Annotated in this window: 208 protein-coding genes, 1 pseudogene and 2 riboswitches (1 of these 211 cut by a window edge); of the genes and pseudogenes, 100 read left to right on the top strand and 109 right to left on the bottom strand. The window is 70.1% G+C overall.

Going from position 1 to position 219,896, the window contains the following annotated elements; genetic code table 11:
- Nucleotides 1-253: 253 nt before the first annotated feature.
- The gene (locus DDV73_RS21905) at nt 254-1,840 is read right to left on the bottom strand and encodes a leucyl aminopeptidase family protein (protein ID WP_240617407.1); all 1,587 of its coding nucleotides are present in this window, start codon (nt 1,838-1,840) and stop codon (nt 254-256) included.
- A gap of 5 nt (nt 1,841-1,845) precedes the next feature.
- A complete protein-coding gene (locus DDV73_RS21900; RefSeq protein ID WP_082599809.1) occupies nt 1,846-2,013 on the bottom strand; it encodes a DUF3117 domain-containing protein in 168 nt (55 codons plus the stop codon).
- Between the two features lie 153 nt (nt 2,014-2,166).
- Between DDV73_RS21900 and DDV73_RS21895 the strand changes: the two genes are divergently transcribed.
- On the top strand, nt 2,167-2,958 hold the full coding sequence (locus DDV73_RS21895) for a PaaX family transcriptional regulator (RefSeq protein WP_109509361.1): 792 nt from the start codon (nt 2,167-2,169) through the stop codon (nt 2,956-2,958).
- A 31-nt stretch (nt 2,959-2,989) separates the two neighbouring features.
- Nucleotides 2,990-3,793, top strand: a complete 804-nt coding sequence (locus DDV73_RS21890) for an enoyl-CoA hydratase/isomerase family protein (RefSeq protein WP_109509360.1) — start codon at nt 2,990-2,992, stop codon at nt 3,791-3,793.
- Nucleotides 3,794-3,799: 6 nt separating this feature from the next.
- Here the strand turns inward: DDV73_RS21890 and DDV73_RS21885 are convergent, their stop codons facing one another.
- From DDV73_RS21885 to DDV73_RS21840, 10 genes are all read right to left on the bottom strand, one after another.
- Nucleotides 3,800-4,594: an inositol monophosphatase family protein gene (locus tag DDV73_RS21885; RefSeq protein WP_109509359.1), complete on the bottom strand. Its 795-nt coding sequence runs from the start codon at nt 4,592-4,594 to the stop codon at nt 3,800-3,802.
- 19 nt (nt 4,595-4,613) lie between these two features.
- Nucleotides 4,614-5,375, bottom strand: a complete 762-nt coding sequence (locus tag DDV73_RS21880) for a M14 family zinc carboxypeptidase (RefSeq protein WP_161962498.1) — start codon at nt 5,373-5,375, stop codon at nt 4,614-4,616.
- Nucleotides 5,376-5,377: 2 nt separating this feature from the next.
- Entirely contained in the window at nt 5,378-5,746 is a 369-nt protein-coding gene (locus DDV73_RS21875; RefSeq protein WP_240617406.1) for a hypothetical protein, read from the bottom strand.
- A 72-nt stretch (nt 5,747-5,818) separates the two neighbouring features.
- Nucleotides 5,819-6,103 (bottom strand): DivIVA domain-containing protein, encoded by a 285-nt coding sequence (locus DDV73_RS21870; RefSeq protein WP_240617405.1) that lies wholly within the window; start codon nt 6,101-6,103, stop codon nt 5,819-5,821.
- A 7-nt stretch (nt 6,104-6,110) separates the two neighbouring features.
- Nucleotides 6,111-6,839: an LOG family protein gene (locus DDV73_RS21865; RefSeq protein ID WP_109509356.1), complete on the bottom strand. Its 729-nt coding sequence runs from the start codon at nt 6,837-6,839 to the stop codon at nt 6,111-6,113.
- A gap of 35 nt (nt 6,840-6,874) precedes the next feature.
- Entirely contained in the window at nt 6,875-7,963 is a 1,089-nt protein-coding gene (dapE, locus tag DDV73_RS21860) for a succinyl-diaminopimelate desuccinylase (protein ID WP_109509355.1), read from the bottom strand.
- 4 nt (nt 7,964-7,967) lie between these two features.
- Nucleotides 7,968-8,822 (bottom strand): thioesterase family protein, encoded by an 855-nt coding sequence (locus DDV73_RS21855; protein ID WP_109509354.1) that lies wholly within the window; start codon nt 8,820-8,822, stop codon nt 7,968-7,970.
- A complete protein-coding gene (gene ileS / locus DDV73_RS21850) occupies nt 8,819-12,112 on the bottom strand; it encodes an isoleucine--tRNA ligase (protein WP_109509353.1) in 3,294 nt (1,097 codons plus the stop codon). Before ileS ends, DDV73_RS21855 begins: the two co-directional genes overlap by 4 nt.
- 292 nt (nt 12,113-12,404) lie before the next feature.
- Complete coding sequence (locus DDV73_RS21845) at nt 12,405-13,796, bottom strand: ATP-binding protein (protein WP_109509352.1); 1,392 nt, start codon at nt 13,794-13,796, stop codon at nt 12,405-12,407.
- A gap of 387 nt (nt 13,797-14,183) precedes the next feature.
- Nucleotides 14,184-14,489, bottom strand: coding sequence for a hypothetical protein (locus DDV73_RS21840; RefSeq protein WP_109509351.1), 306 nt, complete (start codon nt 14,487-14,489; stop codon nt 14,184-14,186).
- Between the two features lie 173 nt (nt 14,490-14,662).
- On the opposite strand from DDV73_RS21840, the gene DDV73_RS21835 reads away from it, so the two are divergent.
- From DDV73_RS21835 to DDV73_RS21805, 7 genes are all read left to right on the top strand, one after another.
- Nucleotides 14,663-15,229: a DinB family protein gene (locus DDV73_RS21835; RefSeq protein ID WP_240617403.1), complete on the top strand. Its 567-nt coding sequence runs from the start codon at nt 14,663-14,665 to the stop codon at nt 15,227-15,229.
- Nucleotides 15,226-16,176 (top strand): threonine ammonia-lyase, encoded by a 951-nt coding sequence (locus DDV73_RS21830; RefSeq protein WP_109509350.1) that lies wholly within the window; start codon nt 15,226-15,228, stop codon nt 16,174-16,176. Before DDV73_RS21835 ends, DDV73_RS21830 begins: the two co-directional genes overlap by 4 nt.
- 77 nt (nt 16,177-16,253) lie before the next feature.
- Nucleotides 16,254-17,195 carry a 2,3,4,5-tetrahydropyridine-2,6-dicarboxylate N-succinyltransferase gene (gene dapD, locus DDV73_RS21825; protein ID WP_109509349.1) on the top strand — a complete coding sequence of 314 codons (942 nt, stop codon included), beginning with the start codon at nt 16,254-16,256 and terminating at the stop codon, nt 17,193-17,195.
- 48 nt (nt 17,196-17,243) lie between these two features.
- A complete protein-coding gene (locus DDV73_RS21820) occupies nt 17,244-18,194 on the top strand; it encodes a VldE C-terminal domain-containing protein (protein WP_240617402.1) in 951 nt (316 codons plus the stop codon).
- A 388-nt stretch (nt 18,195-18,582) separates the two neighbouring features.
- The gene (locus DDV73_RS21815; RefSeq protein WP_109509347.1) at nt 18,583-19,572 is read left to right on the top strand and encodes a calcium-binding protein; all 990 of its coding nucleotides are present in this window, start codon (nt 18,583-18,585) and stop codon (nt 19,570-19,572) included.
- Between the two features lie 126 nt (nt 19,573-19,698).
- A complete protein-coding gene (locus DDV73_RS21810) occupies nt 19,699-19,989 on the top strand; it encodes a calcium-binding protein (RefSeq protein ID WP_109509346.1) in 291 nt (96 codons plus the stop codon).
- Nucleotides 19,986-22,007, top strand: a complete 2,022-nt coding sequence (locus DDV73_RS21805; protein ID WP_109509345.1) for a calcium-binding protein — start codon at nt 19,986-19,988, stop codon at nt 22,005-22,007. The genes DDV73_RS21810 and DDV73_RS21805 overlap by 4 nt, the downstream gene beginning before the upstream one ends.
- Nucleotides 22,008-22,019: 12 nt before the next feature.
- On the opposite strand, the gene DDV73_RS21800 is transcribed toward DDV73_RS21805, so the two are convergent.
- From DDV73_RS21800 to DDV73_RS21790, 3 genes are all read right to left on the bottom strand, one after another.
- Complete coding sequence (locus tag DDV73_RS21800; protein WP_109509344.1) at nt 22,020-22,568, bottom strand: hypothetical protein; 549 nt, start codon at nt 22,566-22,568, stop codon at nt 22,020-22,022.
- A gap of 69 nt (nt 22,569-22,637) precedes the next feature.
- Nucleotides 22,638-23,288, bottom strand: coding sequence for a TetR/AcrR family transcriptional regulator (locus DDV73_RS21795; protein ID WP_206051019.1), 651 nt, complete (start codon nt 23,286-23,288; stop codon nt 22,638-22,640).
- 91 nt (nt 23,289-23,379) lie between these two features.
- Nucleotides 23,380-24,882: an MFS transporter gene (locus DDV73_RS21790; protein ID WP_109509343.1), complete on the bottom strand. Its 1,503-nt coding sequence runs from the start codon at nt 24,880-24,882 to the stop codon at nt 23,380-23,382.
- Nucleotides 24,883-25,078: 196 nt separating this feature from the next.
- Between DDV73_RS21790 and DDV73_RS21785 the strand changes: the two genes are divergently transcribed.
- The gene (locus tag DDV73_RS21785) at nt 25,079-26,812 is read left to right on the top strand and encodes a calcium-binding protein (protein ID WP_109509342.1); all 1,734 of its coding nucleotides are present in this window, start codon (nt 25,079-25,081) and stop codon (nt 26,810-26,812) included.
- On the opposite strand, the gene DDV73_RS21780 is transcribed toward DDV73_RS21785, so the two are convergent.
- Entirely contained in the window at nt 26,809-27,411 is a 603-nt protein-coding gene (locus DDV73_RS21780) for an ArsR/SmtB family transcription factor (RefSeq protein ID WP_109509341.1), read from the bottom strand. The genes DDV73_RS21785 and DDV73_RS21780 overlap by 4 nt on opposite strands.
- Nucleotides 27,412-27,471: 60 nt before the next feature.
- On the opposite strand from DDV73_RS21780, the gene DDV73_RS21775 reads away from it, so the two are divergent.
- Complete coding sequence (locus DDV73_RS21775; RefSeq protein ID WP_109509340.1) at nt 27,472-28,056, top strand: dienelactone hydrolase family protein; 585 nt, start codon at nt 27,472-27,474, stop codon at nt 28,054-28,056.
- A gap of 97 nt (nt 28,057-28,153) precedes the next feature.
- Here the strand turns inward: DDV73_RS21775 and DDV73_RS21770 are convergent, their stop codons facing one another.
- On the bottom strand, nt 28,154-28,885 hold the full coding sequence (locus tag DDV73_RS21770) for a GntR family transcriptional regulator (protein ID WP_240617416.1): 732 nt from the start codon (nt 28,883-28,885) through the stop codon (nt 28,154-28,156).
- A gap of 368 nt (nt 28,886-29,253) precedes the next feature.
- On the opposite strand from DDV73_RS21770, the gene DDV73_RS21765 reads away from it, so the two are divergent.
- On the top strand, nt 29,254-29,517 hold the full coding sequence (locus tag DDV73_RS21765; RefSeq protein ID WP_154402855.1) for a hypothetical protein: 264 nt from the start codon (nt 29,254-29,256) through the stop codon (nt 29,515-29,517).
- 108 nt (nt 29,518-29,625) lie between these two features.
- Here the strand turns inward: DDV73_RS21765 and dapC are convergent, their stop codons facing one another.
- Nucleotides 29,626-30,726: a succinyldiaminopimelate transaminase gene (gene dapC / locus DDV73_RS21760; protein ID WP_109509337.1), complete on the bottom strand. Its 1,101-nt coding sequence runs from the start codon at nt 30,724-30,726 to the stop codon at nt 29,626-29,628.
- Nucleotides 30,727-30,732: 6 nt separating this feature from the next.
- A complete protein-coding gene (gene fdxA, locus DDV73_RS21755) occupies nt 30,733-31,059 on the bottom strand; it encodes a ferredoxin (RefSeq protein ID WP_109509336.1) in 327 nt (108 codons plus the stop codon).
- Nucleotides 31,060-31,141: 82 nt separating this feature from the next.
- Here fdxA and DDV73_RS21750 point away from each other — a divergent pair, with 82 nt between their 5' ends.
- Together DDV73_RS21750 and DDV73_RS21745 are read left to right on the top strand one after the other, a co-directional pair.
- The gene (locus tag DDV73_RS21750; protein ID WP_109509335.1) at nt 31,142-32,068 is read left to right on the top strand and encodes a GNAT family N-acetyltransferase; all 927 of its coding nucleotides are present in this window, start codon (nt 31,142-31,144) and stop codon (nt 32,066-32,068) included.
- Nucleotides 32,065-33,012 carry a hypothetical protein gene (locus DDV73_RS21745; RefSeq protein WP_109509334.1) on the top strand — a complete coding sequence of 316 codons (948 nt, stop codon included), beginning with the start codon at nt 32,065-32,067 and terminating at the stop codon, nt 33,010-33,012. Before DDV73_RS21750 ends, DDV73_RS21745 begins: the two co-directional genes overlap by 4 nt.
- On the opposite strand, the gene DDV73_RS21740 is transcribed toward DDV73_RS21745, so the two are convergent.
- Nucleotides 32,936-34,186 (bottom strand): NAD(P)/FAD-dependent oxidoreductase, encoded by a 1,251-nt coding sequence (locus tag DDV73_RS21740; protein WP_109509333.1) that lies wholly within the window; start codon nt 34,184-34,186, stop codon nt 32,936-32,938. The two genes, DDV73_RS21745 and DDV73_RS21740, sit on opposite strands and share 77 nt — an antisense overlap.
- Nucleotides 34,187-34,419: 233 nt before the next feature.
- Between DDV73_RS21740 and aspS the strand changes: the two genes are divergently transcribed.
- The 4 genes from aspS (at nt 34,420) to DDV73_RS21725 (ending at nt 38,925) form a co-directional block, all read left to right on the top strand.
- On the top strand, nt 34,420-35,718 hold the full coding sequence (gene aspS / locus DDV73_RS21735; protein ID WP_109509332.1) for an aspartate--tRNA(Asn) ligase: 1,299 nt from the start codon (nt 34,420-34,422) through the stop codon (nt 35,716-35,718).
- A gap of 79 nt (nt 35,719-35,797) precedes the next feature.
- The gene (locus DDV73_RS29550) at nt 35,798-36,409 is read left to right on the top strand and encodes a KUP/HAK/KT family potassium transporter (RefSeq protein WP_206051017.1); all 612 of its coding nucleotides are present in this window, start codon (nt 35,798-35,800) and stop codon (nt 36,407-36,409) included.
- Nucleotides 36,410-36,416: 7 nt separating this feature from the next.
- Nucleotides 36,417-37,730 carry a KUP/HAK/KT family potassium transporter gene (locus DDV73_RS21730; RefSeq protein ID WP_206051016.1) on the top strand — a complete coding sequence of 438 codons (1,314 nt, stop codon included), beginning with the start codon at nt 36,417-36,419 and terminating at the stop codon, nt 37,728-37,730.
- A gap of 64 nt (nt 37,731-37,794) precedes the next feature.
- Nucleotides 37,795-38,925 (top strand): sulfite oxidase, encoded by a 1,131-nt coding sequence (locus DDV73_RS21725; protein ID WP_109509331.1) that lies wholly within the window; start codon nt 37,795-37,797, stop codon nt 38,923-38,925.
- On the opposite strand, the gene DDV73_RS21720 is transcribed toward DDV73_RS21725, so the two are convergent.
- The 4 genes from DDV73_RS21720 to DDV73_RS21705 all read right to left on the bottom strand — a co-directional run bounded on the left by DDV73_RS21720 (nt 38,908) and on the right by DDV73_RS21705 (nt 43,078).
- Nucleotides 38,908-41,286 carry a VanW family protein gene (locus DDV73_RS21720; RefSeq protein WP_154402854.1) on the bottom strand — a complete coding sequence of 793 codons (2,379 nt, stop codon included), beginning with the start codon at nt 41,284-41,286 and terminating at the stop codon, nt 38,908-38,910. The two genes, DDV73_RS21725 and DDV73_RS21720, sit on opposite strands and share 18 nt — an antisense overlap.
- Complete coding sequence (locus DDV73_RS21715) at nt 41,283-41,660, bottom strand: hypothetical protein (protein WP_109509329.1); 378 nt, start codon at nt 41,658-41,660, stop codon at nt 41,283-41,285. Before DDV73_RS21715 ends, DDV73_RS21720 begins: the two co-directional genes overlap by 4 nt.
- Before the next feature lie 2 nt (nt 41,661-41,662).
- Nucleotides 41,663-42,592, bottom strand: coding sequence for an N-acetyl-1-D-myo-inositol-2-amino-2-deoxy-alpha-D-glucopyranoside deacetylase (gene mshB, locus DDV73_RS21710; RefSeq protein ID WP_206051015.1), 930 nt, complete (start codon nt 42,590-42,592; stop codon nt 41,663-41,665).
- A gap of 201 nt (nt 42,593-42,793) precedes the next feature.
- Entirely contained in the window at nt 42,794-43,078 is a 285-nt protein-coding gene (locus DDV73_RS21705) for a hypothetical protein (RefSeq protein WP_109509328.1), read from the bottom strand.
- Between the two features lie 93 nt (nt 43,079-43,171).
- Here DDV73_RS21705 and DDV73_RS21700 point away from each other — a divergent pair, with 93 nt between their 5' ends.
- Nucleotides 43,172-44,788: a serine hydrolase domain-containing protein gene (locus DDV73_RS21700; protein WP_109509327.1), complete on the top strand. Its 1,617-nt coding sequence runs from the start codon at nt 43,172-43,174 to the stop codon at nt 44,786-44,788.
- On the opposite strand, the gene DDV73_RS21695 is transcribed toward DDV73_RS21700, so the two are convergent.
- From DDV73_RS21695 to DDV73_RS21660, 8 genes are read right to left on the bottom strand one after another with little or no spacing between them, the layout of a single operon-like run.
- A complete protein-coding gene (locus DDV73_RS21695; protein WP_240617401.1) occupies nt 44,766-45,164 on the bottom strand; it encodes a (deoxy)nucleoside triphosphate pyrophosphohydrolase in 399 nt (132 codons plus the stop codon). The genes DDV73_RS21700 and DDV73_RS21695 overlap by 23 nt on opposite strands.
- The gene (locus tag DDV73_RS21690) at nt 45,161-45,781 is read right to left on the bottom strand and encodes a hypothetical protein (RefSeq protein ID WP_109509326.1); all 621 of its coding nucleotides are present in this window, start codon (nt 45,779-45,781) and stop codon (nt 45,161-45,163) included. Before DDV73_RS21690 ends, DDV73_RS21695 begins: the two co-directional genes overlap by 4 nt.
- 47 nt (nt 45,782-45,828) lie before the next feature.
- The gene (locus DDV73_RS21685; RefSeq protein ID WP_154402853.1) at nt 45,829-47,115 is read right to left on the bottom strand and encodes an ABC transporter substrate-binding protein; all 1,287 of its coding nucleotides are present in this window, start codon (nt 47,113-47,115) and stop codon (nt 45,829-45,831) included.
- A gap of 43 nt (nt 47,116-47,158) precedes the next feature.
- Complete coding sequence (locus tag DDV73_RS21680) at nt 47,159-48,334, bottom strand: branched-chain amino acid ABC transporter permease (RefSeq protein ID WP_240617400.1); 1,176 nt, start codon at nt 48,332-48,334, stop codon at nt 47,159-47,161.
- Nucleotides 48,331-49,218 (bottom strand): branched-chain amino acid ABC transporter permease, encoded by an 888-nt coding sequence (locus tag DDV73_RS21675; protein ID WP_109509324.1) that lies wholly within the window; start codon nt 49,216-49,218, stop codon nt 48,331-48,333. The genes DDV73_RS21680 and DDV73_RS21675 overlap by 4 nt, the downstream gene beginning before the upstream one ends.
- Nucleotides 49,215-51,068 carry an AMP-dependent synthetase/ligase gene (locus tag DDV73_RS21670; protein ID WP_109509323.1) on the bottom strand — a complete coding sequence of 618 codons (1,854 nt, stop codon included), beginning with the start codon at nt 51,066-51,068 and terminating at the stop codon, nt 49,215-49,217. Before DDV73_RS21670 ends, DDV73_RS21675 begins: the two co-directional genes overlap by 4 nt.
- Entirely contained in the window at nt 51,065-51,901 is an 837-nt protein-coding gene (locus DDV73_RS21665) for an ABC transporter ATP-binding protein (RefSeq protein ID WP_109509322.1), read from the bottom strand. Before DDV73_RS21665 ends, DDV73_RS21670 begins: the two co-directional genes overlap by 4 nt.
- Nucleotides 51,898-52,686: an ABC transporter ATP-binding protein gene (locus DDV73_RS21660; RefSeq protein ID WP_109509321.1), complete on the bottom strand. Its 789-nt coding sequence runs from the start codon at nt 52,684-52,686 to the stop codon at nt 51,898-51,900. The genes DDV73_RS21665 and DDV73_RS21660 overlap by 4 nt, the downstream gene beginning before the upstream one ends.
- A 200-nt stretch (nt 52,687-52,886) precedes the next feature.
- On the opposite strand from DDV73_RS21660, the gene DDV73_RS21655 reads away from it, so the two are divergent.
- The 4 genes from DDV73_RS21655 to DDV73_RS21640 all read left to right on the top strand — a co-directional run bounded on the left by DDV73_RS21655 (nt 52,887) and on the right by DDV73_RS21640 (nt 58,677).
- Nucleotides 52,887-53,582 (top strand): TetR/AcrR family transcriptional regulator, encoded by a 696-nt coding sequence (locus tag DDV73_RS21655; RefSeq protein WP_161962497.1) that lies wholly within the window; start codon nt 52,887-52,889, stop codon nt 53,580-53,582.
- A 10-nt stretch (nt 53,583-53,592) separates the two neighbouring features.
- On the top strand, nt 53,593-54,666 hold the full coding sequence (locus DDV73_RS21650; protein ID WP_109509319.1) for a hypothetical protein: 1,074 nt from the start codon (nt 53,593-53,595) through the stop codon (nt 54,664-54,666).
- A gap of 270 nt (nt 54,667-54,936) precedes the next feature.
- A complete protein-coding gene (locus DDV73_RS21645; RefSeq protein WP_161962496.1) occupies nt 54,937-58,017 on the top strand; it encodes a S8 family serine peptidase in 3,081 nt (1,026 codons plus the stop codon).
- A gap of 111 nt (nt 58,018-58,128) precedes the next feature.
- Entirely contained in the window at nt 58,129-58,677 is a 549-nt protein-coding gene (locus DDV73_RS21640) for a Uma2 family endonuclease (protein ID WP_240617399.1), read from the top strand.
- Here DDV73_RS21640 and DDV73_RS21635 read toward each other — a convergent pair.
- The 3 genes from DDV73_RS21635 to DDV73_RS21625 all read right to left on the bottom strand — a co-directional run bounded on the left by DDV73_RS21635 (nt 58,643) and on the right by DDV73_RS21625 (nt 60,695).
- Nucleotides 58,643-59,614: an EamA family transporter gene (locus tag DDV73_RS21635; RefSeq protein WP_240617398.1), complete on the bottom strand. Its 972-nt coding sequence runs from the start codon at nt 59,612-59,614 to the stop codon at nt 58,643-58,645. The two genes, DDV73_RS21640 and DDV73_RS21635, sit on opposite strands and share 35 nt — an antisense overlap.
- Nucleotides 59,615-59,708: 94 nt before the next feature.
- Nucleotides 59,709-60,170: a methyltransferase family protein gene (locus DDV73_RS21630; protein ID WP_109509316.1), complete on the bottom strand. Its 462-nt coding sequence runs from the start codon at nt 60,168-60,170 to the stop codon at nt 59,709-59,711.
- Nucleotides 60,171-60,179: 9 nt separating this feature from the next.
- Nucleotides 60,180-60,695, bottom strand: coding sequence for a GNAT family N-acetyltransferase (locus tag DDV73_RS21625; protein ID WP_161962495.1), 516 nt, complete (start codon nt 60,693-60,695; stop codon nt 60,180-60,182).
- A 73-nt stretch (nt 60,696-60,768) separates the two neighbouring features.
- Here DDV73_RS21625 and DDV73_RS21620 point away from each other — a divergent pair, with 73 nt between their 5' ends.
- Nucleotides 60,769-61,140: a VOC family protein gene (locus DDV73_RS21620; RefSeq protein WP_109509314.1), complete on the top strand. Its 372-nt coding sequence runs from the start codon at nt 60,769-60,771 to the stop codon at nt 61,138-61,140.
- 41 nt (nt 61,141-61,181) lie between these two features.
- On the opposite strand, the gene DDV73_RS21615 is transcribed toward DDV73_RS21620, so the two are convergent.
- Nucleotides 61,182-62,438 carry a sulfite oxidase gene (locus tag DDV73_RS21615; protein ID WP_109509313.1) on the bottom strand — a complete coding sequence of 419 codons (1,257 nt, stop codon included), beginning with the start codon at nt 62,436-62,438 and terminating at the stop codon, nt 61,182-61,184.
- Between the two features lie 231 nt (nt 62,439-62,669).
- On the opposite strand from DDV73_RS21615, the gene DDV73_RS21610 reads away from it, so the two are divergent.
- Nucleotides 62,670-63,014, top strand: a complete 345-nt coding sequence (locus tag DDV73_RS21610) for a hypothetical protein (protein ID WP_154402852.1) — start codon at nt 62,670-62,672, stop codon at nt 63,012-63,014.
- Between the two features lie 6 nt (nt 63,015-63,020).
- Here DDV73_RS21610 and ychF read toward each other — a convergent pair whose 3' ends face one another.
- Entirely contained in the window at nt 63,021-64,097 is a 1,077-nt protein-coding gene (gene ychF, locus DDV73_RS21605; protein ID WP_109509311.1) for a redox-regulated ATPase YchF, read from the bottom strand.
- A gap of 162 nt (nt 64,098-64,259) precedes the next feature.
- Between ychF and DDV73_RS21600 the strand changes: the two genes are divergently transcribed.
- Nucleotides 64,260-65,765 carry a DUF4331 domain-containing protein gene (locus DDV73_RS21600; protein ID WP_109509310.1) on the top strand — a complete coding sequence of 502 codons (1,506 nt, stop codon included), beginning with the start codon at nt 64,260-64,262 and terminating at the stop codon, nt 65,763-65,765.
- 65 nt (nt 65,766-65,830) lie between these two features.
- Nucleotides 65,831-67,132: a tetratricopeptide repeat protein gene (locus DDV73_RS21595; RefSeq protein ID WP_109509309.1), complete on the top strand. Its 1,302-nt coding sequence runs from the start codon at nt 65,831-65,833 to the stop codon at nt 67,130-67,132.
- 12 nt (nt 67,133-67,144) lie between these two features.
- On the opposite strand, the gene DDV73_RS21590 is transcribed toward DDV73_RS21595, so the two are convergent.
- Both DDV73_RS21590 and DDV73_RS21585 read right to left on the bottom strand, forming a co-directional pair.
- Nucleotides 67,145-68,941: an acyl-CoA dehydrogenase gene (locus DDV73_RS21590; RefSeq protein ID WP_109509308.1), complete on the bottom strand. Its 1,797-nt coding sequence runs from the start codon at nt 68,939-68,941 to the stop codon at nt 67,145-67,147.
- A gap of 23 nt (nt 68,942-68,964) precedes the next feature.
- Complete coding sequence (locus tag DDV73_RS21585) at nt 68,965-70,005, bottom strand: WD40/YVTN/BNR-like repeat-containing protein (protein ID WP_154402851.1); 1,041 nt, start codon at nt 70,003-70,005, stop codon at nt 68,965-68,967.
- A gap of 67 nt (nt 70,006-70,072) precedes the next feature.
- Between DDV73_RS21585 and DDV73_RS21580 the strand changes: the two genes are divergently transcribed.
- Nucleotides 70,073-70,591 (top strand): PH domain-containing protein, encoded by a 519-nt coding sequence (locus DDV73_RS21580; RefSeq protein ID WP_109509306.1) that lies wholly within the window; start codon nt 70,073-70,075, stop codon nt 70,589-70,591.
- Nucleotides 70,588-72,147: a PH domain-containing protein gene (locus tag DDV73_RS21575; RefSeq protein WP_154402850.1), complete on the top strand. Its 1,560-nt coding sequence runs from the start codon at nt 70,588-70,590 to the stop codon at nt 72,145-72,147. Before DDV73_RS21580 ends, DDV73_RS21575 begins: the two co-directional genes overlap by 4 nt.
- On the opposite strand, the gene DDV73_RS21570 is transcribed toward DDV73_RS21575, so the two are convergent.
- Nucleotides 72,137-72,799 carry an O-methyltransferase gene (locus DDV73_RS21570; RefSeq protein ID WP_109509304.1) on the bottom strand — a complete coding sequence of 221 codons (663 nt, stop codon included), beginning with the start codon at nt 72,797-72,799 and terminating at the stop codon, nt 72,137-72,139. The genes DDV73_RS21575 and DDV73_RS21570 overlap by 11 nt on opposite strands.
- Before the next feature lie 101 nt (nt 72,800-72,900).
- Complete coding sequence (tuf, locus tag DDV73_RS21565; RefSeq protein WP_109509303.1) at nt 72,901-74,088, bottom strand: elongation factor Tu; 1,188 nt, start codon at nt 74,086-74,088, stop codon at nt 72,901-72,903.
- 291 nt (nt 74,089-74,379) lie between these two features.
- Between tuf and DDV73_RS21560 the strand changes: the two genes are divergently transcribed.
- Entirely contained in the window at nt 74,380-75,162 is a 783-nt protein-coding gene (locus DDV73_RS21560; RefSeq protein ID WP_109509390.1) for an exodeoxyribonuclease III, read from the top strand.
- Nucleotides 75,163-75,277: 115 nt separating this feature from the next.
- A complete protein-coding gene (locus DDV73_RS21555) occupies nt 75,278-75,535 on the top strand; it encodes a hypothetical protein (RefSeq protein ID WP_109509302.1) in 258 nt (85 codons plus the stop codon).
- 54 nt (nt 75,536-75,589) lie between these two features.
- On the opposite strand, the gene DDV73_RS28080 is transcribed toward DDV73_RS21555, so the two are convergent.
- Entirely contained in the window at nt 75,590-75,751 is a 162-nt protein-coding gene (locus DDV73_RS28080) for a hypothetical protein (RefSeq protein ID WP_154402849.1), read from the bottom strand.
- Between the two features lie 173 nt (nt 75,752-75,924).
- On the opposite strand from DDV73_RS28080, the gene DDV73_RS21550 reads away from it, so the two are divergent.
- The 7 genes from DDV73_RS21550 (at nt 75,925) to DDV73_RS21525 (ending at nt 80,557) form a co-directional block, all read left to right on the top strand.
- Entirely contained in the window at nt 75,925-77,052 is a 1,128-nt protein-coding gene (locus tag DDV73_RS21550) for a helix-turn-helix domain-containing protein (protein ID WP_109509301.1), read from the top strand.
- Between the two features lie 130 nt (nt 77,053-77,182).
- Entirely contained in the window at nt 77,183-77,455 is a 273-nt protein-coding gene (locus DDV73_RS21545; protein ID WP_109509300.1) for a hypothetical protein, read from the top strand.
- A 6-nt stretch (nt 77,456-77,461) separates the two neighbouring features.
- Complete coding sequence (locus DDV73_RS21540) at nt 77,462-77,887, top strand: DUF4279 domain-containing protein (protein WP_109509299.1); 426 nt, start codon at nt 77,462-77,464, stop codon at nt 77,885-77,887.
- 110 nt (nt 77,888-77,997) lie between these two features.
- Nucleotides 77,998-78,204, top strand: a complete 207-nt coding sequence (locus DDV73_RS28075; RefSeq protein WP_154402848.1) for a hypothetical protein — start codon at nt 77,998-78,000, stop codon at nt 78,202-78,204.
- Between the two features lie 34 nt (nt 78,205-78,238).
- Nucleotides 78,239-78,748 (top strand): GNAT family N-acetyltransferase, encoded by a 510-nt coding sequence (locus DDV73_RS21535; protein WP_109509298.1) that lies wholly within the window; start codon nt 78,239-78,241, stop codon nt 78,746-78,748.
- Between the two features lie 218 nt (nt 78,749-78,966).
- Nucleotides 78,967-80,136 carry a DNA recombination protein RmuC gene (locus DDV73_RS21530; RefSeq protein ID WP_240617397.1) on the top strand — a complete coding sequence of 390 codons (1,170 nt, stop codon included), beginning with the start codon at nt 78,967-78,969 and terminating at the stop codon, nt 80,134-80,136.
- 22 nt (nt 80,137-80,158) lie between these two features.
- On the top strand, nt 80,159-80,557 hold the full coding sequence (locus tag DDV73_RS21525; RefSeq protein WP_109509297.1) for a DUF6542 domain-containing protein: 399 nt from the start codon (nt 80,159-80,161) through the stop codon (nt 80,555-80,557).
- Here DDV73_RS21525 and DDV73_RS21520 read toward each other — a convergent pair.
- From DDV73_RS21520 to DDV73_RS21500, 4 genes are all read right to left on the bottom strand, one after another.
- Nucleotides 80,550-81,473 (bottom strand): NADP-dependent oxidoreductase, encoded by a 924-nt coding sequence (locus DDV73_RS21520; protein WP_109509296.1) that lies wholly within the window; start codon nt 81,471-81,473, stop codon nt 80,550-80,552. The two genes, DDV73_RS21525 and DDV73_RS21520, sit on opposite strands and share 8 nt — an antisense overlap.
- A gap of 343 nt (nt 81,474-81,816) precedes the next feature.
- Complete coding sequence (locus DDV73_RS21510) at nt 81,817-82,386, bottom strand: hypothetical protein (RefSeq protein WP_154402847.1); 570 nt, start codon at nt 82,384-82,386, stop codon at nt 81,817-81,819.
- A gap of 12 nt (nt 82,387-82,398) precedes the next feature.
- Nucleotides 82,399-82,836, bottom strand: coding sequence for a hypothetical protein (locus DDV73_RS21505; protein ID WP_109509294.1), 438 nt, complete (start codon nt 82,834-82,836; stop codon nt 82,399-82,401).
- 10 nt (nt 82,837-82,846) lie between these two features.
- Nucleotides 82,847-83,569 (bottom strand): DUF4386 family protein, encoded by a 723-nt coding sequence (locus tag DDV73_RS21500; protein WP_161962494.1) that lies wholly within the window; start codon nt 83,567-83,569, stop codon nt 82,847-82,849.
- Nucleotides 83,570-83,708: 139 nt separating this feature from the next.
- Between DDV73_RS21500 and DDV73_RS21495 the strand changes: the two genes are divergently transcribed.
- Nucleotides 83,709-85,697: a sensor histidine kinase gene (locus tag DDV73_RS21495; protein ID WP_154402846.1), complete on the top strand. Its 1,989-nt coding sequence runs from the start codon at nt 83,709-83,711 to the stop codon at nt 85,695-85,697.
- Nucleotides 85,694-86,335, top strand: a complete 642-nt coding sequence (locus DDV73_RS21490) for a response regulator transcription factor (RefSeq protein ID WP_109509291.1) — start codon at nt 85,694-85,696, stop codon at nt 86,333-86,335. The genes DDV73_RS21495 and DDV73_RS21490 overlap by 4 nt, the downstream gene beginning before the upstream one ends.
- Here the strand turns inward: DDV73_RS21490 and DDV73_RS21485 are convergent.
- The 3 genes from DDV73_RS21485 to DDV73_RS21475 form a co-directional block, all read right to left on the bottom strand.
- Nucleotides 86,301-86,912, bottom strand: coding sequence for a hypothetical protein (locus DDV73_RS21485; protein WP_109509290.1), 612 nt, complete (start codon nt 86,910-86,912; stop codon nt 86,301-86,303). The two genes, DDV73_RS21490 and DDV73_RS21485, sit on opposite strands and share 35 nt — an antisense overlap.
- Nucleotides 86,913-87,129: 217 nt before the next feature.
- Nucleotides 87,130-87,753: an L-threonylcarbamoyladenylate synthase gene (locus DDV73_RS21480; protein WP_109509289.1), complete on the bottom strand. Its 624-nt coding sequence runs from the start codon at nt 87,751-87,753 to the stop codon at nt 87,130-87,132.
- A 19-nt stretch (nt 87,754-87,772) separates the two neighbouring features.
- Entirely contained in the window at nt 87,773-88,780 is a 1,008-nt protein-coding gene (locus tag DDV73_RS21475; protein WP_109509288.1) for a 4-hydroxy-3-methylbut-2-enyl diphosphate reductase, read from the bottom strand.
- A 68-nt stretch (nt 88,781-88,848) separates the two neighbouring features.
- On the opposite strand from DDV73_RS21475, the gene xseA reads away from it, so the two are divergent.
- Entirely contained in the window at nt 88,849-90,087 is a 1,239-nt protein-coding gene (gene xseA / locus DDV73_RS21470; protein WP_109509287.1) for an exodeoxyribonuclease VII large subunit, read from the top strand.
- Nucleotides 90,080-90,295, top strand: a complete 216-nt coding sequence (locus DDV73_RS21465; protein ID WP_109509286.1) for an exodeoxyribonuclease VII small subunit — start codon at nt 90,080-90,082, stop codon at nt 90,293-90,295. Before xseA ends, DDV73_RS21465 begins: the two co-directional genes overlap by 8 nt.
- Nucleotides 90,296-90,298: 3 nt before the next feature.
- Here the strand turns inward: DDV73_RS21465 and DDV73_RS21460 are convergent, their stop codons facing one another.
- Nucleotides 90,299-90,973, bottom strand: a complete 675-nt coding sequence (locus tag DDV73_RS21460) for a winged helix-turn-helix transcriptional regulator (protein WP_109509285.1) — start codon at nt 90,971-90,973, stop codon at nt 90,299-90,301.
- Between the two features lie 124 nt (nt 90,974-91,097).
- Here DDV73_RS21460 and DDV73_RS21455 point away from each other — a divergent pair, with 124 nt between their 5' ends.
- Nucleotides 91,098-92,483, top strand: a complete 1,386-nt coding sequence (locus DDV73_RS21455; RefSeq protein ID WP_109509284.1) for an FAD-binding oxidoreductase — start codon at nt 91,098-91,100, stop codon at nt 92,481-92,483.
- An 8-nt stretch (nt 92,484-92,491) separates the two neighbouring features.
- Here DDV73_RS21455 and DDV73_RS21450 read toward each other — a convergent pair whose 3' ends face one another.
- On the bottom strand, nt 92,492-93,055 hold the full coding sequence (locus DDV73_RS21450; RefSeq protein ID WP_154402845.1) for a DUF4245 family protein: 564 nt from the start codon (nt 93,053-93,055) through the stop codon (nt 92,492-92,494).
- 201 nt (nt 93,056-93,256) lie between these two features.
- Between DDV73_RS21450 and DDV73_RS21445 the strand changes: the two genes are divergently transcribed.
- The 6 genes from DDV73_RS21445 to DDV73_RS21420 are packed head-to-tail and all read left to right on the top strand — an operon-like array spanning nt 93,257 to nt 96,982.
- Nucleotides 93,257-93,652 (top strand): TOBE domain-containing protein, encoded by a 396-nt coding sequence (locus DDV73_RS21445; protein ID WP_109509282.1) that lies wholly within the window; start codon nt 93,257-93,259, stop codon nt 93,650-93,652.
- A gap of 2 nt (nt 93,653-93,654) precedes the next feature.
- Nucleotides 93,655-94,407, top strand: coding sequence for a molybdate ABC transporter substrate-binding protein (modA, locus tag DDV73_RS21440; protein ID WP_109509281.1), 753 nt, complete (start codon nt 93,655-93,657; stop codon nt 94,405-94,407).
- 7 nt (nt 94,408-94,414) lie between these two features.
- Entirely contained in the window at nt 94,415-95,209 is a 795-nt protein-coding gene (locus DDV73_RS21435; RefSeq protein WP_109509280.1) for an ABC transporter permease, read from the top strand.
- On the top strand, nt 95,206-96,162 hold the full coding sequence (locus DDV73_RS21430; RefSeq protein WP_109509279.1) for a sulfate/molybdate ABC transporter ATP-binding protein: 957 nt from the start codon (nt 95,206-95,208) through the stop codon (nt 96,160-96,162). The genes DDV73_RS21435 and DDV73_RS21430 overlap by 4 nt, the downstream gene beginning before the upstream one ends.
- Nucleotides 96,163-96,213: 51 nt before the next feature.
- Nucleotides 96,214-96,639: a hypothetical protein gene (locus DDV73_RS21425; protein ID WP_109509278.1), complete on the top strand. Its 426-nt coding sequence runs from the start codon at nt 96,214-96,216 to the stop codon at nt 96,637-96,639.
- A gap of 10 nt (nt 96,640-96,649) precedes the next feature.
- On the top strand, nt 96,650-96,982 hold the full coding sequence (locus DDV73_RS21420; protein ID WP_206051014.1) for a DUF5615 family PIN-like protein: 333 nt from the start codon (nt 96,650-96,652) through the stop codon (nt 96,980-96,982).
- On the opposite strand, the gene DDV73_RS21415 is transcribed toward DDV73_RS21420, so the two are convergent.
- Together DDV73_RS21415 and DDV73_RS21410 are read right to left on the bottom strand one after the other, a co-directional pair.
- Nucleotides 96,979-97,605 (bottom strand): DUF4328 domain-containing protein, encoded by a 627-nt coding sequence (locus DDV73_RS21415; RefSeq protein WP_161962492.1) that lies wholly within the window; start codon nt 97,603-97,605, stop codon nt 96,979-96,981. The two genes, DDV73_RS21420 and DDV73_RS21415, sit on opposite strands and share 4 nt — an antisense overlap.
- Before the next feature lie 40 nt (nt 97,606-97,645).
- Complete coding sequence (locus DDV73_RS21410) at nt 97,646-98,314, bottom strand: TetR/AcrR family transcriptional regulator (RefSeq protein WP_109509276.1); 669 nt, start codon at nt 98,312-98,314, stop codon at nt 97,646-97,648.
- Nucleotides 98,315-98,398: 84 nt separating this feature from the next.
- Between DDV73_RS21410 and DDV73_RS21405 the strand changes: the two genes are divergently transcribed.
- The 4 genes from DDV73_RS21405 (at nt 98,399) to DDV73_RS21390 (ending at nt 102,847) form a co-directional block, all read left to right on the top strand.
- Nucleotides 98,399-99,001, top strand: a complete 603-nt coding sequence (locus tag DDV73_RS21405; protein ID WP_109509275.1) for a DUF4386 domain-containing protein — start codon at nt 98,399-98,401, stop codon at nt 98,999-99,001.
- Nucleotides 98,994-99,749 (top strand): DUF4386 domain-containing protein, encoded by a 756-nt coding sequence (locus tag DDV73_RS21400; RefSeq protein ID WP_161962491.1) that lies wholly within the window; start codon nt 98,994-98,996, stop codon nt 99,747-99,749. Before DDV73_RS21405 ends, DDV73_RS21400 begins: the two co-directional genes overlap by 8 nt.
- A 53-nt stretch (nt 99,750-99,802) precedes the next feature.
- Nucleotides 99,803-100,792: a helix-turn-helix transcriptional regulator gene (locus tag DDV73_RS21395; protein WP_109509273.1), complete on the top strand. Its 990-nt coding sequence runs from the start codon at nt 99,803-99,805 to the stop codon at nt 100,790-100,792.
- Nucleotides 100,793-100,990: 198 nt separating this feature from the next.
- On the top strand, nt 100,991-102,847 hold the full coding sequence (locus DDV73_RS21390; RefSeq protein WP_206051013.1) for a S8 family serine peptidase: 1,857 nt from the start codon (nt 100,991-100,993) through the stop codon (nt 102,845-102,847).
- 312 nt (nt 102,848-103,159) lie between these two features.
- Here DDV73_RS21390 and DDV73_RS21385 read toward each other — a convergent pair whose 3' ends face one another.
- On the bottom strand, nt 103,160-104,011 hold the full coding sequence (locus tag DDV73_RS21385; RefSeq protein ID WP_206051012.1) for a class I SAM-dependent methyltransferase: 852 nt from the start codon (nt 104,009-104,011) through the stop codon (nt 103,160-103,162).
- Nucleotides 103,995-105,167, bottom strand: coding sequence for a helix-turn-helix domain-containing protein (locus tag DDV73_RS21380; RefSeq protein WP_109509271.1), 1,173 nt, complete (start codon nt 105,165-105,167; stop codon nt 103,995-103,997). The genes DDV73_RS21385 and DDV73_RS21380 overlap by 17 nt, the downstream gene beginning before the upstream one ends.
- 423 nt (nt 105,168-105,590) lie before the next feature.
- Here DDV73_RS21380 and DDV73_RS21370 point away from each other — a divergent pair, with 423 nt between their 5' ends.
- The 5 genes from DDV73_RS21370 (at nt 105,591) to glpX (ending at nt 108,708) form a co-directional block, all read left to right on the top strand.
- Nucleotides 105,591-105,941: a hypothetical protein gene (locus DDV73_RS21370; RefSeq protein WP_109509270.1), complete on the top strand. Its 351-nt coding sequence runs from the start codon at nt 105,591-105,593 to the stop codon at nt 105,939-105,941.
- Entirely contained in the window at nt 105,938-106,234 is a 297-nt protein-coding gene (locus tag DDV73_RS21365; protein ID WP_206051011.1) for a hypothetical protein, read from the top strand. Before DDV73_RS21370 ends, DDV73_RS21365 begins: the two co-directional genes overlap by 4 nt.
- 223 nt (nt 106,235-106,457) lie before the next feature.
- On the top strand, nt 106,458-106,961 hold the full coding sequence (locus DDV73_RS28070) for a hypothetical protein (RefSeq protein ID WP_154402844.1): 504 nt from the start codon (nt 106,458-106,460) through the stop codon (nt 106,959-106,961).
- Nucleotides 106,954-107,169: a hypothetical protein gene (locus tag DDV73_RS21355; protein ID WP_109509268.1), complete on the top strand. Its 216-nt coding sequence runs from the start codon at nt 106,954-106,956 to the stop codon at nt 107,167-107,169. The genes DDV73_RS28070 and DDV73_RS21355 overlap by 8 nt, the downstream gene beginning before the upstream one ends.
- Before the next feature lie 498 nt (nt 107,170-107,667).
- Nucleotides 107,668-108,708 (top strand): class II fructose-bisphosphatase, encoded by a 1,041-nt coding sequence (glpX, locus tag DDV73_RS21350; RefSeq protein WP_109509267.1) that lies wholly within the window; start codon nt 107,668-107,670, stop codon nt 108,706-108,708.
- A 116-nt stretch (nt 108,709-108,824) separates the two neighbouring features.
- On the opposite strand, the gene DDV73_RS21345 is transcribed toward glpX, so the two are convergent.
- Complete coding sequence (locus DDV73_RS21345) at nt 108,825-109,664, bottom strand: esterase/lipase family protein (protein WP_154402843.1); 840 nt, start codon at nt 109,662-109,664, stop codon at nt 108,825-108,827.
- Between the two features lie 91 nt (nt 109,665-109,755).
- Between DDV73_RS21345 and DDV73_RS21340 the strand changes: the two genes are divergently transcribed.
- From DDV73_RS21340 to DDV73_RS21310, 8 genes are all read left to right on the top strand, one after another.
- Nucleotides 109,756-110,697, top strand: coding sequence for an alpha/beta fold hydrolase (locus DDV73_RS21340; RefSeq protein WP_109509265.1), 942 nt, complete (start codon nt 109,756-109,758; stop codon nt 110,695-110,697).
- A 197-nt stretch (nt 110,698-110,894) separates the two neighbouring features.
- Entirely contained in the window at nt 110,895-112,199 is a 1,305-nt protein-coding gene (locus tag DDV73_RS21335; RefSeq protein WP_206051010.1) for an extracellular solute-binding protein, read from the top strand.
- Nucleotides 112,196-113,128, top strand: a complete 933-nt coding sequence (locus DDV73_RS21330; protein WP_240617396.1) for a carbohydrate ABC transporter permease — start codon at nt 112,196-112,198, stop codon at nt 113,126-113,128. The genes DDV73_RS21335 and DDV73_RS21330 overlap by 4 nt, the downstream gene beginning before the upstream one ends.
- 5 nt (nt 113,129-113,133) lie before the next feature.
- Nucleotides 113,134-113,973 carry a carbohydrate ABC transporter permease gene (locus DDV73_RS21325; RefSeq protein WP_109509263.1) on the top strand — a complete coding sequence of 280 codons (840 nt, stop codon included), beginning with the start codon at nt 113,134-113,136 and terminating at the stop codon, nt 113,971-113,973.
- 6 nt (nt 113,974-113,979) lie between these two features.
- The gene (locus DDV73_RS21320; protein ID WP_109509262.1) at nt 113,980-115,239 is read left to right on the top strand and encodes an ABC transporter ATP-binding protein; all 1,260 of its coding nucleotides are present in this window, start codon (nt 113,980-113,982) and stop codon (nt 115,237-115,239) included.
- A 65-nt stretch (nt 115,240-115,304) separates the two neighbouring features.
- Nucleotides 115,305-116,126: a phytase gene (locus DDV73_RS21315; protein ID WP_206051009.1), complete on the top strand. Its 822-nt coding sequence runs from the start codon at nt 115,305-115,307 to the stop codon at nt 116,124-116,126.
- Complete coding sequence (locus DDV73_RS28890) at nt 116,024-116,542, top strand: phytase (RefSeq protein WP_206051008.1); 519 nt, start codon at nt 116,024-116,026, stop codon at nt 116,540-116,542. Before DDV73_RS21315 ends, DDV73_RS28890 begins: the two co-directional genes overlap by 103 nt.
- Before the next feature lie 32 nt (nt 116,543-116,574).
- Nucleotides 116,575-117,057 (top strand): hypothetical protein, encoded by a 483-nt coding sequence (locus DDV73_RS21310; RefSeq protein ID WP_109509261.1) that lies wholly within the window; start codon nt 116,575-116,577, stop codon nt 117,055-117,057.
- A 6-nt stretch (nt 117,058-117,063) separates the two neighbouring features.
- Here DDV73_RS21310 and DDV73_RS21305 read toward each other — a convergent pair whose 3' ends face one another.
- The 3 genes from DDV73_RS21305 to DDV73_RS21295 all read right to left on the bottom strand — a co-directional run bounded on the left by DDV73_RS21305 (nt 117,064) and on the right by DDV73_RS21295 (nt 120,036).
- Complete coding sequence (locus DDV73_RS21305; RefSeq protein WP_109509260.1) at nt 117,064-117,708, bottom strand: DUF1707 SHOCT-like domain-containing protein; 645 nt, start codon at nt 117,706-117,708, stop codon at nt 117,064-117,066.
- A 32-nt stretch (nt 117,709-117,740) separates the two neighbouring features.
- Nucleotides 117,741-117,944 carry a hypothetical protein gene (locus DDV73_RS21300; protein ID WP_109509259.1) on the bottom strand — a complete coding sequence of 68 codons (204 nt, stop codon included), beginning with the start codon at nt 117,942-117,944 and terminating at the stop codon, nt 117,741-117,743.
- A 112-nt stretch (nt 117,945-118,056) separates the two neighbouring features.
- Nucleotides 118,057-120,036 (bottom strand): AfsR/SARP family transcriptional regulator, encoded by a 1,980-nt coding sequence (locus tag DDV73_RS21295; protein ID WP_161962490.1) that lies wholly within the window; start codon nt 120,034-120,036, stop codon nt 118,057-118,059.
- Nucleotides 120,037-120,262: 226 nt separating this feature from the next.
- Here DDV73_RS21295 and paaI point away from each other — a divergent pair, with 226 nt between their 5' ends.
- A complete protein-coding gene (gene paaI, locus DDV73_RS21290) occupies nt 120,263-120,700 on the top strand; it encodes a hydroxyphenylacetyl-CoA thioesterase PaaI (RefSeq protein WP_109509257.1) in 438 nt (145 codons plus the stop codon).
- A 41-nt stretch (nt 120,701-120,741) separates the two neighbouring features.
- On the opposite strand, the gene DDV73_RS21285 is transcribed toward paaI, so the two are convergent.
- The 6 genes from DDV73_RS21285 to DDV73_RS21260 are packed head-to-tail and all read right to left on the bottom strand — an operon-like array spanning nt 120,742 to nt 128,787.
- Complete coding sequence (locus DDV73_RS21285) at nt 120,742-122,133, bottom strand: class-II fumarase/aspartase family protein (protein WP_109509256.1); 1,392 nt, start codon at nt 122,131-122,133, stop codon at nt 120,742-120,744.
- Entirely contained in the window at nt 122,130-124,031 is a 1,902-nt protein-coding gene (locus DDV73_RS21280; protein ID WP_206051007.1) for an FAD/NAD(P)-binding protein, read from the bottom strand. Before DDV73_RS21280 ends, DDV73_RS21285 begins: the two co-directional genes overlap by 4 nt.
- Nucleotides 124,032-124,054: 23 nt before the next feature.
- On the bottom strand, nt 124,055-125,779 hold the full coding sequence (locus tag DDV73_RS21275) for a class I adenylate-forming enzyme family protein (protein WP_109509255.1): 1,725 nt from the start codon (nt 125,777-125,779) through the stop codon (nt 124,055-124,057).
- 16 nt (nt 125,780-125,795) lie between these two features.
- A complete protein-coding gene (locus tag DDV73_RS21270; RefSeq protein WP_109509254.1) occupies nt 125,796-127,160 on the bottom strand; it encodes a flavin monoamine oxidase family protein in 1,365 nt (454 codons plus the stop codon).
- Entirely contained in the window at nt 127,157-127,399 is a 243-nt protein-coding gene (locus tag DDV73_RS21265; protein ID WP_109509253.1) for a phosphopantetheine-binding protein, read from the bottom strand. Before DDV73_RS21265 ends, DDV73_RS21270 begins: the two co-directional genes overlap by 4 nt.
- A complete protein-coding gene (locus DDV73_RS21260) occupies nt 127,396-128,787 on the bottom strand; it encodes an amino acid adenylation domain-containing protein (protein WP_109509252.1) in 1,392 nt (463 codons plus the stop codon). Before DDV73_RS21260 ends, DDV73_RS21265 begins: the two co-directional genes overlap by 4 nt.
- 107 nt (nt 128,788-128,894) lie before the next feature.
- Here DDV73_RS21260 and DDV73_RS21255 point away from each other — a divergent pair, with 107 nt between their 5' ends.
- The 9 genes and pseudogenes from DDV73_RS21255 to DDV73_RS29350 form a co-directional block, all read left to right on the top strand.
- On the top strand, nt 128,895-129,914 hold the full coding sequence (locus DDV73_RS21255; protein ID WP_109509251.1) for an ATP-grasp domain-containing protein: 1,020 nt from the start codon (nt 128,895-128,897) through the stop codon (nt 129,912-129,914).
- Between the two features lie 8 nt (nt 129,915-129,922).
- Nucleotides 129,923-131,221, top strand: coding sequence for an MFS transporter (locus DDV73_RS21250; RefSeq protein ID WP_109509250.1), 1,299 nt, complete (start codon nt 129,923-129,925; stop codon nt 131,219-131,221).
- Nucleotides 131,218-132,096: an SDR family oxidoreductase gene (locus DDV73_RS21245; protein WP_109509249.1), complete on the top strand. Its 879-nt coding sequence runs from the start codon at nt 131,218-131,220 to the stop codon at nt 132,094-132,096. The genes DDV73_RS21250 and DDV73_RS21245 overlap by 4 nt, the downstream gene beginning before the upstream one ends.
- 511 nt (nt 132,097-132,607) lie before the next feature.
- On the top strand, nt 132,608-133,603 hold the full coding sequence (locus tag DDV73_RS21240; protein ID WP_154402842.1) for an ATP-grasp domain-containing protein: 996 nt from the start codon (nt 132,608-132,610) through the stop codon (nt 133,601-133,603).
- A complete protein-coding gene (locus DDV73_RS21235; protein WP_154402841.1) occupies nt 133,600-134,832 on the top strand; it encodes an AMP-binding protein in 1,233 nt (410 codons plus the stop codon). Before DDV73_RS21240 ends, DDV73_RS21235 begins: the two co-directional genes overlap by 4 nt.
- A complete protein-coding gene (locus DDV73_RS21230) occupies nt 134,829-136,103 on the top strand; it encodes an MFS transporter (RefSeq protein ID WP_161962489.1) in 1,275 nt (424 codons plus the stop codon). The genes DDV73_RS21235 and DDV73_RS21230 overlap by 4 nt, the downstream gene beginning before the upstream one ends.
- Complete coding sequence (locus DDV73_RS21225) at nt 136,100-137,008, top strand: SDR family NAD(P)-dependent oxidoreductase (RefSeq protein WP_109509245.1); 909 nt, start codon at nt 136,100-136,102, stop codon at nt 137,006-137,008. The genes DDV73_RS21230 and DDV73_RS21225 overlap by 4 nt, the downstream gene beginning before the upstream one ends.
- 10 nt (nt 137,009-137,018) lie before the next feature.
- Nucleotides 137,019-138,275 carry a phenylacetate--CoA ligase family protein gene (locus DDV73_RS21220; protein ID WP_109509244.1) on the top strand — a complete coding sequence of 419 codons (1,257 nt, stop codon included), beginning with the start codon at nt 137,019-137,021 and terminating at the stop codon, nt 138,273-138,275.
- A gap of 133 nt (nt 138,276-138,408) precedes the next feature.
- Nucleotides 138,409-138,561, top strand: a pseudogene (locus tag DDV73_RS29350) (GIY-YIG nuclease family protein); the annotation flags it as partial.
- 228 nt (nt 138,562-138,789) lie between these two features.
- Here the strand turns inward: DDV73_RS29350 and thiC are convergent.
- The 7 genes from thiC to thiE all read right to left on the bottom strand — a co-directional run bounded on the left by thiC (nt 138,790) and on the right by thiE (nt 144,544).
- On the bottom strand, nt 138,790-140,508 hold the full coding sequence (gene thiC, locus DDV73_RS21210) for a phosphomethylpyrimidine synthase ThiC (protein WP_109509243.1): 1,719 nt from the start codon (nt 140,506-140,508) through the stop codon (nt 138,790-138,792).
- The gene (gene thiD / locus DDV73_RS21205; protein WP_109509242.1) at nt 140,495-141,328 is read right to left on the bottom strand and encodes a bifunctional hydroxymethylpyrimidine kinase/phosphomethylpyrimidine kinase; all 834 of its coding nucleotides are present in this window, start codon (nt 141,326-141,328) and stop codon (nt 140,495-140,497) included. The genes thiC and thiD overlap by 14 nt, the downstream gene beginning before the upstream one ends.
- Nucleotides 141,325-141,957: a thiamine phosphate synthase gene (locus tag DDV73_RS21200; RefSeq protein WP_109509241.1), complete on the bottom strand. Its 633-nt coding sequence runs from the start codon at nt 141,955-141,957 to the stop codon at nt 141,325-141,327. The genes thiD and DDV73_RS21200 overlap by 4 nt, the downstream gene beginning before the upstream one ends.
- Nucleotides 141,954-142,775 carry a thiazole synthase gene (locus tag DDV73_RS21195; protein ID WP_420818485.1) on the bottom strand — a complete coding sequence of 274 codons (822 nt, stop codon included), beginning with the start codon at nt 142,773-142,775 and terminating at the stop codon, nt 141,954-141,956. Before DDV73_RS21195 ends, DDV73_RS21200 begins: the two co-directional genes overlap by 4 nt.
- The gene (thiS, locus tag DDV73_RS21190; RefSeq protein WP_109509240.1) at nt 142,726-142,917 is read right to left on the bottom strand and encodes a sulfur carrier protein ThiS; all 192 of its coding nucleotides are present in this window, start codon (nt 142,915-142,917) and stop codon (nt 142,726-142,728) included. Before thiS ends, DDV73_RS21195 begins: the two co-directional genes overlap by 50 nt.
- The gene (thiO, locus tag DDV73_RS21185) at nt 142,914-143,936 is read right to left on the bottom strand and encodes a glycine oxidase ThiO (protein ID WP_109509239.1); all 1,023 of its coding nucleotides are present in this window, start codon (nt 143,934-143,936) and stop codon (nt 142,914-142,916) included. Before thiO ends, thiS begins: the two co-directional genes overlap by 4 nt.
- Entirely contained in the window at nt 143,936-144,544 is a 609-nt protein-coding gene (gene thiE, locus DDV73_RS21180) for a thiamine phosphate synthase (protein ID WP_109509238.1), read from the bottom strand. The genes thiO and thiE overlap by 1 nt, the downstream gene beginning before the upstream one ends.
- Nucleotides 144,542-144,652, bottom strand: a riboswitch (TPP riboswitch). It overlaps the preceding gene by 3 nt.
- A gap of 75 nt (nt 144,653-144,727) precedes the next feature.
- Between thiE and DDV73_RS21175 the strand changes: the two genes are divergently transcribed.
- Nucleotides 144,728-145,108: a PLD nuclease N-terminal domain-containing protein gene (locus tag DDV73_RS21175; protein ID WP_109509237.1), complete on the top strand. Its 381-nt coding sequence runs from the start codon at nt 144,728-144,730 to the stop codon at nt 145,106-145,108.
- Between the two features lie 61 nt (nt 145,109-145,169).
- On the opposite strand, the gene DDV73_RS21170 is transcribed toward DDV73_RS21175, so the two are convergent.
- Nucleotides 145,170-145,841: a hypothetical protein gene (locus DDV73_RS21170; RefSeq protein ID WP_154402839.1), complete on the bottom strand. Its 672-nt coding sequence runs from the start codon at nt 145,839-145,841 to the stop codon at nt 145,170-145,172.
- Between the two features lie 187 nt (nt 145,842-146,028).
- Between DDV73_RS21170 and DDV73_RS29545 the strand changes: the two genes are divergently transcribed.
- Nucleotides 146,029-147,993 (top strand): sensor histidine kinase, encoded by a 1,965-nt coding sequence (locus DDV73_RS29545; protein ID WP_154402838.1) that lies wholly within the window; start codon nt 146,029-146,031, stop codon nt 147,991-147,993.
- Entirely contained in the window at nt 147,981-148,631 is a 651-nt protein-coding gene (locus DDV73_RS21160) for a response regulator transcription factor (protein ID WP_109509234.1), read from the top strand. Before DDV73_RS29545 ends, DDV73_RS21160 begins: the two co-directional genes overlap by 13 nt.
- A 192-nt stretch (nt 148,632-148,823) precedes the next feature.
- Here the strand turns inward: DDV73_RS21160 and DDV73_RS21155 are convergent, their stop codons facing one another.
- The 3 genes from DDV73_RS21155 to DDV73_RS21145 form a co-directional block, all read right to left on the bottom strand.
- On the bottom strand, nt 148,824-149,870 hold the full coding sequence (locus tag DDV73_RS21155) for an NAD(P)-binding domain-containing protein (protein WP_206051026.1): 1,047 nt from the start codon (nt 149,868-149,870) through the stop codon (nt 148,824-148,826).
- 248 nt (nt 149,871-150,118) lie between these two features.
- Nucleotides 150,119-151,012, bottom strand: coding sequence for an RNA polymerase sigma-70 factor (locus tag DDV73_RS21150; RefSeq protein ID WP_109509232.1), 894 nt, complete (start codon nt 151,010-151,012; stop codon nt 150,119-150,121).
- Nucleotides 151,009-151,593, bottom strand: coding sequence for a carboxymuconolactone decarboxylase family protein (locus DDV73_RS21145; protein ID WP_109509231.1), 585 nt, complete (start codon nt 151,591-151,593; stop codon nt 151,009-151,011). Before DDV73_RS21145 ends, DDV73_RS21150 begins: the two co-directional genes overlap by 4 nt.
- Before the next feature lie 153 nt (nt 151,594-151,746).
- On the opposite strand from DDV73_RS21145, the gene DDV73_RS21140 reads away from it, so the two are divergent.
- The 5 genes from DDV73_RS21140 to DDV73_RS21120 are packed head-to-tail and all read left to right on the top strand — an operon-like array spanning nt 151,747 to nt 155,230.
- Nucleotides 151,747-151,974: a hypothetical protein gene (locus tag DDV73_RS21140; protein ID WP_109509230.1), complete on the top strand. Its 228-nt coding sequence runs from the start codon at nt 151,747-151,749 to the stop codon at nt 151,972-151,974.
- 2 nt (nt 151,975-151,976) lie between these two features.
- Nucleotides 151,977-153,734: a fumarate reductase (quinol) flavoprotein subunit gene (gene frdA, locus DDV73_RS21135; protein WP_240617395.1), complete on the top strand. Its 1,758-nt coding sequence runs from the start codon at nt 151,977-151,979 to the stop codon at nt 153,732-153,734.
- A gap of 4 nt (nt 153,735-153,738) precedes the next feature.
- Nucleotides 153,739-154,497 (top strand): succinate dehydrogenase/fumarate reductase iron-sulfur subunit, encoded by a 759-nt coding sequence (locus tag DDV73_RS21130; protein WP_109509229.1) that lies wholly within the window; start codon nt 153,739-153,741, stop codon nt 154,495-154,497.
- Nucleotides 154,494-154,880, top strand: coding sequence for a fumarate reductase subunit C (locus DDV73_RS21125; RefSeq protein ID WP_109509228.1), 387 nt, complete (start codon nt 154,494-154,496; stop codon nt 154,878-154,880). The genes DDV73_RS21130 and DDV73_RS21125 overlap by 4 nt, the downstream gene beginning before the upstream one ends.
- The gene (locus DDV73_RS21120) at nt 154,877-155,230 is read left to right on the top strand and encodes a succinate dehydrogenase/fumarate reductase transmembrane subunit (RefSeq protein ID WP_109509227.1); all 354 of its coding nucleotides are present in this window, start codon (nt 154,877-154,879) and stop codon (nt 155,228-155,230) included. Before DDV73_RS21125 ends, DDV73_RS21120 begins: the two co-directional genes overlap by 4 nt.
- Nucleotides 155,231-155,235: 5 nt before the next feature.
- Here the strand turns inward: DDV73_RS21120 and DDV73_RS21115 are convergent, their stop codons facing one another.
- Nucleotides 155,236-156,087 carry an arylamine N-acetyltransferase family protein gene (locus tag DDV73_RS21115; protein WP_170126045.1) on the bottom strand — a complete coding sequence of 284 codons (852 nt, stop codon included), beginning with the start codon at nt 156,085-156,087 and terminating at the stop codon, nt 155,236-155,238.
- A gap of 38 nt (nt 156,088-156,125) precedes the next feature.
- On the opposite strand from DDV73_RS21115, the gene DDV73_RS21110 reads away from it, so the two are divergent.
- Nucleotides 156,126-157,817 carry a fumarate hydratase gene (locus DDV73_RS21110; RefSeq protein ID WP_109509225.1) on the top strand — a complete coding sequence of 564 codons (1,692 nt, stop codon included), beginning with the start codon at nt 156,126-156,128 and terminating at the stop codon, nt 157,815-157,817.
- Nucleotides 157,818-157,888: 71 nt separating this feature from the next.
- On the opposite strand, the gene DDV73_RS21105 is transcribed toward DDV73_RS21110, so the two are convergent.
- Nucleotides 157,889-158,851, bottom strand: coding sequence for a DUF559 domain-containing protein (locus tag DDV73_RS21105; protein ID WP_161962488.1), 963 nt, complete (start codon nt 158,849-158,851; stop codon nt 157,889-157,891).
- A 191-nt stretch (nt 158,852-159,042) separates the two neighbouring features.
- A complete protein-coding gene (locus tag DDV73_RS21100) occupies nt 159,043-160,503 on the bottom strand; it encodes a PhoX family protein (RefSeq protein WP_109509223.1) in 1,461 nt (486 codons plus the stop codon).
- Nucleotides 160,504-160,696: 193 nt separating this feature from the next.
- On the opposite strand from DDV73_RS21100, the gene DDV73_RS21095 reads away from it, so the two are divergent.
- Complete coding sequence (locus DDV73_RS21095) at nt 160,697-163,663, top strand: S8 family serine peptidase (RefSeq protein WP_109509222.1); 2,967 nt, start codon at nt 160,697-160,699, stop codon at nt 163,661-163,663.
- Between the two features lie 87 nt (nt 163,664-163,750).
- Here DDV73_RS21095 and DDV73_RS21090 read toward each other — a convergent pair whose 3' ends face one another.
- A complete protein-coding gene (locus DDV73_RS21090) occupies nt 163,751-165,511 on the bottom strand; it encodes an AMP-binding protein (RefSeq protein ID WP_109509221.1) in 1,761 nt (586 codons plus the stop codon).
- A 104-nt stretch (nt 165,512-165,615) separates the two neighbouring features.
- Here DDV73_RS21090 and DDV73_RS21085 point away from each other — a divergent pair, with 104 nt between their 5' ends.
- Complete coding sequence (locus DDV73_RS21085) at nt 165,616-166,296, top strand: spermidine synthase (protein WP_109509220.1); 681 nt, start codon at nt 165,616-165,618, stop codon at nt 166,294-166,296.
- 6 nt (nt 166,297-166,302) lie between these two features.
- Here DDV73_RS21085 and DDV73_RS21080 read toward each other — a convergent pair whose 3' ends face one another.
- Nucleotides 166,303-166,869, bottom strand: coding sequence for a TetR-like C-terminal domain-containing protein (locus DDV73_RS21080; protein ID WP_109509219.1), 567 nt, complete (start codon nt 166,867-166,869; stop codon nt 166,303-166,305).
- A 65-nt stretch (nt 166,870-166,934) separates the two neighbouring features.
- A complete protein-coding gene (locus tag DDV73_RS21075; protein ID WP_109509218.1) occupies nt 166,935-168,275 on the bottom strand; it encodes a lipase family protein in 1,341 nt (446 codons plus the stop codon).
- A gap of 121 nt (nt 168,276-168,396) precedes the next feature.
- Here DDV73_RS21075 and DDV73_RS21070 point away from each other — a divergent pair, with 121 nt between their 5' ends.
- Nucleotides 168,397-169,782: a class II fumarate hydratase gene (locus DDV73_RS21070; protein WP_109509217.1), complete on the top strand. Its 1,386-nt coding sequence runs from the start codon at nt 168,397-168,399 to the stop codon at nt 169,780-169,782.
- A gap of 206 nt (nt 169,783-169,988) precedes the next feature.
- Here DDV73_RS21070 and DDV73_RS21065 read toward each other — a convergent pair whose 3' ends face one another.
- The 4 genes from DDV73_RS21065 to DDV73_RS21050 form a co-directional block, all read right to left on the bottom strand.
- Nucleotides 169,989-170,444 carry a 6,7-dimethyl-8-ribityllumazine synthase gene (locus tag DDV73_RS21065; protein ID WP_109509216.1) on the bottom strand — a complete coding sequence of 152 codons (456 nt, stop codon included), beginning with the start codon at nt 170,442-170,444 and terminating at the stop codon, nt 169,989-169,991.
- Between the two features lie 82 nt (nt 170,445-170,526).
- A riboswitch (FMN riboswitch) is annotated at nt 170,527-170,682 on the bottom strand.
- Nucleotides 170,683-170,722: 40 nt separating this feature from the next.
- Complete coding sequence (locus tag DDV73_RS21060) at nt 170,723-171,370, bottom strand: aggregation-promoting factor C-terminal-like domain-containing protein (protein WP_109509215.1); 648 nt, start codon at nt 171,368-171,370, stop codon at nt 170,723-170,725.
- A gap of 285 nt (nt 171,371-171,655) precedes the next feature.
- Entirely contained in the window at nt 171,656-173,032 is a 1,377-nt protein-coding gene (locus tag DDV73_RS21055) for a PhoH family protein (RefSeq protein ID WP_109509214.1), read from the bottom strand.
- Nucleotides 173,033-173,489: 457 nt separating this feature from the next.
- Nucleotides 173,490-178,715, bottom strand: coding sequence for an RCC1 domain-containing protein (locus DDV73_RS21050; RefSeq protein WP_109509213.1), 5,226 nt, complete (start codon nt 178,713-178,715; stop codon nt 173,490-173,492).
- A gap of 66 nt (nt 178,716-178,781) precedes the next feature.
- Here DDV73_RS21050 and DDV73_RS29625 point away from each other — a divergent pair, with 66 nt between their 5' ends.
- Both DDV73_RS29625 and DDV73_RS21045 read left to right on the top strand, forming a co-directional pair.
- Nucleotides 178,782-178,973: a helix-turn-helix domain-containing protein gene (locus tag DDV73_RS29625; RefSeq protein ID WP_338066403.1), complete on the top strand. Its 192-nt coding sequence runs from the start codon at nt 178,782-178,784 to the stop codon at nt 178,971-178,973.
- Nucleotides 178,889-179,995, top strand: a complete 1,107-nt coding sequence (locus tag DDV73_RS21045) for an RNA-guided endonuclease InsQ/TnpB family protein (RefSeq protein WP_240617394.1) — start codon at nt 178,889-178,891, stop codon at nt 179,993-179,995. Before DDV73_RS29625 ends, DDV73_RS21045 begins: the two co-directional genes overlap by 85 nt.
- Before the next feature lie 40 nt (nt 179,996-180,035).
- Here DDV73_RS21045 and DDV73_RS21040 read toward each other — a convergent pair whose 3' ends face one another.
- From DDV73_RS21040 to DDV73_RS21030, 3 genes are all read right to left on the bottom strand, one after another.
- Entirely contained in the window at nt 180,036-181,286 is a 1,251-nt protein-coding gene (locus tag DDV73_RS21040) for an SGNH/GDSL hydrolase family protein (protein WP_109509212.1), read from the bottom strand.
- 25 nt (nt 181,287-181,311) lie between these two features.
- A complete protein-coding gene (locus DDV73_RS21035; RefSeq protein WP_109509211.1) occupies nt 181,312-185,115 on the bottom strand; it encodes a CARDB domain-containing protein in 3,804 nt (1,267 codons plus the stop codon).
- A gap of 327 nt (nt 185,116-185,442) precedes the next feature.
- Entirely contained in the window at nt 185,443-186,234 is a 792-nt protein-coding gene (locus tag DDV73_RS21030; RefSeq protein WP_476703546.1) for an isoprenyl transferase, read from the bottom strand.
- 105 nt (nt 186,235-186,339) lie between these two features.
- On the opposite strand from DDV73_RS21030, the gene trhA reads away from it, so the two are divergent.
- The gene (trhA, locus tag DDV73_RS21025) at nt 186,340-187,068 is read left to right on the top strand and encodes a PAQR family membrane homeostasis protein TrhA (protein ID WP_109509209.1); all 729 of its coding nucleotides are present in this window, start codon (nt 186,340-186,342) and stop codon (nt 187,066-187,068) included.
- Nucleotides 187,069-187,226: 158 nt separating this feature from the next.
- The gene (locus tag DDV73_RS21020; protein ID WP_109509208.1) at nt 187,227-188,417 is read left to right on the top strand and encodes a S8 family peptidase; all 1,191 of its coding nucleotides are present in this window, start codon (nt 187,227-187,229) and stop codon (nt 188,415-188,417) included.
- A 43-nt stretch (nt 188,418-188,460) separates the two neighbouring features.
- Here the strand turns inward: DDV73_RS21020 and DDV73_RS21015 are convergent, their stop codons facing one another.
- Complete coding sequence (locus DDV73_RS21015; protein WP_109509207.1) at nt 188,461-190,422, bottom strand: thioredoxin domain-containing protein; 1,962 nt, start codon at nt 190,420-190,422, stop codon at nt 188,461-188,463.
- 278 nt (nt 190,423-190,700) lie between these two features.
- Between DDV73_RS21015 and DDV73_RS21010 the strand changes: the two genes are divergently transcribed.
- The 4 genes from DDV73_RS21010 to DDV73_RS20995 all read left to right on the top strand — a co-directional run bounded on the left by DDV73_RS21010 (nt 190,701) and on the right by DDV73_RS20995 (nt 195,516).
- Nucleotides 190,701-192,176 carry an AAA family ATPase gene (locus DDV73_RS21010; protein ID WP_109509206.1) on the top strand — a complete coding sequence of 492 codons (1,476 nt, stop codon included), beginning with the start codon at nt 190,701-190,703 and terminating at the stop codon, nt 192,174-192,176.
- Between the two features lie 21 nt (nt 192,177-192,197).
- Nucleotides 192,198-193,136 carry a TOTE conflict system archaeo-eukaryotic primase domain-containing protein gene (locus tag DDV73_RS28885; protein WP_206051004.1) on the top strand — a complete coding sequence of 313 codons (939 nt, stop codon included), beginning with the start codon at nt 192,198-192,200 and terminating at the stop codon, nt 193,134-193,136.
- A gap of 8 nt (nt 193,137-193,144) precedes the next feature.
- The gene (locus DDV73_RS28880) at nt 193,145-194,584 is read left to right on the top strand and encodes a DEAD/DEAH box helicase (RefSeq protein WP_206051003.1); all 1,440 of its coding nucleotides are present in this window, start codon (nt 193,145-193,147) and stop codon (nt 194,582-194,584) included.
- 476 nt (nt 194,585-195,060) lie between these two features.
- Entirely contained in the window at nt 195,061-195,516 is a 456-nt protein-coding gene (locus DDV73_RS20995; protein WP_109509205.1) for an acyl-CoA dehydrogenase family protein, read from the top strand.
- Between the two features lie 16 nt (nt 195,517-195,532).
- On the opposite strand, the gene DDV73_RS20990 is transcribed toward DDV73_RS20995, so the two are convergent.
- From DDV73_RS20990 to DDV73_RS20940, 11 genes are all read right to left on the bottom strand, one after another.
- Nucleotides 195,533-195,724: a hypothetical protein gene (locus DDV73_RS20990; RefSeq protein ID WP_109509204.1), complete on the bottom strand. Its 192-nt coding sequence runs from the start codon at nt 195,722-195,724 to the stop codon at nt 195,533-195,535.
- 141 nt (nt 195,725-195,865) lie between these two features.
- Complete coding sequence (locus DDV73_RS20985) at nt 195,866-196,606, bottom strand: sulfite exporter TauE/SafE family protein (RefSeq protein WP_161962487.1); 741 nt, start codon at nt 196,604-196,606, stop codon at nt 195,866-195,868.
- Complete coding sequence (locus DDV73_RS20980; protein WP_109509202.1) at nt 196,599-197,396, bottom strand: MaoC/PaaZ C-terminal domain-containing protein; 798 nt, start codon at nt 197,394-197,396, stop codon at nt 196,599-196,601. Before DDV73_RS20980 ends, DDV73_RS20985 begins: the two co-directional genes overlap by 8 nt.
- Nucleotides 197,393-198,565 (bottom strand): lipid-transfer protein, encoded by a 1,173-nt coding sequence (locus DDV73_RS20975; RefSeq protein ID WP_109509201.1) that lies wholly within the window; start codon nt 198,563-198,565, stop codon nt 197,393-197,395. The genes DDV73_RS20980 and DDV73_RS20975 overlap by 4 nt, the downstream gene beginning before the upstream one ends.
- The gene (locus DDV73_RS20970) at nt 198,565-198,945 is read right to left on the bottom strand and encodes a MaoC family dehydratase (RefSeq protein ID WP_109509200.1); all 381 of its coding nucleotides are present in this window, start codon (nt 198,943-198,945) and stop codon (nt 198,565-198,567) included. The genes DDV73_RS20975 and DDV73_RS20970 overlap by 1 nt, the downstream gene beginning before the upstream one ends.
- On the bottom strand, nt 198,942-199,970 hold the full coding sequence (locus DDV73_RS20965; protein ID WP_109509199.1) for an acyl-CoA dehydrogenase family protein: 1,029 nt from the start codon (nt 199,968-199,970) through the stop codon (nt 198,942-198,944). Before DDV73_RS20965 ends, DDV73_RS20970 begins: the two co-directional genes overlap by 4 nt.
- Nucleotides 199,970-200,872, bottom strand: a complete 903-nt coding sequence (locus DDV73_RS20960; protein WP_109509198.1) for a bifunctional MaoC family dehydratase N-terminal/OB-fold nucleic acid binding domain-containing protein — start codon at nt 200,870-200,872, stop codon at nt 199,970-199,972. The genes DDV73_RS20965 and DDV73_RS20960 overlap by 1 nt, the downstream gene beginning before the upstream one ends.
- The gene (locus DDV73_RS20955) at nt 200,869-202,029 is read right to left on the bottom strand and encodes an acyl-CoA dehydrogenase family protein (RefSeq protein WP_109509197.1); all 1,161 of its coding nucleotides are present in this window, start codon (nt 202,027-202,029) and stop codon (nt 200,869-200,871) included. The genes DDV73_RS20960 and DDV73_RS20955 overlap by 4 nt, the downstream gene beginning before the upstream one ends.
- 1 nt (nt 202,030) lies before the next feature.
- Nucleotides 202,031-203,629 (bottom strand): ABC transporter substrate-binding protein, encoded by a 1,599-nt coding sequence (locus tag DDV73_RS20950; protein WP_109509196.1) that lies wholly within the window; start codon nt 203,627-203,629, stop codon nt 202,031-202,033.
- A gap of 30 nt (nt 203,630-203,659) precedes the next feature.
- A complete protein-coding gene (gene casI / locus DDV73_RS20945; RefSeq protein ID WP_109509195.1) occupies nt 203,660-205,312 on the bottom strand; it encodes a steroid-22-oyl-CoA synthetase in 1,653 nt (550 codons plus the stop codon).
- On the bottom strand, nt 205,309-206,526 hold the full coding sequence (locus DDV73_RS20940) for an NADH:flavin oxidoreductase (protein WP_109509380.1): 1,218 nt from the start codon (nt 206,524-206,526) through the stop codon (nt 205,309-205,311). The genes casI and DDV73_RS20940 overlap by 4 nt, the downstream gene beginning before the upstream one ends.
- A 177-nt stretch (nt 206,527-206,703) precedes the next feature.
- On the opposite strand from DDV73_RS20940, the gene DDV73_RS20935 reads away from it, so the two are divergent.
- Complete coding sequence (locus DDV73_RS20935) at nt 206,704-208,317, top strand: ABC transporter substrate-binding protein (RefSeq protein ID WP_161962486.1); 1,614 nt, start codon at nt 206,704-206,706, stop codon at nt 208,315-208,317.
- Nucleotides 208,318-208,498: 181 nt separating this feature from the next.
- On the opposite strand, the gene DDV73_RS20930 is transcribed toward DDV73_RS20935, so the two are convergent.
- From DDV73_RS20930 to DDV73_RS20900, 7 genes are all read right to left on the bottom strand, one after another.
- Nucleotides 208,499-209,023, bottom strand: coding sequence for a 2'-5' RNA ligase family protein (locus tag DDV73_RS20930; protein ID WP_109509193.1), 525 nt, complete (start codon nt 209,021-209,023; stop codon nt 208,499-208,501).
- Between the two features lie 179 nt (nt 209,024-209,202).
- Entirely contained in the window at nt 209,203-210,609 is a 1,407-nt protein-coding gene (locus tag DDV73_RS20925; protein WP_109509192.1) for an amidase, read from the bottom strand.
- Complete coding sequence (locus tag DDV73_RS20920; protein WP_109509191.1) at nt 210,609-211,601, bottom strand: ABC transporter ATP-binding protein; 993 nt, start codon at nt 211,599-211,601, stop codon at nt 210,609-210,611. The genes DDV73_RS20925 and DDV73_RS20920 overlap by 1 nt, the downstream gene beginning before the upstream one ends.
- Before the next feature lies 1 nt (nt 211,602).
- A complete protein-coding gene (locus DDV73_RS20915; protein ID WP_206051002.1) occupies nt 211,603-212,601 on the bottom strand; it encodes an ABC transporter ATP-binding protein in 999 nt (332 codons plus the stop codon).
- Nucleotides 212,598-213,635: an ABC transporter permease gene (locus DDV73_RS20910; protein ID WP_206051001.1), complete on the bottom strand. Its 1,038-nt coding sequence runs from the start codon at nt 213,633-213,635 to the stop codon at nt 212,598-212,600. The genes DDV73_RS20915 and DDV73_RS20910 overlap by 4 nt, the downstream gene beginning before the upstream one ends.
- On the bottom strand, nt 213,628-214,578 hold the full coding sequence (locus tag DDV73_RS20905) for an ABC transporter permease (RefSeq protein WP_109509188.1): 951 nt from the start codon (nt 214,576-214,578) through the stop codon (nt 213,628-213,630). Before DDV73_RS20905 ends, DDV73_RS20910 begins: the two co-directional genes overlap by 8 nt.
- Before the next feature lie 155 nt (nt 214,579-214,733).
- Complete coding sequence (locus DDV73_RS20900; RefSeq protein WP_109509187.1) at nt 214,734-215,489, bottom strand: SDR family NAD(P)-dependent oxidoreductase; 756 nt, start codon at nt 215,487-215,489, stop codon at nt 214,734-214,736.
- A gap of 123 nt (nt 215,490-215,612) precedes the next feature.
- On the opposite strand from DDV73_RS20900, the gene casG reads away from it, so the two are divergent.
- The 3 genes from casG (at nt 215,613) to DDV73_RS28875 (ending at nt 218,742) form a co-directional block, all read left to right on the top strand.
- Nucleotides 215,613-217,265, top strand: a complete 1,653-nt coding sequence (gene casG, locus DDV73_RS20895) for a steroid-24-oyl-CoA synthetase (RefSeq protein WP_206051000.1) — start codon at nt 215,613-215,615, stop codon at nt 217,263-217,265.
- 113 nt (nt 217,266-217,378) lie between these two features.
- Entirely contained in the window at nt 217,379-218,509 is a 1,131-nt protein-coding gene (locus DDV73_RS20890) for a tyrosine-protein phosphatase (RefSeq protein WP_109509186.1), read from the top strand.
- A gap of 77 nt (nt 218,510-218,586) precedes the next feature.
- Complete coding sequence (locus tag DDV73_RS28875; RefSeq protein ID WP_206050999.1) at nt 218,587-218,742, top strand: hypothetical protein; 156 nt, start codon at nt 218,587-218,589, stop codon at nt 218,740-218,742.
- Nucleotides 218,743-218,905: 163 nt separating this feature from the next.
- Here DDV73_RS28875 and DDV73_RS20880 read toward each other — a convergent pair whose 3' ends face one another.
- On the bottom strand, nt 218,906-219,896 hold the 3' portion of the coding sequence (locus tag DDV73_RS20880; RefSeq protein WP_109509185.1) for an HNH endonuclease signature motif containing protein. The gene runs 233 nt beyond the window's last position; 991 of the gene's 1,224 nt are visible here — the last part of the coding sequence; the start codon falls outside the window, past its right edge — the gene reads right to left on this strand; the stop codon is at nt 218,906-218,908.

The following is a 219,896-nucleotide window of genomic DNA, read 5'->3' as shown; positions in this document are numbered from 1 at the left end:
TGCGGAGTCAGGGTCAACTCGGCCTTCGGACGTCCTGATCGTGGCATGTCCACATCCTACGACTTATCTAGCGAACTTCACGTGCGCCTCACTAGGGTGCATCTCCTTATCCGTGGCCGTCGCGGAGCGGCGTCCGGTGCGTGCGATGGCAAGGCGGCGGAGGGAGGCGGGCCGGTGGCCCGTCGACCGACGGCAACGCAGCCAGCGTGCGTGCCGGGCGTCGCGCCGCAGGTCAGGGATAAGGAGATGCACCCTAGAGCACTCCTTCGAGGGGTTGTTCCTGCTCCAGCCAGTGCAGCAGGGCGCGGGCGCCGAAGCCGGTCGGGCCGCTGCTCCACTCGTAGTTCTCCGACGGCGAGTCGCCTGCGGAGGCGATGTCGAGGTGCGCCCAGGGCAGGTCGCCGACGAAGTGCTGCAGGAATAGCGCGGCCATGATCGCGCCGGGGCCTTTCGGCCCGTTGTCGGCGTCGGCGACCTTCGAGGCCAGCTGCTCTTCGTACTCGTCGGCCAGCGGCATCCGCCAGAACGGCTCACCGGCCTCCTCGCCGGCGCGGCGTACCGCATCGGCCAGGCCGTCGTGGTTGGCGAAGATCCCGCCGGTGCGCATACCGAGCGTCAGCTTCATCGCGCCGGTCAGCGTCGCCACGTCGACCAGCGCGTCCGGCTTGAGCTCGGCGACGGAGTACGCCAGCGCGTCGGCCATCACCAGCCGGCCCTCGGCGTCGGTGTTGGTGACCTCGGTGGTCCGCCCGCCGTAGTGGCGGAGTACGTCGCCGGGCCGGGTGGCGGACCCGCTGATGGAGTTCTCGGCGGCCGCGATCAGGCCGGTGACCCGGATCGCGCAGCCGATGTCGCCGAGCGCGGCCATCACCGCGAGCACGACGGCCCCACCGGTCATGTCCCGCTTCATGTTCAGCATCGACTCGCCGGGCTTGATCGACAGGCCACCGCTGTCGAACGTGATGCCCTTGCCGATCAGCGCCAGGTGCGGCGTCTTGCGACCGGACTTGGCCGGCTTGTAGTCGAGCCGGATCAGCCGCGGTTCGGAGTCCGAGGCTCGGCCGACCGAGAGGATGCCCTCGAAGCCCTCGTCGACCAGCCGCTTCTCGTCCCACACGTCGTAGTCGAGGCCGGACTCGGCCGCCACCTGCTCGGCCTGCTCGGCCAGCCACGGTGGGTTCTTGAGGTTCGACGGGACGGTCGCCAGTGTCCGCGCCCGCCAGCCGGCGCCGCCGATCGCGATCGCCTTGTCCAGCGTCTGTCGCGCCGCGGCCTCGTCGGCGATCGAGGAGAGTACGACGCGGCCCAGCGGCCGTTCCTTGGGTCCGGTCGAGCGCCAGTGGAAGCCGAACGAGCCGAGCATCAGGCCGATCACGAAGGCACGCAGCGCCGCGTCGTCGCCGACCGCTCCGACCGAGGTCGCCACGCTGTCGTAGCCCCGGGTGGCGCGAGCCAGCGCCGCACCGGCACGGCGCAGGTCCGCCGGCCGCTGCTCGCCGACGCCGACGAAGATGACCATCCGCAGCGCGTCGTTGGCGGCGGAGGTGTCGGTCACCGGATGAACGGTGATCTCACCGGCCTTGCCGCTGGCTCGGTAGGCGTCGAGCACGGCGAACGCGTCCAACCCCAGCTCCTCGACCAGGTCCGCCGCACCGGGCCCGAGCAGCAGCGCCGCGCCGTCCCGCTCCTCGGCCGCATCGGCCGAGTCGGCCGCGGGCTTCGGGGCAGGCAGCACCGGCAGCGCCACCGCCTCGACACCACGGATGGCGTGCGGCGGTAGGTCGCTGAGTGCGAACTCTGGGGGTGAGACCTGGCTGGGAAGTGTGTCAGTCGCGGCCACGGGCGTCAGCCGACGACATCCTTGAGGGCATCGCCGAGCGCTCCAGCTTCGTCGGCGTTCAACTCGACCACCAAACGGCCACCGCCCTCGAGTGGGACGCGCATGACAATGCCGCGCCCTTCCTTGGTGACCTCCAGCGGACCGTCGCCCGTCCGCGGCTTCATCGCCGCCATCCGCGCACCTCTTCCCTTGTTGAACTCGAGTCATCGCGACCGGGGCCTGGCCGGCCGATCGCTGTACGCGTCCACCATTATCCCCTATCCCGCCCGTCCCTTCGACCACAGGCTCTGGGGGCGCACCCTCGGGGAGGCTGGCAGACTCTCTCCATGCATGCGCGGTCCGCCCTCTTCGACGTGTACGGCGACCACCTGCGCCACCGCGCCAACGAGGCGCCGGTCGCCGCGCTGGTGCGGCTTCTCGACCCGATCGGCATCCAGGCCCCGGCCGTCCGCACCGCGATCTCCCGGATGGTGCTCCAGGGCTGGCTGGAGCCGGTCCAGCTCGATGCCGGGCGCGGCTACCGGGCCACCGCCCAGGCGATCCGCCGGCTGGACGCCGCCGGCGCCCGGATCTACGGCACCCGCACCGAGAAGACCCGCTGGGACGGCTCCTGGCAGCTGGTGCTGCTCGGCCGGATCGACCCGCGCACGCAGCGCCAGCGGGTGCGCGACGCCCTCGGCTTCCTGGGGTACGCCGAGCTCACCGACAGCACCTGGATCAGCCCCTACCCGCGCGAGGAGCTCGACGACCTGCTGCGCCGCGACCGGCTCGACGCCACCACCGCGGTGGTCCGCGACTTCGAGCCGCCCGAGCGCCCCCTCGAAGCCTGGGACCTGGCCGAGCTCGGCAAGGAGTACGACGCCTGGCTGACCGAGGCGGAGGCGCTGGTCGAGGCCCAGCGGGAGAACGGCGACGACCCGGACGAGGCGGCGTTCGCGGTCCGCTTCCAGCTGGTCCACGAGTGGCGCAAGTTCCTGTTCCGCGACCCGGGCCTGCCCGCCGAGCTGCTGCCCGACGACTGGGCCGGCCGGCGTGCCGCGGCGTACTTCACCACCGAGGCAGGTCGACTCAAGCCCGGTGCGGACCGCTACGTCGACCGCTGCTTGACTCAGTCCTGACGGCCCTGCCCACGCCCCGAAAGGTCCACCGATGTCCGACACGCCCGAAGCACCCGTCCTGGTCGAGACCGCCGACGGCGTCGCCACGATCACGCTGAACCGGCCCGGCGCGATGAACAGCCTCGACGTGGCCACCAAGGAGGCGCTGCTCGCGGCGGTGCTCGAGGCCGCCAACGACCAGGCCGTGCGCTGCGTCGTACTCACCGGGACCGGCCGCGCGTTCTGCGTCGGCCAGGACCTCAAGGAGCACGTCCAGATCCTCAACAGCGAGGACAAGAGCTCGCTGTTCAACACCGTCGAGCAGCACTACAACCCGATCGCCACCGCGATCGCGACGATGCCGAAGCCCGTGGTCGCGGCCGTCAACGGGGTGGCGGCCGGCGCGGGCGCCAGCCTCGCCTTCGCCTGCGACTTCCGGGTGCTGGCCGACACCGCGGGCTTCAACCTCGCGTTCAGTGGGATCGCGCTGTCCTGCGACACCGGCTCGTCCTGGTCGCTGCCGCGGCTGGTCGGGCGGGCCAAGGCGCTGGAGCTGCTCTACTTCCCGAGCACCTTGGACGCCGCGACCTCGCTCGAGCTCGGCCTGGCCACGCGGGTGGTTCCCGCCGATGAGCTGGGCAGCGCGATCGCCGAGCTCACCGGCCGGCTGGCGGCCGGCCCGACCGCGGCGTACGGCGCCATCCGCCGGTCGGTCACCTACGCCGCCGGCTCCGGTTTCGAGGACGCGCTCGCCTTCGAGGGCGAGATGATGACCGCGACCGGCAAGACCCGAGACCACGAGGCCGCCGTCGCCGCCTTCCTCGCCAAGGAGAAGCCGGTCTTCGAGGGCCGCTAGGCGCGGCTAGGCCCGCGAGAGGAGGCCGAGCAGCTCGGCGTGGGTCTCGGCGTCGGCGGCGGCCAGCAGCCCGCCGGCGCCGCTGTACAGCGGCTCACCCGCCAGGTCGGTGACCACGCAGCCGGCTGCCCGGCACAACGCGAGCCCGGCGGCGAAGTGGACGCTGTCGGGGCGCGCGCCGTCGGTCAGGTACGCCGCCCGCCGGCCCGCCGCCACCCAGGCCAGCGCGAGGCTGCTGGACACCACCCGCGGTCCGAAGCTCGCCTCGAACTCCGCGGTCGTGAGCAGGCGGATCGCGGTCGGCAGCGGTCCGGAGCGCATCGCGCCGCGGTCCACGTTGATGTCCACGAGGCGGGCGCCGACGTCGGGGACGAGCGGCAGGTCGACGCCGTCGGCGCCGCGGAGCATCGCCTTCTCGCCGTCGGTCCAGAACACCTCACCCGAGCACGGGTCGGCGACGGCAGCGGCCAGGTCCTGGTGATCGGCGTCGCGGAGCGCGACGTTCACGCAGAACAGCGGCGTCTTGGCGGCGAAGTTCAAGGTCCCGCAGAGCGGGTCGACCAGCCAGACCCGGCCGGCGTCCTCGCGGCCGACGTACCCGCCCTCCTCGCCGAGGAACGCGTCGTCAGGGCGGCCGGCGCGGATGGTGTCGAGGATCGCCTGCTCGGCCTCGACGTCCGCCTCGGTCGCGAAGTCGCCGGGCTCCTTGTCGATCCTGGTCTCCCAGGTGCCGTACTTGCCGAGCACCACCTCGGCTCCGGCTCTCGCGGCGGTGATGGCCAGTTCGACATCTGTGATCACGCTCGCGACCTTAGCCGGGTCACCCGCGGCGGCCGTAGAGGGCGCGGATCAGCTGGCGCGGTGCCTCGACGCGCATCCGGTGCCGGGTCGGCCGGGCGCCGTACTCGACGGTGACGGCCGCGCCGGGGAAGCGGGCGTTGAACCACATGGTCAGGGTGCCGTGGCAGACGCCGCCGCAGTTGAAGTGCTTGGCCGGCAGCCGGAGGTGGCGGACCAGCCGCCGCGCGAACTGCCGGTTCTTGGTGTCGGTGTCGATGCCGTGCAGGGGCTGGTGGAAGCTCACCACCCAGCGCGGGCCGACCGTGCGCAGGAAGCGCATCACCGCGCGGGTCTCGGGCTCGGAGGCCGGTCGCGGACCGGACTCGTACGCGCCGTCGAGGTCGACCCACCGCTGCGGGAAGTTGCGGTTGAGGTCGACGCCGCGTGCGTTCTTGCGGGTGCCGCGAGCCACGCCGTCCGGGTTGTACGTCGGGACCACCCACAGGTCGAGGTCGCGGATCCGCAGGCCGTTGACCAGCGCGGTCAGGATCTGCCGGGGCGCGGCCTCGTTGCCGTGCATCGCCGCCAGCGCGACCGCCTTGCGCTGGCCGGGCTGGCCGAGGCGGTAGGCCACGATCGGGCGGCCCCGGACCGAGCGCCCGATCACCTTCTTCTCGATGACGTGGTTCCCCAGTTCGGCCGCGGGTTGAGGAGGTTGTGCAGCAACCGTCTCGAAACCGAGGCCAGTGGCAACGAGTGAGAGCGTGACCGCTCCGGCCAACGACACCGCCGGCCGGGTCACGCCTACACCGCCGAGGTCCAGTAGGCGTAGGTGAACACGATCACGCCGACCAGCATGCCGACGTGGGCCAGCACTGAGAGGCCGGGCCCCTCGCTCCAGGTGTCGAGGACGACCGGCTGGGCGTGCCGGCCGTGGGACGGCAGCCAGCGGCTCAGGATCAGCAGTCCGATGATCGCCACGATCCACCAGAGCGCCAGCGCGATGATCCCGCCGAGCGCGCCGCCGAGCATCACGTCCTTGTCGAAGATCAGGAACCAGACCCAGATGCCCCAGGCGAGAAGGCCGCAAAGGGTGTGCAGGTTCAACAGCGCACGGCCGACCTGAAACCGACCCGCGCTGTCCTGGGCTCCGCCGAGACGAAGCCGCGTCATGACAACGACAAGCAACGCCAGGGCTGTCAGAACGTAAACAACTACTGCGGTCGACACGGCTCGAAGTTTGCCTTACTCCTTCGGCGGATCGCCATGTACGTCACCGTCCTGGGCGTGTTCTCGGTCCAGCTGAGTGGCCAGCCGGGCCAGCAGGGTGTCCACCTCGGACATCCGGTAGCCGCGGACGCCGAGCGAGAAACGGATCCGGCGCAGGTCCTTGCCGGTGATCCTGTCGGCGGTGATCAGGGCGTCCGGACGGTCGTCGTACACGTCCGACATCGGGGTGCCGCGGCCTGCGGCCACCATCGCCACGCCGCCCATGGCGAGCACGATCAGGATCGCGAAGAACCACATCATCAGGGCATCACTCCGGCTGTCTGGCGGGCTGGGCGGCCGGGCCGTGGCCCTCACGGGCGTCGACCATGATCTGCACCGCCTCGGCCACGTCGTCGGTCAGCGTCATCATCTTCAGGTCGGACTCGGAGATCTTGCCCTGCGCCAGCACGGTGTTGCGAAGCCAGTCGAGCAGGCCGCTCCAGTAGTCGGTGCCGAGGAGCACGACCGGGAACGACGTCACCTTCTGGGTCTGCACCAGCGTGAGCGCCTCGAAGAGCTCGTCGAAGGTGCCGAGCCCACCCGGGAGTACGACGAAGCCCTGGGCGTACTTGACGAACATCGTCTTGCGGGTGAAGAAGTAGCGGAAGTTGATCCCCTTGTCGACCCACCGGTTGAGCCCGGACTCGAAGGGCAGCTCGATCCCGAGACCGACGCTCACCCCGCCGGCCTCGCTGGCGCCCTTGTTAGCCGCCTCCATCGCGCCCGGCCCGCCGCCGGTGAGCACCGCGAACCCGGCCTCGACCAGCGCGCGCCCGAGCTGCTCGGCTTGGGCGTACGCCGGCTCGTCGACGCCGGTGCGGGCCGAGCCGAACACCCCGATCGCCGGGCCGAGCTCGGCCAGCGCACCGAAGCCCTCGACGAACTCCGCCTGGATCCGCATCACTCGCCACGGGTCGGTATGCACCCAGTCGGCCGGGCCGCGCGAGTCGAGCAGTCGCTGGTCGGTGGTGCTGTGGTCCACCTGGCTGCCGCGCATCACCTCAGGGCCACGATGCTTGCTCGGTCGCTCAGTCACTCGGCTCCTCCAGTCAATCCGGTCAGCCACGCCCGAAGTTGCCGCTCGCACCGCTCGATGTGCTCCACGGGAACGTGCTCGTCCTGTTTGTGCGCAAGCGTCGGGTCTCCCGGGCCGAAGTTGACCGCGGGTACGCCGAGGGTGGTGAACCTGGCGACGTCGGTCCAGCCGAACTTCGGGTTCACGATGCCGCCGACCGCGGCCACGAACGCCTTCGCCGCCGGCCGGTCCAGCCCGGGCAGTGCGCCGGGCGCGGAGTCGACCACGGTCACGTCGTACCCCTCGAAGAACTCGCGGACGTACGCCGTCGCCTCGGCCTCGGTGCGGTCGGGGGCGAACCGGAAGTTCACCGTCACCACGGCCTCGTCGGGAACCACGTTGCCGGCGACTCCGCCGCTCACGAAGACCGCGTTGAGCCCCTCGTGGTAGGTCAGCCCGTCGATCACCGGCCGCCGGGCCTCGTAGGCGTTGAGGCGCGTCAGCACGTCGGCGGCCTTGTGGATCGCGTTCTCGCCCATCCAGCTTCGGGCGCTGTGGGCGCGCTCGCCGGTGGTGCGCACCTCGACCCGCAGCGTGCCCTGGCAGCCGGCCTCGACGACCGCGTTCGACGGTTCCATCAGGATCGCGAAGTCGGCCTTGAGCAGGTTCGGATCGGATTCGCTGAGCAGCTTGAGCCCGTTGAAGTCGGCCTCGATCTCCTCGGCCTCGTAGAACACGTAGGTCACGTCGCGATCGGGCTCGGCGAGCGTCGCCGCGAGCCGGAGCGCCACCGCGACCCCGCCCTTCATGTCGCAGCTGCCGAGCCCGTGCAGCAGGTCGCCGTCCCGGCGAGCGGGCAGGTTGCGGTTCACCGGCACCGTGTCCAAGTGTCCGGCGATCACCACCCGCTCGCCCCGGCCGAGGTCGGTGCGGGCCACGATCGTGTGGCCGCGCCGGGTGACCGCGAGGTGCGGGTACGCCGTCAGCGCGGCCTCCACCGCGTCCGCGATCTGAGCCTCGTTGCGGCTCACCGACTCGATGTTGACCAGGTGCTCGGTCAACGTCACGGCGTCGGTGGTGAGGTCCAGGCTGGGCACGCCGCCCATCCAATCAGGTCCCTTCCGGTGGGCTTGCGGCCGCCGTGAAGTCGGCCGGCCGCTCCGGCACCCGCACCAGCGCGATCTGGTGCGACTGGGCGACCATCCGGCCCTTGCTGTCCCACAGCGTGATCGTCTCGTCCATCCGGTCCCGGTCGACCTGGTTGGCCTGCAGCTCGCAGAGGACGGCGCCCGGCGCGGGCAGCCCGCGCACGAATGCCGTCAGCTGCATGGTCTTCACGGCGCCGTTGATGCCGAGGTCGAACGACCCAGGCGGCCCGAAGTCGAGCGGGACCAGCAGGCTGGACGGGTCCCAGTCGGTGCCGTCAGCGAGGCGCTGGTAAGCCTTGACCACGCCGCGGCCGGTCGGCCGGCCGAACGCGAACTCCAGCGACGCGCGGTCCACGCGCGAGTCGACGAACTCCATCAGCGCCACCTCGAAGCCGGCACCGGGCGGACTGACGCTCTGCCGCACGCAGTCGGCCGGATCGGGCATCTCGACCGGCGGCCGGCGCGACCACCACGGGTCGTCGTCGGTGAGCAACCCTTGGGTGATCAGCGCGACCACCTTGTGGGCACCGTCCTGGGAGAGGGTCGCCCGCACCTGGGTCGCCGCCCGGCCGGTCCCGAGGACCTCGACCGCGGCGACGGCCGGCCCGGGCTTGGGCGCCCGGACGAAGGTCGCGCTGACCGCGGTCAGGTGCGGGTGAGCCTCGCCGGCCGTCGCACGCGCGGCCTCAGCCAGCACGGCCAGCAGGTAGCCACCGTGCGGGGTGCCGGCCGCGCTCCACCGCTCGTGGAGATCGACGTCGAACTCCCCCGCCGCCGCCCGGGAAACGACCCGGGTGGCCTCCGCGAAGGTGCTCATGCCCGCCGCACGACGATCGTCGCGGACTCGCCCTCGCCGAGGCTGGCCTGAGAGACCGAGCCGACGGTCCCGGAGGAGCCGTTGAGGGCCTCCAGCGGGTCGGCGTCGGTGACCGCGTACGACGTCGCGAGGGTCTCGCCGGCGATCAGCGCCTCGTGGGTGCGGGCCGCGGCCTGGACGGCCGCCGTACCCCCGATCACCAGGGAGATGCGGTCGCTGACCTCGAGCTTGGCCTCCCGCCGGGCCTGCTGTACGGCGCGCACCAGGTCGCGGGCCAGGCCCTCGACGGCCAGCTCCTCGGTCACCTCGGTGTCGAGGACCACGAAGCCGCCGCGCGGCAGCATCCCGGTGGCCGAGCCGCCGTCGGCCGCGGCCGCCACCGTCTCGAGGGTGTACTCACCGTCGACCAGCTCCAGCCCGCCGGAGGTGACCACGCCGTCCTCAGCCACGGACCAGTCGTCGTTCTTCGACCCGGCGATCGCCTTCTGCACGTCCCGGCCCAGCCGCGGCCCGGCCGCGCGCGCGTTCACGGTCAGCTTCTGGGAGACCCCGAACTGCTCGGCGTCGGGGTGGTCGGCGTCGACGAAGCTCACCTCGCGCACGTTCACCTCGTCGGCCACGATCGGCGCGAACGGCTGCAGCGCCTCCGCGTCCTGGACCACGACAGTGAGCCCGCCCAGCGGCAGCCGGTTGCGCAGGTTGGCGCCCTTGCGCAGCGCCGACGTCGCCGAGCAGACATCGCGGACCGCGTCCATGGCCGCGACCAGCCCGTCGTCCTCCGGCAGCTCGGCCGCGTCCGGCCAGTCGGCCAGGTGCACCGACCGGCCGCCGGTCAGCCCGCGCCAGACCTCCTCGGTGGTCAGCGGCAGCAGCGGCGCGGTCACCCGGCAGACGACCTCCAGCACCGTGTAGAGCGTGTCGTACGCCGCGGTGTCCAGCTCGCCGTCGGTCGACCAGAACCGCTCGCGGGAGCGCCGGATGTACCAGTTGGTCAGCACGTCGATGAAGCCGCGCGTGGAGTCGCACGCGTTGGCGACCTCGTAGTTGTCGAGCTGGAGGGTCATCGCCTCGACGTACTGGCGCAGCTTGGCGAGCAGATAGCGGTCCAGCGGGTCCTTGGAGTCGGTGGACCACTGGGCGTCGTACCCCTGCCCGTCGTTAGCGGCGTTCGCGTAGAGCGAGAGGAAGTACCAGGAGTTCCAGAGCGGGATCAGCACCTGCCGCACCGAGTCGCGGATGCCCTGCTCGGTGACGATCAGGTTGCCGCCGCGCAGGATCGGGCTGGACATCAGGAACCAGCGCATCGCGTCGGCGCCGTCGCGGTCGAAGACCTCGTAGACGTTGGGGTAGTTGCGCAGCGACTTCGACATCTTGTTGCCGTCGGAGCCGAGCACGATCCCGTGGCTGACGCAGGTCGAGAAGGCCGGCCGGTCGAACAGCGCGGTCGCCAGCACGTGCATGGTGTAGAACCAGCCGCGGGTCTGCCCGAGGTACTCCACGATGAAGTCGCCCGGGAAGTGCCCCCCGGCGGAGCCGGACGATTCAGCACCGTCGAACCAGTCGACGTTCTGAAAAGGGTAGTGAACCTGGGCGAAAGGCATCGCTCCGGACTCGAACCAGCAGTCCAGGACGTCGGTCACCCGGCGCATGGTCGACTTGCCGGTCGGGTCGTCCGGGTTGGGCCGGGTCAGGTCGTCGACGAACGGCCGGTGCAGGTCGTCGGGCCGGACCCCGAAGTCGCGCTCCAGGTCGTCGAGCGAGCCGTACACGTCGGTGCGCGGGTACGCCGGGTCGTCCGAGCGCCACACCGGGATCGGCGAGCCCCAGAACCGGTTGCGCGAGATCGACCAGTCGCGGGTGTTCTCCAGCCACTTGCCGAACTGCCCGTCCTTGACGTGGTCGGGCACCCACCGGATCTCCTGGTTGAGCTCCAGCATCCGGTCGCGGATCTTGGTCGTGGACACGAACCACGACGACACCGCCATGTAGATCAGCGGCTCCCGGCACCGCCAGCAGTGCGGGTAGGAGTGGTCGTAGGACTCGCGCCGCAGCAGCACGGTGCCCTCGGTGACCGAGCCCAGGTCGCCCTCTCCGCGGGTGGCCGCCTTGAGGTGGTCGATGATCTCGAGGTTGGCCTCGAAGACGTGCAGGCCGGCGTAGTCGTTGACCGGGACCGTGAACCGGCCGTCCTTGCCGACGGGGATCACCGGCGCGATGCCCTCGCGGTCGGTGACGATCTTGTCCTCCTCACCGAAGGCGCCTGCGGTGTGGACTAGCCCGGTGCCGTCCTCGGTGGTGACGAACTCGGCCTCGAACACCCGGTGCGCGTTCTCGTGACCGGCGTAGTAGCTGAACGGCGGCGTGTACGCGCGGCCGAGCAGGTCGCGGCCCTTGAGCCGCTCCACGACGACCGGGTCCTCGCCCAGCTCGCGGGAGTACGCCGCCAGCCGGGCCTCGCCGATGAGGTACCGCTCCACGGTGCCGGTGTGACCTGGTAGCTGAGCCTCCACCACGACGTAGTCGATGTCGGGCCCGACCATGATCCCGAGGTTGGCCGGCAGCGTCCACGGGGTCGTCGTCCAGACCAGCGCCAGCTCGCCGGTCTCCAGGCGGAGGCCGACGGTGACGGAAGGGTCCTTCCGGGTCTGGTAGACGTCGTCGTCCATCCGCAGCTCGTGCGCGGACAGCGGGGTCTCGTCGTTCCAGCAGTAGGGCAGCACCCGGAAGCCCTCGTAGACCAGCCCCTTCTCGTGGAGCTGCTGGAAGGCCCACATGACCGACTCCATGTAGTCCAGGTCAAGGGTCTTGTAGTCGTTGTCGAAGTCGACCCAGCGGGCCTGCCGGGTGACGTACTCGCGCCACTCCTGGGTGTAGGCCAGCACCGACTTGCGACACTCGGCGTTGAACTTCTCGATGCCGAGGTCGTGGATCTCCTCGGTGGTCTTCATCCCGAGCTGGCGCATCGCCTCCAGCTCGGCCGGCAGGCCGTGGGTGTCCCAGCCGAACCGGCGCTCGACCCGGTGGCCGCGCATCGTCTGGTAGCGCGGCACCAGGTCCTTGACGTACCCGGTCAGCAGGTGGCCGTAGTGCGGCAGCCCGTTGGCGAACGGCGGCCCGTCGTAGAAGACGAACTCGTTGCTGCCTTTCTCGCCGGGCTCGCGCTGGTCGACGCTCGCGAGGAAGGTCTCGTCGTCCTTCCAGTACGCCAGAACCCGCTCCTCGATCTCGGGGAACTTCGGGGTCGACGGAACGGCGTTGCTGTCGTCGGATGATGCCTTCGGATAGGCCATCGGTGTGCTCCTGCGGTACGTCGTACGACTCGGGCTTGGTGCTCTGCCACGAGGACGACATGGCTGCCGCGGTACCACCTCGCTTGCCCGCCGGGACGGCGGACCGCTTCATCAAGGCTGTGACGGGCCTACCCGTCCGGTTCTACTAAGCGACAGCGGGTGGTCGAGCAGGTTGCCCTGCAACCGTCGTCGAGACCACACCGCGGTCAGACCGTTCTTCCGGAGGCTCGCCGCTGATGACGGCTCGAACGCCTGTGCCGCCAGCGTACGGCGCCCGCCGCTTCCTCGCCAATCAGTTGTCGAACACGTCGGCGGCAGTCACGACGAGGGCGTCGTCCGGAGCGTCAGTCACCGACTCACGCGCCGCCAAGACCAGCTTCGGGGCGTCGACCATGCCGGGCACCTGCTCCGCCTTGCCAGCCAACTGCCAGGCCAGACGCCGCCCGTCGACGGTCCGAGCCCACTTAACCTCGGCCGCTGCGACCGGCCTCCGGTCCCGCCCGGCCAACGCGACCGCGTCGATCTCCACCGATGGGCGGTCACGCCACCAGGGCCCGATGTCGACCACGCCGTCGCCGAGAGCCTCCTGGGACGCGATCCGCCACAAGTGATCGCGGACGGCGGCCTCCCAAGGCTTGCCAAGGTGGTCGTCGAGGCCAGCGATCAGTGCCTTGCAGACCGATTTTCCCGCACCCCGTTCGATCCCGCTGCGGAATCGACTTAGCAGTCCGACGTGGAACGCGAGGAAATTGTCGGCGATCTGGTAGCGGCGTTGGGTTGTGCGCCCGGCAGTAACCGGGGCTAGGCGTTCGACCATGCGCATCTCAACAAGGCGATCGAGAGTCCTGCTCGGCTCAGCGCCGATGGCTTGCTTGATCTCGTTGTGCTTTGTCTTCCCATTGGCAATCGCATAGAGCACGGCTTTGGGGTACTCACCGCGTTCGACCTCGGTTGCCGTGACCAAGTCGCCCTCCGACACGAGCCGTCCGGTCGGCTCGCAAGCCAGCTCAGTGAGGTTGTCCACCACGGATCGTTCCTGATCCCACCAGGACAGGTACAGGGGTACACCACCAACCAGCCCGTAGACCACGGCGCGGTCGGCCGGAGCGAGCGCCGGAAGCATCATGGCCGCTTCATGCGGGCGGAACGGATGCAAGTGCAAGGAGAGATCGATCCGCCCGTAGAGAGGGGCACGCTCCTCTGCCAACCCGGCCATGTGCCGAACCGCCGAACCGGCTAGGAGCAGGCGCAGCCGACACTCGCTGTTGATGCCGTCGAGGAAGGCACGGAGCACATTCGGCAGTTCCGGTGACGTGACGACCAGCTCTGGAAACTCGTCGAGCACGACGAGGACAGGATGGTCGCGCGCAGCATCGGCGAGCGCATCCAACGCATCGTCCCAATTGTCGAACGGTCGCTGCTGGAGGTCCCGTGAACCCCGGAACAGACCAGCCGCCCGGACAGCCTCTGAGAGCAACGCCAGCTCTGCCGCGCGGCCCCGCCCGGCGCCAGTGTGGTGGACTACTTGACCGAATCCGGCACTCTCTCCGCGACGAACAAACTCGCGGATCAAGGCCGTCTTCCCGACCCGTCGCCGGCCCAAGACCAGGGCCAGCCGCGCATCGGGGTCGGACCACCAGTGCGCGAGACGCTTCAGCTCATCGACGCGATTGACGAACTCCATATACTCACACTACCCGTTACTAACAGCACGTGTTAGTAACGGGTGCTGTAAGTAACATGGGCGTCGGTGGCAGAAGACGTCGGTTTGACCTGGATCAGCGGCCGATTCGGCGCGCTCGGAACTCGGTGCCGAGGCGGCACGGGCCGGGGCCGTAGTAGCGCATCTTGCCGCGGGTGACCTGGCCGCCGCCGAGACGGACAACTCCTCAGTCAGATTGTGGTGGGCAGCGGTGGCCCCAGGGGAACACCCAGCGGAAGGTGCTGAGGACTGGACGCTTGCACCAGCAGTCGTCGGCGCAACCGCACTCGACTGCTCCCATGCCCTCCACGAACCGACCTATAACAGCGAAGAGCAGGTAGACCCCGGCCAGTGACACCAGTGCGCGCCTCATCCCGTCTCCTCCGCGTCCGTGCCCCAGAACCTCATCCGCATGTAACTTCGTGAAGTGTCGTAGTGCTCCCTAACGCCGACCGACGTCTTGGCCTCGACGCCGAGTGCCTGCCCGACCTCTGCCCAGCTGTGTCCGGCGGCGAGTGCGTCGCGAATCACCTCGCCCAAGGCCTTCTCGACAGCTACCGATGCCCGGCAGCACTCGCGCACGTTGGCGAGCGGGTCCGGAGCCTTGGCAACGCGCAGCCGCAGGTGCCCACCAGAGCCTCTGAGCCGCAGAGTGGCCGTGCTTGTCCCGATCATCTCGATCCTCCATCCCGCGGTTATCCACCACCCTCAATCATGCCCCCGGGCGGTTGCCGCTTCTCTGGCTTCCTCACCCGGTGACGCCCGCACCAGCCGCACCGACGGCCCGCAGCCGGTCGGCGGCCGGAACTCGGTTGCCTGCGTTGACCCGTGCTGTCAGGTTGGGGCCCATGACCGAGCAGACCCAGCCCACCCGCAAGTACCCCGACATGTGGGTGGACCCCGAGGACGACCCGCGCGAGACCGACGCACCGACGTCCGGTGAGCGGAACACGCTGGTCGAGTATCTCGGGCACTACCGGAAGACCCTGGAGATGAAGTGCGACGGCCTGGACGCCGAGCAGCTGGCGCGCCGCTCGGTACCGCCCTCGACGCTGTCGCTGCTCGGCCTGGTCCGGCACATGGCGAAGGTGGAGCACTCCTGGTTCCGCCGGGTGATGGGCCACGACCTCGACCTGCCGCGGCTGTACTGGAGCGAGGAGGACCGAGATCTCGACTTCAACGAGGCGGTCGCCGATCCGGCCGTGGTCGAGGACGCGTGGGCGTCCTGGCGGCGCGAGGTCGCCTATGCGGAGGAGTATGTCGCCGCGGCCGAGTCGCTGGACGTCAAGGGCCGGCACGCCGACGGCGAGATCGAGCTGCGCGAGGTCGTCGTACACATGATCGAGGAGTACGCGCGGCACTGCGGCCACGCCGACCTACTGCGCGAGTGCATCGACGGGCGCACCGGGCAATGACCCGTAGCGTCCGGCGGCCGACGGTCGCCGACCTCGACGCCGCATGGGAGGTCATACGCCGGCACTTGAGCCCGAGCCCGCTGTGGCCAGCTGAGGGAGCGAGCCCGGCGCTGAAGCTGGAGTCCGCGCAGCCGACGGGTGCGTTCAAGGTGCGCGGGGCGCTCGCGGCCCTGGCCGCACTGGAGACAAGCGTGCCCGTGGTGACGGCGTCGGCCGGCAGCCACGCGCTCGGCATCGCCTTCGCGGCCAGGGCGCTCGGCCACCGAACGACGGTCGTGACCGCCGTCAACGCCTCGGCGGCGAAGGTCGCCAAGATCGGCGAGTACGACGTGGAGCTGGTGCAGGTCGGGACGTCGTACGACGAAGCCGAGGCGCACGCCCTGGATCTGGCGCGGCAGGGCGCGCACTACCTCTCGGCGTACAACGACCCGCATGTGATCGCCGGCCAGGGCACCATCGGGAAGGAGCTGGAGACCCAGGTGAGCGGTCCACTGACGGTGGTCTGCCCGGTCGGTGGCGGCGGGCTGGCGGCTGGACTGGGGTTATGGGCCTCGACGCGCGACGACGTTCGCGTGGTCGGCGTGGAGGCCGAGAACAACCCGGTCATCCGGGCGGCCGTGGCGGCGGGCGAGGTTGTCGATGTGGAGCTGCTACCGACCATTGCCGACGGCATGTCCGGCTCCGTGGAGCCCGGCAGCGTCACGGTGCCTGTGATCGCGGAGACGGTGGCCGAGCTGGTGACCGTCACCGAGTCGGAGCTGCGGTCCGCGATGAGGTACCTCGTTACCGAGCGCGGCCTGGTGGCAGAGGGTGCGGGAGCAGCGTCGGTGGCCGCCGTTCTCGCCGGAAAGGTGCAGGCACACGGCACCGTCGTCGCGGTGGTGTCGGGCCGCAACATCGCGCTGCCGCTGCTGGTCGAGGTGCTCGACGGCCGCACCGGCCATTGAGCCGGGTGGCGTCGTCAGGGTGGCAGGTTGCGGACCGTCGTGAGCCGGGTCACGGCACGCACGTAAAGTGGGTCGGCGTGACTGCAACTGCCTGGGGCTTCGGCCTGACCACGCTGACCGCCGACGACACGATCCTGGACGTCTGGTTCCCCGCGCCGGCGCTGGGCGAGGCACCGAGCGCGGACTCGGTCCCCACCGAGCTCTCGGCCCTGGAGGGCAAGGACGACCTCCGCGACGTCCGCCGCGAGGTCCGGCTGGTCACCATCGCCGACCTCGCCGCCGCGCCGGCGAGCACCGAGGACGCCTGGCTCCGGCTGCACCTGCTGTCCGCGCGCCTCGCCGTACCCCACTCGATCTCGATGGAGGGCGTGTTCGGGCTGCTCACCAATGTGGTGTGGACCTCGGCCGGCCCGTGCGCGGTCGAGGGCTTCGAGCTGACCCGGGCCCGGCTGCGCGCGAGCGGCCAGAACGTCGCGGTGTACGGCGTCGACAAGTTCCCGCGGATGGTCGACTACGTGCTGCCCAGCGGCGTCCGGATCGCCGACGCCGACCGGGTCCGGCTCGGCGCCCACCTGGCCGAGGGCACGACCGTCATGCACGAGGGCTTCGTGAACTTCAACGCCGGCACCCTCGGTGCCTCGATGGTCGAGGGCCGGATCTCCGCGGGCGTGCTGGTCGGCGACGGCTCGGACGTCGGCGGCGGCGCCTCGATCATGGGCACCCTGTCCGGCGGCGGGAAGGCGGTCATCTCGATCGGCGAGCGCTGCCTGCTCGGGGCGAACTCCGGCATCGGCATCTCGCTCGGCAACGACTGCGTGGTCGAGGCCGGCTGCTACGTCACGGCCGGCACCAAGGTCACCGTCAAGGACATGGACGGCAAGCCGCAGGTGATCAAGGCCGCCGAGCTCTCCGGCCGCGACAACGTGCTCTTCCGCCGCAACTCGGTCTCCGGCGCCGTCGAGGCGGTGCCGTGGAAGACCAAGGGCATCGCCCTCAACGCCGCGCTGCACGCCAACTGAGCCCGCCGGACGCGCGGACGCTTGGAGCGATCCCGGAGCATGGGCGCCATGGGACGTGTGGCTGTGGCTGCCATCGTGGCCGTCGCGGTCGTGTTCGTGGCGATCGGCTTCGCGGTGTACCGGGAGGTCGGAAGCACCTTCTTCGGTGACGACTGCACCGCCGAGGTCGGTGACCAGGAGGTCGGGCTGGAGACCGAGCAGGCTGAAAACGCCGCGCTGATCGCGGCCATCGGCGTCGAGCGCGGACTGCCGGCCCGCGCGGTGACGATCGCCCTGGCCACCGCGATCCAGGAGAGCAAGCTGGTCAACATCGACTACGGCGACCGCGACTCGCTCGGCCTGTTCCAGCAGCGGCCGTCCCAGGGCTGGGGCACCGAGGAGGAGATCCTCAACCCGCTGCTGTCGACTCACAAGTTCTACGACGCCCTGGTCGAGGTCGACGACTACCTGGAGATGTCGATCAACGACGCGGCCCAGGAAGTGCAGCGGTCCGGTCACCCCGACGCGTACGCCGACCACTCCGTCGACGCGCAGACGCTCTCGTCCGCGCTCACCGGGCGCACGCCCGAGGCCTTCGCCTGCGACGTACAGCGCGGCGGCGACGGGCCGACCGAGCTGACCAAGTCCGGTCTGACCGAGCGCGCCGACCAGGTACGCCGCGAGCTACGGGCGGTCTTCGGCAAGCCGCCGATGGGCGGCTTCGCGCCCGGCGGCGTACAGACCGGACACATGCCGGGCTCGGCCCACTATGAGGGACGGGCGGTCGACGTCTTCGTGCGGCCGGTCAGCAAGCAGAACCGCCGGCTCGGCTGGGCAATGGCGCACTACCTGATGGCGCAGGCGGACCGGCTGAAGATCGAGCACATCATCTTCGACGACCGGATCTGGTCGGCGGGCCTGCGCTCCGGCAAGGGCTGGCGCGACTACGACCCGCCGTCCAGCTCCGGCGATATGACCATCCTCGAGCACCGCGACCACGTGCACGTCGACGTCGGCTAGTGGGCATCTCCGGAAGTTCTTCGTGGGTCTGAGTGGTCAGGGTGCGTGCAGCGCAAGGCGTCGGAGAGAGGCGGGCCGGTGGCCCGTCGACCGACGACAACGCAGCGATGTGCGTGCCCTGGCCGCTCAGACCCCGACGAACTTCCGGAGATACCCACTAGTGGTCACGCCCGGGAGTTCTTCGAGGGAATGAGTGGTCAGGGTGCGTGCAGCGCAAGGCGTCGGAGGGAGGCGGGCCGGTGGCCCGTCGACCGACGACAACGCAGCGATGTGCGTGCCCTGGCCGCTCAGGCCCCGATGAACTCCCGGGCGTGGCCACTTAGGCCAACGTACGGGCCGCGAATCTCGTCTAAGTGTTGTCCGCTTCATCAACCCAGAAGGACGAACCATGCCGCATCCCTTGATCGGGATCACCCTGCCCCTGGCCGTCGGCGCCGCGTTGATCGCGTCGGCAGCTCCCGCCCTGGCCACCTCCACCACGCCAGCCGTCGTCGTCGAGAAGTGCAACGGCGTCGTCGCGACGATCGTCGGCACCGAGGGCAACGACAGGCTGGTCGGCACCGACCGCCGCGACATCATCGTCGCCAAGGATGGCGACGACAAGATCTTCGCCCTCGCCGGCAACGACCTGGTCTGTGCCGGCCTCGGCGCCGACCTGCTGGTCGGCGGTAACGGCGACGACAAGCTGCACGGCGGCTGGGACAAGTTGGTCGCCCTCGGCGCGGACCTGCGGGGCGACATCCTCCGCGGCGGACCTGGCGACGACCGCCTCGACGGCGGTCTCGACCGGCGACTGCCGCAAGTGCGGCACCGCGACCGGCTCGACTACAGTTCCGCCGGCAGCGGCGTGCGGGTCGACCTGTCGCGCGGCATTGCCACCGGTCAGGGCCGCGACACGCTCGTCAGCAGCCGGTGGTTCGTCGAGGGCTCCAGTCACGACGACGTCCTGATCGGCACCAACAAGGACGACCAGCTCTGGGCAGGTCCGGGCAACGACCGGCTGTTCGGGCGCGGTGGCGAGGATTCGCTCGGGGGCGATAGCCAGAGCGCCTTCTCGACCGCCCGGGGCTCTGGCGACGACGAGCTCCACGGCGGCGACGACAACGACACATTGATCTCAGGGGGCGGCAGCGACCGCCTATCGGGCGGCCTCGGCAAGGACTGGCTCTCCGACACCGGCAGGTTCGGCCATGACCTGGTCAACGGCGGGGCCGGCGACGACCAGGTGCGGACCACCGTGTCCGCCCGCGGCGAGGGGGTGTACGGCGGTCCCGGCGCGGACGCGCTCGTCCTGCTCCCCGAGCGTGTCGCGATGCGGCAGGTGCGACTGACCTGCGTCTCGATCGAGTCCAAGACCGACACCGCCCCGCACTGCTGACCTCGGTGCCCTGACCTCGTCAACGCTGCGAGGTGCGAGGCGCCCACCGGGCCGACAGCTCGGCCTCGGTGGGCGCCGCCGCCGGCAGCTTGCTGTGGGACGGCGGCGGAGTCCTGCTTCGGCCAGGTGCCCACGCTGGTCGACATCGAGTCCGCTGACGGGTCCCGGTTCGCCGACCTGCTCACCCGCAACGGTGTCGCCAATACGCTCCGCGGCGCCGCCGGCAACGACATACTCAGGGGACTCGGCGGCCGCAACCTGCTGTACAGCGCCTCCGGCAACGAAGCCCTCAGCGGCGGTACGGCGTTCGACAGTGCTCCGGCGGCACATGACGCGACCGTGCCACCACCTGCGAGCGACGTACCTCGATTCCTTAGCTTCACCTCGATTCCCACCACACCAAGGAACTGGCCATGACACCTCGCAGCCTCAGCTGGTCGCTTGTCGCGCTCCTCATCGGCAGCCTCGCCGTCGCGGCCCCCGCCGCTGCTGACCCGGCCGCCCCGGTCTTCTGCCTCGGTCAGCAGGCGACGATCGTCGGCAGTGACTTCGACGACAGCAGCATCACCGGCACCGCAGGCAACGACGTCATCCACGGCCTGCACGGCAACGACACGATCTTCGGCGCCGGCGGCAACGACGTCATCTGCGGCGGCACCGGCAACGACACGATCTTCGGCGGCGAGGGCTTCAACACCTTCCTGCCCGGCGCGGGCAACGACTTCGTGACCGGCAACACCGGCACCGGACAGGACGAGGTGCGGTACGACGACGCGCCCGGGGGCGTGACCGTCAACCTCCCGGAGTCGGCGTTCGGCGCCGCGGGCGACGACGACCTGGAGAACATCGGCCGCGTGGTCGGCTCGGCCTTCAGCGACACCCTCCTCGGGGACGCGAGCAGCAACACCGCGTACGGCGGGGCCGGCGACGACATCATCAGCCTGTCGGGAGGCGGCGACTACGCCTTCGGCCAGGCAGGAGCCGACAACATCAGCGGTGGCAGCGACAACGACCACCTCGCGGGCGGCTCGGGCGCCGACCTGATCACCGGCGACCCCGGCAACGACAATCTCGTCGCGGCGGACGCCAACGGGCAGGCCGGCACCTCGGACACGGTCCGCTACCTCGGCGGGGTCGGGGTGACCGTGAACCTGGCGGCCGGCACCGCGACCGGCGGCGAGGGCAGCGATACTCTCCACGGCTTCAGCAATGTCGCGGGGACGGGCGCCGCCGACACCATCACCGGCAACGACCAGGCCAACATCATCCAGGCCTTCGGCGGGAACGACGTCATCGACGGACTGGGCGGGGACGACCTGCTGCTGGCGGGCAACCACGACGACCAGGTGCAGGGCGGGGCCGGCACCGACACGGTCAGCTTCGCCGACGCTCCCAACGGCGTGACCGTCCTTGTGGACCAGTCGCTCGGCCACGGGAACGACCTCCTGAGCGGCCACGAGCGCGTGCTCGGGTCGTCCTTCGCCGACAACATGCAGGGCGGCAACGACGCGGACCACTTCGACGGCGGCGGGGGCAACGACAGCATCGCCGGCTGGGGCGGCCACGACACGATCAACGGCGGCGCGGACGACGACACCATCTATCCCGGCGACGGCGACGACTCGTTCGATGGCGGCGACGGCACGGACACGCTCAGCTACCTCACCTCCACCACGGGCGTGAAGGCCAGCCTGACCACGCGCTCGGCCACAGGTGCGGGCACCGACACTTGGTCGCGGATCGAGCGGCTCACCGGCTCGCACCAGGCCGACGTGCTGACCGGCGACACCGCCGCGAACACCCTCCTCGGGCTGGGCGGCAACGACGTCATCGCGGGCCGGGCCGGCTCGGACAAGCTCGACGGCGGCGACGGCATCGACGTCGCGAGCTTCGCCGACTCACCCCGCGCGGTCCGGGCCGACCTGGTGACCGAGCGGGCCAGCGGCGACGGCACCGACACCCTGTTCAGCATCGAGTCCCTCGACGGATCCCGGTTCGGCGACCTCCTCAGCGGCAGCTCGGGCGCCAACAGGCTTCGTGGCCTCGGCGGCAACGACAAGCTGAAGGGCCGGGCAGGAAACGACACCTACGACGGCGGAACGGGTACCGACACCGTCGACTTCAGCACCGCCACCAAGGCGGTCCGAGCCAACCTCACCACCCACGCCGCCTCCGGCGAAGGCTCCGACCGCCTGCTGCTGATCGAGATGCTGCTGGGCTCCAGGTTCGCTGACCTGTTCACCGGCAGCGGTGGCGCCAACACGTTCCGCGGCGCCGCGGGCAACGACGTACTCAAGGGACTCGGCGGCCGCGACCTGCTGTACGGCGACTCCGGCAACGACTCGCTCACCGGCGGCACGGCGTTCGACAGTTGCTCCGGCGGCACCGGACGCGACCGCGCCGCTACCTGCGAGCGAAAGGCATCGATCCCATAGCTCGCCTGCTGGTCACCGCCGCAGTCGCCACCCGATCGTGATCGTCCCGTCGTCGGGAACGTCGACAGTCACGTAGTAGGCAGGGCCCATGGTTTGCCACGCATCGAAGGTGAGCCGCTTAGCTCCGATGACGGTTCGCAGGGTCGGCGGGTGGTAGCGCTCGCCCGCGAGGTCACCTGCGCGGCCTACTCCGTCGATGGGCCCGCCGCCGAAGTTCACCACTATCTCCGCCCACCGCTGCGCCGGCTGGCCCTCGGCACACGCTCGGAGCACCGTGGTGGCCTTCTCGGCCGATTCGCGATAGCTGGACACGAGCTCGCCGCCCGGCAGTACAGCATAGGAATCCGAGCCGTAGTCGGCCGCCTCCCAGAGCAGTTCGTAGACCTCACAGCCCCCGAACTCGGCGTTGAGCCGCACGTCCGCAAGCACAAGGGCGTCGTCCGGATTCTCGCGCTCGGCCAGCCGCCCGACTCGCGCCTTGTTGCTGCCGCCCGGGCCGACGGTGTACCAGCCGAGCACTACCGTCACGACCACCGCGACGAGCGTGACCAGGATCAGCACCAGGTGGCGTCTCCTCATACGGGATCCGACGCGGCGACCGCGCCGCCCGTTCCCAGGCAGCGCCGGACGCTACTTCGGCGCCCACCGGGCCGATAGCTCGGCCTCGGTGGGCGCCTCCGCTGGCAATGGACTGTGGGACGGCGGGATGCGGATCCCGTCGAGGATCACCTCGAGGTAGCGCTGCCGCAGCTCGGCTGAGCGCTGCTCGTCGCCGAGCCGGTAGGACGACAGCAGTTCGAAGATCGCGGCCATGTCGCTGAGCTCGAAGTCCTCGCGGATCACCCCGGCGGCGCGAGTGCGCTCCATCAGCCGTCGGTTGAGCTCGAAGGCCTTCACCGAGTCCTCCCAGTGCTCCTGAGTCGGCGTGAACGTACCGGCCAGCTTGACCGTGAGCGCGCTGGTGCCGGCGTCCACGGCGTTGCGCATGAACCGCGCGAACGACTCCCACGCGTCGCCCTCGTCGGCCACCGCCTCCTCCGCGACCGCGACGTAGGTGCGCAGCCCGTCCAGGCAGAGCTTGGCGAGCAGCTCCTCCTTGCTCGGGTAGCGGCGGTAGAGCGCGCTGATGCCCACGCCGGCGCGTTCGGCGACGTTCGCGATCGGCGCCTCCGGGTTGGCGATGAACACCGCTCGCGCGGCCTCGAGGATCGCCTCATCGTTGCGTGCGGCCTGGGCCTTCCGGCCCGACATCGGAGCGGGCTTGCGGGCAGCTTCGGACATGTCTCTCACCTTATTCATCGTTCTCCTCCTGTTGCGGGTAGGCCGAAGGCCCGGCGCGTGCTGCACCGGGCCGACGGGTTGTTGGGATTGGTCACCACTCCTGGGCCTTGGCCTTCTTCGGCAGCCAGAAGGCGATGCCGAAGGCGGTGGCGGTCAGCGCGATCGTGAGCACGGTGACGACCTGGGCCGCGTCGACGAACGACGTCAGGTTGGTGCCGACGATGCTGAAGAACACCGTGCCGAGCACTGCGATGCCGAGCGAGGCTCCGAGCTGCTGGAAGGACTCGAGGATGCCGGACGCCGAGCCCACCTCGTGGTCGGCCAGGTCGGCGACGATGATGTCGTAGAGCGGGATGAAGATCATGCCCATGCCGGCGCCGTACCCGAAGAGCGGGATGGACAGCTCGGCGAAGCCGATCGCGCCCTCGGCGGAGGCGAACACCGCGAGCAGTCCGACCAGACCGACGATCATGACCGCCAGGCCGATGTGCAGGATCGCGCGGCCGAGCTTGGTCATCAGCGTCGCGCCGACCGCCGTACCGATGAAGGCGCCGATCGGCATCGTCACCTGGGCCAGGCTGGCGTCGATGGCCGACATGTGCAGGCCGAGCTGCAGGTACATCCCGACCGCGAGACCGAAGCCGACGCAGGAGCCGAAGAACGCGACCACGAAGACCACACCGGACACGTAGGACCGCTTGGCGAAGACGCTCAGCTCGACCAGGCCGGTGCGGCCCGAGGCGGTACGGCGACGCTGGTGGATGACGAAGGCGGCGAAGACGGGAACCGAGGCGGCCAGGGCGACCAGGGTCCAGGTCGGCCAGCCGAGCTCACGACCGGCAACCAGCGGGTAGACCAGCAGGAACATCCCGGCACCGGCGATCGCGGCACCCACACCGTCGAGGCGCTCACCGCGAGCGGTCGGAGCGAACTTCGGCAGCACCTTGGCGCCGACGACGGCGGCGACCGCACCCAGCGGCAGGTTGATCGCGAAGATCGCGCGCCAGCCGAGGCCGGCCAGGTCGGCCTCGATCAGCAGTCCACCGACCACGGGACCGGCGATCGTGGCCAAGCCGATGGCCGGGCCGAACGCGGCGTACGCCTTGCCCATGTCCTTGCCGAACATGTCCCGGATCAGGCCGAAGCACTGGGGCACCATCAGCGCCGCGAACGCGCCCTGCACCGCCCGCGCCCCGATCAGCGACTCCGGCGACCAGGCGGCCGCACAGCCGAGCGAGGCGGCCAGGAAGCCGGCGACGCCGACCATGAACATCTGCTTGCGTCCGTAGATGTCGCCGAGCCGGCCGCCGACCAGCAGGCCGACCGCCAGCGCCAGCAGGTAGCCCGCCGCGATCCACTGCAGCGTGGTCGCCGAGCCGCCCAGGTCGGACTGGATCGACGGCGCCGCGATGATGCTCACCGTCCCGTCGAGCAGGTTCAGCAGCGTCGCCGCCAGGATCGCCGCGAGGCCGACCCAGCGGCGCGGGAACACGTCCTCGGGAGCACCGGCGACCTGGCTGGCCACCGCCTCGACGGTCTCGACGGCTTCTAGAACGACCGGGTGGTACGCGGCGGGAGGAGCTTCGACAGTCATCTCTCTGGCCCTTCAGCTGTTTGGAACGGAACGGAATTTCTTGTTCCACTATAGCAGAACGGAATGCTTCATTCCACAACTTCGCCAGAAGATTTCTGAGCAGATCCGGCCTTGAGTTGAGCCAAACCGGGTACGGCGGGGGCGCGGTGGCCCTACGTTCTCGCCCGGAGAGTCCGCACACCGAAGGGTCGCCCACATGCTTGCTCGCTTCGCCGTCCTGCTCGGCCTCCTGGCCGCCTCGTTAGTCGCCGTCGTCGTCACCGGGTCGCCGGCAACGGCGGACTTCACCTGCATGGGGAGGCCGGCCACGAAGGTCCTCGGCTTGAACGAGACGACCTGGACCGGCACCGAAGCCAGCGACGTAGTCCTCGGCAACAGCAACGACGAGACGGTCTACGGCCTAGGTGGCATTGACTACTTCTGTCTCGGCGGCGGCAACGACACGATGTGGGGTGGGGCCGGAGAGGACAGCTTCGAGGCCGACCCCGGCAACGACACGATGTGGGGCGGCGACGGCGACGACGTTGCGGTGTTCGAGCACGCCCCGAACCCGGTCCAGGTCGACCTGGCCGCCACCGAAGCCGACGGCATGGGCCACGACGACCTCAACGACATCAACTCGGTCATCGGCTCGCCGTACGCCGACCGGATCGTCGGCTCATCGGGGGGCGACATCCTCTACGGACGCGGCGGCAACGACGAGCTGATCGGGGGCGAAGGATCCCGGGACTACCTTGACGGCGAGGCCGGTTCCGACTACGTCGACGGTGGGGTCGGGCCGGACACGGTGGCCGGCGGCGACGGCCCCGACCACCTGATCGGCGGGCCCGACGACGACTTGATCGTCGGCGACTTCGCCGGTCCCGGCAGTGGCGACTGGGTCGACTACTCCGATGCCGAAGACGCGGTCAACGTCGATCTGACCAGCAAGCTTGCGTACGGGGGCGCGGGCATCGACGAGCTTCAAGGAATCTGGAACGTCATCGGCAGCAGTTTCGGCGACGTCCTTGTCGGCAATGACAACGCGAACATCCTCCGCGGCGGCGGAGGCAACGACCTGCTCGACCTGCGTGGAGGCGATGACGTCGTCGCGGGCGGCCCAGGCAACGACCAGGTGAACGGCGGGCTGGGCACTGACACGGTCAGCTTCGCCGACGCCACATCTCCGGTGTCCGCCAGCCTGAAGACGCAGTCGGCCACCGGCACCAGCGCCGGCAGCGACCGTTGGACCGACATCGAGCGGCTGACCGGGTCGCCGTACGCCGACACGCTGCGGGCGGGCGCGGCCGGCGCCGTACTCAACGGCCTCGCCGGCAACGACCGCCTCTTCGGCGGCACCGGCGCTGACCGGTTCGTCGGCGGCACCGGCAGTGACACCGTCGACTACGCCGGCGCAGGCAAGGCAGTCAATGCCAGTCTGACCACTGGTAACGCGAGCGGCCAGGGCACCGACACCTTCAGCTCGGTGGAGAACCTCGGCGGCTCGAAGTACGCAGACACCCTCACGGGCAACAATGCCGCCAACGTCCTCAGCGGCCGCGCCGGCAACGACCGGCTGACCGGTCTTCGCGGCAACGACCGGCTCGACGGCAGCACCGGCACCGACAGCGTCGACTTCGCGGCCTCCACGGCTGGGCTGCGGATCGACCTCGGCAGAGGTACGGCGACCGGTGACGGCTCCGACCGGCTTGGGTCGGTGGAATGGGCGTTCGGGTCACGGTTCGCCGACCAGATCGTCGGCAGCTCCACCAACAACCGGATCGAGGGCCGCGGCGGCAACGACACGGTGAAGGGCGCCGGCGGGAACGACACCCTCTTCGGCCACGCCGGCAGCGACTTCCTCACGGGTGGCGTCGGCACCGACAACTGCAACGGCGGCGCCGGCCGCGACCGCCAGGCCACCTGTGAGCGGCGTACCTCGATCCCCTAGCCCGCGTCCGGCCGATCGTGGTCGGGCGCCTCGACCTCGGGCAAGGTCGGCGCATCGGTGGGATAGAGGCCGGCGACGAAGCCGTAGACCTGGTCGCCTGCGCGCGGGATCTGGGTGAACCTGCGGGCCACCTCCTGCACCTCGGCCCAGAAGGCGCGGACGTCCTCGACCGGAATCCGTGCGTGCACGAGGGTGCAGCGCAGAGTGTCGGCCTCCTTGGCCTGGCGCGACTCGCCGTACGCCGTGGCCACCCCGTCCACAACGGCAGCCAGGGCGACGTCCTCGTCGGAGCTGAGCGCGCCGATGTAGATGGTGCGAGCGACCCGGCCGTAGTAGCGCTCCTCGATCGCGCGCACCCGTCGGGTGCGGACCACCTTGAGGAGACCAGCGTCGACGAGCTGGTTCACGTGGTAGGACACCGTGCTCTTCGGCCGGTCGATGGCGACCGCCATCTCAGTGACCGTGGCCGCGCGCTCCAGGACCAGCTCGAGCAGGGCGCCCCGCAGCTCATGGGCCAGCGCGCGCAGCTGGGCCGACGTGGAGACCACGAGCATCTCGTCGAGCTCATAGTCCGGAATCTGCTCGGTATTGACTGACATTCCTGGATCATTCTAGAGTCTTGGATCAATCGAGTTATTTCAAAGATACAGGAGTTTGACATGCCAGAGGTGCTGCTCTTCCACCACGTGCAGGGACTGACGGACGGCGTACGCGCGTTCGCAGCGGACCTGCAGTCGGGTGGGCACACCGTGCACACGCCGGACCTCTTCGACGGGCACACCTTCGAGTCCATCGAGGACGGCTTCGCCTATCTGAAGTCTCTGGACGGCGAGAAAATGGGACGCCGGGTCGAGGCCGTTACCTCCGGGCTCCCGGCCGATCTGGTCTACGCCGGCTTCTCCTGGGGCGTCCCGCGGGCTCAGCTGCTCACCCAGACCCGGCCCGGCGCCCGCGGCGCGCTGCTGTACGAGTCCTGCATCCCGATCGTCGGCGAGGACGCCTTCGGCCCCTGGCCCGAGGGGGTGCCGGTGCAGGTCCACGGCGCCAAGGGCGACGAGTTCTTCCAGGAGGACCTCCCGGCCGCCGAGGAACTGGTCAAGACCTTGGGCTCCGACCTGGCCGAGCTGTTCGTCTACCCCGGCGAGCAGCACCTGTTCGCCGACCGCAGCCTGGCGTCGTACGACGAAGCCGCCGCCAAGCTGCTCACCCAGCGATCGCTGGACTTCCTCGCACGCCTGGGCTGACACCCAGGGGCCACGTCCGCGTCCACCAGGTCGGATAGCCGTCACGAAATGGTTGTTGCCGGCGGCCGCAGCCAACCGTTTCGTGACGGACTACGTGTCAGAACTCGTCGGCGCCGGCGACCTGGCCGATCGGGAAGATGTGGCGGGACGCTGCGCAGATCGTCTCCAACGCGTGGACCGGCGTGTCCTCGGTGCTATAGCTCGTGCGCAATACCTGGACGACCCACTCGCCGGAGTCGAGCTCAAGGGTCTCCCGCTCGAAGAGCGACGCCGACCGCGCGACCAGTGTCTCCTCGGCTCGCCCGAAGGCGTAACCCAGGTCCAACAGCGCCGACTGGAGGGTCGGACGGACGAACTCCGGTTCAGCGAGCCTGGTGTCCGCGAAAAGATCCGCTCTGAAGTACGACGTGGCGATCCGCACCGGGACGTCGTTGGCGAACATCATCTTCCTTCGCGCGACGACGTCCTCGCCCGGCTCTACATTCAGAGCGTGGGCCACATGCTCGGATGCTGACTCAAGCCCGATGTACAGCATCTTCCGGTCCGCTTTGATGCCCTGCCGCTCGGCTTCGACCAGGAAGAGGCTGACACTGCCGCGGACAGCGGGGGGCGTAGGTAGTGCTCGCTGGACGAGTACTCGGGGAGCCGGGCTCTCCGGCGGCGACGGCGCCTTCGCCGTCGACCCCTTCGCGATCTGCGAAATGCGCGGCGGTGTCACACCGAGAGCCGATGCGATCTGCTCCCGCGATATGCCCTCTGCACGTGCGTCTGCGACGGCCTGTCGGCGGTAGCGCGCGGCCGCGTCGGTCAGGCCTTGATCCTCGGTCATGAGCACCGTCAAAGCTCGGGCTCGCTCCAGTGGGTCCGGGATCGATGCGGCTTCGTGCAGGGTCCGAACATCCATGCCGTGCATCCTCCCAGACCTTCCGAAACGGGGCTAACCCACGGCCAAGGCGCAAGGTGCCGCCACCGATCGCAGGGATTGTTAGGGGGGTTACCCACCTGCTACCTTCGATAGGTAACCCCACTAACCATTAGCCCGGTAACCGAAGGAGTCACCATGATGTGGCTGCTGTTCTCAGCGGTGTGCGTCAGCGCCGTTCTCTGGCTCGTCAGCGAATACCGGCACCTGACCCGCGACGGAGATGGGCGGCACCGGAAACGAAGACTGCCCGTGTCGGTCACCCGTACGTGCCGGTGACGCCGGACCTGGAAGAGGCGGCACGACGCGCGCTGAACGCGATCGTCGTCCTGGAGACCATCGAGGACGGTGAGCCGCCCGCGTCGGCCCCAGAGAGCGAGTGGGAGGAGTGGCAGCGAACCTCGCACCGACCGGCGTACCGAGCGTGGACCCAGGCGATGGATCGACTCGAGCAAGCGCTCGGGGACGACTTCCCGGGCCGGGAATGCCGAGCGTGGGTGCCGGTCTGCGTCCGGATACTCAGCGGCGAGCTGCGCTAATCCGGGTGGTCGACCAGCGAGCAACGAGCGTCGTCGAGACGAGACCCGGCGGGTGTGGTCTCGACGACGCTCGTTGGCGCTCGCTTGCTCGACTACCTGTGCGCTCACTCAGGAAAGGCGGGCGACGGCGGCGTCGACGCTCTCGTCGGTGGCGGTGAAGGCGATCCGGACGTGCTGGGCGCCGGCGGTGCCGTAGAAGGTGCCGGGGGCGACCAGGATGCCGCGGTCGGCGAACCAGGAGACGGTGTCGAGAGCCGGCTCGCCGCGGGTCGTCCAGAGGTAGAGCGCGGCCTCGGAGTGGTCGATGGTGAAGCCGGCGGCGGTCAGGGCGGCCTTGAGCTTGGCCCGGCGGGCGGCGTACCGGGCGTGCTGCTCGGCGACGTGCGCGTCGTCGTCGAGGGCGGCGACCATGGCGGCCTGCTGCGGGGCGGGCAGGATCAGGCCGAGGTTCTTGCGTACGGCGAGCAGCTCGGCGACCAGCGCCGGATCGCCGGCAACGAAGGCGCACCGGTAGCCCGCGAGGTTGGAGCGCTTGGAGAGCGAGTGGACGCTCAGCACACCGTCGTACGAGCCGCCGCAGACGTCCGGGTGCAGCACCGAGACCGGCGGCGTCCCCTCCCACGCCTCCTCGAGGTAGCACTCGTCGGAGACCAGGATCGCGCCGCGCTCACGGCACCAGTCGACCATCTTCTTGAGATGCTCGGCGGGCAGCACCCGCCCGGTCGGGTTGGACGGCGAGTTCACCCAGACCAGGGCCGGGGTCTCCGGGCCGAGGCTGGTAAGCGAGTCGGTGGCAACCGCACGGGCGCCCGCGAGCCGGGCGCCCACCTCGTACGTCGGGTAGGCCAGCTCGGGGTAGACGACCAGGTCGCCCTCCCCCAACCCCAGGTACGACGGCAGCGTGGCGATCAGCTCCTTGGAGCCGATCGTCGGCAGCACGCCGTCCAGCCCGAGCCCGGTGACCCCGAACCTGCGGGCCAGCCAGTCGACCGCGGCCTGCCGGGTCTCCGGCCGACCGATCGTGGTCGGGTAGCCGGGCGCGTCGGTGGCAGCAGCGAGCGCCTTCTGGACGACCTCAGGAGTGGGGTCGACCGGCGTACCGATCGAGAGGTCTACCAAGCCGTCTGGGTGCTGCCGGGCGCGCTCGGCGTACGCCGACAGCGAGTCCCACGGAAAGTCGGGAAGCCGAGCGGAGACGAGGTCGGGCACGCGTGACTACTCGTTGTGCTCCTGCGGCGGGAGCGCAGCGACGACCGCGTGGTCCTTGTCGATCTCGCCCATCTTCGCGGCACCGCCGGGCGAGCCGAGGTCGTCGAAGAACTCCACGTTGGCCTTGTAGTAGTCCTTCCACTGCTCAGGCGTGTCGTCTTCGTAGAAGATCGCCTCCACCGGGCAGACCGGCTCGCATGCGCCGCAGTCGACGCACTCGTCCGGGTGGATGTACAACATCCGCTTGCCTTCGTAGATGCAGTCGACCGGACACTCGTCAACACAGGCGCGGTCCTTCAAGTCGACACACGGCTGAGCGATGACGTAGGTCATCTGAATCCTCCAGAGGTTCGTGCTGGATGCTTGGACCGGTCTTGCGGGTCCCGGTCACCTACAGCCTAGTATCCCGGTAGTGATGTCCAGGGATGAGCCCCACGATGTGAGCGAGCACCTGCTAGGCCCGCATGTCGTCGGGCGGCGGGTCGTTGTCCGACGCGTCGTACCCGGTGAGACCGGGCCATCCGGAGGCCCGCTGCTGACCGACGTCATCGGCCACTGCGAGGCGTGGGTCGACAACCACGTGATGGTGCGCCGCGACGACGGCACCGCGGTGGCGATCCCGCTGGCCGACATCGTGTCCGGGAAGCCGGTGCCGCCACGGCCGTCGGTACGGCTCCGGATCACGCCGCTGGAGGCCCAGCTGCGCTCGATCGCGATGTGGCCGGACGTGGTGACCGAGCAGCTCGGCGACTGGGTGCTGCGCTCCGCGTCCGATCCGGTACGGCGCGCCAACTCCGCGCTGGCGATGGGCCAGCCCGGCACGTCCTTCAGCGGTGCGGTGGAGCGGATCGTGGAGTTCTACAGCGCCAAGGACACCAAGCCGATCGTGATGGTCGAGGCCGACTCCGACGTCTGCGCGTCGTTCCAGGGCTCCGGCTGGGTGGTCGACCGGCCGCACGAGCCGGACACGCTGTTCCTGGTGTCCTCGGTCTGGCAGGCGATCCGGGCGCTGCAGAACGTCGAGCGCGATGACCTGGTGCTGACCGAGGACGGGCCGCGGCTGGAGGCGCACGTCGGTGACGTGGCGCGGGCCCGCGCGGCGTACGACCGCGACTGGCTGGGGCTGCACGCACTGAACGTAGAGCCGTCCCGGCGCCGCCAGGGGCTCGCGCTCGCGCTGGTCGACGCGATGCTCGAGTGGGGCGCCGAACGCGGCGCGACCACGGCGTACCTGCAGGTGCTGGAGGACAACGTGGCCGCCAGGGGCCTCTACGAGCGGCTCGGCTTCACCGTCCACCACGCCTACCGGTACCTCACGCCGGGGCCACAGGCACGGGTATGACCGACGGCCCGCGCGACGGGCGCGGGAAGTGCCTGCCAGCAGCGGGGATCGCCGTACTCCTGCTGAGCCTGGCGCTCACCTCTTGCGCCCGCGAGCCCGGCGACGTCGACGAGACCGCGGACCGGGTCGCCGACATCCCCGGCGTCGTGGCCGCGGACGCCGACTGGGAGAAGGGCCCGAGCTGGAAGGTGCACGACGAGGGCGTGGTGGCCGTCGCCATCGGCGCCGACCCCGACCCGGCCGGCCTGGCCGACCTGGTCAGCGAGGTGTACGACGTCACCGACGGCGTCGACTGGTGCACCCGGGTCGCATTCGTGGCTGCGGACAAGCCGGACGCGTCGGCGTACATCGCCTTCCCCGGCAGCAAGGTCGACCGGCAGCGAGCGTCCTCGCTGGTCACCGGGGAGCAGCCCGACCCCGAGACGGACACTGCGCGGCTGCTGAAGACGATCGTCGACGCCGGCCGGGCGACCGGCTCGTCGGTGCAGGGGCACCCGATCGGCAGCAACCTCGCGATCACCATGCTCGACGCCGGCGCCGCCGCCGACTGGCCCGCCGTACTCAGCCGGCTGGCGGCGGTCGAGCAGCCCTCCAGCGTCTCATGGACGGTCTCGGGAGAGGACTTCTCGTTCAACCTCGACGCGGCGATCGCGAAGTCGACCGCGGTGCGCTGGGACGAGTTCATGGCCGGCCTGACCGACCTGCCGGAGGTGAAGGTGACCGCCCGCGAGGGCAACGGCCAGTACTTCACCGTGACCTACCAGGCCGACGACGCCCGAGCCGCGACCCGCGTGCTGACGAAGAAGGTCGGTCCGGCGGCACGCCGGCTCGCGGCCCGCGCCGGCGTCGACTCGGTGACCGTGAACGTCACCGACGGGACGAGCCAGTACGACGCCTGGTGGGGCCGCGGGAGCCAGACCCCGGGCCGCTGGCACCAACGGTGAACCGGTCCGGAGACAGCCACGGCTGAGTCTGTGCCTGGGTGATCAGCCGAGCGCTGGCCGGCGCGAGGATCAGCCCCCACATGCCGTGTCCGGTCGCGACGGAGACAGCGGGGACGCGTTTCGACGTGCCGACGATCGGTACGCCGTCCGAGGTGCACGGCCGGTCCCCCGCCCACCGGTCGATGACCGGCTGGCCCGCCAGTCCCGGCAGCACCTTGGCGGCGACCTCGAGCAGCGCGTCGGCGCGGGACAGCTGCGCGGGCCGGGTCTCGTCGCCGAACTCGATGGAGCCGCACACCCGGACCCGGTCGGCGAGGGGCGTCACCACGATCCGGTGCTCCTTGATCCGGACCGGGAGCCGCGGCACCGCAGCGCTGTCGCCGACGGCCACGTCGACGACGTACCCGCGACCGCCGCGCAGCGGCAGGTGCAGGCCGACCTGGGCCGCCAGCGCCGCCGACCCGAGACCTGCCGCGAGGACGACGTGGTCCGCGCTGACGGTCTCGGCCGGGGTGACCAGCTCGACGCCTCGTCCCGCCGGCCGCAGGCTGCTGACGCTGGTGCCGAACCGCAGCTCGGCGCCGTGGCTGATGGCGTCGTCGAGGGTGGCGGTCACGTAGCTCCGGCTCTCGAGGGTCCACTCCTCGTCGTGGTGGGTGCCACCGGCCACCTCGGCGAGACCGGGCTCGAGCTCGCGCAGCCGCTCTGGGTCGATCAGGCCGGCCGCCCGGCGAGGCAAGCGGAGGTAGACGTCGATCGCACCGGTCTTGCGCAGCGTCGGACTGAGACCCTGAGCGGCCAGGTCGCGGTGCAGGCGGGTGCTCTCGTGGGCGAGCTCGCGGAGCCGTTCCTGGGCAACGCGCGCCCGGCCCGGCGCCGCCGAGGCGGTCAGCCCGCCGAGCCACGCCGCGAGGCCTCGCGCCGGGCGGACCCGCACCGCCGGCGGACGGCGCATCATCTGCACCGGTGCCTCGCTCAGCAGGGCCGGCGTCGCCAGCGGAGTCACGTGGTCCGGCGCCAGGATCGCGGCGTTGGCGTACGAGCAGCCGCCGCCGATCCCAGGCGCCTGATCGAGTACGACGACGCGCGCGCCCCCGCGCGCCAGGTCGCGGGCGACGCTGGCGCCGACAACGCCGGCGCCGATCACCGCATAGTCGAACCGGGTCGATGCCATGATCCCGACGCTAGCGCGGAACCCCTTTGAAGATCCGCCGGCATCCGTCCTACCCTTTTCCCGGCGGCTATGAGGCCTGACGAACCTCCCACCCTCGATGGCGGAGTGCGGCGGCCCGCGCGTGCGGCGTACCGACGAGAGGCTTGCGACCAGCAAGCAAAGGTGTGGTGGCACCGCGACCTAGTCCCCGCCCACACCTCCAGGACTGAACAGCGACCTGGAGGTGATTCTCAATGAGCACGACCAAGCGCACCCTGTGCGCGCAACTCCCCCACGCCACACCCGGCGACGCCGTACGGCTCCAAGGCTGGGTACACCGGCGCCGCGAGCTGGCGGCGGTGACGTTCCTGGTGCTCCGCGACCGGACCGGCCTGGCACAGGTGGTGGTCAAGGACGGCGACGCCCTCAAGAGCGTCAGCGAGGCGCCCGAGGAGACCACCGTCGAGGTGATCGGGACGGTGACGGCCAACGAGGCGGCACCGGGCGGGGTCGAGATCACCGACCCGGCGATCACCCTGTTGACCGAGCCGGCCGCCACGCCGCCGGTGGAGCTGTGGCGGCCGAGCCTGTCCGCGTCGCTGCCGACGCTCCTGGACAACGCCCCGGTGACCTGGCGGCACCCCGCCCAGCGCGCCCGCTGGGAGCTGGCAGCGGCCACCGTCCGCGGCTTCCGCGCGACCCTGGACGCCGCCGGGTTCACCGAGGTGCAGACGCCGAAGTTCGTGGCCTCGGCGACAGAGTCGGGGGCGAACGTCTTCGTGGTCGACTACTTCGGCCGGCCGGCGTACCTCGCCCAGAGCCCGCAGTTCTACAAGCAGCAGCTGGTCGGCGTCTTCGAGCGCGTCTACGAGGTCGGGCCGGCGTTCCGCGCCGAGCCGCACGACACCGTGCGGCACCTGGCGGAGTACGTCTCGCTCGACGTGGAGCTCGGCTTCGTCCAGGACCACCGCGACGTGCTGGCCGTGCTCCGTGACGTGGTCGCCGGGATGGTCGCCGGAGTCCGGGAGTACGCCGCGCCCGCTGTCGAGCGGACCGGCGCCGAGCTGCCGGTGGTGCCCGCCGAGATCCCGGTCATCCACTTCGCCGACGCCCTCGCGCTGGTCGGCGCTCCGGAGGACGAGCCGGACCTGGCGCCGGAGCACGAGCGCGCCCTCGGTGAGTGGGCCAGGCGCGAGCACGGCAGCGACTTCCTGGCCGTCGAGGGCTACCCGATGGTGAAGCGGCCGTTCTACACCCATCCCCAGCCGGGTGACGAGAGGTGGTCCAACAGCTTCGACCTGCTGTTCCGGGGGCTGGAGCTGGTGACGGGCGGACAGCGGCTGCACCGGCACTCGGACTACGTCGCGGCGATCACGGCCAACGGCGAGGACCCGGCGACGTACGCGTCGTACCTGCAGTCGTTCGCGCACGGGATGCCGCCACACGGCGGCTTCGCCATCGGCCTGGAGCGGTGGACGGCGCGACTGGTGGAGGCGGCCAACATCCGCGAGGTCACGCTCTTCCCGCGCGACCTGAACCGGCTAGCCCCGTAGAAGGGCTCTAACGGGTTCCTAACGCCGAACGTGTCGCTGGTCATGCCCTCCAGGCCATCCCACTGGCAGCATGACCGCCGTGACGACGCGTACAGACGCGCCCAAGACCACTCCCAGCCCCAAGCAGTCGGCGCTTGCCCTCGGGGCGCTGGGAGTGGTCTTCGGCGACATCGGAACCAGCCCGATCTACACGATCTCGACGGTCTTCAACCCCGAGGACCCGCACCCGGTCCCGGCGGACGCGATCGACAACATCTTCGGCGTGGTCTCGCTGATCTTCTGGTCGGTGACGATCATCGTCACGCTCAAGTACGTCACGCTCGTGCTGCGCGCCGACAATGACGGCGAGGGCGGCATCCTGGCGCTGATCACGCTGATCGCCCGCCGCGGCGCTCGCGGTGGCAGGCGGACCAAGGCCGTGCTGGCGGCGCTCGGCATCTTCGGCGCGGCGCTGTTCTTCGGCGACAGCATGATCACGCCGGCGATCTCGGTGCTCTCGGCAGTCGAGGGGCTGGAGCTGGTCAACCCCGACCTGGAGCGGTTCGTGCTGCCGATCACCGCGGTAATCATCGTGCTGCTGTTCCTGAGCCAGCGCCTCGGCTCCGGGAAGGTCGGCAGCCTGTTCGGACCGGTGATGGTCGTCTGGTTCCTGACGATCGGCACCCCTCGGGATCACCGGCATCGCCGATGAGCCGGAGGTGCTCAAGGCGCTGCTGCCGACGTACGCGCTGGGCTTCCTGGTCAACCACTTCGGGATCGCCTTCTTTGCGCTCGCCGCCGTGGTGCTCGCAGTCACCGGCGCGGAGGCGCTGTACGCCGACCTCGGCCACTTCGGCCGGCCGGCGATCACCAAGGCCTGGCTGATCCTGGTCTTCCCGGCCTGCATCTGCAGCTACCTCGGCCAGGGCGCGCTGCTCCTGCAGGACCCGTCGACCGCCGGCAGCCTAACCTTCTTCCGGCTCGCTCCGGAGTGGGGCGAGCTGCCACTGGTCCTGCTCGCGACGGCTGCCACCGTGATCGCCTCGCAGTCGGTGATCACGGGCGCGTTCTCGGTCGCTCGCCAGGCGGCTCAGATCGGCTACCTGCCGCGGCTGCGGATCCTGCACACCTCGGCAGAGACGATCGGCCAGATCTGCGTGCCGTTCGTCAACTGGGCGCTGATGATCGGCGTACTCATCCTGGTCTTCTCCTTCAAGACCTCGATCGCGCTCGCGTTCGCGTTCGGGATGGCGGTCACAGGCACCGTCACGATCACCACGATCATCTTCTTCTACTACGTCTACACGCACTGGAAGAAGCCGCTGTGGCTGGTGCTGCTCGGCGGCGCGTTCTTCCTCAGCCTCGAGCTGCTGTTCCTCGGCGCGAACCTCACAAAGCTCGCCCACGGCGCCTGGCTGCCGCTGCTGATCGGCGTCGTGGTGTTCACGATCCTGACCACCTGGCAGCGCGGCCGCGCGCTGGTCACTCAGCAGCGCGAGGCCGTCGAGGGCGACCTGCAGGAGTTCGTCGACGAGCTGCACGAGACCGACCCGCCGCTTCCGCGGGTGCCGGGGACGGCGGTCTTCCTCAACCGCGGCAAGGACACCGCGCCGCTGGCGATGCGCGCCAACGTCGACCACAACCGGATCCTGCACGAGAAGGTGCTGATCGCCTCGATCGAGACCAAGAACGTGCCGCACGTCCCGGACTCCGAGCGGGTCGTGGTCGACGACCTGGAGTGGGGCGACGACAACATCGCCCACGTCACCCTCTTCTTCGGCTACATGCAGGAGCCCAAGATCCCCGCCGCGCTGCGGCTGGCCGCACGCGAGCCGCTGGAGTTCGAGCTGGACGTCGACGACGTGTCGTACTTCCTGTCCACCATCGAGCTCAAGGTCGGTGACCGCCCGGGCATGAGCAAGTGGCGCAAGCGACTCTTCGTGGCCACGTCGGGCATCACCGCCGACGCCGCGGAGTACTTCGGCCTGCCCCGGGACCGCACCGTGATCATGGGCTCGCAGATCGAGGTCTAGCGCCGGCTACGACTGGATGGCGCAAGGAACTAGAGAAACCTCGGTCGTTTAGTACCCTTTCCGCATGCTGCGTGACCCCGACGGCAACCCCGTCGACGGCGGCAAGTGGTTCACCCACCACGGCACCGACGTCGAGACGAACTGGGCGGCGACAGACCTGCTGTCCTACCGCACCCCCACCGAGCGCTTCTTCGTGCGCAACCACACCACCGCGCCCGAGATCGATGTGGCGAGCTGGCGGCTGGAGGTGTGGGGAGACGGGGTCGACGGCGGCCCGATGGCGTACTCGCTGGACGAGCTCAAGGCTCTCGGCGAGACGACGTACGACCGGGCGCTGGAGTGCACCGGCAACGGCCGCCGGCTGTACGACGAGCAGCAGGGCGAGTTCCGGCCTGGCACGCAGTGGGGGCTCGGCGCGATCGGGCTGGCCTCGTGGACCGGCGTACCGCTGCGAACTGTGCTGGAGGACGCCGGGCTGCGCGACGACGCCGTACAGGTGATGCCGGTCGGGCTGGACCCGTCGTACGTCTGCGAGGGCACCGACTACGGCCACGTACGCCGGCCGCTGCCGATCGAGAAGGCGCTCGACGACGTGCTCGTCGCCTGGGAGATGAACGGCGCGCCGCTGGAGCCGGACCACGGCTTCCCCGTCCGGCTGGTCGTGCCGGGCTGGGTCGGCATCGCCTCGATCAAGTGGCTCGGCTCGCTGGAGGTGGCCACGACCCGCAGCGAGTCGCCGTGGAGCACCAAGTGGTACCGGATGCACGGCCCGGGGTACGACGATCCTGACGGCACGGGCGACCCGCAGGCCGCGGTGCTGGACCGGATGCCGGTGAAGAGCCTGATGGACCTGCCGCCGGGCTCCGAGGTCGTGGCCGGCCGGCTGACCGTGCTCCGCGGCCGGGCCTGGGCGGGCGACGCCACCATCGCCGCCGTCGAGGTCAGCACCGACGACGGGCAGACCTGGGAGGAGGCGACCCTCACCGGCCCCAACGAGCGGTCCTGCTGGGTCGAGTGGGAGCACCCGTGGACGCCGGCCGCCGCCGGCGACCAGGTGATCCGCACCCGCGCCACCGACAGCAGCGGCCGCACCCAGCCGGACCGGGTGCCGACCAACGACGACGGCTACCTCTTCTGGGCCGTCGTCCAGCACCCGGTCACGGTGACCAGCTCGTCCTCAGTTCCCGTTGCCTGACCGCCGGCCGCCCTCGCCGGGCTTCTTGCAGATCACGGTGTCGGACGGGATGTACGTCGTGTGCATGACCTCCTTGCGGACCAGCGTGTCCGAGCCGGCCTTGCGGAAGTAGCGCGTCACGTCGACGTCGAAGCCGCCGTACCCGGTGTTGGGGTAGCAGTCGGCCGTGGTGAGCGTGCGGGTGCCGGGGCTGGTCTGGTTGTAGCGCGAGGAGGTCTCGGTCGTGATGTCCCAGTGCTTCGTGGACCACATCGACACCGTCACCACACCGCTCGAGACGGGCGTGGACCGCTGCACGTGGGCGTCGATGAGGATGCCGTACGGCGTGTTGTTGGTGAACCGCAGGTCGACCGCGCCCCACGCGACCGTGGCCTCCCGGCCGACCGGGTAGCGGTCGATGTAGAACGAGTGCGGCTTGTGCTCGACGTCCTTGAGGCCGGCGAAGAACGCGGCGTTGAACGTGGTCGTCGCCATCTGCGAGACGCCGCCGCCGAGGTCCTCCTTGAAGATGCCGTCACTGATGATGAAGCCCTCGGTGAAGCCGTTCTCCTTGGTGCGCTCGCCGACAGTGTCGTTGAGCGAGAAGGTCTCACCCGGCTTCAGCAGGGTGCCGTTGACCAGCTCGGCCGCGCGCCCGATGTTGGTGTTGCGGTAGTCGGCGTGCGGGTAGTACGTCGTGAAGGTCGAGACCTGCTCCTTGATCTTGAGCTTCTGGGCCTCCTTGGTCGTGAACTTCGCCTTCGCGACCCGGGCCTTGACCTTGATCTTGCGCTCGGCGTCCTCCTTGACCACGGTCGTGAGGAAGGCGTCGCTGATGTCCTTCTGGTCGAAGCCGACGCCCGGCCGCGCCGGGATCACCTTCGGCTTGCCATCGACCATCTTCACGGTGGCGTCGACCGGCTTGTTGGCCTTGCTGACCTTGCCCTCGACGATCTTCGCCAGCAGGTCCTCGTCGAGGTCGGGAACCAGCTCGCCCTTCTCCGGCTTCATGCCGAGCGGCTCGGAGAACTCCTCCGGGGTCAGCTTCACCGGCTCCTTGTCGAACACCAGCGTCACCGGCCCGGACACCGCCGGGTTGGCGAACTCGTCGAGCGCCTCCTGGACGTCTTCCTCGTCGACGTCGGGCTTGTCGTCGACCAGCGTGAACTTCGCCGTCGGCTTCTCGTCGAGGTACGCCTCCTCAAGCTGCTGACGGGCGTCCTCGCGGTCCAGCTGCTCGCCGACGACCGGTTCCTTGACGTCGATCTCGCCGCCGCCGTTGAGGTTGATGTCGCCGTCGACGGCCGGCGTACCGGCGTCCTCGTTCACCCCGTCGAGGGTCTTGGTGAGGTGGTCGTCGTCGACCGTGATCACCGCGTCGAGGTCGTCACCGCCGGTGAAGTAGCTGAACAGCCGGCCGGGTGACAGGCTCTTCTCGCCGCCCGCGGCGGCGACGGACTTGTCGTAGTCGACGCCGAGCCCGGCCGCCTCCGGCTTGATCTCGAACTTCTGCTCGCCGGCTGTGACCTTGATCGCCTTCTGCTGACGGTCGGCGAGGCCGTCCTCGAGCGCCTTCGTGGCCTCGCTGGGGCTCTTGCCGCCGATGTCGATGCCGGCGACCGTCGCGCCCCGCGGCACCTTGTCGCCCGCGACCAGGTACGCCACGACGTACACCGCGCAGAACAGCACGACCAGGCCGGCCAGCATCAGCGCGACGACCTTGCCGCCGCTGCCTTCCCGCTGGCTGGTCGGCTCGATGGACTCGCTCGGCCCTCCCGGTCCGCCGGGTCCACCGGGACCTCCTGGCCCGCCCGGGCCAGCAGGTCCGCCGGGGCCTGAGCCCGCAGGTCCGCTCGGGCGCGGCTGGCCGAACGTCTGCGGCGGGCGCGGCGACGACGGCTGTGCCGGTGGCGCCGACGGCACAGGTGGTGCCGGCGGTGCTGACTGGGACGGCGGCTCCGCTCGCGGTGCCGACCGGACGGGCGGCGGTGGGGGCGGGTTTAGTGCCGCGGAGGGAATCTGCGCTGCGGACGGCGCGGACGGCATCGACGCAGCCGGCGGCAGCGGTTCGAACGGGTTCTTCAGCGGGCCCGGTACGGACCGGGCCGGCCGGGCTGGCGGCGCCGGCGGCTTGGCCGGCTGCTGCGTCGGCTGCTGGGCTGCCGGCTGGGCCGGCTTTTGGGCCGGCTGCTGGGAATGTGGCTGCCCCGGCTGCCGGACCGGCGGTGGGACCGGCGGCGGCGCGGAGCTCTGGTTGGCCGGACGCGCCGGCCGACGAATCTGGGTGTGCTCGGCCGGCTGCTCGGCCTCTGGCCCGGAAGTGGGCGTGGGCTTCCGTGCGGGCTCCCTGCCCGCTCCCTCCCCGCCTTGCTGATCAGTCACTCGCGTGAGTGTAACTGCGGTTCCCGAATCGATCCTCTCGGGTTTCGAGACGGGCCGGACCCGGCCGAGGTCAGCGCAGCGGCCAGGGTGAAGACCAAAGCGGCGACCAGCACCACATAGCCGGACAGGTCGGATGCGATCGCCCAGTCACCCTCCGGCCGGCCGAGTACGGCGTACCCGACCATCAGCAGCCAGCCGACCGCGAACGCGACCCGCGCCCACCAGCGCGCCGGCAGTACGGCGAGCACGACGCCCGTTGTGAGCATCGCGTAGACCAGCCACCACCAGCGTGCGTGCAACGCGACCGTGGCCAGTGCGGTGGCGGCACCGACGAACAGCAGCAGCGCTGCCGTCGGCAGCCACCACCACCTCACCGCTAGTCGGCGAGGTCGCCGAAGTCGCTGAGGCCGGCGAACAGGTCGGTCTCCAGCCCGTCCGCACCGACCTTGCCGGCCGTGCCCTTGGCGAGCCGGAAGAACTCGCTGCCCCAGATGGTGTTGCCGACGTTGTTGGACAGGGCGAAGAACGGCCCGTCGACGGTGATCTGGGTGGCATGCGCCTTCATCGCGTCCGCCTTCTGCTCGGCGTACTCCGGCCCGTCGATGACCGCACTCAGCAGCTCGTCCGGAGTCACGAACGGCGGCAGCGGGCCCTCCGGGTCCATCCCCTCGAAGGTCGTGGTGTCACCGGCGTCGCGCAGCGCCTTCAGCCCGGCCCGCATCCGGCCCGCCGACATCGCGCCCCAGTAGATCTTGGCGATGTCCCACGGCTCCCCGAGGTCGTGACGGTACGACGGCACGGCCGCCAGCTGGGCGGCGTACATCGCGACCCGGTGGGCCTGGATGTGGTCCGGGTGGCCGTAGCCGCCGAACTGGTCGTAGGTGACCAGCACCTGCGGCCGGACCTCGCGGATGACCGACACCAGGTGGTCGGCGGCCTCGGTCAGGTCGGCGTGCCAGAAGGCGTTCTCGTGGACGTCATCGGCGGCGACCGCGTGGCCGTCCTCGTGCCATTTCATGCCGGAGTCGCGGTAGGTGCCGAACCCACCGAGGAACCGGTGGTCGGTCACGCCGAGGATCTTCATCGCGTCCTCGAGCTCGCCCCGCCGGTGCTCGCCGAGCCCGTCCTGCTGGTCGGCCGCGAGGTGCACCAGCTCGGGCACCAGGATCTCGCCCATCTCGCCGGCCGTGCAGGTCACCAGCGTCACGCCGGCGCCCTCCGCGACGTACTTCGCCATCGTGACGCCCTGGCCGATGCTCTCGTCGTCGGGGTGGGCATGGACGAGCAGAAGTCGCTTATCGGTCATGCTCGCCAGCGTAGCCACGGGTGGGTCAGCGGTCGGGTTGGGCCTGGCGGGTGGGTGGTCCGGCCTCGGGGTTTTGCGGGCGCTGCGGCGGCGCGTCGCGCGCACGGTCGCCGCAGCTGGTTGCGCGCCATTGGCGCGCGCCGCGGCCAAGCCGCTTGACGCCGCCCGCAAAACCCCGACACCGAACCACCCGCACGTTGGTCAGCCGCGTGTCTCGCGACGCTTCACGCGCTTCGGGGCGGCGGGGAGGTCGAGGGGCGGGAGGGTGGGCTGCGAGGGGTCCTCGGCGTCCAGCCAGCCGTCGTACTCGTCGATCAGCGGCTCCAGGAGCAGCTCCGGTGCGTCGGTCAGCACCGCCCACGGGTGGTCCTCGTCGTCGTCCTCGCCGGCCAGCCGCTCCCGGCTCACTGTCGCGTCGAAGCCGTCGCCGACCAGCCGGGCCGCGACCGCACGAGCATCGTCCTCGTCGAAGAAGATTCCTCTCACCCGGCCATTCTCGCCTCACTGGGGACCGGCGCCGACGTAACCCGCTCGGCAAAGCCCGGTTGTTGTTCGTACGACCAACTTCTGGGAGCCGCCATGAACCGCCTCGCCCTCGCCAGCGCCGCCTGCGTCGCCCTCACCGGACTCGCGGCTGTGCCGAGCCAGCAGCCGGCGGCGTCCGCGCCCGCCCAGACAGAGGCACCGACCAAGCGCTGCGCCGAGCCGGGCGCGCAGTGGCAGCAGGCGACGCCCGCCGCGGCCGGCATGGACGCCGCCAAGCTCCAGGCCGCGATCGACGCGGCTGTCCAGGGCGGCGACGCGGCGGTCCGCGTGTACCGGCACGGCTGCCTGGTCGCGAGCGACCGCGGCGCCGCCGTCAACCAGCACCTCAAGTTCGAGAGCTGGTCGATGGCCAAGTCGATCACCGCGATGGTGTTCGGGCGGGCCTGGACCCGCGGCCAGATCAGCCCGTCCGACCCGCTCGGCTCGCTGGTCAAGCAGGCCGACCACAGCCACGGCGAGCTGACCATGCGACACCTGCTGACCCAGACCTCGGGGCTCAACCTGAACCCGGTTCGCGACTACAACATCCTCACTCCGGACCGGCTGAAGTCGGCGCTGAAGACCGAGGTCGACTTCCGGCCGGGCACCACCTTCGGCTACTCCCAGATGGGTCCGGCACTGCTGGCCGAGGCGGTACGGCGCGCGGTCGGCGAGGACTTCCAGGCCTTCGCCCAGCGCGAGCTGTTCGGACCGATCGGCATCCAGCCGGGGTCGTGGTACTGGCGGCGCGACCTGGCCGGCCACACGCAGGGCTTCTTCGGGATGAACATGCGGCCCGACGACTACGCGCGGCTCGGCGAGCTGATGCGCCGGGGCGGAGTGTGGAAGGGCCGTCGGCTGCTCTCCCGCGACTTCATGCGCCAGGCGCTCACGCCCAACTCCACCAACGGCTGCCACGGCTGGCTGATCTGGCTGAACCGGGCCAAGCCCTGCCTCGCGGCGACCAGCGCCAGCCCGGACCGGTACGCACCCGGCCTGCCCGCGGACCTGTACACGTTCTCCGGGCTGCTCGGTCAGCAGGTGGCAGTGCTGCCCAGCCAGGGCATCGTGATCGTCGAGGTCGGCGCCGGCGACGCCGTCCCGCTGCCCGGCGAGGCCGCCACGCTCTGGAAGGGCGTGCTGGACTCGGTGACCGACCAGGCCGTGAAGCCACCGGTGCCGGCGCCCACGGTCAGCCGGCCCAAGGGCGTGAAGTTCACCGATCCCGACCAGATCGCACGGGTCCTCTTCAACCCGCAGCAGTCGCTCGACCCGATCCTGGTCTGGCTCGGCTCGCCGCTGCCACCGGCCGGGCCGGCCCGGGCACGTGCTGCCTACCTCCGCAGCCCATCGCTGCGCGCGACCGAGCATGGTGTGGTCAGGGTCGGCATGCGCTGCGCGTCGCGGTGGCCGGCCTGGCCCGGACCGCAGCGCTGCCGCGGCACCGCCCGCCTGCTCACCGCCGGCCCGCCCGACGCCGCGCCGTCGATCGGGTACGACGTGGCGCCGGGCCGCACCCAGACGCTGTCCTTCAAGCTCACCCCGGCCCGGCTGCGCGCCCTGTGCCGAACCGGCAGGCTGACGCTGTCCGCGCTGGTCCGCAACCGGGACCGGGCGGAGGGCGTGCCGTCGAGCCTGCGGTTCGTCGTCAGGCGTCCGACCCGCTGCTGAGCAGCAGCCCACCCAGCTCCGGCAGGAACGGCCGGTCGGGCCCGAGCCAGTCGACGTCGTCGAGCTCCTCGGGTCCGAGCCAGCGGACCGCGTCGTGCTCGTGCGGGACGGGCTCGCCGTCGAGGAGGCGTGCGGTGGCCACCCGCAGCTCGTGAGTGTCGCGGATCGGCACGCTGCCGCCGAGCCAGCCGGTCACCTCGATCCTGCAGCCGAGCTCCTCGCCGATCTCGCGCACCAGCGCGGCCTCCGGCGACTCCCCCGCCTCGACCTTGCCGCCCGGGAACTCCCACCGCCCGGCGGCCTCGGCCGGCGCCGTACGGCGCGCGGCGAGCACGCTGCCGTCGCGGATGATCGCGGCACCGACCACGAGCCTCACGACGTGGCCACGCCGGCGGCCGTGCGGTCGAGCAGCCGGGCGGCGAACCTCAGCCAACCGAAGACCGAGGAGGCCGCGACAAGTACGCCGACCGCGGCGGCGACCCAGATCGGGGCGCCGGCCAGGCCGATCGCGAGTGCAACGATCGCACCACCCACCACCCCGTTGACCACGGCGATCGCGCTCGAGAACGCGTAGGCCGAGCTGCGTTTCGGCGTCAGCCCCATGTTCAGGAAGACGCTCGCGGCGTCGTCGCGGCCGGAGAGGAGGAACAGCTCGGACCGGTCGCCCGCGAGCTCGTGGTAGTAGCCGCGGATCCGGTTGATCGCCACGCCGTACCGGAAGTCCTCGGCGCCCAGCTCGACCAGCCGGACATAGGTCGCACAGCCGAGCAGGTAGATCGTGGGCAGCACGGTGAACGCGAAGACCGCGAACACCTCGCCGGTCCCGTCGACCTGGCTGACGAAGCCGAGCGCCACCAGCGCACTCGACACCGAGTACATGTAGATCGAGGCGCGGGCCGACGTCTCGCTCGTGGTCTGTGCCCGCGCGGTCTGCAGCGTGAAGTGCTCGGTCGTGAGGGCGGTCAGCAACTGCCCCGGGTCTGGTGCCGCCATGGAGCCAGCCTAGGGGCCGAGCACAGGCTCGACCCCCAGGCTAGGTGTCAGTACTGCTCGTAGCAGGCGCTCTCACTGAAGTCGTGATCCTTGGCGGTCGGTCCGACGAACGGAGCAACCTCCTGCTTCACGCCGGACGCGGTGGTGGGGTCGACCGCGTTGAACGCAGTCTCCCGGATCACCGCGTCGTTCGGGTCGCCGGCGTAGTTGGCGGCTCCCTCGGGCAGCATGCCCTCGGACTCCACACCATCCAGCGACTTGGCTGCGTTCAGCATCCCCTCGCGAGTCAGGTCGTCGTCCTCGATCGCCTTCTCGATCACGGCCTGCATCACGTAGCCACTGCCGTAGCCGAGGGCGTACCAGTCACTCGGCGGCGTCTCACCGGCGGCAGCCCGCATCGCCTCATAGCCGGGCGTGTCGGCCTCCCAGGTCTGGAAGCTCGTCGCCTGCAGGTAGAGCGCCTGTAGTGCAGGCACCAGCTTCTTCTCCCCCAGCAGCGCGATGTTCCAGGTCGGGATGGAGCCGATGATCTTGCCGGTGAAGCCCTTCTGTGCCAGGCCGCCGACGATCGAGGCCATCTCGATCGGGCCGGTCGCCACGAGCACCACATCCGGGTCCGCCTTGAGGATTCCGGCGACGACGGACGCCTGCTTGTCCGCGGCACCGGGCTCGGACGGGACGTCGGTGAAGTCGATCCCGCGGGCCTCGGCGGCCACCTTCGCACCGACCGCGGCATCGTCGCCGTAGTCGCCGGGGAAGTGGGCCACGGCCACACCCTTGGCGCCGAGCTCGTCCACCGCGTAGTCGACCGAGTTCATCGCGTCACCGCAGTAGTTCGAACCCACCTCGAGGACGTTGTCGACCAACTGCCAGCTGGACGCCAGCGACGCGGGCGCGATCACTATGTCCTCCTTCTCGGCATCACCCAAGATCGCGTTGGTGTGGGCGGTGCCGAGCGACTGGGCGACAGCCAGGATGTCGTCCTGGATCTCGCCGAAAAGCTGTGCGTGCTTGTCCGGGTCGTACGCCGAGTCCTTGGCGTACTTGGTCACGTCCACCTCGTAGTCGCCGATGCCGCCGTCCTCGTTGACCTTCTTCCAGAAGGCCTTCTGACCCTCGGAGAAGGGCACGCCTACACCCTTGAATACGCCTGTGAAGTCACTGAGCACACCGAGGTAGATGCAGCCCTTCTCCTTGTCGACGGCCTCGGGGCACGGCTCGTCGGTCACGCCCGGGGCGGCACCGCTGCCGTTGTCATCGTCACGGCCGCAGCCGGTCATCAACAGCGAGGCGACGGCCAGGGCCACCCCCAGCCGAGTTGCGGTTCTCTTCACTGTTCCTCCTAGTTTTGGCCCCCGTGGGTGCCGTCCTGCCCCTTCAGTACGAGAAGGGGAAGCTCTTCCAATAGGTCCTGATCCGGTGCCAGATGCCGTAGAGGCCGCGCGGCTCGAAGAGCAGGAACGCGATGATGAGTACGCCGTACAGCGCCGTCTCGACCTCGAAGATGTTCGGGTGCTCGGTCGACCGGTCGGAGATGAACGGGAAGAACCCGGGCAGCTCGCTCGCGATCCGCGGCAGCAGGGCGAGCAGCATCGCGCCCATGATCGAGCCGGAGATGGTGCCGGCCCCGCCGATCAGGATCATCGCGATGAACAGCACCGACATCCCGAGGTTGAACTCGTCGGGCGAGAAGTGCCCGTCCGCCGCGTACAGCAGCGATCCGCACACGCCGGCGTAGAACGACGAGATCGTGAACGCGAGCAGCTTGTAGCGACCGAGCTGGACACCCATCACGCCGGCTGCGATGTCGCGGTCGCGGACAGCAGCGAATGCCCGGCCGACCTTGGACCGGACCAGGTTGCGAGCCAGGACCGCGAAGATCACGAGGATCACCAGCATCAGCCAGTAGAGCTTCTGCTCCTCGGTGTAGGCACCGTTGACGGTGAGGTCCACGTCGCCGAGGGTCGGTACGGCGGCGTCGCGGCCGACTCCTCTGCCGCCGGTGCCCTCGCGCCACTCCGCGAAGATGTACTGGCCGATGAAGACCAGGCCGAGCGTGACGATGGCGAGATACAGCCCGCGCAGCCGGGTCGCCAGCGGGGCGACGATGGCGCCGCACACGGCGGCGACCAGTCCGGCGCCGAGCATCCAGGCCGGAAGGAAGGTAATGCCGTAGCCGAGCCGTCGGCCGTCCGGGTCTCCGTTCAGCACCGCCGCGGTGACCGCGCCGACGCCGACGAAGAAGGCATGACCCAGCGAGACCTGGCCGGCGTACCCGGTGACCAGGTTCAGGCCGATCGCGCCGATCGCGAGGACGAAACCAGTGGCCAGCAGCTTGAGGATGTCGTCCTCGAGCTGCAGCGGCATCAGTGCGGCGATGGCAACCAGGGCACAGACGGCGACCAGCTTGGCGCGGGTGTCGAAGAACGCCATGTCCTGGGCGTACGCCGTGACCAGGCCGGGCCGGCCCCAGATCCGACGCGGCCGACGCGTGGTTTCCTCGAGCTGATGACCGGAGAACGACGTCGTCTTCTCATCCGTTGGAGTGGTCATACCCGCTCCACCTCCTTGGTCCCGAACAGCCCGTACGGGCGGACGAGGAGCACCAGCATCATCACCAGATAGGGCACGATCGGACCGGCGTTGGTCTCCAAGGACGGCACCCAGTCGCGCTGGTAGGTCGCGACCACCGCCTGGACCACCCCGATCAGCAGTCCGGCGAGCACGGCGCCGCCGAGCGAGTCGAGCCCGCCGAGGATGATCACCGGCAGCGCGGCAAGGGCCACGATCCAGATGTTCTGGTCGATCGGGCCTCCGGTCGCCGCGAAGACGCCTGCCACGGCCGCGAGGCCGCCGGCCAGCGCCCAGGACGTCGCGAACACGGTGCCGACGTTGACGCCCTGCGCCATCGCAGCCTCCTGGTCGAGCGCCGAGGCACGCATCGCGAGCCCGATCGGGGTGAACCGGAAGAACGCGAACAGCAAGCCGCCGACCACCACCATCGCGATCAGCGCAGCGACGTTGCGCTGCGCCATATCGATGCCTGCGACGTTGACCACCTCCTGACCCCACGGGTCGCCCACCGACCGCGGGTCGACACCGATGAACGCCCCCGCGACGACGCGGACCACGACGTCGACGCCGAGGGTGATGATCGCGATCACGAATACCGCCTTGCCGACCATCGGCCGGATCGCGACCCGCTCGACCGCCAGCGCCAGCAGCGCGACCGCGGCCACCGCGATCGGCACCGCAGCCCAGAAGTTGACGGACTCAGCGAGATAGCTGACCAGGACGATGCCGGCCAGCATGAACGCCGGCTGGGCGAAGCTGATCACCTGCATCGCCTTGTAGATGATCACGAAGCCGAGTGCGAGCAGGGCGTAGACCGAACCGGTCCCGAGCCCCTCGCCGACTGCCTCCAGGAACGCCGTCACGCCGCACCGCCGTACATCGAGGAGATCAGGTCTCCGAAGGTCTTGCTGATCGCCGACCGCTTGACCTTCTGGGTCGCGGTGAGCTCGCCGTCCTCGTGGTCGAGCTCCTTGGGCAGCATCCGGAACTGCTTGAGCTGCTCCACCGAGCTGAACCGCTCGTTGACCTCGCGCACGATGCCGTCGACCAGCTCAAGCACCTCCGGCCGCTCGGACAGGTCGCGGTAGGTGGTGTAGGAGATGTGCCGCTGCTGGGCCCACTCCCCCACGGTGTCCAGCTCGATCCCGATCAGGCCAGTGAGGTACTTCCGGCCGTCGCCGACCACCACCGCCTCCTTGATGTACGGCGATGCCTTGAGCGCGTTCTCGATCTCCGACGGCGCGACGTTCTTGCCGCCCGCGGTGATGATGATGTCCTTGAGCCGGTCGGTGATCCGCACGTGCGTGCCGTCGACCCACTCGCCGACGTCGCCGGTGTGCAGCCAGCCGTCCGGGTCGACGGTCCGCGCGGTCGCCTCCGGGTCGCGCCAGTAGCCCGCGAACACCGCGCCGTGCCGGGTCAGGATCTCGCCGGACTCCTCGTCGATGCGCAGCTCGATCCCGTCGTACGGCTCGCCGACCGTGCCGACCTTGATCCGGCCGTCGACGTTGCGGGTGGCGATCGCGGTGTTCTCGGTCATCCCGTAGAGCTCGTGCATCGGAACCCCGATGCCCATGAAGAAGGTCAGCACCTCGGGCGCGATCGGTGCCGCGCCGCAGGTGGCGTGCCGGACCTCCCGGAGCCCGAGCCGGTCCTTGAGCGCCCGGTAGAACAGCAGCCAGCCGACGGCGTACACCAGCCGGCTGGACGCGGTGTGCCGGCCGCCGGTAGCGACCAGGGTGGCGCCGAGGCGATCCGCACGAGCCAGCCAGAAGCGCGCCCAGCGCCGCTTCAGCCAAGACGCCGAGTCGGCCTTGATCCGGACTGCGGCGAGCAGCTTCTCCCAGATCCGGGGTACGGCGAAGAACAGCGTCGGCTGCACCTCGTGCAGGTTCTGCGGGACCGTGTCGATCGACTCCGCGAAGTTCACCTGCACCCCGCCGAACGCGCTGAACCAGGTGGTGAAGAAGCGCTCGGCGACGTGGCACAGCGGTAGGTAGGAGAGCACCAGGTCGCTCTCGCTGGCGGGCGGCGAGACCGCGCCCTCGCCACTCATCAGCGTCTCGGCAGCGAACTCGACGTTGCCGACGCTGAGCATCGCGCCCTTCGGCGGACCGGTGGTTCCGGAGGTGTAGACCAGCGTCACGATGTCGTCCGGCTCGGCCGCCGCGACCCGCGTGTCGAGGAGGTCGGGATGCGCGGCGCGGTGCTCGGCGCCGATCCGGACCAGGTCCTCCCAGAACAGCAGCCGCGGGTCGTCGTACCTGCCCTTGATCCCCCGCGACTCCAGGTAGACGATTCGCTCCAGCTCGGGACAGTCGTCGGCCGCGGCCAGCGCCTTGTCGAGCTGCTCCTGGTCCTCGGCCAGGTGGATCCGGGCGCCGCTGTGGGTCAGCAGGTAGCGGACCTCGGCCTCCGGGTTGGTCGGGTAGAGACCGACCGTGACCCCGCGCGCGGCCACCGTCGCCAGGTCGAGGATCAGCCACTCCGGACGGTTCTCACTCTGGACGCCGACCCGGTCGCCGGGCTCGATGCCGAGCGCGAGCAGGGCATGGCCCACGGTCTGGATCCGGTCCCAGTACGTCGCCCAGGTGATCTCCTGCCAGACGCCCAGCCTCTTGTGCCGCATCGCGACCGCGTTCGGCGTGGCCGTCGCCCGGTCCCGGACCCGGGTCACCAGGGTCGTGGTCGCGGTGGTGGTCAGCGTGGTCATCCGGCCGCCTCCTTGGTGAGAGCCGGGCCGTCGGTCGCAGCCTCGGTCTGGTGGTCGCCGCCGAGGTAGGCGCGGATCACGTCCGGGTTGCTCTGGATCTCCTGCGGGGTGCCGGTGGCAATCGGCGTACCGAAGTCGACCACCAGGATCCGGTCGGCCAGGTCCATCACCAGGCCCATGTCGTGCTCGACCATGATCATCGGGATGTGCAGTTCGTCGCGGATGTCGAGGATGAACCGGGCCATGTCCTCGGTCTCCTCGAGGTTCATGCCGGCGACCGGCTCGTCGAGCAGCAGCAGCTTGGGCTCCATCGCCAGCGCCCGGCCCAGCTCGACCCGCTTCTGTACGCCGTACGGCAGCAGCCCGACCGGCATCTTGCGCCACTGCTCCAGCTGCAGGAAGTCGACGATGTCCTCGACGACCGCCCGGTGCCGGTGCTCCTGCCGTCGGGCCGGCCCAACCCACGCGAACGCCGCCAGCGCGCCGTACGAGATGTGCTGGTGGCGGCCGAGCATCAGGTTGTCGAGCACGGTCAGGTTGCTGAACAGCTCGATGTTCTGGAAGGTCCGGGCCATGCCCAGCTTCGCGATCTTCGGCGGCCGCATCCCGACCAGCTGCCGGCCGTCCAGGGTGACGCTGCCGCGCTGCGGCCGGTAGACGCCGGAGAGCACGTTGAAGACGCTGGTCTTGCCGGCGCCGTTGGGGCCGATGATCGCGAACAGCTCCTTCGGCTGCACCGCGAAGCTCACCCCGTTGACGGCCTTGACCGAGCCGAAGCTCAGGTTGACGTCGTCGAAGACCAGCAGCGGCTCGGCTGTGTCGATGTCGGTCATGAGGCCCACCTCTTCCGGCGCCGGTAGTGCTTGACGTCGCGGAACGACGACTTCACCTCGCCCTCGGCTCCAAGGCCGAGGTAGAACTCGCGCACGTCCTGGTCCTTGAGCAGCTCGGCCGCGGGCCGGTCCATCACGATCCGGCCGTTCTCCATGACGTAGCCGTGGCTGGCGATCTCTAGCGCCATCGCCGCGTTCTGCTCGACCAGGAGTACGCCGGTGCCCTGGCTGTTGATCTCGACGACGATGTCGCGGATCTGGGCGACGATCATCGGGGCCAGCCCGAGGCTCGGCTCGTCGAGCAGCAGGTAGCGGGGGTCGGACATCAGCGCCCGGCCGATCGCGAGCATCTGCTGCTCGCCGCCGGACAGATATCCGGCCGTGCTGCGGCGCATGTCGGCGAGCTTCGGGAACAGGCCATAGACGCGTTCGGTGTTCTCGGCCAGCTTGCTGCGGGCGGTGTAGGCGCCGACGCGGAGGTTCTCCTCGACGGTCAGCTCCTTGAAGACCCGGCGGCCCTCGAGCACGTGCTTGATCCCGCGCCGTGCGAAGTCGGCGGGCTTGCGCTCGCCGATGTCGGTGCCGTCGAGGGTCACCGACCCCTTGCGGATTTCGCCGTCGTGGATGTCGAGCAGCCCGGACAGGGCGCGCAGCAGGGTCGACTTGCCGGCTCCGTTGGCGCCAAGCAGGGCAACGATCTTGCCGTCAGGCAGCTCGAGACTGACGCCCCGCAGCGCGAGGACGACGTCGTCGTACACCACTTCCAGGTTCTGAACAGCTAACACGGGCACCCTCCGGAAAACGGTCTGTGACCCCCATCACGCGGTGCGGAGCCTATCTAGCGCTCGTTCAGTCGGCAAGAGGTTCGTCCGAGCGTTGAAACGACCTTGACGGTGATGGTCATCACATCATAGGTACGATATTCGAGGTGTCTGCCTAGCGAGCGCTAAATAAGATTTTCGGAGAGACGGTAAAGATGGAGGACATGGCCCCGCCCACCGCAACCCAGTCGCTGACCGCGCCCGATGCCGACTGGCGCCAGTCGGTGGAGGTCGACCTGCCGCCGATCCTGAGCGCGGCGCTCGACGCGTTCAGCGAGCAGGGCTTCCACGGCACGTCGGTGCGCGACATCGCCCGCCGGGTCGGGGTGACGGTGCCCTCGCTCTACTACCACCACGCCAACAAGGAGGCGATCCTCGTCGACCTCCTGAACCAGTCGCTCGACCATGTCGGCCGGGTCTGCTCGGCCGCGCTGGCGGCCACCGGTCCCGCACCGCACCAGCGGTTCTTCGCGATGATCGAGGGCCTGCTGCGCGTCGTCGTCCACGGCGGACCGCTGGCGATGATGCACTACGAGCTCCGGGCACTCACCGAGCCCGAGCGCTCGGTGTACGCCGCCCGGCGGCGGGAGTTCGAGCTCCAGCTGACCGAGTCGATCGAGCAGGCTGCCGCGGCGCACATCTTCGACGTGACCCATCCGCGAGAGGCGTCGCGCGCCGTGCTCGGGATGGTGCAGGCGATCCCGGTCTGGTACCGGCCCGAGCGCGGCGACATGACCCCCGACGAGGTCGCCGACCACTACCTCGACCTGATCGCGCACCTGGTCGGCGCCTCCCCCGGCGTGATCACGGCCGTCCGCGCCGGCACGCTCAGCCGACAGGGATCCACGCTGACTGACTAGGGTTTCCGGCATGGTCTTCCTGCGTCGTACAGACGAGAACGCCGGAGTGATCGACGCGCTGGCCGACAAGCTCGGCGGTCGCGTCGGCGTCGACGGCGTACTCGACGACCTCAACCGGCAGGCCCACCCGAAGCGGGTCCTCGGCCGAGCTGTCAGCAGCGCGTTCGCCTGGGACGAGGTCGACCAGCGCAGCGAGCGGTGGTGGCCGCAGGGCATCTCGACCTCGGCCGACGCCTCCGACACCGAGGACATCGCCGGCCGCAAGGTGCTGGTCTCGTCGTGGTACTCCAAGAGCCTCAACAACCTCAACAAGGGCTGCCGGGTCACCTTCACCGACCTCGAGTCGCTGCGCTACCGGCACGTGCTGCTCGTGGTGCCCGACCGGGACTCACTGGGCCGGGTGAAGCTGAAGCCGCTGAAGGTGCACGCGGGTGGCGTGGTCTGGTGCGGGCCGTACCTCCACATCGCGGCGACCTCCAAAGGGATCCACACCGCGCGGCTCGACGACCTGATGCGGGTGCCCGACGACCTGTACGTCGCCGACATCGACGAGTTCGGCGTCCACGGTCTGCTGCGCGGCGAGGTGGCGACGTACGGCTATCGCTACGTGCTGCCGGTGCGCTTCTCCTACCAGGCCGAGGCCGACGAGGGGCACGAGCGGATGCGCTACTCCTTCCTCTCCCTCGACCGCTCCGCCAGCGCTCCCGAGCTGATCGCCGGCGAGTACGGCCGCGGCAAGCAGAGCACTCGGCTGACCCGCTTCCCGCTCGACCCCGAGACCTTCCACATCAGCAGCGGCGAGGACGGCCACGCGCGGCCGCTCCAGCTCGACCCCGGCGGCGTGGCCGGGATGCAGGGCGCCGTGGTCGTCAACGACACCTGGTACGTCACCTCCTCGCGCGGCCCCTTCGGCCTCGGCTCGGTGTACGCCGGCAAGCCCGGCCAGCTCAAGCAGTTCCGCTGGTCCACGCCGTTCGGGCCCGAGGACATCGCCTACTGGCCGTCGACCGACCTGCTCTGGTCGCTGACCGAGTACCCCGGCCGGCGCGCAGTGTTCTCGATGCCCCGCTCCCGCTTCTCCTGACGATCGCGCAGGACCCCGGGCACGCTGGGGACCCGTTTGTACCTCCTCGTCCGACTCGTGGCCCGATCCCGGCGCGATTCGGCTGAGCGGTCACAGGTCTAGACAACCCCAGGTCCGCTGTATTCATTGCATTGCAACGGCGCTCCTCTGGAGTTCGAGGTGCACGTCCGGATCGGGCCGGCATGACCTCGGCCCATTCCGACTGACGGGAGCACCATGATGTCCACGCCTTTGCGGGCCGTTCGTCGGCCGCGATGTGGAGCGGGGGTGATGACCGCTCTGCTTCTCGGTGCGGCGGCCGTCATCTCCGCTCCGGTCGCGACCGCCGGCAGCCCTGCCAGCAGCTCCGCCACGACCGCAGCGGCGGCCTCCGACCCTCAGGGCGGGCCCGCCCGCGCCGAGTTCGACGGCTACAACGGCTACTCCGCCTCCGGCGATGTGGCCAAGGAGTCAAACAAGACCAAACCCCTTGACCCCACGCTCGGGAAGCCGGACGGCCTGCCCAAGCCCGACGTCGGCGACAAGCTGGTGCCGACGATCCAGGACCCGGCCGCGCTCGCACTGCCGACCGCGCCGGACGCCACCCAGGTCGCGGCCGTCCGCAAGGCGCTCGCCGCCGACGGCAGCGCCCGCGTCATCGTGATGACCGACGCCACGCAACGGCTGGAGGCCAAGCTCAGCAAGGCGCAGGTCCGCGCGCAGCGCTCGGCCATCGCCGACTCGCTCGACGGCCTGCAGGCCACCCTCGCCGGCACCGGCTCGGTCAAGCACAGCGAGCTCGCCTCGGTCCCCTCCGCCGTGTACGACGTGAGCTCGGCCGGCCTCAACAAGCTGCTCGCCGACAGCAACGTGGTCTCGGTGGTCCTCGACCGTCAGGCCGAGAGCACCCTCGCCTCGAGCACCGCGGTGATCGACTCCGACCTGCTCAACGCCACCGGCGTCCTCGGCAACGGCTTCAGCGGCGGCCCCGGCGGCTTCCAGGTCGCGATCATGGACTCCGGCGTGGACGGCGGCCACAACGCCTTCACCGGCCGGATCGTGTCGCAGGCCTGCTCGGTGACCGACAACTCCTGCCCCGGCGGCACCGACTTCACCACGGTCGCCGGCAGCGGTGAGGAGTGCACGCACTCCACCGACTGTGACCACGGCACCCACGTGGGCGGCATCGCGGCCGGCAGCTTCTTCGCCGGCGGTCACGAGGGCGTCGCCCGGGGGGCCGGGATCATCGCGCTGAAGGTCGCTCAGGACAACCCGACCAGCCCGCGCTGGACGGCGCAGTTCTCCGCGATCGACACCGCGCTCCAGCACACGCTGAACCTGCGCAACGGGCCGTTCCCGCGGCTCGCGGCGGTCAACCTCAGCATCGGCACCAACGCGACGTTCACCGTCGCCAACCAGGCGGCCTGCAACGCGGTCGACCCGACCACGGTGAACCTGTTCGGCCAGCTCCAGGCGGCCGGCGTGGCGGTCGTGGTCGCGGCCGGCAACAACGGCTCGAACAACTCGATGAGCTTCCCGGGCTGTGCGACCAACGCAATGGCCATCGGGGCGACCAGCGATGCCGACGTACCGGCGGGCTTCACCAACTCCAGCGCTGGTCTGCGCTGGTGGGCGCCGGGTGTCAACATCGACGCCGCCGTCCCGACGACCAACAACCACGGTCCGAAGGACGGTACGTCGATGGCGACGCCGCACGTCACCGGCTCGTTCGCGCTGCTGCGCGAGTGCGTCGACGGCAACGGCGTGCCGATCACCAACGCCGCGGCTGCCGGACGGCTGGACGCGACCGGCGTCAACGTGACCCGCAACGGGGTGACCCGGAAGCGGATCAACGTGCTGGACGCGGCGACCGGAACCGTCAACAACAACGACTTCGCCAACGCGGAGGTCTTTGGCGGCAACGGCCCGATCAACGACTTCGACTTCACCGTCTGCTCGGACACCGAGCCCGGTGAGCCGGGGCCGTTCAGCCTCGACAACGGCGTCTGGTGGCGGTGGACACCGGCTACCACCGGTACCGCGACCATCTCGACCGAGGACAGCGGCACGTTCGTGACGACCTTCGACACGACACTCGCGGTCTACACCGGCAACACGATCGGGTCACTGGTCAACATCGCCGCCGACGACGACAGCGGGACGGGCTTCCGCAGCTCGGTGACGTTCCCGGTCAACGGCGGTACGACGTACGCCATCAAGGTGGACGGGTTCGCGGCCAGCAACGGCCTGCTCAACCTGCACATCGAGAACGGGCCCCCGCCAACGTGTCAGGGCGTCGCGGCGACCCGGGTCGGCACCACCGGCAACGACAACATCACCGGCACCGCTGGTGTCGACGTGATCGTGGCCGGAGCCGGCAACGACACCATCAACGGTCTCGGCGGCAACGACCGGATCTGCGGTGACGCGGGCAACGACCTGATCAACGGCTCCACCGGCGACGACATCGTCTTCGGCGGATCCGGGTCGGACAGCATCTTCGGCAGTGATGGCAACGACATTCTGCTCGGCAACCCGGGCGGCGGCAGCAACGACGATGTTGGTGACTCCATCAGCGGCGGGGCGGGCAACGACCACCTCGACGGCTGGGTCGGCAACGACAACCTCCGCGGCGGTCCGGGCAACGACCAGCTCCGTGGTGAGGCGGGCACCGACAGCATCACCTACTCGGACGCGCCGTCCGGGGTCACGGTGAACCTGGTGTCCAACACCGCGACCGGTGGTGCCGGCAGCGACACCATCGTGCTCGTCGAGAACGTCATCGCCAGCCCGCACAACGACAATGTGAGGGGCAACACCGGGCCCAACACCGTGATCGCGGGAGCGGGCAACGACACCGTCGATGGTGGCTCCGGCAACGACAAGCTGGAGGGCAACCTCGGCAACGACTTCCTCCGGGGTCGCGCCGGGAACGACATCATCAACGGCCTCGATGGCACGGACACGGTTGGTTACGAGTTCGCTCCGTCGGCGGTCGTGGTCAACCTCGGCACCAGCCACGTGACCGGCGGCGAGGGCAACGACACGGTGCTGTCGATCGAGAACGCCCGAGGGTCGGCGCACAACGACAACATCGTCGGTGGCGCGTCGGTGAACGACCTGCGCGGGAACGGCGGCAACGACACCGTGCGGGGCGTGGGCGGCAACGACGCACTCCGTGGTGGCGCCGGGAACGACGCGATCGCCGGCGGCACCGGCAACGACAACATGCTCGGCGAGGCCGGCAACGACCGGCTCTTCGGTGAGGCGGGCAACGACCGGCACAACGGCGGCACCGGCTTCGACCGTTGCACCGGCGGCGCCGGCACCGACAGCGCGCTGTCCTGTGAGGTGACGACGGGCATTCCGTAACCGGGATGCTTCGCCTGACGTGCGGCGGGTCGGTGGCCTCGGGGCCACCGCACCCGCCGTTCGTCGTACTCAGCGGATACCCTGATCACCATGACGGCTCTGCCTGACTGGATGCGCCCACCGCGCCCCGAAGGCTGGTTCGCGGAGGACCTCGACCACCTTCCCGATGCGCCGCGCCACACCGAACTCATCGACGGGGCCCTCGTATTCATGATGTCGCCGCAACGCTCCTGGCATGGCCGCCTGTTGACGCAGCTCGAGGTCAGGCTGCGGAAGCAAGCTCCAGACGGGCTTGAGATCGACCGCGAGATGACGATTCGTATCGACGCGCGGAACCGACCCGAGGCTGACCTGCTGGTGACAACGGCGACGTACGAACCGAGCCGGACCTGGTATCCGCCCGGTGATGTAATCCTCGCCGTCGAGGTCGTCTCCCCCGAGTCAGCGCACCGTGACCGCGAGGTGAAGCTGCGCAAGTACGCCGCGGCCGGGATCGCGCACTACTGGCTGATCGAGGACGAGGACGGCCAGCCGGCTGTGCATGTCTACGAACTCGACGGCCCGACCCGGGCCTATGCTCCGGCCGGCATCGTCCGGGACACACTCCGCCTGAGCGCGCCGTTCGCTATCGAGATCGAGCTGGCGGACCTCCTGCCGTAGCGCCTGCCGCTTCGGGTACGGCGGGCGGCCCTACGTCCTTCCTGCGCTTCGGCGCGCGTTCCACCGTGATCACGATGGCGACAGCCATGACGATGACCAGGCCGCCGACGACCACGGCGCTGGTGATCTGCTCGGAGAGGATCAGCCAGCCGAGGAGCACCGCGACCACCGGGTTGACGTAGGCGTAGGTCGCGACCAGGCCGATCGGCGCATTGGCGAGCAGCCACACGTACGCGCTGAACGCCAGCGCGGAGCCGAAGACGACCAGATACGACCAGGCGAGCCAGGTCTCCCCGCCGTACGTCGTCGGGTCGAGGCGCTCGCCGCGCAGGAGTCCGAGCGCGATCATCATCACGCCGCCCGTCCACATCTCGTGGACGGCCAGCACGAAGGCGTTCTCAGGGAGCGTGAGCCGTGGCTGCACCCAGGAGCCGAACGCCCAGAACGAGCTCGCCGCGATCACGATCGCGGCGCCGGCCAGCGGCACATCTCCCTGGTCACGGCCACCGAGTACCAGCCACGCGAGACCTGCGAACCCGAGCACGACGCCGAGCACCGACCACGGCGAAGGCCAGTCTCCGGCAAGGAAGCGATAGAAGGTGACGAAGAGCGGCACGGCGGCGACAAGCAGCGCCGCCACCCCGCTGGTCACCCCGAGGTCCTCGCCGATGGCGACGAAACCGTTGCCGAGCAGCGGCAGCAGCAGCCCCAGCAGCGCCGCACCGGCCAACTGTGCACGGGTGACCCGGAGGTCGACACCGCGCAGCTTCAGCAGGGCGCCGAGCAGCAGTCCGGCGGCCACGAAGCGGCCGCCCATCCCGACCAGCGGCGGCATCTCCTCGACGACCACCCGGATCGCCAGATAGGTCGACCCCCAGACGACGTACACGACCAGCAGCGCTGCCGCTACCAGCCCGACCTTTGCTCGAGTGTCCACGGGGACGCAACCTACGAATGCGCCCGGATATTGCGCCTCGGCAAGGATTGGCCGAGAGTCGACGAAATCTGGCAGAAGTCGGTCGTCGCGGCGCTCAGCCGGGCGGGCCGAGCCAACGCGGCACCCGGGCGCGGTACGCCGCGTACTCGTCGCCGAACAGCGTGGTCAGCGCCTGCTCCTCGGCGGCGATCTGCACCCGGTCGATCACCGCCACGAAGCCGGCCACCGGCACCAGCGTCAACAGCCCGCCGCGCGCGATGGCGTGGGCGGTCAGCAGGCCGGCCATGCCGACGTACATCGGGTTGCGGGTGAACGCGTTGGGCCCGTCGGTCACCAGGGTGGACGCCTTCGAGGGGTCGAACGGCTCGAAGGTCGTGTGGTTGCTGCGGAACCTCGCGGAGGTGGCCGCGAGCAGGCCGACGCTGGCCGCACCGACCCCGGCGGCGGCAACCTTGCGGAGCGCTCCAGAGCGTCTGCCCGCGCCGCGGTCGGGGGCGAGGAAGTGCTGGACCACGCCAGCGCCTAGCGCGTACAGGGGCGGCGGGACCACAGGCATGGGTCGAGCCTAGACGGGGGCTCCCACCTGCGCCTCGAAATGCACGGCGTCGAGCAGCCGGCCGTCGACGTCGAGGTGGGCGGGCTCCCCGCCGTCCAGGCGCCGGAAGCCGTTGGCCAGCAGCACCTGGTGGGAGGCGTGGTTGTCGGCGGTCGCCTTCGCCTTGACCCTGCGTACGCCGGCCGCGGCCGCCGCCCGGATGGCGAGCCGGACCGCCTCGGTCGCGTAGCCGCGGCCGCCCGCCGCCTCCGCGATCCGGTAGCCCAGCTCCGGCTCGCCGGTGTCGATGTCGGCGAGGTTGACCCGCCCGACGACGTCGTCCAGCGCGTCCCGGATTACGAAGAACAGCGACCGGCCCTGGTCGTTCTCGTCGACCAGTGAGCGGAGGCGGCGCGGGAACTCGGCGAAGAACGCGTCACCGCGGTCGCCGACCGCCTTCGCGAAGAACTCACGGTTGGTCTGCTCGAAGGCGAGAAGGTCGTCCTGGTCTGACGTGGTCAGCAGCACGATCCGGATCGGGGGCATGGGCACAGTCCATTCGTACGCCTCCGCGGCCGCTTCGTCAGACCGACGCGCCGTCGACCCTAGACTCCGGGACATGGCGAACAGGTGGTCCGGGGTCACGATCGACTGCGTCGACACCGCGCTGGTCGCACGGTTCTGGAGCGAGCTCCTCGGGCGTGAGCCCGGCCCGAGCGAGGAGGGCTGGGTCTACCTCGGTGAGCGCGCCGACCCGCTGCCGCGGCTCGTGTTCCAGCCGGTCCCCGAGCCCAACCCGGGCAAGGTGCGCATCCACCTCGATGTCGAGGTCGACGACCTCGCCGCCGCGATCACCCAGGTCGAGTCCCTCGGCGGCCGGCCCACCGACGAGCGGCACGAGTACGCCGCAGGGACCGTCGTGGTGATGACCGACCCCGAGGGTCACGAGTTTTGCCTGGTGGAGTACGCCGACCGGTCACCGACGGCATAGTGCGGTGGATCGGAGTCATCTGGTGACTTCGATCCACCGCGCTAGCGGTCGGCCCGCGTGCCGCCGACGGTGATCGGGTGGCGGACGGTGGCCCAGAACTGGTAGCCGGCATCGTTGAAGGGGACGGTGGCGGGCTGGGTGGCGCCCGTGCGGTCGGTGGCGCGGGCGATGAGGCGGCGAGGGCCGGCGTCGCCGGAGCGAGGAGTCCACGGAACGCTCCAGCGGGTCCAGGACCGGCCCCGGTCAGAGTGGTGGAGGTGGGCAGGGCGCCAGGTGGCGCCGTCGTCGAGGCTGACATCGACCCGCCTGATCGGCGCCACGCCGGACCACGAGCGCCCGTGCAGGACGGTGCGCTCGCCGGCCGGCAGCGTCGCGTCCCACGGCAGCTCGAAGGCGCTCTTGACCAGCTGGGTGGTGAGCGGCGGCGAGTCGGGTGGGTAGGTCGGGCCGGTCATCCGGTAGGAGGTGGTGTTCCAGGGCGAGAACAGCGGCTGGTCGGCCACCTCGATCCGGCCGAGCCACTTGATCGAGGCGATGCCGACCCACCCGGGGACCACCAGCCGGGCCGGGAAGCCGTGGTCGGGCGGCAGCGGCTCGCCGTTCATCTCGTAGGCCACCAGCACGTCGTCGAGCGCCTTGCCCACCGGCAGTGGCCGCCGCACATGGCCTTGGTCGACGCCGCCGCTGACAACGGTCGCGTCGAGCCCCTCCGGCATCACGTCGACCGCCGTAGGCCGCAGCCCCGCCCGATCGAGGATGTCGGCCAGCGGCACGCCCTTCCACCGGGCGACGCCGATGGCGCCGAGGCTCCACGACGTGCCTGCCGCCGGCGTGCCCTGCTGGTCGCGGAAGAACCGGCGCCCGTTGCCGGCACACTCGACCGCCTCGATGACGGTGCGCGACCGCATCCGGCGCAGGTCGCGGTAGCTCAGCGAGATGCCCTCGGGCCGCCGCAGCCCGGAGCCGAAGACCTGCAGCCGCCAGCTCTCCGCGTCGATCGCGGGCGTCGAGGTGTGATTGCGGACGAAGAAGCGCTCGTTCGGCACCGTGAAGCCCTGGCCGCGGAATGCGTCCCACCGCATCTCGGCGTTGGTGCCCAGCACGTTGAACCACTCGGGCGGGAGCGGCTTCACGATCGTCGGCGCTGCCTGCACCGCTTGTGCGCCGGCGGGCGGCGGGAGCCAGCCCGACGTGGCCAGCAGCGGTGGCGCCGCCGCCAACAGCTGCAACACCCGGCGCCGGGACACCGCTCGCTCGGCGTCGTACGCGGCCTCGTCGTTCCATCCAGCGGCAGGCATACCTGAATCTCAACCAATCTCATTGAGAAAGTCAACAAACGCCAGGTGGGGTCAAGCACCGCGTGGGCGAGAGGGGTCGCGGCGTTGGTGATCCAGCTGTGTCACTAACCGCCGCTTTAGCGACACACCCGTGTCACCAAACCAGACGTCAGACGTTGAAGCGGAACTCCACCGCATTGCGCCGCGAATAGTCGCCTGGGCACGCGGCGAGTTCCCCACTAGCGTGCGGTCGTGCGATATCTGTCCGAAGTCCAGCTCACCGGCGCCTTCAGACGCGGTGCGGCCGCCGAGCAACGGATCCCCTCAGAGCCCGGCGTGTTTGCGTGGCTCGACGCCAGACCTCAGGACGCGGGGATCTCCCTCAGATTGTTCCGCGTCAACGACGATGGCACAGACGACTACCTCGACGTCTACGAGTTCACGCCTGTCGACGAGTGTTCGGAGGACGGGCTGGAGTTGGGCCTGGTCTCCGACGTGGCCGAACTCCACTCGGCGTCAGCCCGCGTCGGCGCGCGACCGGATCGATGGGTAAACGCAGGCGTCATTCAGGACGAGTACGCAGACAGCCGGCGTTAGACGGAATCAGACGTTGAAGCGGAACTCCACGACGTCGCCGTCCTGCATGACGTAGTCCTTGCCTTCCATGCGGACCTTGCCGGCTTCCTTGGCCTTGACCATCGAGCCGAGGGAGACGAGGTCGTCGAAAGCGACGACCTCGGCCTTGATGAAGCCGCGCTGGAAGTCGGTGTGGATGACTCCGGCGGCCTCGGGGGCGGTGGCGCCCTTGGGGATGGTCCAGGCCCGGGTCTCCTTGGGGCCGGCGGTCAGGTAGGTCTGCAGGCCGAGGGTGTCGAAGCCGACCCGGGCGAGTACGTCGAGACCGGGCTCGTCGACCCCCATCTCGGCCAGCATCTCGCGGGCTTCCTCGTCGTTGTCGAGCTCGACCAGCTCGGCCTCGAACTTGGCGTCCAGGAAGATCGCCTCGGACGGCGCGACCAGCTCCTGCATCTTGGTCTTGAGCTTGTCGTCGGCGAGCTCGTCGGCGTCGCAGTTGAAGACGTAGATGAACGGCTTGGCCGTCATCAGCGACAGGTCGCGGATCAGGTCGCGCTCGATCTTGGTGGCGATGATCGGCGTACCGGACTCCAGCGCCTCGACCGCCTCGCGCGCGGCGGCCAGGTTGGCGGCCAGCTCCTTCTTACCGCGAGCCTCCTTCTCCAGCCGCGGGATCGCCTTCTCCAGGGTCTGCAGGTCGGCGAGGATCAGCTCGGTCTGGATCGTGGAGATGTCGTTGGCGGGATTCACCTCGCCGTCGACGTGGGTGACGTCCTCGTCGCGGAAGACCCGGGTGACCTGGCAGATCGCGGCGGACTCACGGATGTGCGCGAGGAACTTGTTGCCGAGCCCTTCCCCCTCGGAAGCGCCGCGCACGATGCCGGCGATGTCCACGAACTCCACGGTCGCCGGCAAAGTCCGGGCCGACGTGAAGACCTCGGCGAGGCGCGGCAGCCGGTCGTCGGGGACCCCGACCACGCCGACGTTCGGCTCGATCGTCGCGAACGGGTAGTTCGCCGCGAGGACGTCGTTCTTGGTCAGAGCGTTGAAGAGCGTCGACTTTCCTGCGTTCGGGAGTCCGACGATGCCGATGGTGAGTGCCACGGGCGGGGAGTCTATTGCCGCCGAGCGTCCCAGTCCGAATCGCTTCGCCGTCCGCGCAGGCCAGCAATGTTTACCTTCCTCGGGCGATCCGGTCCGGGACTCGCGCCGAAGTCCTTCCTGTGGTGCTGGCCACCAGGGCCAGCACAGGGGAAGGGAAAGCTCATGAAACTCCGCTCCAACCCGAAGCCGGCCAGGACCGCCCTCGCCGTCCTCGGAGCCGGCGGCCTCCTTCTGGCCACCGGCCTTGCCGGGCTCGGGCCCAACACCGCTACCGCTTCGAGCCACCGCGAGGCACCGCTGATCGCAGGGCTTCCGAAGTACGACACGACCGACGTCTACGCGTTCCGCAGCCCGGAGCGGCCCGACTCGGTCACGCTGATCGCCAACTGGATCCCGTTCGAGGAGCCCGCCGGTGGGCCGAACTTCTACTCGTTCGCGACCGACGCCCGCTACAACATCAAGGTCGACAACAACGGCGACGCCAAGGCCGACATCACGTTCCGGTGGACCTTCCGGAACCACTTCGTCAACAAGAAGACGTTCCTCTACGCCAACGGCCCCGTCACCTCGCTCGGTGACAAGAACCTGAACTTCTACCAGACCTACCGGCTGACGCGGATCGCCCACGGCAAGGCGACGGTGCTGGTCAAGGACCGCCGCGTCGTACCGTCCAACATCGGCAAGGCGTCCATGCCCGACTACGCCAAGCTGCGCACGGAGGGCGTGACCAAGGCCGGCCCGGGTGGCCGGTACCGCTCGTTCGCGGGCCAGGCCGACGACCCGTTCTTCCTCGACCTGCGGGTATTCGACCTGCTGTACGGCGGTGACTTCTCCGAGGCCGGCGACGACACGCTGGCCGGCTTCAACGTCAACTCCGTCGCACTGCAGGTGCCCCGGATGGCGCTGGCGAAGAACTACAAGGTTGCCGACAACCCGGTCGTCGGGATCTGGTCGACCACCGATCGTCGCGGCGTGAGTGGCAAGTACCGCCAGGTGTCCCGGCTCGGGATGCCGCTGGTCAACGAGGTGGTGATCCCGCTGAAGGACAAGAACCGGTTCAACGCCTCTCGGCCGAGCGGCGACGGCCAGTTCCTGAGCTATGTCACCAAGCCCGAGCTGCCCAAGCTGATCGAGGGCGTGTACGGCGTGCCCGCGCCGGCCGAGCCGCGCAACGACCTGGTCTCGGTGTTCCTCACCGGCGTCGACGGGATCAACAAGCCCAAGAATGTCACGCCGAGCGAGCAGCTGCGGCTCAACCTGACCACCCCGGTCACGGAGCGGCCGAACCGGCTGGGCGTGATCGGCGGCGACAACCAGGGCTTCCCGAACGGCCGACGGCTCGCCGACGACGTCATCGACGTCTCACTCCAGGTGGTCGAGGGTGAGCTCGTCGGGGCGCCGAACGACCTCTCGGACGGGGTCGCGCGCAACGACCGGTCGTTCGGCACGAAGTTCCCGTACCTGGCGCTGCCCGCCAGCGGCAGCAACGAGGACCCGCACCCGACGGCCGCCCCTGGGGCAAGCGAGTCGCAGGGCCTGCTCGACCGGATGGAAGGCTCGATCGTTTCGACCGTCATGACCGGCGCCGGCGGCGCCGGCCTCCTCGCCGGAACCATCCTGTTGGTCCGCGCGAGCCGTCGTCGCCACGCGCCGCAGCTGGCCGGCTGAACCCAACCACCCGCGTCCGGGCCGCGCATGGCGCGCGGCCCGGACCTCCCAGAAAGGAACCGCACATGCGCAAGTACGCCATCACCCTCGGCCTCGCACTCGTCCTCGCGGTGTCGGGTGGACTCGGGCTCGCTGCCAGCGACCCGGCCGCGCCGCCGCAGGTCGCGCCGCAGAACCTGGCCGTCAACCCGGGCGAAGGACAGGACGTCTCGGTGGTCGTGGACGCCCTCCGCGACACCGTCCGCCGCCTACCTGAGGACCACCGCAGCTGGGCACTGCTCGCCCGCGCCTACGTCGAACAGGCGCGGGTCACCGGCGACGCAGCCCTTTATGACCGCGCCGACCAGGCTGTACGCCGATCACTGCGGATCAAGCCCGATCAGAACGCCGCCGCCCTCGCCGCCGACGCCTCCTTGGCCGCGGCCGCCCACGCCTTCGAGACCGCCCTGGACAAGTCCGACCAGGCGCTCGCGATCGACCCCTACGACCCCACCGCACTGGCCATCCGGGCCGACGCACTGGCCGAGCTCGGCCGGTACCCCGAGCAGCTCACGGCCCTGCGGACCGCCGACGCCCGTCAGCCCGGCGTACCGATCACGGCCCGGTACGTCTACGCCCATGAGCTGCGCGGCGACCTCCCGGCCGCGGCGTCGCTGCTGCGGCGCAGCGCCAGCACGGTGACGGGTGCCGAGCAGGCTCACCTGCTGACGATGCTGGCCGACGTGGAGCGGCGCCGAGGGCGGCTGGCGGTGACGGCCGACCTGCTCGACCAGGTGCACGTCATCCAGCCCGACTACCTGCCCGCGGAGCTCTCCCGGGCCAGGCTGGACGTGGCCGAAGGACGGCTGACCGCGGCGGTACGCCGCTGGGAGCGGATCAGCGAGCAAGCGCCCCACTCCGAGAACCTCGTCGAGGTCGCCGACCTGTACGCCGTCCTCGGCGACCAGCAGCGAGCCGCCCGGGAGATCGAGGCCCTCCGGTCCGCCTTCCTCGGGATGGACCGGCAGACCCTCAGCGTGGAGCTGGATGCGGTTCTGTTCCTCGCCGACCACGGGCAACAGCGGGTGGCGCTCGCCGCCGCGCGCGACGCCTGGCAGCACGCCCGCGGCGTCCACGTGGCCGACACGCTGGCCTGGGCGTTGCACCGGAACGGGCGTCACCGCGAGGCCCTGACGTTCGCTCGCCAGGCCACCCGGCTCGGGACGGCGGACGGTGTGCTCTGGCTGCACCTCGGGCAGATCGAGGCCGCCCTCGGCCTCACCGACCAGGCCCGGCGGCACCTCCGCTACGGGCTCCGGTTGGCCACCGGCAGCTCGCCGTGGCAGACCGAGCGAGCGAGCCGGGTGCTGAACCGGCTGCCGGCCTAGCGGGCTATTGGCCTAGAACCAGGAGTCCCGCATCTCGAGGGTGGTGGTGTCACCGGACGCGAGCAGATCGAGCTGGGGGCCGACCTTGGGCAGCTCCCAGCGGAAGAAGTAGCGGGCGGCCTGGCGCTTGCCGTCGTAGAAGGCGCCGGGCCGCTCGTCGGTCGCGAGGAGCTGCTCCAGCCAGAGCCAGGCCACGACCAGGTGGCCGGTCGCCTCCAGGTAGACCGACGCGTTGGCAAGCATCCGCTCCACGTCGCCGAGGCCGCCGAGCGCGGCGGTGACCTCGCCGACGCGGTCCAGCCTGGCCTTGAGCTGGACGCCGAGGTCGGCCGCCTCGCCGCCGGCCTCGGCGGCGCGGCGTACCGTCTCCTCGATCCGGCCGCCGAGCGTCAGCAGCCCGGCACCGCCGGAGCCGAGCACCTTCCGGCCGAGCAGGTCGAGTGCCTGGATGCCGTGGGTGCCTTCGTGGATCGGGTTCAGCCGCTGGTCGCGCCAGTGCAGCTCGACGTCGTAGTCGCGGGTGTAGCCGGCCCCGCCCAGCACCTGGATCGCCAGGCTGTTGCCCTCCTGGCACCACTGCGACGGCCAGGACTTCGCGATCGGGGTGAGTACGTCGAGCAGCGCGCCGGCGGCTGCCCGTTCCTCGTCGGTCTCGGCGGTCTCCTGCTCGTCGAGCAGCCGGGTGCAGTAGAGGACCAGCGCCAGCGCGCCCTCGGCGTACGCCTTCTGCGCGAGCAGCATCCGGCGGACGTCGGCGTGCTCGACGATCGGCACCTGCGGGGTGGCCGGGTCGCCGGCGCCGAGCGGGCGGCCCTGCGGCCGCTGGCGCGCGTACTCCAGCGACTTGAGGTACGCCGTGTAGCCGGTCGCCGCGGCACCGAGACCGATGCTCAGCCGGGCGGAGTTCATCATGTGGAACATGTAGGGCAGGCCTCGGTGCGGCTCGCCGACGAGGTAGCCGACCGCACCGGCCGCGCCGCGGGGACGGAAGGCTCCGTCGCCGAACACCGGCGCGGTGTTGACGGTGCCGCGGTAGCCGAGCTTGTGGTTCAGGCCGGCCAGCACCACGTCGTTGCGCTCGCCGCGCGAACCGTCGTCGTTCATGAGGTACTTCGGCACGATGAACAGCGAGATGCCCTTGGTCCCAGGAGGCGCGTCGGGGAGCTTGGCCAGGACCAGGTGCACGATGTTCTCGCCGAGCTCGTGGTCGCCGCCGGAGATCCACATCTTGCGGCCGAACAGCCGGTAGCTGCCGTCGTCGGCCGGCTCCGCGCGGGTGGAGATGTCGGCGAGGTTGGAGCCGGCGTCCGGCTCGGACAGCGCCATGGTGCCGTGGAAGCGGCCCGCCAGCATCGGCCGTACCCAGGTGTCGACCTGCTCCTGTGAGCCGTGGGCGACCAGCAGGCTGGCGTTGCCGACGGTGAGCATCGGGTAGCCGGCCGTGCTCGGGTTGGCGGCGAAGAACCAGGCCATGCAGGCCGAGCTGACCAGGTGTGGGACCTGCAGCCCGCCGACCTCCTCGTCCATCGACAGCCCCAGCAGGTCGGCCTGCGCGAACCGGTCGACCGCCTCCTTGATCTCCGGGATCAGATGCACGGTGCTGCCGTCGTACGTCGGCTCCTCGTCGTCGCCCTTGCGCAGGTGCGTCGCGAAGTGCTCTGTCGCGAGCCGCTCGCACAGCTCGAGCAGGCCGTCGAACGTGTCGCGAGAGTGCTCGGCGAACCGCGGCCGCTTCGCCAGCCCCTCCGCGTCGAGCCATTCGTAGAGCAGGAACTCGAGGTCACGCGCGGACATCACGGTCGAAGGCATGCCCCCAAGTATCGACCACCTAGTTAGTCGAGGAGGCCGACTGCTCCCGCCGCACCAGAGGCCCAGCAGGCGCGGGGCACGCACTGGACAGCGTGGAATCCGGTGTCGTTGAGGGCGGTCCAGGTGCGGCCGCCGTCGCGGGTGACGTCGGTGCCGGTCGGGCCGACGGCGACCAGCGTCGAGCGCGCTTCGTAGACCCAGGACACGCCCGACCGGTAGCCGGACAGGTCGCCACCGCCGTGCCAGCCCATGCCGTCGCGGGTCCAGCCGGAGGCGTCCACACCGTTGTCGGGCGCCTCGAAGTCGCCGCCCACGGCGACGCCCTTGCGCGGGTTGCGGAAGGCCAGCGAGAAGACGCCGCCGGCAGGGGTCGCCGGGATCGGCGCGTTGACGACGGTCCAGGTGTGGCCGCGGTCGCGGGAGTGGAAGATGCGGGACGCACCGCCGCCGGAGGCCAGCCAGGCGTCGCGCGAGCCGGCCGTGACCAGGCAGGTGCCGCTCGCGGCGAACGCGAACTCGCCCGCGACCGCCGCCGGCATCCCGTCGTTCGGCACGATCTGCCAGCTGCGCCCGAAGTCGTGGGTCTCGATGATCCGGAACTTGCCGTCGACCGGGTCGCTCATCGCCAGCCCGTGCTTGCCGCCGGGGAAGAACGCCATGCAGTCGTAGAACGCGGTCGGCTCCGCGCTCCGGAAGGTCTCGGTCCAGGTCCTGCCGCCGTCGACGGTGCGGTAGATCCGGGACGCCTCGCCCTCGCCGATCGCCAGCACTTGCGCCCGCTTCGCGTCCCACGCCTCGACGTCCCGGAACAGCAGCCCGGCGGTGTCCGGCGGTCGTACGTCGGTCCAGGTCCGGCCGCTGTTGGTGGTCTTCCAGACGCCGCCGTTGCTACCCGAGACCCACGCCGTACGCCGGTCGACCGCGGCCAGCCCACGCAGGCTCTCGTCACTGCCGACGTCGACGCGGTCCCACTCGCGAGCCAGGCCGTGACCGCCGGCGGAGGCGGTCGCCGGAAGCAGCGAGAGGGCGAGGGCGGCTACCAGGACACCGAGGAGGGTTCGCATGCCGCCCACCTTTGCGGACACCACCGACAGTGTCCAGACACTCCAGTCGGCCATCTAGAGTCGTCCCGTGACCGAAACCCCGACCGAACCTGCCCAGCCCGGTGGCCAGCTGAGGGAGCCGGCGAACCGGGTCTCCCCGCGGGCGGTGAGCTACTGGCGGCTGACCGCGTTCCTCGGTGCCCTGGTCGAGTGGGCGGTCCTCGGCGTCGGCTACGCCTTCCTGCCGGGGCGGCCGTGGTGGGTGACCGCTCTGCTGGTCGCGCTGGTGCTGCCGTCCGTCGTACACCTCGCGGTGATGCCGACGCTGCGTTATCGCGTGCACCGCTGGGAGGTGACCCCGACCGCGGTCCACACCCGGGCCGGCTGGCTCACCATCGAGCAGCGGATCGCGCCGCTGTCGCGGGTGCAGACCGTCGACTCCCAACAAGGCGCGCTGATGCGGCTGTTCCGGCTGGCCTCGCTGACGGTCACCACCGCCTCGGCCGCCGGCCCGATCACGATCGCCTGCCTGGACGCCGACGTCGCGCACGGCCTGGTCGCCGAGCTCACGGCGATCACCAGCAGTACGACGGGCGACGCCACGTGAGCGGTCTCGATTGGTCTCGAGACGGTCGCAGAGCGACCTCCTCGACCGACGAGAGCAGCGAGTGGCGCCGACTGGACCCGAAGATGCTGCTGGTCGACCCGATCAAGACGCTGTCGCAGTTCGCGCTGCCGTTCCTGATCACGCTGGTCGGGCTCGGCAGCCAGGACACGTCGTGGAGCCTGATAGCACTGCCGGCGATGGTGGCCGGCGCCGTCGGGATCGGCGTACTCCCCTGGCTGACCACCCGCTACCGGATCACCGACACCCAGCTGCAGGTACGCCGCGGCCTGGTGCAGAAGACCACGCTGACCGCGCCGCTGGACCGGATCCGCAGCGTCGACCTGGAGGCGTCGCTGCTGCGCCGGGTGCTCTCGCTGACCAAGGTCGAGATCGGCACCGGCGTCGACGACAGCCGGATCTCCCTGGACGCGCTCTCGGTCGAGCAGGGCGACGAGCTGCGCCGCTACCTGCTGGCCCGGCGCGACGCAGGCCCTGGTTCACTTCGAGACGGTCACAGCGCGACCTCCTCAGTACAAGTCGAGACGGTCGCTGCGCGACCTCCTCAACCGGCGGACGGACCGAGCGAGCTGGCGACGATCGACTGGGCGTGGCTGAGGTTCGCGCCGTTCAGCCTGTCCCGGCTGGTGATCGTCGCGGGTGCGGCCGGTGTGCTGGCCCAGTTCGGCGAGAACCTGCCGTTCCTGAACTCCGAGAGCGTCGGCGACGCCTGGGAGTGGGTGCTCGACCAGGCGATCGCGCTGGTGCTCGGTGTGGTCGCTGTTGCCGCACTGGTCGGCTGGGTGCTGATCTCGGTCGGCGGGTACGTCATCCAGTGGTGGAACCTCCGGCTCACCCGCGAGGCGGGCAACCTCCGGCTGACCGCCGGCCTGTTCACCACCCGGTCCACCTCGGTCGAGGAGAAGCGGGTCCGCGGCGTCCAGCTGGTCGAGCCGGCGCTGCTGCGGCTGGTCGGGGGCGCTGAGCTGCGCGCGCTTGCGACCGGCGTCGGGAGCGGCGGCGTCACCAAGCTGCTGCCGCCGAGCCCGCTTGAGGTCAACAGACGGGTGGGCCACGACGTACTTGAGGCGAGCGGGCCGCTCGAGGCCGCTCTCACCCAGCACGGCGCCGCCGCCCGGCGCCGCTGCCACGCCCGCGCCCAGTGGAGTACGGCGGTGGCCGCGGTGTTCGCGACCGCTGCCACGATCGGCCTCGACCTGCCGTGGTGGGTGCCGCTCTCGGTCGCGGCCGTGGTCTGCGCGGTGGCCGTGGCGGCCGGCGAGGCGGCGTACCGCCAGCTCGGCCACGCCCTGCTGCCCGGGCACCTGGTCACCGCCAGCGGCATCCTGCTGCTCACCCGGACCGCGCTGGAGCGCGACGGGATCATCGGCTGGGTGATCCGGCAGTCGCTGTTCCAGCGCCGGGCCGGGCTGGCCACGCTGGTCGCCACCACCGCGGCCGGAGCCGAGCGGGTGGTGATCCGCGACCTCGACTACGGCCGGGCGGTGGCGCTCGCGGACGCCGCGACGCCCGACGTACTGACGCCCTTTATCGCTTGACCGCGACCGTCATCCCGTCGCTGATCGGCAGGATGTAGCTCTCGAACCGCTCGTCGGCGGCGAGCCGGTCGTTGAACGCCTGGATCACCGCGGTGGTCGAGCCCTCCTCGGCCGGGCGCACCACGTCGCCGGACCACAGCGTGTTGTCGACCAGCAGCAGCCCGCCCTGGCGCAGCAGCGGGAGCACCGCGTCGACGTAGTTGGGGTAGTTCTCCTTGTCGGCGTCGATGAAGACCAGGTCGTACGACGCGTCCTGGGGCAGGCTCGCCAGGGTCTCCAGCGCCGGCGCGATCTTCAGCTCGATCCGGTCGTCGACCCCGGCCTGGGCCCATGCCTCTCGCGCGATCGCGGTCCACTCCTCGCTCACGTCGAGGCAGGTCAGCGACCCGCCGTCCGCGAGGCCGCGGGCGATGCAGATCGAGGAGTAGCCGGTGAAGGTGCCGATCTCGAGCGCCTTCTTGGTGCCGGCCGCCCGGGTCAGGATCGTCAGCAGCGCGCCCTGCGCCGAGGACACCTGCATGTTGGCGGCGCCGCCGGTCTCGGCGTGCGTACGGTCGATCAGCTTCTGCTGGGCCTCGTCGGGCTGGGTCGTCCGGTTGTCGACGTACGCGGCGAGGTCGGGGTCCATCCACGGGGGTGCGCTCTTGGTCATGGAGTCGACGTTAGCGAGTGGGTGGTTTCCCCGGTCGACCGGGGAAACCTGCACTGGGAGGGCGAAATTCCGCCCTCCCAGTGCATGCTTTGCCCGTCCAGTCAGTCGAGGATGCCGGTCACGGTGCCCGCGGCGACGGTGCGCCCGCCCTCGCGGACCGCGAAGCCGAGCCCGACCTCCATCGCCACCGGCTTGCCGAGCTCGACGGTCACCTCGACCGTGTCGCCCGGGAACACCAGCTGGACCTCACCGAGCTCCAGGCTCCCGGACACGTCGGTGGTCCGGAAGTAGAACTGCGGCTGGTAGTCCGCGGCGAACGGCGTGTGCCGGCCACCCTCGGCGGCGGTCAGCGCGTGCAGGTTCGCGGTGAACCTGCGGTGCGGGGTGACCGAGCCGGGCACGACCAGGACCTGCCCGCGGCGTACCTCGTCTCGGCGTACGCCGCGCAGCAGCACCGCCGCGTTGTCGCCGGCCTGGACGGTGTCCAGCGTCTTGCCGAACGTCTCCAGCCCGGTCGCGACGCTCGCCACCGTCGGGCCGAGGCCGACCGCCTCGACCGTGTCGCCGGCCTTCAGCGAGCCGCGCTCGACCGCACCCGTGACCACCGTCCCGCGACCGCTGATCGTGAGCACGTTCTCGATCGGCATCAGGAACGGCTCGCCGAGCTCGCGCTCGGGCACCGGTACGTAGTCGTCGACCGCCGCCAGCAGCTCCTCGACCGAGGCCACCCAGCGCGGGTCGCCGTCCAGGGCTCCCAGCCCGGAGACGCGGACGACGGGCACCTCGTCGCCCGGGAACCCGTACTCGGACAGCAGCTCGCGGACCTCCAGCTCGACCAGGTCGAGGAGCTCGTCGTCCTCGACCGTGTCGGCCTTGTTGAGGGCCACCACCAGGTACGGCACGCCCACCCGGCGTGCGAGCAGCACGTGCTCACGCGTCTGCGGCATCGCGCCGTCCTGGGCGGAGACGACCAGGATCGCGGCGTCCACCTGGGCAGCGCCGGTGATCATGTTCTTCACGTAGTCGGCGTGCCCGGGCATGTCGACGTGGGCGTAGTGACGGGTCGCGGTCTCGTACTCCACGTGCGAGATGTTGATGGTGATCCCGCGCAGGACCTCCTCCGGCGCGCGGTCGATGCCGTCGAACGCGACGAACCGGTTGGTGGCCGGGTCGGCGTCGGCGAGCACCTTGGTGATCGCGGCGGTCAGCGTGGTCTTGCCGTGGTCGACGTGTCCCATCGTCCCGATGTTGAGGTGCGGCTTGGTCCGCACGAACTGGCTCTTGGCCATGACTGTGCTTCTTTCTGGGCGCGGCTGTCTGATGGACGCGCAGCCCCTTTGAATTGATGCAGTGATGTGGGCGCAGGACCTCCGCTGGAGGGACGACTCACCCCCGGGGTCCTGCCTGCTGCAGGAGGTGAGTCAGCGTCGCGCTTCGACCCGCGCGAAAGCGACTGACGGGCAGTAGCCGGCCAGCGTCGCGAGGGGAGCAGCGAACATGCGGATCATCGTGTCGCCCTAACGCCTTGGGCCGCCACCGAATTCCCGGCACTCAGTGGTGGTGTGGCTAGGGTGGCGGGCGTGCGCATCGCGACCTGGAACGTCAACTCCATCCGCTCCCGGATCGACCGCGTCGAGGCGTTCCTGCAACGCCACGACATCGACGTACTCGCCCTGCAGGAGACCAAGGCGCGCGAGGACCAGCTGCCGCTGATGGGACTGCAGTCGCTGGGGTACGACGTCGCGGCGGCAGGCATCAACCAGTGGAACGGCGTGGCACTGATCAGCCGGGTCGGGATCGAGGACATCCAGGTCGGCTTCGACGGGATGCCCGGCTGGGGCGAGCCGCTGGCAGCGGAGGCGCGGGCGATCGGCGCGACCTGCGGCGGGGTCCGGATCTGGTCGCTCTACGTCCCCAACGGCCGCAAGATCGACGACCCGCACTACCACTACAAGCTGGACTGGCTGAGCCGCCTGCGCGACGCCGCCCGGCCCTGGCTCGGCGAGGACACCGCCCTGGTCGGCGACTGGAACATCGCGCCCCAGGACGAGGACGTGTTCGACATGGCGGCGTACGCGAACGACACCCACGTCACCCCGCCGGAGCGCGAGGCCTTCGCGGCGTTCCTGGACGAGGGGTACGTCGACGTCGTCCGGCCGCACACGCCCGGCCCCGACGTCTTCACCTACTGGGACTACTACCGACAAAGAGCAATTCGAAACCGTGGCATGAGAATCGACTTCATCCTCGGCTCACCATCGCTTGCCGAGCGGGTGAAGGGCGCGTTCATCGACCGCGACGAACGGATGAACGAGCCCGGCGCGTCGGATCACGCCCCTGTGGTCGTCGATCTCGCCGGCTGATTCGGCCACGCCCTCCCGCTCTCCGAGTGCGCGGAGCGCTACGGTCGGCGTCTGGGCAGGGAACAGGCGTCGCGAGCCGGACGGGAACGGCGCCAGATCGCGGAGGGATGGACGCATGGACAACGCGGACTCGAAGACTGAGGCGGTGCGTCGCGCCATAAGCATCATGACGGCATGGCTTGAAAGCGAGGACGACGACGGCGACCTCATGATCGAGCAGATACTCGCCGGCGCGGATGACGGAGAAGACGCAGAGGGGGCCTCCGTGATGGGCCTCGTCAGCCTGTGCGGTCACCTGCTGATCAAGCGCGAGAGGGAAGTCGAAATCACGCCTGCGGACACGCTGAAAGAGTTGGCTCTGAAGTACCAGTAGGCAACCTCGGAACCGACGCTCGCCCTCCTCCCCTGCGAGAGGGCGAGCGTCGACTCACTCGTCAGCGATCCACTCCCCGTCTGCCTCCCAGAGGTAGACCCACCCAACGAGCGCTGTTAGAACCACGGCAGCACAGACGAGCGCCTGCCACGGGACGACGGCCGCCAGCACGAACCCGCAGGCCCCCCACAGCGCCAGCGCTCCCAGTCGCTCCATCTGCACCCTTCCCGACGTTGGCAGGCCAGACGGGCAACGGGTCCCATTCGCCGCATCACCCGTCTGGCCAAGCCCGATGCTTGTCCGCTTTGTGGTGGCTAGGTAGTGGCAGATCTAGGGGCAACCACGTAGAGAGCGGTGTCCGAATTCGGACGGTCGTGCAAGATGGGCGTATGGGCATCGGCGCGCTGATCGCGGACCTGCGGCGAGCGCGCGGCTGGTCACAAGGTCGGCTTGCCGACGCGATCAATGACCAGTTCGGCACGAACCTTGACCGGGAATACGTGAGTCGCTGGGAGCGCTGCAAGGTCCGTCCGGGTGCGTTCTATCTGCGTTGCCTGTCGGCCGTTCTCGATGTGCCGCTGGCGGTTCTGGAAGGTGAGGAAGTGCACCGACGAGCGTTCCTGAGTTCGATCGCCGCTACCGCAATCGCCCCCGTCGTTGCCTCGGACCTGATCGAGTCGGGCTTCGCCTCGCGTCTCGCAGGTGGGCCGTCGGCGGAAGCATGGGAGGCGAAACTCGCCGCATACGGCACTGACTACATGAGCCTCGGCGCGGCCGACATACAGCGCCGCGTTGCTCACGAGTTGGTCGTCGTGCAACAGCAGCTAGACAACCCTCGCCTGTGGTCGGTCGCCTCGCGCCTGATGACTCTGTACGCGAAGACGTTCCCGGGCTCCGATGGCGAGCGCGCAGTCGGCTGGTATCGCATGGCCGCGAAGGCTGCCGACGAGTCCGGCGACGCAGACGCCCGGGTGTGGGTGCGCGGCCGTGCCGCGATTGCGCTCGGATACGAAGGTGCCGCGCTCGGCGTCGCCGACGCCGTGGCGGAGGAGGCTCTCGCGATCAGTGAGAAGCCGTCGCTCGGGCGCCTTAACGCGATCATGGGGCGCGCTCACGCCGCCGCGATCCGAGGCGACACAGCCAGAGCCCGAAGTCTGCTGACCGAGGGCCGGCGCGCGTTCGACAAGGTCGGTTCCGACGAGCAGACGTCCGACTACGCCGTCCCGTGGTGGCGGATGAACGTCTTCGTCTCGCTCCTCGCCGCGCGCCTCGGCGACGAGCGGACGGCGGTCGAGGCGCAGGATGCCGCACGGCGGGAGCTGCCCGACTCGCTCCCGAGGTTCGCGACGCACCTCGACATGCACCGCGGCCTGATGCTCGCCCGCGCGGGCGACCGCGCCGGAGGCGCATCGCAGGCCCGCGCCGCGCTCGACGCATTGCCACCCGAGAAGCACTCCCTCACCCTGCGGATGCTCATGGACGAGATCGAGGGCGGCGCCGGCCGGCCCGCATCGTAACGATCGGATCACGGCGAGTCACGTAAGACGCGGCAATCGTCGTGGACCTCGCCGACTGAGCCGCCCCGGCACACGGGATGACGGCGAGTTCCGAGGTCTGTGGTCGGGTGCAGCGTCTAGCGTCTCCGGTATGAGTGATCAGACGACAGTCGTCTACCGAGGCCCGGCACCCTTCGCGAGCGCGCTCGCGCAGATGCTCAGGGAGGAGGGCGTCGAGGTCAACTACGCGCCGCCTATCGAGGAGCGCGGCGGCGGGATCGTCGAGGCGGTCGTCGTCAGCCTCGCGTGCTCGGCCACGTACGACCTCATCAAGGCGGGGGTGTTGCGGTTCCGCGCCTCGCGGTTCGGCGCGTCGGCAACCGTCGAGTTGCCCAACGAGGACACGCGCGGAGACGCGGAGTAGGCACGCATGGCAACCGCACGGTGTTACGTGATCCTGAGGGCGTGGAAGTCCGGCGTCACGTCCGCCGAGGTGACCGAACGACTAGGTATCACACCGACGTTCTCGCACGAGGCGGGCGATATCGGTCGCAGCGGTCACGCGCGCAAGGGCGCGCTGTGGGGCCTGTCTACGGAGCATCTTGGGCGCGGGGGCTTGGGCGACCACTTGTCTGCACTACTTGATCAGGTCGAGCCGTGCCGCGAGATACTGCAGGTCATGTCGAACGAGGGCTTCACGATGGACTGGTTCTGCTTCGTGGACGTTGACGGAATCGGCGGGGTCGAACTCGATGCCGGTTTACTGTCGCGCTTGGGTTCGCTCCCCGTACACCTTGACCTGGACATCTACGGCATCGAGCACGACGACGCATCCTCCGCTTCCGGCCCGGTATGAGTGCCCGAAACGAGTTCCCGCGGCATCGCCGCACGTTAGCCCGTATCGCCGCGCAAAGCGTCCCTACTTATGGGTTCCGGAGCGCCGAGAGAGCGCCTACTGTCGCCCGCGTGGACTACCTGACCCGGCAGACCGCCGAAGCCCTAGAAGCCGCGTTCCCCGGCGAGATCCCGGACTACGTCTTCGCCGAAGTGATCGACCTCATCGTCGAGGCAAGGCGCAGAACGTCGAGGACGTGCTCCTCGCGAATGCGCTCGACGGCGAGGCCGTGTAAAGGACTAGAAGCCCCTGCTCGCCGAGGAGATCTCAGCGGGTAGGTGCTTCGTCGTTCTCGCATTGCTAGGTTGACGAATGCCTCCGACCTTGGTCGTGCCCACCGTTCGTCTCCACCACGCATGGCTCAAAGCCCATGCCGAGTGGGGTGCCGGGCTACACGAGGACGGATTCGGGCTCGACGCCACCGATGACGTCAGCTCGCCCGAGGGCTTCGCGACCTGGGTTGCGCGACTGAGCGGGAACGCGGAACGAGCGACCTGCCGCTGGATCGTCGAGGACGACGAGGTGCTGGGCGCCATCGCGTTGCGGCACGTTCTCAACGAACAGACCGGCCATATCGGTTACGGGATCCGCCCGTCGTCACGTGGTCGCGGGCTGGCCACATGGGCGCTTGGGCAGATCCTGGTGGAGGCACGACCTCTCGGCATGGATCGGGTGCTGCTCGTCTGCCTAGCCGACAACCCGGCCTCTGCGAAGACGATCGAACGCAATGGCGGGATGCTCGAGACGACCGCGGAGTCCGCCGTGCTCCGGTACTGGATCACGCTCGATGCAACTCGTCAGGACGTCGCCTCGGCGAAGTAGACAGCAAACTGTCGGCGGCGGCGTCCACTCTCGACCACTAACCGAACGCAGCGGCCCGCCCAGTAGGCAAACGCGGCCGGGTAGCCGTGGACTGGGAAAGATCTCGCCTGTTTGCCTACCCGGAGGGTCCACATGATCGCCGACCTGGACTGAGGTCTGGTTCAGGCATGACCTCCACGGGCTGATCGTGACACGAGCGACTGCTCAAGGATTCGTACTTGAGGCACGTCGTGCGCAAACTGTCGGCGGCGTCGTCCATGCTCGGCCACATGACGACGTTGACGCTGTTGGCCGGGCTGGTGCTCGGGCTGGCCCTGGGCGCGCTGCTCGGCGTGCTCTGGGCGCGCGGCCGGCAGGTGACCGAGCTGGTCGAGCAGGCCGAGGTGCTGCAGAGCCTGGACCGGCTGTCCGACCAGATGCACGACCTCGACCGGGGCCGGGCGACGTGGCAGGGCCAGTTCAACGAGCAGGTCGCCGACATCCGCCACACCACCGACCTGCTGCGCCGCGAGACCCAGTCGCTGGCGACGGCGCTGCGCAAGCCCCAGGTGCGCGGGCGGTGGGGCGAGCTGCACCTGCGGCGGGCGGTCGAGCTGGCCGGGCTGGCCGACCGCTGCGACTTCGCCGAGCAGGTCCAGCTTGCCGACGGCGCGCTGCGACCGGACCTGGTGGTCCGGCTGGCCGGCAACAGGCAGATCGTTGTCGACGCCAAGGTGCCGCTCGACGCGTTCCTCGACGCCACCTCCACCGACGACGAGCGCGATCGTGAGACCCACCTCGCCCGGCATGCCGCCCGGCTCCGCCAGCACGTCGACCAGCTCGCCGCGAAGCGGTACTGGCGGGCGCTGCCCGAGTCACCCGAGTTCGTGGTGATGTTCGTGCCGGCCGAGGCGTTCCTGTCGGCCGCGCTGGAGTCCGACCGCGGCCTGATCGAGTACGCCGCCGAACGCCGGGTGGTGCTGGCGACGCCGACCACGCTGATCGCGCTGCTCCGCACCGTCGCCCATGGCTGGAGCCACGAGGCACTCGCCGACCAGGCGCAGGAGATCCACCGGCTCGGCGTCGAGCTGCACGAGCGGCTGGCGCGGATGAGCACCCACCTCGACCAGGTCGGGCGGTCGCTCAACGCCGCCGTCGGCCACTACAACCAGGCGATGGGCTCGTTGGAGAGCCGGGTGCTGGTCAGCGCGCGACGGTTCCGCGACCTGAGCGTGACCGACGAGCCGCTGCCCAGCCCCCGCCAGGTCGAGGCCACCGCACGATCGGTGGTGGCCGACGAGCTGCACGCCGCCGACCCACCGGTCGACGAGCTCGACGACCTTCTCGGCGGGATTTCCGGCGCCGCGCCGGCCGACGGCGACCCGGCGCGCCGCGCACAAGGGGCCTGACGTGCGCCGTACGCTCACAGGCGTGAGCCACGCGCGCACGGTGTGGGAGGAAGGCCGCGAACCTGGGCGGCAGATCGTCGCGCTGGGGTTCGCGTGCGCGCTCACGGCGGTCGTCGTCGACATGTCGCTCGGCGGCGAGGTCTCACTCTTCTTCGACCTCTGCTTCGTCGCACTCTGCTGTGCGCTGGCGCTGCTGGTCCGGCCCGGCGACTTCTTCACCGTCGGCGTGCTCCCGCCGCTGCTGATGACCGCGGTGTTCCTGCTGCTCGGCCTGGTCTCCCCCGACGCCATCGCGCACCGCGACGACGGCGTGATCCAGGCGCTGGTATCCGGCCTGGCCACCCACGCCGCCGCCCTGGTCGTCGGCTACGCGCTCTGCCTGGTGCTGCTCGCGCTGCGCACCCGTCAGCTCATCAGCTGACGGTCAGCACCAGCTTGCCCCGGGTGCGGCCCTCCTGGCTGAGCCGCCAGGCTTCGCCGGCCTCGGCGAGCGGCAGCGTCCGCGCCACCGGCACCGTCAGCTTCCCGGCGTCGGCCAGGTCGCCGAGCGCGGTCAGGTCGGCGGCACTCGGACGCACCCAGAGGTACTGGCCGCCCGCCTCACCGGCCGCCCGGTCGGCGATCGAGACCACCCGGCTCGCCTCCCGAACCAGCGGCAGCGACACCTCGACCGTGCCGCCGCCGACCAGGTCGAGCACCGCGTCGACACCGCCGGGCGCGAGGTCGCGGACCCGTTCGCCCAGCCCGTCGCCGTACGTCACCGGCTCGGCACCGAGCTCGCGGAGGAAGTCGTGGTTGCGCTCGCTGGCGGTGCCGATCACCCGGGCGCCACGCGCGACCGCAAGCTGGGTCGCCAGCGCGCCGACGCCGCCGGCCGCGGCATGGACCAGCACCACGTCGCCGGAGGTCACCTGCACGCGGTTCAGTGCCTGGTACGCCGTCAGCCCGGCCAGCGGCAGCCCGGCGGCCTGCTCCCAGCTGAGTGCGGCGGGCTTGGGGGCGAGCAGCCGGACGTTCGCGGCGACCAGCTCGGCGTACGAGCCGTGCTGTACGGCGTCCTTGCGGATGTAGCCGATCACCTCGTCGCCGACGGCGTACTCACCCGCGTCCAGGCCGACCGCGGCGACCACGCCCGCGACGTCCCAGCCCGGGATGACCGGGAAGGTCGTCTCCATCAGCGGGTCCAGTCGGCCGGCGCCGACCTTCCAGTCGACCGGGTTCACACCCGCCGCCTTCACCTGGATCAGCACCTCGCTCGGTGCGACCTTCGGATCGGGTCGGTCGACGAGCTGAAGCCGCTCCGGACCGCCGTACTCGGTAAACGCAATCGCCTTCATGCCTGCGACAACCTCCCGGCAACCTGTGCCATTCCGCCCCGGCATTGGACCGGCCGCTTCGGGCGTAGCAAGCCAGCATGACCGCGGAGGACAGGACATAGAAGCAGTGCAGTGCCCAGATCGGCCCGGGTGGCAGATCCAGGACGTAGACGGTGTGGATCGCGTTGCCCAGGTTGACGAGCACGAGGTTTCCGAGGCTGTACGACGACACGTCCTGGGTGCGCAGCGCCTTGACCAGCATCGGCAGCATGCTGGCCGCGAAGATCACCGTCGAGGTGGTCCCCGCGAGCACAGGCATGCTGGTCATGGCGCCGCACCCGTCAACGTCCTGTGTCGCGGGGACTCATGAGGTGAACTCGGCCCAGTCGGTGCAGAAGTCACGGCCCGTGGTGTCGTGGCGGCCGACCTCCGTGCGGCTGAGCTCGTCGACGAACGTGTCGTCGAACGGGTCGGCGGGGGTCCCGCCGTGGTCGATGAGGACCCGAACCCTGCGCAACCCGGCGTCGATGAACGTCGGGCCGGCCGACCAAGTGTCCCGACTCGAGCCGGAGACCGTCGCGTCGATGGTGAGCGTGCCGTCACCGTTGTCCACGACGCGCTGGTCCTTGCTGGCGAAGTCGCGCTCCTGCCGCACGCCCTCACCCGTCTCCAGGTTCGTCGAGACCTCATATCCGTGCACGGTCTCCAGGTGGTAGGCCAGCCCGTTCGGGCCGTGCGGGTTGACCACCACCTGGACGGTCACGTCGTACTCGATGAGCGCGGTGTCGGTGCCGCAGAACTCCCCGACGACGAACGAGTCGGCGAAGTGGAGCCGGTCGCGCACGAGCGGGGCCGCGGAGGAGGGTGGCGCGAGGAGCGCCAGGGCCGGTACGGCGGCCAGCGCGGCCGCCGCGGTGCGGGTCGATGTGTGCATGATCATTTCCTCTCAGCGAGGGGCAGCAGGGGTGAGGAAGCCGGTGACGGAGCCGTCGACGGTGACGGTGAACCCGTCCTCCAGAGGCGCGGTGAACGACACCGTGCACTCGATGTAGGTCTTCGGGTTCCGGGCCAGCACGTTCCCGCCGCCCTGCTCCGTGGCCGGATCGGTGCCGACGAAGACCACGGCGCCCTCCGGGTCACGGACGGTGAACGTGAACTTCCCGAATGCCACGGGCTTGTGGACCTGCGTCGAGCCGGTGACCAGCGCCGGCAGGTAGTAGCCATTGCCCGGGACGACGACGTCGTAGGTGTTGCCGTCCGAGCAGGTGGCGGCGGCGGCGATCACGTGGCGAGTCGGGTCGGCCGACGCCGGCGTCGGCACCGACATCAGGAGGGCCGCGGGCACCACGAGGACGGCGGAGAGACGGCGGAGTGAGGTGGACATAAGGATTCCTTCAAGGGGTGGTGGAGGCGGGCAGTGGCGGGAGGTCGAACTCGTCGTTGGTCATCCGGAGCAGCACGAGGCTCACGTACGTCATCGCCACCGCGCTGAGGCACCAAGACACCCCGGACTGCACGTTCTGGTGGCCGAGCGGAACGAACTCGATGAACGGGCTGACCATCATCACGACCGCCAGCCAGCGAGGCGCCAGGTTCGCCTTCCAGAAGAGGACGCCGAGCGCGATCCGCCCGAAGGTGATGAACAGCAGCACGGGCAGCAGGGCCACCGCGGTGTAGATCGAGCCGTCGAGGGCGTTGGCAAGGGTGGCGAGATCGTCGGGCGCCAGTCCCTCCTCCAGTCCGGTGAGAACGATCAGGTCGATGGGTGGGTTGGCGGCGCCGGACAGTCCGGCGTACAGGAACCAGGTGCCGAGCACCGCGGTGAAGACCGGCTTGGTCCGGCGCAGCGCCATGATCGTGGCGATCGCGCCGGGCACGAAGGTCAGCAGGAAGAACAGCTGGCCACCGGCCAGGAAGCGCATCAAGTCGCGGTGCGCGTCGATGCCGGCGACCGTCTCCTGCCCCGAACCGCCGAGCTCGGACGGAGCGATGAAGCCCCCGATACCGACCATCAGCCAGGCGACCGGAGCCAGGACGGCGAGCAGGACCCGCCAGTAGCCGCGAGCGTCGTGGGGTACCCGCTGCGTCGCGGGCGAGTGGGTGTTGGTGGCAGTCATCGCGACTCCTTTGGGTGGATACGGAACTCTCACCAACTCAGGGTGTGCGCGGTGCCGGCAGGGCGCACAGGGGCCGGGATCCCGGGGCGACCGGGAACATTTCCCTGTCGGTCGGGACTCGTTGGGGCGACCATGGAGCATGAGGCCTCGGCGTACGGCGTTGCTCGCGGCCGCGCTGTCAGCGTGGGCGCTGCTGTGCGTGCTGTCCGCGGTCGTGCTCGGCCCGCTCTCGGGACGCGGGTGGACGTGGCTCAGCTACAACTTCGTGGTCACCAACACCCTGATCGGGGCCGCGCTGGCCGTGGCCGGTTGGCCGATCGCACACCACCGCCCGCGCAACCCGGTCGGGTGGCTGCTGCTGGTCGGCGGCTGCGGCTACGTCACCTCGGGCGGCGGCCTGGCGGCGCTGGCGTTCGCCGCGGAGCGCGGCTGGGACGGGTGGCCCTGGCGGCTGCTCGCGACCTTCGTCAACGTCGGCTTTGCGCTTCCGGTCTGCCTGTGTCTGCCTCTGGCGGTGCTGCTCTTTCCGGACGGGGCGTTCCCGTCGAGGTGGGCGCGGCTGCTGGCGGTGCCACCCGTGGTCGGGCTGCTGTCCTGGGTGGTTGGGGCCTGGTTCTACACCCGTTGGGGCCTGTCGAACGCCGCCGGCTTCACCGACCTGGTGCCCGGCGAGTGGGCGCGACCCGTCGTGTGGTTCGCCGGGCCGGCCATCACCACGGCCTACCTCTCCGGCCTAGTGATGCTCGGCTGGCGCTACCGGCGCGGCAGCGAGCAGGTCCGCCAGCAGATCCTCTGGGTGCTCCTCGCCGTTGGGGTCTTCCTGGTGGGGGTGGCGGTCAGCGAACTCATCCCGGGCGACGACCTCGCCGGGGTGCTGCCGCTGGTCTTGATTCCGCTCGCGATGACGGTCGCCGTATTGCGCCATCACCTGCTCGACATCCGGTTGGTGGTGTCGCGGTCGCTGCTCTACGGCGTACTCACCGCGAGCGTGGTGGCGTCGTACTCGGCGCTGGTGGTGATGCTCGACTGGCTCTTCCGGCGCAGCGTGCCGGGCTCGCCGGTGGTCGCGGCGCTGGCGATCGCCTTCGCGTTCAACCCGGTGCGGATGGTGCTCCAGGGGTGGACCGACCGGCTGCTCTACGGTGCCCGCCGGGACCCGGTCCGGGCGCTCACCGAGGTCGGCCGGCAGCTGGAGGATCCCGGCACGACCGGCCTGGACGGGGTCGTCGAGGCGCTGTGCCGTGTGCTGCGTTTCCCCGCCGCCGCCGTGGTCTCCGGGACGCGCACGCTCGCGGCGTACGGCGACCTGCCGCCGGCGCCGCACATCGTGCCGATGCGCCAGGGCTCGGAGGACGTCGGCGAGCTGCTGATCGGCCTGCGGGCCGGCGAGACCCGGGTCAGCGTGGCCGACGAGAAGGTGCTGATACTGCTTGCGGCGCCGGTGGCTGTCGCGGTGCGGGCGGACCAGCTCGCCCACGAGGTGCGGGAGTCCCGGGAGCGAGTGATCTCCACTCGCGAGGAGGAGCGGCGGCGGCTGCGGCGCGATCTGCACGACGGGCTCGGGCCGGTGCTCACCGGGGTGGTGCTGCAGGCGGACGCGGCCCGACACCTGGTCGACACCGACCCCCGACGCGCCGCCGATCTGCTCGGTCGGCTCAGTGAGCAGAGCACGGCCGCGGTCGACGAGATCCGCAGGCTGGTAGACGGTCTGCGGCCACCGGCGCTGGACGAGCTGGGACTGGCGGTCGCGCTCGACGAGTACGCCCGCGGGATCCTTCGCCGGAAGGACGGCGGCCCGTTGACGGTCGACGTCGACACGCGGCGGCTGGATGCCGAGCTGCCCGCCGCCGTCGAGGTGGCGGCGTACCGGATCGTGACCGAGGCGCTCACCAACGTAGCCCGGCACTCGAGCGCGTCCAGTGCCACGGTTCTGCTCGAGTCGGTCGACGGGCAGGTGCACGTCGAGGTCCGCGACGACGGCGTCGCCGATCCGGACTGGCGGCCGGGAGTTGGTCTGGCGTCGATCCAGGAACGTGCGGCCGAGCTACGCGGCACCAGCGAGATCCGCCTCGGGGCGGATGGCGGCCTGGTGCGGGTGGTGCTGCCGCTGCTCGGGTCGACGCCATGACGCTCCGGATCGTGGTGGCCGACGACCACGGCGTGGTGCGAGACGGCCTGAGCGCCGTCCTGTCGGCGATCGACGGCTACGAGCTGGTCGGCACCGCGGCCACCGGTGACGAAGCGATCAAGGCGGCTGTCCTGCTGCGGCCCGACGTGCTGGTCATGGACATCCAGATGCCCGGACGGACCGGAATCGAGGCCACCACGGAGATCAGGCGAGTCGCGCCCGAGGTCGCCGTACTCATGCTGACGATGTACGACGACGACGCCTCCGTCTTCGCGGCCATCCGGGCGGGAGCGCTCGGCTACGTGCTCAAGGGGTCGCCGTCTACCACCATCATCCGCGCCATCGCGGCGGTCGCGGCCGGCGAGGCGATCTTCGGACCGGGCGTGGCGCGGCGGACCATCGACTACCTGGCCACGCCTCGCCCACAGGCACCGGAGTTCCCCGAGCTCACCGGCCGGGAGCGGGAGATTCTCGATCAGCTGGCTGCCGGGCTCGCGAACCCGGCCATCGCGCAGCAGCTGGGGCTCAGCGCGAAGACCGTCAGCAACCACATCACCAATGTCTTCGCCAAGCTCCAGGTGGCCAACCGGGCCGAGGCCATCATCAGGGCCCGGGAGGCCGGCCTGGGCCGGGACTGACCCTGTTCGCACTGCTTTCGCGCCAGAAGAGCCACGGGCCGCCCGGGCCGGTCGGGACGCGTGCCTGCCGAAGCGGGTGGAACCAGGACGTGGGCGGCTCCAACGTGAACGCGTCGCCGCGGCCCTCGACATAGCTCACCCGGGTGGCGTTCCCGCCGAGGGCCACGAAGCCGGCGACCGTCGCGACGAAGGGCACGAAGCCGTGTTCCTGGATGGCGACGCGGATCATCATCTCGACCCACGGCGAGAGGTCCCAGTACATCCGCGCCGCGTCGACCTGCTCGGCCTCCGGGGCCGAGAGGTCGGCGCCCTGCCATCGCTGGTCCGGCGCTGCGATGTCGCGGCGGGCGCGGAGTCGGGCGACGAACATGGTGGCGCGGCACAGGTCCGGCAAGTCGCCACGCTCGACCACGGCGCGCGCGAGCAGAGCGCGGACCCGAGCCTCGTCGTACAGCAACGATCCCGCGGTGCTGAGGCTCGGGCCGGCCAGCCCCGCCGCGAGGACCTTGCGTGCCTGACCGCGCGACAGGCCGGCCTCGGCGAGGATGAGTGCCGCTTCCCGGCCGCTGACGAACATGGGCGTAACGGTAGGCGCGGAGCGAGGCCCGGCGCGTGCGTTATCCACAGCCGTCGCGCGGACTAACCGTCGGGGCCGAGCGTTTCGTCGGGCGGCGTGTCGTGCCGTAGGGGTAATGGTCCGATTGGACCCAAGCACTCGCGAGCCCTTGGGTCCGGTTGGCTCCGTCTCCACACTTGTCCCGGACTACCTCCGGTCGCCTCGACGGGACTGGAGCTCAGGCCTCGAAGCGCGCCGCGTCGCCGGCGCCGTACCGCAGGATCTCGGGTGCGCCCTCGGACCAGTCCACCACCGTGGTCGGCTGCGCCGGGGTCTCGCCGGCCTCGATGACCACGTCGACCAGGTGGTCGAGCTCCTCCTTGATGTCCCAGCCCATCGTCCGCGGCTCGGTCTCCCCCGGCAGGATCAGGGTCGAGGTCAGCAGTGGGGCGTCGAGCGCGTCGAGCAGGGCGTGGACCACGACGTGCTCGGGGATCCGGACGCCGACGGTGCGCTTCTTGGGGTGCATCAGCCGCCGCGGCACCTCGCCGGTGGCCGGCAGGATGAACGTGTACGGGCCGGGTGTGGCCGACTTGATCGCCCGGAACGCCGCGTTGTCGATGTGCACGAACTGGCCGAGCTGGGCGAAGTCCTTGCAGACCAGCGTGAAGTGGTGCTTGTCGTCGAGGTCGCGGATCTTCAGGATCCGGTCGCGGCCGTCGCGGTTGCCGAGCTGGCAGCCGAGGGCGTAGCCGGAGTCGGTCGGGTAGGCGATCAGCGCGTCCTCGCGGAGCAGATCGACGATCTGGGAGACGACCCGAGGCTGCGGGTTGTCCGGGTGCAGGTCGAGGTAGCGGGCCACGCGGTCAGACTAGGGCACGTCAGCTTTGCCCTGATTGCGCCGCCGCGCGCATGTCGCGGCGCAGCTCGGGCGGCAGCGCGAAGATCAGCGACTCCTCGGCGGAGTGCACCGCCTTGGCGTCGGGGTAGCCGCGCTCGGAGAGGAAGGCCAGCACCCCTTCGACCAGATCCTCGGGCACCGACGCGCCCGAGGTCACCGACACCGTGCGTACGCCGTCGAGCCAGGCCTCGTCGATCTCGGAGGCGTCGTCGACCCGGTACGACGCCTTCGCGCCCGCCTCCAGCGCCACCTCGACCAGCCGCACCGAGTTAGAGGAGTTGCCGGAGCCGACCACGATCACCAGGTCGGCGTTGTGGCCGATCTCCTTGACCGCGAGCTGGCGGTTCTGGGTGGCGTAGCAGATGTCGTCGCTCGGCGGGTCGAGCAGCTCGGGGAAGCGCTCCCGAATAGCGGCCACGGTCTCCAGGGTCTCGTCGACCGACAGCGTGGTCTGCGACAGCCAGGCGACCTTCGACGGGTCGCGGACCACGATCTTGTCGACATCGGCCGGGCTCTGCACCAGCTGGATGTGGTCGGGCGCCTCACCGGCGGTGCCCTCGACCTCTTCGTGGCCCTCGTGGCCGATCAGCAGGATGTCGTAGTCCTCGGCGGCGAACCGCTTCGCCTCGTGGTGCACCTTGGTCACCAGCGGGCAGGTCGCGTCGATGGTCTTCAGGCCGCGCTCGCCGGCCTGCCGGTGCACCTCCGGCGAGACGCCGTGGGCTGAGAAGACGACGGTCTGACCCTCGGGCACCTCGTCGAGCTCCTCGACGAAGATCGCGCCGCGCGACTCCAGGTTGGCCACGACGTGCTTGTTGTGGACGATCTGCTTGCGGACGTAGACGGGCGCACCGTACAGGTCCAGCGCCTTCTCCACGGTGATCACCGCGCGGTCGACGCCGGCGCAGTAGCCGCGGGGCGCTGCCAAGAGGACGGCCTTCGCCTCATCCGGGCTGAGCACGGGCGGGGTGCCGAGGTCGGTGGTCATGCCGCCGAGTCTAACGAGCGGGTGTTGCCGGAGCCGATTCGTCGGCGCCCCGCACTAGCCTGTCCGCCATGCCCTCGCTGCGCGACACGACGCTGGAGTCACCCGCCCCGGTGCGGGCGGTCGCCAACGCCATCGCCCAGTACGTCGACAAGCTCGGCACCGTCTGGGTTGAGGGCCAGATCGCTCAGCTCAACCGCCGGGCCGGGATGACCACCGTCTTCCTGACCCTGCGCGACCCGGTCGCCGACATCTCGATCACCGTCACCTGCTCGCGCCAGCTCTTCGACTCCCTCAACCCACCCGTGGTCGAGGGCGCCGGCGTCGTGGTGCTCGCCAAGCCGTCCTTCTACGCCAACCGTGGCACCCTCTCGCTGGCCGCCCGCGACATCCGGATGGTCGGCCTCGGCGAGCTGCTGGCCCGGCTGGAGCGCCGGCGACAGCTGCTGGCCGCCGAGGGCCTGTTCGCCGCCGAGCTCAAGCGACCGCTGCCGTTCCTGCCCCGCAAGGTCGGGCTGGTCACCGCGCCCAACTCCGCCGCCGAGCGCGACGTCGTCGACAACGCGCGGCGGCGCTGGCCGGCGGTCCGCTTCGAGATCGTGTACGCCGCGATGCAGGGCCAGCGCGCGGCCGCCGACAACATCGAGGCCGTCGACCGGCTCGACCGCAACCCGGACGTCGACGTGATCGTGATCGCGCGCGGCGGCGGCTCGGTGGAGGACCTGCTGCCGTTCAGCGACGAGGCGCTGGTCCGCGCCGTGCACAAGGCCCGCACCCCGGTCGTCTCCGCGATCGGCCACGAGCCCGACCAGCCGCTGCTGGACCTAGTCGCCGACTGGCGGGCGTCCACCCCGACCGACGCGGCGAAGCGGATCGTGCCGGACATGGCCGACGAGCTGCGCCAGGTGGAGGCGGCACGCGACCGGCTCCGCGGCGTACTCGCCGCCTGGCTGGCGCGCGAGCAGTCCGCCCTCGACGCGATCCGGTCTCGGCCCGCGATGGCCGACCCGCGTAACCTGCTCGCCGCCCGCGGCGACGAGGTCGGCCACCTGGTGGACCGGGCTCGCCGCTCGGTCCGGCACCGGCTGGACCGGGCCGGGGACGAGATCGGCCACCAGCTCGCCCGGGCCCGGGCGCTGTCCCCGCTGGCCACGCTGCAGCGCGGGTACGCCGTACTCCAGGACGCCGACGGCCACGTCCTCGCCTCGGTGGCCGGTGTCGCCAAGGGCGACAAGGTGAGCGTGCGGCTCGCCGACGGCCGGATCCATGCCACGACGACCAAGATCGAGCCCGAGGAGCCCCATGACTGACACTCCGATCGAGTCGCTGTCCTATGAAGCCGCGCGCGAGGAGCTCGTGGAGACCGTGCGCCGGCTGGAGACGGGCGGCACCACCCTGGAGGAGTCGCTGGCGCTCTGGGAGCGCGGCGAGGCGCTGGCAAAGCGCTGCCAGGAGTGGCTCGACGGTGCCCGCCAGCGGCTCGACGCCGCCGGTGAGTCGGCCGACCGCGAGGAGTAGCCGTCAGCTGGCCGGGCCCGGGTGCGCGAACGCGCTGAGGCCGTTCCAGGTCGGAAAGGCTCTGACCAGCCACGACGGGCCGTGTAGCTGGATCCGACAGTCGCGGGTGGCCTCCGCCCATGCGAGCCGCCCCGCGTGCCACTTGGCGAACGCCTCGGCGTCGGCGGTGATGAAGAGGTCTTCGTCCAGGCCGCGGTAGGTCTTGCAGACCTCGGCCTCGCCGTGTTCGAGCAGCAGCCAGTACCGCTCATGGGGCCGGAAGCCGGTGAAGTCCAGCCGAACGACGACACGGTGGTCGGGAAGCCGGTCCGGGACGATCGCATTGCACATCGACCACAGCACCACGAACGGATCGAGATGCTCCGGGGCGAGCTCGAGCCAGCGTGCGCCCCACTCACCGAGCGTCTGGCAGACCGCGAACAGGTCATTGCCCGAGGTCGTAAGCCAGTAGCGGTGACCCCGCCCCTGCGCCTTCGGCGTCACCTCGACGATGCCCAGTCGCTCGAGCTGCTTGAGCCGCTGCGCGAGCAGCGTGTGGGAGAGCCCGGGCGCGCCCTCGAGAATCTCGCCGAAGGTCTCGCAACCCAGGTGCAGGTTGCGGATGATCAACGGCGTCCAACGCTCGGCGAAGATCTCCGCACCTCGGGCGATCGGGCAGTACTGCCCGTACGACCTCATGAGCGCAGTGTCCCGCGCCTACCGGCCGGCGTGAAGTCCAGATTCCTTACCTCGTGGTCCAGAAAGCTGCCTACTCCTCGGCACCCACTGATGTTGCGATGAGCTCATCCACCGAGGAGGAGTGATGACCGGTCGAACCACGATCCACATCCCCGGTTTCCGGGGCGATGTGATCGGCCCGCAGCATCCTGGATACGACGGCGCACGAGCCGTCTGGAACGGCAGCGTAGACCGGCGGCCTCGGGTGATCGCCCGCTGCCGTGGTACCGCCGACGTGGCCGCAGCCGTGCACTTCGCCCGCGACCACGATCTCGAGATCGCCGTACGAGGCGGCGGGCACAACGTCGCCGGCACGGCCGTGTGCGACGACGGGATCGTGATCGACCTCTCGGCGATGCGCGCCGTTTCGGTCGATCCCGTCGAGCGCACGGCTCTCGTCCACGGCGGCGCCCTGTGGGGAGACGTCGACCACGAGACACAGGCGCACGGTCTAGCCACCACGGGCGGAATCGTGAGCCACACCGGCGTTGCCGGCGTCACCCTCGGCGGCGGCATCGGCTGGCTGATGCGCAAGCACGGCCTCACCATCGACAACCTCGTCGATGCCGAGGTGGTCACCGCCGAGGGTGAGATCATCCGGGCGTCGGCCCATGACCACCCCGACCTGTTCTGGGCACTGCGAGGCGGAGGCGGGAACTTCGGTGTCATCAGCCGGTTCCGATTCGCGCTGCACCCCGTCGGCCCCACGGTGATGGCCGGGCCGGTGTTCTGGGCCGCCGAGGACACCATCGACGTATTGCGCTTCTACCGCGAGTTCGTCGCCGCCGCGCCCGACGAGCTGGGCACCGTCGTCCGGCTGGGCACGATCCCGCCGCTGCCCGTCATCGGCCGCGAGTTGCACTTCCGGCCCTCGGTCGCCGCGGCCTGCTGCTACGCAGGGCCCGTCGAGGAAGGTGAACAGGCCCTTCGCGCGCTTCGCCGGTTCGGGAACCCGCTCGCCGATCTGGTCACACCGACGCGCTACGTCGACCACCAGAGCGGCCTCGACGACACCGTCCCCCACGGCTGGCACTACTACTGGAAGGGCGCCAGCCTCTCGCAGCTGTCCGACGAGGTCATCGACCTCGTCGCACAGCATGCCTACCGCACCGGGTCGCCGCGGTCGTACGCCGCGATCTTCCACCTCGGCGGCGCTGTCGCCAGGGTCCCCCGCGACGCCACCGCCTCTACCAGCCGCGACGTGGGTCACTACATGAGCATCGACGCCGTCTGGCTCCCCGAACAGGATGACACCGTCCGCACGTCCGAGATCGGTTGGGCCAGGGGATTCTTCCAGGCTCTCCGGCCCCACAGCGCCGGCGTCTACGTCAACTTCCTCGACTCCGACGACGACATCAGCCGCGTCCGCGAGGCGTACGGCGACGACACCTACCTGAGGCTGGCCGAGATCAAGGCGAAGTACGACCCCGAGAACGTGTTCCACAACAACAAGAACATCCAGCCCGCCTAGATGACCGGTCAGCGGGGAGCCGTGGTCAGCGAGGCGGCCAGATCGCGGACCTGCTCCTCGCCGGCCGAGCCGAAAACGATCAGCGTCTGGCCCTCGGACTTGCCGGTCAGCTCGGCCACCAGCGCATAGTCACCACCGTCGTCGGTGAAGCTGCGCCAGCGCGGCGCGACCTGGCTGTCCAGGCTCACCGGGTCACCCTCGGCGGCGTCCTCGTCGACGTACTCCTCGACCAGGTCGGCGGCCGCACGCTCGTTCTGGCGGAGGCCGACGAACCGGTCGCGGTCGGTGAGAATGCCGAGCGCCCACTCGGGCGCGGGCCCGGTGTCGAGGTCGGCGGTGGTCGCCCGCCAGCCCTTGGGCAGCGAGGGCGGGTAGGCGACGGCGAAGCCCTGCTCCTGCGCGTACGGCACCGAGGCGAGATAGTCGACCGGCTCCCGCTCCACCTCGAGCTCGGCGCGAGTGACGGCGCGGAAGACGAGGTAGGCGCCGATCGCCACCAGCGTCACCACCATCGCCCCGACCAGCCCCGCCGTCGACCGCTGATAGCGACCACTGCCGCCCGACTCACTCACGGCGCAACGGTATCCGGGGTGGCTCCGCTGGTTTCGCCCGCCGCTGGTTGAGGAGGTTGCGCGTAGCTTCCGTCTCGAAATCAAGGCGACCCGGCCCGCTGGTCTCGAGACGGTCGCAGAGCGACCTCCTCAACCGGCGGGCCGAATCGCTGATTCGGGCCCTGTGATCTATTTCAGCCGCAGATGCGGCACACTTCTCGTGTGAACGCCTATCGAGTTGCGGAAGCAGCCGAGCTGCTCGGCGTCAGCGACGACACCGTACGCCGCTGGATCGAGGCCGACCGGCTGCCGGCCCACACCGCCGACGGACGGACGGTGGTGGACGGCGCCGACCTCGCCGTACTCGCCGAGTCGCTGGCCGACCACCCGGACCGCGACCGCACCCGCGCCTCGGCCGTCAGTGCCCGCAACCGGCTGGCCGGCATCGTCACCAAGGTCACCAAGGACACCGTGATGGCGCAGGTCGAGCTGGTCTGCGGCCCGTACCGGATGGTGTCCCTGATGAGCAGCGAGGCCGCCGAGGAGCTCGGCCTCGCCCCCGGCATCCGCGCCATCGCCAGCGTCAAGTCCACCAACGTCGTCGTCGAAAGGCCCTAGGCATGTTCACCCGCCGGATCACCGCGGCCGCCGCGCTGCTGCTCGCCCTCCCCCTCACCGCGTGCACCGACGACGGCGACGGCGGCGCCGACGACCCGCAGGTCCTGACCGTGCTGGCGGCCGCCTCGCTGACCGAGGTCTTCGAGGACCTCGGCGACAAGTTCGAGGAGGAGCACCCCGGGACCGAGGTGCGGTTCTCCTTCGATTCCAGCGCGACGCTGGCCGAGCAGGCCGCCGAGGGCGCGCCCGCCGACGTCCTCGCGACCGCCGACCAGACCACGATGCAGACCGCCGTCGATGCGGAGGTCACGACCGAGGAGCCGACCGAGTTCGCCCAGAACGTGCTGGTGATCGCGACCCCGCCGGACGCCGAGGGCCCGGCCAGCCTGGACGAGCTGGACGGTACGACGTGGGTGATGTGCGTGGACACCGCGCCTTGCGGCAAGGTCGCGACCGCGCTGCTCGAGGACGCCGGGATCACCGCGGAGCCGGCCAGCTTCGAGCCGGACGTGAAGGCCGTCCTGGCCAAGGTCACCGGCGGCGAGGCCGACGCCGGCCTGGTCTACGCGACCGACGCGGTGGCCGCCGAGGGTGAGATCGCCAGCCACGACATCGCCGGCTCGGACGCGGCGATCACGTCGTACTTCGTCGCGCCGCTGGGGCAGGCCAAGGACTCCGGGCTCGCCGCCGACTGGGTGCAGCTGGTGAGCGAGAGCGACGCCGAGCTGAAGGACGCCGGGTTCATCGTCCCGTGATGCCCTCATGAGTAGCGACCGGCTGGGCCGGCCCCCGGCCCTGTTGATCGTCCCTGCCGCGCTCGCGACGCTGCTGCTCGTCGTACCGCTGGTCAGCCTGGTCGCGCGGACGCCGTGGCGCCGGCTGCCCGAGCTGTTGTTCACCGAGGAGGTCGGGCTGGCGCTCCGGCTGTCGCTGCTGACCTCGACCGTGGCGCTCGCGGTCTGCCTGGTGCTCGGGCTGCCGCTCGCGTGGTTCCTGGCGCGCACCGACTTCCCGGGCCGGTCGCTGCTGCGGGCCCTGGTGACGGTCCCGCTGGTGCTGCCGCCGGTGGTCGCAGGTGTCGCGCTGCTCGCGGCGTTCGGCCGCACCGGGTCGGTCGGCGGCCCGCTGCGCGACCTGACCGGCATCACGCTTCCGTACACGACGGTGGCGGTGGTGCTGGCGCACGTGTTCGTCTCGATGCCGTTCTTCGTGATCAGCGTCGAGGGGGCGCTGCGCACCGCGGACCCGGCGTACGACGCGGCCGCGGCCACGCTCGGCGCGACCCGCTGGACGACGTTCCGGCGGGTCACGGTGCCGCTGGCGATGCCGGGGATCGTGGCCGGGCTGGTGCTCGGCTGGGCCCGCTCGCTCGGCGAGTTCGGCGCCACGATCACCTTCGCCGGCAACTTCCCGGGCACCACCCAGACGATGCCGTCGCTGGTGTTCGTCGAGCTCCAGCACGACCAGGAGGCGGCCCGCGTGATCTCGCTGGTGATGCTGGCGATCTCGATCGGCGTCCTCACGCTGTTCCGCGACCGCTGGCTGGGGACGCCATGAGCCTCGACGTCCGAGTCGTCGTCCCCGGCCGGGTGGAGGCGGCCTTCACCTCCCCGCTCGGCGAGACGGTCGCGGTGATCGGCCCGAACGGCGCCGGCAAGAGCACCCTGGTCGGCGCCGTCGCCGGCCTGGTCCGCGCCGGCGGCCACGTCCGGCTCGGCAAGGAGGAGCTGACCGAGCGGACCGTACGCGACCGGCGGATCGGCTTCGTCTTCCAGGACAAGCTGCTGTTCCCGCACCTCAGCGCGCTCGCCAACGTCGCCTTCGGCCCACGCTCCCGCGGTACGCCGCGCCGCGCCGCCGAGCAGACGGCCCGCGACTGGCTGGAGCGGCTCGGCATCGGCGACCTGGCCGGCCGCAAGCCGGGCCAGCTCTCCGGCGGCCAGGCGCAGCGGGTCGCGATCGCGCGGGCGCTGGCCACCGACCCGCAGCTGCTGCTGCTCGACGAGCCGATGGCCGGGCTCGACGTCCGGGTGGCGACTGCGCTCCGGATCGAGCTGGCCCACCACCTCGCGGCGTACGGCGGCACCACGCTGCTGGTCACCCACGACGCGCTCGATGCGCTCACCATCGCCGACCGGGTGCTGGTGCTCGACGAGGGCCGGGTCGCTCAGTTCGGCACACCCGCCGAGGTCGCCGCCCAGCCCGCCACCGAGCACGTCGCGCAGCTGGTCGGGCTCAACGTGCTGCGCGACGGGGACCACTTCACCGCCTTCCCGCCGAGCGCGGTCAACGTCAGCCTCGACGAGCCCGCCGGCTCCGCCCGGCTGCACTGGCGCGGCACCGTCACCAACGCCGCTCCGCACGGCGAGGCCCTGCGCCTACGTGCCAGCACCGAGTCCGGCCCGGAGCTGATCGCCGACGTCACCCCCGCCGCCGCCACCGAGCTCAGCCTGGCCCCCGGCCGCGCCGTATGGCTGACGGTCAAGGAGACCGCCGTTCGGCGCTACTGAACCGCAGCGTGCTACGGTTGCGGTACATCGTCACCGCATGTAGGAGAAGCGATGGTTGCCCGCGCCACGTCGTACCGGCTGGACCCTGACGTCAAAGCCCAGCTCGAGCGACAGGCGGTCGCCGAAGGGATCAGCGAGCGGGCGCTCCTCGAGCGCCTGGTCCGCGAAGGCCTGGACACCCTCCATCACCCCGGAGTCGTGTACCGCGACGGACCGTCTGGCCGGCGAGCCGGGCTCGCCGCAGGACCGGACATCTGGGAGGTGGCCTCGGCGCTTCGCCATACCAAGGGACGGCCCGAGCAGCGGATCGCGGATCTCGCCGAGCAGTTCGAGCTCCACCCCCGGCACATCCGGACGGCTATCGAGTTCGCCGCCGCCCACCGTGAGCAGATCGATGCCGACATCGCCGCAAACGATGCCGCGATCGAGGAGGCGCAGGCGCAGGCGAAGCGCCGAGACGACCTCATGGCCTCCTGACGAGCCGCCGGTGCGCTTCCTTCTCGACGAGATGTACCCGCCGTCGACGTGCACGTTCCTGACCGAGCTCGGGCACGACGCCGCACACGTCCGACACCGAGGCCTCGACGGCGCCACCGACCCTGAGGTTGCCGCCCTGGCCCGGGCCGAGAGCCGCGTCTTGGTGACCGAGAACGTCCGGGACTTCGCGCGTGAGCGCGAGGTCGTGGTTGCCTGCGTGCTCAAGGCGCGTCTGCCCGTCAAGGGCATGGCCGCCCGCCTCGCCACCGTCCTCGACCTGTGGGCCGAGCAGGACTCGGAGCCGTACGCCGGGATGCACTGGCCGCAGGCCGCGCAGGACTAGGCGCGCTGCGCTGCCGTGGTCGTCCGCACGATCCGGAACCACGGAACCAGCGCCACCAACAGGCCGAGGGCGGCTGCCATCTCGACCCAAGGAATCGCCCGTACGACGCCTTCGTCGGGGACGCCGGAGAACGGCGCGAGCCGCGCGGCCACGTTCGTGGCGAGAAGCGCGACGATCCAGCCCGTCCACCACAGCCCGAGACGGGTGCCTTCCTTGCTCGGCTCGCGCAGCAGCGCCCGCCGTACGTCGCGCACGACCTGGAACGGGAACCAGAAGCTGACGATCGGCACCCACCAACCCAGCCAGACCCACACCTTGCCGCGGTCGTGGCCATAGTCGGGCGAGATGCGTTCGGCGTTGGCACGCGACGCCTGGAGCCACAGGCAGGCGAAGACGTAGGCGACGAGCAGCGTCGGCAGGAGTAGCAGGTTGGCTGCGTCGTAGGCCAGCACCGGCGCGTCCTCGACCGGTGTCCCCGACCGGGCCATCGAGACCAGCTCCCGCGACGCCTCGTACGACGTCAGCCACACGAAGACCTGGACCAGGGTCAGCGACGCCGCGGTGACCACGGTGCCGATCGCCAGCCAGGTCGGCGGCGAGATCGGGCCGGAACGGTCGGTCATGGGCTCCCCCAGGTCGTCGAATCGGAGTGAGCGTAGCCGGTCATCGAGGCGCCGCATCGCCCGCCAGGCGATGGGCCAGGCCGTCGAGGATCAGGTCGAGCCCGATGTCGAACTCCTCGCCGAAGTCGTAGCCGGGCTGTAGGGCGCGTTCGACGGCGAACTCCTGGAGGTAGCGCAGCTCGCCTTCGGGCAGGTCGCCGAACAGATCCTCGCCGAGATCCGCGAGGTCCGCCTCGCCCTCGAACGGCAGCGCCAGCTCTTGGACCAGGAAGCCGTAGAGGTGGGCGTCGAGCAGCGCGAAGGCGTTCCCGGTCAGCGACACCGAGAAGCCGGCCTCCCGCAGGCAGCCCAGGACCGCGTCGTGGTGCCGGAGGTTCGCCGGCCCGGGGTTGCGGCGGGAGTCCATCAGCCCGACCGCCCATCGGTGCCGCTTGAGTACGGCGCGCCCGGATCGTGACCGCTCGCGCATCTGGTCCGCCCAGTCGCCGCCGACCTCGGGCAGATGCATCTCGCCGAAGACCACGTCGACCATGCTGTCGAGCAGGTCGTCCTTGTTCTTCACGTGGTGGTAGAGCGACATCGCCTCCACCCCGAGCCGGCGCGCGACCGTGCGCATTGAGAGCGCAGCCAGGCCGTCCGCGTCGGCGATCGCCACGGCGACCTCCAGGACGCGGTCCCGGCTCAGCGGCGTCTTCGGTGACTTCGGCATCGATCTCCTCCCGAGGCTTGCTGTTCTTACGGCGTAAGCCGAGGCTGTGCGACGGGAAACTTACACTGTAAGGGAGCGATCGAGATGTCATCGAGAACGAGCGGACGGATCATCGGCGGCCTGGTGCTGGCCGCGTTCGTCCTGTACGGCGGCGGCAGCGCCCTGGTCGACGCGGCCGGAGACCGACAAGCCGCCGGCGCGGTGTTGATGCTGCTGAACTCACTGGGCGTGGCCGCGATCGGCGTCCTCGCCTGGCCGGTGCTGCGGCGTACCGACCCACTTGCGGCGACCGGCTACCTCGCCACCCGGATCGTCGAGGCGACGCTGCTCGCCGTCGGCACGGTGCTGGCGCTGGCCCACGCACCGGCGGCAGCCGAGCACCTCTACTGGATCGCGATGGTCGCGCTCGGCCTGGGCAGCCTGCCGTTCTGTCAGGCCCTGCGCCGGGCCCGACTGGTGCCGGCGCCGCTGGCGGTCTGGGGCATGGCCGGCTACGCCTGCCTGGCGGCCGGCGGTCTGCTCGAGCTGCTCGCCATCGATGTGCTCGGTGGCGGCGGCCTGCTCTTCTCGGCGCCGGGCGGACTGTTCGAGGTCGTGTTCGGCATCCTGCTGCTGGTCCGGGGCTTCCCCGAGCCGGCCGCGGCAACCGGCGTACCCACGACTGAGCTGGCGGCCAGCCATGGCTGACACCTCACCCCAGGCCGCCGCCCGCGCGGCCGGCGCCAGCTACATCGCGCTGTTCTTCCTCGGCTTCCTCGCCAACTTCCTCGCCGTCGGCTCGGTCGTCCACGACGACCCGCGCGCCACCTTCACCGACCTGGCCGCCTCGCAGACGCAGTTCCGGGCCGGGATCGCGGCGTTCCTCGTCGTGCTGATCCTCGACATCGTGATCGCGTGGGGGCTGCTGGTGCTGCTCCGGGAGGTACGGCGCGACCTGGCGCTGCTGGCCGCCTGGTTCCGGCTGGTCTACACCGCAATCCTCGGCCTGGCCGTGGTCTTCCTGTACGCCGCACTCCAGGCGACCGGCGACGACCAGGCCCTCTCGGCGTTCACCCAGGACCAGCTCGACGCCGCCGCCCAGCTCTCCCTCGACACCTTCGAGTTCGCCTTCGTGTTCGGCCTGGCCTGCTTCGGCGTCCACCTGATCCTGATCGGCCGGCTCGTGGTCCTCGCCGGCAGCGCGCCAACCCTCCTGGGCCGGCTGCTCATGGTCGCCGGCGCGGCGTACGCGGTGGACGGGCTGGCGCACATCCTGCTCAGCGACTACGAGCGGTACGCCGACGCGTTCATGGTTGTCGTGGCGGTGTCGGCGGTGGTCGCCGAGGTCTGGCTCGGGGTGTGGCTGGTGCGCGTGGGCTGGGCCCGCCGACCGCTTCCGGACAGCGACCCGAGTCATCCCGTTGGATCGGGTGCCGAACGCCCCCAGCGCGCGTAGGATCAGGCGATCGGTCAGCGACCGGACGCGCTGGCCTATCCCGGGAGCGTGTCATGTCCAACTTGCTTGATGCCGTCGGTCTTTCCGCCACAGACAGTGACGTGTATCTGGTGCTGATGGGTGGCCAGAGCATGCACCTCGACGAGATCTGCGACAAGGTCGAGCTGCCCGCCGCCACGGTGAAGGCCAGCATGCGCGTGCTGCTGGACCACGGGCTCGCCCAGCAGGAGTCGTTCGTCGAGCCGGTCTTCCGGGCGATCTCGCCCGACGTCGCAATCCCGATGCTGATCGACCGGCGCCGGCGCGACCTCACCGCGCTACAGGGCAAGGTCGACGAGCTGGCGCTCTCCGGCCATGTCGGCCGGTCGGCCGAGAGCCCGGTGGAACGGGTGATCGGCGAGGCGGCCGTGCTCGATATGTGCATCCGGGTGCAGGGCGAGGCGGAGAAGGAGCTGCTGGTCCTGGACTGCCCGCCGTACCTCGCCGGCGGCGTGGTGCCCAACGACAGCCAGTTCCCCGCGCTCGAGCGCGGGGTGCAGTACCGCTGCGTCTATCACCCCGACTCTCTGGTGGCGCCCGACGCGGTCGACCAGATGAGACGGTGCGTCGAGGCCGGCGAGGAGGCGCGGATCTCGGCAGAAGCCGTGCCCAAGCTGATGATCGCCGACGGCAGCGTGGCGCTGGTCATCGCGTCCGGGCAGGCACCCGACGCGGCGGTCCGGCTGCTGGTCCGCCAGTCGTCGCTGCTCGACCTCCTCGTCGACCACTTCGAGCGGGTCTGGGACAGCGCCGTACCGATCGACGCGCCGGCCGAGACCGAGGAGGTCTCCGCCCGCGACCGCGAGCTGCTGACCCTCCTGGCCGCCGGCATGAAGGACCGCACCATCGCCCGGGCGCTCGGCGTCACCGAGCGGACCGTCGGCCGGCGGGTCACCGAGCTGATGTCACGGCTGGACGCGGACACCCGCTTCCGCGCTGGTGTCCGGGCCGCCCAGCGAGGCTGGATTTCCGGTCACCCCAACCGGTCGGAACCGGTCATATAACACATTTTGCCGTCGACTTCCGGACATTGTCCGGTCTCTCCCTGTGGCGTGGGTCACTCGCACACTTATGTTCCCTTTCTGGACTCACTAGGCGGCGTAACGGGGGCCGCCAATGCCGCCGAGTCCACTGGTGCCGCTCACAAGACGGTGCCTCGGGCGCCGCCGCCACCACCGGCAGCCCAGACGAAAGGGAGCACAATGAAGCGCAGAAGCTATCGCACCCTGGCCGCCATCGCAGCCGGAGCGACCATGGCAGCAGGGCTGTCACTGCTTGCCGCCGTCCCCACCCAAGCGGTCTCCGCCGCCGAGCCCACGATCCGAGGTGCTGGTGCTGAGGGCGCCATCGCCGGCGAGTACCTCGTGGTCTTCAAGAACCAAGGTCTCGGCGTCGCCGCCTCCCGGCGTACCGCCAACGAGATGGCCGCCGAGCACGGCGGTCAGATCACCTACCGCTACGGCAGCGCGATCGACGGCTACGCCGCCAAGATGACCGAGAAGCAGGCCCTCTCGGTCGCGGCCGACTCCCAGGTCGAGTACGTCGAGCAGGCCGCCAAGTACGTCGCCCTCGACACCCAGCCGAACCCGCCAAACTGGGGCGACGACCGGATCGACCAGCGCGACCTGCCGCTCAACCAGAGCTACACCTACCCGGCCAACGCCGGCCAGGGCGTGCACGTCTACGTCATCGACACCGGCATCAACACCAGCCACAACGAGTTCACCGGCCGCACCGGGAACGGCCGGGACACCGTCGACAACGACAACACCGCAACCGACTGCCACGGCCACGGCACCCACGTCGCCGGCACCGCCGTCGGCACGACGTACGGCGTCGCCAAGAAGGCCACCGTGCACCCGGTCCGCTCGCTGAACTGCCAGGGCAGCGGCTCCACCACCGGCCTGGTCGCCGGCTTCGACTGGGTGGTCGCCAACGCGATCAAGCCGGCCGTGGTCAACTACAGCGTCGGCTGCCAGTCCCGCTGCCCGGCGGGCGCGATCAATGATGCGGTCAACCGCCTGATGAACAGCGGTGTGGCGTTCGTGCAGGCGGCCGGCAACGCCAACGACGACGCCTGCTTCTACGGCGAGAAGAACAACCTGGCCGCGATCACCGTCGGCTCGATGACCATCTCCGACGCCCGGTCCAGCTTCTCCAACTGGGGCACGTGCCTGGACCTGTTCGCGCCCGGCTCGAACATCATCTCGGCGTGGTACACGAGCAACACCGCCACCAACACGATCAGTGGTACGTCGATGGCCTCGCCGCACGTCGCCGGTGTGGCCGCGCTCTACCTCGGTCAGAACCCCAGCGCCACCCAGGCGCAGGTCCAGACCGCGCTGGTCAACAACTCCACCCCCGACACCCTGACCGGCGTCGGGACCGGCTCGCCGAACCGGATGCTCTACATGGGCTTCCTCAACGGTGGTACGCCGGGCGAGGTGACCGTGGCCAACCCCGGTAACCAGACCTCCACGGTCGGTACCGCGGTGAACCGCACCAACTCCGCCTCGGGTGGCACCGCGCCGTACACCTGGAGCGCGACCGGCCTGCCCGCGGGCCTGTCCATCAACTCCAGCAACGGCACGATAACCGGTACGCCGACCACGGCCGGCACGTCCAACGTGACGGTCACCGCGCGCGACAGCTCCAACCCGCAGAAGACCGGCTCGGCGTCGTTCACGTGGACGGTCAACCCGGTGGGCGGCGGCTGCGCGGCGAAGACCAACGGCACCGACTTCGCGATCAACGACTTCTCCACCATCGAGTCGCCGATCGCCATCTCGGGCTGCACCGGCAACGCCTCGGCCACCTCGAAGGTCGCGGTCAGCATCATCCACACCTACATCGGTGACCTGAAGGTCGACCTGATCGCACCTGACGGCTCGGTGTACGTGCTGCACAACCGCTCCGGCGGCAGTGCCGACAACATCAACACCACCTACACCGTCAACCTGTCCAGCGAGGTCCGCAACGGCAACTGGCGGCTGCGGGTGAACGACAACGCCTGGTTCGACACCGGCCGACTCGACACCTGGACCCTCACCCTGTCCTGACCTGAGGAGGGTCGACCCCACAGCGAGCGCCCGGCCGGATTCGGCCGGGCGCTCGTTGTCGTCCGCCACCATTGGGTGCGTCGCACCGCTCCCTCTGTCAGCGGCGCCGCCCGCGCCCCGCCCCGTTCGCACGCGGGACGGGCGCGATGGCGCCTGGCGTCCTGTGTGTATCGCCGGAGCCGGACGGGCCCGGCGCGTTCTCCGCCCCGGAACGGTGTACGAGTAGGGGTTGGTGTGGATAGCCGAAGACCAGCAAGAATACCTACGCGGTTAGGAGCGCCTTCCGAACTGACATCCCGCGCGAACGCAAAGCTAGGGTCGGTGGGCTATTAGAGCGCGCGACGTGATCTTCTGAACAAACCTGCCCGATGGAAACTCATCACTCAGGACCCGGCGCACCTCCTGCTCGAATGCGCGTCGGTGATCGTCGTCTCGGAACTGGGCGGGCGTCGACCATGAAAGCGAAAACTGTAGGCCGATAAGTGAATCTAGATCGCGCTCGTACTCCCATTCCCAGGTGGCTTCTTCGACGCCGGAGAACGGCGAGTCATCTAGAATGCTCTCAACTGGTACGGGATCGGGCAGGTGTAGTCCCTTACCAGCCCGCCGATGCGGCCCGAGGTACTTCTTTCGAACATCAGCAATCACATGATCCCACGGCCCCTTTTCGGCTCCGGCGACGCCTCCGGTCGCTACTACGACCGCACCGTCCTCGCGTGTTAGCTCATCCAGGACGCGAAGAACCTCCGCCCGATCCATCCAGTGAAATGCGGCGGCAATCACGGTCAGGTCGAGTTTTGGTAGAGCCATCTCGGCGAGCCCGTATGAGTCGCCACGTCGCCAATCGATGTTTCGTCGGCCTGCATCCCGCGCCCAACGAGCACCTTCGGCAAGCATTGACGGTTCGGGATCAACCGCGATGACACTTTGAACATGTCGCGAGAGTGGGATCGTGAACAGGCCAGTTCCACACCCGAGGTCGAGCACCACTTGGCTGCCGTCGAGGCTAAGTCGTGCGCGAAGATGTTCAAACATCTGGTCCGGATAGGCAACTCGGTACCTGGAGTAATACTCCGCCGTCGTGTCGAACAACTCTCCCGGATTGTACGGAGCGCTCTGGTCTACCGGTGCCTGATTGGCCTTCGGTTCACTCTCGCGGGACACGCGCCGAGGATAGCAAGGACCTGACGCGGTCATCGGGGCGCCGCTGCTTGTCGATCAGCATCTGGACGGTAGAGCGGACAGTCGTCGATGCTGCGAAGTGTTCGGGGGAAATGCGCCGGGCCTGCGACAATGCGGCTGTTGCCGATTCCGAATCACTGTTCAGTAAATGCGCACGCGCCATGTCGATCCAATAGTACGCTTGGCGCTCGCGCGCAACATCGGAGTTGAACCGAATGTGCTTACCGATCGCGAGCGCGGAACCAGGATTCTTCAGGATGACAGCAGCTCCGAGCCGAAACACTTCGATGCTGGTCGGACCCACGGCAGATTCGTGGACCACTCGGTCGCCGGTCCCGGCCACCGCGCTCGCAGCCTCATTCAAGTGCCCTATTGCCGTTGCAGCATCCGCCTGTCGTGCAGCGGTCATTCCTAGGTACGTGTGAAGCCTGCTGTATACAGCCGCGGCATCCGCATTCGTTCCGATCTTAGCTTCAAGGGGCGACGTTGCGGTCAGCAGAAGTTGGCGCGCTTCTACGTCAGCGCCGATTCGCCCGAGCGCCTCGGCGCGCAGGTATTGCGTGGTTGCGCCGAGAAGTTCGCTCCCAGATCGTTCGGCCGCCCAGGCCATTCGTTCGATTGCCGTAAGCGAGAGGTCGATGTGGCCAAACTTGTGTGCCAGGCTATTTGCCGCGCGGTATACGTATGCGAGTAGCACATAGGTGCGCTCTCCGTACTGTGGCGCGCCGGCCACTAACTGCCGAATCAGTTCCGGCAGAATCGGGGAGATTCGAGAGTACGTGGCAGCTCTTCGCCATTCCCCAACCTGAGCAACCTGATGTTCAAGTGCGGAAAGCGGCCGGAGGACCAGACTGTCGTCCACCAGATCACCTGCTGCCAACGTGAGGCGAAGCCTGTCAACCGTAATTCCCACCGGTTGAGTTGGCGCATCACCCGGTGAGTATAGATCTTCGGGATCGACCCCCAAATGACCTGCGACGGCGGCTACCCATCCTTCAGAAGGCGTCGCGTACCCGGATTCCACTTTCGTAAGCATGCTGATGCTCACGTGGGCGCGCATCGCCAATTGGACCTGTGTCAGGCCCTGCATCTTGCGGTATCGAGCGATCCGCCGCCCGAGATTGGCCGCTCCCGTCATGCCGGGAGACTATCACCGAACGTTGAAAGTCCATTGAAAGTTCCTGGCCAGATTCCTTCCTAACGTTGTGATCATGACGGCTGTGCAGTCCGAACCAAGGCAGCAGATCGACGGTGAGCGGGTCAGCTCCCGACCAGACGTGGCCTCTTGCTGCGTCGAGCGGGTGCGGGTGTGGTTCGGCGCGCATGTTGTGGCCGACTACGTGGCGGACCCAAAGGCTGCCGAGCGGTATGCAAGGGCGATGCGGCAGCGGTTCGCGGGTCTGCGTGTGACCTGCGAGCGTGCAGCGTCGTCAACGGTTGTGGCGAAGCCGTTGCCCAGTGAGCGGTTGTGGGAGCTGACTCCGTGAGCGAGTTCCGCGGCGGTGTAGAGGGCCCGCCTGGTCGGCCGTTGGCGCTGGGCTACATCCGTGAGGACCGATGGATGAGCGAGGAAGAACTTGCCCGCGCTACGTGCTTGCTGAGCGAGTTCGCCGACCGTGAAGGTTACGCGCTCGGGACCGTGTACATCGAGCGGGTCGAGCGGACCCCGGCCGCGTTCGAGGCGCTGATCGCGTCCGTGATCCGTGACGAGGCACGGGCCATCGTCGTGCCCGGGTTCGAGCATCTGCAGTTGATCGGGTCTGCGCGGGAACTGGCCGCGCACATGGCCAAAACGACCGGCGCCCGTGTCCTCAACGCCGACCCCGCACGCCACCGCGAGCGCAACACGGCGCCCGCTGCACCGGCCGCTGCGGGGAAGGTTGGGCCGACATCTCTCGGGTGTGAGTGGTGAGCGGCAGCGTTCCGCTGTCGTGCGTGCGGCGGTTCGTGCTGGATCGGGTCATTGACGTGTCCGGGGTCAGCGGGGTCGGGCTGATCGCCGAGGGCGTGGAGTGGTCGGACGGCACCGCATCGATGCGCTGGACCGGCGAACATCGGTCGATCACGTTGTGGCCGGGCGGCGTCCCGGTCCTGGAAGCGGTCCATGGCCACGGCGGCGCAACCAAGGTCGTCTACCTCGACCCCGCCGACGGCCCACGCCCCTGCCTGCCCACGCAACCGCTGCGGCCACCGCGCCGCAGATAGCCAGCACCACGCCATCCCCCGATCAGGCGGAGCGGGCCGTAGTCCGAAGCCCGCGCTCGCTCCGCAATTCCCAGCCCGGGGCCGTCCCGGTCGCCGTCTCGGCTCCCAGAACCTTCGAGACGGCGCCTCCACCCGGGCCAGCCCCTTCCACCCCCGCCGAGTTTGGGCGCGCAGGTGTGCGCTCAATTCCAGAGCAGCCAAATCGAGAGAATGGGAAAGAGCCTTGAAGCAATTCATCGTCAGAACTGCGTTGCTGCTAACCGTGCTACTCACAGCAGTCGGCACAAACCCCGGACCGGTAGCAGCAGTGAGCCCATCCCAGCCAGAACAGGCGTCCGCCAAGTGGCGTCCCGGTCGACTCTACGTCGAGCTGCAGAAGCACCGCTACGAGTGCGGGTCGGACATGCTGCCGCTCAAGTGTTGGGACTTCCAGGTGCGGGTTGTTCCTGCGGGTTGGTACAAGGGGAAGAACTTCTATCTCAAGTACAAGTACGAGCGGAACGACAAGGTCATCGACCGGGACAGCGACTCGTGCAAGCCATACACTGACGGCAACAACTGCACTCGGCGGTCGCAAGAATGGACGTACACCGTGCCCCCATCGAAGAACGAACAAATCTGCGTGAACACCTACGGCTACCAGTACGTACAGGAAACCCAGACCGTGTCCGATAGCGAAACACGATGCTTCTGGACCCAGTACAACCCGGCGCTGATCGGTGAGTGATACCGCCAAGTCGGACGCCCTGACGGCCTCCAGCATCGTCGCGATCGTCGCCGCTGCCACCTACGCCGGGTCACTCCCTGACGCGGTGAAGATCAGCGTGACCCGCTACATCAGCGAGCACCCGTCATACGAGCACTACGACGACCCCGTGGAACTCGGCAAGGTACTCGAAGAACTGTCACGACGGGTCGCCGAACTCGCCGACTAGGCACCTACGGCGGCAAACCCAAAGACCCCCGGACAGCCACGCTGGCCGGGGGCTCTGCTATGTCCCGTGGCCGGCTGAACTCCAAACTGCTTCCCCAAAAGGCCCGGCGCTCCAAGGTAGGGGCGTGTCGCCGGCGCTCGGCGGGAAGTGTGGGACACACCGGCCGAAACGTCACAGGACGAGCAGGGCGATGACGATCACTACGAGGACGAGCGCGGCGATGGCAATCGTTCGGGTGGTCATGGCGGGTGACTCTCCTTCGGTTGGTGGCTGGCAGTTCCGGTACCCACCTGACGGAGCCACATACGTATTGACCGGCGATTCAGTCCTCGCCCCTGCTCTCCCGGTCCTGCAGCCCGATGGCGGCGCGCAGCCTCCTGGTCCTGGGCGCGCGAGGCGAAGTTGTCGAACCAGCCACGGCCCGGCGCTGGAACGATCCAACTGCGGAGGCACCGGTTCCGGTCAAGGAAACCCACCCAAACCGATAACATTCGCGCCATGTCCGACCTCACGCCGCCGGAGCTCTCCGTTGCCCCCGAGTCCCCCGACCGCAACCTCGCGCTGGAGCTGGTGAGGGTCACCGAAGCGGCGGCGATGGCCGCCGGCCGCTGGGTCGGGCGCGGCGACAAGAACGGCGCCGATGGCGTGGCCGTGAACGCGATGCGGGTGATGATCTCCAGCATCGGCATGAACGGCACCGTGGTGATCGGCGAGGGCGAGAAGGACAACGCCCCGATGCTCTACAACGGCGAGCAGGTCGGCGACGGCACCGGCCCGGAGTGCGACGTCGCGGTCGACCCGATCGACGGCACCACGCTCACCGCGAAGGGGATGACCAACGCGATCAGCGTGCTGGCGGTGTCGCCGCGGGGCTCAATGTACGACCCGTCCGCGGTGTTCTACATGGAGAAGCTCGCCACCGGCCCGGAGGCGGCCGCCGTGGTCGACATCCGCAACCCGGTCGCGGAGAACATCCACCAGGTCGCCAAGGCGAAGGGCTCCCAGCCCGAGGACGTCACCGTCGTACTCCTGGACCGGCCGCGGCACGCCAAGCTGGTCGACGAGATCCGGGCGACCGGCGCCCGGATCAAGTTCATCACCGACGGCGACGTCGCCGGTGCGATCATGGCCGCCCGGCCGGACACCGGCATCGACCTGCTGCTCGGCATCGGCGGTACGCCGGAAGGCATCATCACCGCCTGCGCGATGAAGGCGATGGGCGGGGTGATCCAGGGTCGGCTCTGGCCGATCGACGACGACGAGCGGCAGCGGGCGCTGGACGCCGGCCACAACCTCGACCCCGACCACGTGCTGATGACCGACGACCTGGTCACCGGCGACGACTGCTTCTTCGTCGCCACCGGCATCACCGACGGCGAGCTGATGAAGGGGGTGCGCTACCGCGGCAGCGGCGCCACCACCCACTCGCTGGTGATGCGCTCACGCAGCGGCACCATCCGCAACATCATCTCCGAGCACCAGCTGCAGAAGCTGCGCGCCTACTCCGCGATCGACTTCGACCGCGGCGCGCACGAGTAAATGGGGATAGTCCAGAACGTTTGACATCACGTTCGGCCGAAAATTGATGTCAAACGTTCTGGACTATCCGTCGACCGACGCGGCAGGCCGGGCGTTCGCGGACGGGCGGGAGTAGCTCAGCCGGCGGGGAGTGCCGTCAGGGCCGATGCGGCCCCGGCGGCGGCACGGTGCCGGCCGAGAGTGGCCACGATCTTCTCCAGCACGGCCGGGTCGATCACCATCCCGCAGTGCGAGGCGCGGACCTCGATCGCGTCGCCGTCCGCCTCGTAGCAGGAGTGCGGGTCGACGATGCCGTCGCGCAGCGACCAGAACGCGGTGAACTCCACGTCGTCCGGCACCGGCGAGCGGAGCTCGTCGAAGCTCTGCTGGGCGCAGGCTCCGGTGACGCACTCGCGCGACATCACACCGGGCACGCCGGCCTTGCTGAGCTGCATCAGCACCAGCAGGCTGGCCGCGAGCAGCGGGTGGTGGGCACCCGGCGCGGAGATCGGGCTGCCGAGCGAGATCACGCCGGACACCAGGTCCGGGCGGCGTACCGCCAGGCCGCGGCCGAGCAGGCCGCCCAGGCTGTGACCGACGATCCGGACCCGGCTGCCGCGCCGGTCGGCAATCGTCTCCAGCCGCCGCTCCAGGCGGGCGGCGTTGGCCATCACGCATGAGATGTTGGCCGGGATGTGAGCACGGTAGGTGCGGTAGCCCGCCGTCCGCAGCCGCTTGCCGAGCAGGCCGAGCGTGTAGTCGCCGGCCATGAACCCCGGAACCATCAGCACCGGCTCGCCGCCCTCGGGCTGCGGCACCGCCGTGTCGTCGACAACCCGGTGTCCAACGCGCTGCCCGACCTGGTGGGCGACGTAGCGGCCGAACTCGGGACCCACGCGCAGCTCTCGGCGCAGGGCGCTGGCCCGTGGCGGCGCGTAGCCGGGCGGGCACAGGTATGACGGCGTCGGTGTGTTCACACTCACAAAAGTAGGCCTTTCCACCGACAGAAGTCATCAAACCGTCAACCAGGCAAGGCAAATCGTGATCTTCGGTGCTTGACTGGAACGCATGACTTTCCAGGCCGCGAGCCGTCCCGAGGTCGCCCAGTCGGCCGAGATCAGCGCCCCACTCGCCAACGGAATCGAGCTCTGCTACCAGACCTTCGGCGAGCCCACCGACGACCCGCTGCTGCTGGTGATGGGCCTGGGCGGACCGATGACCTGGTGGGACGCCGACCTGTGCCGGCTACTGGCGAGCCGCGGGTTCTTCGTCATCCGCTACGACAACCGCGACACCGGCCGCGCCTCCCGGCTGCGGGACCGGGTGAACCGCCGGATGCTGGTCCGGGCGTACGCCGGACGGCCGGTCGCCGTGCCGTACTCGCTCACGGACCTGGCCGACGACGCCGTCGGCCTGCTGGACCACCTCGGCATCGCGCGGGCCCACGTCGTCGGCGTCTCGATGGGTGGCATGATCGCGCAGACCGTGGCGATCGAGCACGCCGACCGGGTCGCCTCGCTGACCTCGATCATGTCCACCACCGGCCGCCGTACCGTCGGCTGGGCGCACCCCAAGCTGATCCCGAACCTGCTCGCCCACGGCTCGGACACCGCCGAGGGGTACGTCGCCGACGCGCAGGTGGTCTGGGGCCGGATCGGCTCGCCGGGCTACCCCGAGTCACCCCAGGTTCTGCGCGACCGGGCGCTGGAGACCTGGGAGCGCGGCCAGGGCGGCAGGGACCGGGCCGGCGTGGTCCGGCAGATGCTCGCGGTCCTGACCCAGCCGGACCGCACCTCGGCGCTCGGGCGGCTGCGGATGCCGGTCACGGTGATCCACGGCCTGGACGACCCGCTGGTCAACGTCTCAGGCGGCAGAGCCACCGCGCGCGCCGTACCCGGAGCCGGGCTGCTGCTCGTCCCGGGCATGGGCCACGACCTGCCCGCTGCCCTGTGGGAGCTCTTCGCCGAGACGATCCGGCGCACGGCCGACCGTGCCGGCCGCGATTCTTAAAGTCGCTGGCCGACACGGGGCGCTCGATGCTTGAACGGTAGACAAACTCCTGCCCGAAGGACTAGACCGGAGTACGACGTGTCGGCCGTCACAGGTGGCCTGGCTGGGGAGACACGTCCTCCGACTACGAAGGGGAGGAACGGATGAACCAACCCTCGCAACGTGCGCCACGGGGCGCAGGCCGGCGCAGGGCACTGGTGGCGGGGACCGCGCTGGTCACCGCCGCCGGTCTACTTTCCGCTTGCGGAGGTGACGGCAAGCCGACCCTCCACTGGTACGTCAACCCCGACGGGGTCGACACCTTCGAGACGTACGCGAAGGAGTGCAGCACCGACGACTACGACATCTCGGTCGAGCTGCTGCCGTCGGGTGCCACCGACCAGCGAGTGCAGCTCGCCCGCCGGCTCGCCGCGGAAGACTCCTCCACCGACCTCATGAACCTGGACCCCGTGTTCGTCGCGGAGTTCGCCAACGCGGAGTGGCTGGCCGAGATCCCCGGCGACCTCGCGACCGAGATCACTAACAGCGCCGATGGTGAGGGCGACTACCTCGCCGGCGCCGCCGACACGGTGATCTGGGAGGACAAGGCCTTCGCGATCCCCCTCTGGGCCAACACCCAGGTGCTCTGGTACCGCAAGTCGCTGGCAGATGCTGCCGGGCTGGACATGACCCAACCGGTGACCTGGGAACAGGTGATCCAGGCCGCGGCCGACAACAACGGCAGCGTCGGCGTCCAGGCCAACAAGTACGAGGCGTACATGGTGCTGATCAACGCTCTCGTGCAGGGGGCGGGCGGCGACATCGTCTCCGACACCGAGGCCGGCCGCGACACAAAGGTCGACATCGACTCCGAGGCCGGGAGGGAAGCTGCCGCGATCATCAAGATGCTCGCCGACTCCCAGGCCGCCCAGTCCGATCTCTCGGTGTCGAACGAGGGCACCAGCCTGGGTCGGATGTTCCTGAAGGATGCCAATGCCCCGCAGGGCGCCGGCGAGTTCATGCTGAACTGGACGTTCGTCTACAAGTTCTACCAGGGACAGATCGACGCGCCCGACGGCATCACCCAGGAGCTGTTCGACGACCTCGGCTACGCGCGCTACCCGGCGACGGTCGAGGGCGAGGCATCCAAGCCGCCGATCGGTGGCATCGACATCGGGGTCGGCGCCTACTCGGCCAACCCGGAGTTCGCGATGGAGGCCGCGCAGTGCATCACCTCGACGCAGGCGCAGGTCGACCTCGCGCTGAACAACGGGCTGATGCCGTCGACCAACTCGGCGTACGACGAGGTCGCCGCCAGCGGTGACTTCCCTGAGGACCTCATCGAGCTCTACCGCACCAGCGTCGACGAGGGCGGCCCGCGGCCGAAGAGTGCCTTCTACGCGCTGATCTCCAGCGCGATCCAGGCCCGCTGGCACTCGCCCACCTCGGTGGACCCGGGATCCACGCCGAAGGACTCGGCTGACTATCTGCAAGACGTGCTCGAAGGAAAGGCGCTGCTGTGACGACGTTGACGGCGCCGGCACCGACCGGCAACAAGCCAGTGATCAGCGACCGGTCCCGGGCCGAGAACCGGCTCGGGCAGAAGCTGATCGCCCCGGCGATCGTCCTGATGCTGCTCGTCACGGCGTTCCCGATGCTGCGGGCGATCTACCTGTCCGTGTTCGACTACTCGCTGACGGCACCCGACGATCGCGAGTTCGTCGGACTGTCCAACTACCTGACGGCACTGACCGACCCGCTGTTCTGGCAGACGACTGGGATCACCGTCCTCTACATGGTGGTCACGGTGGCGGTGGAGCTGGTGATCGGCTTCATCTTCGCGATGGTGATGCACCGGGTGATCTTCGCCCGTGGCGTGATCCGGACGTCGATCCTGATCCCCTACGGCATCGTCACCGTCGTCTCGGGTTTCGCCTGGCAGTTCGCGTTCACCTCCACCAACGGATTCGTGAACGGGTGGCTTCCTGGCATCAGTGCCGACTTCAACTGGTTCGGCGAGACCAACTCGGCAGTGATCGCGATCATGGTCTCCGAGATCTGGAAGACCACGCCGTTCATGTCGCTGCTGCTGCTGGCCGGACTGGCCCAGATCTCCGAGGACATGCTCGAGGCGGCCCAGGTCGACGGCGCCACCTGGTGGCAGCGGCTGTGGAAGGTGATCATCCCCAACATGCGGGCGGCGATCATGGTCGCGGTGCTGTTCCGGGCCCTGGACGCCTACCGCATCTTCGACAACATCTTCGTGATGACCAACGGCGCTCAGAAGACGGAGTCGATCAGCTTCCTCACCTACAGACAGACCATCGAACAGTTCCAGCTCGGCATGGGCTCGGCGCTCTCGGTGCTGCTGTTCCTGTCGGTGCTGCTGGTCGCGTTCCTGATCGTCAGGCTGTTCCGCGTCGATCTGGCCGCCGCGCGGCAGGAAGGGTGAGGTAGATGAAGAAGCTCGGAGTACCCATCGGAGTACTGGTCATCCTCGTCTGGTGCCTGCTGCCCGTCGTCTGGATCATCTCGCTGTCCTTCAAGTCCGAGGAGTCGGTCACCGCAGGCAACCCCGGGTTCCTCCCGTCCGACGGGACGAATGCCGGGTGGGACAACTACAACAAGGTCCTCACCGACGATCTGTATGACTTCTTCCCCCGCGCCATCATCAACTCCATCGGCATCAGCCTGATCGCGACCACGCTGAGCGTGATCGTGGCGACGCTGGCGGCGTACGCGATCGCGCGGCTGGAGTTCAAGGGCAAGAAGCTGGTGCTGACGATGTCGCTGGCCATCGCGATGTTCCCGGTGGTGTCGCTGATCGGACCGCTGTTCGACATGTGGCGCACGTTCGGGATCTACGACACCTGGCTGGGCCTGATCATCCCGTACATGTCGTTCACGCTTCCGCTGGCGATCTGGACACTCTCGGCGTTCTTCCGGGAGATCCCGTGGGAGATGGAGCAGGCGGCCCAGGTCGACGGCGCGACGTCGTGGCAGGCGTTCCGCAAGGTGATCGTGCCGCTGGCCGCGCCCGGGGTGTTCACGGCGGCGATCCTGACGTTCTTCTTCGCGTGGAACGACTTCGTGTTCGGGATCTCGCTGACTTCGACCGAGTCCGCGAGACCGATCCCGGCATCACTAGCGTTCTTCGTGGGTGCGGATCCGTTCAACCGGCCGGCATCGTTGCTCGCGGCGGCTGCCGTGATCTCCACGATTCCGATCATCATCATCGTCCTGCTGTTCCAGCGAAAGATCGTCGCCGGCCTGACCTCCGGCGCAGTGAAGGGTTGATCCGACATGGCTGCCATCACCATGCAAAACATCGTCAAGAAGTACGGCGACGGGTTCCCGGCCGTCAATGACGTCAGCATCGACGTCGCGGACGGGGAGTTCATGATCCTCGTCGGGCCGTCCGGATGCGGGAAGTCGACCCTGCTGCGGATGATCGTGGGTCTGGAGGACATCACCTCCGGCGACATGGTCATCGGCGAGCGCAAGGTCAACGACCTGGCTCCGCGCGACCGCAACCTCGCGATGGTGTTCCAGAACTACGCGCTCTACCCGCACCTGACGGTCTACGAGAACATCGCCTTCCCGCTCCGGCTCGCCGGAGCGTCGCAGGCGGAGGTGGACCAGAAGGTGCGCGAGGCGTCGAAGACGCTGGAGCTCGACGAGCACCTCGAGCGCAAACCCGGCAACCTGTCGGGCGGCCAGCGGCAGCGGGTCGCGATGGGTCGGGCGATCGTGCGCGACGCCGACGCGTTCCTGTTCGACGAGCCGCTGTCCAACCTCGACGCGAAGCTGCGTGGCCAGATGCGGACCGAGATCGCGCGGCTGCAGAAGCGGCTCGGCATCACGACGGTCTACGTCACCCACGACCAGACCGAGGCGATGACCCTGGGCGACCGGGTCGCCGTACTCAAGCGCGGCATCCTCCAGCAGCTCGCGACTCCACGCGAGCTCTACGAGAACCCGCTCAACCTGTTCGTCGCCGGCTTCATCGGCTCCCCGCCGATGAACTTCCTACCAGCCAAGGTCAGCGGCAACACCGTCGAGCTGCCGTTCGGCAACGTCACCATCCCCGCCGACAAGGCCAGCGCCGCCCAAGGCAAGGACCTGCTCATCGCAGGCATCCGGCCCGAGCACTTCGAGGACGCCTCGGTCCTGGACGCATCCGCCAAGACCAGCGGCTCGACGTTCCGGGCCACGGTGGACGTGGTCGAGTGGCTCGGCAACGAGGCTTACGCCTACGTCCCATACGAAGCGCACACCGACGTGGAGGCGCAGCTGAATCAGCTCGAGAAGGAGCTGGAGGGCGAGTCGCTGCGTACCCAGCTGGTGGTCTCGCTCGACGGCGCCAGCCGGATCAAGGAGGGTGACGAGGCCGAGATCTGGGTGAACTCGGCGAAGATCCACCTCTTCGACCCGGAGTCCGGCGAGAACCTCACCGCGGATCGCTCCGCGGCCGGGACCATCCCGCCCGACATGGACGCGGCGGCTCCGGCCGAGGCAGAGGGCGAGGCAGACGCAGGGGACGCGACGGATCTGACGAAGTAGGCGTTCAGGGGAAGTTCACGACCTGCTCGCTGACCGCAGCAGTCGGGTGCGCAAGGCTCACGGCCATGCGTACCCGACTGCTGGCGTTCGGCGCAGTTTCCTTGTTGCTGACCTCGATCGGTACGGCGTCCGCCGCCGCTCCTGACGGGGTCTACACCGCGACGGTCGAGACGCCGGCCAACTTCGACGACGAGGCCGGCGGCTACGCCAACGCCGACGACCCGGCGATCTACGTCGCCGATCGCCCGGCCCGCTCGGTGGTGCTCGGCACCCTCAAGAACGGCGGCCTGGACGCCTTCGACCTCGCCGGCCGCCGGATCCAGCACGTGGACGTGCCGCCCGCTCCCGGGGACGACCTCGAGGAGGGGCGGTTCAACAACGTCGACATCCTCACCGGCACCGGCTTCGGGGACCTCGCCGTGGTCACCGACCGCGGCCGAGACCGGCTGCGCAGCTACCGGATCGACCCGCGCGGTGCCGCTGCCGGCGACCGGGTGCTCACCGAGCTCACCTCACCGCGCGCGACTCGACTATTCAGCGCCACCGAACCGGAGGTCGAGGAGCAGCGGACCGGCTACGGGCTCGCGCTGCGCGAGCACCACCGTACGCCGTTGTCAGCCGGCGCAGCACCTCGACCGTCGGCCTGTTCCGGCTGCGCAAGGAGGCGGGCGGGGTCGGCTACCGGCGTACCGACGCCCTGGTGCTGCACGAGACGTTCCGGCTCTCCGACGGTACGTCGTGGACGCCGTGCGGCGAGCCCGGCGAGGGCCCGCAGGTGGAGGGCATGGTGGTCGACCCGCAGCACGACGTGCTGTACGCCGCGCAGGAGGACGTCGGCGTCTGGCGGATCCCGCTGCAGCGCGAGGCGTTCGGGCGGCCGGTGCTGATCGACCGGGTGCGCGAGTTCGGCCGGGACGCGACGTACGACCCGGAGACCGAGGAGTGCACGGTCTCCGCGATCCCGCACCCTGACAGCGGCACCCACCTGTCGGCCGACGCGGAGGGGCTGACCAGCGTCCGTCACCGGAACCGCTCGGTGACGCTGATCGTGTCCAGCCAGGGCGACAACAGGTTCGTGGAGTACACCCTGCGCGGGCGCTATCTGCGGACCTTCACGGTCGCGGCTGGCGCGGTGGACTCGGTCGAGCACAGCGACGGCACGGCAGTCACCACCGCGCCACTCGGGCCGCGCTTCCCGACCGGCCTGCTGGTGGTCCACGACGGCGAGAACACGCCCGCGGAGACCGCGGACGGCGAGGTCCGCGAGAACACCAACTTCAAGCTCGTGCCCTGGTCCTCCTAGCCTCCCGGGTCCGGCCTGGCAGGCTTGCGCCCGTGAACGGCTTCGTGAACGGACCCCCGAGGGCACACCACTACGAGTTCGCACATCGCGCCGTCCCGGCCGTGCTGATGGACCCGGCGGTCGACCTGACGCGGTACATCCGCAAGATCGGTCGTCTCCAGCGTGCCCTGACCGCGACCTGGAACGCCGTCGGGGCGGGACAGCCGCGCGACGAGCGGGTGGAGCGGACGGGTCTCACGGTCGGGCCTCGAGCGGTCGGTGGCGTTGACGCCCTGCTGATCACGCTCCCGCCCGCCCAGCGTCCGGCGGAGGCGCACTTCGCGCTCGTCCTGCCGCTCGAGCGATCGGCGTCGCGGCGCTACCTCACTCTCGACGTCGGATGGGACGCCGTACAGCAGCGCCCGCACACCGTGCTCGGCGAGTGGACGGCAGGCGGCCAGCGCAGCCTCGGGAACGGGCCGCCCCCGGAGGCCGGCCTCTTCGTCGACGCCGCCGCCGCCCTCACTGCCAGCTAGGGCGGATCAGTGGCCGAGGTGCTTGCGGAACTGATCCTTGAGGTCGCCCCGCGGGCGCTTGCGGCGGACGTTCACCCCGCCCCAGAAGGCGACGCCCTTGATCCGCAGGGTGGGTGAGTCCGGGCCGAGCTCCTCTTCCCCGCTACGCGGGCCGTCGAAGCCGCCCATGATCCCGATCCCGTCCATGACCAGGTGCACCGTCGGCGGGACGATGATCTCGGCGCCGCCCATGATCGCGTTGACCGTGATCGTGACCTCCTTGGCGGCGAAGCTCGCCTGCCGGAGGTCGAGGTTGGCGCCGCCCATCAGGGCCAGCACGTAGTAGTCGGCCGGCACCGTCCACGGGCCGCGCTTGTCGACGCCGCTCATGATCGCGATCGCGCGGTCCTTCTGGGCGCCGCCGGTGACCTTCGGCGCCGGCATCGCCGGCGTGGCCGCCGGGGCCGGGATCAGTGTCTGCGGCTGCTGCGGGAGGTCGGCCAGGATCGGCACCAGGTCGGCGTACACCTTGGCCGAGTACGTCGCCTCGAGCCGCTCGTCGAGCTCCTCGAAGTCGAGCCGTCCCTCCCCCGCCGCGTCGCGGAGCACGTCGGCCACCTTGTGCCGGTCGGCGTCGGAGATCCGCAGCTGCTGGGGGTCGGGCTGGTCCATGCGGACAGCGTATTGCGTGGGCCGAAGGCGGGTCAGCGGCGACGCTTCTTCTTCTTTGACTTCGACGACGAGTCGTTCTCCCACTCGTAGCCGGCAGTGCCCTTCTCACAGAAGCTGTCGTCCACCGTGGCGTCGGTCGCGTCGTGCTCGCAGTGCCGCGACGAGGAGCAGCCAGTGACAGCGAAGCCGCTGGTGACGACGGCGACGGAGGCGACGATGAGGCCGAGCTTGCGCATGGTGGAGCCTTTCGGGTGGACGTTCGGATGGTCGGGCCGCGAGCCTTATGCCCGCCGGCCGGTCACCCAAACCCGAAGGTTTTGCTTTCGCTAATTGCACGCCCGAGGTGGGTCAGGCCGGCACAGGCAGCCGAAGGCAGAGGCAGTCCCGATCGGTCCCATGCTGGTTCGCCACCGAGTGCGGGGCGAGGATCACCGGCGGCGTCAGCTCCTCCGCATGACCGCGCTGCGAGGCGAACCGTGCCACCACGTTGTGGAACCGGAACCGCCCGGAGGTGGTCTCCTCGATCAGGCGTGCGGCGACCAGCTCGTCGAGCAGCCGTCGGGCACGCGGCAGCGAGGTGTCGGCGGCCGCGGCGGCCAGATGCAGGCAGATGGACGGGCCGTCGTGCAGCCCGAGCCTGCCGAACAGCCGGGCGGCGCTCGGGCTGAGCTGGCGGTGAGCGGACCGCAGCGCCTCCCCGACCGACCGGGGGTCGCCGTCCAGCAGCACGTTGTCGCCGTCGTCGTGCGCCTCGCGCAGGAACGAGTCGATGGTCTGGCTGGGCCGGCCGAGCAGCTTGGTGGCGGCGTGCCGGATGGTGAGCGGCCAGCCGCCGCACCAGCGCACCAGCGCGTCGGCGTCGGGGTCGCGCAGGCGGTCGGCGCCCAAGATCTGCTCGAGCAGCTGCCGCGACCGGGCGTCGTCGAGCGGGCCGAGCAGCAGCTCGTGCACCCGGTGGTGGGTCGCGAGCGTGATCAGCCGGCGGCGGCTGGTCACCACCAGGCAGTTGCCGTCGCCCGGAGGCACCAGGGCCAGGACCTGGTCGACCGAGCCGGCGTTGTCGGCCACGATCAGCAGCCGGCGGTTACGGACGGAGGTGCGGTACGCCGCGACCCGGTCCGCGGGCGCTGCGGTGGCCAGCTCTGGTGCGCCCAGAGCGGTGAGCGCTGCGGCGACGGCGTCCTCTGGGGACGGCGTCGTGGTCGGGTCGTCGCCGTGCAGGTCGAGGAAGACCTGGCCGTCGCGGTGCCGGTCGGCGACGCCGTGCGCCCACTGCAGCACCAGGGCGGTCTTGCCGAGCCCGCCGGTGCCGGAGACCACCACCAGCTTCGGCTCGCCGTCGTCGCGGTCGACGGCCTCGGCCAGCCGGTGCAGCTCGTCCTCGCGGCCGACGAACTGGCCGACACCCGCGGGCAGCTGGGCGGGGACGCGCTCGGGAGTCGGGACCGACCGCGGCGCCGGAACGACCGGAGCCGCCGGAGCCGCCGATGGGACGGCGGCCGGCGGCTCCTGGGCAGGGACCTGGGCTAGGGCGCTCGCGGGCGGCGTGCCCGGTTGCCTGCGCTCGTCCCGCAGGCCCTCTCCTCTCAGGATGGCGGCATGCAGGTTGCGCAGGTCCGCGCACGGGTCGCTGCCCAGCTCGTCGACCAGTCGCTCACGGAGCTCCTGGTAGACCAGCAGGGCGTCGGCCTGGCGGTTGCTGCGGTAGAGGGCGGTCATGTGCAGGCCGGCGAGTCGCTCGCGCAGCGGATGCTCGGCCGAGGAGGCGGCCAGAGGCGCGATCACGCCGGCGTGGTTGCCGAGCTCGAGCTCGGCCTCGCAGTGGGCCTCCAGCAGGCCGACCCGCTGCTCCCCAAGGCGGGCCCGGTCCGCCGCCAGCCCGGGCGCGGTGGCACCGTCCAGCGGCTCACCCCGCCACTGGTCGAGGGCGGCGCCGTACAGCTCGGCGCGCTCGGCAGTGGTGGGTGCGCTCGCCGCCGCGGCCGCCAGCTCGTCGCAGGTGTCGACGTCGCGAGCCAGCTGGGTGCGGTCCAGGAGGTAGCCCGGATAGCGGGTCACCAGCATGCTGCCGACCTTGCGGCGTAGCGACGAGACCAGGCCCTGAATCCGGGACCGGGGCGCCGCGGGCAGCGCATCGCCCCACATCTGGTCGATCAGCCGGTCCGTGGACGTCGGGCTCCCTGGTGTCAGCGCCAGCAGGACCAGCAGGTTGCGCTCGAGCGGCGACAGCGCAACCTCCGCGCCGTCGACCAGTGCCTCGACCGGTCCGAGCAGTGCCACGTGGAGCGCGGCCGTGCTCGAGGTGCCCGCTGCGGGTCGGCGGGCCATCGTTCGTGACTGAGCCTGTAGGCCCATGTTCCCTCCCGAGGATTTCGTATGAAGGTGTAAAGCATCCCGAGACGGTGAGTCGATCAATGGTGCGTTCTAGGACGGCCTGCCGCAATGGGAAGAAAGTGGTCACAACTGGCCAATTGCATCTGGTCCCCCGGCGGTGCTATGGCGTCCGCAGCGGATCTGTACTCGGTTTGTAGCGCGTCCCGGCACTCTCGACGACATGGTCATCGACCCCGATCCGAGCAGCGCCAGCCGCTCGCAGGCGCACGCGCTGCATGCGCGCGACCTGACCTGCCAGACCCTCGGCATCGCCCTGACCGACGTCGCGCCCGGCTGGGCCAGCGTCGAGATGCGGGTGACCAAGTCGATGATGAACGGGCACGGCAAGACGCACGGCGGCTACCTCTTCCTGCTCGCCGACGCCGCCTTCGCCTACGCGTGCAACACCTACGGACCGGTCGCCGTCGCGCAGAGCGCCCAGGTGGCCTTCCTCCGGCCTGCCGAGGTGGGCGACGTCCTGGTCGCCGAGGCCGAGGAGCGGTCCCGGATCGGCCTGCACGGCATCTACGACGCCACCGTCCGCCGCCCCTCCGACGACGTCGTGGTCGCGGAGTTCCGCGGCCACAGCGTGATCCTGCCCGGCCGCCGTACGCCCTGACTTGGGTGGTCGAGCAGGTCTCGATACGGTCGCTGCGCGACCTACTCGACCACCGTGTGGCGGTGCCGATCCAGCACCACGTCGACCAGCTCGTCGGCCGAGCCGAGGTAGTCGGCGGGGTCGAGGAGGGCGGTGACCTGCTCCGGAGCTAGTACGCCGGCCAGCTCGGGGGCCGCCGTCAGCAGCTCGCCGAAGCTCGCCTCTCGCGCTGCGGCATCCCGTGAGATCCGGGCCAGCAGCGCCTTGGCCGGCGCCTTGCCGAGGGACGGGGCGAGAGCGACGTTGAGGCGCTCGGAGACGATGGTGCCGCCGCTGAGGGCGAGGTTGGCGGCGAGCGCGTCGGGGTGCACGACGAGGCCCTCGACCAGCTCGGCCGCGGTCGCGGCGGCGCCGGCGGCGAGCCGGAGGCCCTCGCGCAGCGGCTGCCACTCCGACTGCCAGCCGCCGGGTGAGCGCTCATCCTCGGCCAGCAGGGCGGCGCCGAGCATCATCGTGTACGCCGGTGCCTGGCGGGCCGCGGCGACCACCAGGGTGGCCAGCACCGGGTTCTGCTTCTGCGGCATCGCCGACGAGACGCCGCTGCGCTCGCCGGCCGGCTCGGTCAGCTCGCCGACCTCGGTGCGGGTGGCGCCGAGGACGTCGGTCGCGATCTTGCCGAGGGCGCCGGTGACCAGGGTGACCGTCCAGCCGACGTCGACCAGCGGGGTGCGATGGGTGTGCCACGGGACGCCGGGGTCGCGCAGCCCGAGCTCACGAGCTACCTCCGCCATCAGCGCGGGCCCATGGCCAGCGGTGTCGACACCGGCGAGGCCGGCGTACTCGACGTACGCCGCGAGCGTGCCCGCCGCTCCCCCGAGCGACACCGGCAGCGACTCCCGGACGGTCCGCAGCCGGTCCTGGGCGTCCATCACCAGCGACAGCCAGCCGGCGGCCTTGAGCCCGAAGGTCGTGGGTACGGCGTGCTGGGTCAGCGTGCGCGCGGCCATCGGCGTACCGCGGTGCTCATCGGCCAGGCGAGCCAGCGCGTCACAGACCCGGCCGAGGTCCGCGTCGACCGCCGCCAGCGCACGGGAGGCGAGCAGCATGGCGGCGGAGTCGAAGACGTCCTGGCTGGTGCTGCCGCGGTGGACGTACTCGGCGGCCTCCGGGTCGGCCGCGGCCACGATCGCGGTGACCTCGCGGACGAACTCCACGACCGGGTTGGCCGAGCCGCGCGAGCGAACCGCCAGCCCGGCGACGTCGACGAAACTGTGTTTGATTGCATCCGCGATCGCTGACGCCGCCGACTCCGGGACCACCCCGAGCCGAGCCTGGGCGCGCGCCAGCGCCACCTCGATCTCGACCATCGCGGCGACCCACGCCTCGTCCGACAGCTCGGCGGCCACCGGCACCCCGGCCCACACCGCGCTCAGCAGTCCGGTTTCCTCGCTCATGCCTGTGCTCCTTCAGTGGTCCGGACCAGCGAGAGGGCGGCGCGGGCGATGGCGTCGGCGTCGCCGAGGATCACCGAGTCGACGCCGGGGCGAACGCCGGCCGCGGTCCCCCAGTGCACCGGCTCGGTCGGGACGCCGAAGGCGAAGCGCCGCGGGTGCGCGCGGCCGGCTGCGTCGAGCAGCCGGTAGGGCTTCGGGGTCACGGCCAGCCCGCCGGTCCGGTAGTCGTCGTCCGGGTCGCTGATCCGGTACGTCGTGCACTCGCCGCGGGCGAGCAGGCCGGAGACCAGCGGGTCGGTGGTGCACCGGATGTCGACGTCGTGCAGCCGCGCGTCGACCAGCGCGGTCACCAGCACCTCGTCCCCCGGCACGTCCGACGACACCAGCCAGCCCGCGCCACCCGGCGCCGCCGCGACCCGCATACCGGGACCACAGATCCGCAGCACGCCCGCCTCCATCAGCGCCACCATCTCCTCGACCCGGCTCGGCGGCGGCCCGATCGATAGGTAGGCGTTCAGCGGGGTGTACCAGCCCTCCAGCTCGTCGCGGTACGACGACCCCGCGAGGCCGCCGTGGTCGACGACCAGGCGGACCTCGTTGCGGATGTCGCGCATCACGTCCAGCGCGGCCTTGAGCGGGCCGCGGACATTGCCCTGCCGGGCCTCGTCGAGGTCGTGGCGCAGGTGGTCGAGCAGCCACGCCTGATAGTCGGCCGGTCCGCTGAACCGCCGCGTGCCCGCCGGCCGCGCGATCCGCTCCCAGTCCCAGCGGTCCTCCGCGGCGATCCCGAAGCGGGTCAGCAGCGCATCCTCGTCCGCCACGTCCGGCAGCCCGACGTACTCCCCGAGGAAGTCGGTGGCCGTCGTGAGGCCGGACCGCCGCACGAGCAGCGCGTGGTGGTAGACCGCGCGCACCTCCCGGTCGACCAGCGGCCAGACGTCGGCGACGAACCGCACCACACCAGCCCCATCTTCTTTGGCGGCCTCGGCCCGCGCCCGCAGCTCCTTGATCACCTCGGCGGTGAGGAACAGCGGCTGGTGCCGGCCGTTCACGCCCTTCTGGTTGGCGCCGCGCGAGTGGTACGGGACGCCGCGGCGCGACCCGGCGACCAGCAGCGGCTCGAGCCCGGACGGCTCGTACCGCAGGGCGCCGCCCTCGTCACGGACGAAACGGCCGTCGCGCCCCACGGTCAGCAGCGCCTGGTAGTCGAAGTAGTTCAGCCCGAGCCCGCGCAGCCCGACCGGCATACCCGGGCGGATCCGGTCCAGACGGGCCTCGGCCGGGTTGCCGGTCGGCACGTAGACCAGGTCGTGCCGGCGGGCGTGCTCGGTGTACGCCGTCTCGTCGGCGCACGCGCGCTGGTCGAGGTGACCGAGGGCGAGGACGACCGCGTCCAGGCCGCCGAGCGCCGTCCCGTCCGCCAGTGCGACCCGCTGACGACCGCTCGACTCGTCGGCGAGGCCGACCGCGGCGGTGGCGTGCCGGCGTACCACGACCAGGTCCGGGACGAACCGCTCCAGCCGCCCGAGGACCCAGCGCAGGTAGTGGCCGTAGAACGCCCGGGTCGGGTAGCTGTCCGGGCCGAGCGCCTCGGCCTCGGCGTACACCCAGTCCGGGTACGGACCGAACGGCTCGGTCGGCACGAACAGCTTCGCCCACTCGAACAGGCTCGGCCCGGTCCGCACCGGCCCGTCGCAGCTGACGCTGTCGTCGGTGAACATCGTGACCTGCGAGGCCACGGTGTTCATCAGCAGCTCGCCCGGCTGGCTGGTCCGCCACACCCGGCCGCCCACCTCGAGATGCGGGTCGACCACGTGGACGACGATCCGCTGGTGGCCGGCGGCCGCGTTGCTGCACAGGCGCTCCAGCACCGACAGCCCACGCGGCCCCAGACCCACCACACAGACGGTGTGCACGCCGCCTACTGCGTACTCGTGAGCAACCCAGCGTGCCGGGTGCGCAGCTCGCGCTTGAGGACCTTGCCGGTCGGGCCGAGCGGGAAGTCCGCGGCGGTGCGCGCGATCACCACCGCCGCGAGCTCCGCGTGCCCGACGGCGGCCAGTTCCTTGTTGGCGCGCTCCAGGATCTCCGGTTCGGAGGCGTCGGCGTCGGCCTGCAGCTGTACGACGGCGACCGGGCGCAGCCCGTCACCGGCCGCCGACGGCACTCCGACCACCGAGCAGTCGCGCACCAGGTCCGCGCAGTCGGCGAGCAGCACCTCTTCCAAAGGCAGGCTGTAGACCGGTCCGTCGGCGGTGTCGATGACGTCGACGGTCCGGTCCAGGTGGTAGAACCGGCCCTCCGCGTCGCGACGCGCGACGTCGCCGGTCAGCCACCAGCCGGCGAGCCGGAAGGACTCGGTGAGCCGCTGGTTGTTCCAGTAGCCGGGCGTCAGCGAGGGCGTATTCACCGCGAGCAGCCCGACGGTGCCGTCCGGCAGCTCGTTGCCGTCGGGGTCCAGGACGGCCGCGGTGACCACCTCCAGCGGCTTGCCGACGCAGCGGTCGTCGCGCGGCGTTTCCGGCGAGGTGATCTGCCCGAAGTTGGCCATCCCCATCTCCGACGAGCCGAGGCCGTCGATGAACTGCGAGCCGGCGAGCGGCTCTTCCTCGGCTGCTTCGCGCGGCAGCAGCCACGGCTTGATCAGTCCGGCGGGCCGCTCGCCGAGGGTGACCAGCCGGCGGATGTGGCCGTAGTGGGCGGAGTCGCCGGTGTTGAACCAGGAGTGCACCTTCGCGGCGCCCGCGACCGGCAGCTCACCAGTCGCGAGCTCGACGAAGCTGCGCGGGAACGAGCACACCATCGTCGGCTGGAACGCCTCCATCACCGGCTCGACGACGGTACGGCGCCAGTCGGCCATGGTGACGATCGGCAGTCCGAGCAGGGTCGCGGTCAGGAAGTAGGACAGGCCGCCGGCGTGGGTGTGCGGCATCAGGCACATCAGCCGGTCGCCGGGCTGGGCCGGGAACCGGGTCATCCGCGGCTGCTTGCCGTCCCAGAACTGGCGGTGCGCGAGGATCGTCGACTTCGGGATCCCGGTGGTGCCGGAGGAGTGGATCAGCGCGACCATGTCGTCGGCGGCGTGCTGGTAGGGGTACGGCGTCGGCAGCTCGATCCCGCTGACGTCGCCCGCCCGCACCTCGGAGGTCAGGGCCACGAAGCGCGGCCGGCGCAGCTCGCCGCCGCGGTAGGCGGTGAGCAGCCGGGTTGTGTCGTCGGCGACCACGCCGACCACGCCGACGTGGTCGAGGTACTGGACCATGATGTCGGGCCGCATCGCGTCGTTGACCAGGGTCGGGATCGCCCCCAGCGCCGAGAGCGCGAGGAAGTGGATCACCGGCTCCAGGCCCTCGGCGATCACCACAGCCACCGGCTCGCCGGCCTGGACGCCGTTGGCGGCGTACCACTTGGCATAGCGGTCCCGCAGCCGGACCAGGTCCTCCAGGCTGTGGCCCTTGAGCACCACCTCACCGCGGTGGTCGAGGCTGTGGCTGAACGCGAACGGGACCGAGCGGTTCGGGTTGTGCGCGACCGCGTAGTCGAGGAAGTTGCCGGCGCCGAGGTTGGGCTCGGTCATGAACCGCTCGCGGACCGCGAGCGGAGCGAAGGTGGTGCCTGTCGTGCCTGTTGTGGCGGTGTCGCTCATCGCGATCTCCTTGCTTCTAGTGGTGTTGTTCGGTGACTTCGTCGGCAGCCCGCTGGCCGGAGCGGATCGCGCCCTCCATCAGCCCGAAGAACTCGAGGCTGGTCTCGGTGCCGGCCCAGTGGATGCGACCGGACGGGCCGGCGGGTGTTGCCAGGGTGGGGCCGAGGGCGAGCCAGTCACCGGGCCCGAACAGCGCGGCGTAGCAGCCGCGGCTGTAGTCCTGGTTGACCCAGTCGGTGAGGTGGAAGTCCAGCGGTGCCGGGAGCTCGGGGAAGACCCGGGACGCCTGGTCGACCGCGGCAGCGCGCTGCTCGTCGTACGACAGGGCGCCGTACGCGCGCGCCTCGCGGCCGGTGACGAAGCCGGTCAGCACGCCCGCGCCGCCCTCGGCCGGTGAGTCGTCGACCGTCGAGAGCAGCGGACCGCCGGCGTTGACCGACCAGCCGGACAGCCCGGCGTCGCGCCACAGTGGCTCCGGGTAGACCAGGTGCAGCTTGACCGCCGACCCGCGCCCGGTGGCCGCGGTGGCGCGTGGGGCCGGCCGCGGCGTGATCTCGATGCGGTCGGCCAGCGGCGGCGGTACGGCGATGATCACGGCGGCTGCGTCATACGACCCGGTCGCTATCGAGCTCGTCTCGTATGACGTCCGCACCAGCACCCCGGCGCCGGTGTCCTCGATCGCCACGACAGGCTCGCCGAGCCGGACTGAGCCCGGCTGGCGCGCTACCAGGTCGGCGGCGAGCTGCTCGCAGATCTGGTGCGCGCCACCGGCGACCCGGCTCTCCTGGGCACCGCCCGCGAACGCGTTGAGATAGCTGATCCCGCCGCCGGAGCGCAGGTAGAACGCGACGTGCAGCATCGACACGTCGGCCGGCGCGGCCGCCATCATCTCGCCGAGGAACAGCGGGAAGAACAGCCGTGCGTCGGGATGGGTGAGGTGCTCGGCGGCCCACTCGGCCGCTGTCAGCCGGTCCAGCCGCTCGGCGTCGGGCGTCAGCCACGGCGCGGCCGGGTCGACCTGGCGGGTCAGCTCGTCGAGCAGGTCGAACATCTCCCCCAGCGCCACCGCGTTCAGCGGCGGGAAGCGTCCGTCACGGGTCTGGTCGCCGTCACCGCCGAGCAGGAACCGGCTCGCGCCGTCCATGTCGGTCGGGGTGGTCTTCAGGCCGAGCTCGGCGAGCAGGTCGACCAGCCCGGTGTGCCGCTCGCCGAGGTACGCCGCGCCCGCGTCGACCCAGCGCTCGGGCGCGACCTCGATGCCATGGGTGCGGCCGCCGACCCGGTTCCGTGCCTCCATGACCATGACGTCGAAGCCGGCGTCGGCCAGCCGGGTGGCGGCGACCAGGCCCGAGAGGCCCGCGCCGACGACGACCACGGTCACGGTGCGACCTCGATCAGGGCCGCCAGTCCGGACGGCGTCGGGTCGACCACGAACTCGTCGAAGGTCAGCTCCACGTCGTACTCCCGGGCGATCGCGGACAGCACCCGGGTCGCCAGCAGCGAGTCCCCGCCGGCGGCGAAGAAGTCGGTGCGCTCGTCGAGGTCGTCGAGCTCCAGGACCCGGCGGAAGGTTCCGGCAATGGCGCTCTCGATAGTGACGGTGCTAACGGCGCGGGTCATGGGGTGGCCTCCTGATGGGTCGTCGTAGCGGGTGGCGGGGCGTAGCGCTCGTGGGTGGCCCGGCGGTCGACCTTGCCGCTGGCGGTGCGGACCAGCTCGGGGACGACGGCGATCCGGGCCGGCAACAGGTGGGCGGGCGCGGTGTCCTGGAGGTGGCTGCGCAGCTCGGCGGGCAGGTCACCAGCCACAGCCGTAGCGACGACGTACGCCGCGAGCACGGTCCGCTCGGACACGGTGACGCCGGTGACGGCCGCGGCGGTGACCGCCGGATGGGCGAGCAGGTGCGCCTCAACCTCGCCCGGGTCGACTCGGATCCCGCGGACCTTGACCTGCGCGTCAAGCCGGCCGAGATGCAGAAGATGCGGTCCGGCGCGGCGGACCCGGTCGCCGGTGCGGTAGAAGCGCTGGCCGCCGCAGGTGACGAACCGCTCCGCGGTCTCCTCCGGCAGCCCGAGATAGCCGGACGCGAGCGACGGGCCGCCGACCCAGAGCTCGCCGTCCTCGGTGAGGTGCTCGCGGACATGCGGCAGCGCGGTCCCGATCGGTACGTCTGCGCCGGTCAGCCCGGTCAGCTCCGCGGCGTGAGTGATCAGCGCGGTCTCGGTGGCGCCGTACGTGTTGAGCAGCTGGATCCGTGCGGTGTCCAGTGCATGCCACTCGGCGAGCCGAGCCGGGTTCGCGGCCTCGCCGCCGATCACCACCAGCCGCAGGCAGTTGGGCAGCGGCTCGCGGGTCTCGGCGAGGTGGTGCACCAGCTCGTGCCAGAACGCGGTCGGCAGGTCCAGCACGGTGATCGCCTGCCGGGCGACCATCCGCAGGAAGCGCGGCAGCGAGCCGGTGTGCGCCTCGGCGTCGAAGACCAGGGTCGCGCCGCCGGTCAGCGTCGGCAGGATCTCCTCGAAGCAGGTGTCCCAGCTGAGCGAGGCGAACTGCAGCACCCGGTCCTCCGGCGTGATCGCGAACAGCTCGCGCAGGGCCGGCACCACCGCGTCGACCGCGCCGTGCGGCACCGGCACCGGCTTGGGCCGGCCGGTGGAGCCCGACGTGAAGAGCACATACGCCGTGTCCGCCGGCAGTGCCTCGGCGGCGGTGCCGGCGAGCAGGCGGGCCGCATGGTCGGCGGGCAGCCTCGGGTCGAGTGGGCAGTAGCTGCCGCCGGCCAGCCAGGCGCCGAACAGGCTCACGACGGTGTCCGGCGCATGCCGGGTCGCGACCCGCACCACGCCGGGCCGCGCGCCGTACTCCCGCGCCGCGAGCTCGACCCGCCGCCACAGCTCGGCGTACGAGACCGACTCGTCGCCATGGACCACCGCGGCCTGGTCGCCGGCGCGCTCGGCGTGAGCGCACAGGTCAGCGACGGCACGAGGCGCAGCGACGACAGCAGGCATGGCGCAGAGCGTCACGGAGCCGGCTACAGATCGACTGCAGATCCGCTCACCTGCCGCCGTAGTCGATCCGCACCGGATTCGTGGCGGCCGCGTCCAGGCTCGCCCCCATGACCACCACCAGCCCCCTGCGCCGACTGTGCTGGATCTTCCCCGACCGGGAGTCGACCCGGATGCGGGCGATCTGGCAAGGCGCCTTCTGGAACGACTACGCCGAGGCCGCCGCCGACCTCGGCCTCGAGTGGACCGTCCGTCCGCCCGACGCGATCTCTGTGGACGCCCGCGAGCCCGGCCGGCCGCGGGTCTTCCTCGACGGTGAGCTGGTGACGCCGGAGGACACGCTGTTCCTCACCGCGCTCTACTCACTGCCGTACCAGACCATGGACATCCAGAACCAGTACTCGATCTACGCGGTGCTGGAGCAGGCCGGCTTCTATCTGCCGCTGCCGCCGTGGCTCTCGCCGATCGCCAACGACAAGCTCGCGGCCGTCCTCCGGTACGCCGACAGCCCGGTGCCGCCGATCCCCACGATCCGGGTCGCGGCCAGCCGGGACGTCGGGATGAACCTGTACGACGACGCCATCGCCGACCTGGAGTACCCCGTGGTCGTGAAGCCGACCGGCTGGGCCTCGGGGCGAGGGGTGTGCCTGGCCAACAACCTGATCGAGCTGCGCGCACTGCTCAGCCTCGCCGAAGGCGGCGACACCACGATCGCCGTCCAGCCCTACCTCGGCGCGGGCACCGACGACTACGGCGTCTTCATCATCGAGGGGAAGCCGCACACCGTGGTGCGTCGTACGCCGGGGAAGGGCGCGGTGTCACCGCGGGCCGGCACCGGCGGGACCAGCGGCTTCGTGCCGCTGCCCGACGAGCTGGCCGAGGCGGCTGCCTACTTCGCCGCCCAGGTGCCGATCCCGTACTTCCGTGCCGACTTCCTGTACGACGGCAGCCGGTTCTGGTTCTCCGAGATCGAGCCCGACGGCTGCATCATCGCGCCCGACGACACTCCCGCTGCCGCGGCGCAGGCGCGCTCCGTCGTCACGGAGCGCTGGTCGGCCTACCGTCGTGGCCACGCCCAGTGGCTCGAGGACGCGATCGCGCTGTCGTCCAACGCCCACGAACTGGTCTGAGGCCGGCCATGTCGAACGCCGAAGCACCACCGCCACCTCCGCTCGGCCGGCAGTTCAACCTGCTCTGGACCGGCCAGTCGGTCAGCATGGCCGGCGACCGGATCACCGCGTTCATCGTGCCGACGGTGATGGTGTTCCTGCTGGGCGCCTCGGCGTTCGACATCGGCCTGGTCGGCATGGCGCAGTACCTCGCGATCCCGATCCTCGGGCTGCTGGCCGGCGCCCTGATCGACCGCTGGAACGTCCGCCGGACGCTGATCGCCTGCGACCTGGTCCGGCTGGTCGCCGTGCTGGTGATCCCGCTCGCCTACTGGCTGGACGTGCTGTCGGTCGCGCTGGTCTTCGTCTGCGTCGCCGTGATCAGCTCCGCCCAGGTCTTCTTCAACGTCGGCTACAGCGTCTCGGTGATCACCTCGGTCGACGAGAGCCAGCGGGTCCGTGCGTACTCCCGGCTGGAGGCCAGCCGGACCACCGCCGAGGTCGGCGGGCCGTCGATCGCCGGTCTGCTCTGGCATCTGGCTGGAGTCTGGTCGCTGGTCCTCGATGCGTTGTCGTACGTGTTCTCGGCGTCCTGCCTGAGCCAGCTGGAGGACAAGCCGCGGACCCATGACGGCCGGTCAACGGTGATGGAGCGGCTGACGCTCGGGCTGCGGCACAACTGGGCCGACCCGGTTCTGCGCCGGACCATGGTCGGCACCCTGATCCTCAACTCCGGCGGTCCGATCTTCGTCACCCTGCTGCCGGTGCTCGCGTACCAGGGCCACGACATGTCGGCCGGCACCTTCGGCACCGTGATGTCGGTGGCCGCGCTCGGCGCGGTCGGCGGTGCCATCGTCGCACCGCGGATCAGCCGGCGGCTCGGCGTCGGCCGGCTCACCGCGTGGTCGGTGTTCTGCCACTGCGTGGTCGGGCTCGGGATCCTCGCGGCGCTGGTGTTCCCCGTCGCGGTGGTGTTGACGCTCACGCTCGCGGCGTACGGATTCTGCATGGTCCACTTCAACATCAGCATCTCCACGGTGCGCCAGCCGCGGATCAACCGCGCCGACCAGGCGATCGTCTACTCCGCGTTCCGCACGGTCACCTGGGGTGTGATCCCGCTCGCCGCCTTCGTCGGCGGCCTGTTCGTGGAGCTGCTGACGTCGTCCGGGATGTCGGTGCTCAGCGCCGCGAACCTGGTGATGTCTGGCGGCACCGTCATGGCCGCCTTCGCCTTCGTCCCACTGTGGCAGGTGCAGCGGCTCAGCCAGACGCCGAGCGCGCTCCGCGACGACGTACCGACCAAGGAAGCCCAGCTCGAGGCGCGATGAAGACCGTCCTGATCACCGGCGCCTCGTCCGGCATCGGTCTCGCCACCACGATCGCCGCCGCCCGTGAGGGCTGGACGGCGGTCGCTGGCGTCCGAGACCCTGCCTGCTGTGAGGACCTGCGTACGGCGGCCGACGCCGCCGGCGTGAGCGTCGGCGTACGCCGTCTCGACGTGACCGACGCGGACTCGATCGAGGCCTGCCTCGCCGGCACGGTCGAGCAGTACGGCGGCCTCGACGCCCTGGTCAACAACGCCGGCATCGCCCAGAACGGCGCCACGCTGGAGTTCTGCGACCTAGACACGGTCAGGGAGCTGTTCGAGGTCAACTTCTTCGGCGTGCTCGCGATGACCAGGGCCGCGCTGCCGCATCTGCGGGCCAGCCGCGGCCGGCTGGTCACGATCGGCAGCACCCGCGGCATCATCGGGCAGCCGTTCAACGAGACGTACTCGGCCGCGAAGTTTGCCGTTGAGGGCTTCCTGGAGAGCTTCGCCCCGGTCGCGGCCGAGGTCGGCGTCGCGGTCAGCATCATCGAGCCCGGACCGGTCGTCGGCACCCGGTACGGCACCGGCCTCGACCCGGCCTTCACCCGCGAGTTCCTGCTCGGCGAGACCGGTCCCTATGCGCCGCTCTACCGGGCCTACTTCGAGTGGGCCGCACGTGAGGGCCTGCCGGGCAGCCAGACCGCCGACGAGGTCGCCGAGGCCGTCCTGGGCTGCCTGAGCGACGCCTCGCCGGCCTTCCGGGTGCCCACGAGCGCGTGGGCCGCGGCGTACATCCAGCGCAAGCACCACGACGCCGACGGCTCGGCCATCCAGCAGCTCACCCGCCCCATGGTCCACCCCGACCCGGCCCGTGTTCACGTAGGAACACGCTGACCCGGCCCGTGTTCACGCAGGAACACGCTGACCCGGCCCGTGTTGACATCACGACTGTGAAGACGGGCCGGGTCAGCGCTCCACGGCGTGAAGACGGGCCGGGTCAGCGCTCCACCGCGTGAAGACGGGGCGGGTCGGCGTCGTCGCGAAAACAGAAGCGTCCCTGGGTGGTTTCTCAACCACCCAGGGACGCTCTTCATCTAGGGGCTGGTCAGGCGACCACCCCGCCGCGCATAGCCACGACACCGCCGTAAGCTACGACGCCGCCGTAGGCCACCACGCCGCCGTAGGCGACAACACCACCGCGAGCTGCAACAACACCTCCACGCATCCTCTTCACCTCCCTCTCGAGATCGAGCCTCCCAACTCCCGGAAGTCGGAGGTCGGGTCGTCTTTGTTGGAGACGGTTCGAGCCTCACGGAGTCGGATACAGATCTGCTGCAGATCCGGTCGCGGGAACGCATAGCGGATCCGCAACGGATTAGCAGCGGTGGGCGGCAGGCTGCCAGCCATGAGTACTGGCCTGCCTACCGGCTTGCAGAGGATGTGCTGGGTCTTTCCGGACCGGGAGTCCTCGCGCGCGACCGCGGCCTGGCAGCCGTTCTTCTGGGACCTGTACGCCGACGTAGCGGCCGAGCTCGGCCTCGAGTGGTGCCGGCACTCGCCGGACGCGGTCACCGTCGACGGGCTGGACGCCGGCAAGCCGCGGGTATTCCTCGACGAGGAGCCGGTGACGCCGGAGGACACACTGTTCATCACCGCGCTCTACTCGCTGCCGTACCAGTCGGCCGACATCTTCAACCAGTACGCGCTGTACGCCGTCCTCGAGCAGCTCGGCTTCTACCTGCCGTTCCCGCCGGCGCTGTCGCCGATCGCCAACGACAAGCTCGCGACGGCGCTGCGCTTCGCCGACTCCCCGGTCCCACCGATCCCGACGATCCGGATCGGCACCGGCCGCGACGTCAGCAAGCACCTCTACGAGGTCGGGCTCGGCGAGCTGACCTACCCGGCCGTGGTCAAGCCGGCCGGCTGGTGCGGGGGCGGTGGGGTGAACATCGCCCACAGCGCCGAGGACGTCCGCGGCCTGGCCAGCCTGGCCCAGGGCGGCGACACCACGCTGGTCGCCCAGCCGTACCTCGGCGAGGGCACCGTCGACTACCGCGTGTACGTCGTCGACGGCGCGCCGTACGCCTGTATGCGGCGTACGCCCGAGCCGGGCTCGCCGGTGTCCAACGCGAGCCGGGGCGGCGCGATGGCGTTCCCGCCGGTGCCCCCCGAGCTCGCCGAGGCCACGGCGTACTTCGCCGAGAACCTCCCCGACGTGCCCTTCTACTGCGTCGACTTCCTGTACGACGGCGGCCACTACTGGTTCTCCGAGCTGGAGCCGGACGGCGTGATCGCGCCCGACTGGGGAGACCCCGCCCGCACCCTGCAGCGCGACATCACCCGCGCCCGCTGGACCGCCTACCGCAACGCACACGCCAGATGGCTGGAGGCCACCCGATGAACGGATTCACCCTGACGCCCGAGGCGGCCGAGCCGCTGCTCACCGTCGCCCAGCGCAACCTGGAGCGGCTGGCGACCGTGCCCGCGCTGGCCGACCGCTACGAAGGCCACGAGAAGGTGCTCACGCTCGCCGACCTCGCCGCCGTACCGCCGCTGGTCAAGGACGACCTCAACGTGGCGCTGGCCGCGCTGCAGCCGAAGGCCGAGCGCGGCGCCACCTGGCTGTTCCAGAGCGGCGGCAGCACCGGCGCGCCCAAGGTCGGCCACGCGCCGACCGGCTTCTATATGGAGACCGTGCACAGCCAGTGGCAGCCGCTGGACCGCGACGACCTGTTCGTCAACGCCTGGGGCGCCGGCCGGATGTGGGGCGCGCACTTCCTGGCCGCTGCCTTCGCCGATCTCTCCGGCTGCGGGGTGATCAGCGTCGGCTCGGTGACCAAGGACGAGTACGCCGACTGGCTGGCGTTCTTTGCCACCCGGGAGGTGACCGCGATCGGCGGTACGCCGAGCGTGCTGAGGCTGTGGTTCGCGGCGGCCCGGTCGGCAGGCGTCACGCTCCCGGCGCTCACCAAGGTCCTGTGGCTCGGCGAGGCCTGGCACCCGCAGCTCGACGACGATCTCGCGGCGGTGGCACCGAACGCCCGCCGCTGGGGCATGTTCGGCAGCACCGAGACCTGGGTGGTCGGCACCAACACCCCCGACTGCCCGGCCGACACCTTCCACCCGCACCCCGACCAGCTGGTCCGGGTCGCCGAGGACGGGCTGCTCGACTTCACCACGCTGAACCCGGAGATGCTGAACCCGGTGCTGCGCTACCAGACCGGCGACGCCGGCGAGCTGGTGTCGTGCCCGTGCGGTCGGGAGGGCACCGCGCTGCGGCTCCTGGGGCGGCGCGACTCGGTGGTGCAGGTGCGTGGCCTCGGGCTGCACGTCGACGACATCGTCGCCCAGGCCGAGCGTGCGCCGGGCGTCGCCCGGGCCCAGGTGGTGATCACCGAGCAGCGCGGCCGGGTGGCGAGCGTCGACGTACTCCTGCTGACCTCGACCGAGGCGGCCCCGGATCTGGCGGCGACCCTGCGGGCGGAGATCTTCTCCTCGACGTTCACTCTCAGCACCGCGTTCCTGCACGACCCGGACTCGTTCCAGGTCGAGGCCGTGGATGCGCTGATCTGCAACGAGCGCACCGGCAAGACCGCCAGCCTGGTCCAGCGGGAAGCCGGCCAGTCGTGAGCCTCACCTGGAAGCGGCCGGAGAACCTGGGCCGGGAGTTCAACCTGCTGTGGGCCGGCCAGACGGTCAGCCTGGTCGGCGACAAGATCACGATCTTCGTGGTCCCGACCGTGATGATCTTCCTGCTCGACGCGTCGGCCCTGGAGGTCGGCATCGTGGCGATGGCGCAGTACCTCGGCATCCCGCTGCTCGGCCCGGTCGCCGGCGTCCTGGTGGACCGCTGGGACAAGCGGCTGACGATGATCGGCTGCGACCTGGTCCGGCTGGTCGCGGTGCTGGCGATACCGGTCGCCTACTGGCTCGACGTACTCTCCACGCCGCTGCTGTTCGTCTGCGTGGCGCTGATCAGCGGCGCGTCGATCTTCTTCACCGTCGGCTACCTGGTCGCGGTGCCGACCACGGTCCCGGAGTACCGGTTGGTCCGCGGCTACTCCCGATTCGAGGGCAGCCACACGGTGTCCGAGGTCGCCGGCCCGTCGGTCGCGGCCGGGCTCTATCACGCGCTGGGCGTGGCTGCGCTGGTCGTGGACGCCGCCAGCTACCTGGTCTCGGCGGCGTGCCTGCGGCGGATGCGCCCCTGGGGCACCCGGTCCACCCAGGACGGCGCGATCTGGTCGCGGCTGCTGCTCGGCTTCCGGCTGAACTGGGCCGACCCGGTGCTGCGCCGCGTCGTGGTCGCCGCCGTGGTCCTCAACAGCGGTGGCCCGATCTTCGTGACCGTGCTGCCGATCCTGGCTTACCGCGGCCTCGACGTGTCCGCCACGACCTTCGGCATCGCGATGTCGGCCGCCGCGGTCGGTGCCGTGATCGGCGCGCTGGTGGCGCCCCGGCTCGGCGACCGGTTCGGGCTCGGCCGCACATTCGCCTATGCGCTGCTCGCCCACAACCTGGTCGCTCTCGGCATCCTGCTCGCACCGACCCTGCCGCCGGCGCTGGTGATTGGGATGACCATCGGCTGCTACGGGTTCTTCATGTCCTGCATCAACGTGTGCAGCGCGCCGATCCGGCAGTCGCGGATGACGGCGGACAACCAGGGCGTCATGCACGCCGCGTTCCGCACCGCGACCTGGGGCGTGATCCCGGTCGCCGCACTCGCCGGCGGCGCACTGGTCAGCGTGCTCACCCCGAGCCTCGGCGTACTCGACGCGGCGCGGGTGACCATGGTCGCCGGCACCCTGTTGGCCGCGCTCTCCTTCCTCTCGGCGGTCCGGGTGCAGCCGCTGCTGGACCGCGCGGCCGGCCCGGACGAACGGGCGAAGGTGCCGGCATGAAGACGTTGCTGGTCACCGGGACCTCCTCCGGAATCGGGCTGGCCACCGCCGTCCGGGCGGCCGCCGCCGGCTGGCGAGTGGTGGCGACGATGCGCGAGCCGGACCGGGCCGGGGCCTTGCTGGAGGCCGTTGGCGGGGCTGGCGTCGAGGTCGACGTACGGCGGCTGGACGTGACCGACGCCGGCTCAGTCGAGGCCTGCCTGTCGAGTGTGGCGGCGGGGTACGGCGGGCTGGATGCGCTGGTCAACAACGCGGGTGTCTCCAACTTCGACCCGACCATGGAGATGTCGACGATGGCCGCGCTGCGGGCCAATCTCGAGGTCAACTTCTTCGGCGTGATCGCGGTCAGCCGGGTCGCGATGCCGCTGCTGCGGGCGCGTGGGGGCCGGTTGATCAGCATCGGCAGCATCCACGGCGCCGTCGGGCAGCCGTTCAACGAGGCCTACGCCGCGGCCAAGTTCGCGGTCGAGGGGTTCATGGAGAGCCTGGCACCGGTCGCGGCCGCGCACGGGGTGGCCGTGTCGATCGTGGTGCCAGGCTTCGTCCACGACACCGACTTCGGGCGCTTCCCCGATATCAACCGCACGACGATCCGGGCCGCCTCCGGCCCGTACGCCGAGACGTTCGACAACCACATCGCCTGGCTGAGCGGGCCCGGCTGGGAAGGCGTCGGCCAGTCCCGCTGGGAGGTCGCGGACGTGGTGGTCTCGGCGCTCGGGGCGGCCGACCCGCCGTTCCGGATCCCGACCAGCGACTGGGTCGCCGACTACCTGCGCCGCAAGTACGCCGACCTCGACGGCTCGGCCGTCCAGACCGCGGCCCGCTCGTGGATCAGCGCCCCCTCCGTCCCGCTGGTTGAGGAGGTCGCGCTAGCGACCGTCTCGAAACCAAGGGACTACGCCTGAAGGAGAAGCCATGCCTGCCAAGCCCCTGCGCGACCTGGTCGCCTTCGCCCGCCGGAACTCGCCGTTCTACGCCGACCTCTACCGCGACGTACCCGACGACTGGGTCGGCCTGACCGACCTCCCGGTGATCGACCAGCCCGCGTTCTGGGCGGCCAACCGGTGGCCCGACAACCGGCTGCTGACCGGGCCGCTCACCGACGCCGGCGTCTACACCTCCGGCGGCACGACCGGCGCGCCGAAGGTGTCGCCGTGGACCCGCACGGAGCACCTCGACTCCACCTCCGCCTTCGGCGCGGGCATGGTGCGCGCGGGGCTCCGAGCCGGACACCGCGTGGCCAACTTGATGTTCGTCGGCCACCTGTACGGCGGCTTCCTCTACATCGAGGCGTCCCTGCACAACGCGCCGGTCGAGAACGTCCGGCTTCCGGTCGCCGGTCACACCCCCGACGAGGACGTGGCCGAGCTGATCGAGAGCTTCGGCGTCGAGGTGCTCGCCGGCACCCCGATGAAGCTCGGAGGGGTCGCCGAGGCGGTGCTCTCGCTGGGAACCCGCGCCGAGTCGGTCGAGCTGCTGCTGTTCGCGGGCGACCTGCTCTTCGACGACCTTCGGCCGCGCCTGGCCAAAGCCTTCCCGAACGCCGCGATCGCGTCGATGGGCTACGCCACCGTCGACGCCGGGCTGGTCGGTGCGCCGGTCCCTGGCGACGACGTGCGCGTGCACGAAGCGGTCGCCGACCGCACCATCGTGGAGATCCTCGACGAGGAGACCGACGAGCCGATCAGGGTGCATGAGGTCCGTGGCCGGGTGGTGGTCACCAACCTGTTCCGGACGCTGCTACCGATCATCCGCTACCCGGTCGGCGACCTGGCCGAATGGGTCGACGCCGGCTGCCGGGCGTTCCGGCTGGTCGGCCGCACCGAGGAGGGCGCCCGGGTCGCCGACGTCGCGATGTCCTACGTCGATGTCCACGACGCGCTGCTCGCCGCCGACACCGGCGGCGCGATGGTCGGCATGCAGATGGTCGCCCGGCGCTGGGACGGCAAGGACGGCCTGATTCTGCGGCTCGCCACCGTCGGCGACCCGTCGCCGACGGAGACGCAGGGCCTGGTCGAGGCCGTGTACGCCGCCCGCGGGACGTACCAGGAGGGCATCGCCGACGGCCACGTCCACCCGCTCGCCATCGAATGGGTCCGCCCCGCCGACCTCGTCGTCCGCCCCCGCACAGGCAAGCTGGTCCAGGTCATCGACGAGCGCCCGCACGCCTGAAGGCTCAGCCGCCGGTTGAGCAGGTCGCGCAGCGACCGTCTCGAAACCAAGGCGAACAGTTGCCGTAGGCCGCTTATCCACAACTGGTCGGCGGCTGCTTGGCTGCAGCTCCTACAACGGGAACGCTCTTGTCATGGCGTGGGCATACATCCTCGAGTGCTCTGATGGCACGTTCTACGTCGGCAGCACGACCGACATCGAGCGTCGCTTCTGGCAGCACAACGAAGGCCTCGGCGCGACCTACACGCGCCGTCGACGTCCCGTCCGGCTGGTCTGGTCAGCCGAGTTCGAGCGCATCAACGAGGCCTACGCATTCGAGCAGACAGTCCAGGGCTGGAACCGCGCGCCAAACGCGTGGCCCTCATCGAGGCTCGCCTCGACGACCTTCCGGCGCTTGCGAGTCGCGCGTACCGGAACCGTAAGCGGCCTTGGTTTCGAGACGGTTGCTAGCGCAACCTCCTCAACCGGCGGCTCACACACAACCTCCTTAACCGGCGGCTCAGACGCGACCTCGTCAACCAGCGGCGGCTTCGCCCTCGACGTACACCGTCCCGCCCAGCTCGAGGAACTCGGCGGACTTCTCCTTCATGCCGACGTCGGGGTCCAGCCCAGGATCGAGCTCTGCGCCGAAGCGGTCCCGGACATCTTGGCTGATCCGCATCGAGCAGAACTTGGGGCCGCACATCGAGCAGAAGTGCGCGGTCTTGGCGTTCTCGGCGGGCAGGGTCTCGTCGTGGAAGGCCTCGGCGGTGTGCGGGTCGAGCGACAGCGCGAACTGGTCACGCCAGCGGAACTCGAAGCGCGCCTTGGACAGCGCGTCGTCCCAGTCCCGGGCGCCGGGGTGGCCCTTGGCGACGTCCGCGGCATGGGCGCTCAGCTTGTAGGTGATCACACCAGTCTTGACGTCGTCGCGGTTGGGCAGGCCGAGGTGCTCCTTCGGAGTGACGTAGCAGAGCATCGCGGTGCCGTGCATGGCGATCGTGGCCGCGCCGATCGCGGAGGTGATGTGGTCGTAGCCGGGCGCGATGTCGGTGGCCAGCGGCCCGAGGGTGTAGAACGGCGCGCCGTGGCACCACTCCTGCTGGAGTACGACGTTCTCCTCGACCAGGTTGAGCGGCACGTGACCGGGGCCCTCGACCATCACCTGGACGTCGTACTTCCAGGCCCGCGTGGTCAGCTCGGCGAGCGTCCGCAGCTCCGACAGCTGTGCCTCGTCGTTGGCGTCGGCGGTGGAGCCGGGGCGCAGGCCGTCACCGAGTGAGAACGCCACGTCGTACTGGGCGAAGATCTCGCAGAGCTCGTCGAAGTGGGTGTAGAGGAAGTTCTCCTGGTGGTGGGCCAGGCACCAGCCGGCCATGATCGAGCCGCCGCGGCTGACGATGCCGGTGACGCGCCGGGCGGTCATCGGGACATAGCGCAGGAGTACGCCGGCGTGGATGGTCATGTAGTCCACGCCCTGCTCGCACTGCTCGATCACGGTGTCGCGGAAGATCTCCCAGGTCAGCTTGTCGGCCTCCCCGTTGACCTTCTCCAGCGCCTGGTAGATCGGGACGGTGCCGATCGGAACGGGTGAGTTGCGAATGATCCACTCGCGGGTGGTGTGGATGTCGTCGCCGGTGGACAGGTCCATCACGGTGTCCGCGCCCCAGGTCACCGCCCAGGTCAGCTTGTCGACCTCCTCGGCGATGCTGCTGGTGACGGCGGAGTTGCCGATGTTGGCGTTGACCTTCACCAGGAACCGGCGGCCGATGATCATCGGCTCGGACTCGGGGTGGTTGACGTTGTTCGGGATGATCGCGCGGCCCTCGGCGACCTCGCGCCGGACCAGCTCCACGTCGCAGCCCTCGCGCCGCGCGACGAACCTCATCTCCGGGGTGATGGTCCCGGCGCGGGCGTAGTGCATCTGGGTGACCCGCTTGCCTGCCGTGGCGCGCCGGGGTTGCGGGCGCTCGCCGCGCCACTCGCCGGCCGCCGCGCCGCGCCGTACCGCCGCCTTGCCGTTGTCGATCAGCTGGGTCTCGCGGCCGTCGTACTCTTCGGTATCGCGGCGGTCGGTGATCCAGCGGTCCCGCAGCGGAGCGAGGCCGACCTCGGGGTCGCTGCCGGGGCCTTCGGTGCAGTAGCGGTCGAAGGTCTCGCCGTTGGTGAGCGCGACCCGGATGACCGGGACCTCGATCCTGCTGTCGTCGGGGTCGGCGATCAGGATCCGGCTGTGGGCTTCATGGACGGTCATGCGATGCCTCCTGTGTGAATGGGTCGTGGGTGTGGGCGATCGGGCCTCGGCCGCGGCCGAGGTTCCAGGTGCGGCTGAGGTCGAGCTGTTGGGTCGTGTACGCCGCGGCGTGCGCGACTGCCTGTCGGAGCGGGGTTCCGTGGGCGAGGTGGGCGGCGAGTGCTGCGCTGAAGGTGCAGCCGGTGCCGTGGTCGTTGTCGGTCTCGATGGCTGGGTGGGTGAGCGGGATCGGGGTGTCGCCCGGCAGCGCGAGCCAGTCGGTGCAGGTGCGCCCTTCGGTCGTCGAGCTTGTCGAGACTCCGCCGGTCACGACCACCGCGCAGCCGAGCTCGGCGAGCGTATGGGCCAGCTCGTCGGGTGGAGCTGCGGTCCCGGTGAGGGCGGCCGCCTCGTCGGCGTTCGGCGTGACGACGGTGGCGAGCGGCATCAGGTACTCGACGTATGCCTTGGCCACCAGGTCGTCGCCCAGTACCGCCCCGGACGTCGCCACCAGCACCGGGTCGACGACCAGTGCGGGTCGTGGGTCTGACAGTGCCCGATAGCGATCGCTGAGACCCACGACCGCGTCGGCGGAGCCGAGCATGCCGGTCTTGACGGCCGCGACGGGGAGGTCGCCGAAGACCGCGTCGAGCTGGGCCTCGACGATCTCACCCGGGACGAGGTGGACGGCGTGGACGCCGGTGGTGTCCTGGGCGGTGACGGCGGTGACCACGCAGGCTCCGTGTACGTCGAGCGCCGCGAACGTGGCCAGGTCGGCCGCGATGCCGGCCGCGCCACCGGAGTCGGTGCCGGCGACGGTGAGCACGACGGGCGGCGTCATCGGCCCACCGCCGTCAGAAGGGCGGCCACCTCGGCCGCCGGGTCGGCAGCCCGCATCACCGCGCCCATCACCGCCACGCCGTACGCACCCGCCTCGCGGGCCGCCGCGGCGTTGTCGCGGGTGATGCCGCCGAGCGCGAACGCCGGAATCTCATGACCCGCCAGCTCGGCGGGCTCGATAGGCGGTCCGTAGCCCGGCTTGCTCGCCGTCTCGGCGTACGGCGAGAGCGTGGCGTAGTCAGCACCCTCCCCCGCTGCCTGCTTGACCTCGACGGCGCTGTGGCAGGAGCGGCCGACTATGTAACGCGGAGTTATGACCTCTTCCGCACCGTCATTACTCTCCGGAAGAGGTAGTAACTCCGCGTTACAAGGGCCGTCCGCCGCCAGGTGTACGCCGTGGGCGGCGGGGTCGTCGGTCCGCGACGAGATCACGGTCAGGTCGTCGATCTCGGCGAGGGCGGTGATCAGGCCGTGCCGGGCGTGCGGGTCGAGGTCGTGCTCGCGGACCACAACGTGGGTCAACCCAGCAGAAACGCACTCGGCGACGGTCCTCACCAGGCCACGGCCCAGCCGCAGCTGGGACCGGTCGGTGAGCAGGATCAGCCGGGGCAGGCCGGCGGCGGCGCTCATGCGATCCGTCCCGTCATGGGGCTGGACGCGCGGGCGGTGGCGCGGCGCGGGATCCGGCCGGCGCAGCGCGCGGCCAGGCCGGCCTCGACACCGAGCCGCATGGCCCGCGCCATCGCGACCGGGTCGTCGGCCCTGGTCACGGCGGTGGCGGTGAGCACGGCCGAGCAACCGAGCTCGAGTGCCAGCGCCGCGTCGCTCGCCGTACCCACGCCGGCGTCCAGCACCACCGGCACCGAGACCGACCCGACCAGCGCCTCGATCGCGTAGGGGTTGAGGATGCCGAGGCCGGAGCCGATCGGCGAACCGAGCGGCATCACCGCGGCGCAGCCGACGTCCTCCAGTCGGCGGGCCAGCACCGCGTCATCCGTGGTGTAGGGCAGGACGATGAAGCCCTTCCGCACCAGTGTCTCGGCGGCTTCGACCAGCTCGACCGCATCCGGCAGCAGGGTGGTCTCGTCGCCGATCACCTCGAGCTTCACCCACGACGTACCCAGCGCCTCGCGGGCCAGCTCGGCGGTCAGCACCGCCTCCCGCGCACTCAGGCAGCCGGCGGTGTTGGGCAGCACGGGTACGCCGGCCCGGGCCAGCGTGTCGAGCAGCCCGCCGTCGCCGAGCCCCGACGTACGCCGCATCGACACCGTCACCAACGCGGGCCGGGCCGCATCCAGCACCGGTTCGAGCAGGGCCAGGTTGGGCAGGCCGCCGGTGCCGAGGAACAGCCGCGAGGCCAGCTCGCGATCGCCGAGCTTCCAGGAGTCAGCCACAGTGTCAGCCACCCTGCACCGCCCGGACGATCTCGACGGTGTCGCCGTCGGCAACGGGTGTGGCGGCGTGCCGTTCGCGCGGCACCACCTCGCCGTTGACCGCGACCGCGCAACCGCGTGGGTCGGCGTCCAACAGGTCGGCGACGGTCGTGTCGGGGGCGACGGCGACAGGTTCGCCGTTGAGCAGGATCGTCATGCGTGGCTCCGTTCTGAGGTGAAGCGGCGCGGGTCGAGGGTCGGATCGACGGCGCCGGTCTCGAGGTGGTCTGCGACGAGCTGGGCCACCAGCGGGGCGAGCAGTACGCCGTGCCGGAACAGGCCGGCGGCGAGCACGGTCCCCGCGACCCCGCTCGGGCCAACCAGCGGCAGGTTGTCGGGAGTCCCCGGGCGGTCCCGGGCGATCGCCTCGGTCAGCTCGGCCCGGTCCAGGCCGGGGAGCAGCGCCCGGGCCGCGTCCAGCAGCCGGGCGACGCCGCCGACGGTCGCGATCGGCGGCTCGTCGTGCTCCTCGGAGGTCGCACCGATCACTACCTCACCGCCTGCCCTGGGAACGGCGTACACCGGCTCGCCGTGCACCCACCCCCGCACCGTGTGCGCCGGCGGGTCGTCGGTGCGCACCCGGACCACCTCGCCGCGGACCCCTCGGACCAGGTGCGTCCACGGCTCGGGCAGCTGGGCACCGGTGGCGATCACGGTGGCGTCCACGTCAGTGGTCTCGACGACGGTTGCTAGCGCTCGCTGCTCGACCACCCGATTGATCAACGCGTCCAGGACCAGTCGCGGGTCGACGCTGTGGTCGTCGGGGAGCAGCAGGCCGCCGGCGACGCGCGAGGTCAGGGTGGGCTCGCGGGACAGTAGCTCGCGGCGGGTCAGCAGCTCGACGGGCGTGCCATGCAGCGCGAGCAGCGCGGCCTGCCGCTCCACCTGCTGCAGGTCGCCGTGGTCACGGCCGACGAGCAGGGTGCCAGTGGTGTGCAGCGCGACGCCCAGCCGCGCGGCGTACTCCGGCCACAGTGCGAGGCTCCGCCGACCGAGCGAGAGCAGCGCCTCCTCGCCGTGCCAGACCTCGCCGGCGGGCGCGAGCATCCCGGCGGCGGCGTACGACGCGCCACTGGCCGGCGCCGGGTCGACCACGGTCACGGCGTGGCCGCACCGGAGCAGCTCGTCGGCCACCGAGAGGCCGATGATCCCGGCCCCGAGTACCCGGACCCGCATCAGCCGAGTGCGCCGCGCAGCGCCTTCGCGGCCGCCACCGGATCGGGCTCTCGCCAGATGCCGCCGATCACCGCGATCCCATGGGCACCGGCCGCGACGACCTCGCCGACGTTGCCGGCGTCGATGCCGCCGATCGCGATCAGCGGCAGTTCGCCGGTAGCCGCCCAGATCGCGTCCGGACCGAGCGGCGCCGGCAGCCCGTCCTTGCTCGCCGAGGCGAAGACCGGCCCGAAGCCGGCGTAGTCCGCGCCGTCGGCACGCGCCTGGGCGGCGTGCTCGCGGGACCGGCAGGTGGCGCCGATCAGCAGCCGGGGAGCCAGCGCCCGGGCCGCGGCGACCGGTTTGTCGGCACGGCCGAGGTGGACGCCGTCGGCACCGCTGGCCAGCGCCACGTCGACCCGGTCGTTGACGACCACGCTCACGTCGTACGTCGCGAGCGCGTCGACCACTGCGCGAGCGAAGGTCAGCAGCGCCCCATTGTCGAGCGCCTTCGTGCGGATCTGGAACCCGTCGACGCCGGCATCTGCCAGCTCCGGCAGGAGGGACAGGTCGTGGGTGTGGTCAACCAAGCAGTGCAGTCGGGGCAGCCTGGGTACACGCGCAGACACAGAATCGCTCCTCGCTTCCTTCGCCGGCATGACCCGGATCAGGTTCAACGGTCGGAGCGGCGTCAGCCCCATCTCAGCCCGCTGCCGCGGACACCCGTGGTGGATATCGCGACCATAGCAGGCACTCATCGCCTACTCTGCTGCGAGTTCTGGACGGCAGCGCACACACCAGGGGGAACATCGATGGGCAAGCTGGCGATCTTCATCGGACCGGTGATCGCGATCCTGTGGCTCTACTGCGTGGTCAACGTGATCACCAGCCGTGACGACGAGGTCCGCCACCTGCCCAAGGTCTGGTGGCTGCTGATCGTGCTGTTCTTCCCGCTCGCCGGGTCGGTGGCCTGGCTGGCCGCCGGCCGGCCGGCATCCGCACCCCGGCGGTCCGCGCCGTACGAACGCGCCGCCCCCGACTTCCCGGAGTACGACCGCCCCGGCCGCGCCGCCGCGGCCGACCCCGAGGCGGATGCGGAGTTCCTCCGCAAGGTCCGCGAGCGCGCCGAGGAGCAGCGCCGCAAGGCCCGCGAGCAGAAGCGCCGCGAGGAACCAGGCGGCGCAGACGGATAGTCCAGAACGGTTGTCATCAAATCCGGGCCGAATTTGATGTCAACCGTTCTGGACTATCGAGCTATCGCGACCGGTGCAGGCCGGCTCCCACCCAGGTCAGGCCGACCAGCGAGATGACTGCCGCGCCGGCGATGAAGCTGATGGCCGGGCCGGGTGCGGTCAGCATCACCGCTGCCCCGCCGAGTCCCGCGAGCACGGCGGCCGCCCGGGAGCCGATCCGCTTGCGGTACAGCCCGACGCTGAGCAGCACCCAGCCGACGGCACCGACGATCAGCAGCAGGAAGAAGAAGTTGCCGAGCGGCGCGCTGTAGGCCTGGTCGAACAGTTCGGCCATCGCCGCTCGCTCCCCCTCCACGTCCGCTGCCTGGGCGGCCAGCAGCAGCAGGTCGCTGAACATCGCCAACCCGAAACCGCCGATCACGGCCATCAGCATCCCGGCGGTCCCGAGGCGCGGCATCTGCTCCCGGACCCGGAGCCCGACCGCGACCGCGGCGCCAGCGAACAGCAGCGCCGCGACCAGGCCGAGCAGCATGCCGACGTCGTTGCGGACCGGCGCATCCGCGATGTCGGCGAGGACACGGGCGCTGTCGGGCTGGTCGGCGTCGTCCTGGTACCACGGGGTGGTCAGCAGCCGGGCGACGACGGCCACGGCCGGCGCCCCAATCAGTACGGCGGGTTCCCAGAGGCCGGCGCCGCGAACTGTCTCGGCAGGGGTGTGAACTGTCTGGACCATGATGGTGCTCCTTGCATCGAGGTGGTTCGAGGTCTGTCCCTTCAGCGTCGGCGCGCGCGGCGCCCGAAACATCGGAGCCGCCCCCGGACCCCGGCTCGGGGCTAACCCCGAGGCACAACCCCGCCCGCGGTGCCACCATCGACGAGTGAGGCGGCCGACACGACACACAGGTCAGACAGTGGCCGCGGTGGCGCTGGTCGGGACGACCGTGGCGCTGCTCGCGACCGCGCTGCTATTCGTGCGCGCCTTCGACCGGGTCGGGCGCTCCGACCTGATGGCGATCGACGTCGAGGCGCTGCCGATCCTGGCCACCCTCGCCAGCGCGACCGCGGTCGGCGCCGTACTCGCTCATCGCCGCCCGGACCACCCGGTCGGCTGGCTGTTCCTCGCCCTCGGCGCCTCGGTCGCGGCCAGCGGCCCCCTGGACGGCTATGCGCTGTACGGCGCGGTCGCCCGGCCCGGAAGCCTGCCCGCCGCGGACCTGGTGGCCGTCGTGGCCGACGGCATGTTCGTCGTGTGGTTCGGGCTGGTCGCCTGGATCCTGCACCTCACCCCGACCGGTACCACCCTGTCGCCGCGCTGGCGGCTGGTCGCTGTTGGCTCGACGGTGGGGATGATGGCGTGGTTCGCGGTCACGCTGGTCTGGCCGGAGCCACTCGATGCGCCGTACGAGACGGTCACCAGTCCGCTGGCGCTCGGGTCCGCGGCGACGCCCGCGCTGCGGCTGACCCGGACCGCGCTCGGCATCGTGAGCGGGGTCGGACTGGTTCTCGCCGGGGTGTCGCTGCTGGTCCGGTTCCGCCGCTCCGGCGGCGTAGAGCGACGCCAGCTGCTGTGGCTCGCGGTCGTCGTGGTGCCGCTGCCCGCCTTCGTCGTGCTCGCCTACTATGCCTCGCCGGACCACCCGCTGCTGCTGGCGATCGCGGTCGGCGGTTTCATGGGGCTGCTGCCGGTCGCGACCGGGCTGGCGATCGCCCGCTACCACCTGTACGACGTGGACCGGATCCTCGGTCGCGCCGTGGCCTACCTGCTCGCTTCGGCGGTGCTCGCGATCACCTTCGCCCTGGTCGTCACCGCGGCCGGCCTGGCGATCCGCGGCGGCAGCTCCGACGTCCCGGTCGTGCTCGGGACCCTGGGCGCGGTCGCCGTCGCGATCCCGGCGTACCGCGCCTTCCAGGAGGCCATCGACCGGCGCTTCCACCGCCGGCGGTACGAGGCGCACCGGCAGGTCGAGGCGTACCTCCGCAACCCCGACCCCGACCGGACCATCGAGGACGTGCTCAGCGATGCCCTCGAGGACCCGACGCTATCGGCCGCCTACTGGGTGGAGGACCGGGACGGCTGGGTGACCGCGGACGGCCGGCCGGCGGACCCGGACGACGACGACCTGGAGGACGGCGTGCTTGAGGTACGGCGCGACGGCCGGCCGGTGGCCCGGATCCGGCATCACGCCGACCCGGAACTGGCCCGCTCGGTGGCCGACGCCGCGACCCCGGAGCTCGAGAACGTGATGCTCCGGGCCCGGATCCGGCTCCAGCTGGTCGAGGTCGACCAGTCGCGGGCCCGGATCGCAGCGGCCCAGCTCGCCGAGCGCCGCCGGCTGGAGCGCAACCTGCACGACGGCGCCCAGCAGCGGCTGCTGGCGCTGGCGTTCGAGCTCCGTGCGGCCCAGGTCAACGGCTCCGCCGAGCGGCTGGAGGCGGCCGTCGCGGCGAGCATCGAGGGTCTGCAAGCGGCCGTCGTGGACCTGCGCGAGCTGGCCAACGGCTTGCATCCCACCGTACTCCAGGACGGCGGCATCACTGCGGCCGCCGAGGACCTCGCCCACCGGTTCCCGATCGAGCTCACCCTGGCCGGCGTCGACCGGCGGTTCCGGCCGGAGGTCGAGGCGACCGCCTGGTTCCTCGCCTGCGAGGCGGTGGCCAACGCGATCAAGCACGGTGCGGCGCAGTCGGTCGCGCTCGCGGTCACCGCCGACGACACCGAGCTGACGGTCCGGGTGACCGACGACGGCCGCGGCGGCGCCGACCCGGGCGGCAACGGGCTGCGCGGCCTGGCCGACCGCGCCGAGGCGGTCGGCGGCACGCTGACGGTGCGGTCTGCGCCGGGAGCCGGCACCACAGTGATAGGAGTGCTGCCGTGCGCGCCGTGATCGCCGACGACTCGGTCCTGCTCCGGGAGGGGCTGGCCCGGCTGCTCGCAGAGGCCGGGATCGAGGTGGTGGCGCTGGTCGGCGATGCGGACGAGCTGGAGACCGCCGTCGCCGAGCATGCGCCGGACGTCGCGCTGATCGACATCCGGATGCCGCCGTCGTACACCCATGAAGGCGCCCGCGCCGCCGGCCGGATCCGCGAGCGCGATGCCAAGATCGGGTTGCTGCTGCTGTCGCAGTCCCTGGAGAGCCGGTACGCCGCGGAGCTGGCCCAGCAGCACCCGAGCGGCTTCGGCTACCTGCTCAAGGACCGGGTCGTCGATGTCGCGGTGCTGGTCGACGCGGTCGAGCGGGTCGCGGCCGGGCAGACCGTGCTCGACCCCGGCGTCGTGAGCTTCCTGCTGGGCCGGCGTACCCACGCCGACCGGCTGGCCGTGCTCACCGAGCGCGAGCGCGAGGTGCTGGCGCTGATGGCGCAGGGCCGCTCCAACGCCGCCATCGGCCGCCAGCTTGTGCTGACCGGCAAGACCGTCGAGACCCACATCGGCAACATCCTCACCAAGCTGGACCTGCCGCCCGAGGACGACGACCACCGCAGGGTGCTCGCCGTCCTCGCCTGGCTGCAGCAGGAGGTCTGAGCAGCGCCAGCGGAGCTCCGGATCGACATCAGCCTTCGCAGGCTCAGGCTGACGCTGATCCGGCCCTTGTTCACGCCACAGACCGTCGACCCGGCCCGTGTTCACCTCGACAGGAGCGAGGTCGGCACACCCGCCTGTCAATACGAGCCGGGTCAGCGCTCCCCCACGTGAACACGGGCCGGGTCAGCGCAACTAGGCGGCGACGGGCTCACGAAGTCGCCGCGCGATCGCGACGGCGGCTGCTCGCCCGGCGCGGTTGCCGCCGATGGTGCTGGCGCTCGGTCCGTAGCCGACCAGCTGCACGCGCGGGTCGGCGGCGGCAATCGTGGCGGTCTGTACGTCGCGGGTGGAGGACAACAGCTGGATCCCGCCGTACTCGCTCTTGAGGTGCAGCGGCGCCAGGTGGGCCGCGGCGGGGCGGAAGCCCGTCGCCCACAGGATCGCGTCGACATGCTCGAAGCTGCCGTCGGCCCAGCGCACGCCGTCCGGCTCGACCCGGGCGAACATCGGCCGCCGCTCGTAGGCGCCGAGCGACTCGGCGAGCCGCTCCTGCGGCCGGAGCGCCAGCCCGGTCACGCTCACCACCGAGTGCGGCGGCAGGCCGCGGCGTACCCGCTCCTCCACCCGGGCGATCACCTCGCGTCCGGTGTTCTCGTCCCAGTCGGTGCGCCAGACCGGCTCGCGCCGGGTGACCCAGATCGTGTCCGCCACCGGCGCCAGCTCGCCCAGGAACTGGACCGCGCTCGCGCCGCCGCCGACCACGACGACTCGCTTGCCGGCGAAGTGCTCCGGCCCCGGGTAGTCGACGGTATGCAGCTGCTCGCCGCGGAAGGTCTCCACGCCCGGGTAGTGCGGCACGAACGGCCGCGACCAGGTGCCGGTCGCGTTGACCAGCGTGCGGGTCGTCCACGACCGCTCGACCGCGTGAACGACGAGCAGCTCGCCCTCGCTCTCGACCCGATCGACCGCGACCGGCCGCAGCACCGGCAGCTCGTGCTGCCGCTCGTAGTCCGCGAAGTACGCCGACACCGCCTCGTTGGCGCGCCGGCCGTCGCGGGCCGGCGCGGGGGCGTCCGGTAGGTCGGCGATGCCGTGGACGTCCTCCATCGTGAGCGAGTCCCAGCGGTGCTGCCACGCTCCTCCGGGCGCTGAGTTGGCGTCGAGCACGACGTGGCTGAGGCCGAGCCGCTTGAGATGGTACGACGCCGACAGGCCCGCCTGGCCAGCCCCGATCACCATCGAGTCGTAGGTCTCCACGCCTGCTGGAACGCCCAACGCCGGGTTCCTATGCCGTGACTCTGCTCTCCCGGCGGCCAGGGAGAGCAGCGCCACCACCAGGCCGTGGGGCTGATCGACGGGAGCTTGGTCTGCCAGTGCTTGTCCATGCCCCAACTCTTCGCCGATGGCCGCCCAGCCGCGTCGGAGCGGACACCCGTCTTGGGCTCAGGGCCAGCCCTGAGCCCAAGACGACACAGACGACACAGACCTCAGGACAGTCGGCTGAGCCGCGTCTCCTCGTCGAGCCGGGCCAGCTTGTGGGGGTTGCGGATCGCGTAGATGTGGGTGATCTTGCCATCGGCGACGACCACGCTGATCGCGGTGTCGAGCATGCCGTCGATGTCGATCCGTGCCGCGGGCGCTCCGTTGAGCACCATCGGGTAGGCGGCGGCGCCCGCGGTCTCCTTGCGGGTGGCGAACCGGGCCAGCACCTTGCCGATCACCTCGGCACCGACCAGCGGGATGCGGACCGTCGAGGCGATGCCGCCACCGTCGGCCACCAGCACCACGTCGGGCGCGAGTACGTCGAGCAGCCCCTGGAGGTCGCCGCCCGTGACCGCGGCGAGGAACCGCTCGATCACCTCCTCCTGCTCGGTCCGGCTGACCTGCATCCGGGGCTGGCGGGCGACCACGTGCTGCTTGGCTCGGTGCGCGATCTGCCGGACCGCGGCCTGTGACTTGCCGACCGCCTCGGCGATCTCGGCGTACGGCACGTCGAAGACCTCGCGCAGCACGAACACCGCCCGCTCAGTTGGCCCGAGCGTCTCCAGCACGGTCAGCATCGCGATCGACACGCTCTCGGTGAGCTCGACGTCCTCGGCCACGTCCGGCGTGGTGAGCAGCGGCTCGGGCAGCCACTCGCCGACGTAGTCCTCGCGGCGGCGAGCCAGGCTGCGCAGCCGGTTGAGCGCCTGCCGGGTGACGACCCGGACCAGGTAGGCGCGCGGCTCGCGCACCTCGGCCTGGTCCACCTTCGCCCACCGCAGCCAAGTCTCCTGTACGACGTCCTCGGCGTCGGCGGCCGAGCCGAGCATCTCGTAGGCGACGGTGAACAGCAGGCTGCGGTGGGTGACGAAGGGGTCGGTGTCCAGTGAAGCGGTCATGCCCGCGAGCGTACGACGGGCCGCTCGGCCAGCGGCTTCAGCCCACACGCGGCCGCGAAGCCCTCCGACTCGACTCCCAGCGCAACGTTGGAGCGGGTGGTCAGGTTCGCGAACCCGATCACCGAGGTCAGCTCGATCAGCCCGTCGGGGCCGAGCTGCTCCAGCAGGCTCGCGACCTGCTCGTCGGTCACCGTGGGCGGGGTCTGGCTCATCGCCTCGGCGTAATCCAGCACCTCGCGCTCCAGCGGCGTGAACACCTCCGACTCGCGCCACTGCGGGATCTCCCGCGCCTTGTCCACGTCCAGGCCGTTGTTCTTGGCCATGAAGTAGTTGAAGTCCAGGCACCACGTGCAGCCGATGTACGACGCTACCGCCATGTGTGCGAACGACTTCAGGCTCTCGTCGCACCGGTCCCACTTCTGGACCTTCTGGCCGAAGCCCATGGTGGACTTCAGCACCGGCAGGTGGTGCCACATCACGCCGAGCGACTCCGGGACCTGGCCGAACATCTTCTTGCTGAACTTCTTCACCACCGCGCCGTAGAGACCGGTGATCTCCTTCGGGGGAATCCTGGTGGTCATCTGTCCTCCTGTTGATCGGTGCTCTTGATCGGGTTCGACATGAAGACACCGGCTGGCTCTGCCCTGTGACAGGCCTTCACATTCAACGTCGATGAGAGGAATCTGGTGAGTGGGTCGCCGGCACGTGCCCCGCGGCCGAGGAGGTGCGAGGACGTGACGTCAACCATCACCCGCTTCGAGGCAAGACCTGCCCCCTGCGGACGACAGTGCGGCGGAGAACAGTTCGCCACCGAGGACGGACAGGGACTGGTCACCCTGGACGTGCGCTACGCCTGCGGCTGCCAGACCCACCGCGAGGAGTTCCACGACGGCAGCGTGCACTCCAGCGTGGTGAACCACCACGGCAAGGTGGTGGTGGACGAAGAGCTGCGGGGCGAGTGAGCGTGGCCGACGGGGAGGTGGTCGCCGACCACGACGTACTCATGATCGGCGGCGGCCTGGCTGGCCTGCGCGCCGCCGTCGCGATCGCCGAGACCAGCGCCCACCTCGACGTCGCGGTGATGTCGAAGGTGTACCCGATGCGCAGCCACAGTGTGTCCGCCGAGGGCGGCGCCGCTGGCGCGATCGCGGACGACGACGACACCCTCGATGAGCACGCCTACGACACGGTCTCCGGCAGCGACTGGCTCGGGGACCAGGACGCGATCGAGGCGTTCGTCGCGGAGGCACCGCGCGAGCTGCTGCAGCTCGAGCACTGGGGCTGCCCGTGGAGCCGCCAGCCGGACGGCCGGATCGCGGTCCGCGCCTTCGGCGGCATGAAGAAGATGCGCACCTGGTTCGCCGCCGACAAGACCGGCTTCCACATGCTGCACGCGCTCTTCCAGACCACGCTGAAGTACCGCGAGGTCACCAGGTACGACGAGTGGTTCGTGACCAGACTCCTCGTCGATGACGGCCGGGTGCAGGGCGTGGTGGCGATCGAGCTGATGACCGGCCGGATCCAGGCGGTCACCGCCAAGGCGGTCGTGCTGGCCACCGGTGGCTGCGGGAAGGTCTTCCCGTTCACCACCAACGCCAACATCAACACCGGCGACGGGATGGCGCTGGCTCTCCGCGCGGGCGCGCCGCTGAAGGACATGGAGTTCGTGCAGTACCACCCGACCGGGCTGCCGTTCACCGGGATACTGATCACCGAGGCCGCACGCGCCGAGGGCGGCTGGCTGGTCAACGCGGACGGCTACCGATACCTGCAGGACTACGACCTCGGCACGCCGTCGCCGACGCCGGTTCTGCGCAGCATGGAGCTCGGCCCGCGCGACCGGCTGTCCCAGGCGTTCGTGCACGAGGCGGAGAAGGGCCGCACCACCGCCTCGCCGTACGGCGAGGTCGTCCATCTCGACCTCCGCCACCTGGGCGAGAAGCTCATCGACAGCAAGCTGCCGTTCGTGCGCGAGCTGTGCCTGAAGTACGAGCGCATCGACCCGGTCCACGAGCTGATCCCGGTCCGGCCGGTGATCCACTACATGATGGGCGGAGTCCACACCGACATCGACGGCGCGGCCGGGCTCGACGGGCTGTACGCCGCCGGCGAGACCGCGTGCGTGAGCATCAACGGTGCCAATCGGCTGGGCTCCAACTCGCTGCCCGAGTGCCTGGTCTTCGGAGCCCGGTCGGGCCGCGCCGCAGCGGAGTACGCCGGCTCGGCGCCGCCGACCACCGCCGCCGTACAGGCTCAGGTCGACGACGAGGTACGGCGGCTGCGGGCGCTCCTCGACCGTCCGGCCGGGGACGACGACGGGGTGGCCCGGATCCGCGAGGAGCTGCAGTCGACGATGGAGGAGGCGGCCGGCATCTACCGCACCGGCCCCTCGATGGAGAAGGGCGCCGACGCCGTGCAGGCGCTCCGGGAGCGGGCCGATGCGGTGGGCATCCGGGACACCAGCCGCCCGTTCAACACCGAGCTGGTCGCCGCCCTGGAGCTGGCCAACCTGGTCGACATCGGGGAGTGCATCCTGCTCTCCGGGCTGGCGCGCGAGGAGTCGCGCGGCGCCCACCAGCGCACCGACTTCCCCGCCCGCGACGACGAGCACTTCCTCGCCCACCATCTCGTCCGGCGCGCTGACGACGGGAGCCCCCGCATCGAGCAGCTACCGGTGACGATTACCCGCTGGCCGCCGGGCGAGCGGGTCTACGGGAGGTAGCCCCATGACTGATGAGTCCGACGACAACATCACGATGCGGGTGACCCGCTACCGGCCGGACAAGAACGACCCCCCGGTGCCGGTGGACTACGGGGTGCCGCTGCGCAAGGAGTGGACCGTCCTCGACGGACTGAACCACATCAAGGCCGAGCAGGACGAGTCACTGGCGTTCCGTTGGTCCTGCCGGATGGGTATCTGCGGCAGCTGCGGGATGAACGTCGATGGCGAGCCGCGGCTCACGTGTGCGACCTTCCTCTCCGACTACGCCCCGGGCCCGGTGCGCGTGGAGCCGCTGGCGAACTTCCCCGTCGTCAAGGACCTGGTCGTCGACATCAACGACTTCATGGAGAAGCTGCCCCGCGTCAAGCCGTGGATCATCCGCGACGACGACGTCACCGAGATCGACGGCGAGTACCTCCAGACGCCCGAGGAGCTCGACGCCTACAAGCAGTTCAGCATGTGCATCAACTGCATGCTCTGCTACGCCGCCTGCCCGGTCTACGGCCTCGACCCCGACTTCATGGGCCCCGCTGCGATCGCCCTGGCCGAGCGCTACGACCTCGACTCCCGCGACCACGGCGCCCGCGAACGGCTCGACGTACTTATCGAGCACGAAGGCGTGTGGGGGTGCACGTTCGTCGGCGAATGCACCCGGGTCTGCCCCAAGCACGTCGACCCCGCCGGCGCGATCCAGCGCTACAAGGTCAAGGCTGCCAAGGAGTCGGTGATGGCGTTCCTGCTGCCGCGGGCGGCGGGCCGATGAGCGACACCCGCTACCACCCTCCGGTCCGCCTCTTCTGGTGGACCACGAAGCGGAGCTACTTCCTGTTCGTCATGCGGGAGCTCAGCAGCCTGTTCGTCGCCTGGCTCGTCCTCTTCCTGATCCTGCTGGTCCGTGCGGTCAGCCGTGGCGAGGCGGCGTACGAGAGCTTCTGGGACTGGGCGGACACTCCCTGGGTCGTCGCAATCAACCTGCTGGCCTTCGCCTTCCTCGTGCTGCACACCGTCACCTGGTTCAACCTCACCCCACAGGCGATGGACCTGCGCCTGCGCGGCCGGCGGCTGCCGGCGTCGGCGATCATCGGCGCCCAGTACGGCGGCCTCCTGGTGGTCTCCGCCGCCATCGCCTGGCTGGTCCTGCGATGACCAAACGACGCATCGAACCCCTGGTCTGGCTGACGTTCAGCGGCGGCGGTGTCGCGGCGGCGACGTTCCTGCCGGTGCTGGCGCTGCTGTTCGCGCTGGCGTTCCCGCTCGGCTGGATCGACCCGCCGAGCTACGACCGGATGGCCGACCTGCTGGGCCATCCCCTCACGTTCCTGGTGCTGCTCGGGCTGTTCCCGGTGATGCTCATCCACGCCGCGCACCGCTTCCGCTACACGCTGTACGACGGCCTCCAGGTCAAGCACAAGCTGCTGGTGGCCATGCTCTGCTACGGCGGCGCGCTCGCGGGCTCCTTCGCCGCGCTGGTGTGGCTGGGCAATGCGCTGACCTGAGCCCGTCAGGCCGGTGGGGTGAGCGCGAGCAGGCGCTTCTCCTCGTCGTCGGTCAGCGGCACCTCGAGGACCTTCAGCCAGTCCGCCAGCTCGCCGTCGCGCAGCGGCCGGTGCTCGGTCGGGGCGTCGCCGTACCGGATGGTCAGCGTCTCCAGCGTCAGCGAGACGTGCCGGCCCGGCAGGTGGCGGGTCAGCATCAGGCCCTTCAGGAAGTGGGAGTCCGGGAAGGTGCTGGTGAAGTGGTGGCCCATCGCGAGGTCGACCGGCTTCACCGGCAGGTCGTCGGCGGTGTGCATGACCTGCCAGCCGCCGTCCCGCAGCCGCGACATCCGCCAGCCGTCCGGGTCGGACAGCCGGTCCAGGCGGTACTGCCAGCCGAGGTGGTCGTTCACCGCGCCGTCGGCCAGCTCGATCGGCCGCAGCAGGCTCATCCCGAACCCCGGGTCGCACAGCCAGCGCCGCCCGTCGACGGCCACCTCGACCACCACATGGGTGCGGCCCTGCTGGCTGCCGGTGGCCGGGTCACCGACGCGGCCCAGCCGGCGGCGAACGTCGAAGCCCAGCCGTTCCAGCACCGCCGCGAAGAGCGTGCCGTGCTCGAAGCAGTAGCCGCCCCGGCCGCGGCCCAGGAACTTCTCCTGGATCGCGTCCAGGCCGAGCCCGGCGTGCTGGCGGAGCAGCACGTCGATGTTGTCGAAGGTGAACCTGCGCACGTGCGCCTCGTGCAGGCGGTTGAGGAGGTCGATGCTCGGTGGTGCCGCGGCGACGCCGATCCGGTCGAGGTACGCCGGCAGGTCGAGCTGGTCCACCTGCCACTGGCCGGCGGAGGTGGGATCGGCGGACGTGGGAGATGACATAGCGCCAGCGTAGAACCCAAGGCGTACCCTGCTGTCTCGTGGCAGACGCTGAATTTCGATACTCCGACCTCCTCCCCACCGGCAAGGACGAGACTCCCTACCGGCTGATCAGCACCGAGGGGGTCTCGGCCGTCGAGGGGCCGGACGGCCGGACCTTCCTGCAGGTCAACCCGGAGGCGATCCGGCGACTGACCGCCGAGGCGATGCACGACATCAGCCACTACCTGCGGCCGGCGCACCTCGCCCAGCTCCGCAAGATCATCGACGACCCGGAGGCGTCCGGGAACGACCGGTTCGTGGCGCTCGACCTGCTCAAGAACGTCAACATCTCGGCCGGCGGCGTACTCCCGATGTGCCAGGACACCGGCACCGCGATCGTGATGGGCAAGAAGTCCGAGGGCGTGCTGACCGGTGCCGACGACGCCGAGGCGATCAGCCGTGGCGTGTACGACGCCTACACGAGGCTGAACCTGCGCTACTCCCAGCTCGCCCCGCTGACGACGTACGAGGAGAAGAACACCGGCAGCAACCTGCCGGCGCAGATCGAGCTCTACTCGACCGCACAGGGCGAGAAGGGCCCGGAGTACAAGTTCCTGTTCATGGCCAAGGGCGGCGGCTCGGCCAACAAGTCGTTCCTGTTCCAGAAGACCAAGGCGATCCTGAACCCGAAGCGGATGCTCACCTTCCTGGACGAGAAGATCCGCTCGCTCGGCACCGCCGCCTGCCCGCCGTACCACCTGGCCGTGGTGATCGGCGGTACGTCGGCGGAGTTCGCGCTGAAGACGGCGAAGTACGCCAGCGCCCACTACCTCGACCACCTCCCGACCGAAGGCTCGATGTCGGCCCACGGCTTCCGCGACCTGGAGCTGGAGGAGGAGGTCTTCAAGCTGACCCAGAGCTTCGGGATCGGCGCGCAGTTCGGCGGCAAGTACTTCTGCCACGACGTGCGCGTGGTCCGGCTGCCGCGGCACGGCGCCTCCTGCCCGGTCGCGATCGCCGTCTCCTGTTCGGCCGACCGGCAGGCGCTCGGCAAGATCACCGCCGAGGGCGTGTTCCTGGAGCAGCTGGAGACCGACCCGGCGCAGTACCTGCCCGACACTGAGGAGCAGCACCTGATCCAGGGCGGCGAGGTCGTGAAGATAGACCTCACCCAGCCGATGCCGGAGATCCTCGCCGAGCTGTCGCGGCACCCGGTGAAGACCCGGCTCTCGCTGACCGGCCCGCTGGTGGTCGCCCGCGACATCGCGCACGCCAAGATCCAGGAGCGGCTGGACGCCGGCGAGGAGATGCCGCAGTACCTCAAGGACCACCCGGTCTACTACGCCGGCCCGGCCAAGACGCCCGAGGGCTTCGCCTCCGGCTCCTTCGGGCCGACCACCGCCGGCCGGATGGACTCCTACGTGAAGTCGTTCCAGGCCGCCGGCGGCTCGATGGTGATGCTGGCGAAGGGCAACCGGTCCAAGCAGGTCACCGAGGCGTGCGGCGATTACGGCGGCTTCTACCTCGGCTCCATCGGCGGCCCCGCCGCCCGGCTCGCGCAGGACTGCATCAAGTCCGTCGACGTCCTGGAGTACGCCGAGCTCGGCATGGAGGCGGTCTGGAAGATCGAGGTCGAGGACTTCCCCGCCTTCATCGTGGTCGACGACAAGGGCAACGACTTCTTCACCGACCCCTCCGGCGCCGTCAACGTGCCGATCTCAGGGATCCGGGTCCGCTCGCGCGAGCGCTAGGGCGGCAGGCCGGCTGACGTCATACGACCCGGTCGCGATAGGTCCTGGGGCGTATGACGTTGCGTGGGACGTCATGCGACCCCGGGGAGGTCGCGCCAGCCAGCATCGATGAGAGCGCGCCTCACCTGGGCAAAGAAGTCGTCGGGGCAGAGCCGGAGACCAAGGACCGGGAGCCGAAGGACAGTGTCGCTGCCGAGTGCGATCGAGTTGTGCCGAAGGGCATCGGCGACTAGGTTCTCCGCCCACGCGTGCTGGATGCCGTCAACCTCGACGACCAACCCCCACCTCGACCATCGAAAGTCCAGATAGTAGGTGCCGCTCGGCGTACGCCGCAGCACATGTTTGTCGGGCTCGGGAAGGCCTCGCTCGCGGCAGCCCCGTACGACGTCGAGCTCGTTCAGCGAGCGGATACCACCAGCCAGTTCCAGGATCACTGCATGCACCAGAGCTCGCCGCTTGTCACGACGCACGGTCAGTGCCTCCTTCGTAAGCTGCCTCGGTGTGGTCAGCCCCTGCTGGACTGCCATGGTCAGCAGCAAGGTCGCCTGCCGGTCCGACACCGCCCACAACGCGGCCCGGATCGCAGCAATGGCCGGCCGGGAGCGAGGCACGCCCGATGAGATCACGTCCGACGCGGACCATCGCCTGGTTTGCCGAATGTCGATGTGAGTGCCGCGCTGCCTGATCTTGGCGCCGCGCGGCACCGAGACCCTGATCTTGTTGGCTGTGTAGTGCTCAAGTCCGGAAGCGATCAATGCCGAGGCCCCGTCGAGGAATGCGCGCGGTCCACCCTCAAGCACCGCTGCCCACCAACGGGCCTGCTCTGGCAATGGGCCCGAATGGACGCTGACGCAGTGGCGCCCGATCGCGCGCCACCGCCCAGCGCGGACGTTGGCTCGCACCTCCCCGCGAGTGATGCCGAGCCCATAGATCTGTGATCGGCTGACGACTCCAGCCTGGGCAACAGCCAACTGCTCAACCTTCCGGCGACGAATCCGGCGTCGAGCCGCCGGCGAAATCTCTGACGTTGTCATGGACGACAGCCTCCGAGGCCAGTCCGACATTTCTAGCCCGGCCAAGGGTGACCTGTGGAGAAGAACACGGCTGCCGAATCTGTGGACGGCTCCCGGGCCAGTCTCGCCCTCAAGCGGGCAGGTCAAGACGTCATACGGTGCGGGAGCTATCGCTCACGTCTCGTATGACGTCCGCGCCCTCTCTCCCGAACTCAGACGCCGATCGACCGCCACGGTCCCCAGATCGCGAAGGTCATGCCGGCGCTGGCCTGGATGTTGACGAAGAGCGTGTGACCGTCGGGGCTGAACGTCGAGCCGGCGAACTCGTCGTTCGAGCGGTCGTTCCCGGCCGAGCCGCGCAGCCGGTTCAGGGCGATGTCCCGGAGCCGCCCGCTCGGCGACAGGCCACGGATGAAGTTGTCGGCCACGTTGTCCTCGCAGACGACGAGCGTGCCGCGCGGGGACGTGGTGATGTTGTCGGGTAGGTCCAGCTCGAGCGGCCCGGATGACTGGAACGCTACGCGAAGGCGCTCCCTCCGGACGTCGTACGCCCAGACCTGGCCGGAGCCGCGGCCATAGCCCGCCGGGTTGTGGGTCCCGGCCTCCGCCGCGCCGCCGCCCTGCGTGGAGGTGAAGTAGACGACCCCGTCGTCGTACACCTGCCCCTCCAGCCGCGAGAAGTGCGCCGCACCCCGCGCCCAGCCCTGCGAGCTGACGTGCGTCAGTGCCGTGTCGTTCGGCGTCGCCGCCGGCTGGCCGGGGGTGAAGGGGTAGGCGACGTCAGGTTCGTCGATGTCGACCCACTCGACGTCGGACGTCGTGCCCTGGACCTGGGCTCCCTCCAGGTGTGCGTTGTCGACGCCGGCCACCTTCAGCATCTGCAGTCGGCCGCCGTCCTCCAGCCGGCCGACCTCCATCGGATGCCGGGGCGGGCGGTACCGGTAGAAGCCGGACGCGAACGCGAAGTTGTCCTCAGTCAGGTAGAGATGACCGTGGTGCGGATCGAAGGAGACCGCCTCGTGGGCGAACCGCCCGGCACTGCGAAGCGGCTCGCGGCGCGACTGCCCCGCGCCGGGCTGATGGCTGACCGGGACCTCGAAGACATATCCGTGGCGCTGCTGGAGCGGGATGTTGGGCGTGCCGGTGAAGTCCGCGCCGACGTCCGGCCCGTTGACCGTCTCCTCGCAGGTCACCCACGCTCCCCACGGCATCTGGCCGCCCGAGCAGTTCATCATCGTGCCGTTCAGGCTGGTGAAGCCCCGGACGACCTTGCCGTGCCGGGTGACCTGGATGGTCGTGGTCCCGCCCCCGGCCATCGGGTCGTACGGCGTCCCCGGGCCGAACGCCGGCCTCGGGTTGTTGACCTCGTGGTTGCGGACCAGGATCACCGAGCCGCCGGGCCCATGGAAGGCGCCCATGCCGTCGTGGCGACCAGGCAGCCGGGTCCCGTCCTCCAACGTCACCGGAAACTCGGTGTCGTGGAACGAGCGGTAGTTGAACCCGCGCGGCAGGTGCAGTCGCACCACGCCGTCGCGATGGTCCTCGACCGGCACCAGACCGGCCGCGCTCGGTGATCGTCTCGCCTCGGCGGGCGTGGCCACCAGGCCCGCGAACGGACCCGCGATGGTCGTGGCTGCTGCAGACTTCAGGACGGTACGGCGTTGCATGGACATGCTGACTCCCGGGGGACGGCCCGATCCAGCCACACTAAGCACGCCGCCGGGAGGTGGCAAGCACCCCCAGGAACGTCCAGCCGGATGCGCTGACGCGGCGCGGCCGCGTGTTGCATACTGCGCGCCAGGCCGTGTTCCGCCACCGGCCGTTCTCCCCTGCCACCTGGAGGTTCTCGTGCACTCCCGCCTACCCATGCGCTCTCGCAGCCTCGCCGCCCTCGCGGTGGCCGCTGCCGGACTGGCCGGCATCCCGGCGCTCACCGGCGCCAACGCCAGCGCCGGATCCGCGGCACCGGCCGACGCCGACACCGAGGTCTACATCGTCGAGCTGGCCGCTTCGCCCGTCGCCGAGTACGGCGGCGGCATCGCCGGCCTGGAGGCGACCGAGGTCACGCCCGGTGAGCGCCTGGACAAGGCGACGCCCGCGGTCCGCGAATACGTCACGTACCTCAACGAGAAGCGCGCCGACGTCCGCGCCCGGGTCGGCGCCACCAGCCTCTACGACTACAACTACACCTACGCCGGCTTCGCCGCGGAGCTGACTGCGACCGAGGCCGCCCGCCTGGAGCGCTCCGGCGACGTACTCTCCGTCGAGCGCAGCGAGACGGTCCAGGGCGACACCATCAGCACCCCGCGATTCCTCGGCCTGACCGGCGAGGGCGGGGTCTGGGACAAGGTCGGCGGCATCGACAAGGCCGGCGACGGCGTGATCATCGGCGTCATCGACTCCGGCTTCGTGCCGGAGCGACCGAGCTTCGCGCCGATCGAGACCACCTGGCGGTCCGACCAAATCGTCGCCGCGAAGTGGAAGGGCAAGTGCGACCCCGGCACCGAGGCGCCGCTGGTGACCTGCAACAACAAGGTGATCGGCGCCCGGTACTTCGACAAGGGCATCCTGGCGGGCGCCGGCGCCAAGCCGATCCCGGAGGAGTACGTCTCCCCGCGTGACCGCGGCGGCCACGGCACCCACACCGCCAGCACCGCCGCCGGCAACAACGGCGTGCTCATGAAGGTGCAGGGTCGCGACTGGGGTCTCGGCTCCGGCATCGCTCCGCAGGCCCGGCTCGCGATCTACAAGGGTCTCTGGGACATCGACAACTCCGGCGGCGGCTCCGGCAACAGCGCCGACCTGGTCGCCGCGATCGACGCCGCCACCGCGGACGGCGTGGACGTCATCAACTACTCGATCTCCAGCGCCGAGCTGACCACCACGGGCGCGATCGGGCAGGCGTTCCTGAGGGCCGGCAAGGCAGGCGTGTTCGTGGCCACCTCGGCCGGCAACACCGGCCCCGGCGCCAGCACCGTGCGCAAGCACTGGCCCTGGGTGACCACGGTCGCCAACGGCACCCACGACCGGGCGATCAGCCAGTCGGTCACCCTCGGCAACGGCGCGACGTACACCGGTGGTGGCATCGGTGGTGCCTCCCCGAACGCGCCCCTCGTGCTCGCGACCAGCGTCAAGCTCGCCGCGGCGACCGACGAGAACGCCTCGCTCTGCCTCGCCAACACCCTCGACCCGGCCAAGGCGGTCGGCAAGATCGTGCTCTGCGAGCGCCGGCTCGGCGCCCGCGTCGACAAGAGCCTGCAGATCAAGAACGCCGGCGGCGTCGGCATGATCCTGTGGAACGCCGCCGCCAGCACCATCGAGTCCGAGCGGCACTCGGTGCCGACCGTGCACGTCGACCACGTCGTCGGTGCCGCGATCCGGGAGTACGCCGCCACCGCGGATGCGACCGCGGCCATCGCGGCGGCCGAGGTCAGCCGGGCGCAGGCGCCGAAGGTGGCGTCGACCTCGTCCCGCGGCCCCGCCCCCGACGCCGACCTGCTCAAGCCCGACGTGATGGCGCCGGGCACCGGCGTACTCGCGGCGACCGTGTCGGATCGCGACGGCGAGGAGTACGCCTTCTTCAGCGGCACCTCGATGTCGTCCCCGCACGTCGCCGGCATCGCGGCGATCCTCATCGGCCGGCACCCCGCGTGGTCGCCGATGGCGGTCAAGTCCGCGATCCTCACCACCGCGACGACCACCGACAACGACGGCAAGGCGATCGAGAAGGACTCCGGCGGCGCCTCCGACCCGTTCGGGTACGGCGCTGGCCAGGTCCGGCCACGGCTCTCGCTCGACCCCGGCCTGGTCTACGACTCGACGTACACCGACTGGACCCGGTACATCTGCGGCGCGGGCCACGTGCCGAGCACCCACGAGCTGTGCGCCAACGGCAAGATCGACCCGAGTGACCTGAACTACCCGACCATCGCCGTCGGCGAGCTGGCCGGCAAGCAGACGATCACCCGGACGGTCACCAACGTGTCCAGCAAGACCGAGACCTACCGGGCCTCGGTCGAGGGCCTCGCCGGCATCGACGCTCAGGTGTCGCCGCAGTCGTTCGAGCTGCGGCCCGGGCGCAGCAAGACGTTCACGGTCACCTTCACCAACCAGACGGCGGCCCCGAACGCTTACGCGTTCGGCAAGCTGGTCTGGAAGGGGAGGAAGCACTCGGTGGCCAGCGTGATAGCGGTCAAGCCGGTGCTGATGGCCGGCCCGGCATCGGTGACCGGCACCGGCACCTCGGGCTCCGCGGAGCTCTCGGTCACGCCCGGCATCAACGGCGACCTGTCCACGACGGTGTCCGGCCTGGTCGCCTCGACCCAGCACAACGCAACGCTGCGCAACGCGGTCGGCGGCACCTTCCCGGCGACCAACCCGGCGGCCAACGACCACGTCGCGAAGTTCACGATCGACGTGCCGGCCGGCACCCGGGCGCTGAAGCTCGCGACGTACGCCGGCGAGCACGGCGCGGTCGATGTGGACGTCCATGTCTACGCGAAGGACTCGAAGACCCGGCTGTTCGTCAGCGCCGCCGACGGCGCCGACGAGACCATCGTGATCCGCGGGCCGGGTGCGTCGTACGACGTGTACGTCGACCTCTGGGCCGGCGCTGGCGACCAGCCGATCACGCTGCACTCGTGGCTCGCGGGCGCCGGGTCGGGCAACCTCACGGTCACGCCCAACCCGCTGTCGGCCACCGTCGGCCAGCCGGCCACGCTGACCGCGGCCTGGTCCGGCCTGGAGTCCGGCAAGCGCTACTTCGGCCTGCTCGACCACTCCGGCGCCGGCGCCCGCGCCAACGGCGCCACCGTCGACATCACCACCAACTAGCCCCACAAATACTGTCCCAGCCCGTCGGATGCTTCCGACGGGCTGGGACAGTTTCACTAGGTGCCTAGTGAAACTGCCGCGAAAACGCTACGAGTACAGCGCGTCGATCTGGTCGGCGTACTTGGCGGCGATGGGCTTGCGGCGCAGCTTGAGGGTGGGCGTGAGCTCCTCGCTGCCGGGCAGCCAGTACGTCGGCAGCACCTCGACCTTCTTGACCTGCTCGACCCGCGACAGCTTGGCGTTGCCGGCGTCGATGCCCTTCTGTACGGCGGCGAGCAGGCCGGCGTCCTTGGCGAGTACGGCGGGGTCGTTGGCCAGGCCGTGCTTGTCGGCGTACGCCGCGGCGGCGTCCGGGTCGAGGGTCACCAGCGCGACGTTGTAGGGCTTGGCATCGCCGATCACCGCGATGGTGGCGGCCAGCGGGGTTGTCACCTTGAGGGTGTTCTCGATGTTGGACGGCGACATGTTCTTGCCGGCCGCGTTGATGATGATCTCCTTCTTGCGGTCGACGATCGTGAGATACCCATCCGAGTCGATGGTGCCGATGTCACCGGTGTGCAGCCAGCCGTCTGCGTCGATGGTGTCGGCGGTCTTCTCCAGGTCCTTGCGGTAGCCGACCATGTTGCCGGCACACTTCACCAGCACCTCTCCGTCGTCGGCGAGCTTCAGCTCCACGCCCGGGAGCGGCGGGCCGACGGTGCCGACCTTGGCCTTGCCCGGCGGGTTGACCGTGGAGGCCCCGGAGGTCTCGGACATACCCCACAGCTCACACACGTTGAGGCCGAGGCCCATGAAGAACTTCAGCGTCTCCGGCGCGATCGCGGCCGCGCCGGACCAGGCCCACTTCAGCTCGCTCATCCCGAGCGCCTCGCGGACCTTGCTCAGCACCAGCTTGTCGGCGAGCCCGAACTGGACGCCGTCCAGGCCACTCAGCGACTTGCCGGCCAGCCGCGCCTCGGCGTTCTTCGCGGCCAGGCCGAACGCCCATCCGGCGAGCCGCTTCTTGACCGGGCTGGTCTCGGCCGCGAGCTTGGCCTCGACGCCCATCTTGATCTTCTCCCACACGCGCGGAACCGCGAACCAGATCGTCGGCTTGCAGTCGGGCAGGGCGGCGGCAACCTCCCGCGGATTGGCGACGTAGGTGATCTGTACCCCGCGGATGGCGCTGAAGTACTGCGCGGAGCCGCGGTCCGCGATGTGCGCCGCCGGCAGGAACGACGTGATCCGGTCGCCGAACCCGACGTCGACGACCTTCATCGCCGCGGTGAAGGTCTCCATGCAGTTGCGGTGGCTGAGCTGGACGCCCTTCGGCGGTCCGGTGGTGCCCGAGGTGTAGATCAGGGTGAGCAGGTCGTCCGGCTGCACCGCCTTCCAGGCCGCCTCGAAGTCGAAGTTGTCCGCGCCGGCCGCCTCCAGCTCCTCCAGCGTCATCGTCGCGCCGTCGGGCTTGCCGTCGACGCACACGACATGTTCCAGCGCGACGCCGGAGCCGAGGATCGCGGGCAGCAGCGCGGTCTCGGTGACCACGACCTTGTTCTCCGCGTTACCGAACAGGTACTCAACCTGCTCCGGCGAGGAGGTGTTGTAGATGGAGAACCCGATCGCGCCGAGGTGCATCGCCCCGGCGTCCACCCAGGCGAACTCCGGACGGTTGGTGAGCATGATCGCCACGGCATCGCCGCGCTGGACGCCGATGCTGGCGAAGCCGGCCGCTGTCTTGCGGACCCGCTCGGCGTACTCCCGCCAGGTGATGGAGACGTTGTCTCCGGCTGTCCGCAGCGCGACCGCGCCCGGATCGATCTTCGCGGTCTGCTGGAAGGCCTCGCAAACGGTGGCAGGTGTGGTCATGACGGTCTCCCTCAGTCGAGCCTGATTGCCGCGAACGTAACCGCAGTCACACTGCACAGCAACCGAAACGACCCATTTCGAGACTTAAGGTCTAGGGTCGGCGAGTGCCTGAGTACGCCGAGATCGCGCGCGCGGAGACCGAGCGTGGCGAGGTCGTCCTGCGCGCCCGCCGCGACGGCGACCAGGGGCACCCGGTGCTCGAGCTCAGGGTCAACGGGATCTTCGTGATGGACTCGCTGGAGACCAGCAGCGAGCGGGCGCTCGCCGAGCACGCGCTGGCGCTCGTGGACCGCCCGGCCGCGGTGCTGGTCGGCGGCCTCGGGCTCGGGTTCACCGCGCATGCCGTGCTCGCCGACTCCCGCGTCGAGCGGCTGACCGTGGTCGAGATCGAGGAGGCGCTGGTCGGCTGGATGCGCGACGGCACCGCCCCGCACGGCCCCGCCCTGCTCGCCGACGAACGGCTGAGCATCGTCGTCGCGGACATCGTCGGCGCCCTCGCCGAGGGCAAGGATGCGTCGTACGACCTGGTCCTGCTCGACGTCGACAACGGCCCGGCGTACCTCGTGTACGACGCCAACGCGGCGGTCTACCGAGCACCATCGCTCACCCAGGCCCGCCGGATCCTCCGTCCGGGCGGCGTGCTCGCCATCTGGTCGGCCGACCGCTCACCCGAGCTGGAGGCCGAGCTGGCCACGGTGTTCGGCAACGCCGAGGCGCTGGCGTACGACGTACCGCTGCACGGCCGCGCCGAGCAGTACTGGCTGCACGTGAGCCGGCAGCCCTGATCCCACTCAGCCGGGCCGCGGGACGCCGTCGAGCAGCGCGTCGACGACCCGCTCCGGCAGGTCGTCCTCGAGCGGGAACCCGGTGACCAGCGCGCGGGAGTGGACGATGGCGACCAGCATCTCCAGCAGCAATGAGGTGTCGACGTCGGCCGCCACCTCGCCGCGGGCGACCGCCCGCTCGACGACCGGGGTGAAGGTCTCGATCCGGCTCGCCCAGAACCGCCGCCGCTCCTCGGCATAGTCGCCGTGGGCGAGGGTTCCGCTGCGCATCACGGCAAGGCCCAGTGGGTCCGCCGTCGCCGCGCTGGCCAGGGTTAGCGTCGCGGTCAGGTCGCCGCGCAGCGAGCCGGTGTCTGGCACCGGAACCCGCTGCTCGCTCTCGGCCAGCAGCGCCTCCAGCACGAGGTTCTCCCGGGTCTGGAACCTGCGGTACACCGATGTCTCGTGTACGCCGGCGCGCGCGGCCACCGCCGCGACGGTCAGCATGTCCAGCCCGCCGCTCTCGATCTCCCGGAGCGTCGCGGCCAGCACCGCCTCATGAACCGCTGCACCCCGCCGCCCCAATCCCGCCATCCCCCAAACCTAGCCAGGTCGTGGGTCTGAGCCAGCGCCAGGGCGCAGGCTCAGACCCACGACCCTCACTCGTGGGCTTCGGGCGTAAGCGGGTTCCCGGCAGCGATCCGGCCGCAGTCCGACGGCGCGGCCTTCCCGGCGAACCGATCGTTGAGCCACAGCAGCGCCAGCGGAGCCCACGGCACCGTGGCCCCGACGTGGCTGAGCAGGCTGTACTGCTGGTACTTCACCGCGGGCGCACCCGTGGCGCAGTACTGCCGCATCAGGGTCCGTACGTCCCCGGCGACCATCACGCCGTCGCCAGCGCCGATCCCGGGCTTGGTGCCGGACGTGCCTTCGAAGTAGCCGCCCCCGCCCTGCGCGACGAACATCGGGACGGTCGGCGTCGGCGCGGAGCCGAGGTTCAGCTTGTTGACGGTGTCGACGTACTCGGGCACGGAGTTGGGGTTGGCGTACTCGGGCTTGACCAGCTGCTTCCAGGTCAGGCCGGGGTACTGGCCGAGCACGTTGATGATCGACGCCTGCTGCATCTTGGCGATGACCTGCTTGCCCTTGTCGTTGAGGTACTTGTCGAAGTCGATGTCGTAGGACCGGGCCACGCCCGCGATCGCCATCGGCGCGATGCCGGACCAGACCAGGCTGCCCGAGACGTACTTCAGGTTGTGGGCCGGGGCGACCAGCAGGCCGCCCTCGGTGAAGCCGACCAGCCGCCGGTTGACGTCGGGCGCGTACTCCGGGGCCAGGGTGCCCGCCCAGCTGGTCGCGATCGCGCCACCCGAGTAGCCGAGCATGCCGACCCGGGTCGCCGAGGTGAGGCCGGTGGCTTCGGCCGCACTCGCGGCCCGGATCCCGTCGAGGGTGTTGTAGCCGTACTCCGGTCCGGCGGCGAAGTTGGCGTCCTGGCCCTCGGTGTCGGGCACGAGCACCGTGTAGCCCTGCGCCAGCAGCGGCGCGATGAAGATCGACTCCACGTTGGCGATCAGCCCGCCCAGCGAGACGTCGCCCGCGATCGCCCGCGAGGGGCCGTCCTCCGGGTTCATGGAGTCGTAGAACGACTGGTAGGACACCGCGTTGCCGTTCACCTTGCCGGGCGGCTTGAGAACAGACGTCACGTTGGCGGCCGGCTTTCCCTGCGCGTCGGTGCTGCGGTAGAGGATCTGCACGGCCTGCACTGGCGTCGGGATGCCCACCACGTGGTAGCTGAGGGTCCGGGTCTTCAGCACCTCGCCCGGCTCGTACGACGACAGCGGCTGGGCGCCGTCGTAGGTGTAGAAGGGATCGGCGGCAGCGGCACTCGCAGCGGCACCGGCGGTGGCGCCGGCGGTGCCCGGCACCAGGGCGGCCAGGACGAGAAGGAAGCTGGCGGCGAGCTGGGCGGCTGCTGCTCGCGGGCTGAGTCTGGGCATCGGACACCTTCCAAGGCGTGTGTAAGCCGTCACAGTCAGTGGGCGGCACGCTATCGCAACTGTGACTGCGATAACACCGTGAGCGGCGTCACATGTAGCGCCTGCCGGTAGCGTCGGAGGCGTGAATGACACGAGGATCGAGCACGACTCGATGGGCGAGGTCGCGGTGCCTGCGGACGCACTGTGGCGGGCCCAGACCCAGCGGGCGATCGAGAACTTCCCTATCAGCGGCACCACGCTGGAGCCGCGTCACATCCAGGCACTGGCGACGATCAAGTCGGCCGCCGCGAAGGCCAACGCCGAGCTCGGCGTACTCGACCGGAGCCAGGCGGACGCGATCCGGGCGGCCGCCGCCGAGATCTCGGCCGGTGAGCACGACGGGCACTTCCCGCTCGACGTGTTCCAGACCGGCTCCGGAACCAGCTCGAACATGAACGCCAACGAGGTGATCGCCAGCCTCGCCGGACGCACCGGGGTGGACGTCCACCCCAACGACCACGTCAACGCGTCGCAGTCCAGCAACGACACCTTCCCGACCTCGATCCACGTCGCCGCCACCCTTGCCGTCGTCGAGGACCTGCAGCCGGCGCTCGCCACCCTGGCCACCAGCCTCGAGGCCAAGGCCACGGAGTTCGTGGACGCCGTGAAGTCCGGCCGCACCCACCTGATGGACGCGACACCGGTGACCCTCGGCCAGGAGCTCGGCGGGTACGCCGCGACCGTGCGCTACGCGACCGAGCGGCTCGACGCGGTCCTCCCCCGGGTCCGGGAGCTACCGCTCGGCGGCACCGCCGTCGGCACCGGCATCAACACCCCGCCCGGCTTCGCGGCCGCGGCGATCGCCGAGATCGGCGTACTCACCGGACAGGAGTTCACCGAGGCGCGCAACCACTTCGAGGCCCAGGGCGCGCGCGACTCGCTGGTCGAGCTGAGCGGTGTGCTCCGCACGATCGCGGTCGGCCTCACCAAGATCTGCAACGATCTGCGCTGGATGTCGTCCGGCCCGACCACCGGCCTGGCCGAGATCCACCTGCCCGACCTGCAGCCGGGATCCAGCATCATGCCCGGCAAGGTCAACCCGGTGCTCCCCGAGGCGACGCTGATGGTCTGCGCCCAGGTGATCGGCAACGACGCCGCGATCGCCACCGCCGGCGCGAGCGGCAGCTTCGAGCTGAACGTGATGATGCCGGTGATCGCGCGGAACCTGCTGGAGTCGATCCGGCTGCTGTCCACCTCGACCGTGCTGCTCGCAACCCGCTGCATCGACGGCATCACCGCCGACCGGGACCGGATGCGGCGGTACGCCGAGTCGTCGCCGTCGGTGGTAACCCCGCTGAACAAGTACCTCGGCTACGAGACCGCCGCCAAGGTCGCCAAGCAGGCCCTGGCAGACGGCGCGACGATTCGGGAGACGGTGATCGCGATGGGCTTCCTGCGCGACGGCGTACTCACCGAAGAGCAGCTCGACGCCGCCCTCGACGTCACGTCGATGACGAGACCCGGCTAGTTGGTACCAACGGCGATAGCATCGCCAGCGATACTATTGGTCTGACCAACGGTCAGGCGCATACTGCCGTGGGGCGCCCTGCTGAAGGATCAGCAGCGCAGGGTGCCTGAGGAGGCGCGGCGGCTCCGGTCGCTCGTGGCGACCTTCGACCCGCGGTCGTGAGGGTGGCGACCGCAGATCGCGAGCCGCCGCGCCGAGGTCCGGCCCTACGCCGCTACCGGCAGCGGTACGACGTCGGCGATGGCGGCCGCAAGCTCGCGGCCCTTGGTCACGAAGTGCTGCTTGAAGTAGCGGTCATGCTCGTCGTGCTCGTGGAAGTGGTGCGGGGTGAGCACGGCCGAGAAGACCGGTACGTCGGTCTCGAGCTGGACCCGCATCAGCGCGTCGACGACGGCGCCGGCCACGAAGTCGTGCCGGTAGATGCCCCCGTTGACGACCAGTGCGCAGGCCGCGACGGCGTCGTACTCCCCCGACCGGCCGAGCCGGCGGGCAGCGAGCGGGATCTCGAAGGCGCCGGGCACCTCGACCACGTCGAGGTCGTAGCCCAGCTCGGTGAGCCGGGCGGCGCACGCCTCGACGGCACAGTCGACGATGTCGGCGTGCCAGCGGGCGGCGAGGATGGCGATGCGGCGTGAAGGTGGGGCTACGGGTGACTGCGTCATGTTGTCCTCCTGTTCGCGTGGTCACCCAGGGCGTGACGACGCGAACGAAGGCAGCCAGCACCGGCCAGCACCGTCGGTCGAGCCGCGTTCTCTTCCATCCGGACTGTGACCGTCGGCTCCGGAGTCGCACCGGATCTGCTGTCCCTGCCAGGTGGCAGGCGCTCGCGGGCTGGTGGTCCCGGATGGCCGGGACCACATCACCGCCGGTGGGGAGTTCCACCCCGCCCTGAGAACGTTTCAGGGCGATACTAGCGCAGAGTCTCTAATACAGTGGAGGCCTAATACCAGTTGTGGCCCTGCTTGAAGGACCACGCGGCACAGGGGGTGCCGTAGCGGGATTGGATGTAGTCCAGGCCCCAACGGATCTGCACCTCGGCGGAGGTCATGTAGCCCTCCGGCAGGTCGTGCATTGCGGTCAGCGCCTGCGGGATGCCGTACGCCGAGGAGGTGGGGTTGTCGGCATCGACCCGCCAGCCGCTCTCGCTCATGTACAGCGCGTCCAGGCAGTCGAACTCGTCGACGCTGAAGCCGTACTCGCCGAGCAGGGCGCGGGCGATGTCGCGTGGGTCGTCGTCGGAAAGGTCCTCGGTCTTGGCGAACCCACCGCCCTCGGAGCCCGACAGTGCGGCAACCTTCGCCGGGTCGGTGGCCTCGCGGCGGTCGGAACGGGTGGGGACCTTCTTGTCGCGCTTGGCCAGGCGCTCGGAGAGGCGCTTGTTGAGCTCAGCCTGGTCGACGCTGGAGGCGGAGAGCTTGTCGGTGCTATCACGCTGCTGCGGGCTGAGCCCGTCGGCAAAGAGTCCGCCGGTCACGGTGGCTCCGGTGGTGGCTACCGCCACCGACGACAGCACCAGGGTGGTGCGCAGCACCTTCTTGGGGGTGTCAGTCGCCTTGACCGGTTGCCGGTGCTTCGGCACGTACTTCACATGTTTAGGCACAGATCAGCTCACGAGCTGAAACTGGGACAAATGGTGTGCATGCCCCATATCAACCCGAATCTCCCTCCCAGGTTACGAATCAATCACGGGCCACCCTGCAGCACATCCTTGGTGGATTCAAACCCCGGCCCGGAAAATGTAGGGATCCAGCCGGGGTCCCCAGTCACATGTGTCACAGAACACACAGCGGTGAGCCCGCCGAAGGCGTCGTCCGCCTTCGGCGGGCTCATCATCTGTTCCGCAGAACAGGCTCGCTGCGCTCGCGTTCCGCGGTCAGCTGAGGGTGACGTTCTCCAGCATCTCGGTGACCAGCGCCGCGATCGGCGACCGCTCGGACCGGGTGAGGGTCACATGCGCGAAGAGCGGGTGTCCCTTCAGCCGCTCGACGACCGCGACCACTCCGTCGTGCCGGCCGACCCGCAGGTTGTCGCGCTGGGCGACGTCGTGGGTCAGCACGACCTTGGAGTTGGCGCCGATCCGGGACAGCACCGTCAGCAGCACGTTGCGCTCCAGCGACTGGGCCTCGTCGACGATCACGAACGCGTCGTGCAGCGAGCGGCCGCGGATGTGGGTCAGCGGCAGCACCTCGAGCATCCCGCGGTCGAGCACCTCGTCGATGACGTCCGGGGTGGTGAGCGCGCCGAGCGTGTCGAAGACCGCCTGACCCCACGGCGACATCTTCTCCGACTCGGTGCCCGGCAGGTAGCCGAGCTCCTGGCCGCCGACGGCGAACAGCGGCCGGAAGACCACCACCTTCTTGTGCTGGCGGCGCTCCATCACCGCCTCCAGGCCCGCGCACAGTGCCAGCGCCGACTTGCCGGTGCCGGCCCGGCCGCCGAGCGAGACGATGCCGATGTCCGGGTCGAGGAGCAGGTCGAGCGCGATCCGCTGCTCGGCCGAGCGGCCGTGGATGCCGAACGCCTCCCGGTCGCCGCGGACCAGGTGCACCTGCTTGTCCGCACCGACCCGGCCGAGCGCCGTACCCCGCTCCGAGAGCAGCACCAGGCCGGTGTGGCAGGGCAGCTCGCGGGCCGGCTCCAGGTCGAGGGTGCCGTCGTCGTACAGCTCGTCGAGGTCGCCGCCGCCCACCTCCAGCTCGACCATCCCGGTGTAGCCGGCCTCGGAGTCGCTCATCCGCTCGACGCGGTACTCCTCGGCGTCCAGGCCGACCGCCGAGGCCTTGATCCGCAGCGGCAGGTCCTTGGAGACCAGGGTGACCGGGTTGCCCTCGGTGGCCAGGTTGCAGGCGACCGCGAGGATCCGGGTGTCGTTGTCCCCGAGCCGGAAGCCGGTCGGGAGGACCTCGGCGTCGATGTGGTTGAGCTCGACGCGGAGGGTGCCGCCGGCGGAGCCGATCGGAACCGGCTGGTCGAGGCGACCGTGTTCGATCCTCAGCTCGTCGAGCGTCCGCAGCGCGGTGCGGGCGAAGAAGCCGAGCTCAGGGTGGTGACGCTTGCCCTCGAGCTCGGTGATCACGACGACTGGTAGGACCACCTCGTGCTCCTCGAAACGACGGAGCGCGCCGGGGTCGGCCAGCAGGACGCTCGTGTCGAGGACGAAGGTTCGGGTTCCCGCCTTCTTCGACGGGGCCTTGCGCTTTGCGGTGGATGCCCGCGTGGAGCGCTTGGCAGATGAGTTCGGAGAGGCCACGGTCTACCCCTTCTGGACCCAGCACGCCGCAACTCGACGTTCCCGGCCCTAACTCACACGGTTGGACCGGGATGACGTCCGAAAGCCGGAGTGCCGGCTCCCCACTCCACTACCCCTAGGCCCGGGGAACTCCCGGACCAGCAGTCGCGTCGTGCAGTCGTGAGGTCTCACGAACGGGCCTCCCAGTACGGCGAGCTTCCCCGCTCGCCGTTACTCAAGGAGGTACCGGGACTCGCCTCAGGTTCCCAGCAACACTCCCGAATGCGTGGTGAACGGCCGGTTACAGAGGGGCTCGATCAGCCCGGCTCCACCGATGGCGCCGTCGCGAGCGTCGTCAGGCGGGTGTGATGGCAAGGCGGCGGAGCGAAGGCGGGCCGGAGGCCCGTCGAGTCTTCGCCAACGCAGCCAGCGCGCCCGCATGGCGGCGCGCAGCAGGCGGCCATCGGTGGAGCCGGGCTTAAGGCGCGACGGTGAGGTTGCCGAAGCCGATCACGGCCTGGCTGGCCGGCGTACCGAACACGTCGACGACCGGGCCGCTGACGCTGGATGCCCAGGTGTCAGCGCCGGCTCCGGGGTTGGCGACGTCGCGCACGTCCAGCTGGATTGTTGCCGTGCCGAGGTCAGGCCCGACCGTGCCGGTGCTCAGGTCGACGACCCGCACCGTGGCTGACCCCGCCGCCAGGCTGGCCGGGCAGATCTTCGGGTTGCCGGCGCAGGTGGTGGTAAGCGCGGTCAGCGTCGAGGACTCGATCACCGCGAGCCCGCCGACGGTGGGTACGACGACCACGACGTTGCCGGTGGGCGGCGCCTTCTTGACCGGCCGGGCCTGGAACCCGAAGTCGCGGACGCCGGTACCGGCCGCCGCGGAGGCGAAGCCGGCGCCCTGGTTGGCCACCGTGGCCACACCAACGTCGGCCGGGCCGGCGTACGTCGGGCTGGCGGTCGTGACCACGACGGCACGGCTGCCCACCGCCTGCGTGGCCGAGCACTGCGCGCGGGCCTTGCCGGGCGTGGTCGGAGCCGCGTTGGCGCTGCAGATCAGGGTGCCGTCGAGCCGCTTGAACGAGACCACGACGTTGCTCAGCGCGCCGGCGAGGGTGCCGTCGGCCTGCTCGACCACCTCGGCGGTCAGCGTGACCGAGGCGTTCGCGCCCGCGGTCAGGGACTGCGGCTGACCGCCGAACGTGGTGTCGACCGACTCCTTGGTCACCGTGAACGGCTGGCTCGCCGAGGACGGTGCGTACGCCGCGTCCCCGGCGTACGCCGCAACGACCTGGCGGACGCCGGGTGCGCCGGTGACCGCGATGCTCGCCGTCGCCCGGCCGTCGGCGCCGGTCGTGGCCGGAGCGGTGGCCGCGCCCAGGGTGAAGGTCAGGTCGCGGGCGGCGAGCGGCTGGCCGGTCCCGGCGTCGGTCAGCAGCGCGGAGACAGCGGCCGGGTCGGAGGTCTGCGCGGTCACCGATCCGTCGTACGCGACGACGGTGGCGCGCTTGGTGACGCTGACGGTGAACGAACGCTGCGCGGTGGACTGGCCGTCGGAGACCTGGACGGTCACCGGGTGCGCGCCGAGCTGGTTCTGGGTCGGCGTCCAGAGGAAGGTGCCGCTGCTGGCAACCGAGGCGCCCGCGGGGCCACTGACCAGCGACCAGCTGAGTGCGTCCGGCGGGTCGTCGCCGTCGCTGCCGGTCAGCGGGACCGAGAGCAGGTCGCCCCACTGGGTGGTCTGGTCGGCAACCGGGTCGGCCGTGACCGGGTCGTTGACACAGGTGACGGTGACCGTGACCGTGCCGACCGAGGTGGCACCGCTGGAGTCGGTGACCGTGTAGGTGAAGGCGTCCACACCGCACCAGCCGGCGTCGGGCGTGTAAGCGACCGCGTCGTTGATCGCCAGGGTCAGGGTCCCGTGGGAAGCGCCGCTCGCCTCGGTGACGTGCAGGGTGTCGCCGTCGACGTCGGTGTCGTTGTCGAGCACGTGGATGTGGACGGCCTCGTCCTCGTCGGTCGTGGCTTGGTCGGCGGCGGCGACGGGCGCGTCGTTCACGCAGGTCACCGAGACCTCGACCGAGCCGGTCGCGGCGCCACCCGGGCTGGTCACCTGGTAGCTGAACGAGTCCGCCCCGCAGTAGTCGGCGTCGGGTGTGTACCGGACCTTGCCGGCCTCGGCGGCCGCCGTACCGTGGGCCGGGTCGCCGACCGTGCCCAGGGTCAGCGCGCCGCCGTCCGGGTCGGTGTCGTTGGCGAGTACGTCGACCAGCACGTCGGTGTCCTCGGGTGTGGTCGCCGCGTCGGCGGCCGGGCGCGGCGAGTCGGCTGCGCAGGTCACGGTGACCGAGGCGTTGCCGGTGGCCTGGGTGTGGCCGTCGCTGACCTGGTAGCTGAACGTGTCCGGGCCGCAGTAGTCGGCCGCCGGCTGGTAGTGGACCTTGTTGCCGAGCACGGACGTGGTGCCGTGGCTGGCCGCGCCGACCGAGAACAGCGTCAGCGGGTCGCCGTCGACGTCGCCGTCGTTGGCGAGTACGTCGAAGTCCGCCGGCGTGTCCTCCGGCGTCGACAGCGCGTCCGCGCCGGGCGCCGGGCCGTCGTTGCCGCAGGTGACGGTGACCGCGACGGACGCCGACGCCGTGTGCCCGTGGCCGTCGGAGATCGTGTACGCGAAGACGTCGGGAACGGCGCCGCAGAAGTCCGGGTCGGGCGTGTAGCGGACGTCGCCAGTGCCGAGGATCGCGGTCGTGCCGTGCGCCGGGTCGCCGGCGTCGGTGACGGTCAGCGGGTCGTTCTCGGGATCGGTGTCGTTGGCGCGGACGTCCACGTCGACGTGGGTGTCCTCCGCGGTGGTGGCGGTGTCGTTGGTGGCGACCGGCGCGCAGTTCATCAGCACCGAGATCGTCGCCGGCACCACGGCCTGGCCGTCGGTCACGTAGTAGAGGAACGTCTCGTCGTGGCAGCCGGGCGCCGGCGTGTACTCCACCTGGCCGCCCACGATGGCCGCGGAGCCGTTCACCGTCGGGCCGAGGTGGTCCAGGGTCAGGGTGTCGCCGTCCTCGTCGGTGTCGTTGGCGAGCGCGTCGACCGTGACCGCGACTCCCGGCGTGGTCTCGACGGTGTCGTTAACCGGGCTCGGGATGTGGTTGCCGCCCACCGACGGCAGCTCGCCGACCAGGAGCGGCGCGATGCTGCGGGTGCCGATGCCGTCGCCGATCTGGCCGAGCTGGTTGTCGCCGAGGCAGCGCACGCTCTTGTCGATCATCGTCACGCAGGTGTTCTTGCGGCTGGCGGCCAGCGAGGTGACGAGCGCGCTGCCGATGTCGACCTGCGGCTTGGACACGACGTACACCGCCGCGCTGCCGCCACCACCGCTCTGGCCGAACGCGTTGCTGCCCCAGCAGACGACACCGCCGCCGCTGGCGTTGCTGCCCGCCCGGATCGCGCAGGTGTGGTGGTCGCCGGCCGCGAGGGTGGTCGCGTCGCCGAGGTCGCCGATCACACCGAACGGCGGCGGGTTGTTGGTGCGCACCAGCTTGGTTGCGTCGGAGCGCGAGGTGCCGGTCTGGTCGCCGAGCTGGCCGGCGCCGTTGGTCCCCCAGCAGCGGACGTCGCCGTTGGTCATCTCCGCGCAGGTGTGGGCCGCGCCGGCGACGAGGTCCGCGACACCGGTGAGCGGGGTGTCGGTGTCCGGGTCGTCGTCGTTCTGGACGAGTACGGCGAGGTGCCGCTCGTTGCCACTGCTGTTGTCGCCGAGCTGGCCGGCGGAGTTGAGACCCCAGCAGCGCACCTGCCCGCTGGTCAGCAGCGCGCAGCCGTGGAAGCCGCCGACCGCCACGTCCGCGACGCCGGTCAGGTCGCTGACCGTGACCTCGTCCGGGTCGGGGTTGCTGTCGTACTTCACGGTGACCGGGTTCGGGCTGTCGACGACGGTGTTGTCGCCGAGCTGGCCGTGCCCGTTCTCCCCCCAGCAGCTGACCTTGCCGGTGCCGCGCACCGCGCAGGTGGTGCCGCGCTCGGCGGGCGCCTCGAACGACCCGCCCGCGTCGTACGCCGTCACGTCGGCGACCGAGACCACCGGCTTGTTGCGGGACGCGGTGGTGCCGTCACCCAGCTCGCCGTCGGCATTGCGGCCCCAGCAGCGCAGGGTCGTCGAGCCCGACGGGCGGACGCAGGCCTGGCCGTTGCCGAGGTCGACGTCGGCGGTGAGGCCGAGGTCGGCCACCGGCATCCGCACGGTGGTCAGCGGTACGCCGGTCTCGGCCCCGAGCCGGCCGTCGGCGTTGGAGCCCCAGCAGACGGTACGGCGCGGAATGTCGGCCTCGGTGATCGCGCAGGCGAAGTCGGTGCCGGCGGCGACGGCGAGCGCACCGGTGATCGAGGTGACCGTGGTGGCGGTCGGCACGGAGTTCTTGTGCGACCCGAGCTGGCCGTGGAAGTTGAACCCCCAGCACCTCACGGCGGCGCCGTCGACCGCGCAGGTGTGGTAGCCGCCGGCGACGACCGCGTCGACGGCCAGCCCCGGGACCTGCGGCGCATAGACGCTGTCCTCGTAGGGCTCCTCCTCCGCGTCGTCCTCGCCGGAGTCCGGCTTGGGGTCGGCGCCGAGCTGGCCGTTGCCGTTCTGGCCCCAGCAGCTAACGGCCGCCGGGCTCACCAGGGAACACGTGTGGAACTCACCGGCCGAGACCGACAGCAGGCCCTCGAGGGTCTGGATGTCCTCGTCGAGCGGGCTCGGGTTCGCGTCGTACTGCACGACGAGCGGGGTCGGGCTCGGCTTCATGGTCTGGTGGCCGGGCTCGCCCTCGAGCGCGGTCTTGTGCCCAAGCTGGCCGTAGGTGTTCAGGCCCCAGCAGAACGCGCGGTTCGGGTCGTCGACCACGACACAGGTGTGGGCGTTGCCGGCGGTGAGAGCGAGCGCCGGATGGTCGCCGGCGTCCGGCAGGCCCGCGACGTCGGTCGGCACGGCGCGGTCGTCGGTCGTGCCGTCACCGAGCTGACCGGACCCGTTGGCGCCCCAGCACTGCACGGTGTCGTCCGCGAGCAGGGCGCACGTGTGGAACTCACCGGCCGCGATCGCGGTCGCCGGGTTCGCCGCCGTGATCCCCGGTACGGCGACGGGTGCGATCGCGAAGTCGCCAGGAGCTCCGTCACCCAGCTGACCCATGCCGTCCTGGCCCCAGCAGCTCACCGTGCCGTCGCCGAGCAGCGCGCAGTTGTGGAAGCCGCCGCCGGCGATTGCGGTGGCGCCGGTGAGGCCGGCGACCGCGACCGGGACGAAGCTGTTCTGGCCGAGCGGGTCGTTGTTGCCGAGCTGGCCGCTGCCGCCCTGCCCCCAGCAGCTCACCGAGCCGCCGTGCAGGAGGGCGCAGGTGTGCTGCGCGCCGCCCACCACCTGGCGGACACCAGCGAGACCGGCGACCGGCTGCGGCTTCGTGCTGGTCGAGAAGGTGGCGTTGCCGAGCTGGCCCTGGTCGTTGTTGCCCCAGCACTCCACGCCGCCGTTGTCGGTGATCGCACAGGTGTGCTGGGTGCCGAGCGCGACCAGCCGCTGCTTGTCGGCGACGGCCGCGACCGCGGCCTCGCCGATGTCACCGCGTGCGCCGCCGTTATTGATCGCGAGCACGACCAGGACCAGGCCCAGCGCGCAGGCGAACCGAAGCGCGAGGTCCGACAGCCGGGAGCGGGTGGCAAGGTTCATCGAAGGCGCGGCGCGCAGCCCCGGACGTCAGTCCAGGAGGAATCGCCGCTCCCTCCTTCCGTCGGAGTGTCGGTGCAGGCTGTCAAGATCTGGGCTATGGCTAGGTTCCGGTTGACGCCGACTCCAACGCAGGAGATGCTGCTGTTGGAGCACTGCTCGCACGCCCGGTTCGTGTGGAACCCGTTGAGCAGCAGTCGCATTGGCGTCGGAGCCGCCGCGGACATGCGCCCGGCTACCACGAGCAGGCGCGGCAGCTGACCGAGGCCCGACGGGAGTTCGAGTGGTTGCGGGCGGGCGCGCAGATGGTGCAGCAGCAGGCGCTTAGGGACTTCGCCCAGGCAATGACGAACTTCTTCGCCGGCGCGCATCGACGACCGACGTGGCGCAAGCTCGGCCGGCATGACGGGTTCAGAATCGTGTCGGTCAAACCTCGGCATGTACGCCAGCTGAACCGCAACCGAGGTGCGGTGTGGGTCCCGAAGGTGGGCTGGGTCCAGTTCCGGGTGTCGCGCCCGGTGCCAGCCGCCGTGTCTTACCGGGTCACCCGAGACGCGGCTGGCCGCTGGCACATCGCGTTCGCCGCCGTACCCGACACGATTCCCGCGCCCGGGAGCGGTGAGGTAGTCGGGGTGGACCGGGGAGTACAGACTTCCGCTGCCTTGTCGAGCGGGGATCTGCTGCATTGCTCGGGACTGCGACCCACGGAGACCGAGCGGCTGCGGCGGCTGCAGCGCCGCCTTGCGCGAGCACAGCGCGGATCGCACCGCCGCCACAAGACGAAGGCGGCCATCGCGCGGCTGAGGGCCCGCGAGGCCGATCGACGTAAGGATTGGGTGGAGAAGACCTCTACCGATTTGGCGCGACGCTACGACGTGATTCGGGTCGAGGACCTCAACGTTGGAGCCATGACTCGCACCGCGCGAGGAACCGTGGCGGATCCGGGCCGCAACGTGGTCCAGAAGACCGCGTTGAACCGGGGCATCCTCGCCAACGGGTGGGGCAATCTCGTGGCGCGGCTTGAGCACAAGGCACCCGGTCGGGTGGAGAAGGTACCTGCCGCGTACACGTCCCAGACGTGTTCGGTGTGCAAGACCGTCGATGCGGAAGCGCGCGAGAGCCAAGCCGTCTTCCGTTGTCGGTCCTGCGGTTACACCGGGCACGCCGACGTCAACGCGGCCCGCAACATCGCCGCCGGACGGGCGGTGACAGCACGTGGAGACCTCGACACCAGTCGGTCTGTGAAACGTGAACCTCAACCCAATCGCCTCCTTTCCGCGTGATCAGGGTTGGAATCCCTGGGACTTCGGTCCGGGGAGGACGTCAAGTGCATGGCTCCGTCGGGTCGTTCGGCGGCTTCGGTATCCCGAGCTTGTTCTTCAGCAGCAGGCCGTCATCGGTCTTCGCCTCGTAGACCAGCTCCGCGATGCACTCGTGACCCTTGGCATTCGGGTAGTAGCCCATGTGCTCGGTCTTCTGGGTCGCGACGGTGAGGATGCCGGTCACCGCGGGAGTCAGGTAGAAGAACGGCGTCATCGTGCCGACGTCGCCGTCGTCCTCGATCCAGCTGTCGTCCTCGCAGCCGAAGTCCTCGTCGGAGTCGTGGTTGTGGACCGTGTTCGGCGGGTGGTAGACGACCGTCTTGATCTCGACGTCCATCTGCATGCAGTGGCCCTTGAACTTCTCGTAGGGGTTGGCGAAGAAGTAGCGCCCCTGCGAGGAGGTCTCGAACTGGTCGACCACGCCCTCGATCGTGGTGTTCAGCTTCTGGACGACCTGGTCGAGGATCACCAGCGCCGGCGGCAGCTGCACCCACCGGATCGTGCAGGTCGGGATCGTGTCCTGCAGGTCCGCGCAGAACCCCGGGATCTTGGTGGCGACCTTGGTCGCCTCGGGATAGGGGTTGAAGTAGCCGGTCACGGCCACCACGAGGTTCGGGTTGCCGTCCATCTGGGTCTTGTACTTGCCGAGGATGTCGGCGAGGTCCTCTTTCAGCTTGGTGTACGCCGTCGGGTGGTTGAGCGCCGTCAGCGCACACGTGTTGGCCTGCAGGAACTCGTGGTCGCGGATCTTCTCCAGGCAGGTGGTCACATGCGACCGGATGCCGTCGTTGTCCCGGCCGACCGTCAGCACGATCAGGTGCGGGCGGAGCGCGTGGGCCTGCGACTGCTGGGTGGGACTGCCCTCGGTGCGGTACGCCTCGGTCGGGATCACGTAGTCGGAGTCCTCGACGGTGTCGCTGGTGTTGTAGAGGCACCATGGACCCGGGTGCTCGTCCTGCAGCGTCTTGAGCAGCTTGTCGGAGTAGCGGTCGGTGAGGGTGCCGATCTCCTCGGACTCGTCCTTGGCGCCGTACGCCACGCCGTCGCCGCCCACGATCAGCCGGCGGGCGATGTCGGTCGAGCAGTCCGGGTCGGGCTCGGGCAGGTCGTCGTCGGCCGCGGGGATCCCGGGCGCCGGCCCCCCGGCGCCCGAGACCATCCCCATCGCCGGGACGGCGAGCATGAGCGCGGCGACCAGGCCGGCGGCGGCAGCCGCCCGCCTGGTCTCTCGCATCCGTCGGTTCGCGAACATCGCCGGTCTCCGGATCCGGTCCGGCTCAGCCGTTGGCCGCGTTGTCGACCTCGTCGGTCTCCAGGAAGACCTCGTCCGGGTCGATCTCGCCGTTGCTGTGAGGCGACTCGCCGGTCACGTAGGTGTCCAGCGTGAAGCTGACGCTGTTGTTGTGCAGCGGGCCATGGCAGGTCACCTTGTTGATCGGGTTCTCCTCGACCTGGCACGACCAGCCGGCCGGCACCGAGGACATGTTGAGCGGGATCATCCCGACGGCCACGTTCATCACGACGTAGACGTCATCCACCGCCGGGTCGCCGGTCGCCTGAGCAGTCCAGGTGACAGTGCCGGGGTTGCCTTGAGTGCCGTCGCTCTGGACGTCCTTCAGGATCAGGTTCAGCTGCGGGTCGACCGTGACGTTCTCGGACTTGGTGTTGTTGGCCTCGTTGGACTCCGGCACCGTGTTGGCCGGGTCAATCCGGCTCTGCATCGGGTACAGGTAGGCCTTCCTCTGCGGCGCCTTGACCGTGATCGTGATGACCGCGTCGGCGTCGTGGTTCGGGTCGAGGTCGTTGCTGCCGTCGAGCACGCCGCCGTCACAGAGCACCACGCCACCGCTGAAGCTGCAGTCGAAGTCGTTCTGCGCGGTCGCGTTGACGAAGACCAGGCCCGGGTCGAGGGTGTTGCGGACCGCCACGTTGTACGCCGGGTCGGTGCCGGTGTTCTTCACCGTCACGTCGTACTTGTACTGCTGGCCCGGGAAGACCGTCGTGTCGTCCGGCACCACCTTGTCGACCACCAGGTCGGTGTAGTTGCCGCCACCGCTGAGCCGGACGTTGGTGCTGGTCTGGTCGGAGTTGTTGGTCTCGTCGTTCTCGGCGATCTCCTCGTCCGGGTCGATCACGGCCTGGTTGGTGTAGGTGCCGGGCTGGGTCGGCGCGAACAGGTCGATCACGATGTGCCGGACGTTGTCGCCGGCGGCCGGGGTGTCGTTGTTCGAGCCGTCCAGGGTGCCGCCGGTGCAGGTGATCACGCCGCCTGCGTGGCTGCAGGTGAATGCGCCCTCACCGGTCGCGGTGTCCTTGGCGGACCGGAACACCGCGCCCTGCGGGATCGTGTTACGCACCGCCACGTCGAACGCGACCGCCGTACCGACGTTGCTGACGTCCAGCGTGTACTGCAGGGTGCCGGACGGGACCACGTCGGTCGGGTTGCCGGCGTCCATCGGCCCGGTCTGCTTGCTGTCCACCTTCAGGTCGATGTATGACCCACCGCCACCGAGGGCGACCACCGTGTCGACGGCGTCGGAGTTGTTGGTCTCGTTGGCCTCGGGGTGGGTGTTGTCGGGGTCGATCTCGGCCTGGTTGGTGTACGTCGCGGGCTGGTCCGGCGCGAACGCCTTGAGGTGGATCGTTCGCGTGGTGTCGCCCGGCTGTGCGGTCTGGCCGGTCGAGCCGTCCAGGGTGCCGCCCACGCAGGTGACGTCCTGGCCCGCGACCTCACAGGTGAAAGCACCGGTGCCGGGCAGCGTGTCCTCGGCCTCGATGAACGTCATCCCATCGGGCATATGGTCGACGACCGTCACGTCGAATGCCACGTCGCTGCCCTCGTTGGTCACCGTGAGGTCGTACTCCACGATGCCGTGCGGGGCCACGCTGCCGGCCGGGGAGACCTGCGTCTTGTCGATGGTGAACTCGTGGTAGACGCAGCACCCGCCCGCGATCGTGATCTCGGTGATCAGGGTGTTGATGTTGTTGTTCTCGAGGATCTCGTCGATCTCGCCGTCGGGATCGACCCGGACCTGGTTCTTGATGAAGCCCGGCGCCGCCGGCGCGAACAGCGTGATCGTGATCGTCGCCTCGTCGGGCGCGAGCGTGTGGTCGTGGGTGCCGCGCAGTCGCCCGCCGCGGCACTCGACCACGCCGCCGGTCGCGGCGCCGTTGTGGGTGCAGGTGAAGTTGTGGTCGCCCACGACCTCACGGAACCGGGTGCCCGCCGGCAGGGTGTCGCGGACGACGACGCCGGTGGAGTCCTGGGTGCCGATGTTGGAGACGGTGACCGTGTAGATCAGGGTGCCGCTCGGCGCGACCTTCGGCTCGCTCGCCTTGGTCACGGTGAGGTCGATGCCGGTCTCGATGTCCGCCGAGGTCGTCCACGAGTTGTTGGTCTCGTCGGACTCGAAGATCGCGTTGTTCGGGTCGACCGTCACCGTGGCGTCGATGACGCCGGTGGTCGGCGGCGCGATCACGGTGAGCACGATCTTCTCGAACGTGCCGCCCGGGTCGCCGGAGCTCAGCGAGCCCGCGACGTCGAGGCCGGAGCAGGTCACCACGGTGCCGCCCTGGCCGCAGACCACGCCCGCAGGGGCGACGAACGACTTCAGGGTGACGCCGGCCGCGAGCTGCTCACGCACCACCACGTCGGTGGCGTCGTCCAGGCCGCTGTTGCCGATCGAGATCTCGTAGTCGAAGCTGTCCCAGGCACGGAAGGCATCGGGTACGCCGTCGCCCGCGTTGTCGTTGTGGTTGACCACCGCGTGCTGGACCACGCTCAGGTCGACACCGGGGTTCACCGTCGTGGTCGTCAGCGAGGTGTTGGTGACGCCCTTGTTCTTGATGTTGCCCGAGACCGTGGCGGTGTTGGTGATCAGGCTGCCGGCGGTGTTGACCACCCGGCCCTTGATCTGGACGTCCATGCTCTCGCCCGGCTCGAGCCGCAGCGTCGGGTTCTTCCGGGTGCATACGACCTTCGGCGCGGTGACCGTGCAGACGCCCTTGGTCGTGGTGGCCTGGATGCTCGCCGCGTCGAGACCCTGGGTGTTGTCGACGACCGCCACGCTGTCGGCGCGGGTGGCCGCGATGTTCACGACGTGGATGTCGTAGGTCATGATCTGGCCCGGCCGCACCGGGTCCGGAGCGTCGGTCTTGGTGATCGTGAGGCCCTGCTGGGCGGGCGGCGGGGTGTTCTGGGAGATCAGGCTTCCGGTGTTGTTCAGCTCGTCGAGCTCGTCGATCTCGTCGTACGGGTCGACGACGGCGGTGTCCTCGATGGCGTCGCTGCCGAAGCCCGAGGTCGCCACGATCTGGATCGTGGCGTTGGCGCCCATGTTCACCCGTCCGCCGGTGCACAGGACTGTCAGGGAGCCCGCTGGTGAGTTGCTACAGGTGAACAGGCTGTTGCCGGTGGCGCTGTTGAACGTGAAGCCGAGCGGCAGGGTGTTGACCACACGCACGTCGACCGCGTTCGCCGTACCGATGTTGTTGACCGTGAGGTTGAACGTCGCCTGCTGGTTGTCGCCGATCGAAGTAGGGCCCTGGACGCTCACCTTGAGGTCCGGCCGCGGATCGGTCACCGAGTTGGTCACCAGCACGTTGGTGAAGTCACTGGACGCGTAGGTGTTGCTGGAATGGGTCGCGGCCACGGTCGCGCCGTTGTGCAGGGTCGTCCCGTTGGCGGCCGTCACCGTGCCCCGGATGGTGATGTCCCAGGAACTGAAGCCCTCGAGTGACCCCGCGTTGCAGGTCACCAGGTTGTCACTGTGCCCGCAGGAGCCCACCGTGCTGGTCAGGATCAGCCCGGTCATGCCGTTGATCTGGGAGGTGAGTACGACGTCGTCGAGCTGCGCGCCGCCCGAGTTGGTCACGTGGATGTTGTAGGTCAGCGACGAGCCCGAGGGCACGTTCGCGGCCGACGGGGTGACGGTGACCGAGATCGGCACCGGGTCCGACTGCGCCGGCGGGCCGAGGACCGAAAGCCCGACGAGGGCGAGGACGAGCGCGGCGACGACACCGAATGCGCGTCGCAGTGAGCTGGTGGCCGAGATGCCGGTGGGTGAGCTGACCTTGGACACGGTGACCTCGCACGTGAGCCTGGGAGGGACGGAGAGCCCCTCTGGTGTACTCCGCGCCGCACCTGTCTCGGACCGGCTTTACCTACCTCTTTACGATGCGAGCCGAAGGTCTGGGGAAATGGCGCAAACTCAGGCCACTCGGACGATGCCGAAGGCACTATGTCCTTTTTGCCCTTTCGGGCAACCTGGCTGCCCCCGGTTCAGGAAGCTCGGGTGGCCGGACGTCATACGGTGCGGTGCCTATCGCCCACGGTTCGTATGACGTCCCGGCTAGCGTCATACGAGGTGGTCGTCATGACCCGCGGTTCGTATGACGTCCGCCCCGGATCAGTTGCCGAAGCGGCGCTCGCGCTCGGCGTACGCCCGGATCGCGCGGAGGAAGTCGACCCTCCGGAAGTCGGGCCAGAGCGCCTCGCAGAAGTAGAACTCCGACTTCGCGCTCTGCCAGAGCAGGAAGCCGCCGAGCCGCTGCTCACCGGAGGTCCGGATCACCAGGTCGGGATCCGGCTGGCCCTTGGTGTAGAGGTGATCGGCGATGTGCTCGGGGTCGATGATCTGGGCGAGCTCCTCCAGCGAGGTGCCCTTGCCGGCGTGCTCCTGGAGCAGCGAGCGGACCGCGTCGGCGATCTCGCGGCGGCCGCCGTACCCGACCGCGACGTTGACCAGGATGCCATCCACGCCCCGGGTGGCCTCCTCGGCCTCCTTGAGCCGCTCGGCGGTGCGGGCGGGCAGCAGGTCGAGGGCGCCGACCGGGTGCAGCCGCCAGCGCTTCTGGTCGGCCAGCGAGGCCACGGCCTCCTCGATGATCCCGAGCAGCGGGTTCAGCTCGGACGCCGCGCGGTTGAGGTTGTCGGTGGACAGCAGCCACAGCGTGACCACCTCGATGCCGATCTCCTCGCACCAGCCGAGCAGCGGCTCGATGTTGGCGGCGCCGGCCCGGTGGCCGTGGGCGGTGTCGGCGCCGACGGCCTTGGCCCAGCGCCGGTTGCCGTCGAGCATCACGCCGATGTGCTTGGGCAGCTGGTCGGGTTCGAGGTTCTTCAGGACCCGCGACTCATACGCGGGGTAGAAGATCCGTTTGATCCCCTCCCTCAACTTTGCAGTCCTCCACTCCGCCACGCGCTTGATGTTACCGACGGCCTGTGAGGCATCGCACGGTGTTGCGGCACGCTGTGTATCTGGATGATGCCCGCTCGTAACCTACGGTCCCGTAACCTATCGGCTATGAACGCGCGTATCTCCGAACTGCGAGCCGAGGCGGGTGAGCACCTCCACAACCTTCACGACAAGGTCGCCGAGATGAAGCCCCACCTGCGCGGCTGGCTGCACCTCGGTACGGCGCCGCTCACGCTGGTCGCCGGCATCGTGCTGATCGTGCTGTCCCCGACCGCGTCGACCCGGGTCGGGTCCGCGATCTTCGTGGCGACGGCGATGATCCTGTTCACGGTCTCCGCGATCTACCACCGGGGCAGCTGGTCGCCGAAGGTCTGGGCCTTTCTGCGCCGGTTCGACCACTCCAACATCTTCCTGCTGATCGCCGGGTCCTACACCCCGTTCACGCTGCTCTTCTTGAACGGCAAGGACCGCGTGCTGCTGCTCAGCGTGGTGTGGGGCGGCGCGATCCTCGGCGTGATCTTCCGAATCTTCTGGACCTCGGCGCCGCGCTGGCTCTATACCCCGATCTACATCGCGCTCGGCTGGGCCGCGGTCTTCTTCATCCCGGACTTCGCGGCCGGCGCCGACAGGTTCAGCACCGGCATCGCGATCGCCGTCCTGGTCCTGGTCGCGGCCGGCGGCGTGCTCTACACGCTCGGCGCCGTGGTCTACGGCTTCAAGCGGCCCAACCCGTCACCGCGCTGGTTCGGCTTCCACGAGATCTTCCACACCTTCACGATCCTCGCCTTCACCACGCACTACGTCGGCGTCTCGCTCGCGACGTACTCACTGCGCTGACCGACGCGGTCGAGAACGTCACAATCCGGCAAGGCAGGAATCTGCCAACCGACAGCGTTGACCCAAGAATTTCTCGTACTTAGCGTCCCTCACCACAGGTTCTCGGCGACTCGGGCCCGCCCACGCCCATCCGGGGCCTGCCGAGAGAGGGACTCTTCATGCGAATGCTTCTCCGCACCACCATCGTCGCCAGCGCGGCGCTGCTCACCCTGCCGACCACCGGCCTGGTCTCAGCCGCCGCGCCGGACACCAAGGCCGCCTCCCTGGTTCCGGTCGACCGGGCCGTCGCCACCAGCAAGGTCCACCCGGTCAAGGACACCTACATCGTCACGCTCCGCGAGGGCAGCAACGCCCGCGGCCTCGCGAAGTCGCTGTCGGTCCGCACCGACTACATCTACGAGTCCGCGCTGGACGGCTTCGCCGCGACGCTGACCGCCGGCCAGCTCCGCGCCGTGCAGCGGCACCCCGACGTGGTGGCCATCGAGCAGGACGCGGTCATCGACAACGCCCTGGACACCACCCAGCCGAACCCGCCGTCGTGGGGCCAGGACCGGGTCGACCAGGCCGCGCTGCCGCTCGACAGCGGCTACACCTACAACGCCACCGGCGAGGGCGTGCACGCCTACATCATCGACACCGGCATCAAGGTCGACCTGCCGGAGTTCGAGGGCCGGGCGACGTTCGACCTCAACACCGCCGACCGCAACAACACCGACTGCCAGGGCCACGGCACCCACGTCGCCGGCACGGTCGGCTCGAAGACCTTCGGCATCGCCAAGAAGGTCAGCCTGCACGGCGTCAAGGTGATGAACTGCGCGGGCAGCATGAAGAAGGCCGGCGCGATCAAGGCCATCGACTGGGTGACGGCGAACCACCAGAGCCCCGCGGTCGCCAACGCGTCGTGGAACTTCACCTACTCCGACGCCCTGGCCACCTCGATCCAGAACATGATCGCGAGCGGCGTGTTCCTGGCGGCGTCCGCCGGCAACACCGGCGCCGACTCCTGTGACCGGCTCCCGCGCAACGTCGACTCGGCGCTGGTCGTCGCGGCGTCCACCTCGGCCGACGCACGGGCCAGCTTCTCCAGCACCGGTGCCTGCGTCGACCTCTACGCCCCCGGCGCGGCCATCGTCTCGACGGTGATCACCGGCGGCAGCGAGGCGTGGAACGGCACCTCGATGGCGACCCCGCACGCCACGGGTCTGGCGGCTCTGTACAAGGACACCCACGGCGACGCGGCCTCGGCCACCGTCCACGACTGGTTCGTCGCCAACGCGACGCCGGACATCGTGAGCGGCGGCAGCACCGGCGGCACCGCCAACCGCCTGCTGTTCAGCAACGGCCTCTGACCAGCCGCTGACCCGCCGCTGACCCGCCTCGGTCACCGGCCCGTCACTGGAGAATCAGTGACGGGTCGGTGACGGGGCGTTCGCAGACCAGGTTGCGGCAGACGTACGCCGCCGGCCGGCCGTCGACCGTCGGCCGGTCACGGAGCAGCGGGATCGCCGACGCCCCCGGCTCGGCGACCACGACAACCGCCCCAGGTGTACGGCGAGCGACGGCAGCCAGCGCGTCGCGCGCAGCCCCGGGCTCGCCGACGACCGCGATCTCGACCGGTCCGTCCAGCATCGCCTCGGCGGCCGCGAGCGACCAGCCGGCGAACCGGGGTGCCTTGGCGCCGAGCGTGGCAACGGTGGCCAGCGCCTCCTCGGCTGCGGTGCGGTAGTCGCCGGCGCCAGTGAGCGCGGCGTACTCGGCGAGAGCGTGGACCATCGACGACAGGCCCGATGGCGAGGCGTTGTCGGACGGGTCGCGGGGCCGGGCCACCAGCGCGGCCGCGTCGGACGCGGTGTCGTGGAAACCGCCGTCGTCGGCGCGGAACCTGGCGAGCGCGTCGTCCAGCAGCAGCTTGGCTCGGTCCAGCCAGACGCTGTCGGCGGTCGCCTGGGCCAGCGCGACGAAGCCGGAAGCCACGCAGCCGAGATCCTCGAGTACGCCGTCCGGCGAGCCCACCAGCCGCTCCCGGGAGACCCGGCGCAGCCGGCCGTTGACCAGGTGCAGCCCGACCAGCAGCTCGCCCGCGGCGACGGCAGCCTCGACGTACGCCGGCTCGTCGAGCAGCAGCCCGGCTTGGCAGAGGCCGGAGATCGCGAGCCCGTTCCAGGCGGCCACGATCTTGTCGTCGCGTTCCGGCCGGACCCGCTCGGCACGGGCGGCAAGGAGCCGGCGCCGGACCTCGGCGTACCGCTCCGGGTCGTCGGGATCGTGGAGCAGCTGCAGCGTCGAGGCGCCCTCCTCGAAGGTGCCTGCCTGGGTCACGGTGAACAGCTCCGCCGCCCAGGCGCCGTCGTCCTCGCCCAGCACCGCGACCAGCTCGGCAGGCGTCCAGGCGTAGAACTTGCCCTCCACGCCCTCGCTGTCGGCGTCCAGCGCGGAGGCGAAGCCGCCCTCGGCCGTGCGCAGCTCGCGGAGCAGGAAGTCGGCGGTCTCCCGCGCCACCCGCTCCCCCAGCGCGCCGCCCCAGCGGGCGTAGACCCCGAGCAGCAGCGCGTTGTCGTAGAGCATCTTCTCGAAGTGCGGCACCACCCAGTCCCGGTCGACCGAGTAGCGCGCGAACCCGCCGCCGAGCTGGTCGTAGATGCCGCCGCGCGCCATCGCCGTACATGTCGCGTCCAGCAGCTGCCGCGCCACCGCGCTCCCGGTCCGATGGGCATGCCGCTCCAGAAAGGCGAGCACCATCGACGGCGGGAACTTGGGGGCGTTGCCGAAGCCTCCGGCCGTCGGGTCGAACTCCGCCGCGAGCGTCTGTACGGCGCCGGCCAGGGCCTCCTCGTCCAGCGACCCGGCCGGCAGCGCGGACTCGCGGCGCAGATGCTCGGTGATGTTGGCCGCCACCCGCCGTACATCATCGCCGCGGCTGTCCCACGCGTCGCGCAGCGCCTCCAGCACCTGCCGGAACGACGGCTGCCCGTGCCGCGGCTGGTCCGGGAAGTAGGTGCCCGCAAAGAACGGCCGGCCGTCGTGGTCGAGCACGCAGGTCATCGGCCAGCCGCCGTGCCCGGTCATCGCCGTGGTCGCCGACATGTAGACCGCGTCGATGTCGGGCCGCTCCTCCCGGTCCACCTTGATGCTGACGAAGTGCTCATTGAGGTACGCCGCCGTCTCGGCGTCCTCGAACGACTCGTGCGCCATCACGTGGCACCAGTGGCACGCGGCGTACCCGACACTCAGCAGCACCGGCACGTTGCGGGCCCGCGCCTGCGCGAACGGCTCCTCGCCCCACTCCCACCAGTCGACGGGATTTCCCTTGTGCTGCAAGAGATACGGGCTCGTCGCGGCACCCAGACGGTTCATACGTTCCATCATTCCGCACCCCGGTCCCGCGCAGCAGTGTCTCGACGTCGAGTGATACACGAGCTGATACATGAGGCCCCACCACTGGTAGCCAGTGGCACGTGTATCAACCTGGCCGCTCGGTCGGCATGAGTCAGACCTGTACCGTTCTGTCAGGCTGGCCTGCCCTGAACCGTACCGTTCTGTTGCATCGCAACTCTTGAACCCGTACCTCTCTGTTCTGTCAACAGACTCCGTACCCGTACCGTTCTGTGTTTCCAGACTGCTACGGTGAGGCCATGAGAGACGATCAGCGGCGACAGCACCTGGTGGACTCGAATCCGTGGTGGCGAGCCGCAAGCGCGGGCGAGGACCCGACGGCATGGATCACCCACCAGCGCATCCTTCGTAGTCGCCAGGACTACGACCTCGGCTATCGGCCCGGCATTCTCGACGATGTCCGCACCGGCCCGATCACCGACCTTCTGATCGTCCTCACCGGCCCTCGTCGCATCGGGAAGTCAGTTGCCCTGCTCGACACCGCTGCCGAGTTGTGCGCTCGGCCAGACCTCGATCCTCGACAGGTTGTCTACCTCCCTTGTGACGGCATGAGCGCCCAAGACGTGCGACGCTGCCTGGTTCTCGCACGCGAGCTGACCCGGGCTATCGACTTCGACCAGCCCCAGCCCCAGCCCCGCGTGTGGCTTCTTGACGAGATCAGCGGAGTCTCGGGCTGGACCGCAACACTCAAGCTGGCGCGGGACACCACAGACTTTGGCGGCGACACCGTAATCGCCACTGGCAGCCGCTGGGCCGCGGACGAGGACGTCCAAGGAAACCTGCTCGCCGGCCGGGCCGGGACAACGCCTGGACGACGTACCCGCCTCCTGCTGCCGATGACCTTCCGCGACTACATGACCGCTTCCCGCCGCCAAACACCCCCACTCGACGCTGTGCACGTCAGTGACCTGCAGAGCCCAGAAGTCGCGAGGGCACTCGACGCCATCGCATTCGATGTCGATGCCTACGACCTGGCTTGGCAGGACTACCTGACCTGCGGCGGCTTCCCACGCGCGGTCGCCGAGCACACCCGCAACGGCGTGGTCTCCGACAACTACTTGGGCGACCTCAAGTCGTGGTTGCGCACCGATGTCGATCCCGAAGGCCCACAAGACTCGGTGCCCCGCTTGCTGAGCACCCTTGCGGAGCGCGCCACGAGCCCCCTCAACATCGCCCACACTGCCGAAGAGCTCGGCTACAGTTCCCGGTCGGTTGCCGAACGCCGTCTCAACCGGCTGGTCTCCAGTCACGCCGCCCTGTGGTGTCCGCGACGCGATGGCGACAAGATCGTCGTGGGCGCGCAATCGAAGCTATACCTGACCGACCCGATTCTTGCGTCCCTGCCGTCGAGACTAAGGTCCGGAATGCCAGCGCCCGACATGACTCGGCTCACCGAGATGGCCATTGGGGTAGTGATGGCGCGCGCGATCGATGATCTTGAGGAAAGCCGCTGGGTCAGCGGCGACACCATCGGCTACGCCCGCACCGCTCGCGAAGGCGAAGTCGACCTCGCGCCGATCACTGTCCCTTCACCAGCAGGCCCCGTGACCACCGTTCCCTTGGAGAGCAAGTGGGTCGGCCACGGCTGGAAGGGCGAAGCCAGGACTATGACCGGGAAGTACAGCCGCGGCATTCTCGCCACCAAATCCGTCCTCGACGTGAGCGGAGACGTATGGGCGGTCCCGGCCCCGCTCGTTGCCCTGCTGCTCCAATAGCCGACCGGCAGAATTGACACCGTGCGTGATCTGCAAGCCGAGTTGGACAGTCTCCGGAGCGAGAATGCGCGCCTGCGCAAGCTCCTCAAGCTGACCGACGCAGAGGCTGCTCCCGCTCGCGGAACCCAGACGGCGTGGTTCGACAAGGCACCGGGCCCGGTGGACACGCGGTCGTCCTCTCAGGCCAAGGTCGAGTTCTACGCCGCGCTATTCGGCGCAAGACGCGATGTCTACGCCGTCCGCTGGGACAACGCCCGCACCGGCAGGTCGGGGTGGATGCCCGCCGTCGAGGGTGGCTGGCGCAGGGGGCGACCAGCCTCCGACATACGGCACCTGCCGCTGACGCCCGAGGTGTTCGCCGCGCATCTGACCGGCGACGTCCACATCGGCCTCTATCCGATGCTCCCCCGCGACCAGACCTGCTGGCTCGCCGCGGACTTCGACGGACAGGCCGCCATGCTCGACGCGCTCGCATACCTCAAGGCAGCACGGGCCGTGGGCGCACCCGCCGCCATGGAGGTGTCCCGCTCCGGGATCGGTGCCCACGTGTGGATCTTCTTCACCGACCCCGTGCCAGCAGCCACCGCACGCCAGCTCGGGACCGCGCTCGTCCGCGAAGCGATCGCGATTCGTGGCCGCATGGACCTGCGCTGCTACGACCGGCTCTTCCCTTCCCAAGACGTCTTGCCCGGGCAAGGACCCGGCAACCTGATAGCGGCCCCGCTCCACGGCAAGTCACGAAAGCTCGGCACTACGGTGTTTCTCGAGCTGGCCACACTGGAGCCGTTCGAGGACCAGTGGGACTACCTCTCTACCCTGGAGCGCCTCACCCAAAGCAAGTCACGACGCTCGCGTCGGCACTCCGAGAGCCGACGGTCGGGGCACGCGTCAACCGCGCCCAGCCCGCCCGGTCGACCAAGACCCAGCCGAACCCGGCACCGATCGTGCATCTCAGCCTAGACGGCACTGTGCGGATTCCCGGCTCGGAGCTGAGCCCCTCGCTGTATGCGACCTTGAAGCACGCGGCGTCCACCTACAACCCCGAGTTCTACGACCGCCAGCGTCGCCGCCAATCGACGTGGAACGTCCCCCGCATCATCACCTCCTACGACGAGACACTCGACGACCACCTAGTCCTCCCGCGCGGACTACTCGACACGGCGACGCGACTCATCCAGGGAGCCGGCAGCAAGGTCGAGGTCGACGATCAGCGAGCCACCGGAGATCCCTTGGACGTCGCGCCGACCTTCAATCTCAGGCCGCAGCAGCAGGAAGCAGTGGAGGCGGCACTGCCGCACGACTTGGGACTCTTAGTCGCTCCGCCCGGCTCTGGGAAGACCGTGATGGCCTGTGCCGTCATCGCCCAGCGAACCGTCTCCACGCTCGTGCTGGTGGACCGCAAGACGCTCGCCGACCAGTGGCGCCGCGAGATCAACGACCTGCTCGGCCTCAAACCGGGGCAACTCGGCGGCGGCCGTTCCAAGCTGACCGGCATCCTCGATATCGCCACCCTGCAAACACTCGCACGCCGAACCGACCTCGCCGACAAGCTGGGCACCTACGGTCAGGTCATCGTCGATGAGTGCCACCACGTCCCGGCAGCCGCGTTCGAGACCGCCGTCCGCGCCATCCCCGCCCGCTACTGGGTTGGGCTGACGGCCACCCCCTACCGACGCGACGGCCTCGATGATCTGATCGGCTTCCAGCTCGGCCCGGTCCGCCACACCTTCACTCACGCCGACCCCGACACCCTCGAAGGTGCCAGTGCCGACCGGCCCCGCCCCGAGCTCGTTGTCCACTCGACCTCGTTCCGGCTAGAGGACCCAGTCGATCTGTCCGTCCCGGGCGCCATCGCAGGCGTCCACCGCGCATTGGCCGAAGACAAGGCACGGAATGGGCAGATCCTCACCGACGTGGTGGAGGCACTCGGTCGCGGCCGCCACTGCCTTGTCCTCGCCCAGCGAACCGGCCACGTCGACCACCTCGCCGCGGCACTCGCCGAGCGCGGGCTGGACCCGGTCGTCCTCAAGGGCGGCATGGGCGCCAAGCAGCGCGCCGCAGCCATCGAGCGGCTCGACCCATCCGGTTCCGATTCGCCGCTGCTTGTGGTCGCAACGGGCCACTTCGTCGGAGAAGGCTTCGACTGTCCCGCACTCGACACGCTGTTCCTAGCAGGTCCGGTCTCGTTCAAGGGACGCCTCGTCCAGTACGCCGGCCGCGTCCTCCGAGCCCATCCGGGCAAGCAAACCGCCGAGGTGCACGATTACCACGACGTCGAGGTGCCAGTCCTCGCGGCCGCGCTCACCAAGCGCGCACCCGGCTACCTCAGTCTGGGATTCCCGGACCCGCGCAAGTCCATGCGACGCACCCCTCCAAGATCGTCTGGCCCGAGTGATACACGAGAGTGATACACGAAGCCGCGGAATCCGTGTCCAACGCCGACCTTCGCTGAACCCAGGCGGCACGGAATGTGCCGCTGACCTGCGCCTTGCATCGACATCAGCGTCACTCAGGCGGGGCTCACAGACGTGGCACCAGCCGGAGCATCGGCCCCTCGACGGCCTGGAGATCGGCCGCACGGCCGTCCTACAGGGGCCTGCGACGCACTACGTCGACCCGCGCCTGCGTCCCGAGACCCGACAGGTCAACGCCATGGCTTCGGCAGCGGATGAGCTGTGCGGCCCGAAAGGACCTGACGAACAGCTGGTTCGCCTGCCGCTGTTCGGCACCAAGTTCCGCATCGCCGGCTATGGCGGCCTACGACTAGGCGAACAGAACGCTCTTCGCGCGATCGACGCCTTCTTCGACCGTGGGTACGTCCAGGTCAACGGTAGCTGGGGTCGTGCCGCGTTACTCAGAAGGGTTCCCGGCCCCGTGAAGAACCATGACCCGGATCGGCGACGCCGCCGCGGTCGCACATGCGCATGCGGCCGGCACGATCGGGGTCACCGCGCTGCAGGTCGGGCTGGCCGAGCGGGCGCTGGAGATGACCGTCGGCTACACCAAGGACCGCGTGCAGTTTGGCCGGCCGCTGGCGTCGTTCCAGGCACTCAAGCACCGGATGGCGCAGATGCTGGTCGACGTCGAGACCTCCCGGTCGATCTCCTGGGCCGCGGCGTACGCCGTAGCCACCGGCGCGCCGGACGCTGACGACCTCACCGCCGCGGCTTCGTCGTACTGCTCCGAGGCACTGCAGCGGATCGCCGCCGAGACCGTGCAGCTGCACGGCGGCATCGCGATCACCTGGGAGCACGACGCGCAGCTGGTCTTCAAGCGGGCGCACGCCCTCGGCCAGCTCTTCGGCCGGCCGCACGAACGCCGGGCCCAGCTCGCGCTCTGATCCAGGAGAGGGGCGCTCACCAGGTGGGTGCCAGGAACTGCTCCGCAGCCTCGCGCAGCGCGCGGGCCGCAGCGCGGTGGCCCACGACCGATGCGGGGCACGGCGCCCAGTAGGGCACCAGTGCCGCCTCCTGCGCCGCGGCTATATCCTCGCGACCGGCCAGAAGGAGCAGCTCCCTGCGGAGCAGCAGCTTGACCTCGTTCGTCATGTCATTCACCTCCGACCCTCATGGCCAGTTCCATGGAACGCCGTCCTGAGGGATCCGTCCCTGCCGGTCCCGGTGAATGGCACACATTCGGGCCTCGACCTCGCTGCTCGGGTGGCGGCAAGTGGCCCGCACGGTGCGGTGCTACGCGCTGACGAAGGCGGCGTTGCCGAGTGCGACGGTCGCAGTCACGACGAGCCCCGCGAGGACGACTGCCCGGAACCGCTCCGCCGAGAGGGCGTGGAAGATCCGGTTGCCGATCGCCCAGCCCGCGGGCAGTCCGGCGACTCCCCCGGCGGCAACCGCCCAGGTGGTGGCGTGCAGATGACCGGTCACTGCGAAGGCTGCCACCGCCACCAGGTCCTGGCTGAAGAACACCGCCTGGAGCGTCGCGCGGAACCGGCGCGGCGCCAGCCCGGCACCCTGCAGCGACAGGACCAGCGGCGGCCCGTTCATCCCGGTGGAGGTCAGCAGCAGGCCACTCGTGACGCCCGAGGCCCACAGCGCGCCCCGCCCTGTCGGCAGGGTCACGTCGCGCCACATCAGGGCGACCACGACGAGCAGCCCGACAGCGACCAGGGCGGTCAGCGACCGGTCGTCAAGACGGGCGAGGGCGATCAGCCCCAGTGGCATCCCGAGCACACCGGCGACCGTGAGCACCCGGGCCAGGCGCACGTCGACGTGCGCACGTTCGCGACGCCAGGCACCGGCCGTGAGCGGCAGGCTCACGAGGGTGGCAGCCACGACGGCCGTGGCGGGCCCGACCGCGAGGGCCAGCAGCGGGACAGCTACCAGGGCGGACCCGAAGCCGCTCACGGCCTGTGTCACCGCGGCCAGCAGGAACACCAGTCCCGCGATGCCGGCCACGAGCAGCAGCTCAGCCACCGAAGCCGACACGGCCGGCCGAGACCACGGGCCGTCCGTCTGCCGCTGCGTCGAAGGCCACCCGGTCGCCGTCGCTCCACCCCTGGACCCGCAGGGTGTCGCCGGGAAAGACGGGGGCGGCGAACCTGCCCGAGAGCTCGGTCAGGGATGCGGGGTGCACCCCCCGCGCGTCAGCCAGGGCGATCACGGCCATCCCGATCGTGCAGAGGCCGTGCATGAACGGCCGTGGCATGCCGGCGGCGGCCGCGGCGGCCGGGTCGACATGCATGGCATGGCGGTCGCCGAGCAGCCGGTAGAGCGCCGGCTGCTGCGCCGTCGTCGTGAGAGCCAGGTCCTGGTCGGGATCGCCCTCGGGGCGCTCGACAGCCCGGGGACCGCGCTCACCGCCGAAGCCTCCGCACCCAGGAGCGAAGATGGACCAGGTCGCCACGAAGAAGTCGCTGCTGACCTCGACGTCGAAGACCGCGGCCGCGCCCTTGTCCCAGACCGCGCTGACGCGTGCGGACATGTTGACTTCCCCCGCGCGCGGCAGTGGTGCGAGCACCCGCAGCTGCTGCGCACCGTGCACGGCTGTCGCGGTGTCGAAGGCCCGCGCCGAGCCGAGCGCGTCCGGTGCCCACTGAGCCAGGGTGAGCCCGAACGTGGGCAGCACCCGCAGCTTCTCCTCGAAGACGAGGTCCAGTCGCAATGGCGAAGCGCCGAGGGCCAGCGCGTAGAGGATGGGGTCGCGGTCGGCGTACGACACCACTCGGGTACCGAGGCTGCGGGCCGCCCAGTCGCCGGCGTTCACCGGGCCCCCAGGACCAGCGCCGAGGTGGGCACACCGGTCCCGGCGGTGACCACGACGTTGCCGACGTCGCCGGGCTGGTTGACGGACGCGCCCCGGACCAGCCGGACGCCTTCCGCGATGCCGTTCATGCCGTGCAGGTAGGCCTCGCCGAGCTGTCCCCCGTGCGTGTTGAGCGGCAGCGAGCCGTCCAGCTCAAGGTGGCCGTCGGCGACGAACGACGCGGCCTCGCCACGTCCGCAGAAGCCGAGCTCCTCCAGCTGGGGAAGGACGAACGGTGTGAAGTGGTCGTAGAGCACGGCCGCCTGCATGTCGGCTGGACGCAGGCCGGACTGGGCCCACAGCTGGTCGCCGACGAGTCCCATCTCGGGGATGCCGCTGATGGTGGGGCGGTAGTAGGAGGTCATCATGTGCTGGTCACGCCCGGAGGCCTGCGCCGCGCCGACGACGTACGCCGGTACGTGCGGCAGGTCCTTGGCTCGCGCCGCGGAGACCACCACCAGTGCCTGTCCGCCGTCGGTCTCCTGGCAGCAGTCGAGCAGGTGCAGCGGCTCGGCGATCCAGCGCGAGGCCTGGTGCTCCTCGAGGGTGATCGGCCGGCCGTGGAACCACGCTTTCGGGTTCGTAGCGGCGCGGGCGCGGTCGAGTACGGCGACCCGGCCGAAGTCCTCGGAGGTCGCGCCGTACTCGTGCATGTAGCGGCGGGCGAACATGGCCACCCATTGGGCCGGGGTCGAGAGACCGAACGGCGTCATCCACGAGTACGCCGCCCGGTCGGCGTTGGTGTCCATCGGCCGACTGGCCTGACCGAGGCCGTAGCGCTCCCCCGACCGCTCGTTGAAGGCACGCCAGCAGACCACGACCTCGGCCAGCCCGGCGTGGATGGCGGCCGCGGCATGCGCGACCGTGCCGCAGGCCGCACCCCCGCCGTGGGGAACCCTGGAGAAGAAGGAGAGATCGCCGATGCCGGTGTTGCGCGCGACGTGGATCTCGGCACTGGACTCGGCGGTGAAGGTGACCATCCCGTCGACGTCGCCCGGCCGGAGCCCGGCGTCGGCAATCGCGGCCACCACTGCCTCGCAGGCGAGCTGGAGCTCGCTTCGGCCCGAGGCCTTGGAGAACTCGGTCGCCCCGATGCCGATGATCGCGGTCTGCCCGGAGAGGCTCCCCATCACGGCACCTGCACGATCACGAGGCCGGTCACGTGCGCGCCGCGCTCGTTGGCGCCGACCACCTCCACGCTGACCTGCCCGGAGTTGACTGCGGTCACCGAGCCACGCAGGGTCATCGTGTCCCCGGGGTAGTTGGGCACACCCAGCTTGATCTTGATCTTCTTCACCACGGCGGCCGGACCGGCCCACGCGGTGACGAAGCGGTCGACGAGCCCGTTGGTGGTCAGGATGTTCATGAAGATGTCCGGCGATCCGCGCTCGGCGGCGAGGGCCGGGTCGTGGTGGACGTCCTGGAAGTCGCGGCTGGCCAGGGCGGTCGCGACGATCAGGGTGCGGGTGACCGGGATCGCCAGCTCGGGCAGCACGTCGCCGACCTTCATCGGGCGACCTCCTCGCCGAGGCCCGCGAGTGCGGCGGCCGAACCGCCGAGGGTCGTCGCGAGCTGCTTGCCCCACAGGAAGTACCGGTGCACCGGATAGTCGGTGTCGACGCCGATGCCGCCGTGGACATGCTGCACCCGGTGGACGACGTCGAGCCCCGCATGAGCCGACCACCACTTCGCGACCAGGACAGCACGCTCCTTCTCAGATACTGGGCCCTGATCGGCCAGCGCCGTGAGCGCCTGCCAGAGCGTCACCCGCATCGCGTCGATGTCGATCAGGCAGTCGGCCAGCTGGTGCTGCAGCGACTGGAAGGTCGCCAGCGGGCGACCGAACTGCTCGCGCGTCGAGGTGTACGACGCCGCGAGGCGCAGCGCGCCCTCCGCCACGCCGACCTGGAGCGCGGCCACCGCAACGGCTGCCATCCGCAGCACCGAGGCCAGGGCGTCGGCGCCGCCGAGGCGCTCCGCCTGAGCACCGTCGAGGGTCAGGTTCCCGGCGGGCTCCTGGCTGGTGATCTCAGTCCGCTCCCACGTGACGCCGGGACCGTCGGTCGGCACTAGGAACACCGCTGGACCGTCAGGACCGGTCGCGGACACGAGCAGGTGCGAAGCGCCGAAGGGCGACGGCACGACCGCCTTGGCACCGGTCAGCAGGCCGTCAGCGGTCGCCGTGCAGCGGGGCAGCGCCGGCTCGTTCCCATCGAACTCCTCGAGCGCAAGCGTGAGCCTCGCCGACCCGTCGGCGACGCCCGGCGGCAGCTCGCCGTACTCGGCGACCGCGAGCGCAGCGACACCGGCCGACCAGAGCGGGACCGGAGCGACGCAGCGCCCCTGTTCCTCGAGCACGACACAGAGCCCGTCGAGGCCGAGCCCGGCTCCGCCGTGCGCCTCCGGCAGGCCGATCCCGACCAGCCCCGCGCGGGCCAGGTGCTCCCAGAGCGCCTCGTCGTCCGCCTTGTCGGTGAAGATCTCGCGCGCCAGTTCCTGGACGGCGAGCAGGTCCTCGTCGTGGGTGAAGTCCATCAGTGCTCCCGGGGTCGGACGGGCCGGAACACCGGCAGGGTCAGGTCGGCATCGGCCCGCAGCCACTCGACCTCGAGGGCCATCCCAACGGTGAGCTCGTCGGCGGTGGCACCGGTGAGGTTGGTGATCAGGCGGGTGCCCTCGTCCAGCTCGACCACGGCGATCAGCAGCGGGTAGTCGAAGGCGGGGTGCCGCGGATGGTGCGCGACGACGTACGAGTAGAGGGTGCCGCGGCCGCTCGCCTCGACCGTGTCCCAGGCAAAGGACGTGCAGTCGGGACAGCAGGGGCCGGGCGGGTGGCGCAGGGCCTTGCAGTCCGCACAGCGTTGTACGACGAGCCGCTCCTCGCGCGCGGCCGTGAACCAGAACTCGTTGTCGAGGTTGATCGCCGGCCGTGGCCGGAGTACCGCCTCTGGCGCGGGCTCGGCCGGACGGAACCGCAAGGTCCGCCAGCGCTGGGTCGCGACGACCTCGTCGGCGGAGTCACGATAGGTCTTCAGCGTGCTGACGAACCGGCCGGCTCCGAGGCCGGTGCGCTTCTCGGCCGAGATCGACTCGACTACTTCTTCGACGCTCAGGTGATCGCCCGGCACCACCTCGCGGTGGAAGTCGAGCTCCGAGTCAGTGGCCACGACGGAGGTGTAGCCACCCTCCTCGAGCAGGGCCACGAGCTCCTCGAAGGCGCCGGCGGAGGCATCGGTCGGGGCATAGCCGCGCATGGTCCAGGCCTGCATCATCGACGCCGGGGCGACGGGTTGCTCCCCGAGGTAGCGCGGGTTGGCATCGCCCATCGCCTCCACCCACTGCCGGATCATCGGCACGTTGACCGGGTCCGGGGCCGGGCGTCGCTCGACGAGCACCCGTCCCGAGAAGGCGGCGAGCCGGTCGTCGTACGTTGTCATCGCTTTCCCCGCGGCAGTCCCAGGCCCGAGGTCGCCACCATGTCGCGCAGGATGTCGTTGACCCCGCCGCCGAAGGTGTTCACGATGCCCTGGCGGGACAGCTGCTCGAGCTGGCCGGCGAGCACGGCACCAGGCGACTCCGGACGGATCCGTCCGGCAGCGCCGAGGATCCCGTTCAGCGCGCGTTGCACCTCGATGTGGGTCTCGGTGCCATAGGTCTTGGCCGCACCCGCCGTCGCGCCGGTGAGATCTCCCGCGGCGACGGCTGCGGTCATCTTCCAGTTCAGCAGCCGCATCGCCTCGAGGCGCGCGTAGGTCCGGGCGAGCTCGGCGCGGACCCACGGACGCTCGATCACGCCGGTGTCCCGGGCCCAGTCCAGGACGTGCTCCCAGAGCTGGATCATCCGGCCACCGAGAGCGGCCAGGCCGATCCGCTCGTGGTTGAGCTGCGCGGTGATGAGCGACCACCCCGCGTCGACCTCACCGACCACGTTGTCGCGGGGCACGACGATGTCGGTGTAGTAGGTCGCCGTCACGACCATCCCGCCGACGGTCTGGATCGGACTCCAGGTGAAGCCCGGGTCGCTCGTCGGCACGATCAGGATCGAGATCCCCTTGTGCTTGGGTGCGTCCGGGTCGGTCCGGGCCGCCAGCCACACGTAGTCGGCGGTGTTGGCCCCACTGGTGAAGATCTTCTGGCCGTTGACGAGGAAGCCGTCATCGGTGGGGACCGCACGGGTTGCGAGGGAGGCGAGGTCGGTGCCGGCCGACGGCTCGGTGTAGCCGATCGCGAAGACGATGTCACCGGCCAGGATGCCCGGCAGATAGGCCTTCTTCTGCTCCTCGGTGCCGTACTCCATCAGGGTCGGGCCGACCGTGTTGACGGTGACGAAGGGGAACGGGAGCCCGGCCCGCTGGACCTCGTCGTAGAAGACGTACTGCTCCTCGACCGAGCGCCCCTGGCCGCCGTACTCCGTCGGCCAGCCGATACCGAGCCAGCCGTCGCGGCCGAGCATCTTCACCACCTCGCGGAACCGGGAGCCACCGACGCCCTCCTCACCGACGCGTCGGCGCTCGTCGGCGGTCAGCAGACCGGCGAAGTAGGCTCGCAGCTCCTTGCGCAGCAGCAGCTGGGCAGGCGTCTCCCGCAGGTCCACGTCAGCCCACCCAGGCGTCGTCGAGCAGGATCATGCTGTTCACGGAGTCGTCGACGCCGTGCACGTCCTTGTTCCAGGCGAGGAACTCCGGGGTCGGCCCCATCGGAAGCGCCGGTACGTCGGTGTTCCACTGCTTCTGGATGCGGGTCATCACCTCGCGCTGGGCGGCCAGGTCCGCGGCACCCTGGAACTCGCTGATCAAGGCGTCCATCTCCGGGCTGGTGGACATGCCGACCGTCAGGTTGCCCTGGGAGTGGAGGGTGGCGAACATGCGTCCGTAGGGCCCGGCCTCACGCCAGCTCATGCCCCATCCGGCGACATCGTAGGTGCCGTCGACGGCCACCTTCCGGATCTGCTCCTGGATGTCGCTGACCAGGTCGAGGTCGACCTTGAAACCGACCCCCTCGAGCATCGCCTTGATCGCGACGGCGGTGATGCGCGATGCCGGGTCGGACGCGTCGAGGTAGGTCACCTTGCCGTCGTACCCGTCGGCCTTGGCCTCCTCGAGCAGCTTCCGTGCGGCGTCGGGGTCGTATTCGCGGCCACCCACGTCGGCGTGCCAGGTCGAGAAGGAGGGGAAGACCTCATTGGACGGCAGGCCGGCGCCGGCGTACGCCCGGTCGGAGACGACCTCCGGGTTGATCGCGAGCGCCATCGCCCGGCGAACCCGCGGGTCCTCGCCGGGGTGGCCCTCGCGGGCGTTGATCACGGCCACGTTGCCGAGCGCCACGAGGTTCATGAACCCGGGCTGGCCTGCCTTCACCGCGGTGCGCACGACCTGGGCGTCACGGAAGAACGCGGCGTCGACGTCGCCGGACTCAAGGGTGTCGTAGAGCGCGTTGGGATCGGGCAGGTAGACCACCCGGATCGCCTTCAGGTGGGGCTTGCCGTCCCAGTAGTCGGGCCGCGCGGTCAGCACCATCTCTTCCTTGGGCCGGTGCCGGGTCAGGGTGAAGGCGCCGGCGCCGACGGGCTTGAACTCACCGCCCGAGTCTGAGGCCTTGCCCACGATCATGCCGGGGCCGGTGGTGAGCATGAAGGCGAAGCTGGGCCACGGCGCCTTGAGGGTGAACACGACTGTGCGGTCGTCGGGGGTCTCGACGGAGGTGACGTTGTCGGCCCACAGCCGGGCCTCGTCGGCACCCTTGGCCACGTAGCGCTCGAGGCTCCACTTCACCGCGGCCGCATCGAGCGGGGTGCCGTCGCTGAATGTCACGCCGGGCCGCAGCTTGAGGGTGAACTCCGTCGCGTCGACGTTGCCCTCGAGGGACTCGGCGAGCTGCGGCTCCACCTTCGCGGTGGCGGTGTCGTACTGCATGAGCACGTCGTAGACGGCGGCCATCTCGACGCCACCGGTCGACCCGGCCACGATCGTCTGGGCCGGGTCGAGGTACCCGGGCTCGGCGTAGGCACCGAAGGTGAGGGTGCCGCCCTCGACGGACGTACCCTCGTCGCCGGTGCGAACGAGTCCGACCTCGTAGAAGTCGGACGTGGTTCGCTCGACGGACTTGCCCTCGGTGTCACTCGCGCAACCGGCGAAGACCAGTGCGGAGCAGGCCAGGGCGACGGTGGCACTGCGGCGGCGGGACAGGAGACGCACGGCGGACCTCTTCTTGGTGGGTGTGATGGGTCAGGGAAGGAAGCGGAGACGTCCGGCGGCCTCGAACTCCGTACGGAGCGCGTCCTTGTCGGCCGCGGTCATCAGGACGTACGACGGGGCGCCGCGACCTTCCCATCGGTAGACCGGGTCGGAGGTTCGCCAGCCCTCGAGCTGGATGGCCTTCTTCTGCAGCTTGTTGGAACCCGTCGTGGGCAGCGCGTGGGATACGCGCACGAACCGCGGAGCACCCTTGGTGCCGAGGTCGGCCTGGTCCGCCAGGAACCCCGGCAGGTCAAGCGACGAGAAGTCGACGCCGGGCGGGGTCTCGACGGCGGCCATCACCTGGTCGCCGGACCTCGGGTCCGGCACCGCGAAGGCGCTGGCCGCCACGATCGCGGGGTGACGCCGCAGAATCCGCTCGATCAGCAGGGCCGAGGTGTTCTCGCCGTCGACGCGGATCCAGTCGCCGGAGCGGCCGGCGAAGTGGAGGTAGCCCTCGGCGTCGCGGTAGCCGAAGTCCCCGGTCCAGTACCAGCCATGGCGCACCCGTTCGGCATCGGCTTCGGGGTTCTTCCAGTAGCCCTCGAACTTCGCCGCGCCCTCGGTGTCAACCAGCTCACCGATCGCCTCCTCGGCGTTGAGCACGCGGCCATGTTCGTCGAGTACGGCGTCCGGACAGGTGTCCCGGGTCAGAGGGTCGACGATGCGGACGCCGTCGTGGGCGGCGCGACCGAGCGCGGCCACCGGACCGTCCGGGGTCAGGGTGATCATGCCGGCGCCCTCGCTCGACCCGTAGGCCTCGTAGAGCTTCGCGCCGAAGCGGCGGGCGAACTCCACCTGGTCCTCGGGCGAGGCCTCGGTGCCGAAGCCATGGGTCAGCGTGCAGTCGGCGTCGTCGGGCCGTGGAGGCGTGAGCAGGAGGTAGCTGATGGCCTTGCCCACATAGGTGAAGTACGTCGCCCCGAAGCGTCGTACGTCGTTGATGAAGCGGGACGCGGAGAACCTCGGGGTCAAGGCCACGGTCGCTCCAGCCACCAACGACGGGGCCCACAGTCCCATCAGGGCGTTGCCGTGGAACAGCGGCATGCAGCAGTAGGCGACGTCGTGCCGTTGCACGTCGTACTTGGCGGAGTTCATCCGGCCAAGAGCCGTGAGGCGACCCTGGCTGCACCTGGCGGCCTTGGAGACGCCGGTGGTGCCGGAGGTGAACAGCAACAGCAGCTGGGTGGTCGCGTCGATCGAGGGGTCGCGGGTCGGTTCGCAGGCGTGCTTGGCCACCAGGTCCGCGTACGCCGGATCGTCGACCAGCAGGAACCGGTCCCGGGTCAGCCCGATGTCGAGCCCTTCGAGCAGGGCCAGGCCGGCGGAGTCGGTGATGAGGAGCTGCAGCTCGGTGTTGCGCACCTCTTCTTCGAGGTAGGCGCCGCTGCGCGTGGAGTTGATGCCGATGATAGAGGCGCCGGCCAGAGCTGCCCCGCCGAGCCAGAGGATGAACTCGGGCACGTTCTCCAGCAGGACACCGATGTGGAACGGGCCCTCGACGCGGAGTGCCCGGGCCAGCTCGGCACGGGCAGCGCCTTCGCGCACCACCTCGTCCCAGCTCCAGGAGCCGTCCTGGCTCACCAGGCCGAGGCGCTGGTCGCCGAGCCGCTCGAGCAGGAGGCCGGCAATAGTGTCACTCACGACGCGTAGCCCTCGGGTTTCCCCCAGGTCGCCGAGCGGGTCGTGCTGCGGTCGACCAGCACGCACCGGGTGCCGGTGAAGTTGGTGGGCATGCACTTGTTGCAGTGGATGCACAGCGACGGCGTGGCCGCGTCCTTCTGGATCCGGTTGATGAGGTCGGGCTCGCGCAGCAGGGCGCGGGCCATGGCGACGAACTCGAAGCCCTCGGCCATCGCCAGGTCCATGACCGGCTTGTCGGTGATGCCGCCGAGCAGGATCATCGGCAGCTTCACTGCCGCGCGGATCTGCCGGGCGTCCTGGAGCAGGTAGGCGTCGGTGTAGGGGTAGGTCTTCAGCTTCTTCTTGCCGACCAGCTTGACGCCCAGCTTGATCGGCTGCGGCATCACAGCGGCGAACTCCTTCAGCGGGGCATCGCCCTTGAAGAGGTACATCGGGTTCAGCAGCGACGAGCCTGCGGTCATCTCCAGGGCATCCAGTGAGCCGTCCGCCTCGAGCCACTGGGCGACCGGGATCGCCTCGTCCAGCCAGAAGCCGCCGGGCACGCCGTCGTCCATGTTCAGCTTCGCGATGATCGCGATCCGGTCACCCACGGCCTCGCGGACTGCGCGCATGATCTCGCGCGAGAAGCGGGCCCGGTTCGCCAGGCTGCCGCCGTACGCATCGGTGCGGTGGTTGATCTTCGGCGACAGGAACGAGCTGGCCAGGTAGTTGTGGCCGAGGTGCACCTCGACCGCGTCGAATCCGGCGTCGATCGCCCGCCTAGCCGCGTCGGCATGCGCGCGCGTGATCCGGTTCAGGTCGGCGACCGTCGCCTCCTGTGCCCAGCTCAGCGAGGTCGCGTGGAAGTGCCGCGTCGGGGCCAGCGCGGGCAGCCCGTTGCCCTTGGGGCTCGCGACCGGACCAGCGTGGCCGATCTGAGCCGACACCGCAGCGCCCTCGGCGTGCACCGCCTCGGTCAGCTTGCGCAGTCCGGGCATCGCCTCGTCGGTCCAGAGGATCTGGTGCCGGTCGGTCCGGCCCTCCCGCGCCACAGCGCAGTAGGCCACGGTGGTCATGCCGACCCCGCCGGCGGCGTACCCGACATGGAAGTCGATCAGGTCCTGGGTGACACGGGCCCGATGGCTCAGTCCCTCGTAGGTCGCCGCCTTGATGACGCGGTTTCGCAGGGTGAGGGGACCCAGCTTCGCGGGGGCCAGCACGTCACGAGATGTCATGCCTGCACGCTAGGAAGCCCAGGCCCTTTCGTGACGTGGGGGTCCCGTTCACCGGAAACCGGCCGTTCCTTCCACTCAGTGGGATGTGGGCGGAGCCCGGTGTGGAAGGGCTACGACGCTGTGATGACAGACACATCAGGTGAGCTCGGACCACCAGTGACCCCCAGTGGAGGAACAGTGAAGACACGCATTCCGACTCGTGCACGGTGGGCGGTGCTGATCTCGGCGGGCGCTCTCATCGTCACCGGCTGTGCGGACACCTCGGCGGACGACGGCGACAAGAAGGACGACGCTGCGAAGGTGGACTACTCCACCCGGCTGATCAACGTCAAGGAGGCTTCTGGCCAGCCCGCCCAGGGCGGCACACTCCGAGTGGCGGAGTATTCCGAGGCACGCACGCTCAACCCGACCCAGACCTTCCCGACCGGTGCGACCGGCGGCAACATCATGGCCGCGGTCTACGACACGCTGGTGCGCTACAACCACGAGACCGACGAGTTCGAGGGCCAGCTGGCCGAGTCGCTCGAGAGCGACGACCTGTCGACGTGGACCCTGAAGCTGCGCGAGGGCGTGAAGTTCCATGACGGTACGGCGCTCGACGCCGAGGCCGTGATCGGCAGCCTGCAGTACTACACCGCGTCGTACGGCATGAACGCCACGCTCCTCAAGCAGGAGATCACCTCCCTGACCGCCGTGGACGCCCAGACGGTGAAGATCGAGCTGGCCCACCCCTGGGCCAAGTTCCCGAACATGCTGGCCAGCGGCGCCGGGATGGTGCTCGCGCCCGCGGCGTACAAGAACCCCGCGACCTTCAAGCCGATCGGCGCCGGTCCGTTCACGTTCACCAGCTACGCGCCCGCCGAGAAGACCGTCGTCACCGCGAACCCCGAATACTGGGACGGCCGGCCGGCGCTCGACGCGATCGAGTTCGTCCTGCTCGGCACCGACTCAACCGCGTACGAGACCCTGCAGTCGGGCGGCGTCGACGTGGCGTTCTTGCGAGGCTCCGAGGTCGTCGACGACGTGATCAAGTCCGACACACCCGCGATGGTGAACCGGCAGTCAATGACGATCAACTTCTCGATCAACAACCGCGCAGGCTTCCCCGGCGAAGACAAGCGGGTCCGGCAGGCGATCGCGCTCGCGATCGACCCCGCGATCTACCTGCAGCGCACGGCCAACGGCGCCGGCGACCCCACCAAGCTGCTGATCAGCGAAGACTCCCCCTGGGCTCCCGGCGCCGAGCCGATGCCGACGGACACCGCGGCGGCGAAGAAACTGCTCGAGGAGGCCAAGGCCGACGGGTACGACGGGAAGATCAGCTTCCTCGCGCGCACCGACCAGGCGTCGCAGTCCGGGGCGCTGGCGGTGCAGGCGATGCTCGAGGCCGTGGGTTTCGAGGTGAAGCTCGACCTGGTCCAGAACGTCGCTGACCAGGTCCAGAAGATCTACATCGACCACACGTTCGACATCGCGGCCGTGGCGATGAGCATCCCCGATGAGGACGTCTTCACCCGCCTGGTCTCGTCGCTGGGCAGCACCTCCCCGACGAACACATCGGGCTACGCGAGCCCCGAGATGGACCAGCTCGCCCTGCAGCTCCAGGCCGTCGATGACCCGGCCGAAGCCAGGGAGGTCCTGACCAAGGTCGAGGCGCTGTGGGCCGAGGACGCCCCCGAGGTCGGCATCTCGTCGGGCGGCATGGCGAACGCCTGGAACGACGACGTCCACGGCCTCGAGCCGAGCGCGGAGTCGATGGTTCTCTTCGGTGACGCATGGATCGCCAAGTGATCTAGCAAGCCAACAGAGAAGCCCGGCCCCTCTCACGAGGGGCCGGGCTTGTTTGTGCGTCAAAGGCGCGCACGTCTGTCACTGCCGCCCGACCGAATCGCGGCACGAGCGGACGGAACCGGCGCTCGACGAGGGCGCTCGCCGCGAGCGCAGCAACAGAGCGACCGCGACATTGCTTGGCTCAGGGGATGTGCGGCAGCCGCCAGGTTTGGCCGGTGGCACTGTCGATGAGTGCGGCCCGGTCGACCCGGACTGTCAAAGGCAGGACGTCCGCGATCGCCTTCACGACGGTGGCCAGTTTGGCGCCCTGGGCTCGCGTGGCCACCGAGACGTGCGGCACCCACTTGCCCGCCTCGTAGTTGCGGTGCAGCTCCGCGCCGGTGGCCTCAAGGGCGGTGACGATGCGCCACTGGCGCAATGCCACATCGGCGCCAATTGCCGGCGCGAGCGCAACGCGGCCGCGCGGGAACGCGAGCGACCCGTGGAACGACATCAGGAAGGGCTCTGCAGGTGGGAGCGCGGCGAGCGCCTCCTGCACCCGCGCCAAGTCCCAGCTACGAAGCACCGCATAGGAAAGGTGCGGGTAGTGGCGGGCATGCGTGTGGGTTGCCAGCGTGGAGACTCCCGCGTCCTCGAGCCGCGACCACAACTCCCGCATCAGGAGGTCCGACCGGGCGTCGAAGAGTAGGCAAACCGCGAGCGCCACTCACCCAGCATCGTCCGTCCGCTGTATCTGAATCCAGCGGCGGGCCGTGCTGATTGCCGAAGCCGTCGCCTACCTGATCTCACCCGAGGCCGGTTCGTCAACGGCGTCGTCCTGTCGGCGGCACGAGCGGACGCTATGCCACCCGACCGAACTGCGGCAGATCCGGACGCGTCGCGAGTTCAGACCGTGCGGGTCCAGGGAGCCGCGGCCTCGAGCTGGCCGGCCAGGGCGAGCAGCAGCCCCTCCTGGCCGAGGTCGGCGGCGAACTGCACGCCGATCGGAAGGCCTTCGCTGTCGGCACTGAGCGGCACGGACATAGCCGGCATGCCGGTGGTGTTGAAGACGCTGGTCCACGCCGAGAACACACTGGCGTGCTCGTAGATCGACTCGGGCCGGGTGGTGTCGAGCAGCCCCAGGGGCGGCACCCGGCGGGCCAACGTCGGCGTCAGCAGGACGTCGTACTGGTCGAAGACGGCACCCACCTGCCAGCCGATGCGCTGGGCGGCGCTGAGCGCACGGGAAAGCTCCGTGGCGGGCAGGCAGCCGTAGTGGTCGAAGAGCACGCGGGTGAACGGCTCGAGGTCGTCCTCGCGAAGATCGCGGCCGAGCTCGGCCAGACGGTCCTGCACCGCAGTGGTGAAGGCGACACCCATCAGCGGCGCGGTCTCGGCCGCCACCGCACCCGGTGCCCATGGCGCCTCGACAGCGACGACGGTGTGGCCGAGCGATTCGCACAGGTGTGCCGCGTCCTCGACGGCGGCCACTACCTCCGGGTCCGTCTCGGGGCCGTCGGCGAACCCGGTCGTGAGCCCGATCCGCAGCGGCCGCGGCGGCTGCGAGACCAGGGCGGCGAACGGCTCGGCCGGAGCCGGTACGCCGATGACGGTACCGGCCAGGCGTGCGGAGCCGACGTCCAGCAGCAGCGCGCTGTCGCGGACCGTCGTCGTCAGCGCATGGTGCACCGAGGACGGCCCGCTGAGGGTGGAGGGCGCCGGCGCCGGGGTGACCCGGCCGCGACTGGGCTTGAGCCCGAAGAGACCGTTCATCGAGGCTGGGATCCGGATCGAGCCGCCGCCGTCACTCGCGTGCGCGACCGGCACCAGGCCGGCAGCGACCGCCGCGGCGGAACCGCCGCTCGACCCACCCGGCGAACGGGTGTGGTCCCGCGGGTTCCGGGTCGGCCCGTGCAGCTGCGGCTCGGTGCTGGCGTTCAGGCCGAACTCGGGACTGTTGGTGGTACCGAGGACGACCATGCCGGCCCGCTTGTAGCGCGCCACCAGCTCGGAGTCGCGGTCGGGCACGTGGTCGGCGAAGAGCCGACTGCCACGCGTACTGGGCAGCCCGGCGACGTCCATTCTCAGGTCCTTGACGAGCACCGGTACGCCGCGCAGCGGTCCGTCCGGGAGTCCCGCGTCGACCTCGGCCAGCGCTTCCTCGAACCGCGTCGCGATCACGGCGTTGAGGGTTGGGTTGTGCTTCTCGATCCGGGCGATCGCGTCCTCGACGGCCTCGCGGGGACTGATCTCGCCGTTGCGGATCAGCTCGGCGAGCGCGGTGGCGTCCGGCAGGCCCGGCAGCTCCGCCATCAGACGGCGACGTTGTGGCAGGCGATGAAGTGGCCTTCGCCGACGGGCCGCAGCTCGGGCTCCTCGGCAGCGCACTGGTCCGTGGCCAACGGGCAGCGGGTGCGGAACCGGCAGCCCGAGGGCGGGTTGAGCGGCGAGGGCAGCTCGGTGGACGCTGCCGACAGAGACACGTCCGCGGGCGCGATCTCCTCACCGCCGGGGATCGAGGCGATCAAGGTGCGGGTGTAGGGGTGCCTGGCCGCGGTCTGCAGGTTCGCCGACGGCAGCACCTCGCACGTCTTGCCGAGATAGAGCACCATCACCCGGTCGCTGATGTTCTTCACGACCGAGACGTCGTGGGCGATGAAGATCATGGAGAGGTCGTAGGTCTCCTTGGTCCTCTCGAGCAGGTTGAGGATCTGCGCCTGGACGGAGACGTCGAGCGCAGAGACCGGCTCGTCGCAGATCAGCACCTCGGGGTTCATCATCAGCGCTCGGGCGATGCACACCCGCTGGCACTGGCCACCGGACAGCTCGTGCGGGCGACGGTCCCAGACCACGTCCGGGTCCAGGCCGACGGCGACGAGCGTCTCGCGGATCGCCGCGTCCTTGTCGGCCCCGTCGAAGCCCCAGATCGCCAGCCCCTCGGCGACCAGGTCGCGCACCTTGCGCCGCGGGTTCAGCGAGGAGACCGGGTCCTGCATGATCATCTGCATCCGCGACCGGGCCCGGCGCAGGTCGCGGGTCTTCAGCCCGGTCAGCTCCGTGGTTCCCAGGCGCACCGAGCCGGACGTTGGCGGCGGCTCTTGCATGACCGCCCGGCCGGCGCTCGACTTGCCGCACCCGGACTCACCGAGGATGCCGAGGGTCTCTCCGGGCAGCAGGTCGATGTTTAGCCCGGACACGGCGTGTACAACCTGCTTGCGGCCGACCGGGAACTCCACCACCATCTGGTCGACCGAGAGCACCGGCCCGACGTCGGGGCGCATGTGCGCGGTTCCGCTTCCAGCCATGTCAGCTCACCTCCTGGTGGACAGGCAGCAGTGGGAAGTGGCAGGCGCCCACGTGGGTGGTGCCCTTGTCCGCCAGCTCCCGCAGCTCGGGCTGCTCCTCGTGGCACCGGTCGGTGGCGAAGCGGCACCGCGGCGCGAAGCTGCACCCGGTGGGCAGCGTCAGCATGTTCGGGGGCGCGCCCTCGATCGCCCGGAGCACCGTGTGCGGGGCGTCGCCGATCCGCGGGATCGAGGCGAGCAGCGCCTCGGCGTACGGGTGGACGGGATTCGCGAAGACCCGGGCGGTGTCCGACGTCTCGACGATGCGGCCGCCGTACATCACGGCGACGCGGTCGGTGCGGCCCTCGACGGCGCCGAGGTCGTGGCTGATCAGGATCGTCGCCATGTTGCGCTCGGAGGCGAGGGCGGCGAGCAGGTCGAGGATCTGCCGCTGCACGGTCACGTCGAGGGCCGTGGTCGGCTCGTCGGCGATCAGCAGCTTAGGGTCGCAGGCCAGCGCCATCGCGATCACGACGCGCTGGCGCATGCCCCCTGAGAGCTCGTGCGGGTACTGCGTCATACGCCGTGTCGGGTCCGGGATGAAGACCTGGCGGAGCAGGTCGATGGCCCGCTCGTAGGCGTCCTTGCGGCCGAGCCCGAGGTGCAGGCGCAGCGCTTCGGTGAGGTGAGTGCTGACCCGCTTGACCGGGTTGAGCGAGGTCATCGGATCCTGGAAGACCATCGCGACCTCCGGGCCCCAGAGCCGGCGGCGGGCCTTCTGCGTCAGCGCGTGGATGTCGTGGCCGCCGATGCGCACCGAGCCGGAGACCGACGTCGTCGCGTTGTCGGCGATCAGGCCCGTGATCGTGCGGCCGAGCACGGACTTGCCGGAGCCTGACTCACCCACGATGCCGAGGGTCTCCCCGGCCCGTAGCGACAGCGCGACGCCGTCGACCGCGCGCATTACGCCGCGGGGCGTGGTGAAGACGGTGTGGAGGTCGTTCACTTCGAGGATGTTCACAGCTTGGCACTCCTCGTGTCCCATCGCTTCTGGGCCTTCTCGCCCAGCAGGTTGAAGGAGAAGACGGTCAGGAACAGGAAGGCGCCGGGCACCAGCACGATGTGCGGGTAGTCCTCCATGGCGCCGCCCTCACCCTCCGCGATCATGTTCCCCCAGGTGGGGTCGGGCTGCTGGATGCCCAGGCCGAGGAAGCTCAGCGACGCCTCGGCCACGATCAGCGCGGAGATCATCACGATGGCCATCGAGACGACCGGCAGGATCACGTTCGGCACCAGCTCGCGGAGCATCACCCGGAAGCGGCTCGCGCCCATCAGGCGAGCCGCCATCACGAACTCCCGCTGAGCGAAGGCGATGGTGTTGGCGCGGGCCAGCCGGACCATGCTGGGGATCGTCAGCAGGGACAGGGCCAGTGCCATGTTGCGCAGGCTCGGGTCCAGGACCGTGCTCAGCGCGATCAGCAGGATCAGCGGCGGCACGGCGAGCAGCGCGTTGGTGAAGACGCCGACGACGCTGTCCACGCCGTGCCGGAAGTAGCCGGCGACGACGCCGATCGAGCCGCCGACGAGCGTGCCGATGGTGACAGCCATCAGCGAGATCATCAGCGAGGTCCGTGCCCCGTGCAGCGACCTCGACAGCAGGTCCAGGCCCTGGCTGCTGGTGCCGAGCGGGTGATCGGTCAGCAGCCGGGGCGCCATGTTGGCGGGCTCCAGCAGGGTCGTCGCCACGTCGCTGTGCTCGCCGAGCGGGAGCAGCGGAGCCAGCAGCGCGAGCAGGATCAGTCCGACCAGCCAGACCACGCTCACGATGAAGATGAGGTCGGTACGCCGCCCACGGAGCGCCTGCAGGACCCGCGAGACCCCCTGGTGGACCAGCACGAGACCGGCGAGGACCAGCGCCGCCTTGCCAGCCAGCACCAGCAGCGACGTGCTCCAGCCGAAGACGGCGAGGCCGAGGCCGGCCGTCGCCAGGACCGCCCCGATCACGAGGTCCCGGGTGCGGTGCGGAGTACGGGTCCCCCGCTTCTCACTAGGCATGAACACGGCGGGTCCTCGGGTCGAGGTATCCATACGAGAGATCGATACCGGCGTTGACGACGACGTAGACAAGGGCGATGACGAGCACCGCGCCCTGCACCAGCGGGAAGTCGCCCTGGCCGGAGGCGGTGACGATCATCGAGCCCATGCCGGGGAGGGCGAAGAGGTACTCCACGATCACGGTGCTGCCGACCAGCCGCCCCAGGCTGATGCCCATCAGGGTCACCAGCGAGAACGACGAGGGCCGCAGCGCGTCGGTGACCAGGATCCGCCAGGGCGGCATGCCCTTGGCCCGGGCCGCGAGGATGTAGTCCTCCTTGAGCGTCACGATCAGGTCGTTGCGCAGGATCCGGGTGAACAGCGCCAGCTCCATCAGCGCGATCACGATCGCGGGGAGCAGGGCGTGGTGCAAGTTGCCGACAGGGTCCTCGCCGATCCGCACCCACTGGGCACGCGGGAACCACCCGAGCCCGTTGGCGAAGATCATGATGAGCAGCAGCCCGGCGAGGAACGAGGGCACCGAGAGGGTCGCGAACATCCCGGCGCTGATCATCCGGTCGACGGCACCGCCGGCGTGAGCGGCCGACCACATGGCCAGCGGGACAGCCAGGACCAGCGCGATCAGCAGGCCCATCACGGCGAGCTGGACGCTGACCGGGAGCGCCCCGAGGATGCGGTCGGATACGTCGGACTGCGGCGGTACGAGCGAGCGCCCGAGGTCACCGGTGGCCGCCGAGGACAGCCAGTCCCAGTACCTGATGAGCAGCGGGTCGTTGAGTCCGAGCTCGTGTCGGAGAGCCTCGTACTCGGCGGGCGGGTGGCCCTCGCCGAGGATGGCCACCGCCGGGTCGCCGGGCATCAGGGTGACGAGCATGAAGACGCCGAAGCTCACGATGAACAGCACGCCCAGCAGCTCTCCGGCGCGCCACGCGATCCTTCGCATCAGCTGACGTCCCTTCGGTTGAGTCGTTCTCGTCCTGACGGAATAAGGAAGGCTAGGTCGAGTGACCGCCACCACAACGGAGGCGATCCCACTGACCGGAACCTCAGCAGGCGTCGCTGGCACATCTGAGCCCACGCTCCGGCCAACGGGGCCCATCAGCCGAAGAACGCCTGACCACCGTCGAGCGGGATCGTGGCGCCGGTGAGGTAGCTGAGGTCGGGTCCGACGAGCGCGACCACGGCGCGCCCGATGTCCGCCTCCGCGTCTCCGACCCGGCGCATCGGAATGCTCGCGACAAACGCCGCCGCCTCTTCGGGCCGGGCCTTCGCCCAGCCGGCGAGCGCGGGCGTCATCGCGTGCGGGGCGATCGAGTTGGCGCGGATCCCGTCGGGTGCCCACTCGACGGCGACGGTACGGGTCAGCGACCGCAGCGCGCTCTTCGCAGCCGCGTAGGCGCCGTACGTCGTCGGGTCCCAGCGCACCATCGCGGAGGTGACCAGGTTGACGATCGACCCGCCGCCCTTCAGGTGCGGGTGGCACGCCTTCATCAGGGCGAACGCCGCGAACGGCGCCGACTCGAACCCCTTCCGGAAGTCGGCGTCGCTCATGGTGAGCAGCGGCCCCAACGCACCGGCGTACGCGTTGTTGACCAGGATGTCGAGGCGCCCGAAGTCGGCGACCACCGCTTCGACCAGGCCCGGCAGCGCCGCGGTGTCAGTGACATCGCACGCGTACGCCGTCGCGCGGACGCCGCGCGACCGCAACGCCGCACAAGTCGACTCCAGCTTCGCCAGCGTCCGGCCGACCACGGCCACGTCGACACCCTCAGCAGCCAGCGCCAGCGCAATGCCCTCACCCACGCCCTGTCCGGCACCGGTCACCAGCGCGACCATGCCCTGCAAAGAATTCATCTGGCCATGATCAGAGTTCGGATCGGGAGAGCGCGGCTTGGTCCCGGTCAGCGGAAGTCGTCCCCATCCGACGCACACTTGAGGCGAGAGTTGGTCGAGAATCGACCCAGGAGGATCTGCATCATGACAACCGGCCAGATGACGGATAGCACGGATCCCCGCGCGATGGCGCGGGCCGTGAAGGAGCAGCTCACCGGTCCCGGCGGCCCGTTCGAGCTGGCCGAGGACGACGTCCTGGGTTCGAAGCTCCCGGTCTTCACCCACCGGCGCCGGGCCATGCACGAGCTTCTGGCCGAGTCCGTCCAGCACGGCGACCGCGACTACATCGTGACCGCCGACTCGCGGCTCACCTTCGGCGAGCACGCCGCGCAGGTGGCATCACTGGCCCGCGCACTTCGTGAGGAGTACGGCGTGCAGCCGGGCGACCGGGTCGCCATCGCGGCCGCGAACTCCCCGGAGTGGATCGTCACGTTCTGGGCGACCGTCTCGATCGGCGCGATCTCCGTCGGCTACAACGCCTGGTGGTCCGCCCGTGAACTGGCCTACGGCCTCCAGCACGCCACCCCGACGCTGGTCGTCGCCGACGCCAAGCGCGCGGCCCAGCTCGAGGGCAGCGGCGTACGGGTGCTCACGATCGAGGGCGACATCCCTCGCCTCGCCGGCCTCCACCCGGACGGGCCGCTGCCCACCAGCGACGTCGCGGAGGACGACCCGGCCGTCATCCTCTACACCTCCGGCACCTCTGGCCGACCCAAGGGCGCCACGCACTCGCACAGGAACCTGCTGTCGGTGGCCGAGTACCACCGGATGAACGACGCGCTCGCCGCCGCGTTCGGCGACCCGACCGACCCCCGCGACCGCACCTACCTGCTCGTGCTCCCCCTCTTCCACATCGCGAGTCTGCACAACCTCGCCGTCCCGCGGCTGGCCAACGGCAGCAAGATCGCGCTGCACACCGGCGCGTTCGACGTCGACGGGGTCCTTCGGCTGATCCAGGACGAGCGGGTCACCAACTGGGGCGCCGTGCCGACGATGGCCAACCGGCTGCTCGCCCACGGCGACCTGTCGTCGTACGACCTGTCGTCGCTGACCGCGTTCTCGCTCGCCTCGGCCCCATCCTCTACCGCCTTCCAGGAGCGGCTCCGCAACGGACTGCCGTTTGCGACGAATGCCCTCGTCGACAGCTACGGCCTCACGGAGTCGTCCACTGCCGTCTCGGTGGCCACGACAGCGGACCTGAAGGAGGATCCGGGCACGCTGGGCTACCCGATCGTGGGCGTCCAGCTGGAGGTCCGCGACGCGATGGACCGGCCGGTCCCAGACGGCGTCGAGGGCGAGATCTGCGTCCGCAGCGCCTACACAATGCTGGGCTACTGGAACGACCCCGCGGCGACCGCCGGCGCGATCGGCGACGACCGCTGGCTGCACACCGGTGACCTCGGCATCGTCCGCGAGGGCCGCGTCCGGCTCAGCAGCCGGCGCTCGGACCTGATCATCCGTGGCGGCGAGAACGTCTACCCCGCCGAGGTCGAGGGCGTGCTGATGGAGCACCCGATGGTCCGCGAGTGCGTCGTCCTCGGCGTACCCCACGAGGACCTGGGCCAGGAGGTGGCCGCGGTGGTCGTCACCGAGGCGCCGCTGGACGCCGAGCAGCTGGGCGGCTTCGTCGGCGAGCGGCTCGGCCACTTCAAGGTGCCGACGCAGTGGCGCTTCACCGACCGCCCGCTCCCTCGCAACGCCACCGGCAAGGTCATCCGGCGTGAGGTCGCTGTCTGATTGCTCCACTGAGTGGGACTGGAACGGGCGCCACCACGCCCGAAGCGGTTCGTTGTGACCTGACTCACAACAAACCGCTCGGCGCAACTCTGCGTCGTACCGAAAGGACACCCATGGGCATCCGTAGAACCCCGACCCGGCTGGCCGCCGTCGCCGCCGGAGCACTGCTGGCGACCAGCGCGACGATGCCGGCCGACGCCGATCCCCTCGAGCGCATCACCGGCTCCGTAACCTCTGCGCCGGACGGCAGCTACACCATCGACTGGACGAGCAGCCGGCCCGGCGTCAGCTACGTGTATGCCTCGCCGGACCCGCGCGACCCTTCAAGCAGTGGGCACCTGGTTGCGACCACGACTGCCACCGAGGCCACGGTGTCCGGCCTCGCCAACTCCGAGCGGTGGTACTTCGAGGTGAGCCGGCAGCGCTCCGCACACGCCCGCGGCGCGCTGCTCGCCGAACGGGAGGTGGTGCTGGACGGTACGACGAACACGCGGGACATCGGCGGGTACCGCACCGAGCAGAACCGACTGGTGAGGTGGGGCGTCGTCTACCGCTCGGACGGGATGGGACATGCGTCGGATCCGGACATCGGCAGACTCGCGGCCCTCGACCTCGACGCCAATGTGGACTTCCGGTCCGTTCCCGAGACCACCTCGGAGGGCGCCAACCGGCTGCCCGACGGGGTCGAGCCGGTGCATCGACCCATCTTGGACCCGAACTTGGTCGGGATGGGCGACGCGATCAGGACAGCGATCTACACCGGTGACCAGACCGCCCTCCAGGAGATGCTCGGAGACGGCCGCGGCAAGGCGCTGATGGTCTCCTTCTTCGAGCAGATGGCAACGCTGCCCGAGGCGAAGGCGGCGTTCTCCGACGTGCTGCACCGCATCGCGGCCGGGGAAACCGTCCTCTTCAACTGCTCGGGGGGCAAGGACCGCACCGGCGTGATGTCGAGCATCATCCTCGCCCTGCTCGGCGTACCCGAGGACACCATCATGGAGGACTTCCTGCTCTCCAACACCTACCGGGCCGCAGCCAACGCGCGCACCTACGCCACCCTCGACCGGTTCGGGATCGACCGGTCTCTGCTGCAGCCGATGCTCGAGCAGTCTCCTGAGTACCTGCAGGCGTTCCACGCCGCCGTCGAGGCGGAGTACGGCGACTTCCGCAGCTACCTGCGTGACGGCCTCAGGATCGACCAGCACACGATCGCGAAGATCCGCCAGCGCCTGCTCACGAACTGAGGAAAGCCTTGGAGCCGGTCCCGCCGTGAGGCACACGGGGCGGGACCGGCTTCGTGGTCGTCGGGGCCTGAGCGGCCATGGCACGCACATCGCTGCGTTGTCGTCGGGTCGCGGCGGCCCGGGTCCCAAATTGGCCGCTGCGAGCGGCCACGCGCCGTGAGGGCGCGGCGCTGGACCGCGACATCTTCGACGCAGTCGTCGCCGCAGCTCGCGAGTTCCACGACTTCGGCTGAGTGAATTCAGCGGGTCGCCTTGGGCTGAGGGCCTATGTACAGACTTACGTGGTTGCGGTGGCCTTATAGTTGCGTGACTACTCAATGCGCGCTTTTGTCTTGCGGTCCGCTGTGGTCAACGGTCTGTGGTGACGGCCCGCGTGTTGATTGCAGTGCATGCGGGTTATGTTCTGCGGTGGAATCGGATATCTCCGTCAGGCATTCTTTCGGTGGAATAGCGCGGGTCGTGGGCTCGGTGGTGATGATGTGAGCAGAGCAGTACGCCGTCGGCGAGATTGGTCTTTCCACTTTTCGACCATGGCTGCCAATGATGGGCCTCACACCACTGTGCCGGGATCGTGCACCCGTCGCCGCGGCACCGCTGGTCGCGGAGTCGGAGGGCTTTGCGCTGGGCTGGTGAGAAGTGCCTCCTGGTGCGGCCGAGGTCCAAGATCTCGGACTTCCCGCCGAGCACGGCGGGCAGGATGCCGGCGGCACAAGCCAGTCTGCGGGCCTGGGCGGCGGTGATCTTGGCGTCGGTGCCGACCACACTCGCGGTGGCCAGGTCCTTGGTGAGCGCGTCGTGGTTGATGGCGACGATGACGGTGGTGGCGTCGCCGCCGTGCATGGGGAGCTTGGTGGGGTCGAGGTGTTCCAGCAGCGTGCAGAAGGCCTGGCCCCGTGCGCGGTGTTGTGGGGCCACGATGTCGGTGGCTTGCTGGCGCGGCGAGGTGAAGGCGTCGAGGTAGGTGGCCAGCCGGACCGCGGTCGCGTCGGGCAACAGCCCGCTGAGGCGCGTGGTGCCGTCGCCGCGCCTGGCCAGGGTGAGGCTCGCGGTCTCCCAGGCCCGTTCTTCCTCACGCGCGAGTTGTTTGGCTTCCTCGGCCTCGCCGACGTCGGGTGCGATCACGTCGAGGATCCGGCGACCGAGGATCTTCAGCTGGGCCGGCCGGTGGTGGGCGGCCGCCTCCACCAGGTGCACTTCGGCCTGGACCAGCAACTCCGCGTCCAGATCGTCGGGCAGTTCGTCCAGTGCGCGGGCGATCACTCGGGCCTGGTCCAGGTTCACCGCACCGGCGGAGACGCTGTCGGCGAGCCGTGTCCATCGGGTGTCGAGGGCAGCGGCGAGGTGGAGTTCGGCGCGACACGACTTCGGGCTCGCGTGGGTCTGGTGC

Source organism: Nocardioides speluncae (assembly GCF_003121585.1).
Classification (GTDB): Bacteria; Actinomycetota; Actinomycetes; order Propionibacteriales; family Nocardioidaceae; genus Nocardioides; species Nocardioides speluncae.
Note: the sequence above shows the minus strand (reverse complement) of the source record. Positions and strands in the feature narration are given on the sequence as shown.

Bases quoted from the DNA above. Each gene is read 5' to 3' on its own strand.
- DDV73_RS21040 (WP_109509212.1), bottom strand. From the start codon at position 181,286: ATGTTCGCGAACCGACGGATGCGAGAGACCAGGCGGGCGGCTGCCGCC.
- DDV73_RS21170 (WP_154402839.1), bottom strand. From the start codon at position 145,841: ATGGTCCAGACAGTTCACACCCCTGCCGAGACAGTTCGCGGCGCCGGC.
- DDV73_RS21665 (WP_109509322.1), bottom strand. From the start codon at position 51,901: ATGACCGACATCGACACAGCCGAGCCGCTGCTGGTCTTCGACGACGTC.
- DDV73_RS21680 (WP_240617400.1), bottom strand. From the start codon at position 48,334: ATGACCACTCCAACGGATGAGAAGACGACGTCGTTCTCCGGTCATCAG.
- glpX (WP_109509267.1), top strand. From the start codon at position 107,668: ATGTCCGACCTCACGCCGCCGGAGCTCTCCGTTGCCCCCGAGTCCCCC.
- DDV73_RS20975 (WP_109509201.1), bottom strand. From the start codon at position 198,565: ATGGGGAGCCTCTCCGGGCAGACCGCGATCATCGGCATCGGGGCGACC.
- modA (WP_109509281.1), top strand. From the start codon at position 93,655: ATGTTCACCCGCCGGATCACCGCGGCCGCCGCGCTGCTGCTCGCCCTC.
- DDV73_RS21650 (WP_109509319.1), top strand. From the start codon at position 53,593: ATGGTCTTCCTGCGTCGTACAGACGAGAACGCCGGAGTGATCGACGCG.
- DDV73_RS21395 (WP_109509273.1), top strand. From the start codon at position 99,803: ATGTCCAACTTGCTTGATGCCGTCGGTCTTTCCGCCACAGACAGTGAC.
- DDV73_RS21125 (WP_109509228.1), top strand. From the start codon at position 154,494: ATGAGCGACACCCGCTACCACCCTCCGGTCCGCCTCTTCTGGTGGACC.
- DDV73_RS21500 (WP_161962494.1), bottom strand. From the start codon at position 83,569: ATGACTGCCACCAACACCCACTCGCCCGCGACGCAGCGGGTACCCCAC.
- DDV73_RS21240 (WP_154402842.1), top strand. From the start codon at position 132,608: ATGAGTACTGGCCTGCCTACCGGCTTGCAGAGGATGTGCTGGGTCTTT.
- DDV73_RS21415 (WP_161962492.1), bottom strand. From the start codon at position 97,605: ATGACCGACCGTTCCGGCCCGATCTCGCCGCCGACCTGGCTGGCGATC.
- DDV73_RS20960 (WP_109509198.1), bottom strand. From the start codon at position 200,872: ATGACAACGTACGACGACCGGCTCGCCGCCTTCTCGGGACGGGTGCTC.
- DDV73_RS21830 (WP_109509350.1), top strand. From the start codon at position 15,226: ATGACCCGTAGCGTCCGGCGGCCGACGGTCGCCGACCTCGACGCCGCA.
- DDV73_RS21590 (WP_109509308.1), bottom strand. From the start codon at position 68,941: ATGCCTTCGACCGTGATGTCCGCGCGTGACCTCGAGTTCCTGCTCTAC.
- casG (WP_206051000.1), top strand. From the start codon at position 215,613: ATGACAACCGGCCAGATGACGGATAGCACGGATCCCCGCGCGATGGCG.
- DDV73_RS28080 (WP_154402849.1), bottom strand. From the start codon at position 75,751: ATGGAGCGACTGGGAGCGCTGGCGCTGTGGGGGGCCTGCGGGTTCGTG.
- DDV73_RS21535 (WP_109509298.1), top strand. From the start codon at position 78,239: ATGCCTCCGACCTTGGTCGTGCCCACCGTTCGTCTCCACCACGCATGG.
- DDV73_RS21510 (WP_154402847.1), bottom strand. From the start codon at position 82,386: ATGCACACATCGACCCGCACCGCGGCGGCCGCGCTGGCCGCCGTACCG.
- DDV73_RS21820 (WP_240617402.1), top strand. From the start codon at position 17,244: ATGGGACGTGTGGCTGTGGCTGCCATCGTGGCCGTCGCGGTCGTGTTC.
- DDV73_RS21640 (WP_240617399.1), top strand. From the start codon at position 58,129: ATGCGCCCACCGCGCCCCGAAGGCTGGTTCGCGGAGGACCTCGACCAC.
- DDV73_RS21505 (WP_109509294.1), bottom strand. From the start codon at position 82,836: ATGTCCACCTCACTCCGCCGTCTCTCCGCCGTCCTCGTGGTGCCCGCG.
- DDV73_RS21770 (WP_240617416.1), bottom strand. From the start codon at position 28,885: ATGACCGAGGATCAAGGCCTGACCGACGCGGCCGCGCGCTACCGCCGA.
- DDV73_RS21090 (WP_109509221.1), bottom strand. From the start codon at position 165,511: ATGACCACACCTGCCACCGTTTGCGAGGCCTTCCAGCAGACCGCGAAG.
- DDV73_RS21020 (WP_109509208.1), top strand. From the start codon at position 187,227: ATGCGAATGCTTCTCCGCACCACCATCGTCGCCAGCGCGGCGCTGCTC.
- DDV73_RS21555 (WP_109509302.1), top strand. From the start codon at position 75,278: ATGGACAACGCGGACTCGAAGACTGAGGCGGTGCGTCGCGCCATAAGC.
- DDV73_RS21120 (WP_109509227.1), top strand. From the start codon at position 154,877: ATGACCAAACGACGCATCGAACCCCTGGTCTGGCTGACGTTCAGCGGC.
- xseA (WP_109509287.1), top strand. From the start codon at position 88,849: ATGCCCTCGCTGCGCGACACGACGCTGGAGTCACCCGCCCCGGTGCGG.
- DDV73_RS20920 (WP_109509191.1), bottom strand. From the start codon at position 211,601: ATGGCTGGAAGCGGAACCGCGCACATGCGCCCCGACGTCGGGCCGGTG.
- ileS (WP_109509353.1), bottom strand. From the start codon at position 12,112: ATGGCCTATCCGAAGGCATCATCCGACGACAGCAACGCCGTTCCGTCG.
- DDV73_RS21320 (WP_109509262.1), top strand. From the start codon at position 113,980: ATGGCTGCCATCACCATGCAAAACATCGTCAAGAAGTACGGCGACGGG.
- DDV73_RS21600 (WP_109509310.1), top strand. From the start codon at position 64,260: ATGAAACTCCGCTCCAACCCGAAGCCGGCCAGGACCGCCCTCGCCGTC.
- DDV73_RS21430 (WP_109509279.1), top strand. From the start codon at position 95,206: ATGAGCCTCGACGTCCGAGTCGTCGTCCCCGGCCGGGTGGAGGCGGCC.
- DDV73_RS21740 (WP_109509333.1), bottom strand. From the start codon at position 34,186: ATGGCATCGACCCGGTTCGACTATGCGGTGATCGGCGCCGGCGTTGTC.
- DDV73_RS21380 (WP_109509271.1), bottom strand. From the start codon at position 105,167: ATGACGGGAGCGGCCAATCTCGGGCGGCGGATCGCTCGATACCGCAAG.
- DDV73_RS21255 (WP_109509251.1), top strand. From the start codon at position 128,895: ATGACCACCACCAGCCCCCTGCGCCGACTGTGCTGGATCTTCCCCGAC.
- DDV73_RS21410 (WP_109509276.1), bottom strand. From the start codon at position 98,314: ATGCCGAAGTCACCGAAGACGCCGCTGAGCCGGGACCGCGTCCTGGAG.
- DDV73_RS20965 (WP_109509199.1), bottom strand. From the start codon at position 199,970: ATGGACTTCACCCACGACGAGGACCTGCTCGCCGTCCAGGAACTGGCG.
- DDV73_RS21370 (WP_109509270.1), top strand. From the start codon at position 105,591: ATGAGCGAGGAAGAACTTGCCCGCGCTACGTGCTTGCTGAGCGAGTTC.
- DDV73_RS21435 (WP_109509280.1), top strand. From the start codon at position 94,415: ATGAGTAGCGACCGGCTGGGCCGGCCCCCGGCCCTGTTGATCGTCCCT.
- thiS (WP_109509240.1), bottom strand. From the start codon at position 142,917: ATGACGATCCTGCTCAACGGCGAACCTGTCGCCGTCGCCCCCGACACG.
- DDV73_RS28875 (WP_206050999.1), top strand. From the start codon at position 218,587: ATGGCACGCACATCGCTGCGTTGTCGTCGGGTCGCGGCGGCCCGGGTC.
- DDV73_RS21585 (WP_154402851.1), bottom strand. From the start codon at position 70,005: ATGCGAACCCTCCTCGGTGTCCTGGTAGCCGCCCTCGCCCTCTCGCTG.
- DDV73_RS21425 (WP_109509278.1), top strand. From the start codon at position 96,214: ATGGTTGCCCGCGCCACGTCGTACCGGCTGGACCCTGACGTCAAAGCC.
- DDV73_RS21175 (WP_109509237.1), top strand. From the start codon at position 144,728: ATGGGCAAGCTGGCGATCTTCATCGGACCGGTGATCGCGATCCTGTGG.
- DDV73_RS21235 (WP_154402841.1), top strand. From the start codon at position 133,600: ATGAACGGATTCACCCTGACGCCCGAGGCGGCCGAGCCGCTGCTCACC.
- DDV73_RS21630 (WP_109509316.1), bottom strand. From the start codon at position 60,170: ATGCCTGTGGTCCCGCCGCCCCTGTACGCGCTAGGCGCTGGCGTGGTC.
- DDV73_RS21475 (WP_109509288.1), bottom strand. From the start codon at position 88,780: ATGACCACCGACCTCGGCACCCCGCCCGTGCTCAGCCCGGATGAGGCG.
- DDV73_RS21050 (WP_109509213.1), bottom strand. From the start codon at position 178,715: ATGAACCTTGCCACCCGCTCCCGGCTGTCGGACCTCGCGCTTCGGTTC.
- DDV73_RS21805 (WP_109509345.1), top strand. From the start codon at position 19,986: ATGACACCTCGCAGCCTCAGCTGGTCGCTTGTCGCGCTCCTCATCGGC.
- DDV73_RS20910 (WP_206051001.1), bottom strand. From the start codon at position 213,635: ATGCCTAGTGAGAAGCGGGGGACCCGTACTCCGCACCGCACCCGGGAC.
- DDV73_RS21795 (WP_206051019.1), bottom strand. From the start codon at position 23,288: ATGTCCGAAGCTGCCCGCAAGCCCGCTCCGATGTCGGGCCGGAAGGCC.
- DDV73_RS21490 (WP_109509291.1), top strand. From the start codon at position 85,694: ATGACGCTCCGGATCGTGGTGGCCGACGACCACGGCGTGGTGCGAGAC.
- DDV73_RS21690 (WP_109509326.1), bottom strand. From the start codon at position 45,781: ATGGCGGCACCAGACCCGGGGCAGTTGCTGACCGCCCTCACGACCGAG.
- DDV73_RS21875 (WP_240617406.1), bottom strand. From the start codon at position 5,746: ATGACGCGGCTTCGTCTCGGCGGAGCCCAGGACAGCGCGGGTCGGTTT.
- DDV73_RS21520 (WP_109509296.1), bottom strand. From the start codon at position 81,473: ATGAAGGCGATTGCGTTTACCGAGTACGGCGGTCCGGAGCGGCTTCAG.
- DDV73_RS21620 (WP_109509314.1), top strand. From the start codon at position 60,769: ATGGCGAACAGGTGGTCCGGGGTCACGATCGACTGCGTCGACACCGCG.
- dapE (WP_109509355.1), bottom strand. From the start codon at position 7,963: ATGGGCGGCGTGCCCAGCCTGGACCTCACCACCGACGCCGTGACGTTG.
- DDV73_RS21080 (WP_109509219.1), bottom strand. From the start codon at position 166,869: ATGGCGGGATTGGGGCGGCGGGGTGCAGCGGTTCATGAGGCGGTGCTG.
- DDV73_RS21305 (WP_109509260.1), bottom strand. From the start codon at position 117,708: ATGGACCAGCCCGACCCCCAGCAGCTGCGGATCTCCGACGCCGACCGG.
- DDV73_RS20970 (WP_109509200.1), bottom strand. From the start codon at position 198,945: ATGAAGGTCGGCGACGTGCTGCCCGAGCTGGCGATCCCGGTCACCCGC.
- DDV73_RS21540 (WP_109509299.1), top strand. From the start codon at position 77,462: ATGGCAACCGCACGGTGTTACGTGATCCTGAGGGCGTGGAAGTCCGGC.
- tuf (WP_109509303.1), bottom strand. From the start codon at position 74,088: ATGGCCAAGAGCCAGTTCGTGCGGACCAAGCCGCACCTCAACATCGGG.
- DDV73_RS20940 (WP_109509380.1), bottom strand. From the start codon at position 206,526: ATGACATCTCGTGACGTGCTGGCCCCCGCGAAGCTGGGTCCCCTCACC.
- DDV73_RS21900 (WP_082599809.1), bottom strand. From the start codon at position 2,013: ATGGCGGCGATGAAGCCGCGGACGGGCGACGGTCCGCTGGAGGTCACC.
- aspS (WP_109509332.1), top strand. From the start codon at position 34,420: ATGAGCACGACCAAGCGCACCCTGTGCGCGCAACTCCCCCACGCCACA.
- DDV73_RS21625 (WP_161962495.1), bottom strand. From the start codon at position 60,695: ATGCCCCCGATCCGGATCGTGCTGCTGACCACGTCAGACCAGGACGAC.
- DDV73_RS21405 (WP_109509275.1), top strand. From the start codon at position 98,399: ATGTCATCGAGAACGAGCGGACGGATCATCGGCGGCCTGGTGCTGGCC.
- DDV73_RS21315 (WP_206051009.1), top strand. From the start codon at position 115,305: ATGCGTACCCGACTGCTGGCGTTCGGCGCAGTTTCCTTGTTGCTGACC.
- DDV73_RS21485 (WP_109509290.1), bottom strand. From the start codon at position 86,912: ATGTTCGTCAGCGGCCGGGAAGCGGCACTCATCCTCGCCGAGGCCGGC.
- thiC (WP_109509243.1), bottom strand. From the start codon at position 140,508: ATGACCGTCCATGAAGCCCACAGCCGGATCCTGATCGCCGACCCCGAC.
- DDV73_RS21775 (WP_109509340.1), top strand. From the start codon at position 27,472: ATGCCAGAGGTGCTGCTCTTCCACCACGTGCAGGGACTGACGGACGGC.
- trhA (WP_109509209.1), top strand. From the start codon at position 186,340: ATGAACGCGCGTATCTCCGAACTGCGAGCCGAGGCGGGTGAGCACCTC.
- DDV73_RS21615 (WP_109509313.1), bottom strand. From the start codon at position 62,438: ATGCCTGCCGCTGGATGGAACGACGAGGCCGCGTACGACGCCGAGCGA.
- DDV73_RS21245 (WP_109509249.1), top strand. From the start codon at position 131,218: ATGAAGACCGTCCTGATCACCGGCGCCTCGTCCGGCATCGGTCTCGCC.
- DDV73_RS20890 (WP_109509186.1), top strand. From the start codon at position 217,379: ATGGGCATCCGTAGAACCCCGACCCGGCTGGCCGCCGTCGCCGCCGGA.
- DDV73_RS20900 (WP_109509187.1), bottom strand. From the start codon at position 215,489: ATGAATTCTTTGCAGGGCATGGTCGCGCTGGTGACCGGTGCCGGACAG.
- DDV73_RS21155 (WP_206051026.1), bottom strand. From the start codon at position 149,870: ATGGTGATCGGGGCTGGCCAGGCGGGCCTGTCGGCGTCGTACCATCTC.
- DDV73_RS21855 (WP_109509354.1), bottom strand. From the start codon at position 8,822: ATGAGCACCTTCGCGGAGGCCACCCGGGTCGTTTCCCGGGCGGCGGCG.
- paaI (WP_109509257.1), top strand. From the start codon at position 120,263: ATGGTCATCGACCCCGATCCGAGCAGCGCCAGCCGCTCGCAGGCGCAC.
- DDV73_RS21220 (WP_109509244.1), top strand. From the start codon at position 137,019: ATGCCTGCCAAGCCCCTGCGCGACCTGGTCGCCTTCGCCCGCCGGAAC.
- DDV73_RS21790 (WP_109509343.1), bottom strand. From the start codon at position 24,882: ATGACTGTCGAAGCTCCTCCCGCCGCGTACCACCCGGTCGTTCTAGAA.
- DDV73_RS21465 (WP_109509286.1), top strand. From the start codon at position 90,080: ATGACTGACACTCCGATCGAGTCGCTGTCCTATGAAGCCGCGCGCGAG.
- DDV73_RS21595 (WP_109509309.1), top strand. From the start codon at position 65,831: ATGCGCAAGTACGCCATCACCCTCGGCCTCGCACTCGTCCTCGCGGTG.
- DDV73_RS21455 (WP_109509284.1), top strand. From the start codon at position 91,098: ATGACCGGTCGAACCACGATCCACATCCCCGGTTTCCGGGGCGATGTG.
- DDV73_RS21340 (WP_109509265.1), top strand. From the start codon at position 109,756: ATGACTTTCCAGGCCGCGAGCCGTCCCGAGGTCGCCCAGTCGGCCGAG.
- DDV73_RS21890 (WP_109509360.1), top strand. From the start codon at position 2,990: ATGTCCGACACGCCCGAAGCACCCGTCCTGGTCGAGACCGCCGACGGC.
- DDV73_RS21010 (WP_109509206.1), top strand. From the start codon at position 190,701: ATGAGAGACGATCAGCGGCGACAGCACCTGGTGGACTCGAATCCGTGG.
- DDV73_RS21815 (WP_109509347.1), top strand. From the start codon at position 18,583: ATGCCGCATCCCTTGATCGGGATCACCCTGCCCCTGGCCGTCGGCGCC.
- DDV73_RS21460 (WP_109509285.1), bottom strand. From the start codon at position 90,973: ATGAGGTCGTACGGGCAGTACTGCCCGATCGCCCGAGGTGCGGAGATC.
- DDV73_RS21115 (WP_170126045.1), bottom strand. From the start codon at position 156,087: ATGTCATCTCCCACGTCCGCCGATCCCACCTCCGCCGGCCAGTGGCAG.
- DDV73_RS21840 (WP_109509351.1), bottom strand. From the start codon at position 14,489: ATGATCGGGACAAGCACGGCCACTCTGCGGCTCAGAGGCTCTGGTGGG.
- DDV73_RS21200 (WP_109509241.1), bottom strand. From the start codon at position 141,957: ATGAGCGCCGCCGCCGGCCTGCCCCGGCTGATCCTGCTCACCGACCGG.
- DDV73_RS21725 (WP_109509331.1), top strand. From the start codon at position 37,795: ATGCTGCGTGACCCCGACGGCAACCCCGTCGACGGCGGCAAGTGGTTC.
- DDV73_RS21895 (WP_109509361.1), top strand. From the start codon at position 2,167: ATGCATGCGCGGTCCGCCCTCTTCGACGTGTACGGCGACCACCTGCGC.
- DDV73_RS21785 (WP_109509342.1), top strand. From the start codon at position 25,079: ATGCTTGCTCGCTTCGCCGTCCTGCTCGGCCTCCTGGCCGCCTCGTTA.
- DDV73_RS21225 (WP_109509245.1), top strand. From the start codon at position 136,100: ATGAAGACGTTGCTGGTCACCGGGACCTCCTCCGGAATCGGGCTGGCC.
- DDV73_RS21275 (WP_109509255.1), bottom strand. From the start codon at position 125,779: ATGAGCGACACCGCCACAACAGGCACGACAGGCACCACCTTCGCTCCG.
- DDV73_RS21745 (WP_109509334.1), top strand. From the start codon at position 32,065: ATGACCGACGGCCCGCGCGACGGGCGCGGGAAGTGCCTGCCAGCAGCG.
- DDV73_RS21495 (WP_154402846.1), top strand. From the start codon at position 83,709: ATGAGGCCTCGGCGTACGGCGTTGCTCGCGGCCGCGCTGTCAGCGTGG.
- DDV73_RS21750 (WP_109509335.1), top strand. From the start codon at position 31,142: ATGTCCAGGGATGAGCCCCACGATGTGAGCGAGCACCTGCTAGGCCCG.
- DDV73_RS21075 (WP_109509218.1), bottom strand. From the start codon at position 168,275: ATGCCCAGACTCAGCCCGCGAGCAGCAGCCGCCCAGCTCGCCGCCAGC.
- DDV73_RS21260 (WP_109509252.1), bottom strand. From the start codon at position 128,787: ATGCCTGCTGTCGTCGCTGCGCCTCGTGCCGTCGCTGACCTGTGCGCT.
- DDV73_RS21015 (WP_109509207.1), bottom strand. From the start codon at position 190,422: ATGAACCGTCTGGGTGCCGCGACGAGCCCGTATCTCTTGCAGCACAAG.
- DDV73_RS21325 (WP_109509263.1), top strand. From the start codon at position 113,134: ATGAAGAAGCTCGGAGTACCCATCGGAGTACTGGTCATCCTCGTCTGG.
- thiO (WP_109509239.1), bottom strand. From the start codon at position 143,936: ATGCGGGTCCGGGTACTCGGGGCCGGGATCATCGGCCTCTCGGTGGCC.
- DDV73_RS21105 (WP_161962488.1), bottom strand. From the start codon at position 158,851: ATGACAACGTCAGAGATTTCGCCGGCGGCTCGACGCCGGATTCGTCGC.
- DDV73_RS21150 (WP_109509232.1), bottom strand. From the start codon at position 151,012: ATGACCGCTTCACTGGACACCGACCCCTTCGTCACCCACCGCAGCCTG.
- DDV73_RS21545 (WP_109509300.1), top strand. From the start codon at position 77,183: ATGAGTGATCAGACGACAGTCGTCTACCGAGGCCCGGCACCCTTCGCG.
- DDV73_RS21295 (WP_161962490.1), bottom strand. From the start codon at position 120,036: ATGGCCCGCCGACCCGCAGCGGGCACCTCGAGCACGGCCGCGCTCCAC.
- DDV73_RS21145 (WP_109509231.1), bottom strand. From the start codon at position 151,593: ATGACCACCAGGATTCCCCCGAAGGAGATCACCGGTCTCTACGGCGCG.
- DDV73_RS21870 (WP_240617405.1), bottom strand. From the start codon at position 6,103: ATGATGTGGTTCTTCGCGATCCTGATCGTGCTCGCCATGGGCGGCGTG.
- DDV73_RS21390 (WP_206051013.1), top strand. From the start codon at position 100,991: ATGAAGCGCAGAAGCTATCGCACCCTGGCCGCCATCGCAGCCGGAGCG.
- DDV73_RS21845 (WP_109509352.1), bottom strand. From the start codon at position 13,796: ATGGAGTTCGTCAATCGCGTCGATGAGCTGAAGCGTCTCGCGCACTGG.
- DDV73_RS20990 (WP_109509204.1), bottom strand. From the start codon at position 195,724: ATGACGAACGAGGTCAAGCTGCTGCTCCGCAGGGAGCTGCTCCTTCTG.
- thiD (WP_109509242.1), bottom strand. From the start codon at position 141,328: ATGACGCCGCCCGTCGTGCTCACCGTCGCCGGCACCGACTCCGGTGGC.
- DDV73_RS21865 (WP_109509356.1), bottom strand. From the start codon at position 6,839: ATGCGCGGCAGCCAGGTGGACCACAGCACCACCGACCAGCGACTGCTC.
- DDV73_RS21780 (WP_109509341.1), bottom strand. From the start codon at position 27,411: ATGTCAGTCAATACCGAGCAGATTCCGGACTATGAGCTCGACGAGATG.
- DDV73_RS21095 (WP_109509222.1), top strand. From the start codon at position 160,697: ATGCGCTCTCGCAGCCTCGCCGCCCTCGCGGTGGCCGCTGCCGGACTG.
- DDV73_RS20995 (WP_109509205.1), top strand. From the start codon at position 195,061: ATGACCCGGATCGGCGACGCCGCCGCGGTCGCACATGCGCATGCGGCC.
- DDV73_RS21570 (WP_109509304.1), bottom strand. From the start codon at position 72,799: ATGACCAAGAGCGCACCCCCGTGGATGGACCCCGACCTCGCCGCGTAC.
- DDV73_RS21400 (WP_161962491.1), top strand. From the start codon at position 98,994: ATGGCTGACACCTCACCCCAGGCCGCCGCCCGCGCGGCCGGCGCCAGC.
- DDV73_RS20925 (WP_109509192.1), bottom strand. From the start codon at position 210,609: ATGGCGGAGCTGCCGGGCCTGCCGGACGCCACCGCGCTCGCCGAGCTG.
- DDV73_RS21285 (WP_109509256.1), bottom strand. From the start codon at position 122,133: ATGAGCGAGGAAACCGGACTGCTGAGCGCGGTGTGGGCCGGGGTGCCG.
- DDV73_RS28890 (WP_206051008.1), top strand. From the start codon at position 116,024: ATGGTGGTCGACCCGCAGCACGACGTGCTGTACGCCGCGCAGGAGGAC.
- DDV73_RS21550 (WP_109509301.1), top strand. From the start codon at position 75,925: ATGGGCATCGGCGCGCTGATCGCGGACCTGCGGCGAGCGCGCGGCTGG.
- mshB (WP_206051015.1), bottom strand. From the start codon at position 42,592: ATGACCGATAAGCGACTTCTGCTCGTCCATGCCCACCCCGACGACGAG.
- DDV73_RS21250 (WP_109509250.1), top strand. From the start codon at position 129,923: ATGTCGAACGCCGAAGCACCACCGCCACCTCCGCTCGGCCGGCAGTTC.
- DDV73_RS21300 (WP_109509259.1), bottom strand. From the start codon at position 117,944: ATGCGCAAGCTCGGCCTCATCGTCGCCTCCGTCGCCGTCGTCACCAGC.
- DDV73_RS21265 (WP_109509253.1), bottom strand. From the start codon at position 127,399: ATGACCCGCGCCGTTAGCACCGTCACTATCGAGAGCGCCATTGCCGGA.
- DDV73_RS20905 (WP_109509188.1), bottom strand. From the start codon at position 214,578: ATGCGAAGGATCGCGTGGCGCGCCGGAGAGCTGCTGGGCGTGCTGTTC.
- DDV73_RS21100 (WP_109509223.1), bottom strand. From the start codon at position 160,503: ATGTCCATGCAACGCCGTACCGTCCTGAAGTCTGCAGCAGCCACGACC.
- DDV73_RS21670 (WP_109509323.1), bottom strand. From the start codon at position 51,068: ATGACCACGCTGACCACCACCGCGACCACGACCCTGGTGACCCGGGTC.
- DDV73_RS21130 (WP_109509229.1), top strand. From the start codon at position 153,739: ATGACTGATGAGTCCGACGACAACATCACGATGCGGGTGACCCGCTAC.
- DDV73_RS21835 (WP_240617403.1), top strand. From the start codon at position 14,663: ATGACCGAGCAGACCCAGCCCACCCGCAAGTACCCCGACATGTGGGTG.
- DDV73_RS21655 (WP_161962497.1), top strand. From the start codon at position 52,887: ATGGCCCCGCCCACCGCAACCCAGTCGCTGACCGCGCCCGATGCCGAC.
- DDV73_RS21700 (WP_109509327.1), top strand. From the start codon at position 43,172: ATGAACCGCCTCGCCCTCGCCAGCGCCGCCTGCGTCGCCCTCACCGGA.
- fdxA (WP_109509336.1), bottom strand. From the start codon at position 31,059: ATGACCTACGTCATCGCTCAGCCGTGTGTCGACTTGAAGGACCGCGCC.
- DDV73_RS21065 (WP_109509216.1), bottom strand. From the start codon at position 170,444: ATGACGCAGTCACCCGTAGCCCCACCTTCACGCCGCATCGCCATCCTC.
- DDV73_RS21645 (WP_161962496.1), top strand. From the start codon at position 54,937: ATGACCGCTCTGCTTCTCGGTGCGGCGGCCGTCATCTCCGCTCCGGTC.